Origin of the sequence: Brucella lupini (assembly GCF_002252535.1) — a bacterium.
GTDB lineage: Bacteria > Pseudomonadota > Alphaproteobacteria > Rhizobiales > Rhizobiaceae > Brucella > Brucella anthropi.
The window spans coordinates 1-209,686 of sequence record NZ_NNRN01000057.1; the positions used below are offsets into that span (position 1 = coordinate 1).

The following is a 209,686-nucleotide window of genomic DNA, read 5'->3' on the forward strand; positions in this document are numbered from 1 at the left end:
AAGACGCCCGCTGCGGACAAGCCCAACGGCCGAGCGAACGACACTGTCTCCCATGACGAGCACGGTAACCGTGGCACCGCTGACGATTTCCACCTGCGGAGGCTTGTTCTGGCCAGCCGCGACAGCACTCATGTCACTGTCGACCAGCGAGTTCAGCGCAGCCACAACCTTGGCTTCGGGAATGCCGATCAGCACGATCGGCTCTTTGTGGTCGACCAGTTTTATGCCGCGTATGACGCCTTTGGTATCAATGCCGACGACGATATGGATGGGTTTGCCGGAATAACCGATGGAACTGGTGAAGTCAGAATTCAAATAAGCATAACCGATCACCTCGCCCCGCTTCATCAGTGGTGCGATTGGCGGCTCGCCCTGCGGCTTGCCGATAGCATCGGCCTCTTTGAAGAGAGCGCCTGCCTCAACCTTCGGAAGGTATTTTTCCAGATCAGCAGCGGATGCTGTGGTCTGCCAGCAGAGCGCCAGAACCATCGCCGCCAACGCGACGACCCTGGCGGCTTCTAGTAAAAATGAAAATGGCTGACTGACACTTGGAAAACCCTGTTCCGGCAGTCGGAAAGCTGGAGCGACCACACGGCCCAATAATGCTATTTTCACGTCCAACCTGCATTTGCTCTGCTATTATTTGCGAGCATGTCTTTCGGTTGGAAATTATCCGATCAGACAGAGAGTTCATTGATTTGGAACAAATACAATAAGAAATCACCCAACAACACGACAAACAGAAATCCAAAGTGTTAAAGGCTCGCCGACACCAAGCCGGGCAAAGCATCCGAACGCGGCTTTCTAGAATCCTGCCACGCACCTAAGGTATCTCGCCGCGCAGATGGCTCGACAGGAAGCCCAGATTGTCCTGTCCCCAATAAACTTCATCTTCATAGATGTAGGTTGGAAATCCGAACACGCCCTTTTCGACGGCAATCTCGCGATCATTTCGCCATTTTCGCAGGACGTCCTCGTCCTGCTCCCGTGACAGGAGATAGGCCCCGTTGAAGCCTGCGGCGTCAGCCACCGCGCGGCGGACATTCGGTTGCCCTATATCCTTCGCTTCTTCCCAAAAGGCATGTTGCAGCGCCCGCGCCAGCTGCAACCAGTTCTCGCCGTCAAGATAGGCGGCGATCACCAAAAAGGAAGCAGACGTCGGGTCGCCGAGTGCCGGGCGATTTTCCACCAGCAAAGGTTTACCACGAAACTTCGCCCATCGTTTCAGATCACGCGTGCCATAGGCACGACGCGCATCGGGACGGTTTCTGGCGAATATTCCGCCATTCTCCTCGATGACAGTCGCCAGATGAGGCTTGATTTCAACCAGATGTCTTGAGGACAGCTCCTCCAGCGTATCCAGCCCGAGATATGACCACGGCGATCCGATGGAGAAGAAATATTCGATAGTTTTTGGCACCTTCGATCCTTCAGTTGCGGGGAAATAATGTCCGGCTCAGTTGAACTTCGGCAGTCCCGGCGGGTTTGTTTCGGAGCGGGGCAGCGCTTCTTCCTCCAGCTGCCAGCGCTCGAGAATTCTGGCATAGGTTCCATCCTCGATCAGACCATTGGTAGCTACCGTCAGTGCATCGGCCAGACCGCTCCCCTTGCGGGTTGTGATCGCGACATCGGAACGATCCGGCCAACCTGCGCTCAATGTTCCGACCCGCTTGATATTCTTGTCACGCGCTGCAATGAAAACGAGCTGCGCATGTGGCTGCACAATCACGTCGGCCCGTCCTGACCGGAGCGCAAGCAGGCTTGCGGCTTCATCGTCGTAATATTGCAATTCAATCGGTTTCAGACCGGCGGCAACGTTTTCCTCGCTCCATTTGACGAGAATGCGCTCCTGATTTGTCCCCGCACCTACAATGATGCGCAAACCCGCAGCATCCTTCGGTTCCTTAATAGAGGTGACCGGACTGTCCGACTTGACGAAGAACCCGTGCAGACCCTGCCGATAAGTCGAAAAGTCGAATTTTTCCTTGCGTTCCTCGGTCACGCCAACGTTTGAAATGACGGCATCATACTTGCCGGAAGCCAGCCCCAGCGGCCAGTCGATCCACTCCACCGGAACGAGCTCCAGCTGCAGGCCCAGACTTTCAGCGATCGCAGAAGCATATTCCGGATCGGCGCCGACGACCGTTCGCGCATCAGTGGCATAAGTCGCCAGAGGCGGGCCACCGGGAGCCACGGCCACGGTAAATTTACCCGGCGCAACGAATTTGAAGTCAGAGGGAATGGCTGTGGCAGCCGTCTCATTTTTCTTCGTATGAATACGACCCGGTTGCTCCGGAGAAAGGTCGAAACCGTCCCCTGCCACTGCCGTCAGAACCGGAAATGTTACCCATGCAAAGGCCGCGATCAACAGAGCTCCTGCTCTCATGTAAATTTTCTCCAATATCTCAGAAATATGCGGGTCAGTTCGCGTCCCCTCAAACCAACCCGCCCCTCGCCTTTCAACTCACGAGCCGCTCTTCGGCAGTCCCTGCGGGTTGGTTTTGGCTTCGGTGATTGCTTCCGGTCCAAGATTCCAGGTTTCCAGAACCTTCTGATATGCCCCGCTTGCGATCAAATCATTCAGGACATCGGTCAGCGGCTGGGCAAGGCCACTTCCCTTGCGCGTCGTGACGGCAATTTCAGCCGTAATCGGCCAGCCCCCGCTCACAGTGCCGACCAGCTTCGTCTTGCCGTTAATGCCTGCAGAGTAAGCTTGCGTCGCATTCACGCTGAAAACGGCGTCGGCGCGTCCGCTCTGGACGGCGAGATCCTTGACCGCATCATCATCGTAATACTGCACCTCAACGGCTTTCAGACCGGCAGCTACGTTCTGGCGGTCCCATTCCAGCAGGATTTTTTCCTGATTGGTGCCCGCATCTGTGATGACCTTGAGACCGGCAATATCTTTCGGAGACTTGATCTCGCCGATCTCGCTGTCGGATTTCACATAGAAGCCAAGCTCATCCTTGCGATAGGTGGAGAAATCGAATTTCTCCTTACGTTCTTCCGTCACCGTCACATTCGAAATCACTGCATCGAACTTGCCAGAGGAAAGCCCCAGCGGCCAGTCAGCCCATGCGACAGAAACCAATTCCAGCTGGAGGCCCAGACTATCGGCGATGATCTGCGCCAGATCGACGTCGTAACCGATGACGGTCTTGGAATCCGACGCATAGTCATGCAGTGGCAGATGTCCGCTGGTGCTGATGCCGATAGTCAGAACGCCGTCCTTGACGAACTTGAAGTCCTTGATCTCCTCGACACGCTTGGCGATCTTCTCGACGCGCAGCCGGTTCGGCTGTTCCGGGCTGAGATCGAATTTCCCCTCGCTGCGTGCGGCACCGGAACCAAGCAACCCAATAGCGATAACTCCGGCGGTCCAGTAGCTCGCTTTTCTGATAAATGTCATTTCCCGTCTCCTTGTTGTGTCGGTTCTTCCAGCACCGGTTCAAAGAACCTTGGCCAGAAATTCACGTGTGCGCGGATGCTGCGCGTCGTTGAAAATGCGGGATGGCGGACCGGCCTCTACGATCTGCCCGGCTTCCATAAAGACAACCGTGTCGGCAACTTCACGCGCAAAGCCGGTCTCGTGAGTGACGATCACAAGGGTGGTGCCAGTACGGGCAAGTTCCTTGATGACGTCGAGCACCTCACCGACCAGTTCCGGATCAAGCGCCGAAGTCGGTTCGTCGAACAGGATGACCTTCGGACGAAGCGCCAATGCCCGCGCTATCGCCACGCGCTGCTGCTGCCCTCCGGACAATTGACGCGGATAGGCTTCAACCTTGTCACGGAGGCCGACACGGGCGAGCAGATCGAGCGCCAATCGGACCGCTGCATCCCGCGCAAGACCGCGTACCTGGATCGGCGCTTCGATGATGTTTTCAAGAACCGTCATGTGCGGAAAGAGATTGAAGTTCTGGAACACCATCGCGATATCGGCACGGCGTTTGAGAATGTCCTTTTCCTTCAACTCATAGAGCGTGTCTCCGTCCTGACGATAACCGACCAGCGCGCCATCAACGGAAATGAAGCCTGCATCCACACGCTCCAGATGATTGATCGAGCGCAGCAGCGTGGACTTACCGGAGCCGGACGGGCCGAGAATTGCCGTCACACTGCCTGCCGGAAGGGACAGTTCCACATGGTTCAGCACCGTGTTCGTGCCGAAGCGCTTGGAAATATCGTGGATATGAATAGGTGCGCCCGCAGACACTGTGCCGACATCGCGGAAACCCGCGACCGGAACCGTCTTATGCACTTGTCCCGACAACTCCGAGGTCAGCGGCAAGGAGCGCTTGTAGCGATTGAAGAATGCCTGGAATGGCAGGGGAACCGGATTGCGAACCGCGCCCTTGGCGAAATATCGCTCGATATAATACTGTGCCACCGAAAGCACGGTCATGATGACCAGATACCAGACCGTCGCGACCATCAGCAGCGGAATGACTTCCAGATTGCGCCGGTAGATCACCTGAACTGTGTAGAACAGCTCCGGCAAGGCGAGCACGTAGACCATGGAAGTGCCCTTGGCGAGACCGATGATCTCGTTGAAACCCGTCGGAAGGATGGAACGCATGGCCTGTGGCAGAACAATTCGCAAGGCTTGACGGTTGCGCGGCAGGCCAAGCGCGGCAGCAGCTTCATGTTGACCCTGATCGACGGAGAGAATGCCGCCGCGTACGATTTCGGCGAAGAAGGCTGACTGGTTGAGGGTCAGGCCGAGAAAGGCAGCTGCAAACGGTGTCAGCAATTGTACCGTCGGGTAATCGAACAATACGCGATCTGTGAAAGGCACACTCAGCGTGATGTTCGCATAGAGGTAACCGAGATTGTTCAGGATAAGCAGCAATACGATCAGCGGTATGGAACGCAACAACCATATATAACCCCAGGAAAGGCCTGAAAGCAGCGGCGACCTCGATACACGGGCTAAGGCCAGCAGCGTGCCGAGAATAGAACCTGATACAGCCGCGAGTGCTGTCAGCAGCAGCGTCCGCCCGAGGCCAACGAGCACCGGTTCGGCAAAGAACCATTCAGCAAAAACGTTCCAGCCCCACTGCGGATTAGTAAAGATCGAATAGAGCACAAGCCCGATCACGAGGGCCGCGAACACACTACCCACAAAGCGTGCTGGATGCTTTGCCGGAACGATCCTGTAGCGCGAATAGTCCTGCTTGCGCTCCACGGGGCGGATTGCAATCTGCACGTTTGAGAATTCTGTCGTTACTGCCATCTGGTCATTCCTTGGCCTTCAGCTCTGTGATGATGTTCACTGGCTGGCGATATGTTGTCGGTCCGTGATGTGATGATCGTTGCCGCGCCCAAGCGGAGCGGCCAGATGGCCGATCTCCTTTTCAAAAGGCAGCGTCTTGTAAATTTCAGGATCCGCACCTGTGTCGAAAAGCGCCGTATAGCCGTTGTGGAGATAGAGACCGACGGCTTCAGGCTGGCGGAAGCCGGTCGTCAGATAGATGCGGGAATAGCCCTGTCTTGCCGCCTGTTCTTCCAGTTCCACGAGAAGCTTGCGCGCCAGCCCCTGTCGCCGCAGATCCGACCGCGTCCAGATGCGCTTGAACTCCGCAGTACGCGCATCAAAAGCCTTAAAGGCACCGCCGCCGATGGTTTCACCGTCCCGGATCAACAGCACAAAATTACCGCTGGGTGGCGCAAACGCCTCGGGCGGATAGCGGTTCATTTCTGCCGCCGCACCTTCCGCGTTGAAATATGTGCCGTAACGACTGTCATATTCATACAGAAGCTCATCGATGAGCGGCTTCGCACGTGGATCAAGAGAACTGGTGTACAGAAAGATATCGCTCATCATCATCACCATCTGTTTTCGTTGAGAAAGGCTTCGGCAAGCTGCACCCAATAGAGGGCAGCTGGCGCGATGATCTGATCGTTGAAGTTGTATTCGGCGCTGTGCAGTGGCGCGCTATCGCCGTTACCGACGAAGAGATAGCTGCCGGGCTTTGCCTGCAGCATGAAAGCAAAATCCTCGCTGGCAGTGCGTGGCGCAAATGCGCTGTCTAGGGCACCATCGCCGAAGGCGTCGACTGCAACCTTGCGGGCGAATGCGGTTTCCTCAACCGGATTGATGACAGAAGGAAAGCCCAACCTATAGTCGACTTCCGCAACGGCACCAAAACTTTCAGCCTGAGCGCGAGCAAGCGCCGGGATGCGTATCTGCAATCCGCGCCGCACCTCTTCGCTGTAGGAACGGATCGTCAGTTGCAGTTCCACCGAACCAGGAATGACGTTCGAAGCTTCACCGCCATGAATGGAACCGACCGTGACAACCGCCATTTCACGTGGATCGACATTGCGCGAAACGATGCTCTGCAAGGCGGTAATGAGAGACGCAGCGGCGACGATAGGGTCGACGGCATTGTGCGGTTCAGCCCCGTGACCACCCTTGCCGACGATCCTGATGACAGCCTTGTCTACAGATGCCATAGCCGGTCCCGCGACAAAGCCGAAACGTCCTGCAGTGACACCCGGCCAGTTGTGCAATCCGAACACCGCATCGGCGGGAAACTGCTCGAAAAGCCCTTCGCTTATCATCTTGCGTGCTCCGGCACCGATTTCTTCTGCCGGTTGGAAAACAAGATCGAGCGTACCGCTGAAATTCCCCGCCTCGGCCAGATATCGCGCAGCCGTAAGCAGGATCGTCGTGTGCCCGTCATGACCGCAAGCGTGCATCACACCTTTGTTTCGGCTGGCATAGGGAAGTCCCGTTGCCTCTTCTATCGGTAGAGCGTCCATATCTGCCCGGATCGCGAGACGGCGCTGACCTTCCCCCCGCACCAAGGTTGCAACCACGCCGGTTCCCGCAACTCCCGTCGTAACGTCATAGCCCCAGGAGGCGAGTTTTGAAGCAATGAGGCGGCTCGTGCGATGCTCGTTGAAGGCAAGCTCCGGATGCTGATGAATGTCATGGCGAAGCGCTATGAATTCATCGAGATGCGCGGCAATGCCTTCTCTCGCGGCATCAAGCCTGTTGCGGGATCGGGAGGTAACATCCATGAAACCGGCTCCTCAGGCCCGTGCGGCCTTGTTTACCGGTTGATCTACCGCCGACGAATAACGGCTTTCGCGAAACGGCAGCCCCAGATGATCGCGCAGCGTTTCACCGCTCAGTTCCGGGTTGAAATAGCCACGCTCTTCCAGAATCGGCAGTACATATTGGATGAAATCATCGAGACCTTCCGCAATGACGGGAAAGCCGAGAATGAAACCATCGGCGGCTTCGCTTTCCACCCAATCGATGAGTTCATTGGCAATGGCCTCCGCCGTTCCAATAAAGGCAGTGCGTGGTGTCGCGACGTCGAGTGCGATCTCGCGTAATGTGGCGCCGGTTTCCCTTGCCGTTTTCTTGATGCGGTCTGTCGTGGCGCGGAAACTGTTCTTGCCGATTTCGCCGAGTTCAGGGAAAGGCTCGTCGAGCGGATAGATGCTGAAATCGTGATGATCGAAGAAGCGACCGAGATAAAGCAGCGCCTCTTCGACCGACACCAGATTACGGATCGCCTGATACTTCGCGTCGGCTTCCTCCTGCGTCCGCCCGACAATCGGGCCAATACCCGGGAAAATTCCTACATCGGAAGAACTGCGCCCCTGCGCAACGGCACTTTGTTTGACCTGTCTGTAGAAAGATCGCACGTCCTCAATCTTGGCACCGTTCGTGAACACTGCATCGGCATGTTTACCGGCAAGCCGGATGCCCGAATCCGACGATCCGGCCTGAAACACCACTGGCTGCCCCTGTCTGGAACGGCTGATATTTAGCGGTCCTTCGACATTGAAAAAGCGCCCTTTGTGATTAATGCGACGTAGCTTGTTTTTATCGACATAGACGCCGTTTTCGCGATCGCGGACGAAGGCATTGTCATCCCAGGAATCCCAGAGTCCTTTGATGACGTCGAGATATTCGTCCGCGATTTCATAGCGTAGTTCGTGTTCCGGATGCGGGCGCCCGTAATTACGGCCTGACCCTTCGAGTGGGGAGGTGACAGCATTCCATCCGGCGCGTCCGCCAGAAATAAGATCCAGCGAAGCGAACTGGCGCGCGATGGTGAAGGGGTCGCTGTAGGACGTCGATACCGTACCTACCAAACCAATTTTTGAGGTGGAAGCAGCGAGTGCCGAAAGGATCGAGATCGGTTCGAAGCGATTGAGGAAATGCGGTATCGACTGTTCATTGACGTAAAGTCCGTCAGCAACAAAGGCAAAGGCGATCCCCGCCGCCTCTGCCTTACGCGCGGCATTGACGAAGAACTCGAAATTGGTGCTTGCATCGACGGGTCCACTTGGATGCTTCCATGCGTTCATATGGCCGCCAGCCCCCTGCAGCATGACGCCAAACGTGATTTGTTTTCGTTCACTCATGTCTTTTCTCCAAGGAAGAGTTCGACGCCATGCGTCCATCTTGCAGTTTCCGGTCGTGCTGCATTCGCACCGAGCAGCTAGACGTTTTCCATGGGGAGCAGCGTAAGCACCCCTTGGCCTGCCGATAAGAAAAGTAATTCTATAATTTTTATATACTTTAAAATTGCAATGCAGCTTAAAACGGCACAATACAGAATATGCCATAGAGTCAATTAGATAGCGTGGTTATGACGTCATTCATTCTTGTCAGTGACAAGCTCAAAAGAAAAATCTGACTGAAAAGAGGTGGATTTTGAGACGTCTGTTCCTTGAGGAAGAATGTTTGGTGGCCCACCATTCAAACATGGATACGAGCTATACCTATATCATCATCGCCCTGCTCCCGTTTCTGCTTTGGAGCGCGATTATCTTCGTATTGTCGGAAGCCGACATCCAAGCCGATTGCCGGGACTCCGAGGATATGAATGACGATCGCCCGACCGACGATCAGATGGCCGATATCGTGACCATTCCCTACGGTCTAATTTTCCCGCTTTATTATCATACACCGACCGCATCGCGCGAAATCGGTTAAAACAGCCACTATACTGCGACACTCGGCCAGCCACCGTAAGCTATTAATTCTCTCGATTTCATGCAAAAGCATTCCGGCGAAACATCGGCGGAGTGGTTATGCTTACGAAGAAGGGCAAATACGGTCTGAAGGCTCTGGCTCATCTCGCCGCACTTGAACCGGGAGAAAGTGCGTTCGTCGCCGATATTGCCACCCAGAACAATATCTCCAAGAAATTTCTCGACGCAATCCTGCTGGAATTGCGCAATGACGGCATTCTACGGTCGAAGAAAGGTCCCGGTGGCGGTTATAGCCTTTCCAAGCCTGCGTCGGAAATTACCATTGGTCAGGTCGTCCGTGTTCTCGACGGACCACTGGCACCAATCCGTTGCGCCAGCCGCACAGCGTACGAGCCGTGCAACGACTGCGTGGATCATCGCGCCTGTCAAGTACGTCGATCCATGCTGCTGGTGCGCGAAGCAATAGCAGGCGTTCTCGATAGGATGACGCTGGAACAGTTTACCCGCAACGGTGGGTTGGAAGACGACCGCTCTGCGCCCGCTTGGGCGCAGTTAAGCGCCTGATATAGCGTCCAGAAGGCGATAGCCGCCATTGTGATACAGAAGCGGTTCACCGGAACCCGTAACGATTTTCAGAACGCGACCGATCACGATTGCATGTGTATGGCGTTCGATCACGTCTTCCACGGCGCAATCAACGGAAGCCAATGCGCCAGCAAGTGCCAGCGCACCGCTTTCTAGTGCATACCATTCAGCATCCGCGTAACGTTCAACACCCTTGATGCCACCCTTGCCAGCAAAACGATCGGCAATGGACTGATGGCCGGAGGACAGCACATTCACGCAGAAATGGTTATGGCGACTAATCGCCGACCAGACCGATGAACCACGATTGATATTTACGATAATCGTTGGCGGCTCAACCGAAAGCGCTGTGGCTGACGTCACAGTCGCCCCGGTGCGCCCTTCATCGAAACCCGCCGTGACAACACTCACGCCACCTGCAAGCTGTCTCATGGCTGCTTTAAGTTCGCCAGGAGAAACCTCGATATCTTCAGGCTCTTCAACATATTGCGGAATATTCTCGCGGAGATATGTTACCGTTGATCCCATCTCTGTTTATTGCTCCAGATTTATCAATCTGCCATACGGTAGCAGCGCTCGGCAAATTGGCCGAGAATGCCATTTCTATAATCGACTGATTTTGTAGAAAATTAGAACCCGCCTCTAAAACGGAAGTAGATGTGCGGCGGTGTCACTATGTGCCACTGATTAATGCTCGCAGCAGTTACGCTGAAAGACCCAAATTACTTACAATGTTGGTTCATTAGAATCATCTCGAAACATACTCAGAAACAGATCTTGAGATTTGTTTCATGACTTTATTCCAATCGTAAGTGAATTGATCGGAGGGCTAACCTGCCCGAACGACACTGAGTTCCGGTTTCCTTGTGCCAGATGCGGGAAGCAGCCGCCCAAAGTCCGTGAGGATTTGTGCATAATCCTCTGCGTGAAATTCATAGGGCAGCTCCAGGCGGAATTCAGACACAAGCGGCAGAACCGGGTCGACTGCCAGCTTTTCGAGAATTTCTTCCGTCGTCCCGACAATATCAGGCAAGAACAGCGTGCGGCGTGGACCATGAGAAAGCCCCGTCCGCTTATCACGTTCAGCCGCAAATTCCGCATAACGACGACGCGCGTCCGGGCTGGCGCCATCTGTTGGCAATATCACACGCCCAAGTGCGACGCGCGGCGCACGTTCATGCGCCCATTCCTGACGGAAACGTTCAATCAATGCTTTCTGCGCAGTCAGAAAACTGTCGGTGTTTTCACCGCTGACAATATTTCCAGTCAAAAGATTAAAGCCGGCTTGTCCCGCCCATTTGGCAGAATTTTGCGAACCCCCGCCATACCACAGGCGTTCGGTCAGCCCTTCCGCAAACGGTCTCAAACGCGGGATTTGGGCACCAGCGGCATTGCCTGCCTCCGTCTTGCCGGACAGTGGCTCTGAACGTAGGGCACGCGCCAGTTTTTCAGCCCGTGAGTGACTGTAATCTGCAATTGGAACGGCATCGACAAAGTCCGCGATCAGATGAGCGAAGGGCGGTTCGCCGACTGAAACACCAACATTCAGCCTGCCATTCGAAAGCAGATCGACCGTCGCCAGATCCTCAGCCAGACGAAACGGATTTTCATAGCCAAGCTGAATAACCGCGGTGCCAAGACCGATCCGTTTTGTCCGCTGCGAAGCTGCTGCGAGAAAGGTGGCGGCGGATGAAATACCGCGCTCCAGATGGCGCTGCCGCACCCATGCACTGTCGTATCCCAGCCGCTCTCCATGCTCGAAAAGCTGCAATGTATCCTCTAAACCCTGCGCGGGATCATTTTCGCGATGACTGCCAGGAATGAGGAAGGCAAAATGTCCAATGTGTGAAAGGGGCATGGTTTGTTTCCCTGCTCATGCAGCGGATTCGCGATAGCTTTGAAGCCGCGCCAGAATGTTTGCTTCCTGCGCCGCCTTGCGCTCCTGTACACGCTGAGTTGCTTCTTCGAAGGAGGCAGATGCTGGATAAAGTGGCGAGGAGATCTGCTGGCCCAATTTGGTGCCAATGTGCTTTTCAAAGGGCAGTGAGCGATATTGCAGAACATCGACGGATGTATCGAAAAGCGGACGATAGCCGAGTGCGATGTAGAGCGCAGTTGCTTCTGGTTGGCGGAAGCCCGTAGACAGATAAGCGCGCGTATAGCCCAGATTGCCCGCACTTTCTTCGAGCGCCAGCACAATGCGGCGCGCCAGCCCCTGCCTGCGCAAATGCGACGCGGTCCAGATACGTTTGAGCTCCACGGTTTCATCGTCGTGGCTCATATAGGCGCCACCGGCAATGGTTTCCCCATCGCGTTGAAGCAACAGGAATCCGCCAAGCGGCGGCGCAAATGCGTCCGTGGGGTAACGCAGAATTTCTGCGCGCACGCCACCGGATCGGTCCAGATCGGCATAACGAAGATCATATTCGTGAGCCAGGCCATCGATAAGGGGCTGCGCTGCCGGATTCAAAAGAGAGGACTGGACAATAATATCAACCATGGAAAGCCTCCGCTGAACAAATGCTGCCCGACTTTGTTGAGTGGGAGCAAAAAGCCGCCATCGAACAGTATCTTCCTTTAACGGTGCCTCTTTGCTTGCACGTTTGCACGGCATGAACGTTTAATGAGCGTGCAAATATTGGAAGATCGTTGCTCGATTAATATTCTACAAAAAACATAGATTACTCCTCATCAAATTGTTGATGAGGATGAAATGCCCTACGCGCTCAGTTTTCTCGATAAAAGTCCCATTCATGACGGCGAAGCAGCTCAAACGGCACTGGCCCGCACGATAAAGCTTGCGCAGAAAGCAGAAACCGCAGGTTTTCATCGCTTCTGGGTGGCTGAACATCACAACTCACCAGAGCTCGCCAGTTCATCACCGGAAGTGTTGATCAGCTTTTTGCTGGCACATACCAAACATATCCGAATTGGTTCAGGCGGCGTTATGCTGCAGCATTACAGCACCTACAAGGTCGCAGAAAATTTCAATCTCCTGTCTTCACTTGCGCCCGGACGTGTCGATCTGGGTGTGGGAAAAGCCCCCGGAGGGCTACCGCTTTCAACGCGTGCCTTGCAGGGCGCCTATGCCCCTGATCGGAAACCATCCTTCAATGAGCAACTGATTGAGTTAGATAAATTTCTCGACCAAAGCCCGGAAAATACCGCCGACCGGAACGGCCTTGCCGCTTATCCGGTTCCGCCACAAAAACCTGAACGTTTCCTGCTGGGTGCGAGCGTCGAAAGTGCTGAGCTTGCCGCACGTCTCAACTGGGACTTCGTCTATGCCGGTCATATTCAAGGTGACCCGACAGCCATAAAGGAAGCCGTTGACGCCTATCAGGCAATCACAAACCGTCCTGCCATTTTAGCTGTCGGCGTAATCGCTGCGGAAAGCGATGCCGAGGCAGAGAGGCTTGCTGTTGATATTCGGCGCTTCCGTGTTGCAGCCGAAGGTTTGCAGCCGGTCAACGTCGGCAGCCACGAACAAGCGCTCGAATATGTAAGGCAGGCAGGCGCCACGCAATACACGATTGAAGAGCGCACGCCACGTGTGATCCGTGGCACGGCCATCCACGTTCACATTGAGCTTCAACGCCTGCACCGTGAGTTTGGCATCGCTGAGTTTATCATCGACTGCCCGGTTTCCGAAGGAAGCCATCGGCTCAAAACGATCGAACTTCTCGCCGAAGCGCGCCCGGCCATAGCGGCATAACTCTGCCACTTTCCCGACACCGGATGGTGGTTACGCATCGGTTGACGCTATGGGAGAATAGCCGTGAGTTCACCAAAATCTGCTTATTTGCTCATTCATTATCGGGCATGCCGTTCTGCTTGAGTTCGGCAAACTTGATAGCCATCGTTGGGTTACCGCGCGTGAGCCGCTTTACCGTCAGGTCCTCTGCCTTGTCGTTTGCAAGCCGCAAGTTGTTGGCCGACTTGTGAAGCGCTTCCTTCGTTTTCTCCAGATCCTTGATGGCCTCGTCGATGCGTTTGACTGCTTCCTCAAAGCCATCTGAAGCCAGACGCCAGTTGCGCCCGAATGCGGCTTTAAAGTCATCAAGCTGGGATTCGAAGTTTGTTATGTCGACATTTTGCGCCTTCACCAGTGCCAGCTCATTCTTGTAGTGGAGCGAGTTCATCGCCGCATTGCGCAGCAGCGTGATGATCGGGATGAAAAACTGCGGTCGGACGACGTACATTTTCGGATAGCGGTGGGATACGTCAATGATCCCGGTGTTGTAGAGCTCATTCTCAGGCTCAAGCAACGAGACCAGAACAGCGTATTCACAGCCTTTCGCGCTCCGGTCCTTGTCTAATTCTTTGAAAAAATCTTCGTTCTTCTTCTTGGTAGCCGTCTCGTCATTTTCGTTCTTCATCTCGAACATGATCGAGACGATTTCAGAACCTGCATCGTCCATGTCGCGGAAGATGAAGTCGCCCTTGCTACCGTTGCGCGCGTCGTTATCCTTCTCAAAATACGCACGGGGGAAAGCCGTCGCACGAATGCGGTCAAACTCGATTGAGCAGTGCTGTTCCAGCGTCTCGCCGATCATTTTTGTCGATAGTTTCGCTTTCATATCCCTCAGACGCTCGATTGCGTCGTTGCGATCCTTCAGCTGCGTTTCGTACTTGTCCCTGAGTGCAGTTTCGGCAAGCTGCTTTTCGAGCGTGATCCGAGCAAGCCCATTCTTCAGTTCGTCACGCTCTTTCTCAACCGTATTGACGGCTTCGGTGACCGCGAGCTTCTGAGAAAGCTCCCCTGCATCGAGCCTGGCCTTCAGGCTCTGGATCTCCGCGTCTTTAGTGGTGGCTGCTTTCTGTAGTTCGGCAATAAGCTTCGCCTCGGCCAGTTTTGATGCAGCCTCCTGCTCCCGTCTTGCTTTCTCAAGCTCATGCAAAAGAGTATCGCGTTGTTTTTCGACCGCACTCAGCGCCTCAGCAACTGCGAGTTTCTGCGCGACTTCACCGGATTCAAGTCTTGCCCTCAGTTCCTGGATTTCAGAATCCTTGGCTGCGGCAGTCTTCTGCAATTCATTGGCAACTTTAGCCTGTGCAAGCTCAACAGCGTTACGCTTGTCCTGATCAGCCAACTCCAAGCGCTCATGCAGCTGCTTCTCGAAATCACTGTCACGCACCTGCTTCAGGATATCGGCATAGCCCGTCTCATCGATCTTGAATGCCTTGTTGCAATGCGGGCAGATGATTTCATGCATGATTATTTCCATTAGCCTTGGCCAGACGCTCTTGGAGAAACTCCGAGAGCTGCTATTGATCCGTCATCTTGTGAACGATCACTGTCTACGCGGTCAAGGTCATTTACGGTTGCTTAACCAGGCCTGCGGTCTAGCGAACCGAAGAACCCGGCTGAAACAACATGAAGCAGTGCTCGCCGACTGACAGCACAGATGACCGATTGATGGTCAAACGGCTGTACCAACGAATGGATAGCGCATCCGGCTTGCTTGTAATTTCAGCTATCGGCTTTAAACCAATAAATACGTCGTGGCCTGCGGGTCGAAGCCAACAATACGCTTACCTTCGTCGAAGGCAGTCAGCAGCTGTTCGCGAAGCGACAACCTTGCGTTCATTGCCGCCGCCGGATCAACTGCAAGCAGGTGATCGATATCGCCCGGTATTTTCACGCGTCGAGCATCTGCGGGAAACTCAAGTTTCTGGCCTCGAGATCGAGCCTCTACACGCAGATCGTCCAATTGCCAGTCAGCCACGATCCGGTCCGAAGGCAACCCAGAATTGATGCCGACCATAGGGCCGTAATAGTCGATATGATAAGTGGACGATGTGGCCCCGAGGCTCGCAATGTTCAGACTGGCATTGACCGCCCGGATCGGATCATAGGTCCAGCGCACATGCGTAATGCCTCTCGCAAGGCACCAATCGCGCTGGAACCACTTCATCCGCGCGCCAAGTTTCAAGCCTCTTGCTTCCGGGAGAACCGCCAGACGGTGAGAATGCTGAACACCCGGCGTTGCACTTGGGAAACCAAAGATGAAGCCTATCATCTTCCCGCCATCGAACGCTCCGGCGACAAGGCCGCCTTCGTGTTGGATGGCGAGCAATAGGTCTGAGGCATCGACAGGATCGTCGTCTCCCCACACCAGCCGCTGAACAGTCTCCGAATCCTTCATCTCGTCGAGAGAGGCGAGCTCACGGACCAATATTTCGCTCATACGACGAAATCCTCGCGATGGCTGGTGACCGTATCGAGAAATGCATGATCCAAGGTCACACCGATACCCGGGCCGTTCTTGGGAACGGCCATTCGTCCATTTTCGGCTTCCAGCGGCTCGTTGACAATATCGCGCGGGAAGTAGCGGCTGGCGGACGATGTGTCCCCCGGCTTGGTGAAATTTGGCAGTGTGGACAGGTGAATATTGTGCGCCCGACCAATGCCTGCTTCAAGCATCCCACCGCACCATACAGGCACATCAAAGGCTGCGCAGACATCGTGAATTGCGCGTGATGCACTATGTCCACCGACGCGACCCACTTTGATATTAATGACACGGCAAGCTCTTGCGACAAGCGCCTTGCGCGCATCCACCGAAGACCGGATGCTCTCATCCAGGCAGATGGCAGTCAGCAGCTTTTCCTGCACATGGACATGATCGGTAATGTCATCGAAAGCCAGCGGCTGTTCGATATAATCGAGTGCAAAAGCATCCATCGCTTTCAGAAGCGGCAAGTCGGAAAGCCGGTAGTCTGTATTGGCATCAACCGTCAGCTTGGCTTCCGGGAAACGCTCGCGCACCGCCTGAATCATTGCGAGATCATGACCGCGCTTGATCTTCAGCTTAACGCGCTTGTAACCGGCATCGAGCGAGGCCGCGACCCGGTCAATCGTCGTTGGAATATCGGCAATGCCAAGGCTGACACCCACATCGATAGCATCGCGAACGCCACCAAGCGCAACGCTCAATGGCAGGTTCAGTGCTTTCGCCCACAGGTCCCACACGGCCATTTCGACCATGGCCTTGCTCATTCTGTGCCCGCGCCACGGATCAAGAATTGCGGAAAGATCCGCCGGACCGGCGAAGCGTTTCCCAACGATTTGTGGCAGCAGGACGTCGCGCAGGAAAGAGAGCGAACCGGAGATGGTCTCCTCCAGATAATCCGGCAACGGATCCATCACGCCTTCAGCATAACCTTCCAGGCCTTCAGCCCGCAGGGTGAGGATCGGAATGATCTTTTCGGTCATTGTTCCGGTGGAAATCACGAAAGGCACGAGCAGCGGCAAACGTATGACCCGTATTTCAGCCGCCTCGATTTTTAACCCGGCGAAGATTGGCGCTGCGTGCATCGGACACTCCATCCGTGAGTACAAATGATCAATCTGGTCCAGGAGTTCCATGGTGACGAAACGTCATCCTAATTGTTCCCCTCGACCGAATTAAATTCCCTGTTCGCTGTCAAAAGTCCAATAGTTTCGTCAGCACTCTTACTGATGCTGATCCGACAGTGTGTCCAGGGGGAAAACCGGACGCCGCAGGCGAGCGTAGATCCGTTTCGACAGGTCCGGTGAGCTCAGACCACCAGCATCGGTAACAATGATCTGTGTTGCAATCGGGCCGAACGCCCCTTTGAAATGCTGCATTGATTTGACCGCCAGAACGGATTTTTCCTTCGGCTCGATGCCGACGATACGGAAAATGTTCTGATCAAGCATCTGCATGCGTTCCGACACGATCATAATATCGATCCCCTCCACACGCAGGCACACAGCTTTTCCGGTCGTTCCAGGCAAACCTGTAAACATCGGCCCCTCAAAGACGAAGGTACCGTCGCTGACCGACATGACACGGCCTGTCACAGTCAAAGGACCGCCACCAACAGATGGATCGGATTTGCCGCCAATCGTCACCGTAACAGTCTCGCCTATCGCCTTGGCTGCAATCTCTGCCACCGCTTCAGGATCGAGAAGAGCGCCTGCGGCGGCATTGGTCACACCCGCCTGAAGCATAGCCGCAATGAGCGCTGTGCAATCGCTATAGGCCCCCGAACCGGGATTGTCGGAGAAATCAGCGACGACAATCGTACCTTCAGCACCCCGGGCCTCCTTCAATTGCCGAATACATCCATCGAGAGGCATCGGCTGCGACCACTGATCCTTATAGGCCCAGATTTCATCGCACATCTTGTCCGCGACATCGCAAGCGGTTTGTCGGCTAACGCATTTACGATCGAAGGTCACGATCACACTCGGCCCGGCCGCCCAGACATCAGCATCGGTAAACCCGGCATTGACCGCCACATTCAGGATTCCCGGTTGTTGCATCTCACGGCCTGCACTTTCGAGCAGGCGGCACATCGGACCGTTATCTGTCGTGCGACCATCATCACAACCGAGAAGCATTGGTGGGCGCCCAATGGCCAGCGCAGGTTCGATTTCCCCTTTCATCGCTTGATCCAGCAACGAACAGGCCTCAACTCCGACCTCACTCATATCGATATGAGGATAAGTCCGGAATGAAACGGCGATCTGCGCCAGATCAGCCAGCTCATCAAAAATATTCGCGTGAAGGTCTAGGGTGATGGCGATCGGAACATCGTATCCGACCACGGACCGGATCTCCCGCAGGAACTGGCTGTCGCCATCCTGATCGGTCTCCGTCACCATGGCACCATGCAGGGCAACAAATATGCCGTCAAAAGGTCCGGCTTCCTTCAGCCGCCGCAAGCACTCGCCGGTGATTTCCTGACGCGCAGTTTCAAGCACCGGTCCGTTCGGTTCCGCATGGGCTGCGGTGATGTAAACAGGCGCCCAGCCCTTTTCATCCGCGACCTTTATCGCGCCACCGACCTCAGAGCCTGTACCTCGGAAATTGGCTGGAATCTCATCGCCCTTGAAATAATGCGACGCCCGAAAATCGCTGATGCTCGTGCGATTTTGCGTGAAGGTATTACTTTCATTGATGAGTTCGATGATCGCAACACGATAGGACACGGATCGACCTTTCTTTTGTCGGCGAAGACCACTCTGTGTTGGTCGAAACGAAATGGCTGAGGCCTGACTATGCCACACGCAGTGAGCACCTGATCTGATGTGGTGTCTCAAATCAGGCACTCTGTATGTGAGGGTGGAGCGAACTACTTCGCGAAGATTTCGCTCGCGAATTTCGGCTTTTCCCTGATGTCAAAATCAAAGTACTTGGCACTGATCTTGTCGTAGCTACCGTCCTGGATGATCTCCGCAAGCGCCTTGTTGACGCGCATGCGCAGTTCTTCGTCATCCTTGCGGAAGGCCATTCCGGCACCCAGAGTTCCATCTAGAAGGAACTCGTTGCCGACAAATTCGCAGCAATCCGCACCCTTCTTAATCCAGTCGCTGAGCGCGAATTTGGATTCCAGCAAGAGGTCAATGCGGCCGTTCTCGATATCCAGGAAGGCTTCTTCCAGTGTCGGATAGAGCTTCACCTCATTATCCGGGAAAAAGCGCTGCAAAGCATCGACGGCGATGGAGCCCGTCTGGGTGCCTATGACCTTGCCCTTGGCACTTTCAGGTGTCACATCCTTCAGGCCAAGCTCCTTCAAAGCAACAAACCGCATGGTGTTGTAGTAATACGGATCGGAGAAGCTGACCTGCTGCATACGCGATTCAGTAATAGCCATCGAAGAAGCCATGATGTCGAACTTCTTTGACTGAAGCGCCGGAATAATCCCGCTCCACTCGTTGGCGCTCCATACGCAATCAGCTTTCAGTTTTTCACAGATCGCATTGCCGACGTCGATATCAAAGCCTTTGAGCTGCCCGCTCGGGTCCAGATAATTGAAGGGCGCATAGGCACCTTCGGCTCCCATGCGGATTTCCTCAGCATGGGCTGGAAGGGCACCGCATACAGCGACAAGAGCGGCAATAATTCCCATTTTAGCTTGCTTAAGCACGTTTCGTTCTCCTGTTATATGCCCTTACCGGGTTCGTCGCCTGCGCGCGCCGTCATCCATGATCAGGAACAGCAGAGCTCAAACACCCAGGGGCGTTTTTTTGTTTATTGACGATTATGCTTGTGCCGAGGGTCGATCAATGCAAAAGATCTATTCAATGGTATTAGAAAAATTCATAGTGTTATGACGTCAAGGGCGAAGCGGCGAAAACTCCCAAGCTTGAGAGCCTTAAGGGCTTTTGAAGCCGTTTCGCATTGTCAAAGCTTCACTGCCGCCGCAGAAGAGCTTGCAGTCAGTCAGGGTGCTGTGAGCCATCAAGTCAAGCTTCTGGAACAGGCTTTGGGTTGTCAGTTGCTTATTCGCGGCTCGCGCGGTGTATCCGTTACCGCAGAAGGTGCGCTGCTGCTGGAGGTTTGTGCTCGGGCATTTGATGAAATCGGCGCGGTTACGACGCTGATCGGACAGGACAACAAGACCCAAATTCTCCGGGTTCGCGCCGGTCCTTTTTTCGCAATGGAAGTGATCGCAAGCAGGATTGCTGGCTTCTTGAAGCAAAATCCAGGCATCCAGCTTCACCTGAATAATCTCGATATAGATTCCATCGCTCAGGATAGAGAAGACGCACAGATAAAGTATTGTCTGCATCCGCCTGCAGGCATGTACAACATCGAACTTCTAAAAGAAAAACTGGTGCCTGTCTGCAGCCCCTCACTTCTGGCCAATGTGACAAATCCAGAAGATCTTCTCGTGAACCCTGACATTCCTCGCTTGCATTATCGGGACGTAAACGACTGGAAAAGATGGATATCCCACCACGGATTTGATGATCTAACCGCCAATTCAAACCTCTTTTTTGACGACCAACACACATTGTTGGCGGCTGCTCGTTCCGGACAGGGCATTGGTTTTTCTCATCGGCCTCTGGTCGAAAACGACGTGCAGCGCGGAAGCCTCTGCATCGTGTCCGAGCGATATTTCAAGCCCAAGGAATCCTACAAATTTATATGCAGCCACGAAAACATTGCCTCCAACCCGGCGTTGCAGCTCTTCCGCGACTGGCTTGTCAAAGAGGTTTCGACCATCAGTTAGGTTCAGACAGCTATCCCAGATGGAGGAGGTAGCGGATTCACGCTTGTCCAGCGGCAGTCGTTTACGATCTGCTGACGCAGATATGCATCCCGAACCGCTGCTCGTTTGCAATTGCAAGGCTGCCGCCACTATGCGTGGCGGCCGTTTGGTCATGCTCAGAGGTTTTCCTTGTAGAATGGAATCAGCTTCGCCAATGCCTTTCAAACCGGCTCCGGCTAGCAATCAGAACCCGACGATGCGTAACCAAGTGGTTTAGCGCGATGTCGGGGTCTGCCAACATTTCCTTCAGATTGTGAAGGGCCGATCAGCTGATAAAGAGTCGGAGGACCAGAGTCTTCGTCGTGGGCAGAACTTTATCAGCCATTCGCTGATCTTCTTATGTGTTTGCCGAAACAAAAGCCGACATGCTGGTGATCAGCAGCATACCGACAGTTGCGCCTGCATCCTGAAGACCGATGGTCTTTTCCTGAAAAGCTGCGGCCTTGCCGTGCTGGGCAACCATCGTTTTGGTCGCTTCAAGCGCATCTTCGGCAGCTTTGGCGGCGGCTGCAAGCGCATCAGTAAGTGATGCACCAGCTGCAGCTTGTGCTTCAAGCGTTACGGCGATTGGATCAAGCACATCGAGAAGTGTCTTGTCGCCAACCTTTGCCTTGCCGCGTTCGGCAATGCCATCGCGATAGGCACGCCAGAAGGCGGCAATCTCTGCAGTGCCCAACTCGTCGATACCATCGCAGGCCTTGCTTGCACGCAGGAAGCCCGTTGCGGTCAGCGTACCCATGGTCGATGGCGCAACGCGCGCCATGGTGGCGCCAGCTGTGCGCAGAAGCTTGGCGATGCCTGCAGCTTCACCTTCCGCATGGACAGCTTCTGAAGCTGCTGCAAAGGCTTTGCTCATGGTGATGCCAAGGTCACTATCGCCAACCTTGCCGTCCAGCGCGATAAGGAATTCGCGCTGTTCTGCAAAAAGCTGCTTCCAGCTGTCGAAGAGATTGATCAGATCAGATGCTGTAATGACGTTCATGACTGCACCTCAACCCGCAAAATGCTTGAAGAATGGGGTGTTGGCGGAAGCGGCAACCAGCGGTTCCAATTCGTCATCGAGATGCAGCACGGAAACTGACGCGCCAGCCATTTCCATGGAAGTGGCAAACTCGCCGATCCAGACATGCTTGACCTTGACGCCACGCTCATCAAACAGCTGGGAAACTCTGCGGAACATGATGTAAAGCTCTTCAAGCGGCGTGCCGCCAAGACCATTGACCAGCACGGCTACTTCATCGCCCTTGGCATAGGCCTGCTCGGCGAAAATACGTTCCATCAGTTCGTCGATGACGGCGTCGGCACTGGCAAGCTTCTTGCGGCTGATGCCCGGTTCGCCATGGATGCCCATGCCGATTTCCATTTCATCTTCGCCGATGGAGAAGGTGGCGTGACCGATTTCCGGCACAACACAGCTGGAAAGCGCAACGCCCATGGTGCGGGTGCGCAGACGTGCCTTGTCGGCAAGGCGTGTTACTTCATCAAGCGACAGACCGTTGGCTGCAGCTGCACCGGCTGCCTTGTAGACAAAAAAGATACCGGCAACGCCGCGACGTTTGTGTTCTTCGCCGACAACGGAGGACGCCACATCATCATTGCCGACAACCTGCTTGACTGCAATGCCATCAAGATCGGCAAGTTCTGCAGCCATATCAAAATTGATGATGTCGCCGCTGTAGTTGCCATAGATGTAAAGAACGCCAGCGCCCTGATCGATAGCCTTGGTGACCTGATACATCTGCTCTGAACTTGGCGACTGGAAGACGCCGCCGACAGCCGCGCCATCGATCATGCCTTCACCGATATAGCCGAGGAACAGCGGCAGGTGGCCGGAGCCGCCGCCTGTTGCAATGCCGACCTTGCCGGATTTGGTATCGGCTGTGACCATGCAACGCTTGTCGTTGTCGACAAAGGTAAGCTCGGGATGCGCCCGATAGATGCCTTCAAGCATCTCATCCACGAAATTGACGGGATCGTTCAGGAATTTCTTCATGATTTCCTCTTGAGAGTATCGGGTTATTTCTTGCGTTGGCGGGTGACGAAGAAGGCGGCAGCCAGCAGAATGAAGCAGCCGACGACAAGACGCTGCCATGTGCTGGGGATGCCGACGAGCACCAGAACACTGTTGATGACGGTGATGAGCAGCACACCGAGAAGGGTGCCGAAGACTGTGCCGGTGCCGCCGGTGATGCGTGCACCACCCAGAACCACAGCGGCGATAACCGCGATTTCGGTTCCGACAAAATCGAAAGGGCTCGACTGGCGATTGGCGCAGACATGGATGATGCCTGCAAGTCCGGCCAGACCACCTGCATAGCCGAACAGGAAGATATGGATGGTGCGCAGGTTGTAGCCGAGGCGGCTTGCGATCTGGCTGTTACCACCCATCGCAAAAATCGCGCGGCCCATCAAAGTGCGGTTCAATATCCACCAGGTCAGGATTGCGGCCGCAGGCAGCACCAGAAAGTAGAATGGCATGGTGATGGTGGCACCGGTCGCCGATTCAAACTGGAACAGCGGCAGGCGACCGAAGGCGCCCATTGTCGGGGGCAGGGACATGATCCAGACCGTGCCGACAAAGGCCAGCAGGAAGCCACGGAAGAGATATTGCGTGCCGATGGTGACGATCAGTGACGGTACGTTGAGGTAATGCACCAGAAGACCATTGAGGACGCCGAGGAAAATACCGCCCGCAATCGCCATCAGAATGATGAAGATGATCGGCAGTTCCGGCATATAGGCCTGCACCAGAAGCGTCAGCGAATAGACTGTCGTGGCAGCAATTGCCGTAAAGGAAACATCAATGCCGCCAGCGGCGAGAATGATGAAGACGCCAAGCGCAAACAGGCCCATCACCACACTGGCACGGCCAATATCGATCAGTGTCGAGGCTTGCAGGAATGCAGGGTTGATGATCGAGACAATCGTGCAGATTGCCACGAGCAGGAAGAAAGTGATCGATTCCGGGCGCCTGCGAATGAAGTCACCCAACCTGAAAGATTGGACTCGACCCAGATCCTGTTGATACTGCGACGCACTCATTAGGCAACTTCCTTCTGCGACGACATCATGGCTTGATAGAGCTGATCTTCGGTGGCCTGTGCAGCATCCAGTTCTGCGACGATGCTGCCTGAGTTCATGACGAGAATGCGGTCTGCATTCTGCAGAAGCTCCGGCAAATCATCGCTGACGATGATGAGGCCCATGCCAGCTTCGGCCAGCGCCTGAATTGCGCGGTAAATTGTGTCTTTCGATCCCACATCAACGCCGACGGTCGGACCGTGCAGCACCAGAAGCTTGGGGCCAATGCTCAGCCAGCGACCAATCAAAACGCGCTGCTGATTGCCGCCCGAAAGTGCGCCAACCGGCAGGTCGAGATTGGTTGTATTCAGCCGCATCTCTTTCATCAGCGAGGCGGCGATGTTGCGGCCCTGTTTCTGATCGACGATGCCAAGGCTGTTGCAGAGCTTTCTGAAGATCAGAGCGATCTCGTTTTGAAAGATCGACTTGTCGAGGAAAAGGCCTTCTGCAAGGCGGTCTTCCGGCACATAGCCAATGCCACGCTCGATGGCTTCCGCCGGGCTTTTAACTTCGGTCTTCTGACCTTCGAGGCGGATTGAACCTCTATCAGCAGGTACAACGCCGGTGATTGCCATGGCCAGCTCGTTGCGTCCGGAATCTGCAAGGCCGGTAATGCCGAGGATTTCACCCTTACGAAGGGTAAAGCCAATGTCCTTGAAGCCCGATGCGGTAAGGCCGTCGAGTTTAAGCAGTTCGGTGTCGCCAGGCTGTGCCGTGCGATAACGCTCAGCGTCGATTTCCCTGCCGATCATCAGTTCGGACAGCTGCTTCTTGGTGTAGTTTTCGATCGGGCCTTGTGCCACGCACTGGCCATCGCGGAAGACCACTGCATTGCCGCCGATGCGATAGCATTCATCAAGCTTGTGGGTGACGAATAGCACCGCGACGCGTTCTGCGCGCAGGCGTTCAACGACTTCAATCAGATTGTCCACTTCGCGACGGGTCAGCGATGTGGTCGGTTCATCCATGATGACGAGCTTGGCACGGGTTGCGATTGCGCGTGAGATGGCAACCAGCTGGCGCATGGCAAGCGGCAGCTCGGAAACGATTGTGTGTAGAAAGGCTTTGTCAGTTGGCAGGCCAACCGTGCTCAATGCCCGTTCTGCAGTTTCGCGGAGCTGCGAAAGCTTGACACTGCGGAACAGTCGGCCATTGCCTTCAACAAGCTGCTCATTCAGCGCTACGTTTTCAGCGACGGTCAGATTGGGGATAAGTGACAGATCCTGATAGACGGTCTCGATACCGGCTGCCAGCGACTGGATCGGGTTCAGCGAAGTATAGGTTTTGCCATCGAGAATGATCTCGCCTTCGCTGGGTGCATGTGCGCCGGACATGATCTTGATGACCGTGCTCTTGCCGCAGCCATTTTCACCCAACAGGTGATAGGCCTGGCCAAGATCGATTGTCAGATCAATGCCGCGCAGCGCGTGAACGCCGCCAAACCGCTTATGGATGTTGCGCAGTTCGAGAAAACGATCCGGCGACCGGTCGCTGCTCGTCCCATTCTTCGTCGTAGTTGACACGTTAAATTCCTTTGTCGCCGCACCGCTCGCCAAAGCGATTGGGCTGGCTGTAGGACCGTTGGCTTTCGTTCGCCACGCGCTAATGTCTTGATTTTAGATAGTTCGTTTGGTTCAGGCGCCCGGATGCAGTGAAGCATCCGGGCTTTTGACACCACCGCGTGCGGCTGAACGATGTCCGCACACGATGGTCAGTCAGCCTGTAGCAGCGCTCTTAGAACAGGTGTTCCTTGTAGGTCGCCTTGTCAGCGATAACCATGCCGTTACCGATGACGAGCAGGCCTTCACCGGCACCCTTTTTGACGCTGACCTTGTTATAGCCTTCAACGCCGAGGTCGGTGCCTTCCTTGACTTCCTTCTTTTCGAGCAGAAGCTTGGCAACCGCATTCATCGCCATGCCAGCCTTCTGCGGATCCCAGAAGCCGATTGCGGTGATGGCGCCGGATTCAAGAAGATCTGCCGATGGGTTCGGCAGGCCGGTGCCGACCAGGCAAACCTTGCCGCTCAGGCCAGCTTCGTCGATCGCACGGCCAACGCCGAGAACGTCGTTACCGGCAGACGTCTGGAAGCCCTTCAGGTCGGGATGCTTGCGCAGGATTTCCTTGGCCTTTTCATAGGTGCCGTTGGCATCGTCAAAGGATTCGTTGTTCGGATCGACGAGCTGCATGTCAGGATACTTCTTGGCGTTTTCTTCGCCCGAACCAACCCACTGCATATGCGTGCGGCTGCCGAGCGAGCCAACAAAGGTGGTCCACTTGCCGCTCTTGCCCATGCATTCTGCCAGACGTTCGTTGAGCGCCGTGCCGTAATCGGCATTATCGAAAGCTTCGACGTCGGCCATGGTGTTGACCTGGTTGTCGGCTTCATGCGTCACAACAATGATGCCACGTTCCATGGCGCGCTTGAAGGTGCCTTCGAGAACGGCCGGGTCCATCGGGACGACTGCAAGTGCATTAACGCCCTTGGCAACGAGATCCTGCACGATCTGAAGCTGCTGCGCGGCGTCTGCCGTTGCCGGTCCGCTCTGCGTTGCAACCACGTCCGGGTTGGCCTTCTGATAGGCTTCAACACCGGTGTTCATGCGGTCGAACCAAGGAATACCACTGATCTTGACGACCGTTGCGATGACCGGCTTTTCCTGTGCGACGAGCGTGCCCGCGCTGCCCGCGACGATCGCTGCACCAATGATGGTTCCGGTGAGCAGTTTTTTCGTTGTTGCTTTCATCATTTCCTCCACACTTACCATCCCCCAAAGTCTATGTTCGGGTGCCTGAGGGTTGAGCACCGATGTTTCCCTTTTGGCGATTGCCGAGGGTAAAGAATCCCGCGATGTCGTATTTTCCGACTGCAAGGAAGGCGAGCAGCAGCAGACCCCAGGCAAAGTCGCGGACGAAGTTGGAAAGGCCGCCGAAGTTGAGCAGACTGGACATGAGCTGCAAAGCAATAGCGCTCAGCACCACGCAGATGACACGGCCATAACCACCTTCAGGCTTCACGCCCGCCATGACGGCGATGAGAATGGCGACCAGCAGATACGAGCTACCATAGTCGAACTTCACGTTGACGTTGCGCGCTGCAATGATGATGCCCGCAATTGCTGCGAGAAATCCGCTCGTGGCATAGGTCGCAATCAGCACGCCATTACGCGGGAAGCCAGCGAAGACAGCGGCTTTTGGATTGGTTCCCATCAACATCAGCCAGTAGCCGTAAGGGGTAAAGCGCACCACGGCTGCAATCAGCAAGGCAACCGCTATGAAGATCAGGAAACTGATTGGCACGGCGAGGAACATGTCATTGCCGATGCGCGACAGAAGATCGGGACTGCCGACCATGACAGCGCGACCGCCAGACACGACAACCGCAAGACCCGTAAACGCCATCTGCGTGCCAAGCGTGCAGAGGATTGGCGTGATGTTGAAGCGCGCAATCAGGATTCCATTGACGATGCCGCCCGCAAGACCGATCACCAGTGCCAGTCCGATGAAGGCAAGGCTGAAGCCAAGCTGGTTTTCGGCGCTTGAGATAAACATCGAAACGATGACGGCTGAAAGCACACCGGAAAGGTTGGCCAGCGCAATACCCGAAAGATCGATCCCGCCATTGCCAGCGCACATAGCCAGCATGACGCCGATTGCCAGCAACCCGAGTTCAGGCACCTGACCCGCCATCGACTGCAGATTGAACAGGGATAGGAAAGATCCTCCCGAAATATACGCGCCAAGCGCGAGCAATCCGAGATTGATGACAACAAGCATAGCAAGCTGATTGCTTGTCTTCTGCATGGTCTCCTCCCACCACGTTTAGTAAACAAAACTGTTATTCACTAAATAAATGACGAGATGGCATACGGCTGTCAAGCGCAATATCGGCAAGTTTCCGTTGCCTGTGGATCGATTTTACCCTAATCGGTTTAATTATCGCTCATATTGTTTACTAAACATATGATTCATATCAGGATGCAAAATCGAACGTTTGCCGTTGAAAAGATGGGGCCTGTTAATTCTTGATCTGAGACCAAAACCGGCAACATATTGAATCTGGCGCCAATTGCGGATTTGAAGTTCCCGAGAGCAGATGCCATACAAATGGCAGCTGTTTTCAATCCCGGAGCCAATGTCCTTAACCGAATTCCTATAATCGTGCGGAGCATATGAAAAAGAAAAAGTCTTTTACGATCAGAGACATCGCAGAGACTGCCGGCGTTTCTCCGGCAACGGTTTCGCTTGTGCTCAACGGTAAGGGCGAAATTTCGGGCGAAACGCGTGCACGTGTCCTCGAAGCCGTTTCCAGACTGAACTATGTTCCGCGCGCGTCAAAAACTGCGCCAAGCACCGGGGAGACGATCCGCTTTCTCAAGATTGCCAAGCATGGCGAGACGGTCAACCGCGATCACAGTGTTTTTGTCTCGGATTATATTGACGGCATGTCCTCGGAAGCGACGCGCCGAAACTATACGCTGGAAGTGGTAAGTTTCGACGGGCAGCCGATAAGTGCAGTAGCGGAATCGCTTGCCGGTGCGCCGGTGCGCGGTGTGATCGCGCTTGGGACCGAGCTTTCGGCGGCAGACATCCACATGATACAGGGGCTCGGCCTGCCCACAGTCTTCATCGATACCTTTTATGAGGTCATTGAAGCCAATTTCGTCGACATGAACAATGAGGACGCCGTCTTCAAGGTTCTGTCGCGCTTCAAGCAGCTTGGTTTTTCGCGGATCGGTTTTGTCGCCAGTCATACGGAAACGACAAACTTCCGTCTTCGTCGCGATGCGTTTTTCAAGAATATGCAGCGTCTGGACCTGAAAGTTCAGGAGCGCGATATCCTTTCGGTTGAATCGACCTATGAAGGCGCCCATCGCGATACTTGTGCGATGCTGCATTCAGGACTCGATCTGGCCGAGTGCTATTTCTGCACGAACGATATCATCGCCTATGGCTTCATCCGCGCACTGAAGGGCAAGGGTCTTCGTATTCCTGACGATGTTTCGGTGATTGGCTTCGATAATCTGCCGCAAAGTGCAACCATGGAGCCGGGTCTCACAACGGTTGACGTGTCCAAACGGAAAATCGGAAACCTCGCGGTCACCGTGCTCGACGATTTGATCAACACTGCCGAACCGCAACCGCCAGTAAAGATACTGGTTGGGGCAAACCTGATCCTGCGGGCGAGTGAGACTGCACTTACCCCGAAAGCCGCCAGAAGCCGTGAATTTGGCTAGCGTAAGGAAATGTGCCCGATAGAGCTGGAAAATCATATTATGAAACCGGTGAGTAGCTGGTAAGCAATCCGGGTCCGATAGACCAACTTCAGAAAGACAAAAAATTGTCCAGAAACCCTCCTCGCAATCAGGCCGGTTTTGCAACACGTGCGATCCATGTCGGTCAGGAACCTGACCCTTTGACCGGAGCCGTGATCCCTCCGATCTATCATGCGACGACCTACGTGCAGGATGGCATAGGAGCGAGCAAGGGGTACGACTATACCCGCAGCGGCAATCCGACCAGAAACGGTCTCGAACGCTGTCTTGCCGATCTCGAGGGCGCGGCAGCAGCTTTCGTTTTCCCGAGCGGGCTTGCCGCGGCCGCAACATTGCTGGAGGCGCTTCCGGCCGGTTCGTCGATATTGGCCCATAACGATCTCTACGGTGGCGTCTACCGACTGCTGGCCGATGTCAGACCAGTCACCGCCGCGCACAATGTGAATTTCGTGGATTTTTCCGACGAAGCTGCACTGCGCCAGGCTGTCCTCGACCATAAGCCAGCTCTGCTTTGGTTTGAGACCCCGTCCAATCCAACGCTTCGCATTGTCGATCTGTCGCTGGTTGCTGAACTTGGCAAACAGGCCGGTGCAATTACGGTTTGTGACAGCACCTTCTCATCGCCGGCAGGCCAGCGTCCTATCGATCATGGAATTCATGTGGTTGTACATTCGGCAACAAAGATGCTGAACGGACATTCGGATCTTTTGGGGGGCGTGGTCGCGGTATCAGCAAACGCATCCGCCAAGCTTGCCGAACGGGTTGGTTATCTGCAGAACGCCCTCGGCTCGGTCATGTCACCGACAGATTGCGCTCTTCTGCACCGTTCGCTGAAAACCCTGGAAATCCGCAGCATAAGGCAATCGGAAACGGCACTGAAGCTGGCGACCAGTCTCGAAGAAAGAGCTGAAGAACTGGGACTGACCAAGGTTGTATATCCTGGCCTTGCCAGCCATCCGCAGCATAAACTGGCCGCTGAACAAATGATCAACTTCGGCTGCGTCATTTCTATCGAGGTTGCAGGCGACCTGACACGCGTCGAACGTATTCTGACTTCGACCCGTTATTTCCACTTTGCAGTCAGCCTCGGAAGCGTGGAAAGTCTCATTCAGCATCCATATTCCCTGACCCACGCGGTTGTGCCTGAAGACCAGAAAAACCACCTGGGAATTGGCGCTCAGCTCATTCGCATCTCGATCGGCCTGGAAGATCCGGAAGATCTGGAAACCGATCTGGTGCAGGCACTCTCAAGCAACCGGTGATCGCCCCCATCTCGGACTTTTGCAACTGAGCCACCGTGCCGGGTGGCTCACACGCTTTTCGATCGCAAGGAAAATTCCCACCTTCTTTGAGATACAACAAATCCGGTTTGTGACTGTCACTCTAGAATGGCTCGAATGATGATGCGGCTGTCATCATCATGCTTCGAAGCCTGACAGCCACGGAACAATCAGATGTCGGCAGAACCTGTCTCACTATCCCCCGTAATTGATGTTCGCACCATACCGCCCATTTCGCGACATGCGACGATCTTCTCGATGATCGATTCGCTTGAACCCGGCGAAGCACTGGAAATCATCAATGATCACGATCCGGTGCCACTGCGCCACCAGCTTGAAACCCGCAATCCGGGTGCATTCTCGTGGGTCTACAAGGAAACCGGTCCATTGTGGCGGGTCGAAATCGGTCGCCGAAAAGGCCATCACGGTGCTGACCATGAGTGCACCTGCGGCAATCACTGAAGTCTTGTAGGCACAACGTCCAGGACGAATTGAGATGATCGGCGCGACGCTTTCCCGTTGGACCCTATCCTACTTTACCGCTTCGCTGGCTTTCCTTGTCTTTGGACTTGCCTTGATGGCAGGCGGTTTCGGCTTTCCGGGTCATGGAATTCGCGCTGCGGAAACACTGATAGTTGTGCACGCCATCGCTATTGGATGGCTTGCACTGCTCATGAGCGGCGCACTCCTGCAATTTGTGCCAGTTCTCGTGAACAAATCCCTGTGGGGAAGCCGGGCAAGCCTCCCCGCTTTGCTTCTGCTCGTGACAGGCTTGTCCGGACTGCTCATTGGTTTTGCGGGCATGGCTGGGCTGACGGAGAGCCCGGCATGGTTGCTTCCGGTCTCTGGCATCCTGTTGACCTGTGGGTTTTCCACCATTTTCGCCATACTGGGCATGACGCTCTGGCTCGCTCGCCCAATCGCCCTGCCCGCGCGGTTTGTTGCGGCAGGCATCTGCTGCCTTATGACAACAGCTCTGCTTGGCAGTGTTTTCACCTTCGCGCTCTCCGGCTTTACGGAGCAAGCCGTTCTGCTCGATATCGCGGGAGCGGCATTGCCGGTTCACGCCGCGCTTGGTCTCGGTGGCTGGATGACTTTCACAGCTATGGGTGTAAGCTACAGACTGCTGACAATGTTCATGTTGTCCCCTGATGCTGCGCGACAAACAACCAGAATTATCTGGTGGGAAGGCGCTGCTGCCCTGACCATCCTCGCTGTCGGAATTGTCGTTGTCGCCTTGGGAATGGGATCGGTCGAAATCGCCGTCACGGCGGCTCTCATTCCCGGAATCGCCTGCATTGCACTCTATATCGTCGATATTCAGACGATCTACCGGCAGCGCAAGCGCAAGACGATAGAATTGAACAGTGCCGCCAGTATTCCAGCCTTCATCGCACTAGGGCTCTCGCTTCTTCTGGCAATTGGCCTGTTCTGGACAGGCACTACCGATGCGATGATTGCAGCCCTCATCTATCTGTTCGCCTTCGGTTGGCTGACCGGCCTCAGCCTTGCCCAACTCTACAAGATCGTGCCGTTCCTGACCTGGCTCGAATGTTATGGTCCTGTCATGGGCAGGGCACCGACGCCGCGCGTGCAGGACATGGTCAGCGAGCGTCGCGCACGTCAGTGGTTCTCTCTTTATTATACTGGCGTTGCCGTCGCGACGCTGGCTTTGATTGCCGAATATCCAACCGTGTTTCGTTTGGCCATTACGTTGAATCTCATGGCGATCCTTGCATTGATCGTGCACTTCTTCCGCGCCCGGCGGCTTCTCGATGTACCGCACGGCCTACGCCTGCCAAAAGGGGCAACCCTGCCACATCTCATCTATGCCGGTGAACCAATTCTCAGGAGATCGAAATGACACTCTCAGTTCAGGACATCACGCATCATGTGCTGGACGTGCGCCCTCTGATCAAGGGCGGCGTGGAACCGTTCAATGCCATTATGGAAGCAGTCGACAGTCTTTCGCCGGGACAAAGCCTCCTGCTGATCGCCCCGTTCAAACCGGCACCGCTTTTCAGTGTCATGGAGCGAAAAGGCTTTTCCGCAAATGCGGAGCCGCTGGAGGATGGCGACTGGCAAGTCCTGTTCAGTCCGGCGATGGACGCCGCGCCTGAACTGCGGTTCTCGGACAATGTCGGTTCACCGGATGTCTGGCCTGAACCATCACGCTATCTCGATTGTTCGGACATGCAGCCGCCGGAACCAATGGTGCGCATTCTTGCGGAAGTGGAAGAAATGCCTGCAGGCGCGGTTCTGTTCGCCCTGCTGCACCGCGAACCTTTATTCCTCTTTCCCGAACTCGAAAACCGCGGTCACGAATGGGTCGGCAATTTCGATGAGACCGGCACCGCCTATCGTATAATGATCCGTGTTGGAGACGCGAGGTAGTCGTCATGCAACACACGGTACATGACCAGCTGGAGAGGCAGATCATCGAAAGTCTGCGTCTGGTGCTCGATCCCGAACTAGGGTTCAACCTCGTTGACCTTGGCATGATCTACAGTATCGACATTGGTGATGGCGGAACTGTCGATATCAGCATGACGACGACGACGCCCGGCTGCCCCGCTGCCGGTTATCTGACCGATGCCGTTCGTGCGAGCGCCGAATCTGTCGAAGGGGTTCATGCAGTCAATGTCGAACTGACCTACGAGCCGGAGTGGATTCCGGAGATGGCGATGCCTGAAGTACAAGCGCGATTTGGAGATTAATCTCCCGACGTATATCCGCATCATCGAAACCAGCGAACAGAGCCAATCTGTTCGCTGGTTTCACTTTTGGCCAAACCCCTGCGGCTGAGCCTTTGTTCCAGCGCAAATAAAGCGGGACGGACATTAATCAGTCAACTTAAGTCATTGATATTAAACGTCTAATATTACCCAATTTTTTGTATCACCTTGATCGCAGTCAAGGAACATCGAGGCGCCTCTTCCTATAGTCGGCATGACAGAGCAGGAAATGCTCGGTCCTATCGTAAAGGAGAGTATCGATGGCCGAACAGATGCAAATCAGTCGCCGCACCATATTGGCAGGAGCCGCCCTGGCTGGGGCGCTTGCGCCGGTTCTGGCAACCACATCCGCCTGGGGACAAGGCGCGGTGAGGAAGGCAACTGCGGCAGAAATAGCAGCACTTCCACGCCAGAAGGTGGAGCTTGTGGACCCTCCCTTCGTGCATGCCCATAGTCAGGTTGCAGAAGGCGGACCCAAGGTGGTCGAATTCACCATGGTGATCGAGGAAAAGAAGATCGTCATCGACGATGCGGGAACCGAAGTTCACGCCATGGCATTCAACGGCACCGTACCAGGACCGCTGATGGTCGTGCATCAGGACGATTATCTCGAACTGACACTCATCAACCCTGAAACCAACACGCTGATGCACAATATCGATTTCCATGCGGCAACCGGTGCATTGGGCGGCGGCGGGCTGACCGAAATCAATCCGGGAGAAAAGACCATCCTGCGCTTCAAGGCGACCAAGCCCGGCGTCTTCGTCTACCACTGCGCACCTCCCGGAATGGTTCCCTGGCATGTCGTATCGGGCATGAATGGTGCGATCATGGTGCTGCCGCGCGAGGGTCTGCATGACGGCAAAGGCAAAGCGCTGACCTACGACAAGATTTATTATGTCGGCGAACAGGATTTCTATGTCCCGCGCGACGAGAACGGCAAATACAAGAAATACGAGGCGCCCGGCGACGCTTATGAAGACACCGTCAAGGTCATGCGCACTCTCACTCCGACCCATGTGGTGTTCAACGGCGCTGTGGGCGCACTGACTGGCGACAAGGCCATGACGGCGGCGGTTGGCGAGAAAGTCCTGATCGTCCACTCGCAGGCCAACCGCGATACGAGACCACATCTGATCGGGGGGCATGGGGATTATGTCTGGGCGACCGGCAAGTTCAATACGCCGCCCGACGTCGATCAGGAAACCTGGTTCATTCCGGGTGGTGCCGCCGGAGCAGCCTTCTACACGTTCCAGCAGCCCGGCATCTACGCCTATGTGAACCACAATCTGATCGAGGCTTTTGAACTCGGCGCTGCCGCCCACTTCAAGGTCACGGGTGAATGGAACGACGATCTGATGACGTCGGTTCTCGCACCATCTGGCACGTAAAGCGAATGTATGAAGGCGCTTCGCCTCCCAGAGCGCCTTTGGCAAACCTGGAGCGGCTCCAGTCAAAACGGAATCGGAACCGCTCTCTCCCTCTGCACGCATTATCCATGCGAAACCACTTCGCACATTCGCTGGAAATGCTCTGACCATGCTTTAGGATGAAAGGCTCGGGGCTGCATCCATCTGCCTCCCGGACGGATGCAGCCCCCTGATATCCGATGAACGAAGGCAAAGGAAAAAAGTGCCTGCGCGAGCTTGCCGTGGCCGTTCCGGCGGTTTTGCTGGCAGTCATCGCGGGATTGATCGTCGTTGATGTCGTAGGACGTCCAGACCGCGCAATGCCGGACGCTTCGGCCGTTGGTCCGGAAATGATCGTTATCGCTCCTCGTACCATGACGTATCGGGCCGATGGCGACTTTCAGAAGAACAATTACCCCGTTGACGCCCCATTGACGACCCGCAAGCTGCAGCGGGCATTCGAGATCATGAAGTATCAGGTAAGCACATCTGACTATGAGCGCTGCGTCGCCGACGGCGACTGCCAGTCCGCCGAGGCTCTGCCGCACAATCACGACGCATCCGATGCAGAGGGTCCGATCGTTGGCGTCAGCTATGATGATGCGCAAAATTATGCCGACTGGCTTTCACGCAAAACCGGCGAAATCTGGCATCTGCCGACAGACGAGCAATGGGCATTCGCTGCCGGCTCGCGCTTTCCCGACGACGCCCTTGGCATTGAGGACGATGCTGCGGCCAATCCGGCAATCCGCTGGCTGAGAGACTATGAAAAGCAAAGCGCTCGCAAGCTGGACAGGAGCCCGACCAGACGCCCCACCGGCGCTTTTGGTATCAACGAGCTGGGCGTAGCCGATATCGCAGGCAATGTGTGGGAATGGACGCAGACCTGCCACCGCCGCGTCAATATCGATGCCTACGGCAAGCAGGTCGCGGAAGTACCGTCTTGCGGCGTTTATGTCGTCAATGGCAAGCACCGCGCTGCGATGAGCTCGTTCATTCGCAACCCGAAAACCGGAGGATGCAGCGTCGGCGTTCCACCCGACAATCTCGGTTTCCGGCTTGTCCGAGACAACCGCTGGTATGCTGTGGTATGGAAGCGCATCCAGAACATCGGCGCATGAGGGATTAATTGTGAATGCCCGATCCCCGGCTCCGAAAACAATTCCAAGCCCGCCTTGCTGTGCTAAGGTAGATACAGGGTCTTGGAGTGTGAGAAACGCAATGTCCTTGATAGATCGCGGACTAGTCAGGAAACTGTCCTTGTTCGCCAAAATGAGTGATGGCGAACTCGATAAGCTTGTTTCGTATGCAACTACAAAGCGCGTTCCTCCGGGAGAGGCGATTTTCGAGCAAGGCGACGATGCCGTTCTTTTCTACCTCCTCCTGCACGGGCGGTTGAAGGTCAATCAGATCACCCCGGACGGACAGCAGATCATCGTCCGCATGGTGCATCCGGGGGACCTTTTCGGCTTTGCCCGAGCCTTGCAGAGAAGCGATTATCCCGGCACGGCAATTGCCGTGGCGGAAAGCATCGTACTGGCCTGGCCAACCGAGCTTTGGGATTATTTTGTCGAGCAGAATCCCGGTCTGGCAATGAATGCGATCCAGACAATCGGCAAAAGGCTGGAAGAAGCCCACACGCGTATCCGTGAGATGTCGACGGAAGAAGTGGAACGGCGTGTCGCGCACACCGTTCTGCGCCTCGCCCGTCAAGCTGGCCGGAAAGAAGATGACGGCATCCGGATCGATTTTCCAATCACCAAACAGGATATCGCCGAGATGACCGGAACGACACTGCATACAGTGTCGCGCATTCTCACCGGCTGGGAAGCGCAAGGATTTGTTCGGGGCGGCCGCCAGAAACTGACCGTACTCAATATGTCAGGTGTGAGACGACTTGCCGACGGCGAACGGTAGAACAGCCGGAAACACGGTATGCCGAACGAAAGACGCCCGGCATATCGCCTTCGTCTCATCCAAAAACTTCCCGCTCCTCGGATTTCGCTGCCAGCAGCGCCTCTATCATCAGTTTTTCCGACAGGATGTGGCGGCGTACGCTCTCCATAAAGCCACGTACCATGTATGAAATGGTGTCGGAAGCAAGACGGCAACGACCGTCTGCAATTGCCATCAATGTCTGTGACAATTCCTCGGCGGCCAGCCGGTCACAACGATGTTCCGCCTTCAGGCGTTCAATGATGGCGTTGGCGAAATGGGAATGAGCCTGCCGACTGAAATCTGGAAACAGAACTTCTTCTTCAAGCGCATGGGTTTCACCAACAAGACGCGGAATGAGCGTTGATATCCGCCGGAACTCCTGCACAGAGGCGCCGGTCTCGAGGTCCTCAGCGATTTCCTCCAACTGCAGACACAGTGCCAGCAGATCATGATGGTGGGCCTCGAGGCGACTGATATCGGTCGCGTGCAAGACTGGCGGCGCATCCATGATTCTTCCCTCTACCTACTGACCAAGGAAAAGAACGGCTGCAATCACAATGGAAGCCGCAACGGCGGAGAGCGTGCCCGCGCCCTGTAAAGCTCCCATACGATAAAGAACCAGTGAAAAGCCGATGATCGCCGGTGTTGCGACCATGAGCCCGATCTGTGCATCCGTCATTGAAATTTCCTTTTCTATGGCGAGGATACAATGTCGTCGTCAGTGCATTTCTTCTTTGCCAAAACGCAAAGAAGGCCTGAACTGCGGGCGCTAGGCATGTTCCATGTCTGGAACCGAAGATTTGGCCATAACTGCAATCAACGCGGAGGATCGCGCGGAAGATGATCTTCTGCTCTGGATCCTCGTGTGGAGCGAACTCGTTGCCTTCGCAATCCTGCTGATTGCGTTCATGGTGATGTCGGCCATCAATGTGGAAGGCGTTGCGCAGTTGCGCGCGCATCTCAGCCCCGGTCTGGCTGCAGCCAACACCGTTGTGCTGCTGATGAGCGGCTGGCAGGCGGCTATTGCCGTGCGCAGACGTCACAATGTCAGTCAGGCTCGCCGTCCGCTTTTATATGCCGCCCTTTTCGGCCTCGTTTTTGTAGCAATCAAGCTCATCGAATATTCGCATGAAATCCAGTTTGCTGGTGATGAAGCAACTGGTTCGTTCTTCGAGCTTTATTTTCTCCTCACCGGTTTTCACCTCATGCATGTGCTGTTCGGATCGATCATTCTGGCGCTGGTCGCATGGCGACCATCTGCTTCCAATGTTCTGCTGATCACGACGCTCTGGCACGCGATTGATCTCGTCTGGTTGGTGATGTTTCCTGTCCTTTATCTTGCCTGAGGCCCGCAGTGTCCGATCGTGACCATTCATCCCTGACCCGTACATTCGTCGTTCTGATCATTCTCGCTTTGAGCGGTGCATTTATCGCAGGCACCAGCGCCGGGATGCTCGCAGCTATCGTCATTGTGTTGATCCTCGCTTTTGCAAAAGGCTGGTTCGTCATCCTCGACTTCATGGAAATGCGCGGAACCGACGGCATATTGAAGCCTGCCTTGCTGGCTTGGCCCGCCGTTCTGCTCACACTGGCACTGGTGCGTTCTGTCGCAGTGCGCTTCCTCCTCTGAGCGGCACGCTATCTCTTTGTTTTTACGTATTATCCGACGCAAAGCCGCTTCGCACTTTTGGCTCGGAAATGCTCCAGTCTTTGCCAAATCGCAAAGAAGGCTTTCCTCCGACCGATAGAACAGTCCTGTCCCGTGATGCTGGCGAGGGGATTGACCAGCCGCACTATCGACGGGGGATTTGATGCCGAGGCTCCGCCTTCGGCCAATGAAAGGACGAAGGGGATGGCAGAACGCCTAACCAAGACCGGCGCACGAAACGTCTTCTACGGCGGGTCTATTTTCTTTTTCGCGATCTTCGTGGGGCTGACGGCGCACAGCCACTACTACATGAAAACCACGTCCACGGATGAATCGACGCTGACCGATGCGGTCGCGCGCGGCAAGCACATCTGGGAGAAAAACTCCTGCATCAACTGCCACACACTGCTTGGCGAAGGCGCATATTTTGCGCCCGAGCTTGGCAATGTCTGGAAGCGCTGGGGCGGCGAAGAAGACCCGGAAGGCGCACGCGAGACGATGAAAGCCTGGATGCAGGCGCAGCCCACAGGGATAGAAGGGCGTCGCCAGATGCCCCAGTTCAACCTGAGCGAACAGGAACTCAACGATCTGGCTGATTTCCTCGAATGGACCAGTCGCATCAAGACGCAGAACTGGCCACCCAACGAGGCAGGCTGAGCGCGGGATGAACGGAGTTTTATGATATGAAATATGAAAGCCAAAAGGTCGCGATGCTCTATTTCTATGGAGCGCTCGTGCTGTTCATCGCGCAGGTCGCATTCGGCGTTCTCGCTGGCACGATCTATGTTCTGCCCAATACGCTGTCGGAGCTTCTGCCCTTCAACATCGTTCGCATGATCCACACCAATGCGCTGGTCGTCTGGCTGCTGATGGGGTTCATGGGTTCGACCTATTATCTTCTGCCGGAAGAAACGGAAACCGAGCTTTACAGCACCAAACTCGCCGTCATCCAGTTCTGGCTGTTCTTCGTCGCCGCCGGTATCGCTGTTGTCGGCTATCTGTTCCACATTCACGAGGGGCGCGAATTTCTCGAACAGCCATTCATCATCAAGGTCGGCATCGTCGTCGTCTGCCTGATCTTCCTGTTCAACATTACGCTGACGGCGCTCAAGGGCCGCAAGACGACCGTGACCAACATCCTTCTGTTCGGTCTGTGGGGCCTTGCCCTGTTCTTCCTGTTCGCCTTCTACAATCCGATCAATCTCGCACTCGACAAGCTCTACTGGTGGTATGTCATCCATTTGTGGGTTGAAGGCGTGTGGGAACTCATCATGGCGTCGATCCTCGCCTTCCTGATGATCAAGCTGAACGGCATCGACCGTGAAGTCGTCGAAAAATGGCTCTACGTCATCGTCGGTCTGGCGCTGTTCTCCGGCATTCTTGGAACAGGTCACCATTATTACTGGATCGGTGCGCCGGGCTACTGGCAGTGGATCGGTTCACTGTTCTCGACGCTGGAAGTTGCTCCATTCTTCACCATGGTCATCTTCACCTTCGTGATGACATGGAAGGCCGGCCGCAAACATCCAAACCGTGCAGCTCTTCTCTGGTCCATCGGTTGCTCGGTGATGGCCTTCTTCGGGGCTGGCGTATGGGGCTTCCTGCACACGCTGTCGTCGGTCAACTATTACACCCACGGCACGCAGCTTACCGCCGCCCACGGGCACCTCGCCTTCTTCGGCGCCTATGTCATGCTCAATCTCGCAGTCATGGCCTATGCGATCCCGGAACTGCGCGGACGGGCACCGTACAACCAGATGCTCTCCATGGTGAGTTTCTGGGCCATGTGCACGGCCATGTCCGTGATGACCTTTGCGCTCACCTTCGCAGGTGTTGTCCAAACCCATCTGCAGCGGGTTCTAGGTGAGAGCTTCATGGTCGTGCAGGACCAGTTGTCGTTGTTCTACTGGATACGCCTCGGCTCCGGCGTCGTGGTGGTGATTTCGGCCTTCATGTTCATCTGGGCCGTCTTGGTTCCCGGCAAGGAACGCCGCGAAAACACCTCCGGCTTCGTACAACCCGCTGAATGATCGACACCAGGCCCCGCCTCATGGCGGGGCTTCATTGCCTGATACAAAGGAAAATGGTCATGAACCCCAGTCTCAGAAATGTTGAAAATGCCGATGTCTCGATCCCACCATACAGCCCGTCCGGTAATGAATGTGCGCTCTTCGAAATGGCCTGGATGCGTAAGCTGCCATTGCTTCTCAAAGGACCGACCGGTTGCGGCAAGACGCGGTTTGTAAGCCATATGGCCGCAAAACTCGGCCTGCCGCTTTCTACGGTTTCCTGCCATGACGATCTGGCGGCTGCCGATCTGACCGGGCGCTATCTGCTGAAAGGCGGCGATACCATATGGGTGGATGGTCCCCTGACCCGCGCCGTGCGTGAAGGCGGCATTTGCTATCTCGACGAGATCGTCGAGGCGCGCAAGGACGTGGCCGTGGTTCTGCATCCGCTGACCGACGACCGCCGCCTTCTGCCATTGGAACGCACCGGCGAACTGCTCGAAGCGCCTGACCGCTTCATGCTCGTCGTATCTTATAATCCGGGTTATCAGAACCTGTTGAAATCCCTGAAGCCAAGCACGCGCCAGCGCTTCGTCGCCATTGAATTTGACTTCCTGCCCAAGGAACAGGAAATCGCGGTGGTGAGCGAAGAGAGCGGCCTCACGGCTCAAAAGGTTGCGCCACTGGTGGCGCTGGCCCACCGGCTGCGCGGGCTGAAAGGCCACGATCTGGAAGAAGGCGTTTCAACCCGCCTGCTGGTCTACTGCGCTACGCTGATCGACGCCGGCATGTCGCAACGCGAAGCGGCGCGTGCCGCGATGATCGAGCCGCTGACCGATGAGCCTGACGTGAAAGCCGCTTTGATTGAAGTTGCCGATGCAATGCTGAAATAGGCGGGCACATCATGCTGGATTTTCTGGAACTGGAGGAAACCGTTGGCCGGGCCTGGCACCGCCTGATCGGCAAGACCGGATCGTGGCCGCATTATCCCCAGCACGTTGTGCAACTTGGCGATATTCGCCAGAAGCTCGCCATCTGCTTCCGTGGTTTTGGTGGCGATGTCGCCGTACAGATTGCCCCGGCCCGTGCGCGAACCTCAGGGCACAGGCTGGGATTGCGGCAGCGCATGGCTTTGGGCGAAGAGAAGCTTAGCCAGCCGTTGCGGGATGAAGCGACATTGATGCTGCCGCCCGAAATTGCGCTCTTTCCGGATCGAACGCTCAATTACGATCTCTATGTCTGGCTCACGGGCTATATGGCGGTTATGCCGACTGAAGTGGGCGAGCTTCCGCATGACCCATTGCGCCGTAATCTTGCAGCGCTTGCAGTGGCATCGGATACGGTTGCGAAGACTTGCCGGATATTTCCGGGCCTGCAGAAGCGTTATGCGCGATTGTGCGAAGCGGTGTTGGCTGTGCGCCCCAAACGTCCGCTCTATGGTCTGGAGCAACAAGTGGAGGAGCGCATTCTGGCGCTTCTGAAACAAGGCGCAGGACTGCCGGACGACAGTCTCCCTACGATCTTTCCGCATTGCGCACCCGCGAGCTATCTGCCCGCCCTGCCCGTCCCACTCTGGCCGGAGTTGATCAGACGCGAAGAGACCGCGCCGCGCGATAACGATGACCAGCCAGTGCTGAACAGCAAGGCGGACGGTGTCGAAACCGGACGGCAGATTGCCAACCGCGAGAAGCAGGATCCGAGGCTGGCCGACAGAAGCCCGTTCATTCTCAATCGCTTTGAGAAAATCCTTGCCATGGCGGAGATGGTGAGCGTCGACAGGCCAACGGATGATAGCGACGAGCAGAACGCAAAATCTGCAGAGGAGCTTGACGATCTGACATTGGGCGAACGCAAGGGCAGACCTGCGGCCCGTTTCCGTTTCGATCTCGATCTGCCGCCAGAAGCGGTTGATCGAACGGCTCTCGCCGCCAAACTGACCTATCCGGAATGGGACTATCGGAAAGGTGTTTATCTTCCCGATCATTGCAGTGTTCTGGCAGGACCAGCGCAGGACCGTGAAGAAGCGCTGGAACTGGATGATGAAGCGCAAAGCCTTGTGCGCCGGGTTCGCCGTCAGTTCGAGATCCTGCGGCCAGGCCGCGAATTGATGCGTGCGCAGCTCGATGGCAACGATCTCGATCTCGATGCCGTGGTCCGTTCACGATGCGATTTTGCCGCCGGAGGACAGGGCAGCGACCACGTGCACCTGATGAGCCGCCCCAAGGCAAACGATCTTGCCGTCACCATTTTGGTCGATGTGTCGCTATCCACCGATGCGTGGATCGATAATCGGCGTGTGGTGGATGTGGAAAAGGAGGCGCTTCTGGTTCTGGCCAATGGCATTGCTGCCTGTGGCGACCGCTGTTCCATCCAGACCTTTACCTCGCGCCGTCGTTCATGGGTGCGGGTCGAAACGGTAAAGGACTTCGACGAAACTTTCGGTTCTGCCGTAGAATACCGGATTGCGGCGCTGAAGCCCGGTTTCTACACGCGCATGGGAGCCGCCATCCGTCACGCAACAGCAAAGCTTGCCGAACAGCCCAACAGAAAGAAGCTTCTGCTGGTCCTGACGGACGGCAAACCGAACGATGTTGACCATTATGAAGGCCGGTTCGCACTCGAAGACAGTCGCAGGGCCGTTGCTGAAGCACGCACAACAGGCGTCAACGTCTTTGCCGTGACCGTTGATCGGGAGGCGAATGCATACCTTCCCACGCTTTTCGGCCGTAGAAACTACGCTCTTGTCGCCAAACTGTCGAAACTGCCTGTCGCTCTACCGGCGATCTATCGAATGATGACCGGATGAGTAATCGTCACGGACAGCATTTCAAGTCAGTGAACAGGGCATGTAGCTTGCCGGTGTCTTTGACACCTTGAGTACCGAAGCAGGCCAACCCGCCGCCAGTGATCAATGGCGACGGGTCTGAAAAGCGATTAAAGAGAAGTCGCCTACAGGCTGTTCACCAGACGGTGCGAGACGTTTTTCACGACCGTATAATGATGCAGTCCTTCGGCGCCGCCTTCGCGGCCGAGTCCGCTATCCTTGACACCACCAAATGGCGTCTCGGCAACAGAAGCCTCAAGCGTGTTGATGGAGACGTTTCCAGCTTCCAGTCCCGTCATCAGACGGTCCACATTTTCCGCTGAGTTTGCGAAACCATATGCCGCCAGACCAAACGGAAGCGAATTCGCCTTTTCAATAGCCGCATCAAGAGAGGCAACCGGATTGATCAGCGCCAGCGGACCAAATGGCTCCTCCGACATCGCGCGGGCATCGTCCGGCAGTTCAGCCAGAGCCGTTGGCGGGAAGAAATAGCCATTGTTCTTCAGGCGACGACCACCGAAAAGCAGTTTCGCACCTTTCGCTTCTGCATCGCTGACCAACTCTTCGAGAGCCATGACGCGGCGATCATTGGCGACCGGGCCCATCTGGACCCCCTCATCCATGCCGTTGCCCACACGGATCGATTGCGCCGTTTCGATGAAAGCCGCAGTGAAACGTTCATAATGGCTTTCGTGAACGAAGAAGCGCGTCGGCGAGGTGCATACCTGACCCGAATTGCGGTATTTGCGGCGCGCCGAGGCAATACCCGCAACGACCGGATCGGCATCCTCGCAAACGATGACGGGAGCGTGGCCGCCAAGTTCCATCAGCGCCGGTTTCATGTGGCGCGCAGCGATTTCGGTCAGGTGTTTGCCAACGGCAGTCGATCCGGTGAACGCAATCGCCCGGATTTCCGGGCGCGGGATAAGAAACTGCGAAATATCGGCAGGAACGCCGAAGACCAGATTCAACACACCGGCTGGCAGGCCTGCATCCTCGAATGCACGCGCAATATGTGTCACCGCCGTCGGTGTTTCCTCGGAAGCTTTCAGGATAATGGAGCAACCGGCAGCTAAGGCGCCTGCAATCTTGCGTGCTGGCTGGCTCATCGGGAAATTCCACGGCGCAAACGCTGCGACCGGACCGATTGGCTCGTGCACGACGATATAGCGAATGCCGGGCGCGCTCGGAATGACGCGGCCATAGAAACGAATGCACTCGCCAGCATCCCATTCGAAGAATTCGCAGCCACGAATAACCTCAAGCCGGGCTTCGCTGATCGGCTTCCCGTTTTCCAGCGTAATCGCGCGTGCAATCTCTTCCTGCCGCTCGCGCATGAGCGCCGAGGCCTTCATGATGATCGCAGCACGGGCCGCAGGCGCAGTGTTGCGCCAGACCTGATAACCGTCCCACGCCGCCTGAAGTGCCGCCTCCAGATCCTCGCGTTCCGCGACCGCAACTTGCCCGATTTCAGTCTCGTCTGCGGGATTGATGATGGGAAGCGTATTGGCGGTCTTGCGCCATTCACCACCTATGAAAAGCTGCACGTCGGATTTTTGCATCAGAAAGCCTCTGCAATCTAAAAATTCGGGCCACGCCCAGATCATCGTTACGGTCAGAATGGGATGTTTTAATTCATGCGACAATTCATCTTAAAACCATATATCCATGAGGATAACCGCATGAATTAGTATAAAGCTGGCAAGTTTTGCCCGCGCGAAACCACCAGCCGCGCTTCGCTACGCGACCGTACAATTTCTTTTCGAAAGCCGATCAGAGCACGTTTCGATCTGATCGAATCAGATCGGTGCTCCAAATATTTGCTTTGAACCGCGAATCTTTTCCGAAACCCGTTTCACACTTTTCGGAATACGCTCTAACACTACAGTTGCAAATTCATCAGGCCGTGGCGAAAAGAGTGATTTTCGAGTACCGGAGCGGAGCGTACTTAAAGGTACGTGAGCACCGGAACGCAGATAAAGCGCTTTTGCAGCCCGGCATCACGAAGAATGCAACTGTAGTGCTAACCGATGTTGCGAATACCGGCGAGCAGAGCCTGCGACATCTCGGTTTCGGACGAGCACCAGTCCATCAGAATATCGTAATGGTTCCGGTTTGCGACCTCGATGGTTTTCACCTCTCCGCCTGCTGCAGCCCAGCCTTTGGCATAAGCGCGGGACTGACGCTTGAAACCGTCAGCCTCATGCTCTGCCCATGCCACGGCAATCGGACAACCACGCACGGGAATGTGGCGGATCGGACTGAGCTGATCGACATCGGCGGGCCCGAGATTCAGCCATTCCTGCGGAAAGGTTGCCGCCAGTGGTGCAAGCTCGAAAAGCCCGCTGACCGGCATGGCAAACTTAACAACATCCGACGGCAAACCGAAATCGTCCTGCCAGCCTTCCGCAACAAGCGCACCAGCAAGATGACCACCTGCCGAACTCCCCCCAACCGATATCCGGTCGGGATCGAGACCATATTCCCGTCCATGACGCCAGACGAAGGCAAGTGCCGCGCGCACCTCCCGCGTAATTTCCGCGAGGGAGACTTCCGGCGCCAGACGATAATCGACGACAACGGTCGCAATACCTTCGGCCGCGAGCATCCCCGCCATCATGGCAGAATCTTCCTTTGACAGCGCGCGCCAGTAACCGCCGTGAACAAACACGAAGACCGGACACGGTCCACTTTGGGAAGGCGGGCCGAAAATATCGATCCGCTGTCCGCTTTCTTCGTCATAGACCACGTCGAAATGCCGGCCCCAATCGGCCCGGGGCGCGATGCTTGCCTCGCGATAGCGCACCATTTCGGCGGCGAAAGCTTCCGGCGAAACGGTGGCCTTGGCATTGTAATCGCGATCAAGGCGGGCAGGCTCGAAACCTGCTTCTTCAGTGAGTTTTATCATGCGTTGAACACGCTGATGACGTTGGCCACATTCGCAGGCTGTTCAAGCGTCGGGAAATGGGTCGTACCGGGGAGCTTCTTGGGCTGGAACCACGGATTGCGAGCTGCAAAATCCACCTGTGCCTGCGTATATTCCGGCTCGAATGGCTGCGAATAAATATGGGTGATCGGACGGTTTTCGGCCATGGCTGCCATCCGCTGCATGGGGCTGCCCCATTTGCGATAGGCTTTGCCGATCTCCCGCCCCGAGCGGGCCCACATTTCATAGGAATAGCCCGCCATCTCGTTGTTCACGTGATTGACGATATCGGCATTCTTCGTGTCGCCGATCCAGTAATCGAAGAAGCCTGCACGACCATTCTCCCAGACCTGCCGGTCCTGAATACCGTCGATCAGTTCGAAGAAGGTTTCGTTCGGCTGGTTCATGATCCAGTCAATAACAACCGATTTCGGCACGCGGCTTGATCCCAGCCGGTCAGTGACTTCGATATTGGCCCAGCCGCCATGAGAGGTCGAGACGGGAAGAAAGGTCTCAAGCTCCAGCGCGTCGACGAAAGCGACAAGATCGTCGGCTTGCTGGTTGATGTCGAAGTCGCCGTCATGGTCACGATGGTCGCCGTGACCGCGCCAGTCGAAGCGGATGACGCGATGATTCTTCGCCAGTTCCGGCGCCAGTGTCTTGAACAGACGGTGATCCTGACACCATCCGGAAAGCAGCACGATGGCCGGGCCGCTTCCGGTTTCATCCCAGGAAAATATATTGTTGCCAATTTTCATCGAGTTCATGGAAATCTCCATCATCCGGCGTTTCAGGCTGCGCCTGTTGGAATATGCAAAGCGGTCTTCATACGTTCGGCACCAAGCGGAGCGCATTTCCCGGTAATTTTCAGCACTTGCGAGCGCACGTCGTCGGGCCAGTAATTCATGTCGCCCAGTCGCTCCGCAGTATCCTGCGTATGTTCGGTCAGCGGGCGTTCGCGCGCCTCCCAGGCAGCCAGCGCTTCGCTCACATCCGTATGTTCGTCCAGCGCAACCGCCAGCCCGAGCGCATTCATCAGAGCGCAACCACCGCCTTGTCCGAGATAAGGCGGCATCGCATGAGCGCCATCACCGAGGATCGCCACCCGGCCCTTGCTCCATGATTTCAGCTTCAGGACTTCGAATGCATCCCACCGCCCCGCATCGCCGAAACGAGCGATCAAAGATGCAAGATGCGGGAAACTTTCGGTCCAGAGCGCGGTATCGACCGGTGTGCGATAGGCCGCCTCGTCTTCAACCGATGCACAGAGCGCGATATAGAGATCAGTCTCGCTGGCGGGCGTATAAAGAATACGGCGCGAGCCGGAGAAATGCTCGATATAGCGCGGCAGATCTTCAACGGGAGCGTCTGCGCTATCACGCTTTATCATCATGCGCACGGCACCGTAGCCAAGCGGCTTTCGGTACATCATGAGATCGAGCGAATCTCGAACCTTGGAATTGATGCCATCCGCCCCGATGACCAGATCGGCAGCAAGTCGCTTACCGTCGGCCAGCAGCAATTCACCCTCGGGCGTTGCGCCGACAGCTTCCGCACCGGTGACGACTTCAACGCCGGCACGACGCGCAGCATTGAGCAATGCCGTCAGCAATGTTTCACGCAGGATTGTTATGAGGCGCGCTGGTCCGTTGCCATTGATTGGAATCTCTTCCATCGTTTCATTGCGGTGATCGCGTGTATGGAACTCCGGTCCTTCATGAGCGCCGATCACGGCCTCGTCGTAAGCGCCGAGGGCCTTGAGCACATGCAGGCCATTGCTCCAGATATAAATCCCGGCACCGAATGTGCGCAGATTGGGCGAGCGCTCGTGCACCCTTACGCTCCATCCGCGTTGGGCGAGCGCTGTGGCAGAAGCCAGCCCCGCAATGCCTGCGCCAGCGATCTCCGCGTGACGTTTCGTCATTCCAATTCTCCTCAACCCATTTCGATGAGAGATTTCCAAGTCCTGCCGACAAAGGAAAGTGAATTCTGACCGCGACAGATATGAGGAAATAGAATATCTGTGAGCGGACATATCCTTGAGGAGGCGATATGGCATTGCTCACCAATCATCTGACGATCCGGTATATCCGCATCATCGATGCGATCGAGGAGGAGCGCAGCATTGCGCGCGCTGCCGATCGGTTGAACGTTACCCAATCCGCCGTCACCAAGGCATTGCAGGAAATCGAAGCCCTGACCGGATTGCGGCTTTTCACGCGCACCAACAGGGGCGTTGTCCCGACCCATGCGGGTATGCAGCTGACCACAGATGCAAGACGTCTTCTGGCTCATCTGATGGTGGCCGAGCAAAATCTTGCCGATCTGCGCGACGGGACAGGCGGACGGCTGGCCATCGGGACCCTGCTTTCAGCGTCTGCCGATCTGCTTCCCAGAGCCATCGCCAAAGTCCGGCGCGACAATCGCCGCATCGTGGTCAAGGTCGTGACGGGAACGGATGATGTCTTGATGCCAGCATTGCGGGCGGGTGAGCTGGACATGGTGATAGGCCGCCTTTCCGAGCGACATGAACCGGTCAATCTCGTGCAGGAAGTCCTGATTCCGGATAACGCCGTCGTCGTTGTGCGCCGCAACCATCCATTGACGCTGCGCCCCGCACTTCGCCTTCATGATCTGATCGAATGGGATTGGATCTTGCCACCGAAGGAAACCAATCTCCGCCTCCAGATCGATCGCACATTCCGCGAGGAAGGCGTTCCGCCGCCTGCACAATCCGTCGAATCCGTCTCACCGCTCATCAATAGGGGCTTGCTCTTGCAGGCGGATTATATTTGCGTCATGCCCGCGCAGGTGGCGCGGATTGAAGAAGCGTCGGGACAGCTTGCCATCCTGCCGGTTCAGCTTGGCGCCACTTCCGGCTTTCTGGGGATCACCACCCTTCCTGAGAGCAACCGTTCCGCCACGGCCGACCTGTTCATTCAGGTGCTTCGGGAAATTGCCCGGACAGGTTGAAGACAGGTTGAATACAGGCTCCCTCCCATCCTCGATACACCCTTCTGATATTCCTGAGCCTCATAGCAGTGCGAAGAGTGTTCAGTTTACGGACTTCAAGTTTCAGCATGAAATGACCGGCAAGACCTCCTGTCCGGAACAACGTTTTCAAGCGCGGGACAGAGAAAAGGTCGTGAAGGGCAATCAAGAGAGGAACTTTCATGCTCAAGCTTTCACTGCTTGGTGCTTCGGCACTCTGTCTATCTCTGGCCGGAACTGTCGCGGCTTTCGCCAAAGAACCCGTCACCATCGGCATGATCACAACCTTGTCCGGCCCTGCCGGTTATCTTGGGCAGGACATTCGGGACGGTTTCCAGCTCGCAATCGATCAGAATGGCGGCGAACTGGGAGGCAAGCCGGTCGCGCTCAAGGTCGAGGATGACGGCCTCAAGCCGGGCAATGCCAAGCAGATTGCCGAAGCCATGTTGTCCGAACAGGGCGTAAAACTCTTTACCGGCATGGTCTTCGCCAATGTCGCCGGTGCGGCTCTGCCAGATATTCTCGACGAAGGCGGCATCTATATCAGCCCCAACACCGCATCTGCCGAATTTGCAGGCAAGGAATGCCACCCGAACTATTTCGTCAGCTCCTGGCAGGATGACAGCCAGGGAGAAAGCGCTGGCGCGCTGGCGCAATCAATGGATTATCCTTCGGCATTCCTGATCGCGCCGAATTATCAGGCCGGGCGCGAGACGATGGATGCGTTCAAGCGCTTCTACAAGGGCAAGATCGTCGGCGAAGTCTATACCCAGATGGACCAGACCGACTTTGCCGCTGAAATCGCACAGATCCGTGCCGCAAAGCCAGCGATGGTCTATGAATTCGAACCGGGCGGTATGGGCATTGCGTTTCTGCAGCAATATCAGCAGTCAGGTCTGCTGAAAGAAATCCCGATGGTCGTCCATCCGGCATCGCTCGATCAGGTGATCGTCAATGTTGTCGGAAAGGCAGCCGACGGCGTACGGGTGACCAGCCACTGGAACGACGATTTCGACAATCCGGAAAACAAAAAATTCGTTGCCGCCTGGAAAGCGAAATTCGGGGATCGCCCGATCACCTATTATGCCGCACAAGGCTATGATGCCGCGCTGATGATGGGTGCCGGTCTTGCTGGCGTCTCGGGTGACGAGATCGATGCCAAGACATTCCGCAAGGCGTTGCTTTCCGCGCAAATTCCTTCCGTGCGCGGAGAATTCAAACTCGGACCGAACCAGCATCCCGTTCAGGATTGGTATGCGCTGGGTGTAGCCGAAGGCGCCAACGGCAAGCCTTATCTGAAGACCGAGAAGAAAGTCCTGACCGCGCATGGCGATATCTATGCCGCACAATGCAAGATGGATGCGGAATAAGGCTTCCGAATAGAAAAAGCCCCGCTACTGCGGGGCTTTTCGTTAAACAAGTGCATCAGATGACAGTCGTGGCGACACGGTTCTCGATCGCACGCACAAGGTTGAGCGCGGTCATTTCAGACGATTTCGGGTTGGTCGCGAGCGGACCATTTTCAAAACGCAGATGCATCCGACCGAAATCGCCTTCGGCAATGATCTCATGCGTGTTGAGACGCGCTGCCGGGTCCGCAACCAATGTGACACGGGTACGATCGAGACCAATCCCAGCAAGCGAGGTAATCACCGCGACATTGGCATTTTGCGGAAAAGCATCGGCTGCCTTGCGTGCCGTATCCGTGAAGAAGACCGTGGCCTCACTGATTTCATCGAGCGGCACCAGCTGGGCGGCCTGCGTGCCCGCCCATGCTTTTGCAGGCTTGATGATGCGATGCTCGACACTTTCAATCGAAAGCCGGCTTGCAGCCGAAAGCGCGTCGATGCCGCCCAGCGCGCCGGGTGGAATAATAAGCTTCGCGCCGCTGGCCGCAGCCGCATCCTTCAGCCTTTGAAACAGGGCATCATCGACGAAAGCCGATGTCGATGAAACCGCAAAATCCATTCCGACGGAAAGCGCCGCCTCGCCCCACGGCAAGACGCTGGGGCGACCTGCCGCCTCCACCACAAGACTTGCGCCGGTGGCAGCAAGCTCGGCAGGATTTTCGATGAGCACGGCACCGGCAGGCAGTCCGTCACGGGATGCCGCCCGGTCACGCACCGCCACCGCGCCGATTCTTACTGGACTTTTCCGCTCAGCGAGAAGGTCCGCAACCCGCTTGCCGATAGCGCCCCATCCAACGAGGACGATCGTCTCAGATACCGACATAAGCATGCACCTGCTCACGGTCGCGTTCGAGATCGGCACTCGTCCCGCGCCAGACCGTTCGACCTTTCTCGACAATATAGTGGCGATCCGCCAACTTCTTCAAAACCGCGATATTCTTATCGATCAGAAGGATCGACTGGCCCATTTCGCGCAATTGCATGATGCAATGCCAGATTTCCGTGCGAATGACGGGGGCAAGCCCTTCCGTCGCTTCATCGAGGATCAGAAGATGCGGGTTCGTCATCAATGCACGCCCGATGGCCAGCATCTGCTGTTCGCCACCTGAAAGCGTGCCCGCCGTCTGATCCGCCCTCTCCTGCATGCGCGGGAAAAGCGCATATATCTTGGCAAGATCCCATGGCGACTGTCGCTTGCAGCGGTTGGATGCGGTTGCGACCAGATTTTCCCGCACGGTCAATGTCGGGAAAATCTGTCGGCCCTCCGGCACAAGACCGACGCCAAGGCGTGCCACTTTTTCGGGGCTGTAGCTGGTCGTGTCGCGCCCCGCGATCTGGACCTGTCCCCCTTTTGGAGCGAGCAGACCCATCAATGTGCGTATGGTGGTGGTCTTGCCCATGCCGTTGCGGCCCATGAGGGTGACCAGTTCCCCTTCATTCACCTCCAGCGAGACGTCGAACAATACCTGCGAATGGCCATAGGCGGCCTGAAGTCCTTCGATTTTCAGCACAGTTCCTCCTCCCCGCCGAGATAGGCTTCCCGCACAGCTTCACTTGCCCGAATGTCTTCCACCGTACCTGTGAGGATGAAGCGACCATAGACCAGCACCGATATGCGGTCAGCGAGCGCAAACACCGCCTCCATATCGTGCTCGACGAGCAGCATCGAAACCTTGCCGCGCAGCCCCTGCAAAAGCTCGATCATTTCCTGGCTTTCGACATGGCCGAGACCAGCCATCGGTTCATCAAGGAGCAGAAGCTTCGGCTTTCCGGCCAGCGCCATCAGCAGTTCCAGCTGCTTGCGCCCACCGCTCGACAGATCGCCTGCAAGCTTCTCCGGGTGATTGGCCAGACGGCTTCCGGCAAGGATTGCATCAACCTCACGCCAGATGGCGCTGCGGCCTTTCAGACTGTCGAGAATCCGGAAATTGTGCCCCTCGCGCGCCTGCACCGCCATCGCGATGTTCTGGCGCACACTCATATCGTTCAGGAGCGTCGATATCTGGAATGTGCGTCCCAACCCGCGCCCGACACGCGTTGCTGCGGGTAGATTGGTGATATCTTCACCCATCAGGCTGATCGTCCCCGATGTGGGAGCCAACTCACCGCACAGCTGGTTGATGAGCGTGGACTTGCCCGCTCCGTTCGGGCCTATCAGGGCATGGATATGCCCTTCCGTGACGTCGAGCGTCACATGATCCGTCGCGACCAGTCCGGCAAAGCGTTTCACCAGATCGCGGACCTGCAATATTGCAGTCATGCGGGCACCTCAACTTTCCGGTCTTTGCGAAACGGACGGCAAAGCGCGCGCCAGCCGCCGACAATACCGCCCTTGGTTCCCAAAACAACGACGAGCAGAATGATGCCCATGGCAAGCTGCCAATGTTCAGTCCAGGAAGCGAGATAGGTCTGCAGGATCAGGAAGGCGGCTGCTCCCCAGATCGGCCCGAAGAACGTGCCGACCCCACCCAGAATGACCATCACCATCAACTCACCCGATTTGGTCCAGTGCAGCGTATCCGGGCTTGCAAAACGCATGAAGATGGTGAGAAGCGCGCCAGCCAGACCAGCGCCCATTCCGGCAAGGACAAAGCCGTAAAGCTTGTAGCGATAGGTTTCGATTCCCATGGCCGTCATGCGCCGCTCGCTCTGGCGAATGCCGGAAAGCACCGCGCCATAGGACGAATGGACAACCCGCCACAAGAAAGCGAAATACAGGATCATCGAAACGAGGATGACATAATACATCGTCGTCTTGTCACGCAGGCTGAGGCCGAAAAGATCATTTGCCCGCCGCACGATGATACCGTCTTCGCCGCCATAGGTTTTGAGCGAAACGAAGAGGAAGAACAGCATCTGAGCGAAGGCGAGCGTAATCATGATGAACTGCACGCCGGAAGTGCGCAGCGCCAGCGCACCGATGACCAGCGCGGCAAGACCTGCCACCAGCATGGCCGCCGGAACGGTGATCAGAAACTGGTCGGAACCCGGAATGAAGCCGAAAAGCAATGTCTCTTCCGCGTGGTGGAAATAAAGGATACCCACGACATAAGAGCCGATCCCGAAGAAGGCGGCGTGACCGAAGGAAACCATCCCGCCATAGCCGAGGATCAGATTGAGGCTGGCCGCGGCGATGGCATAGATCATGATCCGGGCAACAAGGCTGGATGCAGCAGTCTGCCCCAGCGCTTCGGCCCCGAAGGGGAAAAGTGCAAGCGCCACGCAGCCGAGGAAAACAAACAAAATACGATATGACATGATTCAGGCTCCCACCGGAAAGAGGCCTCTCGGGCGGAACAGAAGAACGATGGCCATCAGCAGATAGATGCCCATGGACGCAATGCCCACGCCAAGCGCGTCAGCTTCGGCCCCGGCCATGAATTGACGCAGAATGGAAGGCAGAAAGGCGCGCAGGCAGGTATCGATGATACCGAGCGAAATACCGGCAATGAAAGCTCCCTTGATCGAGCCAACGCCGCCGATAACCACGACCACGAAGGTGGCAAGCAGGATTTGCTCGCCCATACCGACCTGAACGGCAAGGATCGGTCCGGTCATGAATCCTGCAAGACCCGCAAAAGCCGCACCAAGCGCAAACACCAGCGTATAGAGCAGACGGATATCCACGCCGAGCGCGCGGACCATATCGCGGTTGGTCGAACCTGCCCGAACCAGCATGCCGATGCGGGTACGGTTGATGAGCAGATAAAGACCACCGGCAACCAGCAGGCCAGCCACAATGATGAGCAGCCGGAACGGCGGATAGCTCAGGCCTGAAAACAGTTCGATCGGCTGCGAGAGCGATGCAGGCAACTGCGTGAAAATCGGTTGGCGGCCAAAGATCAGCACGGTCAGCTCATTGAAAATCAGAATGAGCGAAAAAGTCGCCAGCACCTGATCCAGATGATCGCGCTGATAGAGCTTTCGCATGACGCCAAGCTCGATCACGATACCGGCAATCGTCGCGGCCAGAATGGCTGCGGGTAGGCCCAACCAGAAATTTCCGGTCTGCACGGCCACCCAGGTGCCGATGAAAGCGCCGATCATGTAGAGCGAGCCATGAGCGAGGTTGATGACGCCCATGATCCCGAAGATCAGCGTCAGCCCTGCTGCCAGAAGGAACAACATGACGCCGTAGAGAAGGCCATTCAAAAGTTGCTCGAAGATGAGTGTCATTGGAGGAAACGACCTTCATGAGAAATGAAAAGAAGCGTGGCGCGCACTTTCGCGCGCGCCGAACGGTGGCTGTTAGAGCTTGCACTCTGCAGAATAGGAATCACCGTAATTTTCGATCAGCTTCTTCTTGATCCTGGTGGTCGGGTTGCCGTCCTCGCCCTTGACGACATCAAGGAGATACCAGTCCTGCAACGGATGCTGGTTCGGACCGAAGGCAAAATTGCCACGCACCGACTGGAAGTCAGCCTTCCGCAACGCTTCGCGCACCGCATCGATATCGTCAACGCCGCCGGTCTGCTTCAAGGCAGAAGCAATCAGGCGAGCCACGTCGTAGCCTTGCGTGCCGTAATAGGTCAGAGGCCGGTCAGGATAAGCGGCTTTCCACTTTGCCACGAGTTCCTTGCTCGCGGCATTGTCCATATCCGGGCTCCAGTGGCTGGTGGCCATGATACCGACCGAAGCATCACCCAGTGATTTGAGGATCACCGCATCGCTGGACGGTTCGGAAAGAACCATCGGAATCTTGCCGAGAAGGCCTGCCTGCTGATACTGGCGCATGAACGCAATGCCCATGCCGCCCGGATGAAACTGGAAGACCACATCAGGGTTTGCGGCGCGAATTTGCGCCATCTCAGCCGAATAGTCGGTTTGGTCGAGCTGGGTGTAGATTTCACCGACAACTTCGCCCTTGAACCGGCGCTTGAAGCCAGCCAGCGCATCCTTGCCTGCCTGATAGTTCGGCGCAAGAATGAAGGCGCGCTTGAAACCTTCCTGTTCCGCAGCAATGCCCGATGCCTCGTGGAGCGAGTCATTCTGCCAGGAAACCACGAAGTAATTCGCATCGCAGCCCTTGCCCGCCATGTTTGATGGCGCGGCGTTGGCGCTGATATAGATACTGTCATTATCGATGATATCCGGCACGGTTGCGCCGGCTACATTCGAGAAGATGATGCCGGTAAAAAGCTTGACGCCGTCTTCCGACATGAACCGCTCGGCGATCTGTCGTCCGTTGCCGGGCTTGGCAGCGTCGTCCTCGACCTTCAGTTCAACCGGCACACCGCCGAGTTTGCCGCCTTCGGCATCAATGGCAAGCTTCATGCCATCGCGCACGTCCTGACCGAGATAACCTCCCGGACCTGACAAGGTCGTAATCACGCCGATCTTGACCGGTTCAGCAGCAGCAGCACCGGTCGTCAGCCCCGCCAGCAGGCCGATCATCAGGAGTTTGTTTTTCATTTCATTTCCCCTTGTCTTTTTATGGATGGGCGCCCGGCAGTTCCGCCGGGCATGCCTCATCAGAGCGCAACCCAGCCTTCCGGCGGGTTCTTGCCGGGGTGGACAGTATTGCAATGTGGGCAGGTCCGCAGTTTCTCATCGTTGTAGAAAGCAGCGTAGAGCGGCGGCAGATCGTCGACGATGGATTCCAGATCCACTTCGGCGCGATGAACGAGACCGCTGCATTCGAAACAATACCATTCGACGGCATCGAGAACGCCTTCAGGACGGGCCGGTTCGATCACCAGACCGATGGAACCTTCTTGCGGGCGCTGCGGCGAATGACGGATATGCGCCGGCAGAAGGAAGATATCGCCTTCGCGGATCGGCACGTCGTAAAATTCGCCAGTCGACGTGTCATGCAGCTTCAGCAGCATGTCGCCCTTGAGCTGATAGAAGAACTCTTCGACCGGATCGTCGTGGTAATCGGTGCGCTTGTTCGGGCCGCCAACGACCGTCACCATCAGGTCCGCATCCTTGAATACCAGCTGATTGCCGACAGGCGGCTTCAGCAGGTGCTTGTGTTCATCGATCCATTTCTGGAAATTGAAAGCGCTGAGTTTTGTCATTCTTGTTCCCCTTTTCGGTTCGATCAGGACAGTTTGAGACCGCAGCTATCAAATGCCTCCCGGATTGCCCGTTTTTCAGCGTCGGTCAGCTCAAGCATCGGCGCACGAACAGGTCCACCAACCTGGCCGAGCAGCTCCTGCCAGTATTTTTGATGCGAAGTGGGCTTTTCAGCCGGTCGCGTCGACTTGAAGGCATGACGGACAGGCTCGAGGCTCTGCCAGACGGCGCGCGCCTCGGCCTCTTTGCCCGCAAAGGCCAGGTCGGTATAATCGCGCATGCGGCGATCAACCTTGGTCTGCAGCGTGTAGGGCGGTGAAGAGCAGAGATAGAGCTGCCAGCCCAGTTCGAGAATATTATCCAGCCATTCGTCTTCCGATGCGGTCGAGACCAGAATGCGGTCGCCTGCAAGTTCCGTGAGCTTGCGATACATGTCGCGTGGGACCGAATATTTGATCGCGACGACGGTTTCTATATCGGCCAGACGATTGCAGAGCTCGGGGCTCATCAGATAACCGCTATCCGGATGCGACCAGAGTGCAAGACCGATATCCACCTTCGAGGCAATGGTTTCATAGTAGCGCAGCAGCGTTTCGTCCTGCGCACGCAGGAAATGCAGAACAGGTGCATGGACGACGATATAGTCCGCGCCGCAGGCCTGCGCATGCTTGGCCAGATCGATAACCACATCCATGTTCTGGTCCGAGCAGGACATGATTGTCTGCGCCTTGTCACCTACTGCCGAGACAGCCAGATCGAACATGCGCTTGCGCTCGTCAACCGACATTGAGAAGAATTCGCCCTGCTTTCCCGCGACGAAAAGTCCGTCAATGCCCAGATCGTTGATCCAATGGTCGACATTCTTGCGAAAGCCGCCTTCATTGATCGATCCGTCCTGATTGAAAGGCGTGTTTGCCGCAGCCCAGATACCGCGCATCGTAGCGCGCGAATGGGCCTTGGCGTTCTGACGGTCATACTTCATCGGAATCCTCGCTTCGGGGCGGGTCACTCCAAACCCGCGTCTCCCTGATCGAGCCTGACTTTCTTTCATTCGAGAAGTCTTGTAAGTAGAATATATTCATAAACAAAAACTCATAAGTGAGCCGATGCGTCCCACTCTCCGCCAGATTGAATGTTTTCAAGCCGTGGTCGAACTGGGAAATTTTTCCCGCGCAGCCGAGCGTGTCAGGACGACCCAGGCCAATCTTTCCCACACGATCCGTGATCTGGAGACGGTGCTGGACGCGCGGCTTTTCGACCGGACGACACGGCGCGTCAGCCTGACGGATGCCGGACGTGCCTTTGCCGAAGGTGCGCTTGCCGGTCTTGCCGAAATTGACCGCGCCGCCGAAGTCGTGCGCGATCTGGGGAAGTTACGGCGCGGTCAGGTCAGCATCGCAGCCCCGCCTTTGCTGTGCACGACGGTGCTTCCGCATCTGGTTCGCCGCGTGGCTGATGAACACCCCAACCTCGTCATCAAGATCGAGGATGTCGGGCCTGAAATCGTCATCGAACAGGTTCGCAACGGGCGTTGCGACCTCGGCGTTGGCACTTTTTCCGGTGAAGATTCCGACGTCGAAAGCCAGATGGCACTGCGCGATCAGCTGATGATTTTCGTGTCGCCCCATCACGATTTCGCCGGGCATGAGCAGGTCCGTTGGGCAGAACTCGACGATCAGCCCATCATTACGCTTACCCAGAAAAGCAATATCCGGCTTTTGACGGAAATCGGCTTCGAACAGGCAAAACTGGCGCTTCGACCGCATATGGAGGTCAACCAGATTCACTCGGTGTTGTCGCTGGTCGAGGTCAATGCCGGTATCGCTGTTCTACCCGCCTATGCCTTTACCGCGCTGCGCGGTCGCGGCATCGTGGCCCGCCCCCTGACGGACCCGGCCATCGTGCGCGAGGTGCGCCTTATCACGCCCCGCGACCGCGAACAGTCTGCAGCCACCGTCGCCGTACGATCCATCCTGCGAAACCTGCTGCGTCAGATGATCCCCGAAATCCCCGGAACCGGCAGCGCCAGTTAAACCGCTTCTACGCATGCCTCCCGAGCCTTTTGAGCTTGCTTCACGAGCCTTTGCGCGTTCAAATGCTGCCGCACCGCTGTTTAGAATCATCTGAAAAAGTCGATACTGAACAACCCGTTGAAGGTCGGTCGCGTCGCAAGCAAGGGAATGCAGCCTCATGAATACATACGGAAAACTATTTTCAGCCGCGCTGGTCGCGGCTGCGCTCAACAGCACGGCGGTCGGACAGGTCTTTGCCAAGACGTTGATCTATTGCTCCGAGGCATCTCCTGAAATGTTCGATGCGGCGCAAACGACATCCGGCGCCGTGTATGACGCGTCGGCGCGCAATGTGTCCAACGGACTTATCAAGATCAAGCGCGGCTCGACGGAACTGGAACCCGGCCTCGCGGAAAGCTGGGACGTTTCTGCCGACGGCAAGGAATATACGTTTCACCTGCGAAAGGGCGTGAAGTTTCACACCACGAGTTTTTTCACTCCGACGCGTGAATTCAATGCAGACGATGTGATCTTCACGTTCGACCGTCAGGGGAACAAGGATAATCCCTACTACAATCAGGGTACATGGCCGCAATTCGGAGCCTATTCCTTCCCGTCGCTGATCGAGAAAATCGAAAAGATCGACGATCACACGGTCAAGTTTGTGCTGGCGCATCCCGAAGCGACGTTTATCTCGACGCTGTCGCTGACATTCGCCGTCATTCAGTCCAAGGAATATGCCGACAAGCTGGTCGCCGAAGGCCGCATTGCGGAGTTCAGCCAGCAGCCAGTCGGAACCGGCCCTTATCAGTTTGTCGCCTATCAGAAGGATAGCGCCATCCGCTATCAGGCCAATCCCGACTACTGGGCGGGCAAGCAGAAGATCGACAATCTCATCTTTGCGATCACGCCGGATGCGGCAGTGCGTTATCAGAAACTGAAGTCGGGCGAGTGCCATGTCATTGCCGCTCCCAATCCCGCCGATATTGCAGAGATGAAGAAAGACCCGGCCGTCGAAATGCTGCACAAGGAAGGTTTGAACCTGTCCTTCCTAGCCTACAACACCCAGCAAAAACCGTTTGACGATGTGCGTGTCCGCAAGGCGCTGAACATGGCAGTCAACAAGGCTGCTATCATCGATGCAGTGTATCTCGGCTCTGCGGTCGCTTCGGTCAATCCGCTCCCGCCCAGTGTCTGGGGCTACAACAAGAACGTCAAGGACGACGCTTACGATCCTGAACAGTCGCGCAAGATGCTCGATGAAGCGGGCGTCAAAGACCTGAAAATGAAGATCTGGGCCATGCCCGTGCAGCGGCCCTATATGCCGAATGCGCGCCGTGCAGCCGAGCTCATTCAGTCTGACTTCGCCAAGGTGGGGGTAACGGCGGAAATCGTCACCTATGACTGGGGCGAATATCTCAAGCGTTCGCTGGATAAGGACCGCGATGGTGCCGTCATGCTTGGCTGGACCGGTGGCATTGCCGATCCCGACAACTTCCTCGCCGCTCTTTTGAGCTGCCAGGCCATCGGCAGCGCCAATCGCGCAAACTGGTGCGATCAGGACTTCGAGAAGCTCATTCAGGCAGCCAAGCTGACCACCGATCAGGCCGAGCGCACCAAGCTCTACGAGCAGGCGCAGGTCGTGTTCAAGGAACAGGCTCCCTGGCTGACCATTGCTCATCAGATTGTCGAGCAGCCGATCAGCAAGAAAGTCAAAGACTTCCGCATCGATCCCTTTGGCGGCTATCTGTTCGAAGATGTCGACATCGAAGAATAGGCTTCGTCCTCCGCCGGTTTGATGACCGGTGATGAAATTCGGGGTAGCGAGCATAGAGCATAATCCGACCGGAGTGAAACGAGGATCGATAAGATTATGCTTTGGATAGAAAGTTTAGAGTGCCGATCTGATTCAATCAGATCGGCACTCCAAACGCCCGCTATTCTTCTTTGGTTCTCGGATCAAATCCGGGCCGATTCCGACCAATAGCCGAGAAAATATAATGGATATCGTAGACCGCTTTCTAGCCTATACCCGCATCAACACGACCGCTGTGCCGAATGCAGGCAACCTCCCGTCGAGCGAGGGACAAACCGATCTCGCAAAGTTGCTCGCCAGCGAAATGCGCGCCATGGGCATGGATGTTGAAGAGCGTGACCACTCGATCGTTGTCGGCACATTGCCTGCCAATGTCTCGAATGCCGATCAGCAGTTTCCGACGATTGCATGGGTCGCCCATCTCGATACGTCCGGCGAATATACGACCGATACCCGTGCTCATGTGGTCGATTATCGGGGCGGAGATATCCTGCTCAACGAAACGACCGGTGCTGTCATGCGGCTTGCCGAGTTCCCGGAGCTGGAACGTTATGTCGGGGACCAGATCATCGTGACGGACGGTACCAGCCTGCTCGGCGCCGATAACAAATCTGCTATTGCCGAGGTCATGCATGCCATGCAGATCCTGACCACGCATCCCGAAATCGAGCACGGCACGGTCAAGGTCGTCTTCGTTCCCGATGAGGAAATCGGATTGCTCGGAGCCAAGGCACTCGACGTCGCGTCCCTGAACGCCGATTTCGCCTATACGCTCGACTGCTGTGCGGTTGGCGAGATCGTGTATGAGAACTGGAATGCCGGTGAATTCCGCCTCACCTTCAAAGGCCAGCCAGCCCATCCGATGTCGGCCAAGGGCAAGCTGCGCAATGCCATTCTCTACGCCCAGCAATTCATTGCCATGATGCCGGGCGGCGAACGCCCGGAATATACGGAAGGTACCGAAGGCTATTATTGGGCCAAGGGCATTCAAGGAACAGTAGCCGAGACCAGCCTGATCATCGACATCCGTGATTTCACGAAGGACGGTTACGAAACACGTCGTGCATTCATCGAAAACCTCGCCGCAAGTTTCAACCAGCTTCATGGCGAGGGCACGGTTCATGTAGACTACAAGGCTGTCTACCGGAATGCCGCCGAAAGCCTGCAGGGCGAAAATCGCTACCCGGTCTTGCTTGCCCTTCAGGCCATGAAGGCAATAGGCGTGACACCGACACCGCTGCCGATGCGCGGCGGTTATGACGGTGCGGTGCTGTCCGAAAAAGGGCTGCCATGCCCGAACCTGTTCTGCGGCGCGCACAACTTCCACTCGATTTACGAGTTTCTACCGGTCGGTTCGCTTAACAAAGCCTCCGAAATGGTCATCGAAATACTGAAGAGCGCACGGATAACCGACAAAAGCATTGGTTGATCCGACACAGACATTGAGGAGACGTGAATTCATCTCGTCTCCTCGCTCTGTCTATGCCTTCGGCCACCGGCAAAACGGTTCTGTTTTAGAGCATTTCCTGTTTTGATTGAATCATTAGAAATGCTCTATCTGTTTGTTTTTACGCATGTCTTTATCCCGAAACCGGTTCCCAATTTCGGGAGACATGCTCTAGTATCCTATTGCAGCACCAGCGACGGCACGGCTGTCGATAGCACCGTAGTAGCGGTTGTCGCCACCCTTTTCGATGGCTGCCATATCCTTGCCGCCGACAAGAATGCCAGCTGCCTCGCCCCAGACCGGCCAGTCAGCGTCTTCCCCGACCGTATAGCCCATGCCGGTCAGCAACCGGATCGTATCCGGCGAAAGCGCGTTCGCTTCCATATAGACCCGATCCGGCAGCCACTGGTGATGGATGCGCGGGGCATCGATAGCCTCCTGAATGTCCATGCCGTGATCGATGACATTCATGATCGCCTCAAGCGTGATCGTGATGATGCGCGAACCGCCGGGGCTGCCGATGACCATGAACGGCTTGCCATCCTTCGATACGATAGTCGGACTCATTGAGGACAACGGTGACTTGCGCGGTTCGATGGCATTGGCTTCGCCTTGTATGAGACCATAGAGATTGGCCACGCCCGGCTTGATGGTGAAGTCGTCCATCTCGTTGTTGAGGAGAATTCCGGTGCCCTCAGCCACCTTGGCCGTGCCGAACGATCCGTTCAGCGTGTAGGTCACGGCGACAGCATTGCCGTCCTTGTCCACGATGGAATAATGCGTCGTTTCGTTGGACTCCTTGAATTCAGCTGGCTTCAGCGCCTCGCTGACACCAGCGCGATAAGGATCGATACGACTGCGAATTTCTGCAGCATAGGCCTTGCTGGTGAGCTTCTCGATCGGATTGTCAACGAAATCAGGGTCGCCCAGCGCCGTGTTGCGGTCCACATAGGCGTGGCGCATCGCTTCCACCATCAAACGCGTGGTTTCCGCGGAACCATAGCCCAGATAGGAAATCGGGTAGCCCTCAAGCACGTTCAGGATTTCACAGATAATCAGTCCGCCCGAAGAAGGCGGCGGCGATGAGACGATGTCATAGCCGCGATAGCTGCACTTGACCGGTTCCAGCTCACGGACCTTGTATTCTTCGAAATCGGCCTTGGCGAGAATGCCGCCATTCTCCTTGCTCGATTTGACAATCAGATCGGCGATATCGCCCTGATAGAAGGCCGATGGCCCCTTTTCCGAAATGGCCGAAAGCGACTTTGCCAGATCCGGCTGGACAAGCTTCTCGCCCAACGGAATCGGTTTTCCGTCTTTCAGGAAGATTTTCGCCGCCGCCGGGTCTTTAGCCAGTCTTTCATTGCCATCAGCAAAGGAGAGAATATCGCCCAGCTCGAGCGTAAAGCCATCCTTGGCAAGTTTCAGTGCCGGGTCGATCAGCTCCTCGCGCTTGCGGGTGCCATATTTTTCGCGTGCTTCCTCAAGGCCAGCCACCGTGCCCGGCACGCCGATGGCGAGATAGGTTTCAGTGCTGGCGCCTTCGACCGGCTTGCCATCCTTGTCCAGATACATGGTCTTGGTGGCGGCGAGCGGCGCACGCTCGCGAAAATCAAGAAAGGTGCTCTTGCCGTCCTTGAAGCGGATCGTCATGAAGCCACCCCCGCCGAGATTACCGGCAGTCGGATAGACAACCGCCAGTGCATAGCCGACAGCGACAGCCGCATCGACGGCATTGCCGCCGTTCTTCAGCACATCGATACCGACCTGCGAGGCAAGATGCTGGGCCGTAACCACCATGCCATTCTGGCCTTCTGCCGGCGCTGGTGATGCCGCGTAAGCCGAAGGCAGATGGCCCGCAACGGCAATGACTGCGGCAAGGGAAAGCGATTTCAGTCTGTAATGCTGCATGTCTTTCCTCCCATGTGTTCTCCCGAATGGGAGTCCGACAACAACGTCCGCAATATCTTGCGCAAAAGCAAGCGGGAGAAATTCTATCCAGCCGAGCTTGCGGAGAGAGTGCGGAGAGACGATAATGCACTGTATTCGGTTCAGATGCTGCCAGAATTGCAGCCGAACCCGAAGCCCTCGCCAGCTCCTTCCGGAACACTCCGGCCATTCGGGCTGTATTTCCATTCCATTTCTGATGATGCGATCTCACCTTGCAGGAGAAATCCATGACCTATGCTCAATGCGTATGCGGAAATCTGACAGTAACGCCCCACGGGCCACCACAATTAACGGCACTGTGCCACTGCTTCGCCTGTCAGCGGAGAACAGGTTCGCCATTCAGTGCAAATGCCTTCTATGCGATAGGCTGCGTTGAAATTTCAGGCGCATCGACGGAATTCGTTCGTATCGCCGAAAGTGGCCGCAAGGTCCGGATGCATTTTTGCCCGGCTTGCGGCTCGACCGTCTATTGGCTGCCTGATGCGGTCCCTTCCGTAATCGGCGTGGCAGTTGGCCTTTTTGCCGATCCGGCTTTTGCCCAGCCCACCCTATCTGTATTCGAGCAATCGAAGCATGAATGGGTGTTCCTTGATGAAACGATGGAGCACTTTCCACGTTTGCCGGAAAACGACTAGAGCATGTCTCTCGAAAGAGGGAACCGGTTTCGGGATAAAGACATGCGTAAAAACAAACGGATAGAGCATTTCCTATGATCCAATCAAAACAGGAATTGCTCTGGCAGTCTGCTTCCAACAGATCGTCAAACTATAACGATCATTCTTCTGGAACTCTACGCACCGGTCGTTGCCAGCGTTCGTAGCAGGGTTGAGAAAGTGAGGGAGCGGTTCGCGTCAGACTGGCTGTCGCTGATGCCGTCGTTTCGCGACAACGACTTGCGGACATTGCTCGGACTGTAGCCAAAATGCTGCGTGAATGCCCGCGTGAAATTGGCTGCCGTATCGAAGCCAAACAGCTGCGCGATGTCGGACACTCTGCGGTTTTCGGATGCATCCGCAAGCATCTCATGTGCTGCAAGCAAACGCTTCTGGCGAATATAGTTGAGCACCCCGCCCGAGCCTTCGAACAGCTGATAAAGATGCGTGCGTGAGATGGCGAGCTCCTTGCTCAGTGCATCGGGCGTGAGTTCACGGGACGTGAGATTTTTCTGGATGAAGCGTCTGGCCTTGGTCATCAACCCCAGAGAGGCCCCGAGAGACGCATTGTGTTCGCTCGCATCGTTTTCCTTTACCAAAGGGGCGATCGTATCAAATACGATCTGGCGCAGGGCGTCGCGCAGCTCCGGCAGGTCTTCGCTTCTGATATGGTCAAGTCCCGCCTGGATCGTCGATACGAAATCGATCAGCAGCTTGGCGCGATAGCCTCCGAGCGTCGCATTGTTGCACGCTTCCGGCATACCGCCCAGACCGGCGAAATGATCGACCGGAATGATCAGCAGCACCACGTCCGTTGCCAGCGCACGACCGCGAAACGGATAACCAAACGAACGGATATTGATCATGCCGGGCTCGTTTTCCGCCACACGATCATCCACCGCCGTCCATGTGCGACCGCTTCGCAGAAAACTGATCTGCCAGTGATCAATCGGGCTGGAACGAACCTTTTCCGCTGTACGTTCATAACTGAATGGAGGAACAGTCTGTTCTATCAGCAGCATGCCGCGCAGATTCCAGACTTTCTGGGTAACGGCAAAACCGTCTTCGGCGTTCACACCATCCGGCATCCGCACATCATAGAGGGGAGCCACGTGCTGTTGCCATGTGGGAAACTGTGCGCAGGGTTCCAGCTCTTCGGTCGTAAAGACCAGCGGGGTCAGAATGTTGGTGCTTCGGGCATCTTCTCCAAGGGGCGCGAGTGGAACGCGCACTGACTGGCGGCGCTCCACAAAATCGGGCTTCAGATCACGCGAGGCCTTGTCGCTCGGGGATGTCACGGCAACTCCCTAAACCAACCCGGAGGCTCGAGGCGCGGTAATGGCGACCCAAGCCCTGCGTTGATAGTAGCATTTGCACGTATAAAATCAAAATAAGCTGGAACACTATCAGCCACGTAACCGTTCAGACCGGTAGCCGACGTTTCCTCTTACGCGCCGACAACCCCGCTTTCCCGGCCTTTTCCCAGATTTGGCCGGAAGTGTCGGAGCGCGCAAAACGGTCTCTGAAATGAGTTGATTGCATCCCATTTGATGAAAATTTTCAGGAAAATCCGGCCAGAATATTAAAACGCGTCCGATAGAAAGCACGGTAATAACAACCGGAGGCAATCGCATGAACAATGTATTTGCATATACTGTGCGCCGCGAAAGCTTGAAATGGGCTGCCGCTATTGTCGTTGGACTGTCCGCTTCATTATGCCTGACGGCAGGCGCCGAAGCCAAGGATGCCCGCAAGCAGAAAAGCGAAACAGTTTCCGTTTACCTCGTCAAGTACAAGGTGAATAGCCAAGCGCGCTACAACAAGCCTGCATCGGCCAAGGTCATCAGGGTTTCCGCCACGCAATATGCGGCCGGCACGCCCTATGTGTGCACGCCGAGCGGTTTCGGGCAGAAATCCCGCTGCTTCATCCGCGATTAGAGCACAATCCGACCGGCGTGAAACTGTTTTCGGAATGCACTCCTTGGCATACCGGCTCGCAAGAACTCCATACAGATCAGCGAGCCGGCATGCTTGCCTGGCGATTATCTCGCCTTGGCTTTCATGATCGCCAGTCCCTTGCTAACACGGTCGCCGCGCAGCAGCTTGGCGGCCTCATCGGTCGGGCGTGGCGGATTGTTGCGGAAGACATACCAGCTGCCGCCCAGTGAGCGCTTCTGATAGATGACGCCATCTTTCTCACGATGGAGGAAGCAGGTCGTATCGCTGCCGCCGCCCATCTTGTTGACCCAATAGGCCTGCAGGCAAAGCTTGCCGCGATTGGTGGCATACCAGCGCCCCTGCCCGTAAGACCACGCCCTGCCTTTCTGCGACCAGGCGATGAAACGATGTCTGTCGGCGGAGAAATAGCCGCCGCCATCCTTCCATTTCCATGACTTACCGGAATAGAGCGCCTCAAGCGCGTCGGCTGACAGCGGTGCAGCCGCCGCAGCCTTGATGGCGATCGGGTCCTCGGTTTTCTGTTTCGGCGCCGCATCGGCAGCGCCTGCCAGAAGAAGTACGGACAGCGCCGCACTTACGGTTCTCAAACGGATCGAAAACATTGTCGTATTCCTGTTCAGACGTTGGAGCATTTCCAGCAAAAATGCGAAGCGGTTTTGCGTGAGGTAAATGCGACATCAATCAAGCGGATGGTTCGCAACCCGCCAGTCAGGCCGCCCGACACCCCGTGGCCACGGATAGACTTCGCGGTCGTTGAAGTAGACGGTCGCAGTCAGTTCCGGAAATTCGGGCTGCGGCTTGTTGGTTTCCTGTGCCCAGGCCCGGACATAGGCGTCGCTTCCTTCATAACCGAGCTCAGCGATAACAATCGGCTTCTTGAAGCCTACCACCCGGTCGTATCCCGGTTTTGTCCGTTCAACGAATGTGGACGCATGTCCCAGTTCCAGCATATCGTAAGGTTCGTAGCCGAACACCGACAGGCCGATCACATCGACATAACCATCGCCCGGATAATAGGCCTCAAGCCCCGCATCTCCCTTCGGCGACCACATATACTTGGCATTCGGCAATGACTTGCGGCAGACATTGACCGCATGCTGATAGGCACGGACGTAACCCTGTGCCGACCAGTAGGACCAGGTGAACTGGCCCGTCTTGTCGTCCATTTCCTGCGCCCAGCGAATGGTCACAGGGCTCTTCAGCTTCGAAGCAGCGGAGCAGACGGCAGCCATGTTTGTATCGTAATGCCCCCGCACGATTCCGCTCAGGAGATCATCCGGTGCAACGCGCCAGTCGCGAGCCCACGACCAGGGTTCGACGGTGATCAGCAGTTCGCGGCCCCGTTCCTGCGCATAGGCATCAGCGGTTGACAGGCTCGTCAGGTCCACATCCTCCCACGGAAGGAACAGATGCTCGATGCGGGAATTGGGATCGTTGGTGAAATCCCCGTGCGGATCATAGGCCCCGAACTTGATGGATTGCGGGGTAATGACCGGGCGCTTGTCGTGGAACATGTTGCGGGTGTCGACATTGGCACCCGAAACACCGCTCGCTGCGTAAACAGCGGTTGAAAGCAGCCCACCGCAAAGAATGGCCGTTGCTATTTTATATGAGGTTTTCATCGCCGCCTCCTTTATTGTACGGGCGATTGGGCAACGGGCAACGCCAGATTCAGCGCTTCCGTTTTGGGCGTTATTGTTTCGATGGAGAGGAGCTTGCGCGCTTCGTCATCCTTGTTTCCGCCAGCATGGCGGAAGACGTACCAGACACCGTCCGGCTCACGTTTCTGATAGATCGTCCCATCGGCGATACGGTGAGAGAAGCAAGTCTTGTTCGGGAAGACGCCCTGAGCCAGATGCCATTTCGCATCGAAGCACATCTGGCCCGACCAGGTGATCCGCCAGCGGCCTTCAGCCCAGGCCTTGCCCTTCTCCCCATCGACACGGGCGGTGAAACGGCGGTTCTGGCTTTCCATCCGGCCAGCGCCGTCAGCCCACTGCCAGTTCTTGTCGCGATAGAGTAGGTAAAGCTCGGCAGGCGTCATCACACGGGCGCCGTCGGGCAAACCATCTGCCGGAACCGTTGCCGCTCCAGCCGGTCCACTTAGCCCCGCAAGCAGGACAACCAGCGGCAGGACATATCTGCTCCGATCAGTGTTCCGACCAGATCGGGACCGTTGGCCTTCAAACATCACATGTTTCATTTGAACCTCCCACGACCTTCAGGTTGCGCGCACCCGCCAAGGGTTCTTGCGATTGACGGATGCGCGCGTGCGGCAGAACGTTTGTTGGTCTTGTTTCCTGCCGCAGTTGAACAGGACGGCCGATTGTCGAAATCCGGAAGCCCAGATTCTCGGCAACCGCCGGTGAAAAGACATTGCGCAAGTCAACGAGTACGGCGTCCCGCATGACCTGTTTCATCCGAACGAGATCAAGCTTGCGGACACTGTCCCATTCGGTCACGACCACTGCCGCATCGGCAGTGCTCAGGCACTCGTAAGGGTCGTCGTAAAACTCGACGTCGCTGAGAAGACGGCGCGCATTCTCCATTCCGGCCGGATCGTAGGCCCGGATGCTGGCACCGAAGCGCTGCAAGGTTTCGATAAGCGGGATGGACGGCGCATCGCGCATATCATCCGTATCGGGTTTGAACGTCAGGCCGAGGACGGCAATCGTCCGGCCTTCGACGCTGCCGCTGAGCGCATCCAGCACCTTCAGCGCCATGCGACGCTTGCGCGCTTCATTGACGGTAACCGTTTCCTCGACCAGCCGCAGGGCGACCCCGTGATCCTGCGCGGTGCGCAAAAGCGCTATCGTATCCTTCGGAAAACAGGAGCCACCATATCCCGGCCCCGCATTGAGAAAACTGGTGCCTATACGCTTGTCCAGCCCCATGCCGAGCGCCAGCTCGGTGACATCGCTGCCGACTTCCTCACACAGATCCGCCAGTTCATTGATGAAGGTGATCTTGGTGGCGAGAAAAGCGTTGGCCGCATATTTGATCAGTTCCGATGTCCGGCGCTGCGTGATCACGATTGGCGTCTTTGCGGCCTCAAGCGGTGGAGCGTAAAGGGCGACGAGCGCAGAACGAGCGCGCTCATCTTCCACGCCGATGACGACGCGATCGGGCTCCAGAAAATCGCGGATCGCAACACCCTCACGCAGAAACTCCGGATTGGAAGCAACAGAGAATGTGCCGGGTCGGCGCACCGAGCCGATGATCTTCTGCACCACATCGCCTGTGCCGACCGGAACGGTGGACTTGACCACGACGACGCTATGGTCTTCGATCAGCGGCGCAAGCTCGCGAGCGGCCATATAGACGAAGGACAGATCGGCATCGCCGTGCCCCGCCCGTGCCGGTGTGCCGACGGCAATGAAGACAAGCTCCGCACCCTTGACGGCTTCCGCCAGATTGGTCGTGAAGCTGAGCCGGCCAAAGGCGAAATTGCGTTCCACCAGTTCATCCAGCCCCGGCTCGTAGATCGGCACGATGCCGCGCTCCAGCCGGACAATCTTCTGGGCATCCTTGTCGACGCAGACGACCTCGTGTCCCCATGCCGCGAAGCACGTGCCACTGACCAATCCGACATATCCCGTACCGATGACAGCGATCTTCATAATCGTCGCGCCTTTCCCGCTAGTTCGTTCCACTGGCGGTATTCGTGCGCCAGCGTGGATTGAAAATTGTCCTGTGGACGTCGCGTCCGCCTACACCGGCACCGGCAACCGAGAAGCGGTCGTCAAATACCGTGAAGCTTTTCGTGCCCCAGCTCAGTGCCTCGATGCCGTCGCGTCCGCGCTCGACAGTGGTAAAGCCGGTCAGCGCGACCAGCGCCGTAAAACTGCATGCCATTGCCGGTCGATAGAGGCGGCTCGTCATCCGCACGTGATTTTCGCGTGTGTGCTGGATCACAATCATCGCCATCAGGAACAGGTAGAAACACGCATTGATGATGGCGAAGATGAAGAAGCCTCGTGTCTGATCAGCACCGCTGACCAGGAGGACCGGCAGAATGGACAGACCGGAGATCAGCGCATAGGGCGCGATCACCCGCAGTGGCACCGGATCGACCTCGGATGAGCCTTTCGGCGTGACACGAAAATCGACAAAGGAACCGGTCAGCCAGTCACGGAAAGCTGCGAAGGTTCCAGCCAGAACCCAGGGCCACCGCGCCAGCAGGAACAGCATCGCTTCCCAGCTGAAAATCCTGCCGTCGACAGGGCGGAACGTCTTGCTCGACCGCCACCAGAATGCCAGCGCCAAAATCACGAGCGATTGCGGCATGAAGTGCATCAGGAAAGCGGGATAGGTAACGCTGACGAAATTATCACCATAAGCCAGAATGGCTATCGGCAGAACGAATGTCAGTGCCAGAAAGAAAGCATAGAGAGGATACCAGAGCTGCGAGAACAGAAACTGGATCTTCAGGCGCAGCGGCAACCGTCCGATCAGCTTCGGCGTATATTGCAACAGGATCATCACGAGGCTGCGCGACCACTGGAATTCCTGCGTCACAAGATCGGCGAAGGTGCGCGGACCGTCGCCATGGGCGATGGCATCCAGCGCGTGAACACCCCGCCAGCCATGCGCGTTCATGAACAGGGTCGTGGAATGATCCTCGGCCAGTTCCGGCCCAAGACCGCCGATCTCCTTCAGCGCTGCCGTGCGTACCGCATAATGAGAGCCGATGCAGACTGGGGCAAAGCCGCCGTTGTAACCGGCCTGCAGCGAGCCATGCATGCTGGCTTCCACATAGAGACGCCCGCGGGCCGACCAGCTTTCATGCGCATTGCGATCACAAATGCTTGGCGCGGAAACATAACCGACAGCGGGATCAGCGAAGGGCCGCAGCATATTGAAGAGATAACCCGGCTCAGGCACATGGTCGGCATCGAGCTGCGAGACGAAATCATAGCGCTCATAGCCATAGTGATCGTAGAAGAAGGCGAGATTGCCTTCCTTGCACCGGGTACGGCGCGGCCAGGTCTGCCGATGATAGTCGGCACGGCCCTTGCGTGTGGAAACGAACACGCCATGCTCACGGCACCAGGCAAGTGTCGAGGGTGAAGGATCCTCATCGGCAAGCCATGTATCGTGCGGCACATCCTGCGCCAGCATGGCGCGCAATGTTTCAGCCACCACCTCGAAAGGCTCAGACGGAGCCTTGGTGACGACCATGGCGACGCGGCTTCCGGCGGGGATGCGAAGCGGGCCGGTCGGGCGCGCTGCGTGGAAGAAAATAGTGATGAAATAAAGCGGCAGGATCGTGATCCAGGCCAGCAGCGCGGTCACCAGAATGGAGCCGAGCAGATGATTGTGCTTTGCGCTGATGAACCACCATTGCCAGAAATAGGTGATGGCGAGCGCCCACAGGATGATGCCCACCACATATTCCACCCGCTTGCGGCCAGTGAAGATGGGCGCCAGCAATGGTTCCCTTTCGCCGTTGTCGCCGTCAATGGCCGAATGAAATTCGCGCCGTGTCATGTCCGCATCTCCAGACCAAAGAAGGGCGCAGCCGTGCGGATGATCGTGTCGAGATCGGAATGGAGCGTGCGAAACCCAAGCTTCGCTGCCGCTTCAGCCGGGTCGGCATAAAGCACCGGCGGATCGCCCGCCCGGCGCGCGCGCATTTCGACAGGCACCTTGCGTCCGGTAAGCCGGTCTATCGCATCCACGATTTCCTTGATGGATGTTCCGCGCCCGGTTCCCAGATTAAGGACCAGATTGCCGCCGCCATTCAGCAGATGCTCGACCGCAAGCACATGCGCCCGCGCCAGATCGACCACGTGAATATAGTCGCGAATGCAGGTGCCATCCGGCGTTTCATAATCGTCGCCATAGACTTCCAGACAATCCGCCATGCCCGCCGCAGCCAGCATGGCGCGCGGTATCAAATGAGTTTCGGGATTGTGCTTTTCGCCCAGTTCGCCATCCAGATCAGCACCGCAGGCATTGAAATAGCGCAGCGCCGCATAGGGCATGCCATAGGCTGCCGAATAATCGGCCAGCATATGTTCCGCGATCAGCTTTGTGCGACCATAAGGATTGATCGGATTCTGCGTTTCGCCTTCGCGGATCGGCAGCACATCCGGAATGCCATAGGTGGCGCAGCTCGATGAGAAAATGACTGAGCGCCCGCCTGTCAGGCGGCTGGCCTCCAGAACGGACTGGATGCCGACGACATTGTTGCGATAATATTTTGCGGGGTCCGTGACGGATTCACCCACATAGGCCGAAGCCGCAAAGTGGATGATGGCAGCCGGATCGAAGGTTCTGATAGCAGCGATAAGCTGTTCCTGCGAAAGCGTGTCGCCCTCGACAAACTCGCCCCAGCGCACGGAAGACCGGTGACCCGTCGACAGGTTGTCATAGACGACCGGCGAGAATCCGCTCTTGTGCAGAAGCTTGGCGGTATGGCTGCCAATGAAGCCAGCACCACCGGTGACGAGTATATTTTGCCGGGTCATCTCGCCACCTCGAAGAGCTCGCCCGATGGTCTGACCAGCTGGCGTTCAAAATAGGCGATCGTCTGCTTCAGCCCTTCGACAAGTGCAATCTGTGGTTCCCAGCCAAGTTCACGCTTGGCGAGCATGATGTCCGGGCGCCGCTGGCGCGGATCATCAGTTGGCAGCGGGCGATAGACGATGCGCGAGGACGAATTTGTCAGCGCAATGATCTGCTCGGCCAGCTCACGCACGGTGAACTCGCCCGGATTGCCGAGATTGACGGGCTTCTGAACCTGGCTGCTCATCAAGCGGCTGAAGCCTTCGATCAGGTCATCGACATAGCAGAAGGAACGGGTCTGCGAGCCGTCGCCATAAATGGTGATATCTTCACGCTTGAGGGCCTGAACGATGAAGTTCGACACGACACGGCCATCGTCGGGCCGCATGCGTGGGCCATAGGTGTTGAAGATGCGCACGATACGGATGTCGACGCCATACTGCTTGTGAAAATCGTAGAACAGTGTTTCGGCCGAGCGCTTGCCTTCGTCGTAGCAGGACCGGGGGCCGAAAGAGTTCACATTGCCCCAATAGGCTTCCGGCTGCGGATGCGTTTGCGGGTCGCCATACACTTCCGAGGTTGAAGCCTGAAAAATCCGAGCCTGATAATGCGCGGCAAGTTCGAGCAGATTGAGCGAGCCAATGACGCTCGTCTTCATCGTGTGCACCGGATCGGCCTGATAATGTGGCGGCGATGCGGGGCATGCGAGATTGTAAATCTCGTCCACCGGCAGATCGATCGGGTTGACAATATCGTGACGCACGAAGCTGAACGTGTCGTAGCGCAGGAGATTGCGCAGGTTCTCAAGCCGCCCTGTCGAAAAATTATCGACGCAGATAACGAAGTTTCCTTCGTTCAAAAGACGTTCGCAAAGATGAGAACCGAGAAATCCGGCACCGCCTGCTACAAGAATGCGCCGTGTTGACATGCGCTCTGCAGATATACCCGATGATCTGAAGTTTATACTCACGAGAACCTCCAACGCTACTTCTTCACTTGCGTGATCCGGCAAAAAGCAAAGAATTTTCCTCAACGCACCCCAATAGAAGCGCGCTGGTCGGTGTTTTTCGATTGCTTTACTAGATGATTGAAGATAGCGGGGCTGAAGTCTTGAGTCGTTAGCGTAGAATCCGGAATCTTATCCTTGCGTCCATTTTTGAAATGGAGCGATTTTTGTTATCCGGTGCTTTCGTGCTGCTGTGAATGCGCTGTTTCGCGCCATATTTCAGAGCATGTCACCCATAAGGGAAACCGCTTTCGGAAAACATGCTCTAACGCAAAATATCGGACAGACGCTTCTGTTCTTTTTCGACGCGCTCGAGATTGAGGCCCGCCAGAAGATCAAGAATATGGGTCTTCATCAGGGCCGCAGCGTCGTCGCTCCTGTGCTCTTCGATGGCATCGACCAGCGCGTGATGCGCGTCGCTCTGGCAGGTCGTCTCTCGCCGTTCCCAATAGAGCGAAATGATGAGCGAGGAACGCGGCAGCAGATCGCCGACAAAACCCGCCAGGATCGAGTGTCCCGAAATTTCGGCCAGATGCGTATGGAAAAGCGCTGACAGCATGATCGCCTCGCTGTCGCGTCCGGCATGAAGGGCTTCGTGCTCGTCATGGAGATGCTGGCGCAGCTGCTTGACCTGCTGGGGCTTGATGACCTTCGCCGCAAGCGATGCCACCTCCGGCTCGATCAGCAAGCGCGCCTCGAACACTTCGCGCGCTTCCTCGCGCGAGGGTTCGGCAACGAAGGCACCGCGATTGGGTTCCAGACGCACCAGCCTGTCATGCGCCAGCGCCTGCAGGGCGGAGCGAACAAAGGCACGGCTGACGGAATAGATCGTCGCCAGCTCGTCCTCCGGCAACTTGGTGCCCGGAAGCAGACGATGGCTGACGACCGCCTCGCGCAAGCCGTTATAGACCGGAAGCCAACGCACATTCCCGCCGTTTTGGTCTGTCATGTTCGTCGCAGCCAGGTTCATCATCATCCAGTAGAAGCTGTTCAAATGGCGGATGCAATCGGTCGATACAGCATCCGCAAATCCTCTATCAATTTCCTTACATATCGAACACAGGTCCGGCGAGTGTCAACAATGTCGCGAGTTTTGATGCACAAACCCGACTGAAATCAGCTGAACGTCAATTCTGGGGCGAAAAAGGTTCAAAAATACCTTGAAAATCCTTCATTCGCGGCAGCTGATAGCCACCCAGTTTCGATGTTTTCAAGCCGAGACCGACAAGGCTTTCACACAGTTTCACCGCACAGGTCACGCCGTCGATGACCGGCAGCCCATGCTCCCTGGAAAGAGAAGCAGCAAGGTCGGCCATGCCCGCACAACCAAGCACAATCGCTTCGGCATGGTCTTCCCGGATCGCCTTTGCAATCTCGTTCGAGACCTTGTTGCGCGCGTCTGATCCCGGAATTTCGAGGTCAAGCACGGCCACGTCGCTGGCCCGAACTCGGGCGCAACGCGACATGAGACCATAGCGGGACAGGTTATGCTCGATTGCAGGCACCGAACGCGACAATGTGGTGACAACGCTGAACTTTCCGGCAATCAGGCTTGCCATGTGAAAAGCCGCCTCGCCGATGCCGATCACCGGCATGGTTCCGGCACAGCGCGCTGCATCAAGGCCGGTATCGTCGAAACAGGCAATGACGCAGGCATCGGCGGTCGGGCGCTTCTGCATTTCCCCGATCATGCCGGGAATGGCAAAAACCTCGTCGAAATATCCTTCGATGCTCGGCGGACCGTCGGCGGGATTGCTTGCGATGATTGTCGTGCCGGCACCTGCCACGCTGCGTGCAGCCTCGCCGATCTTGTGCGTCATCGATGCAGTTGTATTGGGGTTGATGACAAGTATTTCCATTTTCCTCGAACCATCGAAATATTTGTTTTCGTTCTGGATGGTCCAGAGCGTCTTTCGGACGCTCTGCCTAGTCTGCAATACCGGCGGTCAGATTTCCCCGCCCAGATAGAGTTTCGCGACGCGATCATCCGTCGCCAGTTCTTCCGAATTACCGGACAGGACGATCTTTCCGGTCGTCAGGGCATAGGCGCGCTGCGAGATGCGGAGCGCCATCCGTGAATTCTGCTCGACCAGAAGAACGCTCACCTTTTCGTCGCGGTTGATGGCGACGATGGAGCGGGCGATATCCTGCACCAGTTTGGGTGCGACCCCGAGAGATGGCTCGTCCAGCAGCAAAAGCTTCGGTTTGGCCATGAGCGCGCGCCCGATGACCAGCATCTGCTGCTCGCCGCCGCTCATTGTGCCTGCGGCCTGCGAATAGCGTTCCTTCAGGCGCGGGAACCGCCCCAGAACCATCTCCAGCGTGTTGGCGATATCCGCCTTGCTGGAACGGGTGAACGCCCCCATCATCAGATTGTCGCGCACGCTCATATAGGGAAAGACACGGCGGCCTTCCGGTACCATGGCAATCCCCATCTTGACGATCTCGTCCGACCGGGTGCCGTCGATCCGGCGGCCCTCATAATGGATTTCGCCCTTGCGGATCTTTTTCAGCCCCGTGATCGCCCGCAGGATCGAGGATTTGCCCGCACCATTGGCGCCGATCAGCGCGACTGTCTCTCCCTCCTGAACGCTCAGCGAAACGCCTTTCAGCGCATAGACGTGATCGTAATAGAGTTCGGCATCGGAAACTTTGAGAAGCTCTGCCATGGTCAATATCCAATCGTTTCGTCTTCTGCGCCGAGATAGGCTTCGATCACCTTCTCGTTTTCCTGGATCTGCTTCGGCGTTCCTTCCGCGATCTTCTGGCCGAAATTGATGACGACGATCCGGTCGGAAATATTCATCACCGCCGGCATGTCATGTTCCACCAGCAGCACCGTGACACCCCGGTCACGGACCGCCCGCACCATTTCCACCGCCTTGACGGTTTCGTCATGGTTCATCCCGGCAAAGGGTTCATCCAGAAGCAGGATTTTCGGCTCCGTGGCGAGACCGATGGCAATGCCAAGCGCCCGCAAGTGACCATGCGGCAAGTTCTGCGCAACCTCGTCCCGCTGCTTCCACAGGCCGAGAAACTGCAGGATTTCGTCGGCAGAGCGTCCGAATTCCTCCTGATCCCGGCGAGCAAGGCTTGACCCCACATAACAGCCGAGGAAACTCGCCTTGGCGCGCAGATGGTGGCCGACAATCACATTGTCGCGCACCGTCATGCCCTTGAAGATCGTCGTTTCCTGAAAGGTGCGCACCACGCCCTTTCGCGCCACGATATGCGGTGCCAGACCGGAAATGCGTTCGCCCTTGAAGCGGACTTCCCCGGAGGTGGGCGTGAGAAATGAGGCGATCAGCTTGAACAGCGTGGATTTGCCCGCGCCATTCGGCCCGATGACCGACAGGATTTCCTTTTCACGCACAGAAAAGGAGACATCGTTGACCGCCACCAGACCGCCGAAACGTTTGGTAACGCTTTTGACTTCCAGAAGATCGCTCATGATCCTGCTCCCTTCTTTCCGGTCAGTCTGAGGCTGAGAAGCCCGTTAGGCAGGAACAGCATCAGGATGATGAGAACGCTGGAGAAGATCAGAAGCTGGAACTTGCCGGTCTGGAACAGGAAGTCCCAGCCGAAATAGAGGACGAAGGTTCCAATGATCGGACCGAAGACATAGCCAAGCCCGCCCAGGAAGCAGTTGAGCATGAAATTGACCGAGTCCGTGACGGTGAAGCTCGACGGATAGATCGACTGCGAGATCGCCACGAACATCGCACCGCCAAGCCCGCCAAGGAAGGACGAGATCGCATAAGCCAGCACGCGCAGATTGGTGATGTTGACGCCAATCGACGAGGCAAGCTCCTCATTTTGCTGCAACGACTGGCAAAGACCACCGATGCGCGAATTGATGAGGCGATAAAGCCCCGCGAAGCACAGCACCATCAGCACAATGGATACGAAATAGAAGGCCGCGCGCGGGTTCTGCAATGTTGCGAAATCCGGCAGGATGGTCAGGCCGAAAAGCGATATGCCACCCGGCATCGGAATGCTGACCATGCCCTTGGCGCCATTGGTGATGGGCAGCGCCATCGCCAGAAGACGGGCAACTTCGGTCAGAACCAGCGTCACCATGGCGAAATAGACGCCGCGAAGCCGCAGGATCGGAATGCCGATCAGGATGCTGGCGAAAGCGCAGAACAGCCCGGCCAGAGGAAGCGTCAGCCAGAAGGAGACGCCATATTTCACCATCAGGATCGCCGACACATAGCCGCCCATAAGAGCATAGGCACCCTGGCCGATATTGATGCGACCGATATAGAAGGTGAGCCACACCCCGCCACTAACAATGGAGAGAAGCGCCACCGAAGTGAGCGTATAATAGAGGTCGTGCCGTCCGGTAGTCTCGATCAGCACCGGAATACCGATGAAGATCAGAGCCAGAAAGGCAGCAACGCCGATAAACTTTGTTGTCTTTGTCATGATTGCCCCCTCAACCCCACGGCTTGCCCATGAGCCCGTTCGGACGGATGCTCAGGAACACCATCAATGCGGCGAAGATGACGAGATAGGTGATGTCGCCATAGGAGCGCAGCACCGTCAGCCCGACGGATTCCATCATGCCAAGGATGAAGCCGCCAGCAATGGCACCGCTCACGACGCCTGCGCCGCCGATCATCACCATCATGAAAGCCTTGATGGAGATGGCGCCGCCGATGCCGGAATTGACGCCGGTAATCGCGACCAGCAACCCGCCCACCAGACCTGCAAGCATTGCCCCCAGCGCGAAGCCGATCATTGAATAACGATCGACATTCACACCCATCAACTGCGCGGCCACGCGGTCCTGGGCAAGTGCGCGCATGGCGCGACCGGGTTTGGTGTATTGCATGAAAAGAACGAAAGCTGCGATGAAGACCACGGCAAGCACTCCGATCAGAATGCGGTCATAAGGCATGATCAGGCTGTCGGAGACGAACACGCCATTGACGATCTTCGGCACGCCGCGCTGCTTTTCACCGAACAGAAGCAGGATCACCGCATCCAGAAAGAAAGCGACGGCCGCAGCAAGCAGCATCGTGCTTTCATCGCGCAGACTTCGCTTGATGACCGGCCGGAAGAGAAATTTTTCGATCAGCGCACCAACGATCATCAAAGTGACCGCGGAAGCCAGAAGAGCGACAACAAACGGCAGGCCAAGCTGTCCGTAAACCGTATAGGTGACAAAACCGCCCAGCACATACATCTGGCCGTGCGCGAAATTGAGGACGTTCATGAGCGCGAAGATCAGCGTCAGTCCCAACGCGATCAGTGCATATTGCGCACCCAGATATAGCCCATTGGCTATCACTTGTTCCATGAAGGCAGACTCCCTCGTGTGAAGTGCCGGGTAAACTGCAAGGCAGGCCCAAAACTCCGTGACAGTTCCTGGAGCATTTCCCGTTTGGCATGAGCCATTGGAAACGCTCTAACTGTTTGTTTTAACGCGCATCTTATTCCGAAAACCGCTTTGCACTTTTCGGGATGCGCTCTAGCGATTGGGAGGCCCGAAGCAGAAGTACCCCTCTTCCGCTTCGGGCTTTTCACAGGCCTATCGGTTAATCGACCTGGCCGACGAAAAGCGTTTCAAACTTGCCGTCCTTGTATTCTGTCACAACCATCGGAATACCGAGCTGGCGCTTCTGCGTGAAGGAGGAGGTGCCGACATAGGTCAGCTTGGAACCGTCGCCATCGCCCTTGACGAAAGGATTGGGCGCGGAGAACGTGTCCACCGTCTTCTTGAATTCCTCGACATTGTCGACCGCAGCCGGGTTGGCCTTCAGCGTCTCGACAATGTATTCGAGCGCATAGACCTTGGTGTTGGACTCGTCATTATATTCGCCATAGGCCTTGGTATAACGGTCAACGAATTCCTTCATCACGTCGGATGCGATTTCAGGCGTGGAAGCGCCACCCACCGAAATGAAGCCATTGGCGAGTTCGCCTGCACCTTCTTCCAGAACCTTGGCGTCCTGCGCGGTTTCGGTGGAAATGAAGCCCTGATAACCAAGCTCACGCGCAGCGCGGATCAGCAACGGCGCATTGCCCGGCGCAACGCCCGACAGAACCAGCAGATCCGGCTTCTGCATGACAATCGGCGTCAGAACAGGCGTGAAGTCGCGCGTATCGTTCTGATAGGCATCGTTGGTGGAGACGACTTCAAGACCGAGCGCCTTGGCTGCCTCGATGCCGCTGTCGCGCTGGCTGAGCGGATCGGATTCATTGGCCGCCACAAAGGCCACCGTCTTGATGCCCTTGTTTTCCTTCAGATATTTATAGATCGCCGGGCCGGACTGATAGTTGGCGATCATGCCGAGAACAGCATTGGACGCTGGTGGCGTATAAAGTTCCTTCGGGAAGGAATAAGGGAAATAGATGATGCCCTTGGCTTCCGCCACCGGACGGACGGCAGCGGCGCCGTCATCCACATTCGGACCCACGACGTAGTGAATGCCTTCCTGTGCCATCTTTTCCATGCCGGCGATGGCGCGCTTCGGGTCTTTCTGATCATCGAAGGTGACGACTTTGATCTTGTAGGTATCGTCGCCGATCTTCACGCCGCCCTGCTCGTTGAGCCAGTCGGCACGAACCTGCATCGAGCGAACATTGGATGTGCCCCAGGCCGCCGCAGGGCCGCTGGTGACACCGACGAAACCGATCTTCAGCTCCTTGTCCGCTGCCTGGGAGGCCGACGCGGACATGAGCGCAAATATAGAAACGGCGCCTAGCGCCGCAGTCTTAACAACTGCGCGTCTATTGATCATTTTAGTTCCCCTTACTTAGCTTTACCTTTCCCTCATTTGGCGGAGAAAGGATATTCAAGCTAAACACGCGTTCGAAATATTGTCAACAATCCGAATATTTTTAATGAACGATCTTGGAGCAGCGCGTCATCAATTCCAGAAAATTTCTGAACGGAAAAAGGCGCGTCGGTTTCCGACGCGCCTATTGAAATGACAAACTGGGAACAGACTAGCTCCGCGCCTGCAACTGCGCGAAATGGGCGAGCATCCGGTTCGGGTCAGCCTTGATGCCACTGAAGAGTTCAAACGCGCCGACCGCCTGAAACACAGCCATGCCGCCACCGTCGAGTACGCGGCATCCGCGCTCCCTGGCAAGCCGGACAAGCGCCGTCTGCAGAGGAAAATAAACAATGTCCGAAACCCAGAGGTGCGGCTGCACCAGCTCAGGCGCAAGCGGCAGACCCGGATGCGCGTCCATGCCCGTTGGTGTTGCATGGACCAGACCCGAAGCCTGTGCCAGAGTCTCCTCCAGATTGGCCCCGGCAATGAAACTGCATTGCGGCTGCACCGAAACAAGCTTGCCAATTACCGCATCGACCTTCGCGGCATCGAGGTCGAAGATGTGGACCTCCCGTGCGCCCATTTCCGCCAGCGCATAGGCAACGGCAACGCCCGCCCCGCCCGCACCGAGCAACACGACACGCTCCAACGATGCATCCGGCAGGCCGCGGCGAAACCCTTCAGCGTAGCCCCACCAGTCGGTATTGTGACCGATGCGCCTGCCGTCGGAAAACACCACCGTGTTGATTGATTGCAGGGCCAAGGCATGGGGCGAAAGTTCATCGACCAGCGCCACCGCAGCCTGCTTGCAGGGATGGGTGATATTGAGCCCGGCAAATCCTGCAGCTTCGGCCTCCGCGACAAGGGCCGACAGATCGCGTTCCGAACGCCCGTTCTCGGCGATGTCGATAATGTCGTAGCGATAGGCCAGCCCGGTGGCCTCGCCTTCCCGCATATGCATTGCCGGCGAAAGCGAACGTTGAATGTTTGCGCCGATCAGACCCACATGCACACGACGTTTGGTCACTTCACTTATCAATTCTCATCTCCGCAGGATCGGACGATATGTCGATCCTCGTTATTCCGGGCTTTTCAAAAGAGCGATGATCGTATCGCTGATCAGGCGGCGATGCCGTGCCTTCACGTCGGACGCCATCAGATCGGTGCCGAAAATCGCGCCGAACGTATGTCTGTTGGACACACGGAAGAAGCATTGCGCACTGATCAGCATGTGAAGGTCGAGCGCGGAAATGCGCCGTTGAAAGATGCCCTGCTCGCGCCCGCGCTCCAGAATTTTCTCAATCGTCTCCAGAATGGTTACATTCTGGCGCGACAGAACATCGGAGCGTTCCATATGTTCGGCGCGGTGAATATTTTCCACCGCAACGAGCCGCACGAAATCCGGATTGGCATCGTCATGGTCGAAAGTGCTTTCCACCAGACTGCGCATGGCGGATTCCGGGTCCTGATCGTCAAGCGACAGTGAGCTTTCAAGCGTGCGTATCTTGCCATAGGCCCGTTCCAGCACGGCGAGATAAAGCCCATCCTTGCTGCCGAAGTAATAGTAGATCATGCGCTTGGACGTGCGGGTCTGCGCCGCGATTTCATCCACGCGCGCGCCGGAGAAACCCGATGCCACGAACTCCCGCGCTGCGACATCGAGAATATTCTCGCGCGTTGCGTCAGGATCGTTCTTGCGCGGCTGCGCCTTGGCGAGTGCCTTTGCCATAGTCCTCCCCCTTCAGCGTTCAGAGTGCCACAGCACTTTTTGGCATGCCCGCCGGACGCATGTATCGCCGCAGCGCCGCAATGCGGAAGATCGCATTGGCTGCGCCATATCCCTTGTAGCCTCGCCTCTGCACGACTTCGAAAAAGAAGCCCTGATCGTCGGTCGGGCTGTAAAGCTGGAAATATTCGCCGCTCTCGTCGCGATCATAAAGCACGTTCGCGGCCTTGAGCCGGTCGGTGAATTCCGGATCGAGACCGAGACGTGCTTCCAGATCGTCGTAATAATTCGGCGAGATTTCCAGCGTATGGAAGCCGTTGTCGCGCAAAGCCGCAGCCGTCGCGAAGATATCATCCGTCGCAAAGGCCAGATGCTGGATGCCCGACCCGAAGGTCTCGGCAATGAAGCGACCGGCCAGCGTGCGACGGTTTTCCGCGCCGTTGAGCGTGATGCGCAGCGTTCCCTCATCGTTTTCCACCACCTGACTGCGCACGACACCGCCCGGATCGACGATATCGACCATGGGCGACTTCCGCGATTCCGTGAGCGAAGTATAGAAAAGCAGCCAGGTCAGAAGTTCATCGAACTTCATCGTCTGGGCAACGTGATCGATATGGGTGAGACCGACACTGGTCCCTGTATCATTGCCTGCGACCGGCTCGAACTCGATATCAAAGATACGGCCGAGATCGGTCTTCTCATCGAGGAAATAGACCAGCCCGCCGCCAACGCCACGAATGGCGGGCATACCGATTTCGCCCGGATCGAGCGGTTGCTCAAAACTTTCCGCGCCCATGGCCACTGCGCGGGCATGGGCCTCAGCCGCATCGTCCACGACAAGCCCCATGGCATAGGCAGCAGTGCCGTGTACTGCATAGGCCGAGCTGGCGAAGCCGCGCGTATCCGTATTGATGACGAGGTTGATGTCGCCCTGCCGGTAGAGCGCAACGTCCTTCGTGCGATGCTTGCCAGCGAGTTTGAAGCCCAGCGCACCAACTGCGGAAACCAGCCGTTCGGCATCATCGGCATGGGTGGCAAACTCGACAAAGCCGACACGGTGCACCTTTGCGCGGGGCGGCATGGCAGCAACCGTCAGCTTGTTGTCCGGCTCGACCCGGCGAACCTGATCGCCAAGATAGATCAGCGAACGGCGTCCGTCGGCGGCGATGGTGGCTGGCGATCCGCCACGGAACTGGTCGTTGAAGATTTCGAGCGAGAAATAACCGTCATAGCCGGTCGCAGCCACCGCACGCATGAAATCCAGCACCGGCAGGTCGCCCTCGCCCGGCATGTTGCGATAATGGCGGCTCCAGTAAAGCAGATCCATATCGATCAGTGGCGCGTCGGCCATCTGGATGATGAAAAGCTTGTCCTTCGGAATGGAACGGATCGAATTCACGTCGATCTTGCGCGCCAGAGTATGAAAACTGTCGAGGATTAGGCCGACATTGGGATGATCGGCGCGGCGCACAATCTCCCATGCATCGCGATGGTCGCTGATATGGCGACCCCAGGCGAGGGCCTCATAACCGACGCGCAGATTGCGCCGTGCCGCTCTTTCGCCAAGCTCGCGAAAATCGTCCGCCGCGCGGTCGATGCCACCAATGGCAGCTGGCGACACGTTGGAGCAGACCAGAACGAGATCGGTTCCCAGCTCCTGCATGAGGTCGAACTTGCGTTCCGCCCGATCGAAAGTGCGGCTGCGCAAAGGCTCCGGCATGCCTTCAAAATCACGGAATGGCTGGAAAAGTGTGATCTCCAGGCCAAGGTCGCGCGCCATCTGGCCCACCTGACGCGGGCTTTCGTCAAAGGTGAGAAAATCGTTCTCGAAAATCTCGACCCCGTCGAAACCGGCTTTGGCGATGGCCCCCAGTTTCTGCTGGAGATCTCCGCTGATGGAGACGGTTGCTATCGAAGTCTTCATGTCACACTCCTGTCTCCGGCCAGACCGGAGTCCACTGGCGGTTCCGGACAAATCGGCCCGGAACCATCTAGTTCAGTATCGGCAAGATATTCAGCCGTACTGTTTTAGTTTTCGCCGCGTACCTTCTTCAATTCGGCGAAGAGTTCATCGACCGTTTCTGCACCGATTTCGGCGGTAAACTTGTCGATGATCGGCTTTACCGCATCGCGCAGGCGCGTGGTTTCTTCCGGCGTAAGCTCGGTAACCTGCATGCCGGTCTTCTTGATCTCGTCCAGCGCCGTCGCATCCTGCTCGCGCGAAACCTTGCGCTGATAATCGCGCGCCTCGACAGCGGCCTGCTCGATCACCGCTTTTTCCTCATCGTTAAGGCGATCCCAGAACTTCTTGCTGATCATGACGATCTGCGGATTATACTGGTGGCGGGTCAGCGTCAGATATTTCTGCACTTCATAGAATTTGGCATTGATGATGTTGGCATTGGGATTTTCCTGCCCATCCACCGTACCGGTTTCAAGCGCCGTATAAAGCTCGGTATAGGGCAGCGGCACCGCATTGGCGCCAAGTGCATTGAACAAGGCAACCGGAACCGGCGATTGCAGGGTGCGGATCTTCAACCCGGCAATGTCCTCCAGCTTTGCGACCGGATGACGGTTGTTGGTCAGATTGCGGAAACCGAGTTCCCAATAGGCAAGCCCGATCAGACCCGTATCGGGCAGGCGTTTCATCAGATTGGTACCGAAGGGGCCATCCATGACCTTGTCGGCTTCCTCGCCGCTGTTGAACAGGAATGGCAAATCAACCGCTTCGAATGCCTTGACGGTGCTGGACAGGATGCCCGCATTCATCACCGTCATTTCCACGACGCCGCCCTGCAAGCCGGAAAGTGTCTGCGGATCGCTGCCCAGAACACCGCCGGGAAACAGTTTCACATTGATCTGCCCGCCGCTCTTTTCCTTCACCAGCTCGGCAAATTTCTCCATGCCCGTGACCTGCGGATGGCCCTTGCTGTTGGCGGCAGCAAACTTGATCGTCTGCGAACGGATTTCAGCCATGGCGGTGGTCGTCATCAGTGCCAGCGGCAGCACCACGCCCAGTGCCATTGTCTTCAGTATTTTCTTCATGTCTTCCTCCCACTCAAAAATTCTGTCTCTGTTTTTACGCATGTCTCCCGAAACCGGTTTCCACTTTCGGGAGACATGCTCTGATTTAATGGAACCAGTTCATCGGGACCGTCACCAGTTGCGGGAACAGTACCATCAGGAAAAGCACCACCAGCTGCGCAATCAGAAACGGCAGCACGCCCGTCATCACCTTCTCAAACGGCAGGCGCGCGACGCCGCACACCACATTCAGCACCGTGCCGACAGGCGGGGTGATGAGGCCGATGGAATTGTTGATGATGAACAGCACACCGAAATAGACCGGATCGATGCCCGCCTCCTTGATGATCGGCATCAGCACCGGCGTCAGGATCAGGATTGTCGGGGTCATGTCCATGGCCATGCCGACGAGAACAACCAAGAGCATGATGGCAAGCAGCAGCAGCGTCTGGTTATCCATCAAAGGCCGCACAAGTTCGGCCAGTTCACCCGGCACATCGGCAACCGTAATCATCCAGGCCGAAACGCTGGCGCTGGCAACGAGGAACATCACCACGGCGGTCGTTTTCGCTGCATCGACCATTGCCGGATAGAGCCTTGAAAGCGGCAATTCCCGATAGATCACGGTTGCGACGAACAGCGAATAGACAGCGGCAACCACGCCCGCTTCCGTCGGCGTGAACACACCGAAGCGAAGGCCGACAATGATGATGACCGGCAGCATCAAGGCCCAGATACTGTCGAGGAAAGCCCGCATCCGTGCACCGGGTTCAGCTTTCTTCGGCAGTTCGAACTGTTCGCGACGCGCGAGGATGAACCAGGTCACGCACAGCGCAACGGCAATCATCAGGCCGGGGAAAATCCCCGCCAGGAACAGTTTGGTGATCGAAACGCCGCCGACCACGCCAAACAGGATGAAACCGATAGAGGGCGGGATGACCGGGGCGATGATCGATGCCGAGGCGATCAGCCCGGCGGCGCGACCCGGCTCGTGTCCGGCATTGCGCATCATCGGAAACAGCAATGCGCCGAGCGCTGCCGCATCGGCAACCGCCGAACCCGAAAGGCTTGCGATCACACAGGCTGCAAAGATCGCGACGAAACCGAGACCGCCGCGCACATGCCCCACCATGACCAGCGCCAGATTGACGATGCGACGCGAAAGGCCGCCCGCATTCATGATTTCCCCGGCAAGCAGGAAGAACGGAACGGCCATCAGCGGAAAACTGTCGGCGCCGTTCAGCACGTTCTGCGCCACGATCTGGGCGTCGAACAAATCCATATACATCATCAGCGCCGCACCGCTGATGATGAGCGCGAAGGCAACGGGGACGCCAAGCGCCATCGGAACCAGAAGGGCGGCAAGAAAGATGAGCAAGGTCATGGTCGGCGCGCCCTACTTGCGATTTTCATCGGTCGAGACGGGCGTGACATGCTCCTCGCTATCCGTCACGAAATGCATCCCGGCGACATCGATCCGCCCGGTTGCGATGCCGAAACCATTCCACGCAATGATCAGGAGTGCGGGGACTGCAAAGGCCAGCCCTGCGCCATAAAACCAACCCATCGACATGCCTGTCGCCGGGGCCAGCGTCGGAATATTGATGAGTGTCTGCGTCCAGCTTCCCGAAAGAACCAGCCATGTCGCGCCGAACATCATGATATGGCCGGCGACCAGCGCAATGCGCGCGCCCCTAGGCGACAGGCGGCGCACCAGCGAATCCACACCCAGATGCGCATGGTCGCGCATGGCGACCACTGCGCCAAGAAAGGTGAGCCAGATGAAGAAGATGCGCGACAGTTCTTCTGAAACCGTTATGCCCTGATTGAAGGCATAGCGCAGCACCACATTGCCGAACACGAGCACGACCATGCAACCAAGAAGGCAGGCAATGGCGAACCGCGCCGCGGTAAAATAGAAATCGACTAAAGCTTTCATGTTCCTCCTCCCGGCGCATTACTTACAGACTGCCGCCCCTTTTCGGGTTTCGGGTGAAAGCGACGCGGCATCACCGGCAGGATGTCCCATACATCCCGAGGCGAAACATCGCTTTCCCCACAGTCCTTGACCGATTCCGGGCCGACCATCGCAACGAAAGCCCTGCCAGAAAACCATTCCGGTCTCCGGCATGCGCCTCATCGTGACCAGCAATCCATCCTCCTCAGCCATCCCGCTTCAGAACGGAATCGCATCGGTCAGCTGCGCCATTTCTCTAAAATGTACTAACTGGTTAGGAAGTCAATCGGTTCTGTTTGAACAAACGCATAGAAGCCTTTATTCCAAGGATATCAGAAATGTTCCATCTGGTTCAAAAGAGCGGATTTCTGTGCGAAGCACAGGCTATTGACGAAAAATCAGCCACCGTTCACCAGCGCCAGAATAAGCTGATGGACATTGCCGCCATTGCCCATCTCGACCTTGTCGAAGGCGCGGCCCTGAGCTCGCTGGACGTCCACCATATCGGTGATTTCCTTGATCAGCACCTTGCGGATTTTCTGGCATTTCGGATCGTTTGGAACCGACAGGCCAACGGTCCGGCGCACAATCTCGCGCGTCATGTCCTTGGCATGGTCGCCATGCACAAGCTCATGCTTGCGGATGCCTTCGGAGAAAGTTTCCCAGTGTTCTTTCACCGGGGAATTGAGCTTCTGCGAGGGCTTCGGCAGCGTATAGGTGATCTTCAGCTTCGGCGTGGCGGACAGGATCGTGCAGGCATTGTTGGAGCGGTCGAACTTCCGGTCCCAGGTCAGCACATAGCTGGTATGGGCTATGACACGGGTTTTGCCGCCGCCGATCTTCGGGCCACGCTCACCGATGGATTCATAAAGTTCAGGACCGGTTTTCCCGGCAATGGCGTAGGTCTTGATTTCCTCGACGGCTTTCCAATTATCTTCGGCAAGTGCAGGTGCCGCCACCAGAATTCCAAGGAATGCGAATGCTGCCGCTTTTTTCACGCTTGCCCCGATCCATCGATTTGCCCGGATGATTTGCGGGCAAGCTACAATATCAGCGGGCGATGCGTAAGCGGCTTTCCAGCAAAAAGCCCGCCCGGGTTTCCCGAGGCGAGCTTCTCAGATCATATATTGATCTTACTTTTCGATAGTACGGTTCCAGCGGCTGTTGAGCTGCTGACGACCTTCATTGACGGCATCCCAGTCGAGCGTATTGGCTGTTTTCATGTAACCGTTGAAAGCGTCGAGCTTGGCCTGCGCATCGGGCGTACCGGCCTTCGCCTTCTGGTTCGACGGAATGAGGTTGCCATGGTCGAGCGCCTTGCTCTGTGCATCGGCGGAAAGCAGATAGTGAGCAAGCTTCTGGCTCAGTTCCGGTTCGTTATTGCCTGCGAGCACGCATTCGGTCACAGCGAGGACGACAGAGCCTTCCTTTGGCTGTGCATATTCAACCGGAATTCCCTTGGCCTTCAGGTTGTTGACGCCCGTCGGCGTCAGCGGGAAGATCGCTGCCTCGCCGGTCTGCACCATTTCCGAAATCTTGGCCGATGACGGAATGTATTCCAGAACGTTCTTGCCGATTGTGTCCGGGAATTTTTCGAAGCCCGGCTCGAGGTTCTTTTCATCACCGCCCTGAATGCGGTTGAACATCAGGAAGGCGTGGAGGCCGAAAGTCGAAGCGGAAGCCGACTGGAACACCACGGCGTTCGCATATTTTTCGTCGGCAAAGTCCATCCACGAGGTCGGTGCTGCCCAGCCCTTTTCGTCGAAAAGCTTCTTGTTATAGGCAATGCCGGTCATGCCCATATCGATGCCGATGGCCATGTCGTCCTTGAGGCGTGCGGCAGGCTGAATGTCAGCCAGAACCGGATCATCCGAAATCTTCTGGCACAGGCCGGAACTGATCGCGCGCACCATGACGCCGTCGTCGAGCAGCATGACATGCATCTGCGGATTGTCTTTCTGCGCGGTTGCCTTGGCGAGAATATCCGCCGAAGTGCCCGGCACGACAACGACCTTCACGTCATTGGCTTTCTCGAATTCCGGCAGAACGTGCTCGGTATAGGCCTTCTCCATATTGCCGCCATTCATGCCGATATAGAGCGTCTTGGTTTCAGCCGATGCGGCGGAAGCAAAGGCGACCGACAGGCCGAGCGCCAACAGGGCGGACTTGGTGATGGCCTTGTTAGTGAATTGAGTTTTCATGCTACTCCCCTTTGTGGTTTGAGTTTTTATCGAACCGGTCGATGCGGAATGCATCGATCGGTGTTTCCGTCTCGCCTTTAACGGCGAGATCGCAAAGAACGGCACCCACAGCCGGACCGGTCTGGAAACCGGCGCCGCAAAACCCGAAGGCGTGAAAGAGGTTTTTGACCCGGCTGCTTGGCCCGATCACCGGATTGTCGTCCGGCATTTCCGATTCAGTGCCGGACCAGAAGCGGATGACCTGGGCGTTTTTCAGATGCGGGAAAAGTTCGATGGCGCGCAGCATCACCGATGAAGCCGCATTGACCGAAGGCCGCGAAAAATCCGGGTTTTCAAGCGGCGCACCGCGTCCGCCACCCATGACATAATTGCCGCGCGTGACCTGACGGCCGTAGAAGCCGCCGCCCTCTTCGCCAAGGCTCATCGGCAGGCGAAACGGCATTGGCTCGGTTACAACCATCGATGGATAGATGCGCTGGAGCGGCACCGGCTCGCCAAATGAAGCCGCAAACTGATCCGACCATGCACCGGCGCAATTGAACAAGAGACGCGAGCGGATTTCGATGCCGTTTCCCGCCAGAATGGCAAAACCATCGCCGGTTTCACGCGCTTCGATGACCGGGGTGTTTTCCAGCACCGTGGCACCGGCAGCAAGTGCTGCGCGGGCAAAGGCAGGCGCGACCAGACGCGGATTGGCGTGGCCATCTTCCGCGCAGAGCGAAGCGCCCGCGACGTTGCCCGGAAGCCATGGGAAACGCTCTCGCACGGCATTGCCACCGATCAGCTCGACATCGAGCCCAAGCGGCTGCACTGTAGCCGCATAGGCTTCAAGCTTCGCAAAATGCGCTTCCGTGCGGGCAAGCTTCAAATGGCCGCTGCGGATATATTCGCCATCGATGCCGATAAGTTCCGGCAGACGCGCCCACAATGCGTGCGAACGCTGTGCGAGCGGCAGCTGTTCCGGCGCGCGACCCTGCCTGCGAACGCCGCCATAATTCACGCCGCTTGCCTGCGCCCCGCAAAAGCCCTTGTCGAGCAGAATGACCGACAACCCGGCCTGACGCATGAAAAGCGCAGCCGAACCACCGACAATCCCGCCGCCAATAATGACCACATCGGCCAGAAGATGCTTTGTCATGGCAACACCTCCTGCTCAGGCTTTGCGCCAAAGCCAAGCGGGATCGGTTTGACTGGTGCCTGGGCGCGGATGCGGCCCGCTTCTTCGGGCGCCTTGTCCTGCATCGACGCCAGAAGTTCTGCGGCGGCAGCGGTACACATGCGCCCCTGACAGCGCCCCATCCCCACACGGGTAAGCGCTTTTAGCCGGTTGATCTCGCGCACATCACCCTTGCCGATAACCGCCTTGGCATCACGCACCGCGATTTCTTCGCAACGGCAAAGCGTGACATCGCCTGCGATTGTATCGAACCAGTCGCGCGGGAACGGGAAAGCTTTTTCGACGATCAGACGCTCGCGATAGATATGATCGAGCTTTGCGAGAAGGCCGCGTTCGGTGCCTTCGTCAAACGGCAGGCCCCTGTCGCGCAGCAAGGCCATCGCGGCCAATGACCCACGAATTTCAGCAGCATCCGCACCCGCAATGCCCGCACCATCACCCGCCACGTAAACACCTTCGCGGCTTGAACGGCCAAGCCTGTCGGCAGCGGGAAGCCATGCGCGGTCACGTTCTTCAAAGCGGAATTCGCAACCGGCGAGATCGGCAAGCTGGGTTTCAGGACGCAGCGCAAAACCATAGGCCAGCGCATCGCATTCAACCTCGCGAACACGCTTGCCCGTGCGATAGCGAATGGCTTCGACACGGCCCTCGCCCAGAACTTCATCTGGTCGCACATTATAATGGATCGGTACGCCACCAAGCTTCAGCCGCAGGCCGTAATAAGCACCGAGAGCGACAATGCGCGGTGCATAAAGCGCCAGATGTGCCAGATGAAACTTTGAAGCGAAGGGCGCTGTGTCGAGCACGGCTGCAACCTTCGCACCGGCATGATGATATTGCCAGGCGACCAGATAAAGCAGCGGCCCCGAACCCATGAACACCACGCGTTCGCCAACCGTGCAGCCTTGCGCCTTGAGTGCGGTCTGTGATGCACCAAGCGTATAGACGCCGGGCTTGGTCCAGCCTTTGAACGGCAGAACCCGATCAGTCGCACCCGTCGCCAGAATGAGATGGCTGTAAGGCAGCTGGCTATGCACACCCTTGGTCAGGAGATCGAGACGATCACCTTCACCGCGCGTGATATTCCAGACCAGCGTTTCCGGACGATAGTCGATTACGCTACGCAACGCGTCGAATGTCTTGTGCAGCGCTTCGGCCTTATGCGCTTCCGACCCGTAACGGTTGCGATAGCTGCGCCCGTCATCGAGCGGCGGGCGACGATAGATCTGACCACCGGAACGAAAACCTTCGTCGAGCACGATAGGCTTGAGACCCGCCTTGACCAGCGTTTCGGCGGCGCGAATGCCCGCAGGACCAGCGCCCACAATGACCGGATTGGGAACCGCACTCATATGGCAGGCTCCGTCACAAAGGCCATGCCGTCTTCCAGAAGCGTGGTGCAGGCACGAAGCTTGTGGCCCTCAGCCGTCATGACGTGGCAATCCTGACATGCGCCGATCAGGCAGAAGCCCGCCCGCGGTTCGCCGGTAAATTCGGTATGACGCAGCTTTCCCTGCACGGAGAGAATGGCGGTCAACACGGTATCGCCACGGCGTCCCTCGAAGGAAACGCCGTCAAGCGCGAAGCTGATCGGCTGCTCAGTCAGCCGATACCGTCTGCGGAACTGAGCCGCTGAAGGGGAAACCGGGATCGTCATGATCTGCCTGCTCAGCCCTTGCCCACCAGCAGCCGGTCGAGGCCGAACATGCGATCGATGATAATCATGGTCACGGTGGCGACGAGGATCATCAGGGCCGAAACCGCTGCCATCATCGGGTCGATGGATTCGCTGGCATACATATACATGCGGACCGGCAGCGTGACCGTGGACGGCGAGGTCACGAAGATCGACATGGTGAGTTCGTCGAACGAATTGATGAAGGCAAGCAGCCAGCCGCCCGACAGACCCGGCACAAGCAATGGCAAGGTGACGCGACGGAACACGGTCCATTCACCGGCGCCCAGCGTGCGCGCCGCGTTTTCCGCATTGCGATCCATGCTGCCAAGCGAAGCAAGGATAAGGCGCAGTGCATAGGGCGTGACGACAATCGAATGTGCCGCAACCAGCCAGACGAAGGAGCCGGTAAAGCCCATCAGCGAGAACAGACGCAGGAACGCCACACCCAACACCAGATGCGGGATGATGAGCGGCGACAGGAAAAGCGCGTTCAACGCATCGCGACCACGGAAATTATACTGCGCAATCGCGAGCCCCGATGGCACGGCCAGAAGCGTCGAAATGGATGCCGAGAAGAAGGCGAGCTGCACACTGTTATAGAACGAGGTCATGAAATCATTGTGCGCAAACACGGCAGCGAACCAGCGCAGTGAAAGGCCGTTCCACGGCATTGTCAGCGTGTTTTCCGGCGTGAAGGCCACCAGACACACCACAACCATCGGCGCCAGCATGAAGATGACGATCAGCGTGTGGAAGAAAAGAGCGAAAGGACCGTTCTTTGTCATGGCGGTTACCCCAGCTTCTTTCTCGCTTGCCCTTCGAGCATGCGATTATAGGCAATCATGATCACGAGATTGGCGACCAGAACGATGATGGCGATGGCAGCACCCAGCGGCCAGTTCAGCTCGATCAGGAACTCGTCATAGACAACGGTTGCCGCCATCTTGAGACGACGCCCACCAAGCAGGCCCGGAATGGCAAAGGAGCTGGCCGAAAGCGCAAACACGATGAGGCTGCCCGACAGGATGCCAAGCACTGCCTGCGGAAACACCACACGGCGAAGTGCTGTCAGGCGCGATGCGCCGAGCGTCAGCGCTGCGGCTTCCACCGACGGATCGAGCTTTTGCAGCACGGTCCAGACCGGGATCACCATGAATGGCAGCATGATATGCACCAGACCGATGACGATGGCTGTCTCGCTGTAGAGGATTTGCGTCGTCGGCAGGCCCACCATGTCGAGCGCGCTGTTCACGAGGCCATTGCGCCCCAGCAACATGCTCCAGCCAAATGTGCGGACCACGACCGAAACCAGAAGCGGGCCGATGATGACCAAAAGGAAGATCGAGCGCCATGGCTTGCGCATATTGGAAAGAATATAGGCCTCGGGCACACCGATCAGCACCGTGATGACGGTTGTGATCAGCGCCAGCTTGAGCGTGCGCCAGAAGATCGAGAGGTAATAGGGGTCTTTGAGAACCTGCGTATAATTGGCAAGCGTGTAGACGTTCTCGATGCCTTTGTCATAGCTGTAGCTGTTGAATGAAAGCAGCACGGTGAGACCGAGCGGCAACAGCACCAGCGCGAAGAACAGAAGCGTCGACGGCCCGACCAGAAAGAGCGGCGTCAGATCGCGCTGCCCTTTGGGCCCGGCGGATGTATCCTGTGAGGTGACGGCCGACATGTTCAGTTCACCCCTGCGGTGAGGATACGGCAATCCTCATGGTTCCAGCTGAGGCCGACCGATGTGCCTTCCGATGGCGGTGGGTTGCCAAGATTGGGCAGGGCCACCGAAAGCTGGCCCGCAGGCGTGGTCACGCCGAGCAGCCACTGCGCACCCATGAAGTAGCGCGTCGTCACTTCACCGGCGACATGCCCCTCACCCGCTGCAACGAGCTGCACCTTTTCAGGACGGATGAAGACAGAAAGCTCGCCGGAAACCTGTTTGCCATTTGCAGGGAAGCGGATTGTCGTTTCGGCCAGCGCAATCATATCGCCTTCAGCGCGCGCCTTCAGGAAGTTCGACTTGCCGACGAAGTTGGAAATGAAGTGGTTATGCGGATGCTCATAGAGCTTGTAGGGCGCATCGACCTGTGTGATGACGCCCTTTTCCATAACCACGATGCGATCGCTGATCGAAAGCGCTTCGGCCTGATCATGCGTCACCATGATGGTGGTAATGCCGACAGTACGCTGGATGCGACGCAGCTCGAACTGCATTTCTTCACGCAGCTGCGCATCGAGATTGGACAGCGGCTCGTCGAGCAGCAAGACCGGCGGATTGATGACCAGCGCACGGGCAATGGCCACACGCTGGCGCTGACCGCCCGACATTTCACGCGGATAACGATCGGCAAGTGCGCTGAGATGCACCAGTTCCAGCACGTCGCGAACGCGCTTTTCGCGCTCTGCCTTTGGCACCTTGCGCATTTCAAGACCAAAGCTCACATTCTGCGCCACCGTCATATGCGGGAAGAGTGCATAGCTCTGGAAAACGACGCCCAGTTCACGCTTGGCCGGGGCAAGGCGCGTGATTTCACGTCCGTCAAGCGTGATGGAACCTGCCGTCGGCGTCACCAGCCCGGCGATCATCTGCAAGGTCGTGGTCTTGCCGCAGCCGGAAGGACCGAGAAGCGAAATGAACTCGCCCTTTTCAATCGCCAAGTTGAAATTGTCGACAGCCGCGAACTTGCCGTAGTGGCGGGAAATTCCGGAAAGGGTCAAAAAGCTCATTGCATCTCCCTCTCGGCCCAATCTCCCCCTGAATGACAGGGAGCAGAAACGCCGTGATATTGTCTCACGTCGCCTCTTCATCGGGGCTGGCTGGCGGGAGCGGCTTGATCGCGCATTTTCTGCGCTGACCGGACCTTGGGTCTTTTGAACGCGTGATTATCCAGCCGCTAACGCAGCCGCAGCGTTCCCCATTGCGTCAAGTTAAAACCGCCGACCCGCTTACAGCATTGGTTGCAATACCTTGCCGGACCTTCCCATTGGCGACGGTTCCAGTTGGCGGAAAATCCCGCAGGAATGCAAATTATAATTTCCATATCCGGAAGAAATTATATATTTCTTTCAAAATACAGAATTTGGAAGCAATCTTATGGATGATATATCTGAGAATCCGAAATCCGGCGCCGCACTTAACTCAAGTTTGGTGAAGGCAATCCATATTTTGAAAGGTCTGGCATCCAGCACCGAGGATGGCGTGCGGCTGATCGATCTGGCGCGGGACCTCGAACTCAGCCAGCCATCGACCCATCGCCTGCTGAAGACGCTGATTGCGGAAAATCTTGTCGAACAGCTTCCCGACAAGAAGGCCTATCGCCTGTCGCTGGAGTTTTTCGCAATGGCGGCGCAGGCGCGCCAGCGCGATGGCATATTGAACATTGCGCGCCCGTCACTGCTGCGGCTTTCGACCACGTTCAACGATACGGTCTTCCTGCTGGTGCGCAGCAACTTCGATGCGGTCTGCCTCGACCGTGTGGAAGGCCCGTTTCCCATCCGCTCCTTTACCGGTGATATTGGCGGCAAAGTGCCACTCGGCATCGGTCAGGGCAGCCTCGCCATCCTCTCCTTCCTGCCTGAAGAAGAGCGCGAGGCGATCATACGCTTCAACGTGCCCCGCATTCTGGACAAATCGTCAGTGGACGAGGTCGACCTGCGCATCATGATCGAGGAAGTGCGCAAGAGCGGTGCGGCAACCTTCAACTTCAACATGATCGACGGTATGGCAGGTCTCGGCGTGCCTATTTTGAACGGCGACGGTGAAGCCGTGGCAGCGCTCAGCATCGGCACGCTTGCCGCGCGCCTCACCGAAAAGCGCCAGCAGACGGTGACGGAACTGCTGCGCAAGGAAGCGGTAATCATCTCGCAAAAGCTCAATCCATTCGACCCGACACTGCGGCATCCAAATCAGGCTTTGTTGAAATAATCGAAAGCTTTAGCCCCGTTGCGCGCAACAGACTTGCTTTGTCCACAGCGGGCAAAAAGTTTGGCGATTGACTCACACACGCCGTCAGCGTTTGATCGCTGTCAGGTGTGGGGGTTCTGTGGGCGGAGGCAAATTATCCAAAGCAGAAAATCCATCTCTATAACGCTACAGTATTGGAGTTCTGTTGTGATCAAATCCACCAGACGGGGAATAATCCACCTTGCCTTTGCTCTCGCCGCATCGACGGCGATGGGCACGTTTGCCACCACGGCAGCACAGGCTCAGGACAAGATCCTGCTCATCATCAATGGCGCGCTCGGCGACAAGTCGTTCTTCGACAGCGCTGCCAAGGGCATGAAGATGATCAAGGACAAGTATGGCGACGACGTCGAGACCAAGATTCTCGAAATCGGCGACGATCCGACGAAATGGGAGCCGGTGTTCCTCGATGCGTCCGAACAGGACTGGGACCTGATCATCGGCGGCACCTACCAGATGTCGGAAACCGTTGGCTCGGTCGCACAGCAATATCCGGACAAGAAATATATCCTCTATGATGCAAGTGTGCCTTATGAAGAAGGCGGCTACGACAACGTCTATTCCATCCAGTACAAGCAAAACGAAGGTTCTTATCTCGGCGGCATGCTGGCAGCTTCGCTCCTGAAGGAAGGCAAGCTCGGCGATACAGGCAAGAATCTCGGCTTCCTCGGCGGCATGGACATTCCGGTCATCAACGACTTCCTCGTCGGCTACATTGCCGGTGCGCAGTCGGTCATGCCTGATGCCAAGATCGCGATTTCCTATGCCGGATCCTTCATGGATGCCGCAAAGGGCAAGGAACTCGGTCTCGCGCAGTATCGTTCCGACGTGTCGCTCGGCTTCGTCGTCGCCTCGCAGACCGGCCTCGGCCAGCTTTCGGCTGCCAAGGAAACCGGCAAATATGTTCTGGGCGTCGATTCCGATCAGGAAGCGATCTTCAAGGATAGCGATCCGGCCATTGCCAAGCAGGTCGTCAGCTCCGTTCTGAAGAATGTCGATGTCAGCCTTCTGCAAGCTTATGAACGTTTCAAGGCAGGCGACCTGCCGTTCGGCAAGGCGGAAGCACTTGGCCTCAAGGAAGGCGCTGTCGGCATCGTGCAGGATGGCAACATGGCTTCCATGGCCACGCAGGAAATGAAGGATGCCATCAAGAAGGCTTCCGACGAGATTTCCGAAGGCAAGATCACGGTTCCGACCGCATTCGGCATGAGCACCGAGGATCTTAACGCGATCCGCAACAAGGTTCGTCCCTGATCGTGGAAAATCCAGCTGAAAATATTGAAGGCGGCGATGCTATCGTCGCCTTCCGCCCAATCGTCGCCTTCCGCGATGTGAGCAAGGTCTATCCGAACGGCACGCAAGCGCTTCGCGACGTGTCTTTTTCGATCCGCGCAGGCTCCATCCACGCCATTTGCGGCGAGAACGGTGCGGGCAAATCCACGCTCATGAAAATCCTGTTCGGCATCGAAAATGCCACGGCAGGCGAAATCATCGTCGATGGACAGCACATTGCGTCCTGGTCGCCGGAAGATGCTGCGGCACAAGGCATTGGCATGGTGCACCAGCATTTCTCGCTCGTGCCGACCCTGACGGTTACCGAAAACATCATTCTCGGCCATGAGCCGGTGAAGGCAGGGCTGATCGACCGTGTGAGCGCGCGCAAAATGGTCGAAGCGCTGATGCAGCAATATGATCTGCACGCTGACCCCGAAGCGATCACGGGCGCGCTTTCCGTCGCCGCCCAGCAGAAGGTTGAAATCCTGAAAGCGCTGGCGCGCCGCACGAGGCTCCTGATCCTCGACGAGCCGACCGCTGTTCTCTCTCCGCCGGAGATCGAGGAGCTGATGCGCAAGCTGAAGGCGCTGCGCGACGAAGGCATTACCATCCTCTTCATTTCCCACAAGCTGAACGAAGTGCGCGAGCTGGCTGAAAGCGTGACCGTATTGCGTGCAGGCGCGGTTGCGGGCACGGAAAAGCTTGCCGACGTGCCGGACGATGCCATCATGCAGATGGTGATGGGCCATGCGGTCGACATTCCGCAACGCGCCCACAAGCACGGCACAATGAAAACCGTTCTCGACATGAAGGGCGTTACGACAAAAGCAGCCGACCCGGCAGACCGCATCAAGGATGTGAACCTGACCGTCGGTGCAGGCGAGATCGTCGGCGTCGCCGGTGTCGATGGCAGCGGCCAGCGCGGCCTCGTATCGGTGCTTTCCGGCCTTGCCGAAGCGGCCAGCGGCACGATCAGCCTCAACGGTGAGGATATGCTGCGCGCCGACACGGCAAGCTGGCGCAGACAAGGTCTCGCTCATCTGCCAGCCGACCGCTTTTCGCAAGGTGGCGCACCCGGCCTGTCTCTCGCCGAAAACGCGATCGCCGGAACTGGATCGATTACCGCCGACAAGCAGATCTTCTGGGGGCCGTTCCTGCGCTGGAATGCGATCAAGGCCCGTGTCAGCGGGATGATCAAGCAATATTCGGTGCGCGCAGGCGCAATTACCGAACGGCTCGATTCCCTTTCCGGCGGCAATGCGCAAAAGCTCATCGCCGCGCGCGAACTTGCCACCAATCCGAAATTCCTGATCGCCGACCAGCCAACACGTGGCATCGACGTTTCGGCGGCAGCCTTCCTGCACCGCCGCATCGACGAAGTGGCGCAAGGCGGCTGCGCCGTGCTGCTCGTCAGCGCCGATCTCGATGAATTGCTGCGCCTGAGCGACCGAATCGTCGTTCTCTTCAACGGACGTATCGTTGCCGTTCTGGAAAACGGACCAGACATCACACCGGCTGTCCTTGGACCTTATATGCTGGGGACACGAGCATGATCCCAAAAAGTGTAACGCGGTTTTTGGATGAGATCATGCTCAAGCAGAGAGTTGCAGCGTAATGCGCAGACTGATTTCCTATCTCATTCCATTCTTCCTGACCGTGCTTGTCATCGCCGTCATCATGGCCGTGCTTCTGGTGCCGCTGGCGCTGATGCAGGACAATCCCACCGGGGTTCTTAAGACGTTTTTCCTCGGACCATTCGGCAGCATTCGCCATATGGGCAATGTGGTGGAAGCGGCAACGCCGATCATGCTGACCGGCCTTGCGATCACCATCATGTTCCGCTCCGGCCTGTTCAATCTCGGCGCGGAAAGCGGCTTCTTCCTCGGCGCGCTCGGCGCTGTGGCGGGCGCTGTTCTGCTCCCTTCGCTCGGCTGGTTCTCGCTGCCGGTCGCCATTTTGTGCGGTGCGGTTGCGGGCAGTTTCGCCTGCACCATCCCGGCAGCGCTGCGGCTGCGTTTCGGCGCATCGGAAATGGTGACGTCGCTCGTCCTGAACTACGCCTTCCTGTTTCTCGGCCTGTTCGTCCTCAACTATGTCATCCGCGACCCGGCTGCGGGCGGGATGATGTCGCTCAGGATTCCGCCCGATGCCAAGCTTGACCGCCTGCTCGCCGGTACGCGTCTCAACAGCGGTTCGATCATTGCCATTCTGGCCTGTATCGCTGGCGGCATCTGGCTTTACTGGACGCGCTCGGGCCTCAATATCCGTATCGCAGGCTCCAGTCCGGGCTTTGCCAATCATCTTGGCCTGCCGCTCAAGGGCATCATCATGCGTGCCCAGATTGTCGGTGGACTGGTGGCAGGCATGGCCGGTGCGCTGGAAGTGCTCGGCCTTCATGCCCGCTTTGCCTGGCTCGATCTGCCCGGCTATGGCTGGACCGGCCTTGTCGTCGCCATTCTGGCGCGCGAAAATCCGTTCCTGCTTATTCCGTCCGCACTTTTCCTTGGCTTCGTGCAGATCGGCGGCGATCTTTTGGCCCGCAACATGAACATCCCGACCGAAGTGGTGGGGCTTGTGACCGCCGCCATCATGGTGGGCGCGACGGCAAGCGTCATTCACAATCATCCGACCGTATTGCGGCTGATCCGCAACCTTCGCAATCGCGAAGGAGAACAAGCGGTAGTGCAGGCCGGAGTACAACCATGAGCATGGTTCTCGCACAAATTCTCGATCCATCCTTCATCGGCACCATCCTGCGCGTGGCAACACCATTGTTGCTGGCGGCACTTGGCGTGATGATTTCCGACCGCGCAGGCGTTCTCAATATCGGCATGGAAGGCATGATGCTGTCGGCGGCGCTCATTGCCGTTCTGGCCAGTGCGGCTACCGGAAGCCCGGCTATTGGCCTGCTGGCAGCGCTCATCACAGGTGCAGCTCTTGGCTGGCTGATGTCGCTTTCGGTCAACCGGCTGGGCACTGACCTTATCATGACCGGCATCGCACTCAACATCGCTGCTGCCGCGGCAACGACGCTCGGGCTTTTTCTTGCTACGGGCGACAAGGGCATGTCGGGCGCGTTGAAAAGCGGCGCTCTGCCAAGCCTTCCCGTGCCTTTCATCGGCAATATCCACATATTGACCTTTGCCGCCCTTCTCGCTGTCCCGGCGGTCAGCCTCCTGATGATGCGCACGCGCTTCGGCCTGCATCTGCGCGCCACCGGCGTTGATCCCAAATCGGCGCGTGCCGCCGGTATCCATACAGGCCGGGTGCAGATGATGGCGCTTGTCCTGTCCGGTCTCTTCGGCGGTGCAGCCGGTGCCTATCTGTCGCTCGGCTATGTCACATGGTTTGCCCAGAACATGACTGCAGGTCGCGGTTTCATCGCGATTGCAGCCGAAGTTATGGGACAGGGAACCGCATGGGGCACGCTTGTGGCAAGCCTGGTTCTCGCGGCGGCTGAATCTTTCGCCATCACGCTTCAGAGCCTCGGCCTGCCGTTCGAACTGATGCAGATGATCCCTTATCTCGTCCCGGTCGTTGTGCTGACGATCCACGCGGCGCGCCGTCAGCGGCGCGCAAAGCAACTGAAAAACTCCTGAAATGCATAAAAATGAGAATGAAATGAAAGCTTGGGAATTGACCCGCGATCTGCTGCGCGACACGAAACCGGTGGTGCGCACAGCGGAAGAACAGACCTGGGATGCAAGCGCCGTCATGAAGGCGCAGGACGATCTCATGGCCATGTTCTGGAAAAGCAATGTGCCGGGATCGGCAGCACCTGAATGTCTGATGGCCGGTGCGCTGCAATCGCTGGAAAACAAGGGCTTCGTTCTTGCTCCCTATGAGGAGCTTCTTCGCGACGGGCTGGCAGCACTAGGAAAAGGTGACTTTGAAACGCTGTATCGCATCGACATGCGCCTGCGTGTCCTCATGCGCGCTGCACGGCCCGATCCGGACCATCCGTCGCAAAAGACGGTGCGCTATGGGTCGTGGGACGAATTCGACGCTGCCGTTCAATGGCCTGACGATGTGCTCTATGCCGTCCAGTCCGATGATTTCCTCGACCGCACCGCTGCCGCCTGGATGGCGCAGCTCGTGGGCGCTGCGGCTGGCACGGCGCTCGAAGGCTATACGGCGGAAAACATCGCCGAGGTCTTCGGACCGATCCGCGATTATGTGCGCGAGCCAAACACCTATAATGACGACATCACTTTCGAGATCGCATTTCTCGAAGCCTTCGGCGACAAGGGGTCTGCTGTGACCAGCGCCGACATTGCCGAGCGCTGGACGTCGCTGATCCCGCTTGGCTGGTCGGCGGAGGCAATCGCGCTTTCCAATATGCGGCGCGGCCTCACCGCGCCTGAAACCGGCACGTCCGACAATCCGTTCGATGAATGGATCGGTGCACAAATGCGCGGCACAATCTGTGGCATGGTTGTGCCGGGGCGCGCTCGCGAAGCTGCCCGCCTCGCCTGGATGGACGCGGAAATCTCCCATGCCGGAAACGGTATCTTGGGCGAAGTCTTCAATGCTGTCATGGCGGCGCGCGCCTTTGCGGTCAGCGACACGCGCGAATTGCTGGTCTCGACAGCGGCGCTTTTCTCAACCGACACCGAATATGGCGCGGTTCTGGCCTTCGCGCTCGACGCCTGCCGTTCTGCCGGCAACTGGCAGGACGCATGGGCGAAATGCGATGTGGAATATGCCGAATATAACTGGATTCACGTCTATCCGAATGCAGCCGCACAGGTAATTGCGCTCTGGTTCGGCGAAGGCGATTTCGACCGCACGCTCGAAATCGTCTGCGGCATTGGCCACGACGTCGACTGCAATGCCGCGCAGATTCTGAGCATGATCGCCATCCAGCGCGGGTCCGCCATCATCGCCGAACGATGGTCGAAGCCGCTGCTGGCCGACGACATCGTCACCTATATGCGCCGCCCGGCGAAAATCTCCTTTGACGCGCTTGTCGACCAGACGGTCAGTGCCGCGCGCAACGCTCTCTAAATCCCCTCATCAGGAAACCATCATGGCCCGTAAAATCATTATCGATACCGATCCCGGTCAGGACGATGCAGTCGCCATTCTTCTGGCCTTGGCAAGCCCGGAACTCGACATTCTCGGCATCACCGCAGTGGCAGGCAACGGCCCGCTGGCGCGCACCGAAATCAACGCCCGCACAATCTGTGAAGTGGCGAAAAAGCCGGAAACCAAGGTTTTTGCAGGCTCCATCCGTCCTCTGGTGCGCCCGCTTGTGACGGCTGAAAACGTCCATGGCAAGACCGGCCTCGACGGCTACGACCTGCCAGTTCCGACCATGCCGCTTCAGACGCAGCATGGCGTTGATTTCATCATCGAAACGCTGATGAAGGAAGAACCCGGCACCGTCACGCTTTGCCCGCTCGGACCGCTGACCAACATCGCATCCGCACTGATCCGCGAGCCGAAGATTGCCGACCGCGTCAAGGAAATCGTGCTGATGGGGGGTGGCTATTTCGAGGGCGGCAACATCACGCCATCGGCGGAATTCAACATCTATGTCGATCCGCACGCCGCTGCGGTTGTGTTCAAATCCGGCATCAAGATCACCATGATGCCGCTCGATGTGACACACAAGGTTCTGACCACCGAAAAGCGCATCGCCGCCATTCGCGGCATCGGTACGCATGTCGGCGAAGTGGTTGCGGCATGGCTCGAATTCTTCGAGCGCTATGATGAAGCGAAATACGGCACCGACGGCGGCCCGCTGCACGATCCAAACGTCATCGCCTATCTCATCAAGCCGGAACTCTATTCCGGACGCGAGTGCAATGTGGAAATCGAAATCAATTCGGAACTGACCATCGGCGAAACAGTCGTCGACTGGTGGGAAGTGACCGACCGTCCGAAGAACGCGCTCTTCATCAAGGATGTGGATGCAGACGGCTTCTTCAGCCTGCTGACCGAACATCTCGCAACGCTCTAAGACATAATTAAGCCACAAAAAAGCCGCGAGCGTCTTATTCTCGCGGCTTCTTCGCCATGTTTGACAAGAGGTTTTTGCGCAGTTTTCTGCTCAAAATGAGCGAAATCGGCGCAAATTGCCTTCAATCTTCACTTTGCCATAGTTTGCAAAAGTTCAGCTACTTCTGCTGCGGTTGGCGCAGCCGCTCCCGCGCCCGCTCTTGTGACCGCAATCGCACCCGCTGCCGAACCATACCGCACGCAATCATGCAAGGACTGGCCCTGTGAGAACGCGACCGCGAAACCACCGTTGAAACTGTCACCGGCTGCGACCGTATCCACCACCTGAACCTTGAACGGCGCGAAGTGTTTCACCTCATCCGCCGTCACCAGCAATGCACCACGGCTTCCAAGCTTGACGATGACCGTCTTCGGCCCGCGCTCCAGAAGATTCCGTGCGGCAGCTTCCGCCGAAGCAAGATCGGTCGGCTCGATACCGGTAATTTCAGCAGCCTCAGTCTCGTTGGGAGAAATGATGTCGCTGAGTGCAATCAGGTCCGCCATGCGGCTTGCATCGCCGACCGGTGCCGGGTCAAGCAAAACACTGCCGCCAGCCGCACGCGCGGCCTTTGCCACGGCCAGATTGGCTTCATGCGGAACTTCGCGCTGCAACAGCGTAATCTTCGCCCTGGCAATATCGGCAGCATAGGCATTGACGTCGGCAGCCGACCAGTGCGCATTGGCTCCGGCACAAACAGCAATCGTGTTCTGTCCGGCTTCCTCAACCTGAATGATCGCCATGCCCGTATCGACACCGTCAATCACGCGCACGCTTCCGGTGTTGAGGCCAAATTCCTGCATCTGCTTCAAGGCCAGTTCGCCGAAGGCATCGTTGCCGACAGCACCGACGAAGCGGACATCACCGCCCATCTTGGCGACCGCAACCGCCTGATTGGCACCCTTGCCACCGAGGCCGATACCATAGCCCGATGCATTCACGGTCTGCCCCGGACGCGGCAGCGCGGCCATCCGGGCGCTGACATCCACATTCACACTGCCGAAAATAAAAATCTTCAACGGTTTTCTCCATCGCTTTGCTGCCGCACCATAGCTGCGCCGAAACAAAACTTCCACGCCGGGCTTGCCACCATGCACAGAGAGAAAAAAGCCGCGGATTTCTCCGCGGCTTCATCATAGGACCTGTTCAGAGGCTTATTCGGCCTTCAGGAACTCACCCACTTCCAGCAGCACGAATTCATTGTCATCCACCTTGTCGAGGAAACGACCAGCTGAGAACGGCAGATTGTTGTCGTTGCCGACCACAATATGCGTGTCGTCCACACGATCCACATTCTCGATGGTCAGGAACGGCATATCGTAAATGCCTTCACGTCCACCTTGACGGCGCTTGTTTTCCGGGTCGGCGATGGCGAGCAGATCGATATAGCCGATCTTGCGCACTTCCTTGCCGACATTGCTGTCGTCGAAAGCGATCTTGTAGATGCGCTTGACCTTCGACGGCACATCGAAGCAATCGGCCTGCGGCTTCTTCGGATCGGCGCAGGCCTTGTCCGCCGTGCCGACGCCGTTGTCACGCTCGATGACCAGCGCTGTGGTTTCATCCAGCATGTTGAAATCGCCGATGGCTTCGCCACCCTCGGCCAGCGGATAGAGCCAGGAGCGGCCCGTCCACTTCTTGTCGGCAACGTTGAATTCGATGACCCGCAGCCCGGTCTTGCCGCTTTCGGTCTTTTCCGGCGCGCCATCGACAAAAAGCGGACCTTCCAGAAGACCGTAGAGCTTCGAGCCGTCCTTCGACATCGCCAGCCCCTCGAAGCCTCCCGAGCGCTTCAGATTGTAAGTCGGGAGCTTGAGGCTCGGATTGGCGGGCAGAGCGATTTTCGGATTGTCCGGCGACAACACTTCCGTCTCGCCGACGAAAGTCGGGAACACATCGGTCAGCTTGCCGTCCATGTCGAATTTCAACAGGAAAGGACCGAATTCCTCGCCTACCCAGAAGCCATCCGCAACGGGCTGGATAGATTCCACATCGAAATCGGCGCCGGTCAGATAGCGCTTTTCAGCGCCTTCCATGACGATGGGAAACGGAGCCTTCTTGTCCGGATCGCTGAGGAACACGGTCTTCACGCGCTCCACCGTACCCTTGTCCCAGTCGAACTTGACATTGTGCAGCATCAGCATGGCATCCGGCGAGTTAAGCTTGGAGCCGAAGCCATTGTCGGACAGTGACCAGAAGCTGCCGTCTTCCATGGTCTTGATGCCGGAAAAGCCCTGCACCGGCTGGCCGTCGAACGGCAAAGACAGGCCGGTCTTGCGCACGCCGTCCTTGCCTTCAACAGTGCCGATGCCCTCAGCACGCTTGCGGTCGGCGGTGGTGAACTTGCCCGACGTCTTCAGGTGATCCGCCGCGTCTTCCGGTGCAGCGATGATCGTGTTCGCGGGCAGGATGGCATGGGCCTTGAGCGTTGCAGGAAAAGCCTTTTCTTCAGCGGAGGCCGGAAAAGCCAATGCGACGGCACCGGCAAGCATGGTCGAAGCGACGAGACGCGATATCATGATAAGTCCCCGTTGGAATTCAAATACAGGGACGCAATTAGGCTGGCTTTGTATCGCTGGCTTGACGCTTCCATGAAGCTTTGACGAAGGCCCCCAACTTTCACCGGGGGCCAACTGTCTCATCAAGTCATTACACCGCGATCTTGCCGCCGCCCTGCTTGGTGATTGCCACCACGGCAGGCCGAACCGGCATATCGTCTTTGAAATCCGGCCAGCGGGTGGACAGGTCCTCGTAATAGGACGGACGGCCATGACCGTCCCAATCCTCGCCGCCGTCGCCCGGATGCTGCACGGCGACGAAAGCCGTCTCATCGTCGGGTGCGAACAGCGGACCGCACATTTCTGCACCCACCGGCACGCGGTAGAACAGTTTCGAGGTCGCGCGCGCATCGCCTTCCGTATCGACCGCCCAAAGTCCGTCCGTGCGACCGGTACCCTTGTTGCTGTTGCCATCGGTTGCGACCCAAAGCCGACCGGCACTGTCGACGGCGGCGTTGTCCGGCATACCGAACCAGCCATTGCGCGTCGTATCGGTGGAAAAGCTGGCACCGACTTCTGCCACAGAAGGATCGCCGCATTTCAACAGCACCTCCCACTTGCCCGTCGTGGCGGCAAAATCCTGACCATCTTCCTCGATCTCGATGATATGGCCGAAGGCGTTCTTGGCGCGCGGATTGGCGGCATCCACCTGATCGTCCTTGCGCTTGGTATTGTTGGTGAGCATGACATAAACACGGCCATTGACCGGGTTCGGCTGCACGTCCTCGGGGCGATCCATCTTGGTCGCGCCGAGAAGATCACCGGCACGCCGGGTTTCGATCAGCACATCGGCCTGACTTTTGAAGCCGTTCTGCTCGGTCAGCGGACCCTGACCGAATACCAGCGGCATCCACTCAACCTTGCCATCTTCATGGAATTTGGCCACGTGAAGCGTGCCTTCATCCAGCAGATCCATATTGGCAGCGCGATCATCCGGGTTGAACTTGCCCGCCGTCACGAACTTGTAGACATAGTCGAAGCGTTCGTCGTCGCCCAGATAGAAGACCACGCGCCCGTCCTTGTTGACGATGGATTCGGCGCCCTCATGCTTGAAACGGCCAAGCGCGGTCCGCTTCTTCGGCACGGAGTTCGGATCGGACACATCGACCTCGACGATCCAGCCGAAACGGTTCGGTTCGTTCGGTTCCTTGGAAACATCGAAACGGTCGTAGAAACGTCCCCATTCGTATGAACCTTCGGGAATGCCCATGCGCTTGTAATTGGCCGTCTCCGCGTGACCTTCCGGCAGTTCGCCGATGAAATAGCCATGGATGTTTTCCTCGGCCATGATGTAGGTGCCCCAGGGTGTGACGCCGCCTGCACAATTGTTGACCGTGCCGAAAACCTTGGTGCCGGAAGGATCGGCATTGGTCTTGACGCGATCATGACCGGCGGCGGGACCGCTCAGCGCCATCTCGGTATTGGAGGTGATGCGGCGATTGTTTGCACCGTCGAGCACCGGTTGCCACTTGCCGTCCTGCTTGCGGATTTCGACAATCGTGCCGCCATGGGCGGCCATTTCGATATCCACCTGTTCCTTCGAAAGCGGAGCCTGCTCTACCTTGCCGTCGACGATCTTGACGAGACCGGGGAACATCAGGTGCGGATTGGTATATTCGTGATTGACCACGAGGAAGCCATGTTCCGGCGATCCCTCGATGGCGATATAGCCGACATAATCATTGTTGTAGCCGAACTGGCGCGCCTGCGCTTCGGCTGACTGTTTGGTCGGATCGAATTCCGGCGCATCGGCGAAAAGCTTGTCACCCCAGCGCAAAAGCACATCGGCATCATAGCCTTCCGCGACATGGTGATGGGCATCCACACCGGCCTCGACCTCCTTGAAGGAAAAGGCCGAACCGGATGCAGCGCGCGCATCACCGGCGCTCATCAGGGCGAGCGGGCTGACCGTTGCCGCAATGGCCGAGACAGCGAGCGATCCACGCAGAAAGCCACGGCGGGAAAAGCGCCGGCTGATGATTTCGCCCATGGTTGGATTATCGGACGGATTGCGCGGATCGGCATCTGCTTCTTCCAACTGGCTGGTCTTGAACAGACTTTGCTGGGAAAGATTCTCTGACATTGCTGGCTCCCTATCGAATTGTGGAGTTGCAAATTAGAAGCACTAGATGACAGCCGGACGACATCGGGCTGTCCAAATTGGATTCCCACATGCATCGCGGGCCTGCATGGTTGCGTCTCTGTTGTCCGCTCAGGTTTTGTATGAGTGAAGACGCGCTCGCTGATGCGATAATTATTCAAACTGATAGACCAGCAGCCCAACTCTGCCTACTCTGTCAGTATAATTTCATTCCAGATTTGAGATATATTCGCTCTTCAATAAGTATATAGGTGAAGAATGGCTATCGAAATCTCGTTGAAACCCGGATTCTTGGTCATGAATGGCGATGATCACGAGTATGTTTTGGTGACACTAACCAATAACGGACAAGGTTTTTCCGGAGAGGTAAATATATATTCCGATAATTCGACAGAGCTTTTAACTGCGCAGTTCGGTATTGACGAAAGCACTATAGTTACAAAGCCGGATGGCACATATGAAGCTGGCTTCTCATCAGATTATGTTGGGCGATCAAAACCGCCACATAGCGGCCCTCTGCCCACGATGAATGGTACAATTTACTTTCAATACGCTGACGATCATGGCGTCAATACCGCCTGCAATGTCTCTATCGGAGCACTGGACGAATAATATTATGGGCTAATTGCCAAATATCCTCTTAAACCCGGATGCGTCGTCACATCCATCTCATCGTTTGAAACGGAATAGCTGACCCAGTCAAAAAATGTTCTAACCAGCTGTAGAATAATTTTGCCGGTAAATGCGCTTTCCGATAAAACCATCCCGGTTTATCGATTGAGGGGTTGGTTATGACCGACGCGACGGCTGCACGACGCAATATTGTTATCCTGACGATTGCACAGGCACTGGGCGCTTCCAGCCCGCCTATCGTGATTTCGCTTGGCGGTCTGGTAGGCCAGAAACTGTCTTCCGATCCGGCACTCGTCACGCTGCCCGTCAGTCTGTTCAATCTCGGCCTTGCGCTTGGCACACTGCCTGCCGCTTTCTTCATGCGCCAGTTCGGACGCCGCAATGCCTATATGCTGGGCGCGCTTGTCGGCGCCTCGGCAGGTGTGATCGCAGCCGCAGGTATTTTTGCCGCCTCCTTCCTCATCTTCTGTCTCGGAACGTTGACTGCCGGTTTCTACGCCTCTTATGTCCAGAGCTATCGCTTTGCCGCGACCGATGCGGCAACGGGCGACATGAAGGCGCGCGCCATATCATGGGTCATGGTGGGTGGGCTCGTTGCGGCAATCGTTGGGCCACAGCTCGTCATCTGGACACGCGATACCATTCCGGATGCGATGTTTGCTGGCAGTTTCCTCAGCCAGGCTGTTCTTGGGCTTCTCGCCCTCCCCGTCCTTTTCATGCTGCGCGCACCGAAGGTCCGGAAAGATCCGAACGCTATCCATGATACAGGCCGCCCGCTGGGCGAAATTCTCCGTTCACCGCGCTTCATCCTTTCCGTGGCTGCTGGCGTCTGTTCCTATGCGCTGATGACTTTCGTGATGACGGCAGCGCCCATCGCCATGGTCGGCCATGGCCATTCCGTCGATCATGCGGCCCTTGGCATCCAGTGGCATGTGCTTGCCATGTTCGCGCCAAGCTTCTTCACCGGAAAGCTCATCACCCGTTTCGGCAAGGAAAAGATCACCGCGCTCGGTCTGGTTTTGATCGCGTTCTCCGCCATTATTGCATTGGGCGGCTTTGATGTCGGTCATTTCTGGGGTGCGCTGATCTTCCTTGGTATCGGCTGGAATTTCGGCTTTATTGGCGCGACTGCCATGGTGACCGACTGCCACACGCCAGCTGAACGCGGCAAGGCGCAGGGCGCCAATGATTTCATCATGTTTGGTACAGTGGCCTGCGCTTCGTTCTTTGCAGGGTCGCTGCTGCATTCGTCAGGCTGGGAAACCATCAACTGGCTCGTCTTCCCGATCGTCGCCCTTGTTCTGGTTCCGCTTATCCTGCGCCTGAAGCCGAAAGGCGCAGCAGCCGAAGCCTGACCGATTAAAAACCCTGCTCTCTCATCCAGAGCCTGCCGCCTTCGGACACCGCGTCATAAACCGTACCACCGAGAGCGGCGCCGATATCCGTATGCAAACCCGCATATGATGCTGCCTCTCCCGCCTGCCCGTGTGGAGCGGAAACGGCGATGCAATCCGTTCCAGTCCCTGTTGCGGTTCTACCGCCGACAATTAGGCCAAGTTCGATAATGGCAGTGGTGCGGGCCTCGGCAGCAATCGACATTGCCTCTATATGGGCTGCGACCGACAATGGTTTGTCGATGTGGACCAGAAGATTGATCGTTCCAACGGGCATCTTCATCTGTGTGAGTTCCCCCACCCTTCCCGCATTCGACAGGCCGACAGTGGCAAGACAGGCGGCATGCGTTTCGCCGGAGCGTCGCGTCGCAACATGGTGCTTCTGTACGCTGCGCGATGTCATCATCTGCACCGCTCCGCCGTAACCGGCTTCGGCCAGTTTCTCCTGCAGCATAAGCACCGGGTCCACTTCCAACGTCAGATCGTCATTGCGTACTTCCAGCCAGGCGACGGAGCACGCCGAAACGAACCCCGGACGTGTCAGAGACCAGCTCAGGATGTTTTGCCTGTCTGGGAATTCAGCCGCGAGGATCGGGCCGGAACAATGGATTGAAAAAGGCAGCATGACCAACCTATCGCAGATCGGTGCGAAGTTCGCGACCAGCGCCTGCCAGCCATCCACAGGAGTGCGGTGTCGCGATACCAACGGCGCGGCGATAAAGCACGCCTTCGTGACTTGGCCCTGGTTTCGCAAGACGGTATTGATCTCGGGATATTGTTTCGCGCGTCACGGAAACGGACAAGCGGTTTGCTCTGGATTGCGTCATGATCAACGATCTCACCGATGAGATATTCTGGATATTCACCATCGGGTGCTGCATCCTCTTCATCATGCGCCTTCTTTCGCCTCCCCCGCGTCATAAGGTTGATCAAAAACAAGACCTAAACACTTTGCGCCCTCGCCGCCGTTCACGCCGTCGCCGCTTTCAGGCACTGGACTAAGACCAGACCTAGCAGCCACATAAAGTTTCAAAGCGCAATTCGTCGCGAGCTGTATAGTCTTAACCGCAATTGCCGTGTCTGTTTTCCGGCCTACACTGGATAGCTTGATCTCCTTGAACTTCATGAACGATACGAAACCTAAATAGCCGTTTGGTTTTGTCACGCTGACTGGGCTTTATGGTTAACGACTTTGTCCATTCAGGGCAGCCATAAGCATTGGTCTGATCGAGAACGAACCGTTGGCAGCCTTTTCCGTCAGAATTCGCAAATAGCCGCCAGCGGACTGGATTTGCTCATAGCGCTGCAGGATATAAGCGATCACGATCGATGCATTGTGAGTTCCCAGCGTTTTCTTTGCGAGATCGTAGAGCTTTCCATCGATCCCGAGGAAAGAGCGTACTTTCTCTGCTGTATTGGCCAAATCCTGCCAATGTCGGATGGATGAAATCGCATAGGCCGTGATCTCGGGACAGGAACGGAGCACCATGTCGAGCGAAACCGTGGGTTCAAACGGAGCGCTGGTGATTTCATTGATGCGCTGATCGATAAATTCAGGCGTTGCCTTTTCAAAATGGGAATCTGGATTCGATTCAATTTGCTGCCGCTCATTTTGAGATTCATTGGCGCGCAAATTTTGAACATTTTCATGAATTTTCAACGCGTTATCGATTTCTGTACGAATGTACTGCATGGATTCGACCAGAGCCGCCAGTTCTTCATAGTCTGCACGACGAGGAATGCTGTCGACGATCAGGCGGAAACGATGATGGATGTCTTCCCAGTCTCCGGCCAGTTCTTCCAGTGCGGCGAATTCGATAAGCTTGGTAATGTCACGGCGCAGCAATGTCAGGCGTTCGCGCATTTCACGCAACGCCGTCTTTTCTGCCCTCACCTGCTCTGCAGCCGCTTCCAGTTCACAAGCACGTGCCAGCAGCGGTGTCAGTGAAAAGCCGAATGCAATTTGCACGTCTCCACTTTTGGCACGGCGTGCATAGCGCTTACCATTCGGGCTGTCCTGACGATGGATGAAACCGCTATCGACCAGCGCTGCCAGATGACGGCGCAAGGTTGCATCGGCCATGCCATGGGCTCGCAATGCCAGTTGCTTGTTGGACGGGAACACGATCAGGCTGTTCTGCGCATTCAGTTCCGTTTCCGGATAGAATGACAACAGGGCTGAAAGAACCGCCAGAGAACGATCATTCAGGCCGAACTGCGTCTTTGCTTCGCACAGCCAGCGATGTAGTTGCCACTTATCGGCAACCGTTCCCGGTGCGATTTGCTGTGTGTTCTGTTGACTTGCCAACAAGGCAAACGTCATCCTTCGACTGCCAAACGGCGTCGAGGCCAATTGAATCTCCATTTTCTTTCACCTTCCACAAGGCAAAAGAAATCCACCCGCCGAAATGACGCTAATTACACTTGACAGTGATTCGTGGATTTGCGATTCTCTAGCTGCTAAACCAATGAGAAGGGCTTCCACACGGCGACGTTTGGGGGCCTTTTTCTTTTGCTGTCTCGTTCCTCTTCCTGAACAGTTTCAACGCAAACACACTTACTATTGAACGCTAGCGCATTTCCTGTTTGTTTGAACGCATTGGAAATGCTCCATTTCTTTGTTTTACGCATGTCTTTACCCCGAAACCGGTTCCCACTTTCGGGAGACATGCTCTACACAATCGAACCGTGGCAACCGCCGCCGTTCGTTACGCTTACTTACTTCTCCTCGTTCTGGAACGATGCATAAAGTTCATCCAGATTACGAGAAAGCCAATCGGCAAAACGAGGCCCGTTGGCTGCACTGAGCGCCAATGTAGCCGATTTGCCATTCTGTTTGATAACTGCGCTGACCGTCTTGTCAGAAGCTGTCCAGCTGGTGCCAGGACGCAGAGCCGCCTTGGTAACAGGCTTCTTCTGCTTGCCGCCTTTCAGATAGCCGTAAAGCTGCTCAAAACGATCAACGGACGTCGCGTTTGAAAATGCTGATGTCACCAGAAGCTCTTCTGCAGCATCTTTTCTGCCCGGGATCTCGATCAGTTTCCGCAGTTCCAACCAGCGGTCACGACCAATGCCCTTGGCCGGACCGATAGCCAGAAGAATATGTTCCGGAATAGCCTTCGGAATGGTCAGCATCTTCGACAAGGTCTGGTAATCGACTGTCAATGCTGCCTGTATGGCTTCACGCTCAAAACCAAGCGCTTCCAGACGCGCCGCAAAGAAAACACGCTCAATGAAGCTCAAATTGGCGCGCGCCGAGTTTTCCTGGCCCTGGCTCAGAATATGTTCCAGATCGGCGAGGGGCTTGATGACGGCTTTGACCTTGATGCCAAGCTCTCTGGCAACCCGCGCGCGCCGATGGCCGAAAACGATCATATAGCGATCGCTGGTCTTGGGATGCGGACGAACGAGAATAGGACTGTCCTGACCACGTTCGCGAATGGCTTCCAGAAGTTCCCGATATTCTTCGTCATCCGTTTCAGGCAGACGGTCCGCCACGAAGGAGACATCAAGATTGGCGGGATCAAGCTCGATAATGGCTTCGCCATCAAGCTTCTGGGCTGCCTGCTTTGCCAGCTCGTCAATCGAAGCGGACAGAGACTTGGCGGCACCGAACCGGCGCGATACGTTTTCGACCGACTGTGAGGCTTGTTCGGCCGCCGGTTCGTCCCGCATAACGCTTTCGAAGATGTTCTTTCTTGCCATTCTCATGTCCTCAAACCGGTCAGAGACCTGATTTTATTCAATATTCGCCGCTTTAGACGGCAGTCTAACGCCCCCATGCCTCGTGAATGAGGCCGCGAATTTCAGCGTTAACCGCTTCCATGGCTTCCATGGCGCGATCATAGGTGCCGCGATTCATCGATGAACGCTCGACCTCGTAAAGCGTCTGCTTGGTCAGACCAGCATCCGAAATCGCGGTTGATTTCAACATCTGGTGCTTCAGCATGTGCGAGGCGAGCATGCTCTGCATAAAACCCACCATCTGCGCCTGCGGAACGTCGGTCGGCTCGTAACGGGTAATCAGATAGCGGAACCAGTCGAGTTGCACCGCACCACCTGCCTGACGAACGGTCTTCAGAATGTCGCCGAGCATCAGGAGGAATTGCGACATGGACATCAGGTCGAGCATCTGCGGGTGAACGGTAATCAGGACGGATGTTGCGGCAGATAGCGCCGTCAGCGTCAGATAGCCGAGCTGGGGAGGGCAGTCGATGACTACCACATCATAGTCACCATCCACATCGGCGAGAGCCTGCGCGATGCGGTTCCAGAAAGTCTTACCCTCGCCGCCATTCTGCATGGCAAGCGGCGTATCATATTCATATTCCTGCAGCTCCAGCATGGCTGGAATAATATCGAGGCCGGGGAAATTCGTCCGGCGAATGACCTCACGGATAGACTTCCTTTCGGAATCGTAACGAATGGCTTCATAGAGCGACGGAAACTCATCGAGCTCCGGCTGAATGCCATGCAGAGCCGATAGCGAAGCCTGCGGGTCGAGATCGATTGCAAGTACGCGATGACCGGTCAGGGCCATGTGTTGCGCCAGATGTGCAGCCGTTGTCGTCTTGCCCGAGCCGCCCTTGAAATTGACGACGCCGATGACCTGAAGCTTCTCATTGCCGCGACGATGCGGAACGTAGCGCTTCACCTCAGCGCGACCATTCTGGTCAAGCCACTGGCGCAGCTCCTGAATCTGTTCGACACTATAGGCGCGACGGCCACCTGTCAGAATGGTCGGCTCGACACCTTTACCTTCCAGATGTAGTTTCTTGAGATTGCTGGGGGAGACACCAAGGAAGTACGCAGCCTCGGCCATCGAAAACTGGCGCAGCATATTCTTGCGCGCATCTGGCGGAAAGTTTTCGTGACGCAGCAGATTGAGCTTGCGAGAAATCTCGCGCCCTTGCGATAGTATCATGTCGTCAAACGACAAAGCTGCTGCTGGATTTGCGATATTCATTTACTTGGGATCCCTAGTGACGGCACTGGAACTAATACCGCCTAAATACCGTCATTATGTCCGATTCTTATTCTATCGCAAGAGGCGACCGAATTAACAAAGAGTTAGCGCCGAGAGTAAAACTAAACAAAATTTTATCGATTCGGCTGAAGTTGGTCTATCTATTTGTTTTTGTATGATAATATTGATTTTAGACGGCAGTCTATGATTCAGAGGTCTCCTTTATCTGAAGATTTCAATTGAGAAGAGTCTGTTTCCACATGGGAATGAGGCAGCTTTCCTGTTGTTGGAGGCACTGGGCCGATTCTCTGACGGTATAGTTTATCAAGCATCATTCCGACGCCGAAATGATAAATTGGCATTGCTTGAACCCGTCGGACGGAGTGGTTCTGCTCGGATCCTAGCTCGAGCAGAGACAGGTTATACAGAACGGAAATATGGGGCGTTACCAACGCGTATGTTGTTCGCAGCGAAGCATGCCTTCTGCGCTTTTCCCCATGCTGAGGTTTGTCCTGAATGGTTTTTGACCAGGCCGATAACCGCCGTTGGAAACTGCAAGGAGTACGACATACTCATTTTATGACGGGATGATTTCGCTAACGGCTTTATTTCGGCCCGCTTCACATGACTTCCTGCAGATGCGACGGAGCGAATACGAAACGCGCAATTGCGGAACGATAGAAGGTGCGCCGGTGGCTCCGGCGATCTAACGACGAAAGCTCGAAGAGGGGAGGGGCGGTGAATTTTTTTTGAAAGTTAGAGGCCGGATTCGTTGCGGCTCGGTTCCAATTTTGATGTCGAGCTCGTTTTTTGGCTTCCGATCACTGGTTTCAATGATCATGGCCTTTCTCCCACGATGGTGCAAACCAGCGCCTCCCATCTTTCAGTCTGTGGGGCTTTTCATCTCTGGGGGATAGATTTCTTAACCAAATCGGGTTAGCATCGGAATCGTCAAGGAGATTGCTCCTGCGCTGTCAGATCAACGCATCGCGACGCGCCACATACTCTTCCCAGAACAGCGAAAACCATTGTCAGTCAGACGAAATCTAAGGCGGATTTAGCTTTAGTATTTTCCATAATCGCTAAGTTTTTCAGTATATTACCTATGCGACTCGACATCATAGAAAGTGGCCGACAGGATTGATTGGTTATGCGTGTTCGGTAAGAAGACGCTCGCAGGAGTGCTATGCAAGAGAATAAGCTGGCGGAACGGCTTCATTGCATATGGCCATTGCTATCTCTGGCTGCGAAGAGATGCGTTATGCCAAGCTCATGCTTTCAAGCTGCATAGGCTGTCCGTTCGTCAGCCCTGCCCTCTTTGCCTGGGCCGACAAGTGTTGAGCGTAGGAAAAATTGTAGGGAGCGCTTGTCAGCAATGGCGCCCCGAACTTCGCCACGTCCTTCGGTACCAATCCAAATCGTGCCTTGAATGCCTTCGTAAATTGTGTGCCGTCATTAAAACCGCATTGATAGGCTATTCTTTTCAGTGAGGCCGACGGTCCTGTCTGCCTCACCAGCGTTTGGTATGCACTGTCGAGCCGTTTATCGCGAATGACCTTGGCGACGCCTCCATCAGGTTCAAAGGCGCGATAGAGGTGTGAGCGAGAGACGCGAAAGTTTCGCATGATGGATTGGGGGCTGAGCGAGGGGGTGTTCAGGTTTTCATTGATGTGAGCGAGGATGCATTTACGCATCGTGAGGTTCACGGCTGCATTTTCGATGGCGTCGCCTTTGATGCTGGCATTCAGCAGAGAAAGCATCGCTTCTTGCGCTGAATAGACCTCTGACGCACTCAATTTGCTGGCTACGTCGTGCAGTCCTCGTAAATAAGCAAACAGCAGACGCGTCATTGGTTCATGGGCACGCAGAACGACGCCGTGCAGATTTCGCCACCCAACCACCTTTTCCAGCTCGTCGCGCGCAAGCATCACGGTGATGCGGCTTCCTTCATATGCCGTGCTTTGAACTGTCTGTGTGAAATCTATGATGACGATATCGCCAGGCTTGGCCCAGACGTCGACGCCGTTGAAATCGCCGCGTAAATCCCCAGCGGTTATGAGCTGGAGAATATATTGGTCGAGACCTCCATGTGCGATGATCTTAGGCGTGCGTAGATAGTTTTGGGTGTTGAAACGGGTCGAGCCAATTTGAAGGGAAGAGCTGATCGCACTGCCCCTTGCGAAGCCAAAAAGCTGATAATTTCGTATTTCTCCATCCAATGTGATTTCATACATTGGCTTCAGAACTTCACGCCAAAAATCGTTACGTAATTGATCTTCGATCATATCTGTCGAAAAAGAGATCTGATTCATTATGGCTTGCCGACATGCCCAATCCGAGAAACAGTGGCTATCATAGCCCTGTTTATAGGGAGTTTGGAAGATCGATTATTGGTTCAGCTGCAAACGGATTGCTCGGGATCGCGTCGTCGTCATTTTGGCGTTTCAGGAGCTGCAATTTTTGATGTAATGAGGCTGCCAATTTGATCAGTTCTTCGTTCTTTCCTGAAGACATAGTCAGCACCGGAGCGGACATGCCGGTGCCAAACGTGTTCTTAGGCAGGTGGTCAGCTGCTTTCGCATAAGCCGAGACACGTTCGGTGAAGCAAAAAAATGGGGCCGCTGAGATGCAAACTGATATTGGTACAGCTAATTTTCAGTATATAATAATCTAGAAAATTATTGCTCTATTCAAGATAGATGTACTTGTTCAATATAAGTCAAATAAAAAGAGGAGGAATTAATAAATATAGAACGAGTATATAATCTTTTATATATATAATTTTTATTTATAAATCATTTTAAGCTAATTGATGATCATCAATCGATGATAGTATAATTGCAGAATTATTTAATGCCATTGTAATGATGGAATTTTTAAAAGGGAGATTGCAATGAATAAATTTGCATTGATGCCATTGGTTATTGCTTCCATCCTTTGGGGAGCTGGCGGAGCTTTCGCGGTAGAAATGGGCAATATGAGCGTTCAAGTTGTGAACACATCAACCCAGAATAGCTCTTTTGCGCAGATTGCCGATGGTAGCAATCAACAAGAGTGCCGGCAAAAGGCGCGAACCATTTGCTATCCGTTGAGAGAGGTGCCCCACGAATATAATAACTGCATCAAGCGTGAAGTGGCAAAATGCATGGGCACGCCCTTCAAGTTCTGATCGGATACTTGCTTCAGGATGAATGAATGCCTGGCACCGGAACTCCGGTGTCAGGTTTTGCCGAATCGTACCCAATTTATGAGGCGGCAGATGACGCAGTTGAGCTCCCACCGCCTCGATTGCTTCTGTAATGCCTGCAATCCTGTGAGCAGGCAGACTATCTAAACAAGCAGAAATCTTATCGACCCGCGTTTTGCATCGATCGGATCATGCTTTAATTCTTCGAAACGGTGGTTAGCGGAACGACGATCTCTTTCCAGAATTTGTCTTCATCGATGTAGTTCTGAATGGCAGCTTTCTGAGTGCCGACCGGTCCCGGTTTTGCCTCCGCATTACCTCCTATATCATTGTTGGTGAAAGCAAGGCTTCGGCCATAGTCGAGACCCATCTCGGTGTTCACGTCGACATAGACACCGGTGGCAGGTACAGCTGCGCCATCTTTGGGGCGAGGGGCGTTGTTCCAGGCAAGGACAATCGACGGGTCGATGACATAGGCGGCCGCAAACAGGTCCCAGACGTTATCGGGTCCGAATGTGGTTCCGCCTTGCGCCTTGATCTGTTCTTCGCGTGCAAGCCAGAGTTTCTGAATGCCGGGAGGGCTATTGTCGACCATTTTCCGATAGAGGTCCTCCGGCATTCCTCCCGTATGTTCATTGGCTTCCAGACCGGAGATCACCTGATTGCCATATGCCTTGAAGGATTCGGAATTCGGATCGCCCCATTTCGACCTGACACTGATCTTGGCGGCTTCAGGGTCTGCCCACCAGTTGAACTCTGCCGATGCCGACGAATTCCCCGGAACGTAGAAGGCGCCGCCCATATAGACGATTTCAGCGACCTTCGATGGAAAGCTCGGATCCTTCAGGATGGCGCGTGCAATATTGGTGAGTGGACCAATTGCCACCAGCTTGACCTGGCCGGGATACTTGTTGACGGTGTCGACGAGAAAATCCACAGCGTCTCTGTTGCCATCCGGGTCCGGATTATCCAGGCCATACACCCGTTTATAGGATGGGGCCTCGCCATATTTATGCTTGTAGACGTCGGACCATTTTGCCGTCGGATCGGCATCAATCTCATTGCCCGCATCCGGCCGCAGATAACCGCCCCAACCGGTGATCGGGCTGATTTGCAGTTCGGCTGCCAGCACCTCCGGGGTGGCTTTGTTTCCTCGCCAGTTGCGAATGCCGTAACGGCTGCCTTCGTAGATTGGCACCTCAGAGCCGAGCGCCTCCAGTTGTCGCGCGCCCGCGGCGACACCGGCTGGCATGGGCGTGTTTCCTGAAACGACGGTTACGCCCAGCAGGTCGATGTTGGGAGCGCGCTCCAGCAGAAGCATGGCGGTGCCATCATCGAATAGCTCGACCATATCCGCGTCTAAAATGACTTTCGTGCGCGTTTCTTGAGAAAATGCAACGCCAGATACTGCCAGCGAACAAGTCAAAGTCCAGGCAAAGATAGACGGCCTGATATCCATTCTGTCCTCCCTTTGTGTTGATCGGTTCTCACAGATCGAAACAGGATGAATAAAATATTACACAGTTTTTTTGTCAACATGAGGCGGTGATGTATAGCGAAACATTATAGAACAAATCAGCAGTCTAAATTATGGAGTTACAGTTAGAGTTTGGTCTGTGTCTATTAGAGTGCCGACGCGCCTACATATTCTGTAGCAATTATTTTTTCAGTGAAGGTTGCTACGGAGTTTCGGTTTTTTTGAAGCCGAGCGTCCCGGGCGTTTGTTGCATACTGGCGTCAGTTCCGACGAGGCGAAAAATACTCTAACGAAATAGTCCAATGATTTCCGTCGTTTATGAAGTGGTCGGATATTGATGGATGCCATCCCGAGAGAACAAGAGACTGTTTGGGATAATTTCCGCGCCAGCAAATTCAATGACTTACGTTTAGAAAATGCGAACGGGTTAAATTGAGACAGCTATACGTATCATTTCACCCTCTGCCGGAACCGACCCAATCAGCAAATGGAAAGCGTCTTTGGCTGCCGGGCGCTCGATCGTATGCTGAGCTGTGTACGTCCCAATTCCGTTCGCACCCATGCACTAACGTCTTATTACTCCTTTTCGCAGGCATATTTTCCATTACCTGAGCAATATATGCACAGCGAGGTTCCGCAGGCTGCTATGCAATCTTGCCAAGTCTTGTATTGACAGACTCGTGGCTTAGCAGCTTCCAGCTGCGCTGACGTTGCCACATGGACGATTGTCTCTGCTGGATCAGTCGATGGTAATGTGGACGTGCTTTGTAATGCTGTGTTTGAACCCGCATAAGCAATTGTGGCATTCATTAACGCCAATCCAGCAACAACGAATAGTGAGTACGGTTTCATGATGGTCACCTTACTGTTTCTGAAGAGCCTCCCGTTCTCATATTATGCGCCCGCTGTCTTGCGAACACACACCCAAGTCTGCGGTAGTGTGTCGTATGATGAAAAGATATATCTGGCCAACGTGGGGCAAAGCCGAGTATCTCTTTGTGTTGGCCAAACTGGGCAGGGCTAAGGCCGACGGTTCTTGATCCGCTTGCATTTTCTAAACGTAAGTCATTGAATTTGCTGGCTCGAAAATCATTGGACTATTCCGTTAAAGTTTTTTCCGCCCCAGCCGAAACCGACCCAATAATCCGATCTGCTTCAATCAAATTGAATCGCACCCCGATTGTTTGACGGGCACAAGACATTCTCCGACATAAAAACGTTTTTATTTTTCTTGAAAACGTTTTTATATGTTGTTACCGTTTTGGTATGACGATTGTGGGAGCTTGAAATGTCGAGGTCGATTGACCGAATAAAAACGCGTGTGCGACCGACGATCAAAACGCTCGCGGAACACACGGGCTATTCGATTGCGACGATTTCGAAGGCATTGCACGGTTCGCCGGTCGTGACGGAAGAGACACGCAAGATTATTCTCTCCGCTGCAGACGAGCTTGGCTATCAGGCCAATGCCCGTGGCATGGCGTTGCGTACCGGCAAGACCTATCAAGCCGCCGTATTGATGCCGATGAATTCGGTGGCGGGTTATGAATGGGACGGTGTCGAATATACGCAGATTCTCAGCGGTCTCAGCCAGATTCTCGATGATAGCGATTATCAGCTTTCCGTTTATGGCTATCGCAGTTTTGACGATGCCTGTGCCATCACGCGCCGCATCGTCGATCAAAGCCTCGCCGATGGTCTGATCTTTTCAGGCGTTCTGGCCGACGATGCGCGCATCGACATGCTGGTCGAGGCTGACTTTCCTTTCGTGTCCCTGGGGAGATGCCGCAAATCGCTCGTTTATGCCCATGTCGACGTGGACAATGAATGGGCCGCACATGCCGCAACTGCACGACTGATCGCTGGCGGGCACCGGCGCATCGGTCTGGTGAATGCGGATGCGCGTTTTTCCTATGCTCTCGACAGGATCGATGGTTTTACGCGTGCCTTCACAGAGGCAGGTGCTGCGCCATGTACCGATCTGGTTATCGGCGGCGACTTGTCCACACGCTTCGGACGCGATTCTGCGCTGGCTCTCCGGGAAGAGCGTGATCCACCGACGGCGCTGGTCTGTGTCAATGAAGCGACAACGCTCGGTGTGTTGTCCGCATTGCGGTCGCTGGGGCTGGAAGTCGGGCAGGACATCGACGTCATCGCCTATGACGACATCAATGTCAGCGCCTATTTCACTCCGCCGATCACGACCCTCTATCAGCCGATCGAAGTGTTGGGGCAACGGCTGGGGGAATTTCTGTTGCGGCGTATGGGAGGGGAAGACCCTGCGCAATTGAGGGAGGTTTTTCGTCCGGAGCTCGTCGCGCGTCAGCCCGACGATCTGGGCGGGAAGCTTAATTCCTAGAGCGGTTTGGCCTTCTCACGGGGTGGCGGGAACCGCTCCGGCGAACAGCTTTCAATGCTGTTTCAGAGGTGCAACCGCTTCGTGCATTCGTCGAAAGTGTTCTAATGGGAGGAGTACACATGAAAAAGACAATCCTGACTTTGGCGCTCGCGCTGATGTCCTCTGTCGCCGCACATGCGGCCGATCTTGAGGGAAAAATGCTCAAGGTCGGTTCCGACACGACCTCGCCGCCGATGGAAAGCGTCGATCCGGCTACGGGGCAGATCGTCGGCTTCGATGTCGACGTGGTGAATGCAATCTGCGCCAAGATCAATTGCAAGGCGGAATTCGTGACCACGGGCTGGGATGGCATTTTCGCGGCTCTGGAGCAGGGCAATTTCGATCTCGTTGCATCGGGAGTCTCGATTACCGATGAACGCAAGAAGGCGATGGATTTCTCCGAGCCTTACATCGTCAACAGCCAGGCCGTTTTGATGCGTGCCGAAGATGATGGCCTGACACTTGATGACTTCAAGTCGAAAGGCAAAAAGCTGTCGGCGCAGGCGAATACGACCGACGCTCAGGTAGCCGAAGGTATTGTCGGCAAGGATAATGTTGTTGCCTATGACAGTTTCAGCGCCTCCGTCATCGCGCTCAAGAACAAGGACGTCGACGGCGTGGTGATCAACGGGGCCAATGCACCCGCCTATGAAAAGGAATTCGCAGGCGAGCTCGTCGTTCCAATTCGCGACCTGCAATCCGATCCGCTGGGGCTGGTCTTCCGCAAGGGCGATGAAACTGCTGCCGCCTTCAATGAAGGGATCAAGGCCATCAAGGAAGACGGCACGCTCGATGCTCTCATCAGCAAATATTGGGGCGCAAAATAGTCCGGAACATTTCTGGCGGTGAACCTGCGAAAGTAAAGCACGTGCTGCCGAGATGATGCGCAAAACCAAGAAGGTGAGCCTATCCCGAAGAACGCATGGCGGTTTTCGGGATAGGCAAAACAGATAGAGCAGTTCCAACGACTCCAACTCCGTTGGCCTTGGCCCACACGCAACGCCTCTGGAACATCGCATCCAGAGGGTCGGGAGACGGTTCAAATGTATTTTTTGATGCGCTTGCGTCCGAGCAACATGATCGTGCTCGCCGCACTGCCATTTGTCGTCTATCTCTTCGCCAGTTCAAACGACTACCAGCGTTCGCTTCTGGCTATCCTGGGCGTCGAGCCGGGATCATCAGCTTTCGTGCCGGGTTTTGTGCTGCTTTGCGCAGCCTTTGCCTCCGGTCTTGTCACGATGTTGTTCATGCGCAGGAACAATACGCGCTGGGGGATTCCTTGCGCGGCGCTCAATCTCCTGTCGGCTGCCGCGCTCGTGGCAACACCTGTTGTGTATCCCTATCTGCACTCGGTTGTGGCCAATGGGGTCGATCCGTTCACGTCCGATCTCGTGGTGAAAGGCGTCACACCGCGGCGCCTTACCGAGGCTGCGGCACTAGCGACGGATCGGTACGGGTTCATCATCCTGTTGAGCTATCTCGGTGCGACCGTTCTGGGTCTGCTCCTGAGCCTGACGGGGCGATCCGGGAACGGATTGTCGGGATCGCGCAAGGCGGGTTTCATCCTGCTGGCAACGATCAACGGGCTTGGATTATTTCTTGTCCTCTTTGCAGCGCATGTGGCATTTGCCGCCGGGGTTGCAACGACCATTCGGGCGGCCATTTCGGCCTATATCATTGCGGCGCTTCTGGCCCTGCTTTGGGTTGGCCTGCAAAAGCTTCAATATAGCAGCCGGGGAGACTTTATCTTCATCGGCCTGACGTTGCTGATGGCCTGCATGGCTGCCTGGTTTCTGTTTCAGCCGCGCCAGGCCTATACGCTCGCCGGCACCCTCGACGGCAAGATCGGCGTGGTAACCGGCACGCCATCGAGCATGATCGGTACGGTGCGATACGGCCAGTTTCCCGATGGTCCCGAAAACGAAGTGCCATTGCGCACATTTCGCGGTCCGCCTGAAGCGCTCGCCGCCCTTGGCAAGAAGGCGGATGTCAGCGCGGTTCTGCTTCCGGCGGCTTCAGTCCCGGCGAACGTGCCTGTCCTGTGGCAGACGGAAGCGTTGAACGACCGCGACAAGTCGGCGGGCATTGCCTTCGTCGTTCTGGCCATTGCGCTCGGATTGCTGACGGCTTGCGGTCATATCCATCGCCGTCATCCTCTCTCCATCGGCTCAGAATTCATCGTGGATACGATCCGGGGCATTCCCATGCTCGTTATCGTACTCTATGTCGGCCTGCCCTTGAGCGGCGCACTGAAGGACGCCACGCAGGGCGTGATCGATCCGCCGAATATGGCTCGCGGTGTGGCAGCGATGGCGCTGGCCTACTCGGCCTATCTGGCGGAAATTTTCCGCTCCGGCATCAACGCAATTCCGCGGGGACAAATCGAGGCGGCGCGCAGCCTTGGTCTCAACGGCTGGCAGACCGCCCGTCTGGTGATCCTGCCACAGGCTTTCCGTATCATCATCCCGCCGCTCGGCAACGAACTGATCGCTATTCTCAAGGACACGTCGCTTCTGTCGATCCTGTCCATTCGGGATATCACGCAGCGCATGCGCGAGTTCCAGTCAGCAAGCTTCCTGCCGTTCGCGCCGTATAATTCGGCTGCGATCTTCTACATCCTCCTCACGCTGGCTGCGGCCAGTCTCGTCAGCACAATCGAGAGAAAATATGATGCCAACAAACATCGTTAAAGCCCGCCAAGACCTGCAGCAGCGCGCCTCCGGACTGGTCTTTCCGAAGGACTTTGCTTTTGGTGCCGCGACCTCGGCCTATCAGATCGAAGGCGCCCCTTATGAAGACGGCAAGAGCGAGAGCATCTGGGACCGGTTCAGCAAAAAGCCGGGCGCAATCATCGACCAGTCCAGCGGTGACGTTGCTTGCGATCACTACCATCGCTGGCGCGAGGACATTGCGGTGCTGAAAGCGATGGACCTTAAAGCCTATCGCTTCTCCCTCGCCTGGACCCGGATTTTGCCGGGGGGGTACGGTGCGGTCAATTCCAAGGGAATAGGCTTTTACGACCGCCTCATAGACGATCTGCTGGAGGCGGGCATCGAACCCTATGCGACGCTCTATCATTGGGATCTGCCGCAGGTCTTGCAGGACAAGGGCGGCTGGTATGTTCGGGAGACTGCGGATGCGCTGGCCGAATATGCCTCGGTTGCCGTTCGCAGTTTCGGTGATCGCGTCAAGAAGTGGACGACGCTCAATGAACCATGGACCTTCTGCTGGTCAGGCCATGCCAGCGCCGAAGATGCGCCGGGCTTGGCTGATGGCGTGAAGGGTGGGGTCACGTCAAGCCATCATGCACTGCTTGGCCACGGCAAGGCTGTTCAGGCCATTCGTGCAGAACGCGCTGATGTCTCCGTGGGCATTGTGTTCGATCTCAACGTGGCGGAACCGGCCAGCGACGATCCGCGTGACGTTGCGGCAGCGAAACGTTTCGATGGTGCACAGAACCGCTGGTTCCTAGATGCCGTTTTCAAGGGCGCCTATCCGCAGGACATGTTGGAGCTTTACGGCGATCTCCTGCCGCCCATCCATCCGGAAGACAACAAGACGATTGCGGAGCCGCTCGATTATCTGGGCGTTAACATCTATCGCCGGTCTGTGATCGCGGCAGGTGACGAACTGCCACCGCTCAACTATCGTCGCGTACAGCCGGAAGGCACCTATTCCGCAGTTGGTTATGAAGTCTGGCCGCGCTGCATCTATGACATTCTTCATTATGTAAATGACGGTTATGCGCCAAAGGAAATCTATATTTCCGAAAGCGGCGTGGCAACGCGGCCGGAAGATGTGGGGCCGGATGGGCATGTCTGGGACGATCTGCGAGCGAAATATTATGTCGATCATCTGGAGCAGGTGGCCAAAGCCATTGATGAGGGCGTGCCGGTGAGGGGTTACTTCGCCTGGACGCTGACAGACAATTTTGAGTGGGCCTTTGGTTACACGACACCGTTCGGCATTACCCATATCGATTTCAAAACCCAGGAGCGTCGCGTCAAATATTCTGGCGAGGTTTATGCCCTCATTGCAAGGCAGGACGGAAATATTGAAACGAGGAGCGCGGCGATTGGCTGACAACGGGCACAGGACCGTCCTCATTACCGGAGCCACACGCGGCCTTGGCCGCGAACTGGCATGGCAATATGCCAAGGATGGCTGGCGTGTGATCGCCTGCGGTCGCCGGCCGCCTGAAACGCCATGCGCCCCCGGTATCGAGTTTCAGATGCTCGATACGGCTGACCCGGTTTCGGTGGCAGCGCTTGGTGATCGTCTGACCATGCGTTCTCTAGACCTTGTCATCAACAATGCGGCTGTTCGCAGTCGCATTGCTGGCCTTGCGCCGCTCGATCCGGATGATTTCATGGCAGTCGTCAGGACAAATATGCTCGGCCCTGTTCTGGTAGCGCGCGCATTGCGGAACTGCCTGGCGCGTGGCACGGAGCCGATGATTGCCAATATCAGCAGCCGGGCCGGCTCGATCTCAGAGGGTCTGCTGGACGATGACGACGACGATTATGCCTATCGGTGCTCCAAAGCCGGATTGAACATGGCGACCGCCCAACTGGCCTTGGATCTTCGGGCCGAAGGCATAAAGGTGATTGCACTTCACCCCGGCTGGGTAAAGACGGATATGGGCGGTGAAGGAGCAGTCGTGAATGCGGAGAACAGCGCGTGTGGATTGAGAACGGTAATCGCCGGTGCTCCCAAAACCGGGGCCTTCCTGTCCTATAATGGCGACGAAATCAGTTGGTAAGCTGAAAGATCAGGACACTACGCCCGGCCATCATCTTCGACAAGAAGTGGGCGACGGCCACTACAATTCTCCGAGTTTGGTTTTCAGTTGCTCCTTAAAAGGAGTTTGAGCCGGGCATTTTCGGCTGCCAACGCTTTCGGTTCTTCAATTTTGTAACGAGACGTTTGCCGGTAGTCGCATCGTCGGGCGACCTTCCTGCTCGCGCTGGAATGGATTGAATAGATGCTGTTTGTCTAAGACAGGCGGCACGACGGCCTCAGCGACGATAACCGATCACAGCTGCTTGAGCGGAACGCAAGGAACGTGTTGGTAGAACTTGCCTCCAGTGAGACGATACGGATTCAATCACAAGATTCATGATTATATCGATTCACAGTTCAGTGTATTTATTCAATATAATAAATATAATTATTAGTAATCTAAGTTTTACGATAGAATTGTTTTTTTATTGGAATGGTGGATTATATTCATATACATTGATCAAAAATCAATTATTTTCTCTGGAAATATTATGAGCAAATTATATACTTTATTCTTAAATAGCGCATCATATTTGGCTCTGACCATTTCCGTTGTGTCTCCACTAACGGTTGCGCCTCTCATTGGCGGCGTCAGTATCGCTCACGCTGACGATCTGCCGGGGGGTGCCGGAGGAACGGGAGATACCTTGGATTCGTCGAGTCTGCCGGATTCATATTCGGCCGCAGGCGGCAAGGGGAATGGCTATGGCGGCGGCGGTGGTGGCCTTGATGCAATTAACAGGTTCGGTGGAGCAGCTTCTGTTGACGGGGTAGGTGGGGACGGTGCTACCTCTATTATGAGTGGTGTGATTACCGCCGGAGGTAAGGGCGGCGACGTTGGGGCGACAACCGTAGGTTCGGATCCGGTCAATCTCCAAGGCGGAAAAGGCGGTGACGGTGTAAAGAATAGAGGGTCCGGCGGCGGCGGCGGAGCAGGGTTGTTTCTCAAAAACAATGATTCCTATTCACTGTTGAGTGGTTCAACCGTAACCGGCGGTGCCGGCGGGCTTGGCGGCGTGGGTGCTTATCAGAAAGCTGCAGGCGGCGGCGGTGGTGGTGGTGCCGGCGTTGTCTTGCGCGGGGCAGCACTTAGAATATCCACTGGAGCTACAGTATCCGGCGGTGCCGGTGGCGCGGGTGGTTCCTCGCCGGCAGCCTACAAGGCTGGCGGCGGCGGTGGCGGCGACGGCGTGGTTGTGCAATCCAGTTCTCTTATAAACGGAGGTTCCATAACTGGTGGCGCTGGAGGGAACGCCTCGAATGATTCCTCTGACGTTAACCCTGGAGCTCACGGGGGAGCGGGCGGTAGCGGCGTATATGTAGCAGGCGGAAACTTCATCAATCGGGGACAAGTCACCGGTGGCCACGGTGGGTTGGGTTATCAGCATGGTGTAAAGGGTGCTTCCGGTTCTGGTGTTCGCATCGATTCTGATGCGCATGTCGTCAACGAAGGTGTTATTTCTGCAGGCGGGGCCGATGCCAACGCGATCGATATTCTCGGCAGCAATAACACATTTGAGATTCATGATGGCTCGTCCATCACAGGAAACGTTGTGGTGGCAGGTGGCACACAGGGAAATACCTTTGTGCTTGGCGGTTCAGATGACGGCAGTTTCGACGTATCTTTGATTGGTACGCAGTATCAAGGATTTCAATCCAATCGCAAAGACGGTTCCGGTACCTGGACACTGACCGGAACAGGCAATTTTACTCAAGGTTTTACCATTGCCGATGGTGTGCTTTCCGTTTCTTCGGATGCGAGCCTTGGTGCGGCTGCTGCCGGTCTGACGCTTGACGGCGGCACGCTGCAGGTGACGGGTACGAGCTTCACCTCCACCACCCGGTCGCTGAATTTGGGTGAGCATGGCGGCGGGCTTGATATCGCGGATGCTGGTAACACCTTCACTGTTTCACAGGCATTGTCGGGCAATGGGTATCTTCGCAAGCAAGGCGATGGCACTTTGGTATTGTCCGGCAATAACAGCTTTACCGGCGGCCTGACTATTGAGAAAGGGACAGTTCAAGCTGGAACTGCCGATCATGCTTTCGGTTCAGGTCTGTTGACCGTCAATGAAGGTGCGAAGGTCGATCTCGCGAATTTCAATACGACGACAGGTGGTCTTGCCGGTGCGGGCGATGTCGCTATGGGCGGCAGCAATCTCAACCTTGACCAGAGTTTCGATACGCTGTTCTCCGGTGTGGTCGATGGCTCCGGCGCTTTGACCAAGACTGGTTCCGGCACACTTACATTGGCTGGCGTCAATAGTTACACAGGCCAGACGGTGGTTTCCGGCGGCACTTTGAAACAGGGCGCACAAGGCGCTTTCAACGCATCATCTTCGGGCTATGAAGTTGCCAGCAACGGCACACTTGATCTTGGTGGCTACTCCACTTCGCTTGCCAGCCTTGGCAACACCGGGAACGTCAATTTCGGCGGAACAGGCGGAACCGTGCTCAACATTGCAGGCAATTACACCGGCAATGGCGGCATGATGACCGTCAATACGGTTCTGGGTGGCGATGATTCCAAAACCGACATGCTGAAGGTCGATGGTGATACATCGGGGTCGACAAAGCTATATGTGAACAATGCAGGTGGTTCCGGCGCACAGACTGTCAACGGCATCAAGGTCGTCGATGTGTCAGGCTCATCGAATGGCTCTTTCTCGCTGGCAAACAGCTACAAGACCAAGGATGGTCAGCAGGCAGTTGTCGGCGGCGCTTATGCCTACACATTGCAGCAGGGCAGCAAGAGGACGCCGGCGGACGGTGACTGGTATCTCGTCAGCCATGTCGATGGACCCAATTCCGGCTCCAACCCGAGACCCCGTTACAGCGCTGGTGTTCCTGTTTACGAGGGCTATGTTCAAAACATGCTGGCTCTCAACAAATTGCCCACCCTCCAGCAGCGTGTCGGCAGTCGTTACTGGACTGGTGAGAACGGCAATGGTTCAGACAACGGCGCAACGGTGAATGAGTATGGTGTCTGGGCACGCGTCGAAGGCGGGCATAATCGTCTTGAGCCAGACACGTCAACGTCGCAGATGAAGCAGGACATCAATACTGTCATCATGCAGGCCGGTGTCGATGGCCAGTTCTATGAGGGCGAGAATGGCAAGCTGATTGGCGGCATCACCGGACAATACGGCCATGCCCGCGGCGATGTCTCTTCCTTCCATGGCGATGGTGATATCAGCACGGATGCATGGAGCCTTGGAGCGACCGCGACCTGGTACGGCAATAACGGCTTCTATGTTGACGGTCAGGGTCAGGTGACGTGGTTCGACAACGACCTCAACTCCTGGACCGCCAATACCGGCCTTGCCGATGGACGCAAGGCGACAGGCTATGCACTGAGCATCGAAGCCGGGCAGCGTATCCCGATGCAGGGCAGCTGGGCACTCACGCCACAAGCACAGCTGATGTGGTCATCCATTGATGCAGATGAATTCAGTGATACATGGGGCAGTCGCGTCAGTTTGCATGATGGTGACAGTCTTTTGGGACGCCTGGGCCTCGCAGCGGATTATCGCTCGGACTGGAAAGGCAATGACGGACTGATGGTCAATACCAGCGTCTATGGCATTGCCAATGTCTATCAGGCATTCCTTGGCGGGACGACGGTCAACGTGTCCGGCATCGACTTCGAAACCGACAATGACCGGACCTGGGCTGGGATCGGCGCTGGCGGCACCTATGCCTGGGCAGACAACAAATATGCTGTCTACGGCGAAGGCTCTATCAACACTTCCCTCAATCACTTCGCCAACAGCTATGCCGTCAAGGGGAGTGTTGGCTTCAAGGTGAAGTGGTAGGTGCTGGCTTCGACGATAACCTTCGCAGCATGAGACTCCCTATCTCCATCAATGATATGGGAGTCTCATTCTCGCACTCTGGAAAGATTAAAAGAAAAATGCACCGCCATCAACGCGATGGGGAGTATAATCTCGATATTGAAAGAGTTTGAGCGGGAGCAGCAACTACCTCATTCTATTCAGCCTATCGAGACAAGCTCTTGTGAAAGAACGTTCATGGTTTCAGCGCCATCGGCGGTGATGAGGAACTGTTCTTCGATCATGAGGGCTCCTAGTCCGTTTGCGTAAAACGGCGCCTCCACGGCCAGCACCATGTTCGGTTCGATGGCCATGTCGTTGCCATGCGAGATGAAAGGCCATTCCTCGATCCCGAGCGCCGAGCCGACCGAGTGCCCGAAATGCCCACGATAATATTCGCTAAAGCCATGACGACGCATGGTGGAGAGCATCGCTTCGTGAACCTGACCGAATGTGTTGCCGGGTTTCAGCAGAGCTGTTCCGGCTTGAAAGGTCTCCTGGAGCGCTTTGTAAATCTGCTCTGCAAGAGGAGCAGGCTTGCCATAGACGAAGGTGCGCGCGCCATCCGAAGAATAACCATTCACAAGCGTGCCGACATCGGCCTTGATGAGGTCGCCTTGCGCCAGTTGTGCGGCAGGGTTTTGAAGGTTCGGCCCGACCGAAATATAGGCCCAATGGCCGGACAGGCTCTGGCCGTTTGCTTTGGCAGCATTGGTCGCTCCGGTCAGCCAGGCATCGGAAAGCTCGGCGGCTGTGGAGCCCGACCGCGCTGCAGTCGCCATATTCTGCAACCCGCTTTCCGCATAACGGGCGGCATTGCGTAGATATCCAATCTCGCGGGGGCTCTTTATCAGGCGCAACCGCCTTACGATGCTGGAAGCATCGCGCCATTGGGCAAAAGGCAGAATTTCTTTCAACAACACAAAATCAGCCACAGGCATGAATTCAAGGTCGACGCCGAGGCTGGCTTGAGCGAGACCACGTTCGGCAATCATATCGGCAAGCAGTTGAAAGGCTGCTTTCTGGTCGAAGGTTTCCGGGCGGGGACCGATATTACCACTGTTGCGATAGGCAGCGTTGAGGTCTTCTATCGTGTGGGCGTTGCGAACCGCGACGGCGTCGATCCAGATTCGATGCGAGCGGAAGTCGATCTCATCAGCCGTTGCGCGTGCTGCTGTCAGCGCCTGATCGCTGACAATGGCGCCAGCACGTGTCGAGGCATCCGCTGGAACCAGCGCTATGGCCGAACCGGCGCGCCCCCACATTGTCGCCACGCCCGCAGCAATTCCGGTGGCATAGCGAAAGTTTTCCGGCTGAAAAAGCACCAGTGCATCCAGTCCTTCTGCGGTGAGCAGATCCTGTACGCGGTTCCGATCCATATAAGTCATGGCTGATCTCTTGAGGTTATGCTTTGTCAGTGCGCCTTATATCGGACGGCTTGCGCTGCAGTCCGGATGGTTTGTCCAATAGATTGACTCTTTATGGAATAAATTTCTAATAATTCTCGCTATCTCACGGTGCCACCGCTTACCGATGCTCTCGCGGTCGCGGTATAAGCGTTGCTAACGGAGAGCCTGATAGGGCGCTTTCCACGCAGGAGAATAATATGGGCGGCTTCAACATTCGTGATCGCAAATCTGGATTGGCTTACTGGAGCTTGAGCGCGGCATTGGCCGTGACGCTCGGTATCGGATCGTTCAGCCAGGCGTTGGCGCAGGAAAGCGACCCGGACGCGACAATCAATATCGGCTCGCTCTACGAGCCGCAAAACCTCGACAATACCGCCGGTGCAGGGCAGGGCATCAACGAAGCCTTCAACGGCAATGTCTATGAGGCCCTGTTCCGGCTTGCCGACGACGGCAAAGTCGAGCCGGTCCTGTCGAAGGATTACAGCGTCAGCGACGACGGGCTGACCTATACGTTCAAGCTGCAGCCGGGCGTGACTTTTCACTCTGGAGCGCCGTTGACTTCCAAGGACGTCAAATTCTCCATCGGGCGCGTTGCCGCGCCGGAATCGAAGAGCTCACGCAAAAGCAGCCTCAAGACTATTTCGGCCGTTGAGACTCCGGATGATGAAACCGTTATCGTCAAGCTGTCTTCGCGCTCAATCTCGCTGCCGTACAATCTAAGCTATGTATGGGTGGTGAACGACGAAGCGAAGGATCTGCAGTCGAAGGAAGACGGAACCGGACCTTACGAGCTGGAAGACTGGCGTCGTGGGTCGTCTCTGTCGATGAAGCGCTTCGATAAATATTGGGGCGCCAAGCCGAAAAACGGCGAGGTGGTCTTCCAGTATTTCACCGATGCAAGCGCGCTGAATAATGCTTTGCTGACCGGTTCGGTTGATATCATCACGTCGGTTCAAAGCCCGGACTCGCTAGCCCAGTTCAAGGACAATCCCGATTTCACCGTCAGCGAAGGGCAGTCGACCACCAAGCTGCTGCTGGCCTATAACGACCGTATTGCGCCATTCGACAATGTCAAAGTGCGCAAGGCGCTCGCCCGTGCAATCGACGACCAGAAGCTTTTGAAGGCTGTGTGGGGCGATTATGGCACGCTGATCGGCTCATTCGTACCGCCGACCGATCCGTGGTATGTCGATCTCACCAAGGTCGACGCCTATGATCCTGAAAGTGCCAAGGAACTTCTCAAGGAAGCTGGTTACCCGGATGGCTTCACCTTCACTATCGATACGCCGAATTACGATCCACACCCGATTGCCGCGCAGTTCATCCAGAGCGAGCTGGCCAAGGTCGGCGTAACCGTCAAGATCAACGTCATCACTGCCAATGAGTGGTACACGAAGGTCTATAAGGCACACGATTTCCAGGCCACCTTGCAGGAGCATGTGAACCATCGCGATATCGTGTTCTATGGCAATCCCGATTTCTATTGGGGTTATAACAATCCGAAGGTTGTCGAGCTCATCAAGGAAGCGGAAGCAAGTGCTACGACGGATGAACAGACGGCCAAGCTGACCGAGGCGAACAAGATCATTGCCGAAGATGCGGCCAGCAACTGGTTCTACCTCTATCCGCAGATCGTTGTTTCGAAAAAATCAGTGAGCGGCTACCCGATCAACGGCCTGAACTCCCAGTTTTCTGCCTATGACATTGTGAAAGCGGAATAATAACCGCCTGTCGATATCGAGAACATCAGCTCGACAGACCGCGCCGCCTGAATTAATTTCCGGCGGCGTTGTCGCATTTGCATGAGGGTCCGAGCGCTGCCCTCACATCGGAGAGGTAAACGCTATTTTCGCCTATATCATACGCCGTTCAGCCATATTGGTTCTGTCGGTTTTCATCGCATCGATCGTGTTGTTTCTGCTGTTGCGCCTTCTGCCGGGCGATCCCGCAAATGCGCTTGTTTCTGTCGGCGCGGATGCGGCGCAGATCGAGGCAGCGCGCAAGCAGGTCGGTTCGGACCTGCCTCTCTATGAGCAGTTTCTGCGTTTTATCGGTAGCCTCCTGCGCTTTGATCTTGGTAATTCCTTTGTGAGTGGAGCACCGGTTCTTGCCGAAATCGGCAAGCGGCTGATTGTGACCGTGCCCTTGACGCTGATGGCATTCGTCGTTGCGATCATGATCGCGGTACCACTCGGTATTCTGTCGGTCGTGCGCCAGAACCGCTGGTATGGAACGGTGATATCCGTCATCTCCCAGCTCGGCATCGCCGTGCCGGTGTTCTGGATAGGCATTCTGCTGGTCTGGTTTTTTGCAGTTAAGCTGCGGTTGTTTCCTTCGGGTGGTTTCCCATCACGCGGATGGCAGTCGGCACCAGCTGCTTTTCAATCGCTGGTATTGCCGGTCACAACCATTGCCATCGTCATGTCGGCATCGTTGATCCGTTATGTCCGTTCGGCCACGCAGGACGTGCTTGGCAGCGACTATCTTCGTACCGCACGGGCGCTTGGCGCGACATTCTCGCAGGCGCTTGTCCGTCACGGTATTCGCAACGGCGCGGTGCCGGTGATCTCGATCCTCGGTATCGAGCTTGCCTCGACTTTGCTTGGTGCTGTGGTGGTCGAACGTGTCTTCTCGTTGCCGGGTCTCGGTTCGATGCTTCTGCTCGGCATAGAGCAGCGCGACTATCCCAATGTCCAGGGTGTTCTGTTTGTATCGACGCTTCTGGTGCTGCTGGTCGGCTTTGCCGCAGATCTCCTGCAACGACTGATTGACCCGCGCTTGCGCCAGCGGTCTGCGGGAGGTCGTGCATGACGGAGTCTGCTGATATGACGCCTGCCGTTGGGGATGAAAAGCCGGCTTACCGACTGCCATGGCCCCTTATTGTGGGTGGATTGCTGCTGGGGTTGCATCTGGCTGTCGCTCTTTTCTCGCTGGTCTGGACACCTTACGGTGCTGGCGAAATGGTCGGTGGACGACTGGAGGCTCCGTCCTGGCTGCATTGGGCCGGTACGGATCGTCTGGGACGCGATTTGATGACACAAATCATGATCGGTTCGCGCATTGCGCTTATCGTCGGCTGTGGAGCCATCGCACTCAGCGCAGTGATTGGCGTCACGCTGGGTGTGCTTGCGGCGTTTGCAACGCAGACGCTTGATGACGTGCTGGCGGCAACGCTCGATATTCTCATCGCCTTCCCAACCCTGTTGCTGGCCATGTTGATCGTGGCTTCCAGCGACGGTGCAAGCCTGACGACCGCCATCATGGCCATCGGTATCGCCGGATCGGCCATCGTGGCACGTCTGACCCGCATCCTCGCAAAGCGGGTTCTGGCGATGGATTACATTACGGCATCGCGCATTTCCGGCACATCACGGCTCGGGTTGGTCCGCATCCATGTGCTGCCGAACATCTGGCCGACGCTGATCGTCAATTTTGCGCTTCAGTTCGGTCTGGCGGTGATCGCGGAAGCATCGCTTTCCTATCTTGGTCTTGGCGCTCCACCGCCCAATTCATCCTGGGGACGGCTTCTGCAAGAGGCGCAGGCGTCGGTTTATACGGCGCCGTTCGGTGCCATAGCACCCGGTCTGGCGCTTGTCTCATTGGTGATCGGGCTCAATCTGTTTGCCGACGGGCTGCGTGACGTGGCCGACCCAACACGGAGGAGACAACGTTGAGCATTTTGCTGAATGTGGAGAACCTCCATATAGAAACGGCAGGCAGGTCTCTGGTTTCCGGCGTCTCGCTGTCGGTTGGACAGGGTGAACGGGTTGGCTTGATCGGTGAATCCGGTTCAGGCAAGTCGTTGACGGCTCTTGCCATCATGGGACTGTTGCCGGACGGCATGCGGGCAAGCGGATCGATCACGCTCGACGGCCACCAAGTGATAGGGGCGCGAGACCGTGAGCTGGTGCCATTGCGCGGGCAGAGCATTGCAACGGTTTTTCAGGAACCGATGACGGCGCTCGACCCACTGATGCGGATTGGCAAACAAGTCGGCTTGGTCGTTCGGCGCCGCGCGCTTCGGGATGGTCGCAGAATTGGGCAAGCTGACGTGAATGCCGAGGTTCACTCGCTTCTGGAGCGTGTATCCCTGCCGGACCCGGAACGCATTGCCCGTTCCTGGCCACACGAAATATCGGGCGGTCAACGCCAGCGTGCGGCTATCGCAATGGCTCTCGCCTGTCGCCCCAAGCTTCTGATCGCGGACGAGCCGACGACGGCGCTCGATGTCACCACGCAGGCCGAGATTTTGAAGCTGCTGGAGCAATTGGTGCGGGACGAGGGAATGGGGCTTCTGTTCATCAGTCACGATTTGCCGGTGGTTGCGGCCGTTACGGAACGCGCGCTGGTCCTGCGATACGGAAAACTTATAGAAGAAGGGCCGGTTGCGACGCTTTTCACCGATCCGCAGCAGCCCTATACGCAGGGGCTCGTGGCCGCTGCACGGGCGTTCGATGCCGCTCTGGAGGTTGCGCGATGACTTTGATGGACCTTTCGGGCGTTTCCTTTGCCTATGCCGGTGGTAAGACGGTTTTGCATGACGTCGATCTGAAACTTGAGACCGGAAGCAATCTGGGCATTGTCGGTGAGTCCGGTTCCGGCAAAACGACCATGTTGAAACTGCTGCTTGGACTGCAGCGCCCATCTTCGGGGAACGTTTCGTTTCGCGGCAAGCCTCTGGATATTGGCAATCGCGGTTTCATGCGCGATTTTCGCCGTTCGGTGCAGGCGGTGTTTCAAGACCCTTATTCATCACTCGATCCGCGCCAGCGTGTCTTCGACATTATTGCGGAGCCGTTGCGATCTCTGAAAATCGAAACCGACATCGCGCAGGCAGTTGCACAAGCGCTCGATTCCGTCGATTTGCCAGCGGATGCCGCCCGCCGCTATCCGCACGAGTTTTCAGGTGGCCAGCGCCAGCGTATAGCCATCGCTCGGGCGATTGTCTCTAAACCGGAGCTCGTCATCGCCGACGAGGTGGTCAGCGCGCTTGATCTGACAACACGGGCCCGTATCATCGATCTCATGCGCTCTCTTTCAGAACGCACGACTTTTGTGGTGGTGTCGCACGACATCGCACTGGTTGCGCTCTTGTGCGAACGGCTGATCGTTCTGGAAAGTGGCCGGATCGTGGAGCAGGGCAATACGCGGGACATTCTGGCCGATCCGCAGCATGCCTATACGAGGAAACTGCTGACCAGTTTGCCGAGAATGCCTCAACCCGCTTGAGGATCGAAGCATCATTATATCATCGCGATGCCGGCTCATTGATCTGCAAATGATGTGATATTTTAGGTACATCCGGGCAACAAAGTTTCCGCCGCCGCCCTCTTGTTTCCAATGAAAGCGGGCGCGAGTTCCCCGCCGAAGCCAATGTTTTAAAACGATAAAAGATGAGTATTTGACGCATGTTTGTTTTCTCTGCCTGGAACTCTTCTAAATCATTGTGATTGCGCGATATTTTCCGGGCCTTTATCGCGTGAATGAGTGTCTGTTCGTCCGCAGATGCTGGAGCATATGTTTAGTTCGGAGCACGCGAACAAATGACTTCCCGGTTGTGGGATCTGGCAGAACTCTATGAAAGCGAGCAGATCAGTCTGCGGGCTTTTGTGCGTCGTATTGTCGGAAATACCGCCACGGCTGAAGATGTCGTTCAGCAAGCCTTCCTGAACCTGCTTTCCCGCTATGAAGATACGGCACAGGCGCCAGGTCCTGCTTATGTAAAGCGCACAGCGCGCAATCTTGCGCTCAATCACTTACGCGATGCCCGCCGCAGGGCGGATGTCGAAATCGAGGTCGATGAGCCCGAGCGCTTTGCCGATGCGCGACCATCGCCGGAAATGACGGTGCTTTATCGCAGCGAGCTTCATCGTCTTTTACATTCCGTCGCGCAGCTTCCGCCGCGTCGGCGCGAAGCCTTTGTTCTCAACCGGATCGAGGGGTTGAGTTATGACGAAGTTGCCGAGCGTATGGGAATTTCCCGAAATACGGTTATAACGCAGATCGTGTCAGCGCTGGCTGAACTCGACAGGCGGCTTTCAGAGTAATTATAAGCGGGAACATCAAGACGCCCATGAAGGAGTTTGAAACCGATCCGGTTTACATGAAGGCGCTGGAATGGTTTGTGCTGTTACAGGACAAAACCGTCAGCGCCGATGACCGGCGTGCGTTTTCAGCCTGGATTGCATCTGACCCTGCGCATCGAGTGGCCTATGAGCGTGCGCAGACGCTGTGGCAACGCTTCGATGCCGTGAAACCTGAATATGACCGCTTCCGCCAATCGGGCCATAAATCGGACGGTCGTGTGGGCCGGCGCGGCGTTGTTCTGGGTGGCCTTACCGCTCTCGTTCTTCTGCCTGGCGCTTATCTCTTGTCGCGTCCCGGTCTGTTTGCGACTTATCAAACGGGTGTCGGTGAACGTCGCAGCTTTACGCTTGCCGATGGAAGCACTGTCGAGCTTGGCAGCTATTCGGCGCTTTCCCTCGATTTTTCGGGCAACGGGCGCAACCTTGTGCTCCATGAAGGGCAGGGGTTCTTTCAGGTCGCCTCCGATCCGTCGCGCCCCTTTGTGGTTAGCGCCAATGGCGGCACGATCACTGCGCTCGGGACTGCTTTTGACGTGAAACTGATCGATCGGGCGGTCACTGTTTCAGTGGTTGAGCATGCAGTTTCAGTGGCTTTTGGTCAAAGCGATCCGGTGCGCCTTGATGAGGGCTGGCAGATAACTTATGGCGGTGATGAAGCGGCTTTGCCGCAACGGGCCGACCAGCAGACGGTTGAAGCCTGGCGCAATGACAGGATTATCTTTGAGGACGTTCCGCTCAGCCGAGTACTGAGCGAGCTGGAACGCTATCGTCGCGGCAGGATTTTCCTCACCGACACAGAAATCGGCAATATGCCGGTTACGGCAATTTTTGATACGCGTGATGCCGAAGCGGCTCTTGCAACCATTGCCGAAACCTTGCCGGTCAGGGTCCTGAACGGTTCCGGCTGGGTGACCGTCGTTACACGGCGATAATAACTGGATTAAAAAAATCAAATTTTTTTAAGCTACCGATCATTAGATCGCGTTTCCGAGGTGTCTAATCCTCTGAGGGGCTGCGTGGCAGCCATGAAGTAACAGGAAAATCCTGCCAAAAGCAGGGGCATCAGACATCGGGGATTAAACTATGCGCGTCGATATGAAGAGCCGAACTCAGACTGGTCGTGGCCAAGGTTCTCAGGCTCTTCTTAAAACCGGGCTGTCAGCGCATCTGCTCGCGGCAAGTGCGCTGGTTGCGGTCGCGGCATTCGCGCCAAGTACGGTTTGGGCGCAAGCCGCTGCCAACAGCCAGGTGCAGCGCACGTCGTTTGATATTGCAGCACAGCCGTTGTCCAAAGCGCTGGTGCAATACTCAAACAAAACCGGCGTTCAGCTGTTCTTTGACGCAAATATTGTGCGCGGCAAGAACTCCGGCGGTGCACAAGGTTCGCTGACACGTTCGGAAGCACTAGGCCGGATTCTCTCCGGTTCTGGCCTCACATATAGTTTGCGCGGCAATACCGTCACGATATCGGCGCAGCAATCAGTCGATGCTGGCGCGGTTGCTCCTGATGGGTCTTTGCTCCTCGATACGATTACCGTTGAAGGCAATAGTGGCAGCGACACGTCGAGGAGCGTTGTCGTTGAAAGCTCTGGCGGAGCCACCAAGACCAATACGCCGCTTATCGAGGTGCCGCAGTCAGTATCTGTTGTCAGCCGCAAGCAGATCGAGATGCAGAATGCGCAAAGCGTCACGGAAATGCTGCGTTATGTCCCCGGCGTAAGCATTGAAACCTACGGTCCGGACCCAAAAGGCTATGACTGGATTTTCATGCGCGGTTTCAACGCGCAGTCGACCAGTTCCTATCAGAACGGCCTGCGTCAGCTCTCCAATTCCTACACCTTCTTCCGTACCGATCCGTACGAACTGGATTCCATCGAAGTGCTGCGTGGTCCTGTTTCGTCGCTTTACGGACAGAGCGATGCTGGCGGTCTGGTCAATCGCGTTACCAAGAAGCCGCAGGCTGAAGCTTCGCATGAAGCATCGGTCGAATATGGCAGTTTCAATCGCAAGCAGATTGGCGTCGACCTGACCGGGCCGGTCAATGAAGACAAGACACTGCTCTATCGTCTGGTCGGCGTGGTTCGCAAGGGCAACACGCAGTTCGAATATTCCAATGGCGACGAGGTCAAGGACGATCGCTACATGATCGCGCCTTCGCTCACCTGGGCACCCGATGCGGATACGTCGTTGACGGTTTCGGGCCAGTTGCTGCGCGACGATAGTGGCGGCAGCGTGCTGCCTGCGACGATCAGCAGCCTTTATCCGAATTACCCCAATATTCTGGTTGGTGATCCTGATTTCAACCGCAGCGTCCAGAAGCAGGGCAGCATCGGCTATGAGTTTGAACATCATATCAACGACACCTGGACGGTGAAGCAGAACCTTCGCTACGGACAGGTCAGCTTCCTGCTCGACAATGTGCTGGCGCTTGGGCTCGGGCCGACCGGGATCACGCGTCAGGCGCGTCGCTTCGATGAGAATATGAGCGGGCTGGTGGTCGACAATCAGGCCATTGCGGAATTTGAAACCGGCAACATCTCCCATCAGGCACTGTTCGGCCTTGATTACTCCTATTCGGATTCCGATGTGACGCAGTATCGTGATCCGGCCCCAACGCTGAACCCGTTCAATCCGTCTTATGGTATTCCGATTTCTGTTCCGACGACGGTAACGCAAAGCTATCGCCAGAAATACAATCAGACCGGGCTTTATGCGCAGGATCAGATCAAGTTCAACGACAACTGGATTGTCACTTTGGGCGGGCGCTATGACTGGCTGGACCTCAACAGCCATAATCGTCTCGATTCCAGTGATACAGATCAGAGCATTGGGAAATTCAGCGGTCGCGCGGGTATCACCTATGTGACGCCATGGGGCATCGCGCCCTATGTCAGCTATTCGGAATCCTTTGTGCCCAATCTCGGCGCGGATAACAGCGGCAACACTTTCGATCCGTCGGAAGGCCGTCAGTGGGAAGTCGGCGTAAAATATCAGCCAAAGGAAATCGACGCGCTGTTCACGCTGGCGTGGTTCGACATCGTGAAATCGAATGTCGTTTCCTACAGCTATATCGATGGGCCACAGGCGACGGGCGAGGTGCATTCGCGCGGGCTGGAACTCGAAGGCAAGGTCGATCTGAGCTATGGCTGGGATTTCGTCGGTTCCTACACCTATACCAAGGCGGAAATCACCGAAGATGCTGCGGCGTTTATCGGCAAGCAGGTGACGATGGTGCCGGAACACCAGGCTTCGGCATGGCTCAATTACACGTTCAACAGCGGCATGCTTGAAGGCCTCAGCCTTGGTAGCGGCGTGCGTTATGTGGGTGCAAGCTATGGCGACAAAGCCAATACGATCAAGGTCGATGGCCGAACACTCGTCGATGCCGGTGTGAGCTACAAGTACAAGGACATGACCTTCCAGGTGAATGCCACAAACCTGTTTGACAAGAAGTATTTCACCACCTGCGAGGATGCGTTCAGCTGCTACGAAGGCGATCGCCGCTCGGTCATAGGCCGTGTGAAGGTCAGTTTCTGAGGCGAGCGTTTTGCTGACACGTCGCCAGATAATGTTCGGTTCGGGCCTCGCGCTTTGCGCGGGGCTTTCTGGCTTTGGTTTCAGAGCCGCCGCCGCATCTCCTCCACGTGTGGTGGCGATCGACTGGGCAGCGGCAGAAGCCATGCTTTCATTCGGTATTGTTCCCGTAGGGCTTTCCGATACAGCGTTCTATCGTCAGCGCATGGCGGCACCGGTTTTACCGGAAACGGTCGTTGATGTCGGGCCGTTCTGGGAGATCAATCTTGAAGCCCTTGCAGCGCTGAAGCCCGATTTTGTGATCGCAACGGACTATAATCTCGTGATGACGCCGCGCATCGCGGATGTTGCGCGTGTCGAGCTGGTGCCGAGCATCACAACGCCGAATGTCGAACGATACCGGCTGGCGATCGAGATACTGAACCGCGTCGCGGACTTATGCGGTGTTTCGCCTTCCGTGCCGTCTTCTGTGGTTGAGGACGCGGAAAGCCGTTTTGCAAAGGCGCGCGAGACTGTCTCGAAGCATGATTATGCGGTGGGTATCATGCTGCCTGATATCGGCGGGCGTGAAATGACCATGTATGGCGAAGGCACGCTTCCCGATGCCGTGTTGCGAAAACTCGGACTTTCCAATGTCTGGGAAGGCCCGGTCAATGGAACCGGCATGGCGCGTGTCGGACTTGATCGGCTGATGGAAAGCGCTGATGCGGCGTTTCTCGTCGTGGATATTCCTTCGCAGCGGGTTCAGACCGAACGCTCCTTACAACAGAACACGATGTGGAAATTGCTCCGACCAGTGCGCGACGGGCGCGTGGCATGGCTCAATCAATTCCATCCTTTTGGCGGTGTACCTTCTGCGGCCCATCTGGCGGATCTCATCGCCTCGGCATTGGAGAACATGGCGTGAGCAGCGTTGAAGTAACCCACGGCCGCACGCGAGCTTCCCCGCTGCGCTGGGCAATGCTGGGTTTGTCGGTCGCATTTGTATTGTCGCTCATTGTTCAGGGCTTTCTCAGCATTGCTGCGCCTGCGGAATGGCTGCGCATCGTGGCAGCTCCCAATCTGGACGATCCACGCCATGTGATCGGTTATTACAGCTTTCTGCCGCGTCTTGCGGTTGGCCTGCTTGTGGGTGGTGCGCTCGGGCTTGGCGGCGCAGTGTTTCAAACCGTTCTGCGCAATCCGCTGGCTGAACCCGGACTTCTTGGTGTTGCCTCCGGCGCGCAGATTGCACTGGCTTTCACGCTGGTTTTCGCACCCGGCCTATGGATGGCGGGCAACGAAGCCATCGCGCTCATCGGTGCTGGACTGGCACTCAGCCTTTCGCTGTTTATCGCCTCTCGCGGACGGTTTTCATCGACAACTGTCGTGCTGGCCGGCTTGATGGTCGGGCTTTATTGCAATGCAATCTTCAGCCTGCTCGTACTCTTCAATCATGATTACCTCATCAACCTGCTGACCTGGCAGGCAGGTTCCCTGCAGCAAGGTGGCTGGGAAGTCTGCCTTTATCTTCTCCCGCGTCTCCTGCCGCTTGCAGCGCTTATCTTCATCCTGCAACGGCCGCTCAATCTTCTTTCGCTTGGCGATAATCAGGCAAAGGGACTCGGTATTTCGCCAGCAATGATGCGGCTGGTTCTGCTTGCTGCCGCAGCGGCGATGGCTGCGGTTATCACCAGCAGTCTTGGACTGATTGGTATGATCGGACTTGCCGCACCAAATCTTGCACGCACTTTTGCGCCCGGACAGGATGGGCGCAGGCTCTTATGGTCGGCCTTGCTTGGTGCGTTGCTGCTGGTCGGTATCGATCAGCTGCTGCGGGCCATAGCGCCTTTCGTCGGCAACATTCCCGCGGGTGCCGCTGCAGGCCTTTTCACAGGACCAATTCTTGTCATTCTGGCAAGCCGCGTTCGTCTGCCTGCTGTGCCTTCAACGCAGGCAATCACCCCGGCGAGAGAGCAGATCAAGAAACCGCTGCACCTGCTTTTAGCGCTTTCATGCGCTCTTGCCCTTTGCATGATCATATCGGCGCTGGTGTCGAAAACACCTGAAGGCTGGAGCCTTGGCGCACCAGAGGCCGTAACATGGTGGCGTGTGCCACGTATTTTTACGGCGGCCGGCGCAGGCATATGTCTTGCGGTTGCGGGCCTTGTTCTACAGGGTACGCTCCGAAACCCGATGGCCAGTCCCGACTTGCTTGGCATTGGTTATGGCGCGGGCTTCGGGCTTGCAATCGCAGTGCTCTTCATTGGCGATGCAAGCGGCCTTTCCAAGCTTGTGGTTGCCACCATCGGTGCTTTGGTGGTGCTCAGCGCCATTGCCGGGATCGGCTGGCGTATGGCGTTCCAGCCAGAGCGTGTTCTTCTTGTCGGCGTCGGCTTGGGAAGCATGTTCCATGCTCTGATGATCCTGCTTCTTGCCAGCGGCAATCCACGTGTAGCTGGCCTCCTGAACTGGTTTTCCGGTTCCATGGGCAATATCGGCTGGAATGATGCGGCCTTGGTTTGCATCTGCGCGATTATCGTTCTGCTTGCGGCTCTTCTTTTCAGGCGCCCACTCGACCTCTTTCCGTTGGGCGATGTGACAGCGCGCGCTGTTGGCCTCAAAGTCTCGTCAAGCCGCGCGATCCTTCTTGCTCTTGCAGGTGTTGGAACAACAGCGGCAACGATCACCATTGGGCCTGTCAGTTTCATCGGTCTTATGGTGCCGCATTTTGCTGCCCTGCTCGGGTTCAGAAGCGTGACGATGCGCCTGCTCGCCAGCGCTCTGCTCGGCGCATTGCTGCTCGTTTTTGCGGATTGGCTTGGGCGCAATCTCGCTTATCCGTGGCCCATGTCTGCCGGGTTGCTCGCATCCCTCATCGGGGGCGGCTTTTTTCTCAGGTTACTTTCCAAACCAAATTAGCCAAATCAAACTAGCCAAGTAAAACTAGCCAAGTAAAATTGGATCGACCTTTAGTCTGAAAACCATTCCGGCTTTCAATCATTCCAGGCAGATTGAAGAAGTGGGTGACACTATTCGCTTTTCGCGTAAGTTCGACTGACTTCTATTGGATTTCTAGAACTCGCATTCATCGGCAAAAAATCCGTGACGAGATAATCCATCGGAGGGGCTTGACTGACAAGGACCCGATACAGAAAACCTAAACCATAAAAAGATGCATGCCTTCTGAGAAACGGGAGAAATAAACTTTGGCAGTCGGTCGTCAATCCATGCCGCCGCTCAACGCGCTGGTAGTTTTCGACAGTGCGGCTCGGCTCGGGAGTTTCTCTCGCGCAGGTTTGGAGCTCGGCCTCACCCAAAGCGCCGTCAGTCGGCAGATTGGCAAGCTGGAAGCCTTCATAGGCTCGAAACTGTTCAATCGTCTGCCTGTCGGCGTGCAGTTGACTGCTATCGGGGAGAGCTATGCCTCGGAGGTAAGCCGACTTCTGGGCGATCTGAGCGCTGTCACAGACGGCTTGCGGGCATGGATTGGGCCGCGACAAATCACGATCGCCTGTTCACGCGGGATTGCCGACCAGTGGTTCCTATCGCGAATAGGCAGGCTGAAGGCGGAAATTCCCGGAATCGAAATCCGGTTGCGTGTAACGGATGACGTGGCACATCTGCGCCTGGACGAGTTTGATCTTGCGCTATTCTATCGCAAGGAGCGGCCTATCGGGGTCAATCTGACCGTGCTGGGCCGGGAGGAAGTCGTACCCGTCTCAGCGCCAGGCGTGCCCGGCATCATGGAACAGGAGGCACCGGTTCTGCTCGCCATCGAAGATACAATGCGCGAGTGGCAGGGTTGGCCGGAATGGTGGCATGATGCCAGACTTTCTCGTCCAGCCGGTGCACTGGAATGGCGGCTCGGTGACTATGGTCTTTGTGTTGCCGCCGCAACGCAGGGCATCGGTATCACGCTTGGCTGGACTTGGCTTATCAAGGAGCAGCTTGCGAGCGGAACATTGGTCCCGGCGCACAGCCACATGATGCGGTCGGACGCCTATTTCTATCTCATGCGACCAGCTGATCGTCACCAGCGCAAAATCGTGCGGGAAGTGTCCGACTGGCTGATAGCAAGCAATGGAACAGATCCAATCACATAAAGATGATCGGATCTGTTAAACATATCATTCCTGCGGAAGAGCGACGCGGCGACGCGCAACCATGCGGAAACGGATGTATCCGATAACGGTGATTATCAGCCAGGCAACCTGTGAGATGAAGGAGCCGAGGTTGAAATTCCAGGCAAGCGAATAGATCAGCGCGACCCCGCCCAAAACATTCAGCAACGGAATGACCGGATCATCGACGGAAAAAATACGCAATTGAATCAGCGCATAGCCCAGAAGGTAAAAGAACGCGCCCACCAAGCCGATCACATCCGGCAAACCCATTTTCGATCTCCAGGATCATCAAAATCTGAAAAAGCGGGGATTGCTTTCCTGAACGAAAAGCACCCCTGCCATCACTGTTGAACGCTCCTTTATTCCTGTTCGCGCAAATGCCAAGACACACATTTCGCATGGGGGTATGCACAAAAGTCATACCCAGAAATTCGACATCAACCCTTGAAAATAAGGGGTCCGGTGAGCTACCCCACCCGCAAAAGCCAATAAGCTATGACTTAAACACAGGGGTACAGAATGCCTGAGCAAAAAAGCCAGTTTCAATTGACACGCCGCTCTTTCATGTCGGGCGCAGCCGGCTTTGGCCTTGTTGCGGCAAGTGGCATGAGTGGCCTTATCAATTCTGCAATGGCCGCAGAAGGTGATGGCACACCAAAGAAAGGCGGAGTGCTCAAGCTCGGCATTGGAGGCGGCTCTACCACAGACAATTTCGATCCGCGCCTGCTGAAGGATTGGGTTCCGGTCAATCAGGCTTACATGCTGATGAACGGCCTTGTCGAAATCGACGCCAACAACAAGGCTGTGCCTGAGCTGTTTGAAAGCTGGGAACCGTCTGCCGACGCCAAGGAATGGACCTTCAAGGTTCGTCAGGGCGTGACCTTCCACAATGGCAAGACGCTCGACGCTGACGATATCATCTATTCGATCAACCTGCATCGCGGCGAAACCACATCCGGTGCTCGTTCGCTCGCTTCGGAATTTACCGATGTCGTCAAGGTTGATGCCGCTACAGTCAAGATTGCGCTGACGAGCGGCAACGCCGATCTGCCTTACATCCTGTCCGATTATCACTTCCTCGTGGTTCCCAAGGACTGGACCGATTTCAACAAGCCGGTCGGCACCGGTCCTTTTGTCTTCGAGCGTTTCCAGCCGGGCGTGCGTTCGCGTTTCACGCGTAATGAAAGCTACTGGAAGCCCAATACGGCCTGGGTCGATGCAGTTGAAGTCATCGTCATCAATGATGTGTCGGCCCGTACCAACGCCATGATGTCCGGTCAGGTTCACGCTATCAACCAGCTTGATTTCAAGACGGTCGATCTGCTCAAGCGCAATCCGAACCTCAACATCGTCCAGTCGTCTGGCGGCCAGCATTTCTCCTTCCTGATGGACTGCACGCAGGCGCCGTTCACCGACAACAATGTTCGCCTTGCCGTCAAGCACGCCATCGACCGGGAGCAACTGCTCAAGACAGCCTTGCGCGGCTACGGACGCTTGGGTAACGACAATCCGATCCCGAGCACCGACCCGTTCTTCGACGCTGCACTGCCGCAGCGTGCCTATGATCCGGAAAAGGCAAAGTTCTATCTGAAGCAGGCTGGCATGGATTCACTGAAAATCCAGCTTTCGGCTTCTGACGCAGCCTTCACTGGCGCCGTCGATGCAGCCGCGATCTTCCGCACTGCTGCAGCCAAGTCAGGGATAGAGATCGATATCAAGCGTGAGCCGGCCGACGGATATTGGGACAATGTCTGGATGAAGGCACCGTTCTGCATGTCTTATCGTGGTGGTCGCCCGACTGCTGATCAGGCCCTGTCGGTCGCTTATGCATCCAACGCTTCGCAAAACGATACACATTGGAAGAGCGCTGACTTTGACGCCAAATTGCTCGAAGCCCGTGCAATGCTCGATCAGGCCAAGCGCAAGGAAATCTATGCCGAGCTGCAGGCCATGATCAGCAATGATGGCGGCGCGCTTATCCCAATGTTCGGCGACTATCTCGACGCCACCTCCAAGAAGCTCAAGGGCGTCACCACGCATCCGATGTTCAATCTGATGGGTGCGCGCCTTGCCGAAAAAGTCTGGCTGGAAGCATAATGTTCGTTCTAATTCTCAAGCGTGTGGGGCTCGGGCTCCTCACGCTGTTCCTCGTGTCGGCGTTGATTTTCGCCGGCACGCAGATCCTGCCGGGTGATGTGGCGTCCGCCATTCTCGGTCAGAATGCCACGCCGGAAGCGCTTGCCACGCTGCGCGAAAGCCTCGGTCTCAATCAACCGGTCCTCGCACGCTATTTCGCGTGGCTTGCAGGTTTCGTGACCGGTGATCTTGGCACCTCGCTTGCCAATCAGCAGCCGGTTGCAGAACTGCTTTGGCCACGTTTCTGGAATACGATGGCACTGGCAGCCTTTGCCGCGGTCGTCAGCGTTCCAATCGCCATCCTTCTCGGCCTTGTCACCGCGGTCAAACGCGGCGGTATTTTCGACCGTGTTATCAACATTGTGGCGCTGGCTTTCGTTTCTCTGCCCGAATATTTCCTCGGCCTGTTGTTGATCCTGTTCCTGTCGATCCGCTTCAACCTGCTGCCAAGCCTCGCCGACACCTATGAAGGCATGACCTTCCTCGAATGGATTCAGGCCACGGCCCTGCCCGCACTGACGCTGGTTCTCGTGACGGTCGCGCAGATGATGCGCATGACCCGCACGGCCGTTTTGTCGGTGATGGATCAGGCCTATGTCGAAACGGCATATCTCAAAGGACTTCGCACCAAGCGCGTTGTGACCAAGCACGCGTTGCCCAATGCGGCGGCGCCTATCGTCAATGTGGTGGCGTTCAACATCGCATACCTCATCACCGGTGTGGTGCTTGTCGAAGCTGTTTTCAACTATAACGGCCTTGGCCGCTTCATGGTTGACGCCGTTTCCAAGCGTGACCTTCCGCTCGTGCAGGCTGCGGCCCTCGTCTTTGGCGCGGCCTATGTCATTCTCAATATCATCGCCGATGTCGCTGCCATCGCGCTCAATCCGCGTCTGAGGCACCCCCGATGAAAAAGTCTATTCCCCTGACGGCGTGGGTCGGTCTTGCGATCGTCACGCTCTGCCTCCTGATGTTTCTGTTCGGCCCGCTAATCGCGCCTTATGGTCAGGAAGAAATCGTTGGTGCACCGTTTGATCCGCCATCGGCACAGTTCTGGTTCGGTCTCGATCAGAATGGTCGCGACATGCTCTCGCGCTTGCTCTTCGGTGCGCAGATGTCGATCGGCGTCTCGCTCGCAGCGTCGCTCCTGTCGTTCAGCGTTGGAGTACCGCTCGGCTTCCTTGCAGCCATCTTCGGCGGCTGGGTCGATACGATCCTTTCGCGCATCGTCGATACCGTCATGTGCATTCCCGTGCTCATTTCGGCGCTCGTCATCCTGCAGGCGCTCGGCTCGTCACTGCCGGTTCTGATCATCACCATCGCATTGCTTGATTCCACCCGCGTGTTCCGCTTAGCACGCATCGTGGCGCAGGGCGTCAATGTGCTGGAATATGCTGAAACCGCCCGTCTTCGTGGCGAAGGTCTCGGCTGGCTGATCTGGCGTGAAATCCTGCCGAATACGCTGCCGCCGCTGATTGCGGAATTCGGCCTGCGTTTTTGCTTCACCTTCCTTTTCGTGGCCGGTCTGTCGTTCCTTGGCCTTGGCATTCAGCCGCCATTCGCGGACTGGGGCGGCATGGTGAAGGACAACCAGCAGGCTATTCTCTACGGCCTCTACGCACCGCTTTTTCCGGCGGCTGCAATCGCCATCCTCACCGTTGGCGTCAACCTCGTCGTTGACTGGCTTTTGGCCGGACGCACGACCACGCAGGGAGCTGATCGATGAGCAAGGATATCGTTCTTTCAATCTCCGACCTCGTCGTCAAAGCACCCAATGACGCAACGCTTGTCGATCATGTCGATGTGACGCTGAAGCGTGGCGAAGTGCTTGGCCTTATTGGCGAGTCCGGCGCAGGCAAATCCACCATTGGCCTTGCCGCGATGGGCTATGGCCGTGGCGGCTGCAGGATCGCTGAAGGCACAGTTGTCGTTGACGATATTTCGCTGATGGATGGCACCCGCGAGACCCGTGAAAAGGCGCGCGGCGCACGCATCGCCTATGTGGCACAAAGTGCGGCGGCGTCGTTTAATCCGGCGCACCGCATTGGCGATCAGATCATGGAAGGCCCGCTCTATCATGGCCTGATGACCAAGGCAGAAGCCAAGGCATGGATGCTGGAACTGCTGCATACATTGCAGCTTCCGGATGCCGACACTTTTGGTGATCGCTATCCGCATCAGGTTTCCGGTGGTCAGTTGCAGCGTGCCATGGTCGCCATGGCCATGTCCTGCCGCCCGGATATTCTGGTGCTGGACGAGCCGACAACCGCGCTGGACGTCACGACCCAGATCGAAGTGCTGGCACTCCTGCGCAGCCTGATCCAGCGTTACAACACTGCCGCTCTTTACATCACGCATGACCTTGCAGTCGTGGCCCAAATTGCCGACCGCATCATGGTTCTGCGTCACGGCAAAATGGTCGAGCTTGGTTCTGCAGAAGAAATTCTCGAAGCGCCAAAGCAGGACTATACCCAGCGTCTGGTGTCTGAGCGTGAATCGAGCATTTCGGGCGAACAGGCCGAACACAAGACCGGCGAAATCCTGCTCGAAGTGAAAAACGCAACCGCCTATTACGGCAAGAAGCTCGTCCTGACCGATGTGGGTTGCTACATCCGTCGCAGCGAAACGCTTGCGGTCGTGGGTGAATCCGGTTCCGGAAAATCAACGCTTGCGCGCATTATTGCAGGCCTGCCGCCACACTCAAGCGGTATCATCACGCTTGCCGGGCAGCGGCTGGAAGCGAACTACAAAAAGCGCTCGCGCGAAGAACTGCGCCGCATTCAGCTGGTTTACCAGCTTCCGGACGTGGCATTGAACCCACGCCAGACCGTTGGTGAGATCATCGGTCGTCCGATGAAGTTCTATTTCGGCATGAATGAGGACCAGCGCGAGATCGAGGTCCAGCGTCTGCTTGAACTGATCGGCCTGCCTGCCGACTTTGCGAACCGCCTTCCGGGCGCACTTTCAGGCGGACAGAAACAACGCGTGTGTATCGCCCGCGCGCTGGCAGCAAAGCCTGATCTTATCATCTGCGATGAAGTCACCTCGGCGCTTGACCCGCTCGTGGCTGAGGAAATTCTCAGACTTCTGCGCAAGTTGCAGGACGAATTGCACGTGTCATATCTCTTCATCACCCACGACCTTGGCGTCGTCCGTCGGCTCGCCGACCGCACCATGGTGATGCAGAAGGGCAAGGTGGTCGAAACCGGCACCACGAAGGCAATCTTCGAACCGCCTTACGAGCCCTATACGGAGCAGCTCATCACATCCGTTCCGGAGCTGCGCCGCGACTGGCTGGACGACATACTCAAGGCTCGCGCCGCCAGCTAAACTACCGATGCGGCGCTAATGCCGCACCGGCTCCTCTTTATTGAAATTGGAACCGATCATGACCGTCAATATCACCGAGCACCTGTGGATCACTCTGAAAGATGGCACCCGTCTTGGCGCGCGCCTGTGGCTGCCTGAAGGCGCTGAGGCAAATCCCGTTCCTGCCGTGCTCGAATATATTCCATACCGCAAGCGTGATGGCACCCGTGGCCGCGATGAGCCAATGCATGGCTATTTCGCACAGAACGGCTATGCCGCGATCCGTGTCGACATGCGTGGTACGGGCGAATCCGATGGACATATGGCTGACGAATACATCCAGCAGGAACAGGATGACGCGCTGGAAGTCATCGCCTGGATCGCTGAGCAACCATGGTGCAGCGGCAATGTCGGCATGATGGGCAAGAGCTGGGGGGGCTTCAACGGCCTTCAGGTCGCAGCCTGCCGTCCACCAGCATTGAAGGCGATCATCACCGCCTATTCGACCGACGACCGTTTCCGCGACGACATCCACTACATGGGCGGCCTGCTGCTCAATGATAATCTCTGGTGGGGCACCATCATGCTCGCCTATCAGTCGCGTCCGCTCGATCCGGCGATTGTGGGTGCCGGTTGGCGCGATGCATGGATTGAACGTCTGGAACGCCTGCCATTCTTCCCGGCGCTCTGGCTTGAACACCAGCATTACGATGAATACTGGAAGCATGGCTCGGTCTGCGAAGACTGGTCAGCAATCCAGTGCCCGGTTCTCGCCATTGGCGCATGGGCCGACAGTTACACCAATGCTGTTCCGCGCCTGCTCGAAAACCTGCAGGTTCCTGCGCGCGGCATTATCGGCCCTTGGGGTCACGTCTATCCGCAGGACGGCCTGCCGGGTCCGGCAATCGGCTTCCTGCAGGAAGCAGTGCGCTGGTGGGACCAGTGGCTCAAGGGCAAAGACACCGGCATCATGGACGAGCCGAAGCTGCGCGCCTATGTCTGCGACACCATCGAGCCGACTGGCTCCCGCTACTTCACCAATGGACGCTGGGTTGGCGAACAGAACTGGCCGTCGACGGAAATCACGCCTAAGTCCTTCGCGCTTGGTGCAGATTTCACGCTGGGCAAGGCCGATGCCGCCAAGGCTGTGCTTTCGATTTCCTCGCCAAACAGCCACGGTAAGGCTGGCGGCGAATGGATGGCAACGGGTTGCCCCGGCGAACACCCGACCGATCAGCGTCTTGACGATGGCGGCTCGCTCAACTTCGACACACCCGTCCTGACCGAAGATCTTGAAATTCTGGGTGCGCCGGTTGCTCGCCTGACATTTACCGTTGATCAACCGGTTGCACAGGTTTCGCTGCGCCTGAGCGACGTTCTGCCGGATGGCCGCATCACTCGCGTCAGCTATCAGGTCTTCAACCTCAACCACATCAACGGCCATGACAAGCCGGAAATGCTGGTGCCGGGCAAGACCTATGAAATCGCGATCAAGCTCAACGATAGTGGCTATAGCTTCAAGAAGGGCCATCGCATCCGTCTTTCGGTTGCAACGGGTTACTGGCCGATGGTCTGGCCATCGCCAAAGCGCGTGATGCTGACGCTCGACACCGCCACATCGTTTCTCGATCTGCCCGTGCGCCTGCCGTCTGCTGACGATGCGAAGGTTTGCTTCCAGAAGCCAGCGCATGGCCCGGCAACACCGATGACCCAGCTTGATCCGGGCAGCGTACGCCGCTGGACCGAACAGGATCACGTCACCGGCGAAACGCTCTATGTGACGGAAGGCATCGGCGGTCTGTTCGGCGAAGGTATCTTGCGCTTTGACGATCTCGACACACAGTTGAGCCACAGTCTCAAGCGCGAGCTGCGCGTCAATGACAATGACCCGCTGTCGGCATCCTATGTGCTGACACAGGCCTATCAGATGGGTCGTGAAGGCTGGATGATCGACATCAAAAGCATCACGAAGATGCATTCAGATGCTGAGAGTTTCTACATTTCCGGCGTACTGACGGCGAAGGAAAATGGCGAGACGGTCAAAATCCGCGAATGGAACCAGACTATTCCGCGCGACCATCTTTAAATGGTCACCACCAGCGTCAGTCCACTTTATTGGATTGACGCTGGTGATGAAACATATGCCGGACGGCACAATGCCAGTTCAATTCAGCTGAACAAAACGTCGTCGGACGTCAACTCGCTCAGCAAGACACCTTCAATTACAATCCCATTCGTTGCGCCATCGATGCTGACGAAAACACCGTCTGGTGTATCAACTGACGCCGCGACGAAGCTGGCGAAATCAGTTATGACCTCAGTATCCCGGAACAAAAGCACATCGCCACCTTGGACATCAAAGTCGGTGACGTGATCAATATCGTTGGATTGCAGTGATGCATTGTCCCAAATGAATGTATCGGCTTCAGTTCCACCGCTGAGAGTGTCTGCACCGGTTCCGCCCAATAACCGGTCAGAGCTTGCGCCACCGTACAGTTTATCATCGCCCTCGCCACCGAGAAGGCTGTCCAGCCCAAACGCTCCATGGATCACGTCGTTGCCCCCGCGACCATTATAGGTATCGTTCCCACTCAAACCTTCACGATAACTCTCGATGCTGACGATGCGGTCATCGCCGTTTCCGCCGAATACCTGAGCACCCTGATAGGCGGAGATGACACTGATGTTGAACACCTCGGTCGAGGTATAGTCGGCGGCGTCGAACTTGAAACCGGCTGCCACATCGTCGAAAGTGACGGCCAATGTATCAATACCGTCGCCTCCATCAATGGTGCCAAGTCCTCCATCCGAATAGATCGAAAACGTGTCGTTTCCGGCACCGCCGTGCATTTCAAACCAATAGCCACTATAGCCACTGTCTATTGATCCTGCGGTGAAGTAGTCGTTTCCGTCGCCTCCAAACAAGATATCGCCGTCCGTGTCCGTGTTCTGTAAATAGTCGTCGCCTGCTCCACCCAATAATATGTCGGTTCCAGCTCCGCCGTAGAGACGGTCATTGCCATCTCCTCCATTCAGCGTGTCGTTACCTTCGTCGCCCATCAGGGTATCGTTTCCCCTGCCGCCGCTGAGCTTATCGTTGCCATCATTACCGGACAGCGTGTCATTGCCATTACCGCCGTCGATCACATCATCACCGCTGCCGCCCTTGATCTGGTCGTCACCATCCCCGCCCAGTAGATTGTCGTGGCCCGCTCCACCGGTTATCTGGTCGTTGCCAGTACCGCCTCGCACATAATCATTGCCCGCGCCTGCATGTATGTTGGCAAACTGGAAGCCCGTAGCATCTATAGTATCATTGCCCGCGCCGGTCTTGAGGTTGAGGCGTTCCAGATCGGTGAAGTAGAGGTGATCAAAGCTTGAGCTGCCATCTCCCCAATAGGCATGTCCCTGCATTGCGTTAAACGCAACTGAGTCTGAACGATTGGATAAATCGGTAACGAGCGTATCAACCCCTTCACCACCTCTTGCCGCACCGCCCGAAAAATTGAATATGAGGCGGTCGTTGCCGCTGGCGCCGTTTAATTCATCGAACTCCGGCACATTGCGCCATGTTGTTGTCAGGACGTCATCGCCCGCACCGCCGTCGATGATATCGCTACCAAGACCTCCGTCGACGATGTCATTTCCCGCAAGGGCCCAGATGCGGTCATTCTCTTCCGTGCCAACTATAGTATCGGCATCATTGGTTCCAACGATCTTCGGCATCGCATGTCCTCCTACTGAATATAGCAGAAGTATGGGCGAATATTTTATCATAGTTAAATAAGATAATATTACATTCAAAACTATTTTGATTATCAAAGTAATTTAATGATAGATATTATGGTATATGGAAGATAATTGTAAATTATAAATCGACTTGGTTGTGAGCCGATATTCTCATCGAAGCGAAGTGCGATTTGGAACGGAAGCTTCGATTATTTTCATCCAGATGGATGCTTCCTCGACCGTAACTGACCGGTGTATGGACGGTACGATTAGGCTTCGTACTCAGTCCCTATTGCAATAGCAGTGCGCGCTTGCTTAATTGAAAAAATGGCGTTTACCCTGCGGCAGTTACAATACTTCATCGCTGTGGCCGAACAGGGGTCTGTGACCCGTGCGGCGCAGAAACTATCCATTTCCCAATCGTCCGTTACAGAAGCCGTCAAAGAACTTGAGACGGACCTGAATGTAGAGCTTTTCGAACGGCACCCTCGCGGCCTTACCGTTACACATAACGGTCATCAGTTTTTGCGCCACGCAACGAAAATTCTGGCAGACGTATCGGATGCCCGCCGCTCCTTCACGGACAATCGCATTCAGGAAAAAGGTAAACTCAATCTCGGCGTCACCTCGCTCGTCGCGGGTTATGTGCTGTCGGACCTGCTTGCCCGCTATCGCCGGGCTTTTCCCGGCGTTGAAATCAGCGCCATTGAGGATAATGGTTCCTATCTTGAACATCTCCTGGTCGGTGGTGAACTGGATGTGGCAGTGATGGTTATCTCCAATCTCCGGGACCGTATGGCACTTCACGCGGAAATTCTCGAAACCTCGCCCTATCGGCTGTGGCTGCCTCTGGGCCATCCGCTGGTCCCGACGGACAGCATTTCGGTAAGCGATATCGCGAAGGAACCTCTGATCATGCTGACGGTTGATGAAATCGAGGAAAATACCGGCAAGCTTCTGGCCGCCCTCGGCGCCCGTCCGCATGTGGCTTTTCGCACGCGTTCAGTGGAAGCCGTGCGCAGTTTGGTAGCCACCGGTGCAGGCATCGCGCTCCTTCCCGATCTCGTCTATCGCCCATGGTCGCTGGAAGGTGATCGGATCGAAAGCCGCGATGTCTCTGGGTCACTGCCTGTCGTGCAGGTCGGCATGGCCTGGCGCAAGGGATCGAGCCTGCCCCAATCCGCGCGTGACTTTATTGGCATTGCCGAAGCGGCCCGTTCCGGCAGACTGCGTTAGTCTTCGATATCGGGAAAACCGATATCAGCTTTTCGATAAATGAATTTGCGAAAGGCAAGGTTTCAGCACACGATCCGTTCCGGGAACAAAATCACTGAATGTGAAAAAACGGGAGTGGTCGATGAAAAAGATTCTGCAATCCTGTACCGCTTTGATGGCTGTCGCAAGCTTTGCGACGCAGGCCATCGCCGCCGAACCGCTGAAAGCGATCGGCGAAGGTGAAGGCGCGCTGAGCATCGTGGCCTGGGCGGGCTATATTGAACGCGGCGAGACCGACAAGAACTACGACTGGGTTACGGATTTCGAGAAGGAAACCGGCTGCAAGGTCAGCGTGAAGACCGCCGCCACTTCCGATGAAATGGTCGCGCTGATGAATGAAGGCGGCTTCGATCTGGTCACCGCTTCCGGTGACGCCTCTCTCCGCCTCGTGGCTGGAAAGCGTGTTCAGCCGATCAATACTGACCTTATCCCAAGCTGGAAGACCGTAGACGAACGGCTGCAAAATGCGCCGTGGTTCACCGTCAAGGACGTGCATTACGGTGTGCCCTATCTCTGGGGGCCGAATGTGCTGATGTACAACACCGACGTCTTCAAGGACGAAGCGCCGAAGAGCTGGAACGTGGTGTTCGAAGAACAGAACCTGCCGGATGGCAAGTCCAACAAGGGCCGCGTGCAGGCCTATGACGGCCCAATCTATATTGCGGACGCCGCCCTCTATCTCATGAAGCACAAGCCGGAACTTGGTATCAAGAATCCGTACGAACTCAATGAAGACCAGTATAAGGCAGCACTTGATCTCTTGCGTGGACAGCGCAAGCTCGTCAGCCGTTATTGGCATGACGCCATGATCCAGATTGACGATTTCAAGAATGAAGGTGTCGTGGCTTCCGGCTCATGGCCGTTCCAGGTCAATCTTCTGAAATCGGAAAACGCAAAGATTGGCTCGACTTTCCCGGAGGAAGGTGCGACCGGCTGGGCCGACACCACCATGCTGCATGTGGATAGCGAGCACCCCAATTGTGCCTATAAGTGGTTCGAGCATTCGCTAAAACCGAAAGTTCAGGGCGATGCCGCAGCCTGGTTCGGTGCGGTACCGTCGGTTCCGGCAGCCTGCAAGGGTAATGCGCTCCTGACCGACGAAGGCTGCGCGACCAACGGCTTCGATAATTTCGCCAAGATCAGCTTCTGGCGCACGCCGACAGCCAAATGCGAAAGCCAGGGCGAATGCGTGCCCTATCATCGCTGGGTATCGGATTATATCGGCGTCATTGGCGGTCGCTGACATCGACTATCATAAGCTCGAAGATCGCCCTTCCTTCTGTTGAAGGAAGGGAACGGAAAGACGTGCCCGCCCGCCAACAGAGGCTGGCGCTCCATGATGGATAGAACCATGACAGCAGCAGTTCGTTTCGAAAATGTGAGCCGTTACTTCGGCGAAGTCCGTGCCGTCGATCATGTCAATTTGACCATCGCGTCCGGTGAATTCTTTGCCATGCTGGGCCCTTCCGGTTCTGGCAAGACAACCTGTCTGCGGCTGATTGCAGGCTTCGAGCAGCCGACTGACGGCAAGATTGAGATCTTCGGCGAAAGTGCTGGCGGCGTTCCGCCCTATCGACGGAACGTCAACACGGTTTTTCAGGATTACGCGCTGTTTCCGCATCTCAGCATTCTGGACAATGTGGCCTATGGGCTGATGGTACGGGGCGCCGGAAAGACCGAACGACACCGTGCCGCCGAGGACATGCTGGAACTGGTCAAGCTGCCCGGTTATGGCGCACGCAAGCCGAGCCAGCTTTCCGGCGGACAGCGACAGCGCGTCGCGCTGGCTCGCGCCCTCGTCAATAAGCCCAAAGTGCTGCTTCTCGATGAGCCGCTCGGTGCTCTCGACCTCAAACTGCGCGAGCAGATGCAGGAAGAGCTGAAGAGCCTGCAAAAGGCGCTCGGTATCACCTTTGTCTTCGTGACCCATGATCAGGGCGAAGCGCTGTCCATGGCGGACCGTATCGCTGTCTTCAACAATGGTCGTATCGTTCAGGCCGGAACGCCACAGGAAATATATAACCGCCCGCAAACCCGGTTTGTTGCCGACTTTGTCGGCTCCTCCAATGTGGTCGCGCCGGAGGTTATGGCTGCATTCGGCGGCGAACGACGTTGGGCAAGCCTCCGCCCGGAATCCATTCGCCTTGCAGACAAGAGTGATAAGGTCGGGGTCGCGGCGCGGATCGAAACCGCCAGCTTCCTTGGGTCCGCTACACGTCTCGGTGTTGAAGCTGAAGGCGCCAGACTGCATGTCATGCTGCCTGCTGGTGCAACCGTTCCCGAGACCGGATCGGATATCCGTATTGTCTGGAATCCCGGTGACGTTCATTATATGGATCAAGCAGCATGACCGGCGTGCAGGCTTCCACACTCGCGAACTCCGGGACCAATCCGGCGGCTTCCATCTTGCCGCAGCGCGGCGGAATGCTCGGTCGCCTCTCTGACCTGTTCTGGCGTCGTCCGGGATTGCTGCTGTTTCTCATGATTACGCCGCCGCTTTTGTGGCTGGGCATCATCTATATCGGCTCGCTGATCGCACTTCTGTTGCAGAGCTTCTTCTCGGTCGATGATTTCTCCGGTCTGATCGACTATAATTTCACGCTTGCCACCTATGCGCAGCTCTTCAACTCGGCCAATCTCGACATCATCATACGCACCGTCTCGATGGCTGCGCTGGTCACGGTCGCATCGGCCTTCATCGCCTTTCCCATCGCCTATTATGCCGCCCGCTACGCACGTGGGCGCTGGAAAGCGCTGTTCTATCTCGGCATCATGCTGCCGCTCTGGTCGAGCTATCTGGTCAAGGTCTATGCGTGGAAACTGATCCTCGCCAAGGAAGGCATCCTGACCTGGATATTTGCAAAACTGCACCTGTCCTGGCTGCTTGACGGCATCCTGTCCTTACCCGTCATCGGCGGCAATTCGCTGTCGGTCAGCTATCTCGGCACGTTCATCGTCTTCGTCTATATCTGGCTGCCCTATATGATCCTGCCGACGCAGGCAGCACTTGAGCGTGTGCCCGGCAATCTGGTCGAGGCGTCGTCCGATCTCGGCGCAACGCCGGCGCAGACTTTCCGAACCGTGCTTATGCCGCTTGCCATGCCGGGCATCATTGCGGGATCGATCTTCACTTTTTCGCTGACACTTGGCGATTACATCATTCCGCAGATCATCGGCTCGTCGCGCCTGTTCATCGGGCAGGCCGTCTATACCCAGCAGGGAACGGCAGGCAATGTGCCGCTGGCGGCTGCCTTCTCCGTCGTGCCGATCGTCATCATGGCCATTTATTTGTGGATCGCCAAGAAACAGGGGGCTTTCGATGCGCTCTGATCGTAACAACCGCGCTTCCTTCGGATTGAAGCTTGCTGCCGGACTGGGTCTCGCCTTCCTGCATCTGCCGATCCTGCTCATCTTCGTCTATGCCTTCACGACGGAAGAGAAGAGCTATCAATGGCCGCCGCCGGGCTTCACGCTGCAATGGTTCGAAGTCACCTGGAATCGCGCCGATGTTTGGTCGTCGCTGGCGCTCTCCGTGCAGGTGGCGACGATTGCGACCCTGATTGCGCTCGTGCTTGGAACGTTGTGCGCCGCCGCTGTCAGCCGAACGCATTTCTTCGGACGCGAAAGCATTTCGCTGCTGGTCATCCTGCCCATAGCTTTGCCCGGCGTTGTAACCGGCATCGCCTTGCGCTCGGCCTTCTCGCTGTTCGACATTCCGTTTTCGATGTGGACCATCGTGCTCGGTCACGCGACCTTCTGCGTGGTGGTCGTCTATAACAACGCGGTTGCACGTTTCCGGCGCACCTCCGGTTCGCTGATCGAGGCCTCGATGGATCTTGGCGCCAACGGGTTCCAGACGTTCCGCTATGTCATCCTGCCGAATATCGGAACGGCCCTGCTCGCAGGCGGCATGCTCGCCTTCGCACTGTCCTTCGATGAGGTGATCGTCACCACATTTACTGGCGGCCAGCAGATGACCCTGCCGATCTGGATGCTTCAGGAACTGATCCGTCCGCGCCAGCGCCCCGTCACCAATGTGGTGGCCATGGTGGTGGTTCTGGTGACCTTCCTGCCCATCCTCGCAGCCTACTATCTCACCCGCGATGGCGATCAGGTCGCCGGTCACGGGAAATGACACAAGGGAGAACGACATGAACACCGAAATGCTGATTGGCTCGCGCTTTGAAGCGGGTACGGAGACGGAAGAAAACGTCCTCAATCCCAAGACCGGAGAGACCGTTCTCAAGCTGCCCGAGGCATCGCTAGGACAGGTCGACGCTGCAGTCGCCGCCGCCGACAAGGCATTCAAGACCTGGTCACGCACCACACCCGCCGAACGTTCCAATTATCTCCTCAAAATCGCCGATGCGATTGAGCGGGACGCTGAAGGGTTCGCCACGCTGGAAGCGCTCAATTGCGGCAAGCCGATCAATGCTGTCATCAATGACGAGATTCCGGCCATCGTGGATTGTTATCGCTTCTTTGCGGGTGCAGTGCGTAATCTTCATGGACCGCTTGCCGCCGAATATATCCCGAACCACACATCGATGATCCGTCGTGATCCGGTTGGCATTGTCGGCTCCATCGCTCCTTGGAATTATCCTTTGATGATGATGGCATGGAAACTGGCGCCAGCCATTGCAGGCGGTAATACGGTGGTTTTCAAACCGTCCGAACAGACGCCTCTGACCGCGCTGAAAATGGCCAGGCTGCTGGCGGATATTCTGCCCGAGGGCGTTGTCAATGTCGTTCTGGGGCGAGGTGAAACCGTCGGCAACGCGCTGATCAACCATCCGCGGATCGACATGGTGTCGATCACCGGTGATGTCGCCACCGGCAAGAAGGTCTTGCAGGCCGCGGCCAAAACCGTGAAGCGCACTCATCTGGAGCTTGGCGGCAAAGCGCCGGTCATCGTCTTCGACGATGCGGACATAGAAGCGGTCGTCAACGGTATCCGCACCTTCGGCTATTACAATGCCGGACAGGACTGCACCGCTGCCTGCCGCATCTATGCCGATGCACGCATCTACGACCGTTTCGTCGCTGACCTGTCGTCGGCCGTTTCCAGTATTCGCTATAATCTCGACGACGACAGCCAGAACGAGATCGGACCGCTCATTTCCCGCCGACAGCGCGACCGTGTCGGAAGTTTCGTCGCCCGCGCTCGCGAGCACAAGCATATCGAGGTGACCGCAGGTGGTAATACGTCCGGTGCCAATGGCTTTTTCTTCGAACCGACCGTCATCGCCGGAGCATTGCAGGAAGATGAAATCGTGCGCCGGGAAGTCTTCGGTCCGGTTGTATCGGTCACACGCTTCAGCGAAGTCGATGAAGCCGTGCGATGGGCCAACGACAGTGATTACGGCCTTGCCTCGTCGGTCTGGACCAAGGATGTCAGCAAGGGCATGCAGGCCGCAGCCCGCCTGCAATATGGCTGCACATGGATCAACACCCATTTCATGCTGACAAACGAGATGCCGCATGGCGGCCTGAAACAGTCGGGTTACGGCAAGGACATGTCGATTTACGCGCTGGAAGATTACACCGCCGTGCGTCATGTCATGATAGCTCACTAGGGGAAATGCCGAGAAGTGAAAGGCATTTCTTGTGAACAAGATCTGCGCCAAAACAAACAGTTAGAACGCCGATCTGATTCAATCAGATCGGCGTTCTATTACGCACCACAGATGTATTGTTCCGTCGCTGCTCGCATGTCGCTTTGAAGCTCTTCAAACAAGGCTGACATAAAGTATGGCAGTGCCTATGATTATTCATCAATATTGTTGAACGATATCTTCCATGTTAGAACTTGTCCGTCATGGAATGCGCGGTGGCGTATCGTGGCGATCCAAACGCAAGAGAACGACAGAGCGCTTCATGAAGACAAACTCGATCACGCCGCGGCCTGCCGATGCCGCTGCTCGCATGGCCGTCAAACCAGTGATCTGTTATCCGGTCGATACGCTGCCACGACCTGATCTCGATGCCTATCGCGCCCTTCGCGACAAACTTGTTCTTGTCGAGCGCATCACCGTGCAGCCGAGGGATGCAGAGTGCTGGTCCGTTCTGGCCGGGCATTTCTGCCGTATCGTATGCAGCGAGGGACCGCAGGTCGGTGATCTCAACCTGTTCAATGCGGACGACCTCAACGAGAAATTCTATAGCGGCAAGACGCGCGCGCTCAACGGAACCCATGTGGGGCTGGGAGACCAGCTGTTCTCCAGTTTTCCTTACTTGCGTCCGATGGCCACCATCACTCACGACAGTCTGGACTGGTATGGTTTCGACGAATTTGGCGGCGCGGTGCATGACGTGATCGGCACGCGCTGCGATCCTTATACCAATAATCTTCTGAGTCATGGCGGGCAGTACCATCACTGCTGCCATTCCAACCTCACGCGCGCTTTTGCGAAGCAGACGGGCAAGCCGCTGCACGAGGCCGAAACCTATATTCACGACGTGCTCAACGTGTTCATGTGCACGGGCTTCACCCGGGATACTGGGCAATATTTCATGAAGGCAAGCCCTGTTCGACCGGGCGACTATCTGGAATTCTTTGCCGAGATCAATCTTCTTGGCTGTCTGTCGGCCTGTCCCGGGGGTGACTGTTCGGCAGAACATTCTTCCGATACTGCCGCCTGCCATCCGATGGTGGTAGAGATTTACAAGCCAGAACGTCTGCCGGAAGGCTGGGCGCCGCCTGCTCTCAACGGATATGATCGCACACACGGTTTCTGAACCAACAGCAGATCAACAAAAACGCCGCGATCAATCGCGGCGTTTTCTTTCAATTGCCGAAACTCTATACTTCAGTCGGCGGGAGCGTAGCTGCCATCTTCGCGGTGCACTTCATTGCCAGCCAGCGGTGGCGTGAAAACACAGACCAGCACAAGGTCGCCCTTGGTCGCGCGCAGGATATGCGGGTCGTTTTCGTTCAGCGCATAGATGGTGCCGGGGCGGATCGGAAACACTTCGCCGCTCAACTTGTGTTCGACTTCGCCTTCACCGGAAAAGCAATAATTGGTTTCGAAGTGGTTCTTGTAGTGCAGGTGCAGTTCAGCGCCTTCCTTGACGCGGGTTTCGTGGACCGAATGGCCCATGCCGTCGTCACGCACGATCATGCGGCGGCTTTCCCAACCGGGTCCGGAAGCATCGCGTGCGGTGCCGGCGATTTCATCGGATGTCACGACAATCATAGTATTCTCCTCATTTCAGTGTCAAAAAGGCTGTTAAAACTTGGCGGCCAGCGGCTCGAGTACTTCTGCGATGGCCAGTAGCGTCTCGTCCTCGCCGCGCAGTCCGGTCAGCATGAGACCGGCAGGGTGCTTCCCGATTGGTAGCGAGATGCTGGGCAGATCAAGACGATTGGCGAATTCTGTCAGCGAGAATGCACGCCGGTTGAGCGCCAGATAGGTTTCCTCGTCTGCAAGCGTGGCCAAGGCGGGCGGCAGCATGGGAACGGTCGGCAGAATGAAACCGTCAAAACCCTCGATTTCCGCGTCGAACTGCTCACGGCAGGCAGCAAGGGCGTTCAATGCATTCACATAGAGATAGGCGGGATTTTCCCGACCTTTTTGAATGCGCGTTCCGACCAAGGGATCATAACTATCGAAATCGACGGCGAGCCGCTCGCGATGAAGCGCGTAAGCCTCGGCACCGATCATCCCGCCATCGACGGCAATCCTGGCACTCTCGATCAAGCTTGGAAGTTCGATATCCTGGACGACAATTCCTGCTGCTTCCAGAGCGGACCGGCAAGCCCCGAAAAGATCTTCAACGGTATTGTCGAGAGCGGTTTCCGAAAGCAGGCGGGGAACTGCCAGTCTTATCTGCTTTGAGCGCCGCGGTTTCCTTGCCGGGATGCCGGTGGCAACATCATCGATCAGGCGACAATGGGCGACCGAAGTGCTGATGATCCCCGGCACGTCAAAGCTGGTCGACAACCAGTGCATTCCATCGGTTTCGTAGCGTCCGCGGCTTGGTTTGAAGCCCACGACGCCACAGAAAGCCGCTGGAATGCGCGCTGAACCGCTGGTATCGGAGCAGATGGCGAAATCGCTATATCCGCGCGCGACGGCCACCGCTGCACCAGAACTAGAGCCGCCAGCGATCGCCTCTCCGGCAGGGTCGAGCGGCGTGCGTGGCGTGCCGAAATGTGTGTTGACCCCGAGCGCGCCATAAGCAAATTCGGTCATGTTTGTCTGCGCGAGCAGTGTTGCGCCACCCATGCGAAGCCTGCGCACCAGAGCGGCGCTTGCACTTGCAGGAGCTGCCTCTTGTAATGCTTTCGAACCACAGCTGGTCACCCAGCCTTCAGTGTCGAAGCAGGCCTTGACCGTCATCGTCAGTCCTGCAAGCGGCGGGAGTTCACGATTGGTTTCACTGAGCGCTTGCCAATGGCCGAGCTCGGTGCGGGCCGCCTCGAACCGCCGGTTGAGAAAAACCTCTCGCGCATTCCAGTCACGCGCCGCATAGTCAGACAGCGCCAGGTCGAGCTTTTCAACCCGGTTGCAAGCCATGGCAGATCCCAATCCGGATTTGTCTTGCGGATCGTGTTTCATAAAGCATGTCCCGTTAGAGCATAATCCGACCGAAGTGAAACGAGGATCGATAAGATTATGCTTGAAATATAAGAGGTTAGAGCGCCGATCTGCTTCAATCGAAGCGAAACGCGCTCTATCGCAATCGGCTGCGATCAGTTCCGGACCAATGCCGTCAGCATTTTCTCTGAATCCGCGAGATAGTTCTCAAGCTGACCGGAGGCGGCTTCGCAGTCACCCGCTGCGATGAGGCGGCAGATTTCGGCTTCTCTTTTCAACCAAGGTTCATGGAAAGCCTGTTCGTTGCCGGTGACGAAAACCAGACGCAGCTGGGTCACGAGCAGGGAGAACATCTGATCGAAGATAGGACTACCATGCAGCGATACGATTTCCTGGTGAAAGAGAAGGCTCTGGCGGGCCACCGCCGTCCAGTCCGCGCGGGCGGTCGCTTCACTTTCATTGCGGATCACCTCGTTGAGCCTTTCCAGCCAGTCGGCGGGAACCGAGTTTCGCCCACGGAGTGCGCCGAGCTCGACGACCCGGCGCACCACGAAGATGTCGCGAATGTCCGTTTCCGTTAGCCGTTTCACGCGGACGCTCTTGTTCGGCTCCTGCGAGACCAGCCCCTGCTGACGCAGAAGCTGCATGGCTTCGCGCAGGGTGTTGCGCGATACATCGTAGACATTGATCAGTTCGGCCTCGATCAGGCTCGTGCCGCTCAACAGGCGGCCTTTGAGAATGTCGTCGCGTATGGCATTGGCGACGCGAATGAATGCGGGATCACGAAGGGTGGCAGGCTGGTTCATGTTTCAGACCGTCATATTCTTCAGGAAAGGTTTCAACTGCGGATAGATACCGGATTTGAGTTTATCCGGCGTATCGTCGCAGACGACCTTGCCCGCGTCCATAAAGAGAATTCTGTCGGAGACTTCGAAAGCGAAGTTCATTTCATGGGTTACGATGACCATCGTCACGCCTTCGCTTGCGAGCGAGCGGATAACGCCCAGCACTTCCTCGACGGTTTCCGGGTCGAGTGCCGAAGTGGGTTCATCGAACAGAATGATGCTTGGCGACATCATCAGGGCGCGAGCGATTGCAACGCGCTGCTGCTGACCGCCCGAAAGCTGGTGCGGATATTTTTCCGCATGGGCGGCCATGCCCACCTTGTTCAGATAATGAAAGGCTTGCCGCTCAAGGTCGGCTCGCGCACCGATCTTGTGGTACAGAGGCGCAAGGAGCATGTTTTCAAGCACAGTCTTGTGATTGAAAAGATTGAAGCTCTGGAACACCATGCCGACATCGCGGATCAGGGAAACGTCTTCCCGGAAAATATGCTTGCCCGATTGCGTCAATTCGGCCGAGATGAACGGCGAGCCGTGCAGTTTTACTTCACCGGCATCGAGACGTTCCAGTCCGTTGAGCAGGCGAATGAAGGTCGTCTTGCCCGAGCCCGAACGACCGATGATGGAGATGACCTCACCGGATTTCACCGTCAGGCTGACGCCCTTCAACACTTCATGCGAACCATAGGCCTTGCGAAGTTCAGTTGCTTCCAGGGCAATGGTGTCGGCTTGCTGGGATTTGCCTTGCGCGCGATCGACGGGAGCTTCAGTGCCGGACAGTTTTGCCGCAACCTCCTGTGGCGACAAGGTGCGTGCCTTCTGACCGCGCCGTATCACATCCGAGCGGCGTTCCAGCATTGAAAGACCGCGATCAAACAGCGTGACGATGAGGACGTAGAAGAAGGCGACGACGGTGAGCGTCTCGAGCACCAGAAAATTCTGCGTATAGAGCCGCTGGCCGACAAGCAGGATTTCGGCAAGCGAAATGACCGAAACCAGAGAAGTGAGCTTGACGATGGTGACGAGTTCATTCGACATTGCGGGTAATGAAACCCGGATTGCCTGTGGAACGACGATCAGGCGCTGGATACCGAGGAAGCTCAGACCCAGCGCACGCCCCGCCTCGATCTGGCCTTTATGAATGGCGAGCAAACCACCCCGATGGATTTCTGCCATATAAGCGGTTTCACTGATGACAAGCGCGATCAGGCCAGCCGCGAAAGCATTCGACAGGAGGGTGCGAAGGACCGGAAAGACCTGCGGCAGGCTGTAGATGAAAATCAGCAGTACCAGAAGCGGAAGGCTTCGGAAGAACCAGATATAGGCCCGTGCGGGACCGTTGATCACCGACCATGATGATTGCTTTGCCAGTGCCAGACCGAAGCCCGCAATCGCCGCCAGAAGCCAGCTCAGCAGGCTAAGCTTGATCACAACCCAGCTCGCCTCCCAGAAATCCCGGTCTGCAAGCAGACCGAGCGCGTAATGCCAATCGTAGTTCAAGCGAAGCCTCCCGTTTCGGCCATGCAGAGGGAAATGGGGCCAGTCCGCCCCGCTTCCGGTTTATTGAGCCGTGGAAACGACCGCTTTGATTTCATCGTCGGTGACAGGCTCCATGCCATAGGTTTTGACGAGCGCGTCATAGGAACCATCCTTTCGCATCTGGGCGAAAGCATCGTTCATGGCATTGAAAAGCTCTTTGTTCTGCGGGGTGGTGGCTACACCCACCATGATCGGATAGATGAGCGCACTGGATGTAACGGCATAATCGTCGGGGAACTTCTTCAGCAGTTCGGCAGCAACGACATTATCCATGAATTCCACGTCGACCGAGCCGCTGCGCAATGCCTGCGTGACCTGCGCATCCGTATCGAATTCGCGTGTCTCGATGGCGCCGAGATTGTTCTTGGCGCAATAATCTTCCGACAGTGCCTTCAGCTTCGGGAGCCAGGACGCTCCTTGCATCGACCCGATGATCTTGCCGCACAGCTCCTTTTCGTTCGCCGGGCGGAACTTGGCGTCCTTCAGCACGAGCAGGGACGAGCCAGCCTTGATGTACGGGATGAAATTGAGAATCTTCTGCCGCTCAGGCGTGACGTAAAGCGCCGATGCAATGACATCGAAATGGTTGGCGCGTGCACCAGTGATGAGGCTGGTGAAGCGCGTGTCCTTGAACTCTGCAGCAAGCCCAAGCTGCTTTGCCACCCCTTCCATCAGCTCGACATCGAAACCTGCCGGCTTGCCGTCCTTCATGTAGACGAAGGGAGGATAGGTCAGGTCAGATCCGACCGACAGTGTGTTTTCCTTGACGGTCTGAGGCGCGGCTGCGGCCTCATGCGGGGCCAACGCAACGACGGCAAATGTGGCAGCGAGCAAGGCTGATTTCAGTTCAGTCACGCGTTTTGAGATTGTTGGAGCAGGCATATCGTTCCCTTTTTTGTTCAATAATATTGTTGAACAATTAAGAGATGGGCCGTGCGATGTCAATATGTCTTCACGTGGGAGCGATGAAGACACGTATGCTCATCTCTTCCGATGCGATTAGGCGGTATCGGAGTTTCATTTCTCGGAACTGGTTTCCAAAACTGGTCTTTGCAAGTTTTGCAGACTTTTGAAGGGTAGCTTTTCGCCAGAGCGCTCCCAGTTAAAACGGAGTCGCTGAAACCGCTCTAAGTATTTGGTTCATTGCATTTGCCTCATGCAAAACCGCTCCGCACGTTTGCTGGAAATGCTTTAACTCTCGAAATCGCCAAAAATATCCTGGAGACGGGTCAAACTCTGCACTCTTTCATCCACCTGACTACCGAGCTGTATGATGATATGCGAAAGCATGAGATCCATGATGGCAGTCATCGTTGCCGCGCCGTCCCAAAGTGGACCGTGAGAACCGGGTACGATCAGCGCAATATCGGCCACCTCGCTTGCCCACGGGCAAAATTCATCGGTAAAAAGTATCACTTTTACGCCCATTCGGCGCGCTTCAATGGCTAGAGGGCGGGCTTTTGACGCGAAACGGCGGACATCGTGCAGAAACAGAACGCGGTTTTCCCTGGAGCCATCCAGGACTTCTGCATAGGTGCCGTTCAACCCGTCCATGAAGGACACTCCCGGACGCGAATAGGAGAGCTGTGACGCAAAATATTGCGCTATGCCGCGCACATTCTGATAGGCTGCAACATAGACCTCGCTTGCCCCGATCAGTGCGTCGATGGTCTCCTGCCATTCAGGACGGGTAGTCAGTTCATAGACGGTGCCGAGATTTTCGATCTGCTGTTGCACCAGACCGGCAAGTAGCTTGCCTTCGCGAAAATCCTGCTGGAGCCGGGCAACCGGCCCCTTGACCTGCCATGCGGGGTTGGAACGACCGCGCCTTAACGCTGTTTTTAACTCCTCCAGCCCGTCGAAACCGAGCCGTCGCAAATAGCGACCGACCGTCATCTGGGAAATGCCAAGACGCTCGGCGATGGACTTTGCCGTTTCGAATGGCAGTTCTGCCAGATTACGCTCGATATAGCTTGCGATCAGCTTGTCGGCCTTGGATTTGCGTAATTCCGCACTTTGGAGACGTATGAGAATTTCTTTGGACAAACTTACCCCTCCCGCTTTGGCTCCGACCCTGATGATGAAGACCGGAGCCAGCACAACAGCTTATTGCGCTGTTTTTACCTTTGTCCATGCCCGGTCGAGCTGGCGCACGCCGGAACCCAGATCCTCGAAGATCTGGAGTCGTTTCATCGTTTCGTCTGTCGGATTGATTTCCGTGCTGTTCTTGATGTTGTCAGGTGTCAGCTGACGTGCCGGCACATTGGGCGTCCCGTTGGTCTGTTGGGCTACGTTGAGCGCGGCGATTTCCGGGCGCGTGTAAAACTGCATGAACTTGATGGCATTGTCCTTGTTCGGGGCTGTTTTGAGAACGCACATATCTTCTTGGTACATGGTCGCACCTTCTTCCGGAATGACGTAACCCAAATCTTTCGGATTGCCTAAAACATCCACCATGCTGCCGATAAAATAATGCGCGGCGGCAACGTCGCCCGCGCCGACCATGGGACGGGAATCATAGGTGAAAGCAGCCACATACGGCTTCATTTCGATGACAGTGTCTGCGGCCTGCTGAAGTTGCTTCGGGTCGGTGGAGTTTACGGAGTTTCCGTTGAGAAGAAGCCCAACACCCAGCACTTCACGCATGTCATCGAGAAGCGTGATCTTGAGACCCTTTTCCTTGACCGTCGCAAGAAGATCCTTCCAGCCGGTCACGTCCTTGCCGAGCACGCGACGGTTATAGAGAATGCCCACCGTGCCGAAGGCGTAAGGCAGGCAATATTCTCCGTTGAGGTCGCTTTTGGCGCGCAGAAAGCGCGGGTCGATGTTCTTGAAGCCCTCATATGTATTGATATCGGTTTTCGCAAGCAGATCGAGCTTGGCCATGATGTCCTGCATATGCACGGACGGAAACACGATATCGTAACCGCTGGCACCACCCTGAATCTTGGCCAGCATTTCCTCATTGGAGGAGTAGGTCGATAGATTGACCTTGACCTTGGTCTCTTCTTCGAATTTCTGAAGCACCGCAGGATTGATGTATTCGCCCCAGTTATAGATGTTCAAGTCATCTGCGAAGCTATTGCCTGCAGACATGCCCAGAACGGTGAGCGCAATCAATCCAAGGCGCGGAACAGCACCATTGAAGATCGTCATTGTAGTTCCCCTTGTCATATTTTTCCCCGCGGCCCGCTTTCATTTCTCTGCCTTGACAGGGATGCAAAGTACGGTCTTCGGGGCGTTGACTTGTACTGGAAAATGATATCAACATAACCAAATCACGCAAGAGTTAATTAAATAACATTTCGGGGAACGAAAATGCGGGATGCGATTGTACGGCTGGTTTCCGCGGCCAAGACCTTTGCGAGTCCGGAGGGCGGCGAGGTCAAGGCATTGGACGGTATCGATCTGGATATCGGCCGTAATGAATTCATCACTTTGCTGGGCCCTTCGGGCTGCGGCAAGACGACTTTGCTCCAGGCGATCAGCGGGTTCGCTGCGTTGGATGCCGGACGGATCGAGATTGACGGCGTCGACATGACGGACCGTCCACCTTATCGCCGCCCGGTCAATACGGTCTTTCAGAACTATGCGTTGTTTCCGCATATGAGTGTGGGGCAGAACGCCGGATATGCTCTGGAAGTCGCTGGTGTCGGCAAGGCGGAGCGCACGGAGCGTGTCAGGGCTGTTTTGCAGATGGTGGGGCTGGCTGGTTTGGAGGCCCGCCTGCCGCGACAGCTCTCGGGTGGCCAACAGCAACGTGTGGCTCTGGCCCGGGCCATCGTGGCCCGCCCGAAGGTGCTGTTGCTCGATGAGCCGCTATCTGCACTTGATAAGAACCTGCGCGAGGCGATGCAGTTCGAACTGAAGACCTTGCAGCACGAGCTGGGCATTACCTTCATCTTTGTCACGCACGACCAGCAGGAAGCGCTGACAATGTCGGATCGGGTGGCGGTGCTCTCGAATGGGCGCATCCAGCAACTGGACGCGCCGCGGGTTGTGTATGATCGCCCGGTCAATGCCTTCGTCGCCAATTTCGTCGGTGCGAGCAATCTTCTGGAAGGACAAGTCGACGCCAACGGCTTTGTGCTGCCGGATGGAACGGTTCTGCAGCACGATGGTGAAGGCAAAGCCAAAGGCAGGGGCACCGCACTTCTGCGTCCAGAAAACTTCTCGCTTATCGCGCGCAATGAAAGACATGGGGCGCTTGATGTCACGCTCGACCAGATTGCCTTTATCGGTTCGTCTTTCGAATTGCTCGGACACCTCGCTTCCGGGCGCAAGCTGACGGCGCAGATTCCGGCGGTGGACCGAAACTCGGTCAATGATCTGCAGCCGGGGCAGGCCGCGCGCTGGTATTACGATCCGGCTACGGTCCATCTTCTTTGCGAAGGGGAGGCTGCGTGATGAACCTCGCGAGCTTGCGGCGTCTTCAGCTGGCAGTTCTTCTCGGACCGGCGACACTGTTCCTGATCGTTTTCTTTGCCATTCCACTCGCGATCATGGTGGTAACGAGTTTTCTCGCGCCTGGTCTTTATGGTGGCGTCGAATGGGAGTTCTATCCTCATAATTTCGGGCGTATCCTTGGTTTCGCGGATCCGGCATTCGAGGAATTCGACCCGATCTATCTGGCGATTTTCTTCCGCTCGGTGAGGATAGCCATCGTGACGGTCATTGCCGCCTTGCTGGTCGCTTATCCGGCCGCCTTTTATATCAGCAGGCTTCCCGACAGGTGGAAGAACTTCTGCATCTTCCTCATTACCTTGCCATTCTTCGCCAGCCTGATTGTGCGGCTGTTCGTATGGGTGATGATCCTGCGCCCGACAGGGTTGCTCAACGAGACCTTGATGTCGCTCGGCATTATCTCGCGTCCCCTCGACATGATCTATACCGACGGCGCTATCGTGCTGGGCATGGTCTATGTGTTCCTGCCGTTCATGTTCATGCCTATCTATGCAAGCATTGAAAAGCTGGACTGGCGTCTGGTACAGGCGTCGCTTGATCTGGGAGCCGGCCCGGTGCGGACATTCTTCCGGATTGTCCTGCCGCTGACCACGCCCGGCATTGCTGCCGGTTCGGTAATTGTCTTCATTCCTGCGCTCGGAAACTTTGTTGTGCCTGCAGTGCTGGGTGGAGCCAAGGTGATGATGCTCGGCAATCTGATCGAAGGACAGTTCCTGTCGGCGCGCAATTGGCCGTTCGGGTCGGCGCTCGCGATGATGGTGATGGCCGTCATGTTGCTGCTGCTGTTTGGTTATGTGCTTTTGACAAACCGGCGCAATGCCGCCGAAGCGTTGTAGCGGTAAGGGAGACGCAACCATGAAAATCGCCCGGTCTCTCTTCAATGGCGGATTGCTGCTCTACGTCGCGTTGTTCTTCGCCTTCATCTATATCCCGCTGGCACTTATCATCGTCTATTCGTTCAACGCCAATCCGGTGAACATGATGGTGTGGAGCGGCTTTACGACCGACTGGTATGCGCAGGTTCTGGGCTTCAAGACAGTGGTTTCGGAAAGCGCACTCTATATTGAATCGACGGATCAGCTTGTGGCAGCCGTGTTCAACAGCCTGAAGATTGCGACTTCAACGACACTGATATCGACTGTTCTCGGAACTGCGCTGGCGCTGGCCATGCATCGCTACAATTTTCTGGGAAAGCGGTTCTATCAGGTGACGCTTTTCATGCCCATGTTGATGCCGGATATCGTGCTGGGCATTGCGCTCCTGATCTTCTTCGTCAACGCGGGTATTCATCTGGGGCTGACCACGATTATTATCGGCCAATGCACTTTTCTGATCTCTTATGTCTTCATTGTTGTTTCGGCCCGGCTGGCCAGTATGGACCGCACGCTGGAATATGCATCGGCCGATCTTGGCGCCAATGAATGGACCACGTTCCGCAAGGTCGTCATGCCCCAGCTCATGCCCGGCATTCTCGGTGGTGCGTTACTTGCCTTCATCATTTCCATGGATGACCTCGTCATCACCTATTTTATCGCAGGCGTTGATGTTACGACCCTGCCGATGTTCATCTTCGCCATGCTGCGTCGCGGCATCAAACCGGAAATCAATGCGATTGCCGTGATGATGCTGACCTTCTCATTCGTTGTGGCTTCGCTCGGTCTCTATCTTCGTTCTCGGCAGAAATAATATGACTTCACAAACACCTACACGTAAACCGCGCGCTCGCGATCTTGGGCTTCCTTTCACTGGTGTGACCGGTCCGTACAACGCGATCACCGATGTCGATGGCGTTGGCGTCGGCTTTCAGACCATTATCGAGAACGAGCCGCGCCCCGGCCGCAAGCGTCCAGCGCGTAGCGGCGTGACCGCCATTCTGCCGCATATGCAGTCTGAAACCCCGGTTCCGGTTTATGCAGGCGTCCATCGCTTCAACGGCAATGGTGAGATGACCGGAACGCACTGGATCGAAGATGGCGGCTACTTCCTGGGCCCTGTCGTTATCACCAACACGCACGGTATCGGCATGGCACATCATGCGACAGTGCGCTGGATGGTTGACCGCTATGCCTCGACCTACCAGACCGACGATTTCCTCTGGATCATGCCGGTTGTCGCAGAAACTTATGACGGTGCACTCAACGACATCAACGGCTTTCCTGTGACGGAAGCGGATGTGCGCAAGGCGCTCGACAATGTTGCATCCGGCCCGGTGCAGGAAGGCAATTGCGGCGGCGGCACCGGTATGATCACCTATGGCTTCAAGGGCGGTACAGGCACGGCATCGCGCGTCGTGGAGTTCGGCGGTCGCAGTTTCACCATCGGTGCGCTGGTGCAGGCCAATCACGGGCAGCGCGATTGGCTGACCATTGCCGGTGTGCCGGTGGGGCAGCATATGCGGGATGGCACGCCGCAGAGCCAGTTGCAGGAGCGCGGCTCGATCATCGTCGTGCTGGCGACCGATCTGCCACTGATGCCGCACCAGCTGAAGCGCCTAGCGCGTCGTGCAAGCATCGGCATCGGCCGTAACGGAACGCCGGGCGGTAACAATTCGGGCGATATTTTTATCGCTTTTTCCACCGCCAACCAGAGACCTATGCAGCATCGTTCCGCGCCCTTTCTGGACGTCGAGATGGTGAATGACGAGCCGCTTGATACCGTCTATCTGGCGGCGGTCGATAGTGTGGAAGAGGCAGTGGTTAATGCGATGATCGCGGCTGAGGATATGGGTGGAACACCCTTTGACCGGCTGCTTGTTCAGGCCATAGATCACGAACGTCTTCGTGCCGTGCTGCGCCAATATGGGCGTCTTGCCTGACTCTTCGTAGGATAAGGATTGGAACTCCAGTTCCATCGGATAGCGATCCGGTTCGTTCCACGCGGTTTCCGTCATGCAGGACGGAAATCGCGAATGTCTCCCTTTATCTTGCCGTCTTGACAGTATTCTATCGACGGCACTACGCTACAGTAACACGGCAGATTTTACTGAAGTGAGGGGAGGAATTCATGACTAAAAGTTCAATTATTACAGGGCTGGGTCGGGTTTCAATTTCACGACGCCAGTTTATAACATCGAGCGCACTGGGCGCCGGTGCTCTGCTTCTACCGTCCCTGCCATCTTTTGCAGCTGACAAGCCCAAAGTCGGTCTGGTCATGAAGTCGCTCGCCAACGAGTTCTTCAAGCAGATGCAGGCAGGTGCCGAGGACTACGCCGCCAAGAACACCGACAAGTTCTCCTTTGCCGCTGTTGGCATGAAGGACGAACGTGATTTTGCCGCACAGGTCGATGCTGTGGAAAATTTCATCACGCAGCAGTTCAATGTGATCGTGCTGGCTCCGGCGGATTCCAAGGCCATGGTGACGCCGGTTAAAAAGGCTCTGGAGGCCGGCATCAAAGTCATCAATATTGACGTGGCGCTCGATGAAGAGGCGAAAAAGCAGGCGGGTGTCGACCTTGCCTTTTTCGGTCCGGACAATCGCGAGGGCGCAAAGCTTGCCGGCATGGCGCTTGCCAAGGAACTCGGCAAGGGCGGCAAGGTGGTTATCCTTGAAGGCAATCCTGAGGCAGACAATGCCAAGGAACGCAAGAAGGGCTTTGACGATGCCGTGGCCGAAGGCGGTTTGACACTGCTCGATTCCAAGACTGCCCATTGGGAAACGGAAGAAGCCAACACGCTGATGACCAATTTCCTGACCCAGTATCAGGACATTCAAGGTGTTATGGCGGCCAACGATTCCATGGCGCTCGGCGTCGTGAAGGCGCTGGATGCCGCCGGAAAATCGGGCCAGATCAAGGTCGTGGGCTTCGACAACATTCCTGCTGTCCAGCCTTTGATCAAGGACGGCAAGATGCTCGCAACCGTCGATCAGTTCGGCGCACAGATGGCGGCCATGGGCATTGATTACGGCCTCAAGGAACTGGCAGGCGAAAAGTTCTCCGGTTGGGTCAAGACGGACATCAAGCTCATCACGGCCCAGGATCTCTGAAAACCGGGATCTTCCAAACATTGCCAATTATGGGGCGGCGCTCCGAGTGCCGCTCCTCTTCACCTGGCAGGCAGGAACAGATATGCAGTCAGCCGACGCCATTTTGAGATTGGAAAATGTCGGCAAGACCTTTCCGGGGGTGGTTGCGCTAAACGGTGTCACGCTGGAGCTGCAGCGTGGCGAGACACATATCATTCTGGGTGAAAACGGTGCGGGTAAATCAACTCTCATCAAGCTTCTTGCTGGCATATATCAGCCCGACACGGGCGAGATTTTTCTGAACGGCCGGCCCTACAAGCCAAAGACCCCGCATGACGCGCAGGTTCAGGGAATCCGCATCGTTCATCAGGAACTCAACCTGCTGTCGCATCTTTCCATTGCCGAAAACCTGATGCTGGAAAGCCTGCCGAGACGCTTCGGCATCATGGACCGAGCGACATTGAACCGGCGCGCCGAAGAGCTTTTGGCTGAGGTCGGTCTGGCGGTCGATCCGCGTATGCCGGTTTCGGAGCTGGGCGTTGCGCAAATGCAGTTGGTCGAGATCGCCAAGGCGCTCGGTTATGACAGCAAACTACTGGTTCTGGACGAGCCGACGGCGACATTGACTCCGCCGGAAATTGAACGGTTGTTTGCGATCATCCAGCGGCTGAAGGCGAAGGGTGTCACGATCATCTACATTTCTCACCGTCTGCACGAGGTCTTTGAGATTGGCGACCGCGTGACGGTGTTGCGCAATGGCCGCCTGGTCGAGACGCGCGACCTGCAGGGGCTGCGCGTGCCGGATCTGGTACGCATGATGATCGGTCGCGACATTGCGGATGAGTATGGCTTTAATGCCGATATCAAGCTTGGGTCCGTCGCTCTGGAAGTGAGGAACGTGAAGCGCAACAGCGGCGCTCCGCCGGTTTCGTTTTCGGTGCGTCATGGAGAAATTCTGGGTGTCGCCGGTCTGGTCGGGTCGGGCCGCACCGAGGTGATGCGTGCAATCTTCGGCGCCGATCCAAGGTCGGCAGGGGAAATCGATATAGATGGAAGGCCGGTGACTATCCGTGACCCGCGCGATGCCGTGCGTAATGGTCTGGGTTTTCTGACAGAAGACCGCAAGAGCCAGGGGCTGCTGCTAGACATGCCCGTGTCTATCAACACCACGATCACCGACCTGAAGAAAATCTCGCACGGTGGCCTGCTGGATAGCCGGGTGGAGAAAGGCGCGGTAACTGAGCTGGTCGAGCGGCTGCGCGTCAAGACTGCGTCTATCGATACGCCGGTGCGTAACCTCTCCGGTGGCAATCAGCAAAAGGTGGTTCTGGCAAAATGGCTGTTTCGCGGGTCGTCCACACTGATACTCGATGAACCGACACGTGGGGTCGATGTCGGCGCCAGGCGCGAGATTTATCAACTTCTGTGGATGTTGGCTGCGAACCAGAAGGCAATTATCATGATTTCCTCGGATCTGCCCGAGTTGATCGGCATGTGCCACCGCATCATTGTTTTCTCGAACGGCAAACTGGTTGGGGAGCTGGACCGATCTCAATTCGATCAGGAGCGTATTCTTTCGCTCGCCTATCAGGAGCATGTTCACGCATGACGGAACCCATTTCTCCATCTGCCCAACACCCCGGTGCTGCCGACCGCCAGAAGCTGAAGCGCTTCCTGTTGCGTGATGCCGGCGTATTCTTGGCGTTGATCCTGATAACGCTGGTATTTTCCGTCACTGCGCCCTATTTCGCAACATCGGGCAACGCGCTGAAGATCTTCGTTCAGATCGCGATCAATACGGTCCTTGCGGCAGGTATGACTTTCGTCATCCTGACTGGTGGCATTGACCTCTCGGTCGGCTCTGTGCTCGCCTTATGCACGGTCGTTGGCGCTCTTATCATGACGTCCGGTCTGGAACCGGCCTTGTCAATCCCGCTGGCAGTCCTGGCATGCGTCGCCGTTGGCGGGCTTTGTGGCTTCATCAACGGCAAGGTGTCAACCTACTGGAAAATCCCGTCGTTTATCGTCACGCTGGGCATGCTGAACATCGCCGCCGGTGCGGCACGGGTGGTTTCCAATAATTCTACCATTACCGGACTTCCGCAGGGTTTTGTCGACTTCGGCAATCTGATTGTCGGAGGCTTTCTGCCGTCGATTTTCCTGATCGCAGTGGCCGTGATTGCTGTTGGCTGGTTCGTTTTGCGCTTTACGGTTTTCGGTCGCATGATCTATGCGGTTGGCGCCAATGATGAGGCTGTGCGCCTGTCGGGACACAATCCCGACACATACAAAATCGCTGCATTTGTCATTTCCGGCGTCACCGCTGGTATTGCTGCGATTGTTTATCTCCTGCGCCTGAACATCGGCAGCCCGATTGCGGGCGTTGGCTATGAACTGAACGCGATTGCAGCCGTCATCATCGGCGGGACAAGCCTTTTCGGCGGTAAGGGCTCAATCGTTGGCACGCTGGCCGGGGCCTGTATTTTGCAGGTGCTCGCGACCGGGCTGCAATTGCTTGGTATCGGCGATAATTACAAGCCAATCATAATTGGCACCGTGATCATCCTCGCCGTGATTGTCGATACCTATCGTGAGAGGCTGTTACGGCGTATTCGCTGAATGCATAATGAGAAAGTGAAGGCGCGGCCGGGTCAAGGTTGGACAGGATTTGTTACCCGGCAGCCATGCTCTGGATACAGCAAGATTGCCTTTGGGAGCCGTCTTCTCTGGTTATGAAACTCGCCGGCCCGTTGAGGTTGATCCATTTGGAATGGTAGCGTCACATTAAATTGCGCGCAACGCTTGGGTGGTATGTCAGGAGAGATGAAGCAACAGGTACGGCGATAAGGGTGAAACAGACTGCAAAGCGAAAGATGAAGCCGAAACTGGCAAAGCGGCAGGCGTCAGCATCACACTCCCATGTCAATCCAGCAACGCGGCATCAAGATTCGGTTGTGCGGATCATAGCATTCGATTCAACTAACCGACAGGATCGCTCGCTTACCGGTATCCCTGATATCACGGCAACGCGATGGATGTGTTTTGGCATTGCCATGCTCCTGTCGTGTGTTGCGTTGGCGCTTCCTGCACTCACGGATTCTCATCCGACCCAGCCCTGACCTCGATCCGATAGCCCTAATTGTATCGACACTCATCGCAGCAATGCTTCTTGTTCCGGCCTTCATGTTTGCACGCGCTGGTCTTTTGGCTGGCGCCTGGATCACCATTACACCGGAGAGCGTTGAATACGGTTCAGGTAATGGAATTGTGGAGAAGCAAGGCACCAAGATCGAATGGGCGCGCATAGCGTCCGGTCAGATGGCACGTTATGACGTTCGTCTCATTTTGAAAGGGCCTGTGCGGGAGCCTCGGATAGCGTTCGGTTATAAAATGCCCGACGGAACGCAGAACGAGTATTCGCTTCCAATGTCATTGCGGGAACGTGGCATGCAATGTCTGTGGTTCGTCAATGCTGACGCCCTGCGTATTGCTCTGCTACAGAACATGGCAGCTCGCTCGAATTTGTGTTTCGACCCGGATATTTTCGTTGAAGCCGGTATTGATCCGGAGACGTGGCATCTGATGCCAAAGCCCCGCAAGATTGAGTGGGCGATAGCCATAGCTTCGATGGCAGCGGTGTTGATATTCGGCAGTTTTATATCGGCGACGACATCTGTCGTGTTGGTCGTTGGGGGTGTTTTCGCAATTCTGGGATTGGGCCTTCTTGCAACATTCAGTTTCAGGAAGAGAGCTTATCCGGGCTTCGATCACGTCATCTGTTTTTGTGAAAACCGATAGTTCGTGCTGGGTTATTGTGGTTCTTCCATATCCGCATAAACCAGATAGCGGAGCGGCCCAGGCGTGATAGCATCGAATGGATAACAGGTCGACAGCACAACATGACGGCCTTCGCTATTCACGGCGATCTTCGCTTCATCCCAACGCGCGACGGCCATATGACTAACACGATAGGAAATCGCCTTACCGTCGTTGCGGGTGACGAGTATCTGATCGTTCTTCTCGATATTCTTCAGAAAAGCGAAATGTGTATCGCGATGCGCAGCATACACGGCTGTTCCCCGTTCCCCGGCCATCGGCGTATTGTCCAGATGACCGGGGCCGAAAGCCAATGCCTGACCGCTGGAGCCTTTCAGCGCGATGGCGGATTCATTAAGTCGTGGAGCTTCGATGCGGGCAACCGGCCATGTATCGACCCAGCTCCAGGGTTTGACTGGTGCGCCAGTTTCAATGCTTTCCGCAAAAGCTCGTTCGAGGAGGATCTGTGCCACAAATGCCTTCGCATGGATCCAGATTCCCTGACTGGCAATTATCATCCCGAGCGCAATCAGCACGATGCCCACCGTGGGGAGTAAGGAGCGCCACAGTGCGCTCCCCGTCATAATCGGATTGATAGACATCACGCATTCTCCTTGCGGCGGAAGAACCAGAAGACGAACAAGCCAATCAGTATCAGACCCAAGCCTTGCATGAGCAGTAGTGTCGCTGGCGTTGCCGTTTGCGGCAGCGGGATCGACTGCGATGGCGATGATGGTGATGCAGGGCTTTCGTGGCTGCGGACAGCGTCATTTACACCATTCATGTCCATGTTTGCGTGATCCCCGACGGTGCGATCCGCACGGATGTCGAACAGCTTGTCATAATCCCAGCCCGCGGGCAGTTGCAGAGGAATATCGGCACGGGTCAGCGGCGCATTTGCCGGTCGCGACGGTGTCTTGTCGACAGCTACGAGGCTCGTCAGACGGCTGACCAGATGATGCTCCAGCGCAAGGTGGAGAATACGCGCATCGGCGGCGTCCTGGGAAATTTTCCCAAGGGTAAGTTCCACTTCCGCATCATCGATCTTGCGACGTGCCCACAGTTTTGAAATGCCTTCAGCATTTATTGCCTGATCGAGTGGCAGATTGACTGTCCACGGACGGCCATCAATCTGGCCTTCAATAGCAAGGTTTCCGATCGCCTTGCCCATTCGCGCTGCGATGACAAGTGGTTCACCACGATAAAGATCGGGCAAAAGGGAGGGCGTCATGCTCACATTCTTTTCCGAGAAACTGGTCTTCAGATCGGTAACAGCCGGTTTTTCAAGCTTGTCGAACAGAGCCCGCATGCGTTCGTTCACTTCAGCCGCCGACCCGATATGGGTGAAGGTTCCACGTCCAAGTTCAGCCGCACGGTTCATCAGATAGGAGTTCGGGGCAGAGCCGATGCCGACCATGAAAATACGCGAGCGCCCCCGACGTGCTGCAACGGCATCCAGCAATTGCTGCTCATTGCTGATCTCGCCGTCGGTCAGAAACACGATCTGGCGCAATCCATTACCCTGATTACTGTCATCAAGCGCGGCATGAAGGGCAGGCAACATTTCCGTGCCGCCTTGCGCTTCAAGGCTCGTCACGAAGCGGCGAGCGGACGTGATATTCTCCTGATTGGCATCGACTGAATCTTCGAAGAATTTGGTCAATGTGTCGTCGAAGCGGATTACGTTGAAACGATCTCCGGGTTGAAGTTGCGACAGTGCATAATCCAGGCTGGCCTTCGCCTGTTCAATGGAAGTACCACCCATTGATCCGGAATTATCGATCACGAAGATGACCTCACGCTGGACCTTTTTTGGGCTGGCAAGCGCCGGTGGCGTAACATAGGCAAGCACATAGTCATCCTTGCCGATATGTTCGCGGAACAGCCCGACCTGCGGTGCATCGCTTGCGACGGCGCTCCATTCCAGAACGAAATCACGATCTGCAGCTGCCATTCCGTCCAGCGTGATTTCCCGTGTCGCGTCGTTCGTCGTATCGATCCTGACCTTGTGGAAAAGGCTCTCAACCTTTCCAAGCGGGAAGCCTGCCTTAAGTTTGACTGAGATGCTCACAGGATTTGTTCGCAGGGCAGCCGGTGGGGCCAAAGGCGTCACGAGTGGCGCATTGTAAGTATCAGGCTTGCCCGTATCGCTCGACTTGCCCCAGCCGTTCTTCATTTCGACTTCCTGGACAACCGGGTAGGCATTGTCCGGGTTGTAACGCGGTGCGACGACTAAAGGCACACGCAGCGAGAAACGCTCATCGGAAAGCCGTACCGCCTGCTGATACTCGATCTGGATAACGACTTTCTCGTGCGGACCGATATTGGCGACCGCATTGGTAAACACGTTGGGTCGCTGCTGTTCGATCAGCGTTGCTTTTTTGCCTTCGCTTTTCGCCTGTTCATATATTTCGCGGGCTGTCTGCTTCTCCTTGATGTCAGCGACAATCACACGATCACCGATGACCATCTTCAGCGAATAGACCGCACTTTCTTCTGGCAATGGGAAAACATACAAGGCTTCAACGAAACCGTCGGTCGGGTTCTCGAATGCCTGCGTCAGCCGGGCTCGGACCGTCGGTCCACTCACATCGAGATCGACGTCCGTTGCGAGCCGAGGCGCTTCGACGTAACGTCCGGCTTCGTTTGTCTCCAGCAGAAGGCTGCCGGATTGAACCTCGTTTGGCGTGACCAGAGCGGGTGTTTCAGCGCGGGCCTGCACGATCTGCAACAGACAGAAAATGACAGCCAATGCGGGCAACAACGCCATGTTGCAGAACCAGATGAACGAACAGAAGCGGGAGAGTACCCGACCTCTATTGCTATGATTTGGTAGATTTATCGCGGGTGACATGACGTGCTCCTTGTTCACCTCGAAGAACTGGAGCCATTGTCGCTGGAGCCACTGTTTCCACTCCAGCGTAAGCTTTGCCAAGTTTCAGCCGTCACTTTCCGCAAATCGCCTTGCCGGTTACGCATATGTGTGGAATTGTGCAGAAAAGTACGCAGTTCAGGATAAGCCATGTCCGATCAGAACTCTCATCTGCCCGACCAGATCAATGCCCGTGTTGCAGTCCGGATTCGTGAGGAAATCGCCCGACGGCGTATTTCGCGCCAACTTCTGGCCGATGAAGCGCGGATCAGCCTCTCGACTTTGGAAAAGGCGCTGTCGGGTCACAGGCCCTTCACGCTCGCAACAATCATCCGGCTCGAACAGGCAATGGGCGTCGCCCTGCGCGAACAGGCAGGTGAAGCGCCCGCCCAGTTGGCCAGAAATGGCAACAGTCACGCAGCGGAAGAACTGGGCGCCTACTCGCGCGCCTCGGTTTCATGGCTTGAAGGTGATTACCTGACCTTGCGTCCGTCCTTTGGGGAGGACAAGGCCATCTTCGCTTACATCACGGAAATCGGTTGGGATTTCGATGCCGGGCATCTCAATTTTCGTGAGCGTGAACGTTCTGACGTCTCGTTCTCACAACAGGGAGCTGTCTCCGTTCCACATCTTTCGGGACACATCTATCTCGTCACGAATACATCTGGCCAGTACCGTATGGCCGTGCTCTCCCGCCCAAGCATCACAGGCGAAATGTTCGGCATCCTGACGACATTGCGTGCCGGGCAGGGTGCACATCTGACACCAGTTTCGACACCGCTTGCGCTCGTGCCCATGAGGCAATTTGTCGAGTCGTCATTTGGGCGTGTGCGACCTGGCGACATATCCTTTGCAGCTTATTCGGCAATTCTGCACAAGACATTGGACGACGGCTATGCGGGTTTTATTTCGGGGTAATTTTACAGCGAAATCCAATTCGTTTTGGCCTTACTCCGTTCAATCCCTCTGTCTGTAAACGTTGTCGTTATGATAATTAAGTGTACTTTCGTAGCCATGAAATCTCGTATACTTTCCGCTGGATAACTCCTAACCCGGAGGATTGTCGCGTTGAAAAATTTATTGAGCGCAGCATTTTGTGTCCTGCTACTTGGGGCTTTCAGCCAGTCCGCGTCCGGTGCGTCAATCGGTGCTGGCAATCCCTATCCTGTTAGCCACTACAAGTGTGAGGATGGCACTCAGTTGGCGGTACGCCTCTTCGGTGATCGCGCTTCCGTCTCTGTTAACGGCAATGCGGCGATTGATTTACCTTCTATCGGCAAAGAAGGTACGACCTATTCGAACGGCCGACAAACGCTGACCATCATACAGGGACGTCTCTCATGGGGCGTGGGCCGCGCTGTTCCTTCAGCATGCAAGGGCGGTTGAAGGGCAGGTCTTGCCACGAGGGAATTGGCAGGCAGAGGAAATCAGTCCATTGGACTGATTTCCTTCGTTAGGTGCTTTGCGTGTTTACTGGAAATGGCCTAGCTCGGACTGTGAATAATCCAAAACTTCTCCAGATCACTCGGATTATCCCATGCTGCTACAGCGCCGGGACGAACGAGGAAGATATCGCCCGCCACGAATGTCACGCTTCCCTCGTCAGGGTTTGACAATGTCACCTCGCCCCTGCGCAGCATCATCAATTCCGAGAATGAATAGGTGATCGGATGACGAGCATAAGGCGTCGTGGCCCAGATGCCCCAGGCGATTGGATCGTCACTTTGGAACTCGTGACGGGAAGTCGTTGGTGCAGGGGTGGTCAGAAGTGCCGGATTGGGCGCTCCGCCAGGTGACATGGGATGGTCAAGATCAAGTTTACCGAAGGATACGCTTAGGCTCTCCTGATGTATCGTGAGGATGACACAATCTGCCGCATGTGCGCGCCATGAGAATATGCCTGCAGGCAGACTTGCTACCTCACCGTTGGTCAGTGTGATTTCGAGACCATTATTGTCCCGGATATTCAAAGCACCATCACACAGCATTATGATGGAGGAAAACAGGCTTTCTACCCCTGTTCCTTGGCCAGAAAGGATTGCGCGTCCGAAGCCGAAAGGCTCCGTCGACTGACCGTCCAGGCTGATGGCTCGGAAAGCTGTTTCCAGATCGGAGCCGCAAGCAGGTGCAACGCCCAGATTGATTACGTTTCTCAGCACGTTAGGTTCTTTCTGCATGGGATTTATTTCGATGCGAAACCAAGGCTGTCCTTGATCCAGTACCAGCGGATGCCGAGGTCCATGACAGGCTTGCGGATCGCATGCCAGGCAAGGCGGGGTATGCTGGTGGTCGGATAAACCATGGGGCGGCCTTCGGCGATATATTCGGCATACATCTTGCCAAAGGCAGTGGCCATGGCCACGCCCCGGCCATTATAGCCAAGCATGGCATGCAAGCCCGCAGCGGGATTGTGAAGATGTGGCAGGCCATCCATGGTCAGCGCCACGTGCCCGGACCAGTGATAATCGATGCCGATACCTTCCAGCTGTGGAAACAGCCGCACCATTCCGGCTTTCAACGCTTCCATCAGCGCTTTCTTTTCGTTCATTCCGACGGCGCCGCGTCCGCCAATAAGAAAACGCCCGTCTTCAGATTGGCGCATATAAAAAGCGATCTTGCGTGTTTCGGATAGAACCACTCCGCCTGGCATGATCTCCCGCCGCTGCTTTTCTGAAAGCGGCTCTGTCGCGATCAGCATGCTTTGCACCGGAAGAATGCTTTGAGCGAGACCCGGTACAAGGTTGTCAGTGTAAGCGTTGGTGGCGACAAGTGCTTCGCGTGCGCGAACCGACCCATTTGCGGTCTTTGCAATCCAGTCGCCATTCTCCGGCATCAGAGAAGTAACGGAGGAATCTTCAAAAATCTGAACGCCGCGTGCCGTGGCGGCGCGGGCAAGCCCACGGGCATAATCCAGCGGCTGCAGGGCACCTGCGCGGGGATCGCGCCATCCGCCGAAATAGCGCTCCGTGCCGGAAAGCTCAGTAATCTGCGCGCGATCCAAAATCTCGACTTCGACGCCTTGCGCCTGCCATTGCCGCGCACGCTTATGGACGGCAGCGGTTGCAAGCTGGGAATGGGCGGCCTGTATCCACCCGGCTCGAATAGGAGAGCATTGGATATCAAGTTCGCGTACAAGGCCGAAAACAAGATCGCCTACACCACCCACGAGGTCGATCATGCGCTTGCCGTGCTCTGGACCATAGGCAGCCAGAAGATCTTCGGGGTCATGCTTCAAACCGGGGATCACCTGTCCGCCGTTGCGTCCTGATGCGCCGAAGCCGACATGGCGCGCCTCAAGGACCACTACAGTTTTCCCGCGTTCGGCAAGGAACAACGCGCTGGAAAGGCCTGTAAAGCCGCCTCCAACAATAACGACGTCCGCCTCGTGCACGCCATTCAGTTTGGAATGGTTCGGTTTTGCCTCGCCAGCTGCGTTCCACCATAATGAGCGTGAGAAGCTCTCAGGGCTGCTTGCCATTTTCATCTTTCTCCAGCGTTTTTTCGGCCTGTCGAGCGACTTCACTCGGGTTTGTTCACCCAGAGCACGAAGGCTTCGGCTTCACCATTATTGAAGAATCTGTGGCGGGTCGTTGAAGGCAGTGCAAATCCGTCACCTGTTGAAAGCAGGTACTGTGCGTCTTCAATCTGCAGCGTGAAACTGCCCGAAATGACGTAACCCAGCTCCTCGCCGGAATGCGTGTAGCATTCCTCACCGGAACTCCCGCCCGGAATGATCCGCACTGCGAAGGATTTCATGGTCTCAATGAGTTCAGGCGAAGCACGGTGCTTGATGACGCCACCAGCGTTCAGCACTTCTGGCTGTTCTCCAGCACGCAATACATAGGGATTAGCTCGGGCAGCCGCGGCGAAGCCTTGCGGGTCGATGAGCTGGGCCGGGCTCATGGAGAGCACCTCGGCAATCGTATAGAGGGTACGCACAGTCGGCGATACGAGGCCCCGCTCGATCTGTGACAAGGCACCCGTCGACAGACCAGAGACTTCCGACAGATAACCGAGAGTGAGACCCAGTGTCTGCCGTCGCAAGCGAATGCGCGCTCCAATATCCCCTGCGTCGTTGGGCGCAGGCTCGCTGGTCGGGGCGGTCGGGGATATTTCTGCCTTGTTCACTTTTGGCATCCTTTGATGGCTCTCGCTACAAACAGGATTGAATCGGGGTTGATTAGTTTTCACTATTCTGCTTCATATTTGATCTACGTTCAATAAACTAAAAACAAAATCCATCCAAAACATGGAGGGGGACATATCGGACATGGCTCACAAGGATACACCTTATTGGTGGGAAGCCGCTCCGCCGCGTAGCATCGAGAACCACGAAATCGAGCGGGATTGCGACGTTGCCATTGTTGGTGCGGGTTATGCGGGGCTTTGCGCTGCTCTTCATCTGGCGCGCGCAGGGCGAAAGGTTCAGGTTTTCGAGCGGGAACAACTGGGGTTTGGCGCTTCCAGCCGCAACGGCGGCTTTACCAGTGGCAATATTCGTCCCGACGATAAGACACTGGTGCGCAAGTTCGGCTTGGAACGTGCGGTCAAGATTGCTGCTGAAGGCCATGAAGCGCGTCGCTTCATGATCGATTTTCTGGCTAATGAAGGCATCGACGCGGATTTCCAGCTTGTGGGACGGTTCAGCGGTGCGATGACGCGCGCCGAATATGACGATATGGCGCGAAGCGCTGAAGCTATCCAGCGCGCGACCGGCATTGAATCCTATGCGGTTCCCTTGAACGAGGTTCGCCGCCATATCGCCACGGACCTCTATGCTGGCGGCAGCGTGCGTATGGATATAGGCGGTCTGCATCCGGCAAAATTTCATGCGGAACTGGTGCGGCTTGCACTCGCTGAAGGGGTGCTGATTCACGCCGAATGCCGCGTAGAAGGGATCGACCAAGGCGCTGATAAAAAGACAGTAATTACCGCGCGTGGCCGCGCTCAGGCACGCGAAGTCCTTGTTTGCACGAACGGTTATACCGACCATTCGGACCGTTGGTTGCGTCAGCGGCTGGTGCCTTTGCGTTCACGAATCATCGCAACCGAGGATCTGGGTGAGGAACGTGTGCGCGACTTGGTGCCGGGGTTGAAAATGCTCACCGACACCCGTGCTATGACTTACTATTTCCGCCCATCGCCGGATGGACGGCGCATTTTGTTCGGTGGGCGTGACGTAACAAGCCGAGGCGACCCGGATAGTGCCACGCAGCGCAATTATGCAGAAATGTGCAGGGTTTTCCCTCAACTTGAAGGCGTTGGTATCTCGCATAGCTGGTTTGGCTATGTGGCGATGAATCGGGACATGGTGCCTCGAATTTTTCAACGTGGAGCGGTTCATTATGCAACCGGTTTCTGTGGCTCGGGTGTCGTCTGGGCTCCCTGGCTCGGCCTCAAGGCAGCGCAGAAAATACTGGGCGTACCGAACAGCGAGAGCAGTTTCGATTTTCGTCCCCCACGTCTTGTTCCTACGTGGCGCGGAAAGGCCTGGTTCATGCCGCTGGTTTTCGCCGACCTTGAACGGAAGGATCGTAAGTTGGAGGCAACAGCATCCAGTGAGCGAGCATTGAGAAACAGCACAGGTTCTCAGGGTGGCCACGAGTGAGAAGCCGCAACGCGGACGCTGGTCACAACGAATTTCACTTTATCAAACGCGGTTTCACAACCGGCGTTACGAATAACAGGCTTATCGCTGCATTTAGGAAGGAGAATGTCATGCGTCTCAAGAAAATTTTCGGTCTGGCGGCTATGGCGGTCATCATGGGGGGCGCGATGCCTGCCTTGGCCCAGGAGGTCGTCAAAGTAGGCTCTTCGCCCACCGGTTTGCCGTTTACTTTTGTGAACACGGAAACCAAGGCGATGGATGGCGTATTGGTCGATGTGGTCAAGGCCATTGAATCGGATATCGGCATCAAGCCGGAATTCGAAGCCGTGCAGTTTTCGGCGCTCGTGCCATCGCTAACCTCGAACAAGATCGACATGATTGCTTCGGCAATGTTCATCACGGAAGAGCGGGCAAAGGTCGTGGACTTTTCTGATCCTGTCTATGGTTATGGCGAAGGCGTCTTCGTACCGGTTTCGGATGATACCGCATACAAGACCTATGCGGATCTCAAGGGCAAGACCATCGGCGTGCAGGTGGGGACCACTTTCGTCGATCTCTTCAAGAAGAGCGGGCTGTTCAGCGATGTTAAGGTCTACAAGGGCATTCCCGATATCATTGCCGACGTGAACGCCGGGCGTATCGATGCCGGTTTCGGGGATGGTCCGATGGCTGCCTATTACCTCTCTCAGGGCCGGTTCCCCAAGGTGAAGATGGTCGAGAGTTATGAAGCTTCGGCTGGCGGCGAGTTTGGCCTGGCCCTGCGTAAAGGTGATGAACGTATGCCCAAGATCAACGCGGCCATTGCCCGCATCAAGTCGGACGGTACGCTTCAGAAAATTCTTGCGAAATACGGACTGAAATAATTCCAGTGCGAGCATGGGGATCAATCCCCATGCTCGAAATTTCAGGTGTGCTCCACGCGCGCGTCCGAGCTGAAGCTCTTCATGCTTTTCGGTCTGCGCACGAGACGGGGCCTACCGGCCGCAAGGCCTAATCCCCGTTTGATCGCGCCAAATAAATAGAGTTAAAGCCAATGCAAAATTTTCTCATGGACATCCGCGAGTTCTTCCCGATCTTGCTGGAAGGCGTGAAATACACGCTTCTCGTGACCCTGGGTTCCCTTGTCCTTTCGACGCTTCTGGGGCTCGTTTGGGCGCTGATGCGGGTATCGGGGATTCGCTGGGTGTCGGCTATTGCCGCAGCTATCGTTAATGTGATCCGCGGTATCCCCATTCTGGTGCAGCTGTTCTATATCTACTTCGTTCTACCGGAATTCGGCATTGCGCTGTCCGCTCTTCAGGCTGGTATCATCGGTCTCGGCATTGCCTATTCGGCCTATCAGGCAGAAAATTTCCGCGCTGGTATCGAAGCCATCGACCATGGACAGACGGAAGCCGCGCAGTCCATCGGTATGGGCTGGTTCATGACGATGCGCCGCGTGATCCTGCCGCAGGCTGTTCGCGTGATCCTGCCGCCTTACGGCAACATCATGGTCATGCTGTTGAAGGACAGCTCGCAGGCATCGGCCATCACCGTTGCTGAACTAACTCTACAAGGTCAGCTGCTTGCCTCTTCGACCTTCAAAAACATGAGCGTCTATACGCTGGTTGCCATGTTCTACCTCTGCCTGAGCTTGCCGTTGATGATGGCTGTCGGGCGCCTCGAAAAGCTCTTTGGTAAAAGAAACGGACACTGATCATGGCGATGATTGAAATAAAGAACGTCACCAAATCCTATGGTCCGCTTCAGGTTCTCAAGGGCATCAGTGCTGATGTGCAGAAGGGTGAAGTGGTCTGCCTCATAGGTCCCTCCGGTTCGGGAAAATCCACGATGCTGCGCTGCCTGAACGGGCTGGAAACCTATCAGGGCGGCGATATTCTGATCGAAGGCCAGCGGGTCAACGCGAAGGATCGTTCGATCCACGATATTCGCACGCGAATGGCGATGGTTTTCCAGCGGTTCAACCTGTTTCCCCATCGAACCGCACTTGAGAATGTCATTGAGGGGCCGGTCTACGTCAAAGGTGAAAAGCCGGCCGAAGCGCGCAAGTATGGCGAGCATCTGCTTCAGCGCGTGGGTCTCGGAGACCGGGCCAACCATTATCCGGGCCAGCTTTCCGGAGGTCAGATGCAACGTGTTGCGATTGCCCGCGCCTTGGCGATGCGGCCGCAGGCAATCCTTTTCGATGAGCCCACGTCTGCGCTCGATCCTGAATTGGTGGGCGATGTGCTTGATGTCATGCGCAGTCTTGCCGATGAGGGGCTCACCATGCTGGTAGTGACGCACGAGATGGGCTTTGCCCGCGACGTAGCTGACCGTGTGCTTTTTCTCGACGGCGGTGTCATCGTTGAACAGGGTAAGGCCAAGGACGTGCTCGGCGCACCCCAGCATCCGCGTACACAGGACTTCCTGCGCCGCGTTCTCAATCATTGATCCAAATTTACGCGTGACACATGCCTTGTGTCGCGCTGGAGGCGTCATGGCTTTCTATTGTTATCTGGATGCGGCGCGGACCGAGCAGATTCGCGACGTGTTTGCCCACGAACTGCCGGAGATGGAGTTCCTCTCCGGCGCGTTAGATGCAGACACTGCGGCAAGGGTTCGTCATTTGCTATGCTGGCAGGCTCCTGAAGAGCTGGCGGAGCGCTTCCCTGCATTGGAAATCATTTTCTCAAGTGGGGCGGGTGTAGAGCAATTTCTTGAAGCAGATATCCCTTCTCACGTTCGCATTGTCCGCATGACCGAGCCAGGTCTTGCACGGATGATGCAGGAATATGTGACGCTCGCCGTGCTGTCCGTATTCCGGCAATTGCCCGCTTATCTGAAACAAAGCCGTGACGAGATTTGGCAGACGCTTCCTCAGCCAAGTGCGCATCGCCGCCGGGTGGGTGTAATGGGGCTTGGATATCTTGGCCAGGCCGCGTTGACAGCGCTCAAGCCTTTCGGTTTCCCATTGTCCGGCTGGAGCCGCAGCGAGAAGAATATTGAGGGTGTGCAGTGTTTTTCCGGTGAGGATGGGCTTCACGAATTCGTTGCACAGACAGATATACTTGTCTGCCTTCTGCCGCTCACGGCGGAAACGGAAGGCTTGATCAATGCCGGGTTTATTGCGCGCCTGCCGACGGGGGCAAGTGTGGTTCTGGTCGGTCGCGGGCCGCATACGGATTATGATGCCCTTCTTACAGCTCTCGATAGTGGACATCTTTCGTCGGCTTTCATTGACGTGACTGCACCTGAGCCACTTCCATCGGCGCATCCCCTTTGGTCGCATGCAAAAGTAATCCTTACACCCCATATCGCTTGCGTGACTGACAGCCATGGAGCGGCTGACATACTCGTTGAAAATCTGCAGCGGCTGCAGAAGGGCGAAGCGCTTATGGGGGAGATTGACCGCAAGCGAGGCTACTGAAGCAGAGGGGAGCCATAACGTTGGCGATCGATCAATGAACCTCCATCGTGGCGGGGTGCAGTTCGATATTGTTCACTCCGTTGCGGCAACAAGGCGTTTGCATGCGCTGACCAGATCAGGCTCCGACAGCAGTGCACCGCCGACGAGGTACATGATGTCATTGCCGTAAGCTTCGCGCATTTCCGGGATGCGGGCGAAGGTCATGCCACCGCCGGGTGCCGCGACGATGGCCTTGGGACCACCCATATCCACGGAGCAGGTCTTTGCGATCGATTGACATTCCTCGCGAGTAAAGCCGAAACGGCCACCGAAATTTGGATAGACCACGGCGTCAGCGCCCATCAGGCGGTGCAGTGTGCCAAAAAAGGCACGGTGCGAGAAGCCACAATCAGGTGAGACGACGTTGGCGCCGGAAAAGGCCGGGTGCGAGACGATGTGCAGGGAAAAATCCGGATCTGCAGCAAGTGTACGCACGATATCATAGCCTGCAAGCGCTGGAGCGATCATTACACCGCCTGCGCCGTATTCCTGCGCCTGTTTTGCCCGCTCGATGATCGCGGTTGCAGGGCCTGTGATGTTAGGAACGAAACTCGTGCGACCGCCGCTCTTCGCATTCGCCTCGCCGATCGCCTCAATACAGGCCTTCAGCCGCTCCTCGAAGGGAGCGGTCTTCTGGTCGACGAGACCGTGGTCGTCCTTCACAAAATGCATACCGCCCAGCGCGAAATCATGGGCGAGGCGGGCAAGCTCCGTAGTCGACAGGCCGACCGGCTTGATGGCGGACATCAAGAGCGGCTTTTCGCCGATGCCAGCGCGGGCACGCAGGCCTACTATGCCGTGGCGTGGTCCCTTGCACAGATCAAGCAGGCCCGGCGACAGGCCGATATCCTCGACCTTGATGCCGGGCTTGATGGAGCTGTTACCAAAGACGATGTTGAGAAACTGCAGGAAATCCCCGCCGATATCGTCCTCCGAATAGGAGATTGCGGCGAGAAATCCCGGTCTGCCTTCGGGATCCTGGAGCAGGCTTTCCAACCGACCGAGTATCTCGTCCTCGACATAGCCTTTCGGCACGACGTTGCGCGGGATTTCCACGGTCTGTTCCAGCGCGATGTCGAGCGCACGCGCTTTGGCCTCCGCCTCGTCGGCGGCGCGCACGAAATAGGTAACCGTAAAGCGCGGTGCCATCAAAGCGCCTCGGCCTTCTGTGCGGAATGCACATGATCGAGGCGCACTTCCACCAGTTCCTCTTCGCCGATGGCGAGATTCTTGCCGACAAGTTCTTCAATTGCCGAAACCAGAGCGCCAGCATCCAGCCCATATTTCTTCATGAGATATGGCTTCGAGGCGCCGTGCGCAAAAGTGTCGTTGAGACCAAGGCGCTTGAGGCGGATACCAAGCCCTTCTTCCGCAAGGATTTCCGAGACCAGCGAGCCGAGGCCGCCGATGATGGTGTGGTTTTCCAGCGTGACGATACCTTTCTTGCCGCGCGCGGCTCTCAGGAGACCGTCCTTATCGAAAGGTTTCAGCGTGGAGGCGTGAAGATGATGGATCCCGACACCACGCGCGGCAAGTGGGCCAGTGGCGCGCAGCGCTTCCTCGGTACATACGCCGGAAGAGACGACGAGGATGTCATCGCCTTCCGAGAGCGTGCGTAGCTTATTGAATTCAAAAGGCGTTGAAAACAGACGAGGTACTTCGCCGCGCAGGATGCGCACATAGACCGGGCCGTCGATGCTGTCAGCGACTTCCAACACAGTCTCGACTTCCGTCGCATCGCCCGTTTCGAGGATCGTCATGTTCGGTACCGCGCGTAACACGGCAATATCCTCAATCGCCTGATGCGTAATGCCGCCCGGTGTGGTGATGCCGGGAAGGAACCCCATTAATCGCACCTTGCGGTTGGAATAGGCAATCGAGTTGATCAGCTGGTCGTAGGGCCGTCGATAGAGGAAGACCGAAAAGGTATGGATGAACGGCCGGAACCCCTGCATGGCGAGACCGCCAGCAAAGGACAACATGTTCTGTTCGGCCATGCCGAGAGTGAGAAACTGCTCCGGATGCCGATCGCGAAAACCATCGACTTCGCAAGACGAGGTGAGATCAGCTGAAAGGCACAGAACTTCCGGACGCGCGGTGGCGAAGGCTTCGAAAGCCTTGGCGTAAGGGCGGTTGACGATTTCGACCATTGTCAGGCCCTTTCCATCGCAGTGAGATCGATACCGAGTTCGATGGCAAGTGCCGTCTGCATTTCCTGCCTCTCTTCCGCGCTCTTGAATCGGACATAGTGCAGGCGCGGGAAACGCTTCTTCAGAAAATCCATGCCCTGGTAAGGCGAGGTGTTGGCGAGGATGACAAGTGGCTTGTCAGCCTCCGCGCTCTCGGCAGCTGCACGTAGTGCGCCCAGATCGTGGCCATCCACCGAACGGCAGGTGACCCCAAAGGACGCCACACGGGACGCAAGGTCGCCAAGGTCGAGCACGGAAGACATGGCGCCGTCGCATTGCTGGCGGTTTACATCGACGATCACGCGGATGTTGTCGATCTTGTGATAGCTCATTGCCGCAAGACATTCCCAGGTCTGGCCTTCCTGGAATTCGCCGTCGGACATATAGACCCAGACTTTGCCGGGCTCCTTTTTACGCAGCCGCGCCCAGGCGACGCCTGACGCCATGGAAAGCCCCTGGGCCAGCGATCCTGTGGTCACTTCCATGCCGGGGCTATGTTCGGCGCCGATCATTTCGACGGAGCCGCCATCCTTGTTGAAATGATCAAGCGCGTGTTCGTCCATCCGTCCCATTTCGATCAGCGCGGAATAGATGACGAGCGCATAATGGGCAGGCGAGATAAAGAAGCGGTCGAAGTTCGGACCGACGGGACCATGATATCCGGCGCCGGTGAAGGCATCCGGATTATGCGCCGAAGGCACGCCACGGAAAGGCAACGGCACTTTCGGCAGGGTTGGCTCGCCGAGCGTCAGCAACTCATTGTAGAGCAGCGCAAGGCTCTCGGCGGCGGAGCAGGCCTGGCTCAGATAGCCGCCATTGTTCTTCATCGTATGGAAGAAGACCCGTCGACGGATGCCGAGTGCGATTTCCTCGGTGGATTTTTCGTTGGTCAGAACCATCGTCTCAGCTCCTTTCCGGGAAGAGCGCCTTCAGGCCTTCAGGCGACGGCGTTGCGATGCCGCGCTCCGTGATGAGGCCGGTGATGAGGCGGGCTGGCGTGACATCGAAGGCGGGATTGGCGGCAGGGCTGCCTTCGGGCGAGATGCGGACGCTCGCAATGGATCCATCGGCGGCGCGGCCCTGGACGAAGCTCACTTCGTCGGCGGTGCGTTCTTCGATCGGGATTTCCTTGACACCGTCATGCACCGTCCAGTCGATGGTTGGCGAGGGGAGTGCAACATAGAACGGCACGTCGTTGTCACGCGCCGCGAGCGCCTTGAGGTAGGTGCCGATCTTGTTGCAGACATCGCCGTTTGCAGTGGTGCGATCTGTGCCGACGATCACCATATCGATATCGCCGTGCTGCATCAGATGTCCACCGGCATTGTCGACGATCAGCGTGTGCGGCACACCATGGCCGTTCATTTCCCAAGCCGTCAGATAGGCACCCTGATTGCGCGGACGCGTCTCATCGACATAGACATGGACCGGGATTCCTTCCTCGACGGCCATATAGATCGGCGCGGTCGCGGTGCCATAATCGACGGTAGCAAGCCAGCCTGCGTTGCAATGGGTAAGGATGCGCACGGGCTCGCCCGGATTCTTTTTCGAAGCGATCTCGCGAATGACATCGAGGCCGTTCGCGCCGATTGCGCGGTTGAGCTCAACATCTTCTTCGGCGATCTCGGCGGCACGCTTATAGGCAGCATCCGCACGTTCCGCCTCAGGCAATGGACGCAGATATTCGCGCATCGCATTCAGCGCCCAGCGCAGGTTGATGGCGGTGGGGCGGGTCTCGTTGAGTTCTTCCCATACGGCATCGAGGTGAGCATCCGAGGGGTCTTTCGCCATCGCGATGGCGACGCCGTAGGCGGCGGTGACGCCGATCAGCGGCGCGCCGCGTACCCACATGTCGCGGATTGCATCGGCGACATCGGCGACGGTTTTCAGTGTCACGACACGGAATTCATGCGGCAGCCAGCGCTGGTCGATGATGTCAACGGAGCGACCGTCTTCGTTCAGCCAGATCGTATGGTAGTGGCGTTCTCCGACTTTCACGCGAGAATCTCCTTTTCAAGCCGCTCCACGGTCTCTCGGATATCCCGAAGACTATGGATGCGCTGCCGGTTGACGGCGAGGTGACGCCCGAACTTCAGCGCCTTGCTCTCGCAAGAAGCGCGGCGGTCGGGGTCGGTGATGGTTTCAAAATCGGCATTGTGGGCAAGGCCCAGGATGCGGCGATGGGTTTCGATGCCAGCAAAGCCCAGCATTTCGTGCCAAATCTCGTCGATGACGATGTTGAGTGCCTGTTCGGCGGCAAGCGGGTCCTGGCGATCTTCGAAGAGGCTTGCCTGATAGAGGATACCCTTACGCTCCGTACGCCACAGGCCAGCGAATTCGGCGCGGAACGTTTCCCAAAGTGTGTCGATCGTATCCAGAAGGTAGGCACGCATGCTGTCGCGAGCGCCGGGTGCAGTCTCATGACCAGCCTGTGAAAAATAGCTCATCCAGAAATTGGCGATCAGCATACCGACGTCGAAGCTGATCGGACCGTAAAAGGCAAATTCCGGATCGATGACACGGGTCTCATCGTCGGTCACCATGACCGAACCGGTGTGCAGGTCGCCATGGCATAGTGTTTCAGTCTTGGCAGAGAAGAGGTGTTTCAGCCGCTGCGCTTCCACCTTGAGCTCGCGGTCGGCGCGCAATTCCGCCACGATTGGATCGAGCTGCGGTGTGGTGTGGTGATTGAGCTTTGCCTCAAAATAGGGATCGGAAAAGACGAGATTTTCCGTGATGTCGCAAAGCTCGACATTGTCAGAGAACAAAGCGACATCCGCCTTCTTCTCGCGGGTCACCATGGAAAGGTCGGACCCCCGGAAAAGAGTACGAGCAACGAAGAGGCCGAGGTCACGACCGATCTTGGGAAGTTCGCGACCGTCAATCAAAGCGCGGCGCAGAATGATGTGTGGGGTCAGGAATTCCATGACGATGATTGCCTGGGCTTCGTCAAAGAACAGGATTTCCGGTACCATACCCGGGTCACGCGCGCCCTGGCGCTTGAGAGCGTGATATTCGAAAAACGAGCGCTTGAGTGGAAGCGGCCAGCTTTCGCCGACGAGGCGCACGTAAGGCAGCGCCTGCTTGACGATCACAGCGCCCGCTTCGCCTGTGACGATGAAGACCAGATTGAGATTGCCATCACCGACTTCCCGGATGGCCCAACGCGACGAATCGCTTCCGACCTTCTCTTTCAGGGCGGCATTGCCGCCAAGCCGAACTGGCAATGTCTCTGTACTCAGCGCCTCGAAGACGTGGCTGTCCATAATGCTCTCCTCCTGCGCATGGGCCGCCTCCACCATGCGCCGCCATGCCGTCTTTCCCACAGCTAAGGCATCATTCTGTCAAATGTCAATGGCCTTGACATTTGATGGTGGCCTATCTTAACGTGGCGTCAGTGGGAGGAATTTATGAGCGAACAGCCAGTGTTTCGCATTGAGGACGTGCGCAAATCCTTTGGACCGGTGACGGTCTTGCAAGGTGTTGACCTCGACCTCAAAGCAGGCGCAGTGACGGTTTTGATGGGTGCCAACGGCGCCGGAAAATCGACGCTCGTGCGCATCCTCTCGGGCGTCTACACGCGTGGTGGCGGCACCATCACGCTGGCAGATGCTGCCTTTGATCCAGCGACGCCCGCCGAGGCAATCCGTGCCGGCGTTGTCACAGTGCATCAGAACATCAATGACGGCGTCGTCGCCGATCTCGATGTGGCGACCAATCTCACGCTCGATCGGTTGAACGGGCGTGGTGCGCGGCTTTTTTTCAATCCGCGCCGGGTGCGTCGCGAAGCGGCGGCGGTCGCCTCGCGCATGGGCCTTGCCATCGACCTTTCGGCCAATATCACTGACCTGACACTTGCGGATCGCCAGATGGTGGCGATTGCGCGTGCCATGGCGCATGAACCGAAAGTGCTGATCCTCGACGAACCGACGTCGTCGCTTTCCAGTGCCGAGGCGGATCGTCTGTTCGACCTCGTTGATCGGTTGAAGGCGCGGGGTGTCGCCATTCTCTATATCTCGCATCGCATGTCGGATATTCGTCGCCTTGCCGACAGCATCGTGTCGCTGCGCGACGGTCGCATCACGGGCCGTTTCGAGGGGCCGGAACTCGATTACGAGGGCGCGGTCAATGCCATGTTGGGGCGCAAGGTGTCGGCTGGTGCCGTTGCCGTGCGCGACGCAAGTCGCCCGGTCTTCAGCGTGCGGGGCCTTAAGCTTTCCGAACAGGCGCGACCCTTCGATTTCGATCTCGGCGATGGCGAGATCGTCGCAGTCACGGGTCTTGTTGGAGTCGGCAAGACGGCACTTGCTGAAACGCTGTTTGGTGCGCGGGCCCCGGAAGCAGGCGAAATGACGCTGGATGGCGTGAACTATGCACCGAAGACAACGGGTCAGGCGATTGCTAGAGGCGTTTTCCTTGTCGCCAAGGACCGTGCGATTAGCGGCATCGTGCCGGACTTCAATATCTACGAGAATATCAGCTTGCCATTCTTACGCCGGCTTTCGACTTTCGGCATTTCAAGCCGACGGGCAGAGAAGGCAACGGCGCGCCAGCAGATTTCGTCGCTCGGTGTCGTCTGCCGCAATGAGCGTGACGAGATGCAGACGCTGTCGGGCGGCAACCAGCAGAAGGTTATGGTTGGCCGCTGGCTTTCCGAGCCATCGCGACTGCTCATCCTCGATGAGCCCTTCCAGGGCGTCGATATCGCCGCTCGTCGCGACATAGGTGAGAAGCTGCGCGCTTCTGCGGCGGGGCGCACCACAATTCTTTTCCTGACGGAGCTCGATGAAGCCTTCGAAGTCGCCGACCGCATTCTCGTGATGTCGGAACACACCATCGTAGGCGAGCACCGCAATGTCGACGTCGATGTCGAGCGGCTGCTCTCCGAGATTGCCGGACAATCCCATCAACAGGTCAGTGCATGATGATAAGTGAACAGAGCAAATCCGCCGCCACCGGCGCAGTTCCGCCTGCGGTCCTGAATATCCGGGAAACCGCGATCAAATATGGCTTCCTCGTGCTGCTTGCTGGCATGGTGCTCTATTTCTCGGCTGTAACCGGTGGTTTCGCTTCGCCCCAGAGCGCGGTCTTTATCCTGCAATCCGTGTCGATCACCGGTATTCTTGCACTTGGTGTCACCGCGACACTCGTTGTCGGCGGTTTCGATCTTTCCATTGGCTCGGTTGCGACTACCGCCATGATGGCTTCGTCCTATGTGATGGTGGTCATGGGTGGTGACGCCCTGACAGCGACACTCGTCTGCCTAGCCGTGGGCGTGCTCGTCGGTTTGGTGAACGGGATCATCATCGTCTATATGCGCGTTCCCGATCTTCTGGCGACGCTTGGAATGATGTTCCTGCTGCTCGGCCTGCAGCGTATCCCGACCGAAGGACGCTCGATTGCAACGGGCATGACGTTGCCGGATGGCTCGACGGCAACGGGCGCTTTCAGCCCGGCCTTCCTCGCGCTTGGCCGTCATCGTTTCGATTTCATCCTGCCCAATCTGGTGCCAGTTTCGGTGGTCGTGTTGATCGTGCTGGCCATCGTCATCTGGTTCTTCCTTGAATATACCCGCTTCGGCCGGATGATGTACGCTGTCGGCTCCAATGAGCGCGCGGCAAGCCTCGCCGGCGCGCCGGTCAATGCCTACAAGATCTCGGCCTATATCATCTCCGGCGTCTTCGCCTCGATCGGCGGCATTCTGCTTGCCGCCCGCCTCGGGCGCGGGGATATCGCCTCGGGCAATAATCTGCTTCTCGATGCCGTTGCCGCAGCCCTCATTGGTTTCGCAGTGCTTGGCGCTGCCAAGCCGAATGCGTTCGGCACTGCCGTTGGCGCTCTCTTCGTCGGCATTCTTTTGCAGGGCCTGACGATGATGAACGCGCCTTACTACACCCAGGATTTCGTCAAGGGCGCGGTGCTCGTCATCGCCCTGATTTTCACCTTTGCGCTCTCGAAAAGAGGCAAACGCTGAGGCGGGAACCTTCAGCGGGCTAACAATATTGATCAGTGGAGGAGACTGACATGAATTTCACGCGTAGAACCCTGGGCAAGCTGACGCTCGGGCTGATGGCTGCAGCAACATTTGCCACGCCGTCCCTTGCGGCGGATATGCCGAAACCTTTCGACAAGCCGGGTGAGGTGAAGATCGCACTCGTGCGCTATCTGTCGACCGGCGACTTCTTCCAGTCTTACCTCGCGGGCGTTGAAGCACAGGCCAAGGCGCTGGGCGTCCAGCTTCAGGTGTTCGACAGCCGTCAGGATGCAGCTCTGCAGGCCGATATGGTCGATCAGGCCATTGCGCTTGGTGTGCAGGGCATCATCATCCAGCACGGCCTGACTGAATCTATGAAGGAAGCCGCCAAGCGTGCGGTCGACGCGGGCATCAAGGTGGTCGCTTTCGATGTGAATGTCGAGAACGAGAAGATCCCGCAAGTCGAGCAGTCCGATCATGACCTCGCTCGTTTGGCACTTGAACAGGCGATCAAGGACAATGGCGAGAGCTTCAAGGCTGGCTATGTCTATGTCGCAGGCATCGCGCCGCTCGACCGTCGTGACGAGAAATGGAAAGAGTTCAAAGCGAAATATTCGGGCATCAAGGAAGCTGCCCAATTCGGCACGATGGATAATCCCATCGCCAATTCGGTTGCCAATCAGGCGCGCTCGGTGATTTCTGCCAACCCCGACATCACCGTGATGTTTGCACCCTATGACGAATTCGCCAAGGGCGTGAAGATTGCGGTCGACGAAGCGGGCATGTCTTCCGACGTGAAAATTTACTCGGCGGATATCTCGACCTCCGACATCGCCGCCATGCGTGAATCCGGTTCTGCATGGGTCGCGACAGCAGCGACCAACCCGGCTGTGGTTGGTCAGGTTTCCGTGCGCTCGCTCGCCATGCTGCTGGCCGGTGAAAATCCGGGCAAGCAGGTCATCGTGCCGCCGACGCTGATTACGCAGAAAGATCTCAACGATCAGGACATCAAGAATATGGAAGAGCTCGGCACGAAACTGCCGCAGTTCGCCCATGCCGATGTTGCCATGCCTGCATGGATGCCGAAGCCCTGATTTAGAGCATTTCCAGCAAAGGTGCGAAGCGGCTTTGCGTAGGATAATGCGGTGAAACAACCGCTCTAGGCATGACGGAATGAAGAAGGGGCGGTCCATCGGACCGCCCCTTTCTATATGTCTGAAAGGCTGAGGAAGTTGTCTGCACCAGCCCGAAAAATCAACGCATGGCTGCCGCGATATTCCCGCCATCGACGGTAGTCACGTCGGCCGTCGTGCGTTCGGCTAGTGCATGGTGCACGAAGGCACGGGCGACATCTTCAGCCGTCACTTCAAGGCCAAGCAGATTGCCGCCCATATAGTCCTTGACGGAGAGGCCGCGAGCCGCAGCCCGATTGGCAATCATCTCATCGTTCAGCAGGCCGGAACGGATGCGATCGGCATTAACCGCATTGACGCGGATGTTGTCGGCACCGTGTTCCAGCGCGTACTGGCGTGACAGGAAGAGCGTTGCCGCTTTCGGCAGGCCGTAGGCACCGAATTTTGCGCCCGGATTGACCGCCTGCTTGGAGGCATTGAACAGCAGTACGCCGCCGGTTTTCTGTGCCTTCATGATGCGCACGGCATTTTGTGCGACAGTCTGATGAGCGAAGAAATTGAGCTCGAAACTCTTGCGCAGCAGCGTGTCGTCCATCGTGGCGATAGGGCTTTCCCAGGCCGCGCCGGCATTTGACACCACAATATCGACGCCGCCAAATGTTGCGACTGCCTTATCAAAGGCGGCTCGCACAGATGCGGGATCGGTGATGTCGCAGGCAATGCCGATGGAACTGTTTCCGGCAGCCTTCGCAACCGCCGAAGCCTTCTCGCCATCGAGATCGAGCGCAACGACATGAGCGCCCTCGGCTGCAAAGGCCTTGACGACGGCAGCACCGATGGCTCCCGCACCGCCAGTGACGACAGCGACCTGCCCAGTGAACGGTTTCGGCTTGGCGCCCGCGAGCTTTGCCTGTTCGAGCGACCAATATTCGAGATCGAAGAGATCGGGACGGCTGACCGGCTCAAAGCGACCAACGGATTCTGCATCGCGTGCTGCTTCGATCCACATCTCGCCGACATCGACGGCGATGGTCGCATCCTTGAAGGTGCGACCGTGGCCAAACATGCCAAGGCCGGGCACCAGCGTCAGGCGCGGCATGGGATCGAGCATGGTGCGCTTGACATCGTCGCGCGCATCGTTGCTACGGAAATATTCGGTGTAATTGGCGACGAAGGTTGCGACGTGCTGGTCGATGACGGCACGGTAGCCGGCGAGATCATCCGTGGCCGGTGCGGGCAACACCATAGGGCCGGTCTTGATGCGGATTGAAAGATCGGGTGTGGAGACACCGCGCGCCGCCATGTCCGCGACCTCGCGGGCATTGACGAAATCGAGAATAGCCGGAGTTGTACGGAAAACGCTGACCATCCGGTCGTAGCGACCTTCTCCCTTGTCGACGGCAACTGCGCCGCGCAGCATGGAGGCGATATCGCCGGGCCTTGCCAGCGAAGCAGGGAGGGTGGCGGGCGTGAACGGATTGCGACCGTGGTTCTTGACGTGATCCTCCGCGACCGTGACATAGTGGATCATCCGGTCATAGGCTTCCTTCGCAGTGTCGCCAAAGGTGAAGATGCCGTGCTTGTCGAGGATCAGGCCCTCAACCGTCGGGTCCTGTTCGAACACTTCGGCGGCCGCCTTGGCGAGCGCGAAGCCGGGCATGATATAGGGCACAAAGCCCATTTTCTTGCCGAAGAGTTCTGTGCTCATCTTCTGGCTCTCGGCCTGATCTGCAATGGCGAGAATAGCCGTCGAATGCGTGTGGTCGATGAACTTGTGCGGGAGGAAGGCATGCAGTAGCGCTTCTACCGAAGGGTTCGGAGCGGCGGGTTCGATGAGATTGGCGCGCAGCAGCGTCACCATATCCTCGTCCGAAAGCCTGTCGAGTTTGCGGCTCTTGAGAAGGGCGTCGATTTTCACAGCGGGCAGGCCTGCCGGTTCGATAGTTCCCATGTCCCAGCCGCTGCCTTTGACGCAGAGCACCGCATGCGTGTCGCCGACGAGGTCTGTTACCTCGGTTTTTACCGACGTGTTGCCGCCGCCATGTAGCACCAGTCGTGGCTCGCCACCCAGAAGCCGCGTCGTATAGGTACGCAGCGCCAAATCGCGGTTGACGCCTTTCGCGGCGTATTCGGCGATGACCTTTTCCGCTTCGTCATCGCGCCAGAGATTTTCCATGGTAGTCAGCCTCCCGATAAACCGGCCCGACCGGCATCGGCGGACCCAAACTTTTCTGGCTCAAGCCTTGCTTGAACCGCCTTTGCCGAGCCCATCCTCGCTCCAGCGATCCAAAATCCGACGCGCCATGGAGGTGGTAATGACGAGATGGGAAGCAAAGTCGCCCTTCAACGCCGCCACCAGGGGCTCGAACTTGTTGTCTTCCTGCACGACAAGCATGCGTTTCTTGATGGCGCGAATGGAGGCGAGGTCGGCGGAAATGCAGCGCCTGTTGTGATTGCAATCCAGCCATTGGCCATCGCGATCTATGAGCTGACCGGCAATGACCCCGGCAGCGCCCTTTTCGCCCATGGCATGCATGTCGGCAGCCGAAAGCGCGCCGCATTTAACGAGATGGCTGTCATCCTCAATACCGCCGACGGAATAAAGCGCCAGATTGCAGTCCGGGATTGTAGCGAGCTGTTCTTTGATGACAGGTTCACCGCGCAATTCGTCAGCGAGGCGCTCGGAAGAGAGAACGAGCGGCGCGTAGAAGTTGATGCCTTCGGCATTGAGGCGGCGAGCGATTTCCGTAGTGCATTGGTCCGGCCTATAGGAATAGGGCGCACCGAGATTGCCGCAGAGCTGAACAACGGTAACGCTGCTCAGATCTGCGAAAGGCATTACGTCGGCAATGTGATAGACGGTGCGGCCCCAGGCAACGCCGACGCGGTCGCCCTTGTTGAGGAGTTCAAGGAAAACAGAAGCTGCGACGACAGGCATTTCAGCAGCTGGATCCATCGCTTGTCGGTCTTCCGGCACCAGCCAGACAGTGTTCAGGCCTGTCGCGTCTTCCAGTTCACGCGCCAGCACATCGTCTGAAAACAGTTCTGAGGAGGTCGAGATCGTGACGATCCCCATCTCGCGGGCCTTGCGCAGATACATCGCAATCGAAGCGCGGGAGATTTCAAGCCGCTGCGCTACCTCGTCTTGGCGCAGGCCGTGCGTATAATATAGCCAGGCGGCCTTATGGATGATCTGGTCAATCGGTCGGACGGGCATTGGGGTTCTTTCCTCGGTGTTCTGACATTAGTCATCGATACTGACAAAAGTCAATGCTTCAGCGCTGGCGAACGACGTGACATAATTAAAAGAGAATTTAGCCTGACGAACCGAGTGAACATCACGGGAGTCTCGGAAGGGCATTTATAGAGTTTTCGAAGTCCATGCGAACTTGGTTTCTTACGTTCAGTGACTTTCAGTTCCGCTTATTGCGGAGCGAATCTTTAAAACAATCGAGGCTTTTGGCATTCCGTCTGCCTGACCATTTGACGTCGCCCCCTGATTAGATTTGATTGAAGATGGCCTTAGAAACTCGCCCGATCCTCTGTTCGTTGTATCTTCCCCCCGCCAGATGTTCGGGGGTGTATTGCTGGAATGTTCCGATCGCAACGTCCTTTTTTGGTGATCGTAGCACGTTCATCAAACGCTACCTGATCGAATTGGCCGAGCCGTTTGAAGCAGTAATGAAGCCTTCGATGACACCAGTTTTAAACCATTTGCGCAGGTTATGGCGGCATCGTCAGCTGTTCCAATCACCCGCGCGAAAGTGCATAGCTCGTGCCGTGCTGTCCGTGTGTGCCGGGCAAAAGTCCACTTATCTCCGATAAGTGGATCGTTTTGGTTGCCGGTTGATATAGCTTGGCGGAAAGTCTGGCTTTGGGTAATCATAGTTGAGGGGTTGCCAAGCCCTGGAAACCTAATATCTGCCGAGACGGAGTGAACATGGCCATAGACGATATTTCATCTCTCCCGGTTTCGCAGTCCGTTGTCGGAAAACTGACGAGAGCAGCGATCTTTCTGGTCGTGACTATGAATGACGGTCATGAAGCAGAAAAGACTGTGCGTGGTCTGTGCGCTGATCTTTCGAGCCTGGTGCGAGGTGTCGGTTTCCGGCGATTGAATGGGCAACTCTCCTGCGTCACCGGTTTTGGAGCGCGGGCCTGGGACCGTCTCTTCGGTTCACCGAGGCCGAAGGAGTTGCATGTATTCCGTGAGATACGCGGCGTTCATACCGCCGTATCGACACCCGGTGATATTCTATTCCATGTCCGGGCAGACAGCATGGACCAGTGCTTTGAGTTGGCAAGTCATATCATGTCGCGGCTTGTAGGTTGTGTTTCCGTTGCCGATGAGGTGCACGGCTTTAAGTTTTTCGACGACCGCGATCTCTTGGGTTTCGTCGACGGTACCGAAAATCCAGTCGATCAGGCCGCTCTTGCAGCAACTCTCATTGGAAACGAGGATCCTGAATTTTCCGGCTGCAGCTACGTGATCGTCCAGAAATATCTTCATGACCTCAATAGCTGGAACAGAGTCCCGATCGAGGAACAGGAAAACATAATAGGTCGGCACAAGCTGTCTGATATTGAGCAACGCGATGAGCAAAAGAAGCCTTATGCTCACAATGTACTTACGAACATTGAAGAGAACGGAGAACAGCTTCAGATCGTGCGTGACAACATGCCTTTTGGCGCAGTAGGCAAAGGAGAATTCGGCACTTATTTTATCGGCTTCGCCCGTTCGCCGTCTCGTATCGAGAAAATGCTGGAAAATATGTTCATCGGCAATCCACCCGGCACTTACGATCATATTCTCGATTTCAGTCGTGCGGTAACAGGCTCACTGTTCTTCGTTCCTACTGTGAGTTTCCTTGATGCTGTTAGCCCCGACACAACCTAGGCGACACTTGCACTCACACCTGATTGATCTCCAGTTCGGCTCCGTCGGGCCGGCTGATAGCCGCAATAGGTTGGCAGGCCAGAAAACCTGTGCTGGTGGCGGGTGGTGTTGCCGCGCGCTTCGATATTCTAAAGAACATCTTCTCGGGGCAAGATTTGCTACTTCGTGAAAGCGTCCGCTTTTACCAGCGGGTGCACTGTCGACGTGATCGCAAATGAGGTTGATCCGGACGGACGCAGCTTATTGGTATGTCATCGGGTAGGCGTGGATTGCTGTAAAACTGGTACGACTGCATCGGCCTCCTGAGCTGGTTGTAGACAATCTATCGCCCCCATTGAGAGCGAGTGGTGAACGATGTACTTGATCCAGCAACCAAACAAAAAACGCGGCGCTGATCTCCAAAGTCATTCAGGCATGAAAATACGTAACAGGTGACTTGTGCAGGAGTCACCTGTCTGGATGGGTCTCTGGTGCAGATACTGGCAACGGCTCGTCTCAAGCCCGGCCGAGACGTTTACGCAATTCCTCATTCTCGGCGCGCAGTTTTGCAGCAAGTTCCTTGCGTAGTTTGAGGTTCTCCGCTTCAAGTGCAACCAAACTCGAAAGATCATCGCCGGACAAGCCCGTAGATGACACGGGTCTGTGCTTTGCAGCAGCGTTTTTCCAGTTGTAGTAGGTTTGTTCACTCACTTCAGCCTGCTGCAAAGCAACCTTGAGAGTGGATTTTCCACCCTTTGTTGCTTTCTCGATAGAAGCGAGAATGGAGGCACGCTGAGCCGGCGTGTACTTGTTGCGCTTGCGCTCCAACGGCGGTAGCGTAGCCGGCTCAGCCTTTGAAGCAGCTTTGACCGCTTTAGCGGCCTTGATAGCAACTTTGGTTGCAGCTGGAGAAGAGGCGGTTCCCGTTCGTTTTGATTTTGGTGCGGCTTTTTTCCGCGGAGCGCGCGTCTTTGGTTGGTTGCCGACAGGTTCAGCAGCATCAGTTTTCGTTACAGTCGGATTTGTGTCTGTAATCGTTTCATTAGCCACGTGGATTTTCTCCTGGTTTGCTAGTCGGAATTGGCTCGATCGTAGAATATATAGATCAATGCTTAATGTGGAAATAAGATCAAGCATTTCGTGGAGCGAATATTTTCGTAATCATGCCTTGGTCAAGCAATGGATTCGGAAAAAACAATCTGTAGGTAGTGATAAAAACTCCGCGAGCCAGCAGTTGACATAGTTCCTTGGATAGTTGTCACGGATGGCAACTCTGGTGTGCCATTTCATCGTCGCATATAAGAACAGGCGTGTTGGCAGGGATACGTATCCGGGTGTGGGGAAGCCTTTCACTCGGTATGTTGAATCCGGTGTTTTACAAATCCGATCAATGTTTCCAGGGGGAGATCAACCCGAACGTCCTGGCACAAAGACCAGGGCCAACGACCTAAATCTTAAACTGCAAGCTGTCGCGAAAACCGGGAGGTTTGGGAGGCACCCACTTGAACGAGAGCTTTCTGTCAAGAATCGCGTAGGTCAGCAAGAAAAACGACTGTACCTGAGCCGGTTCAAAAACGAGAAGCTGTTGTCAGGCCGCAAGATCAATCTGTTCGATACATTGTGAGAGAGATAGCGTCCTGAAATAGAAAACGCAACCCGCGGGAGCAGAGACAGATTTCCGCTCTGAATTGCTGGCTCCGGAAAGCGCGCACGCTTGTCTCAGGTGCAAACTGAACGGAGAAAATGAGTCCTTGTTGGTGATACGTGAACGCACGGCACAGAGAGTGTGTCGCAATTGATGCCGCCAGGTAGGTCGCGCCGCCGACAAGTCAAGTTTTAGTTTCTTGACTGATTATCAATGTTGTCATCCATTTGAATAACTGAACGGTAGAGTTCAAAACCCATGAAACGCCATATCGAGCGCGGATACGATCTCGTCATGTGAAGCAGAAAGGTTTGTGACTGGGTTCTTTAATACGGATACCGGAATTGCCGACATAAACTGTGTAACCAACACATGCTCCTCTCCTTCAATCTCGAAGCTCGGATTGAGCCGCTTCGCCGGGATGGGGGCAAGCGCTTTAATAATTAGAGGGATGACAATACGTGTTTTCAGCTCTTCCAGTAGGTCAGCCTGTACGTCGAGCACATAGCCGCCACCCGGATTGGAGTAAACGTCATATCTCGCCATTAGAATTGACGATAACGTCCAAGAGGTAAGCCATTTGCTTCGACGTAAGCATTAGAACTTTGCATCGCTGGACGATTTTCTTCTTTCCAAAGTGCTGACTTGGCAGCAGCTAGCGCCTGCGCAATTCCACTCTCGGCTGCACGCGAAATATTTATCTTATGTCGGCGCGCTTCAGAAAGAAGCTCATTATCGATTGAAAGATTGGTTGCGCGCTTGAATGTCCGGGCAGATTCCAGTTGTGGCATAAGATATGCTCCTTTGGTCGATAAATATATGCGCATATTTATGTGCATTCAATGGGAATCTGTATGTAACTCGTGGCAGATGATGGCTCCGGACTAGTCGCATTTATGTGCATGGTCACTGTCTCACGTTGTATCTTCCGAGTCACGATGAAGACGCGGGGTTGCTCGATATAGGAACAACTGACGCGATCTGGTCGGGCGCGAGATAGGCGAAACTTTGACTGGCACTCAAAACCACAAATGACCGCTTCGAGTCTTCATTCCGGACATTGGATTGCTTGTCGTGCGCAAAAAGCGGACCGACTGCCGACACATCAGTAAAGATATGTGACGGTTGGGAAGCTTACAGGCATCTGTATGAGCGAGAAGTGGCGGGAGCGGCCCCGTAAGTGCCTTGACAAACTTCGAACTCCGATATTTATACATTGTATAATTAAAGAGTTCGAAATGGTCACTGGACATGTATTCATCGCCACGAGCCTCGATGGTTTTATTGCCCGTGAAGACGGGGATATCGATTGGCTGCTAGAGCATGATCAAGCCGGGGAGGATCATGGGTACAATGACTTCATCAGGGATATCGATGTCATTCTGATGGGGCGGGGTACCTACGAAGCGGTCCGAAGCATGGGCGAGTGGTTCTATACCCGGCCAGTACTGGTCCTATCGAAACAGCTTGCACGACAAGAGGTGCCACACGAACTCAGCGGAAAGGTTCACTTTTCGGACAAATCTCCCGGAAACGTAATGGCGATGCTGACGTCCGAAGGCGCTCGACGCGCGTATGTGGATGGCGGGCGCGTCATTCAATCGTTCCTCGAGCTTGACATGATCAGTGACATGGTGATCACAAGAGTGCCGATCTTGCTTGGTACTGGGCGCCCTCTTTTCGGTCGGGGGCATCGCGATGTGGCCCTTGCGCATAAGGGCACCAGATCCTTCCCTTCTGGATTGGTCCAGTCTCATTACGAAGTCATGAAATGACGACAAGAGGACGAGGTCGGCCACCAGCGAATGGAATGCCTGTTTCGCCGGAAAGCATTCTTTCCGAGGCTTTGAGCATACTCAATACCGACGGCCTCGACGGCCTGACGATGCGCGCATTGGCAACACGTGTGGGCATCAATCCCATGACGATCTATCACCATTTCAAGGATCAAGATGGACTTGTCAAAGCGCTAGCGGAGCTTGTGTATGCTGACGTCGCGGCGCCTGAAACGGGTGAAGCTCTTGTGCGCGTCCACAGTCTTCTCTCAGCATACTACTCTAAGGTTGTTCTCTATCCAGCTTTGACCTTGGCCATATTTGCAAGGCCAGCGATCTTTCCTGATCATGCCATGAGGATCACCAATGAGTTGACCTGCCTGTTGAGCGAGCGCAACAACGCCGCTTGTTGGACGCACATACTGGTCGACTACACGCATGGTGCCGCTCTCGCCGTGGCGAGCCAGAGCGGGCGCGGAAGGCGCCAGCACTCAAATGAAATAGTGCTCAACGACTATGAGATGGGACTTACAGAACTGCTAGGGGCATTTGGAGAGTTTATTGATCGTCATAACGCTTAGATCGAGCGTAGCCCTTGAGTTACCCGATGCCAACCGCCTTTCGAACGTTATCGATCGCGCGGAAGCGAGCGTGCAAAGCTACGCTTACCTTTCTTACTCCTAAACGTTTATGATAGATGGCGTATTCTCCATTTGAATCGGAACGCCAAGAGAGAATTCTGACGCCGAATCTTCCTTGGGCGTTCCCCTGATTGGGGAGAAGGCCATAGGTTCCGTGCTTCAGGGCCGCGCCAAGCCCTTTA

The 209,686-nt window shown here is 56.3% G+C and carries 189 protein-coding genes; 86 read left to right on the forward strand and 103 right to left on the reverse strand.

The window, feature by feature from the left end:
* The 8 genes from CES86_RS21610 to CES86_RS21645 all read right to left on the reverse strand — a co-directional run.
* On the reverse strand, positions 1-489 hold a 489-nt coding region (locus CES86_RS21610; protein WP_143851105.1), incomplete at its 3' end, for an FMN-binding protein.
* A 334-nt stretch (positions 490-823) separates the two neighbouring features.
* Positions 824-1,420: a 2-hydroxychromene-2-carboxylate isomerase gene (locus tag CES86_RS21615; RefSeq protein WP_094515414.1), complete on the reverse strand. Its 597-nt coding sequence runs from the start codon at positions 1,418-1,420 to the stop codon at positions 824-826.
* 36 nt (positions 1,421-1,456) lie between these two features.
* Positions 1,457-2,386 (reverse strand): ABC transporter substrate-binding protein, encoded by a 930-nt coding sequence (locus tag CES86_RS21620; protein ID WP_094515415.1) that lies wholly within the window; start codon positions 2,384-2,386, stop codon positions 1,457-1,459.
* A 78-nt stretch (positions 2,387-2,464) separates the two neighbouring features.
* Positions 2,465-3,409: an ABC transporter substrate-binding protein gene (locus CES86_RS21625; RefSeq protein WP_094515416.1), complete on the reverse strand. Its 945-nt coding sequence runs from the start codon at positions 3,407-3,409 to the stop codon at positions 2,465-2,467.
* Between the two features lie 39 nt (positions 3,410-3,448).
* Positions 3,449-5,236: an amino acid ABC transporter permease/ATP-binding protein gene (locus CES86_RS28230; protein ID WP_094515417.1), complete on the reverse strand. Its 1,788-nt coding sequence runs from the start codon at positions 5,234-5,236 to the stop codon at positions 3,449-3,451.
* Between the two features lie 36 nt (positions 5,237-5,272).
* Positions 5,273-5,824: a GNAT family N-acetyltransferase gene (locus CES86_RS21635; RefSeq protein WP_094515488.1), complete on the reverse strand. Its 552-nt coding sequence runs from the start codon at positions 5,822-5,824 to the stop codon at positions 5,273-5,275.
* 5 nt (positions 5,825-5,829) lie between these two features.
* Positions 5,830-7,029 carry a M20 aminoacylase family protein gene (locus tag CES86_RS21640; RefSeq protein WP_094515418.1) on the reverse strand — a complete coding sequence of 400 codons (1,200 nt, stop codon included), beginning with the start codon at positions 7,027-7,029 and terminating at the stop codon, positions 5,830-5,832.
* A 12-nt stretch (positions 7,030-7,041) separates the two neighbouring features.
* Positions 7,042-8,391, reverse strand: coding sequence for an LLM class flavin-dependent oxidoreductase (locus CES86_RS21645; protein ID WP_094515419.1), 1,350 nt, complete (start codon positions 8,389-8,391; stop codon positions 7,042-7,044).
* 325 nt (positions 8,392-8,716) lie between these two features.
* On the opposite strand from CES86_RS21645, the gene CES86_RS21650 reads away from it, so the two are divergent.
* Complete coding sequence (locus tag CES86_RS21650) at positions 8,717-8,965, forward strand: hypothetical protein (protein WP_010660641.1); 249 nt, start codon at positions 8,717-8,719, stop codon at positions 8,963-8,965.
* A 98-nt stretch (positions 8,966-9,063) separates the two neighbouring features.
* Positions 9,064-9,528, forward strand: a complete 465-nt coding sequence (locus CES86_RS21655; protein ID WP_012093639.1) for an RrF2 family transcriptional regulator — start codon at positions 9,064-9,066, stop codon at positions 9,526-9,528.
* Here CES86_RS21655 and CES86_RS21660 read toward each other — a convergent pair.
* The 3 genes from CES86_RS21660 to CES86_RS21670 all read right to left on the reverse strand — a co-directional run bounded on the left by CES86_RS21660 (position 9,517) and on the right by CES86_RS21670 (position 12,049).
* Positions 9,517-10,077, reverse strand: coding sequence for a flavin reductase family protein (locus CES86_RS21660; RefSeq protein WP_094515420.1), 561 nt, complete (start codon positions 10,075-10,077; stop codon positions 9,517-9,519). The two genes, CES86_RS21655 and CES86_RS21660, sit on opposite strands and share 12 nt — an antisense overlap.
* 301 nt (positions 10,078-10,378) lie before the next feature.
* Positions 10,379-11,407, reverse strand: coding sequence for an LLM class flavin-dependent oxidoreductase (locus CES86_RS21665; protein ID WP_012093641.1), 1,029 nt, complete (start codon positions 11,405-11,407; stop codon positions 10,379-10,381).
* Between the two features lie 15 nt (positions 11,408-11,422).
* Positions 11,423-12,049 (reverse strand): GNAT family N-acetyltransferase, encoded by a 627-nt coding sequence (locus CES86_RS21670; protein ID WP_094515421.1) that lies wholly within the window; start codon positions 12,047-12,049, stop codon positions 11,423-11,425.
* A 213-nt stretch (positions 12,050-12,262) separates the two neighbouring features.
* On the opposite strand from CES86_RS21670, the gene CES86_RS21675 reads away from it, so the two are divergent.
* On the forward strand, positions 12,263-13,264 hold the full coding sequence (locus CES86_RS21675) for an LLM class flavin-dependent oxidoreductase (RefSeq protein ID WP_094515422.1): 1,002 nt from the start codon (positions 12,263-12,265) through the stop codon (positions 13,262-13,264).
* A 91-nt stretch (positions 13,265-13,355) separates the two neighbouring features.
* Here CES86_RS21675 and CES86_RS21680 read toward each other — a convergent pair whose 3' ends face one another.
* The 5 genes from CES86_RS21680 to CES86_RS21700 form a co-directional block, all read right to left on the reverse strand.
* The gene (locus CES86_RS21680; protein WP_094515423.1) at positions 13,356-14,765 is read right to left on the reverse strand and encodes a DUF2130 domain-containing protein; all 1,410 of its coding nucleotides are present in this window, start codon (positions 14,763-14,765) and stop codon (positions 13,356-13,358) included.
* A gap of 270 nt (positions 14,766-15,035) precedes the next feature.
* Positions 15,036-15,740, reverse strand: coding sequence for a GNAT family N-acetyltransferase (locus CES86_RS21685; RefSeq protein ID WP_012093645.1), 705 nt, complete (start codon positions 15,738-15,740; stop codon positions 15,036-15,038).
* Positions 15,737-16,870 (reverse strand): o-succinylbenzoate synthase, encoded by a 1,134-nt coding sequence (gene menC, locus CES86_RS21690; RefSeq protein ID WP_094515424.1) that lies wholly within the window; start codon positions 16,868-16,870, stop codon positions 15,737-15,739. The genes CES86_RS21685 and menC overlap by 4 nt, the downstream gene beginning before the upstream one ends.
* Positions 16,871-17,008: 138 nt before the next feature.
* Complete coding sequence (locus CES86_RS21695) at positions 17,009-18,514, reverse strand: M81 family metallopeptidase (protein ID WP_094515425.1); 1,506 nt, start codon at positions 18,512-18,514, stop codon at positions 17,009-17,011.
* A gap of 143 nt (positions 18,515-18,657) precedes the next feature.
* Positions 18,658-19,452 (reverse strand): ABC transporter substrate-binding protein, encoded by a 795-nt coding sequence (locus tag CES86_RS21700; protein WP_012093648.1) that lies wholly within the window; start codon positions 19,450-19,452, stop codon positions 18,658-18,660.
* Between the two features lie 219 nt (positions 19,453-19,671).
* On the opposite strand from CES86_RS21700, the gene CES86_RS21705 reads away from it, so the two are divergent.
* Positions 19,672-20,541, forward strand: a complete 870-nt coding sequence (locus CES86_RS21705; RefSeq protein ID WP_235819990.1) for a LysR family transcriptional regulator — start codon at positions 19,672-19,674, stop codon at positions 20,539-20,541.
* 376 nt (positions 20,542-20,917) lie between these two features.
* On the opposite strand, the gene CES86_RS21710 is transcribed toward CES86_RS21705, so the two are convergent.
* The 6 genes from CES86_RS21710 to CES86_RS21735 form a co-directional block, all read right to left on the reverse strand.
* Positions 20,918-21,562, reverse strand: a complete 645-nt coding sequence (locus CES86_RS21710; protein ID WP_094515427.1) for a dihydroxyacetone kinase family protein — start codon at positions 21,560-21,562, stop codon at positions 20,918-20,920.
* A 9-nt stretch (positions 21,563-21,571) separates the two neighbouring features.
* Positions 21,572-22,573 carry a dihydroxyacetone kinase subunit DhaK gene (locus CES86_RS21715; RefSeq protein ID WP_094515428.1) on the reverse strand — a complete coding sequence of 334 codons (1,002 nt, stop codon included), beginning with the start codon at positions 22,571-22,573 and terminating at the stop codon, positions 21,572-21,574.
* Between the two features lie 23 nt (positions 22,574-22,596).
* Positions 22,597-23,622: an ABC transporter permease gene (locus tag CES86_RS21720; protein ID WP_094515429.1), complete on the reverse strand. Its 1,026-nt coding sequence runs from the start codon at positions 23,620-23,622 to the stop codon at positions 22,597-22,599.
* The gene (locus tag CES86_RS21725; protein ID WP_094515430.1) at positions 23,622-25,184 is read right to left on the reverse strand and encodes a sugar ABC transporter ATP-binding protein; all 1,563 of its coding nucleotides are present in this window, start codon (positions 25,182-25,184) and stop codon (positions 23,622-23,624) included. Before CES86_RS21725 ends, CES86_RS21720 begins: the two co-directional genes overlap by 1 nt.
* A 211-nt stretch (positions 25,185-25,395) precedes the next feature.
* Positions 25,396-26,406, reverse strand: a complete 1,011-nt coding sequence (locus CES86_RS21730; RefSeq protein WP_012093653.1) for a substrate-binding domain-containing protein — start codon at positions 26,404-26,406, stop codon at positions 25,396-25,398.
* A 31-nt stretch (positions 26,407-26,437) separates the two neighbouring features.
* The gene (locus CES86_RS21735) at positions 26,438-27,463 is read right to left on the reverse strand and encodes an ABC transporter permease (RefSeq protein ID WP_012093654.1); all 1,026 of its coding nucleotides are present in this window, start codon (positions 27,461-27,463) and stop codon (positions 26,438-26,440) included.
* 368 nt (positions 27,464-27,831) lie between these two features.
* On the opposite strand from CES86_RS21735, the gene CES86_RS21740 reads away from it, so the two are divergent.
* The 9 genes from CES86_RS21740 to CES86_RS21780 all read left to right on the forward strand — a co-directional run bounded on the left by CES86_RS21740 (position 27,832) and on the right by CES86_RS21780 (position 36,276).
* Complete coding sequence (locus tag CES86_RS21740; protein WP_012093655.1) at positions 27,832-28,896, forward strand: LacI family DNA-binding transcriptional regulator; 1,065 nt, start codon at positions 27,832-27,834, stop codon at positions 28,894-28,896.
* 104 nt (positions 28,897-29,000) lie between these two features.
* Positions 29,001-30,197 carry a trans-sulfuration enzyme family protein gene (locus CES86_RS21745; RefSeq protein WP_094515431.1) on the forward strand — a complete coding sequence of 399 codons (1,197 nt, stop codon included), beginning with the start codon at positions 29,001-29,003 and terminating at the stop codon, positions 30,195-30,197.
* A 192-nt stretch (positions 30,198-30,389) separates the two neighbouring features.
* A complete protein-coding gene (locus CES86_RS21750) occupies positions 30,390-30,677 on the forward strand; it encodes a DUF2249 domain-containing protein (RefSeq protein ID WP_010660618.1) in 288 nt (95 codons plus the stop codon).
* 34 nt (positions 30,678-30,711) lie between these two features.
* Positions 30,712-32,079: a hypothetical protein gene (locus tag CES86_RS21755; protein ID WP_094515432.1), complete on the forward strand. Its 1,368-nt coding sequence runs from the start codon at positions 30,712-30,714 to the stop codon at positions 32,077-32,079.
* Positions 32,076-32,609 carry a DUF2249 domain-containing protein gene (locus CES86_RS21760; RefSeq protein ID WP_012093658.1) on the forward strand — a complete coding sequence of 178 codons (534 nt, stop codon included), beginning with the start codon at positions 32,076-32,078 and terminating at the stop codon, positions 32,607-32,609. The genes CES86_RS21755 and CES86_RS21760 overlap by 4 nt, the downstream gene beginning before the upstream one ends.
* A gap of 5 nt (positions 32,610-32,614) precedes the next feature.
* Entirely contained in the window at positions 32,615-32,932 is a 318-nt protein-coding gene (locus CES86_RS21765; protein ID WP_012093659.1) for a metal-sulfur cluster assembly factor, read from the forward strand.
* 278 nt (positions 32,933-33,210) lie between these two features.
* Entirely contained in the window at positions 33,211-34,341 is a 1,131-nt protein-coding gene (gene nirK, locus CES86_RS21770) for a copper-containing nitrite reductase (RefSeq protein ID WP_010660614.1), read from the forward strand.
* A 218-nt stretch (positions 34,342-34,559) separates the two neighbouring features.
* The gene (locus CES86_RS21775) at positions 34,560-35,480 is read left to right on the forward strand and encodes an SUMF1/EgtB/PvdO family nonheme iron enzyme (RefSeq protein WP_094515433.1); all 921 of its coding nucleotides are present in this window, start codon (positions 34,560-34,562) and stop codon (positions 35,478-35,480) included.
* Between the two features lie 100 nt (positions 35,481-35,580).
* Positions 35,581-36,276, forward strand: coding sequence for a Crp/Fnr family transcriptional regulator (locus CES86_RS21780; protein ID WP_010660612.1), 696 nt, complete (start codon positions 35,581-35,583; stop codon positions 36,274-36,276).
* A 55-nt stretch (positions 36,277-36,331) separates the two neighbouring features.
* Here the strand turns inward: CES86_RS21780 and CES86_RS21785 are convergent, their stop codons facing one another.
* Positions 36,332-36,805: a hemerythrin domain-containing protein gene (locus CES86_RS21785; protein ID WP_094515434.1), complete on the reverse strand. Its 474-nt coding sequence runs from the start codon at positions 36,803-36,805 to the stop codon at positions 36,332-36,334.
* A 15-nt stretch (positions 36,806-36,820) separates the two neighbouring features.
* Positions 36,821-36,976: a hypothetical protein gene (locus tag CES86_RS27620; protein WP_010660610.1), complete on the reverse strand. Its 156-nt coding sequence runs from the start codon at positions 36,974-36,976 to the stop codon at positions 36,821-36,823.
* A gap of 103 nt (positions 36,977-37,079) precedes the next feature.
* Here CES86_RS27620 and CES86_RS21795 point away from each other — a divergent pair, with 103 nt between their 5' ends.
* The 6 genes from CES86_RS21795 (at position 37,080) to CES86_RS21820 (ending at position 42,760) form a co-directional block, all read left to right on the forward strand.
* The gene (locus tag CES86_RS21795; RefSeq protein WP_094515435.1) at positions 37,080-37,643 is read left to right on the forward strand and encodes a cytochrome c oxidase subunit 3 family protein; all 564 of its coding nucleotides are present in this window, start codon (positions 37,080-37,082) and stop codon (positions 37,641-37,643) included.
* Positions 37,644-37,651: 8 nt separating this feature from the next.
* Positions 37,652-37,927 carry a cytochrome C oxidase subunit IV family protein gene (locus CES86_RS21800; RefSeq protein WP_094515436.1) on the forward strand — a complete coding sequence of 92 codons (276 nt, stop codon included), beginning with the start codon at positions 37,652-37,654 and terminating at the stop codon, positions 37,925-37,927.
* A 222-nt stretch (positions 37,928-38,149) separates the two neighbouring features.
* Complete coding sequence (locus CES86_RS21805; protein WP_010660607.1) at positions 38,150-38,602, forward strand: c-type cytochrome; 453 nt, start codon at positions 38,150-38,152, stop codon at positions 38,600-38,602.
* 26 nt (positions 38,603-38,628) lie between these two features.
* Positions 38,629-39,975 (forward strand): nitric-oxide reductase large subunit, encoded by a 1,347-nt coding sequence (locus tag CES86_RS21810; protein ID WP_012093666.1) that lies wholly within the window; start codon positions 38,629-38,631, stop codon positions 39,973-39,975.
* 59 nt (positions 39,976-40,034) lie between these two features.
* A complete protein-coding gene (locus tag CES86_RS21815) occupies positions 40,035-40,847 on the forward strand; it encodes a CbbQ/NirQ/NorQ/GpvN family protein (protein WP_094515437.1) in 813 nt (270 codons plus the stop codon).
* A gap of 11 nt (positions 40,848-40,858) precedes the next feature.
* Entirely contained in the window at positions 40,859-42,760 is a 1,902-nt protein-coding gene (locus CES86_RS21820; protein WP_094515438.1) for a nitric oxide reductase activation protein NorD, read from the forward strand.
* A 143-nt stretch (positions 42,761-42,903) separates the two neighbouring features.
* On the opposite strand, the gene CES86_RS21825 is transcribed toward CES86_RS21820, so the two are convergent.
* From CES86_RS21825 to CES86_RS21840, 4 genes are all read right to left on the reverse strand, one after another.
* Positions 42,904-44,340: an NAD-dependent succinate-semialdehyde dehydrogenase gene (locus CES86_RS21825; RefSeq protein WP_094515439.1), complete on the reverse strand. Its 1,437-nt coding sequence runs from the start codon at positions 44,338-44,340 to the stop codon at positions 42,904-42,906.
* Positions 44,341-44,801: 461 nt separating this feature from the next.
* Positions 44,802-45,686, reverse strand: a complete 885-nt coding sequence (locus CES86_RS21830) for an alpha/beta hydrolase (protein ID WP_094515440.1) — start codon at positions 45,684-45,686, stop codon at positions 44,802-44,804.
* Complete coding sequence (locus tag CES86_RS21835; protein ID WP_012093671.1) at positions 45,683-46,471, reverse strand: alpha/beta hydrolase; 789 nt, start codon at positions 46,469-46,471, stop codon at positions 45,683-45,685. The genes CES86_RS21830 and CES86_RS21835 overlap by 4 nt, the downstream gene beginning before the upstream one ends.
* A gap of 23 nt (positions 46,472-46,494) precedes the next feature.
* Positions 46,495-47,628 carry an FAD-dependent oxidoreductase gene (locus tag CES86_RS21840; RefSeq protein ID WP_094515441.1) on the reverse strand — a complete coding sequence of 378 codons (1,134 nt, stop codon included), beginning with the start codon at positions 47,626-47,628 and terminating at the stop codon, positions 46,495-46,497.
* Positions 47,629-47,756: 128 nt separating this feature from the next.
* On the opposite strand from CES86_RS21840, the gene CES86_RS21845 reads away from it, so the two are divergent.
* Entirely contained in the window at positions 47,757-48,677 is a 921-nt protein-coding gene (locus CES86_RS21845) for a LysR substrate-binding domain-containing protein (protein WP_094515442.1), read from the forward strand.
* A 200-nt stretch (positions 48,678-48,877) separates the two neighbouring features.
* On the forward strand, positions 48,878-50,065 hold the full coding sequence (locus tag CES86_RS21850) for an ABC transporter substrate-binding protein (RefSeq protein ID WP_010660597.1): 1,188 nt from the start codon (positions 48,878-48,880) through the stop codon (positions 50,063-50,065).
* A 55-nt stretch (positions 50,066-50,120) separates the two neighbouring features.
* Here CES86_RS21850 and CES86_RS21855 read toward each other — a convergent pair whose 3' ends face one another.
* The 8 genes from CES86_RS21855 to CES86_RS21890 all read right to left on the reverse strand — a co-directional run bounded on the left by CES86_RS21855 (position 50,121) and on the right by CES86_RS21890 (position 57,104).
* Positions 50,121-50,927, reverse strand: coding sequence for an aspartate dehydrogenase (locus tag CES86_RS21855; RefSeq protein WP_094515489.1), 807 nt, complete (start codon positions 50,925-50,927; stop codon positions 50,121-50,123).
* Positions 50,914-51,615 carry an ABC transporter ATP-binding protein gene (locus CES86_RS21860; protein WP_012093676.1) on the reverse strand — a complete coding sequence of 234 codons (702 nt, stop codon included), beginning with the start codon at positions 51,613-51,615 and terminating at the stop codon, positions 50,914-50,916. Before CES86_RS21860 ends, CES86_RS21855 begins: the two co-directional genes overlap by 14 nt.
* Positions 51,609-52,364 (reverse strand): ABC transporter ATP-binding protein, encoded by a 756-nt coding sequence (locus CES86_RS21865; protein ID WP_094515443.1) that lies wholly within the window; start codon positions 52,362-52,364, stop codon positions 51,609-51,611. Before CES86_RS21865 ends, CES86_RS21860 begins: the two co-directional genes overlap by 7 nt.
* Positions 52,361-53,362: a branched-chain amino acid ABC transporter permease gene (locus CES86_RS21870; protein ID WP_010660593.1), complete on the reverse strand. Its 1,002-nt coding sequence runs from the start codon at positions 53,360-53,362 to the stop codon at positions 52,361-52,363. Before CES86_RS21870 ends, CES86_RS21865 begins: the two co-directional genes overlap by 4 nt.
* 3 nt (positions 53,363-53,365) lie before the next feature.
* On the reverse strand, positions 53,366-54,280 hold the full coding sequence (locus CES86_RS21875; protein WP_010660592.1) for a branched-chain amino acid ABC transporter permease: 915 nt from the start codon (positions 54,278-54,280) through the stop codon (positions 53,366-53,368).
* A 72-nt stretch (positions 54,281-54,352) separates the two neighbouring features.
* The gene (locus tag CES86_RS21880; RefSeq protein WP_010660591.1) at positions 54,353-55,516 is read right to left on the reverse strand and encodes an ABC transporter substrate-binding protein; all 1,164 of its coding nucleotides are present in this window, start codon (positions 55,514-55,516) and stop codon (positions 54,353-54,355) included.
* 59 nt (positions 55,517-55,575) lie between these two features.
* Positions 55,576-56,124: a 3-hydroxyanthranilate 3,4-dioxygenase gene (locus CES86_RS21885; protein WP_010660590.1), complete on the reverse strand. Its 549-nt coding sequence runs from the start codon at positions 56,122-56,124 to the stop codon at positions 55,576-55,578.
* 23 nt (positions 56,125-56,147) lie between these two features.
* A complete protein-coding gene (locus CES86_RS21890; protein WP_094515444.1) occupies positions 56,148-57,104 on the reverse strand; it encodes a dihydrodipicolinate synthase family protein in 957 nt (318 codons plus the stop codon).
* A gap of 124 nt (positions 57,105-57,228) precedes the next feature.
* Between CES86_RS21890 and CES86_RS21895 the strand changes: the two genes are divergently transcribed.
* The 3 genes from CES86_RS21895 (at position 57,229) to pepT (ending at position 61,379) form a co-directional block, all read left to right on the forward strand.
* Positions 57,229-58,155 (forward strand): LysR family transcriptional regulator, encoded by a 927-nt coding sequence (locus CES86_RS21895; RefSeq protein WP_010660588.1) that lies wholly within the window; start codon positions 57,229-57,231, stop codon positions 58,153-58,155.
* Positions 58,156-58,312: 157 nt separating this feature from the next.
* Positions 58,313-59,911 (forward strand): ABC transporter substrate-binding protein, encoded by a 1,599-nt coding sequence (locus CES86_RS21900; RefSeq protein WP_010660587.1) that lies wholly within the window; start codon positions 58,313-58,315, stop codon positions 59,909-59,911.
* A 223-nt stretch (positions 59,912-60,134) separates the two neighbouring features.
* Complete coding sequence (gene pepT / locus CES86_RS21905) at positions 60,135-61,379, forward strand: peptidase T (RefSeq protein WP_094515445.1); 1,245 nt, start codon at positions 60,135-60,137, stop codon at positions 61,377-61,379.
* 189 nt (positions 61,380-61,568) lie between these two features.
* On the opposite strand, the gene ggt is transcribed toward pepT, so the two are convergent.
* Complete coding sequence (gene ggt, locus CES86_RS21910) at positions 61,569-63,308, reverse strand: gamma-glutamyltransferase (protein ID WP_094515446.1); 1,740 nt, start codon at positions 63,306-63,308, stop codon at positions 61,569-61,571.
* 266 nt (positions 63,309-63,574) lie between these two features.
* Between ggt and CES86_RS21915 the strand changes: the two genes are divergently transcribed.
* Positions 63,575-63,982, forward strand: coding sequence for a GFA family protein (locus tag CES86_RS21915; RefSeq protein ID WP_094515447.1), 408 nt, complete (start codon positions 63,575-63,577; stop codon positions 63,980-63,982).
* Positions 63,983-64,137: 155 nt separating this feature from the next.
* Here the strand turns inward: CES86_RS21915 and CES86_RS21920 are convergent, their stop codons facing one another.
* Entirely contained in the window at positions 64,138-65,298 is a 1,161-nt protein-coding gene (locus tag CES86_RS21920; protein ID WP_094515448.1) for a helix-turn-helix domain-containing protein, read from the reverse strand.
* A gap of 334 nt (positions 65,299-65,632) precedes the next feature.
* Between CES86_RS21920 and CES86_RS21925 the strand changes: the two genes are divergently transcribed.
* Positions 65,633-65,938 carry a hypothetical protein gene (locus tag CES86_RS21925; RefSeq protein WP_010660582.1) on the forward strand — a complete coding sequence of 102 codons (306 nt, stop codon included), beginning with the start codon at positions 65,633-65,635 and terminating at the stop codon, positions 65,936-65,938.
* 104 nt (positions 65,939-66,042) lie between these two features.
* Here CES86_RS21925 and CES86_RS21930 read toward each other — a convergent pair whose 3' ends face one another.
* The 28 genes from CES86_RS21930 to CES86_RS22065 form a co-directional block, all read right to left on the reverse strand.
* The gene (locus CES86_RS21930; RefSeq protein ID WP_012093686.1) at positions 66,043-66,561 is read right to left on the reverse strand and encodes a DUF995 domain-containing protein; all 519 of its coding nucleotides are present in this window, start codon (positions 66,559-66,561) and stop codon (positions 66,043-66,045) included.
* A 75-nt stretch (positions 66,562-66,636) separates the two neighbouring features.
* Entirely contained in the window at positions 66,637-67,581 is a 945-nt protein-coding gene (locus tag CES86_RS21935) for a glycoside hydrolase family 26 protein (RefSeq protein WP_010660580.1), read from the reverse strand.
* 11 nt (positions 67,582-67,592) lie between these two features.
* Entirely contained in the window at positions 67,593-68,150 is a 558-nt protein-coding gene (locus CES86_RS21940; protein WP_010660579.1) for a DUF995 domain-containing protein, read from the reverse strand.
* Positions 68,143-69,579: a UDP-glucose dehydrogenase family protein gene (locus CES86_RS21945; RefSeq protein ID WP_094515449.1), complete on the reverse strand. Its 1,437-nt coding sequence runs from the start codon at positions 69,577-69,579 to the stop codon at positions 68,143-68,145. Before CES86_RS21945 ends, CES86_RS21940 begins: the two co-directional genes overlap by 8 nt.
* 19 nt (positions 69,580-69,598) lie before the next feature.
* Positions 69,599-71,449 carry a glycosyltransferase family 2 protein gene (locus tag CES86_RS21950; protein ID WP_094515450.1) on the reverse strand — a complete coding sequence of 617 codons (1,851 nt, stop codon included), beginning with the start codon at positions 71,447-71,449 and terminating at the stop codon, positions 69,599-69,601.
* Positions 71,446-72,432 (reverse strand): UDP-glucose 4-epimerase GalE, encoded by a 987-nt coding sequence (gene galE / locus CES86_RS21955; protein ID WP_094515451.1) that lies wholly within the window; start codon positions 72,430-72,432, stop codon positions 71,446-71,448. Before galE ends, CES86_RS21950 begins: the two co-directional genes overlap by 4 nt.
* Positions 72,429-73,397 (reverse strand): UDP-glucuronic acid decarboxylase family protein, encoded by a 969-nt coding sequence (locus CES86_RS21960; protein ID WP_010660575.1) that lies wholly within the window; start codon positions 73,395-73,397, stop codon positions 72,429-72,431. The genes galE and CES86_RS21960 overlap by 4 nt, the downstream gene beginning before the upstream one ends.
* Before the next feature lie 343 nt (positions 73,398-73,740).
* A complete protein-coding gene (locus tag CES86_RS21965; RefSeq protein WP_029928696.1) occupies positions 73,741-74,445 on the reverse strand; it encodes a GntR family transcriptional regulator in 705 nt (234 codons plus the stop codon).
* Positions 74,446-74,602: 157 nt separating this feature from the next.
* Positions 74,603-75,334, reverse strand: coding sequence for an aspartate/glutamate racemase family protein (locus CES86_RS21970; protein WP_012093691.1), 732 nt, complete (start codon positions 75,332-75,334; stop codon positions 74,603-74,605).
* Positions 75,335-75,421: 87 nt separating this feature from the next.
* A complete protein-coding gene (locus CES86_RS21975; RefSeq protein ID WP_010660572.1) occupies positions 75,422-76,144 on the reverse strand; it encodes an ABC transporter ATP-binding protein in 723 nt (240 codons plus the stop codon).
* A gap of 2 nt (positions 76,145-76,146) precedes the next feature.
* The gene (locus CES86_RS21980) at positions 76,147-76,926 is read right to left on the reverse strand and encodes an ABC transporter ATP-binding protein (RefSeq protein ID WP_012093692.1); all 780 of its coding nucleotides are present in this window, start codon (positions 76,924-76,926) and stop codon (positions 76,147-76,149) included.
* On the reverse strand, positions 76,923-77,903 hold the full coding sequence (locus CES86_RS21985) for a branched-chain amino acid ABC transporter permease (RefSeq protein ID WP_094515452.1): 981 nt from the start codon (positions 77,901-77,903) through the stop codon (positions 76,923-76,925). The genes CES86_RS21980 and CES86_RS21985 overlap by 4 nt, the downstream gene beginning before the upstream one ends.
* A gap of 10 nt (positions 77,904-77,913) precedes the next feature.
* Positions 77,914-78,780, reverse strand: a complete 867-nt coding sequence (locus CES86_RS21990; RefSeq protein ID WP_010660569.1) for a branched-chain amino acid ABC transporter permease — start codon at positions 78,778-78,780, stop codon at positions 77,914-77,916.
* Between the two features lie 238 nt (positions 78,781-79,018).
* Positions 79,019-80,224 carry an ABC transporter substrate-binding protein gene (locus tag CES86_RS21995; RefSeq protein WP_010660568.1) on the reverse strand — a complete coding sequence of 402 codons (1,206 nt, stop codon included), beginning with the start codon at positions 80,222-80,224 and terminating at the stop codon, positions 79,019-79,021.
* Positions 80,225-80,432: 208 nt separating this feature from the next.
* Positions 80,433-81,299, reverse strand: coding sequence for a shikimate dehydrogenase (locus CES86_RS22000; RefSeq protein WP_374828153.1), 867 nt, complete (start codon positions 81,297-81,299; stop codon positions 80,433-80,435).
* Between the two features lie 42 nt (positions 81,300-81,341).
* Complete coding sequence (locus tag CES86_RS22005; protein WP_010660566.1) at positions 81,342-81,992, reverse strand: TetR/AcrR family transcriptional regulator; 651 nt, start codon at positions 81,990-81,992, stop codon at positions 81,342-81,344.
* 19 nt (positions 81,993-82,011) lie between these two features.
* On the reverse strand, positions 82,012-83,913 hold the full coding sequence (locus CES86_RS22010; RefSeq protein ID WP_012093695.1) for a bifunctional sugar phosphate isomerase/epimerase/4-hydroxyphenylpyruvate dioxygenase family protein: 1,902 nt from the start codon (positions 83,911-83,913) through the stop codon (positions 82,012-82,014).
* Between the two features lie 104 nt (positions 83,914-84,017).
* Positions 84,018-85,034, reverse strand: a complete 1,017-nt coding sequence (locus tag CES86_RS22015) for a TRAP transporter substrate-binding protein (RefSeq protein ID WP_010660564.1) — start codon at positions 85,032-85,034, stop codon at positions 84,018-84,020.
* Between the two features lie 85 nt (positions 85,035-85,119).
* Positions 85,120-86,397, reverse strand: a complete 1,278-nt coding sequence (locus CES86_RS22020; RefSeq protein ID WP_010660563.1) for a TRAP transporter large permease subunit — start codon at positions 86,395-86,397, stop codon at positions 85,120-85,122.
* Positions 86,398-86,409: 12 nt separating this feature from the next.
* A complete protein-coding gene (locus tag CES86_RS22025; RefSeq protein WP_094515454.1) occupies positions 86,410-86,952 on the reverse strand; it encodes a TRAP transporter small permease in 543 nt (180 codons plus the stop codon).
* Between the two features lie 416 nt (positions 86,953-87,368).
* A complete protein-coding gene (locus tag CES86_RS22030; protein WP_010660561.1) occupies positions 87,369-87,968 on the reverse strand; it encodes a DUF922 domain-containing Zn-dependent protease in 600 nt (199 codons plus the stop codon).
* Positions 87,969-88,103: 135 nt separating this feature from the next.
* Entirely contained in the window at positions 88,104-89,171 is a 1,068-nt protein-coding gene (locus CES86_RS22035) for an ABC transporter substrate-binding protein (protein WP_012093698.1), read from the reverse strand.
* Between the two features lies 1 nt (position 89,172).
* On the reverse strand, positions 89,173-90,309 hold the full coding sequence (locus CES86_RS22040) for an NAD(P)/FAD-dependent oxidoreductase (protein ID WP_094515455.1): 1,137 nt from the start codon (positions 90,307-90,309) through the stop codon (positions 89,173-89,175).
* Complete coding sequence (locus CES86_RS22045) at positions 90,306-91,700, reverse strand: FAD/NAD(P)-dependent oxidoreductase (RefSeq protein ID WP_094515456.1); 1,395 nt, start codon at positions 91,698-91,700, stop codon at positions 90,306-90,308. The genes CES86_RS22040 and CES86_RS22045 overlap by 4 nt, the downstream gene beginning before the upstream one ends.
* On the reverse strand, positions 91,697-92,005 hold the full coding sequence (locus tag CES86_RS22050) for a (2Fe-2S)-binding protein (protein ID WP_012093701.1): 309 nt from the start codon (positions 92,003-92,005) through the stop codon (positions 91,697-91,699). The genes CES86_RS22045 and CES86_RS22050 overlap by 4 nt, the downstream gene beginning before the upstream one ends.
* Positions 92,006-92,016: 11 nt before the next feature.
* The gene (locus tag CES86_RS22055) at positions 92,017-92,811 is read right to left on the reverse strand and encodes an ABC transporter permease (RefSeq protein ID WP_010660556.1); all 795 of its coding nucleotides are present in this window, start codon (positions 92,809-92,811) and stop codon (positions 92,017-92,019) included.
* Positions 92,812-92,816: 5 nt separating this feature from the next.
* Complete coding sequence (locus CES86_RS22060) at positions 92,817-93,707, reverse strand: ABC transporter permease (RefSeq protein ID WP_094515457.1); 891 nt, start codon at positions 93,705-93,707, stop codon at positions 92,817-92,819.
* 2 nt (positions 93,708-93,709) lie between these two features.
* Positions 93,710-94,756, reverse strand: a complete 1,047-nt coding sequence (locus CES86_RS22065) for an ABC transporter ATP-binding protein (protein WP_012093703.1) — start codon at positions 94,754-94,756, stop codon at positions 93,710-93,712.
* A gap of 367 nt (positions 94,757-95,123) precedes the next feature.
* Between CES86_RS22065 and CES86_RS22070 the strand changes: the two genes are divergently transcribed.
* From CES86_RS22070 to CES86_RS22100, 7 genes are all read left to right on the forward strand, one after another.
* Entirely contained in the window at positions 95,124-95,954 is an 831-nt protein-coding gene (locus tag CES86_RS22070) for an IclR family transcriptional regulator (protein ID WP_094515458.1), read from the forward strand.
* A 186-nt stretch (positions 95,955-96,140) separates the two neighbouring features.
* Complete coding sequence (locus tag CES86_RS22075) at positions 96,141-97,247, forward strand: BMP family ABC transporter substrate-binding protein (RefSeq protein WP_010660552.1); 1,107 nt, start codon at positions 96,141-96,143, stop codon at positions 97,245-97,247.
* 2 nt (positions 97,248-97,249) lie between these two features.
* On the forward strand, positions 97,250-98,821 hold the full coding sequence (locus CES86_RS22080) for an ABC transporter ATP-binding protein (RefSeq protein WP_094515459.1): 1,572 nt from the start codon (positions 97,250-97,252) through the stop codon (positions 98,819-98,821).
* A gap of 61 nt (positions 98,822-98,882) precedes the next feature.
* On the forward strand, positions 98,883-99,974 hold the full coding sequence (locus CES86_RS22085) for an ABC transporter permease (protein WP_094515460.1): 1,092 nt from the start codon (positions 98,883-98,885) through the stop codon (positions 99,972-99,974).
* A complete protein-coding gene (locus CES86_RS22090; protein WP_029928663.1) occupies positions 99,971-100,867 on the forward strand; it encodes an ABC transporter permease in 897 nt (298 codons plus the stop codon). Before CES86_RS22085 ends, CES86_RS22090 begins: the two co-directional genes overlap by 4 nt.
* 22 nt (positions 100,868-100,889) lie before the next feature.
* Positions 100,890-102,275 carry an ADP-ribosylglycohydrolase family protein gene (locus CES86_RS22095; protein WP_235819991.1) on the forward strand — a complete coding sequence of 462 codons (1,386 nt, stop codon included), beginning with the start codon at positions 100,890-100,892 and terminating at the stop codon, positions 102,273-102,275.
* Between the two features lie 22 nt (positions 102,276-102,297).
* A complete protein-coding gene (locus CES86_RS22100) occupies positions 102,298-103,233 on the forward strand; it encodes a nucleoside hydrolase (protein ID WP_094515462.1) in 936 nt (311 codons plus the stop codon).
* A 128-nt stretch (positions 103,234-103,361) separates the two neighbouring features.
* Here the strand turns inward: CES86_RS22100 and rbsK are convergent, their stop codons facing one another.
* From rbsK to CES86_RS22115, 3 genes are all read right to left on the reverse strand, one after another.
* Positions 103,362-104,240 (reverse strand): ribokinase, encoded by an 879-nt coding sequence (gene rbsK / locus CES86_RS22105; protein ID WP_235819997.1) that lies wholly within the window; start codon positions 104,238-104,240, stop codon positions 103,362-103,364.
* A 183-nt stretch (positions 104,241-104,423) separates the two neighbouring features.
* Positions 104,424-105,788: an esterase-like activity of phytase family protein gene (locus tag CES86_RS22110; RefSeq protein WP_094515463.1), complete on the reverse strand. Its 1,365-nt coding sequence runs from the start codon at positions 105,786-105,788 to the stop codon at positions 104,424-104,426.
* Positions 105,789-105,918: 130 nt separating this feature from the next.
* Positions 105,919-107,910, reverse strand: a complete 1,992-nt coding sequence (locus CES86_RS22115; RefSeq protein WP_094515464.1) for a PhoX family protein — start codon at positions 107,908-107,910, stop codon at positions 105,919-105,921.
* Positions 107,911-108,186: 276 nt separating this feature from the next.
* Here CES86_RS22115 and CES86_RS22120 point away from each other — a divergent pair, with 276 nt between their 5' ends.
* A complete protein-coding gene (locus CES86_RS22120; RefSeq protein WP_029928650.1) occupies positions 108,187-108,540 on the forward strand; it encodes a hypothetical protein in 354 nt (117 codons plus the stop codon).
* A gap of 179 nt (positions 108,541-108,719) precedes the next feature.
* Positions 108,720-109,916, forward strand: a complete 1,197-nt coding sequence (locus CES86_RS22125) for an MFS transporter (RefSeq protein ID WP_036583006.1) — start codon at positions 108,720-108,722, stop codon at positions 109,914-109,916.
* Between the two features lie 4 nt (positions 109,917-109,920).
* Here the strand turns inward: CES86_RS22125 and CES86_RS22130 are convergent, their stop codons facing one another.
* From CES86_RS22130 to CES86_RS22155, 7 genes are all read right to left on the reverse strand, one after another.
* Complete coding sequence (locus CES86_RS22130; RefSeq protein WP_094515491.1) at positions 109,921-110,580, reverse strand: adenosylcobinamide amidohydrolase; 660 nt, start codon at positions 110,578-110,580, stop codon at positions 109,921-109,923.
* 7 nt (positions 110,581-110,587) lie between these two features.
* Positions 110,588-110,782 carry a hypothetical protein gene (locus CES86_RS27625; RefSeq protein WP_094515465.1) on the reverse strand — a complete coding sequence of 65 codons (195 nt, stop codon included), beginning with the start codon at positions 110,780-110,782 and terminating at the stop codon, positions 110,588-110,590.
* 62 nt (positions 110,783-110,844) lie between these two features.
* Positions 110,845-111,120 carry a hypothetical protein gene (locus CES86_RS27630; protein WP_167387145.1) on the reverse strand — a complete coding sequence of 92 codons (276 nt, stop codon included), beginning with the start codon at positions 111,118-111,120 and terminating at the stop codon, positions 110,845-110,847.
* 18 nt (positions 111,121-111,138) lie between these two features.
* Entirely contained in the window at positions 111,139-112,320 is a 1,182-nt protein-coding gene (gene repC / locus CES86_RS22140) for a plasmid replication protein RepC (protein WP_094515466.1), read from the reverse strand.
* Positions 112,321-112,673: 353 nt separating this feature from the next.
* Positions 112,674-113,660, reverse strand: a complete 987-nt coding sequence (gene repB, locus CES86_RS22145) for a plasmid partitioning protein RepB (protein WP_094515467.1) — start codon at positions 113,658-113,660, stop codon at positions 112,674-112,676.
* A gap of 64 nt (positions 113,661-113,724) precedes the next feature.
* The gene (gene repA, locus CES86_RS22150; protein WP_012093718.1) at positions 113,725-114,921 is read right to left on the reverse strand and encodes a plasmid partitioning protein RepA; all 1,197 of its coding nucleotides are present in this window, start codon (positions 114,919-114,921) and stop codon (positions 113,725-113,727) included.
* A 1,259-nt stretch (positions 114,922-116,180) separates the two neighbouring features.
* Positions 116,181-117,236 (reverse strand): helix-turn-helix domain-containing protein, encoded by a 1,056-nt coding sequence (locus tag CES86_RS22155; RefSeq protein WP_445433065.1) that lies wholly within the window; start codon positions 117,234-117,236, stop codon positions 116,181-116,183.
* Between the two features lie 578 nt (positions 117,237-117,814).
* Here CES86_RS22155 and CES86_RS22160 point away from each other — a divergent pair.
* Positions 117,815-118,090, forward strand: coding sequence for a hypothetical protein (locus tag CES86_RS22160; protein WP_094515469.1), 276 nt, complete (start codon positions 117,815-117,817; stop codon positions 118,088-118,090).
* Positions 118,091-118,304: 214 nt separating this feature from the next.
* Here CES86_RS22160 and CES86_RS22165 read toward each other — a convergent pair whose 3' ends face one another.
* Positions 118,305-119,567 (reverse strand): nucleoside hydrolase, encoded by a 1,263-nt coding sequence (locus tag CES86_RS22165; RefSeq protein ID WP_011982516.1) that lies wholly within the window; start codon positions 119,565-119,567, stop codon positions 118,305-118,307.
* Positions 119,568-120,873: 1,306 nt separating this feature from the next.
* On the opposite strand from CES86_RS22165, the gene CES86_RS22170 reads away from it, so the two are divergent.
* The 6 genes from CES86_RS22170 to CES86_RS22195 all read left to right on the forward strand — a co-directional run bounded on the left by CES86_RS22170 (position 120,874) and on the right by CES86_RS22195 (position 130,580).
* Positions 120,874-121,944, forward strand: a complete 1,071-nt coding sequence (locus CES86_RS22170; protein WP_094515470.1) for a LacI family DNA-binding transcriptional regulator — start codon at positions 120,874-120,876, stop codon at positions 121,942-121,944.
* 119 nt (positions 121,945-122,063) lie between these two features.
* Entirely contained in the window at positions 122,064-122,810 is a 747-nt protein-coding gene (locus CES86_RS22175; RefSeq protein ID WP_011982518.1) for a transporter substrate-binding domain-containing protein, read from the forward strand.
* A 216-nt stretch (positions 122,811-123,026) separates the two neighbouring features.
* A complete protein-coding gene (locus CES86_RS22180; protein ID WP_094515471.1) occupies positions 123,027-124,673 on the forward strand; it encodes an amino acid ABC transporter permease in 1,647 nt (548 codons plus the stop codon).
* On the forward strand, positions 124,651-126,066 hold the full coding sequence (locus CES86_RS22185; RefSeq protein ID WP_231771533.1) for a GH1 family beta-glucosidase: 1,416 nt from the start codon (positions 124,651-124,653) through the stop codon (positions 126,064-126,066). Before CES86_RS22180 ends, CES86_RS22185 begins: the two co-directional genes overlap by 23 nt.
* Positions 126,059-126,745, forward strand: a complete 687-nt coding sequence (locus CES86_RS22190) for an SDR family oxidoreductase (RefSeq protein WP_094515472.1) — start codon at positions 126,059-126,061, stop codon at positions 126,743-126,745. Before CES86_RS22185 ends, CES86_RS22190 begins: the two co-directional genes overlap by 8 nt.
* Before the next feature lie 511 nt (positions 126,746-127,256).
* Positions 127,257-130,580 (forward strand): autotransporter family protein, encoded by a 3,324-nt coding sequence (locus CES86_RS22195; protein WP_094515473.1) that lies wholly within the window; start codon positions 127,257-127,259, stop codon positions 130,578-130,580.
* Positions 130,581-130,759: 179 nt separating this feature from the next.
* On the opposite strand, the gene CES86_RS22200 is transcribed toward CES86_RS22195, so the two are convergent.
* Entirely contained in the window at positions 130,760-131,986 is a 1,227-nt protein-coding gene (locus CES86_RS22200; RefSeq protein WP_094515474.1) for a M24 family metallopeptidase, read from the reverse strand.
* A 218-nt stretch (positions 131,987-132,204) separates the two neighbouring features.
* Between CES86_RS22200 and CES86_RS22205 the strand changes: the two genes are divergently transcribed.
* From CES86_RS22205 to CES86_RS22255, 11 genes are all read left to right on the forward strand, one after another.
* A complete protein-coding gene (locus CES86_RS22205) occupies positions 132,205-133,728 on the forward strand; it encodes an ABC transporter substrate-binding protein (RefSeq protein ID WP_094515475.1) in 1,524 nt (507 codons plus the stop codon).
* 157 nt (positions 133,729-133,885) lie between these two features.
* The gene (locus tag CES86_RS22210; RefSeq protein WP_010660521.1) at positions 133,886-134,818 is read left to right on the forward strand and encodes an ABC transporter permease; all 933 of its coding nucleotides are present in this window, start codon (positions 133,886-133,888) and stop codon (positions 134,816-134,818) included.
* The gene (locus CES86_RS22215; protein WP_094515476.1) at positions 134,815-135,681 is read left to right on the forward strand and encodes an ABC transporter permease; all 867 of its coding nucleotides are present in this window, start codon (positions 134,815-134,817) and stop codon (positions 135,679-135,681) included. The genes CES86_RS22210 and CES86_RS22215 overlap by 4 nt, the downstream gene beginning before the upstream one ends.
* Positions 135,678-136,487, forward strand: coding sequence for an ATP-binding cassette domain-containing protein (locus CES86_RS22220; RefSeq protein ID WP_094515477.1), 810 nt, complete (start codon positions 135,678-135,680; stop codon positions 136,485-136,487). Before CES86_RS22215 ends, CES86_RS22220 begins: the two co-directional genes overlap by 4 nt.
* A complete protein-coding gene (locus CES86_RS22225; RefSeq protein ID WP_094515478.1) occupies positions 136,484-137,236 on the forward strand; it encodes an ABC transporter ATP-binding protein in 753 nt (250 codons plus the stop codon). Before CES86_RS22220 ends, CES86_RS22225 begins: the two co-directional genes overlap by 4 nt.
* A 314-nt stretch (positions 137,237-137,550) precedes the next feature.
* Positions 137,551-138,054 (forward strand): RNA polymerase sigma factor, encoded by a 504-nt coding sequence (locus CES86_RS22230; protein WP_029928614.1) that lies wholly within the window; start codon positions 137,551-137,553, stop codon positions 138,052-138,054.
* Between the two features lie 26 nt (positions 138,055-138,080).
* Positions 138,081-139,025, forward strand: coding sequence for a FecR family protein (locus CES86_RS22235; protein ID WP_094515479.1), 945 nt, complete (start codon positions 138,081-138,083; stop codon positions 139,023-139,025).
* A 151-nt stretch (positions 139,026-139,176) separates the two neighbouring features.
* On the forward strand, positions 139,177-141,630 hold the full coding sequence (locus tag CES86_RS22240) for a TonB-dependent siderophore receptor (RefSeq protein ID WP_029928611.1): 2,454 nt from the start codon (positions 139,177-139,179) through the stop codon (positions 141,628-141,630).
* 10 nt (positions 141,631-141,640) lie between these two features.
* Positions 141,641-142,534, forward strand: a complete 894-nt coding sequence (locus CES86_RS22245) for an ABC transporter substrate-binding protein (RefSeq protein WP_226622698.1) — start codon at positions 141,641-141,643, stop codon at positions 142,532-142,534.
* Positions 142,531-144,528: a Fe(3+)-hydroxamate ABC transporter permease FhuB gene (fhuB, locus tag CES86_RS22250; RefSeq protein WP_094515480.1), complete on the forward strand. Its 1,998-nt coding sequence runs from the start codon at positions 142,531-142,533 to the stop codon at positions 144,526-144,528. Before CES86_RS22245 ends, fhuB begins: the two co-directional genes overlap by 4 nt.
* 287 nt (positions 144,529-144,815) lie before the next feature.
* The gene (locus tag CES86_RS22255) at positions 144,816-145,712 is read left to right on the forward strand and encodes a LysR family transcriptional regulator (RefSeq protein ID WP_010660512.1); all 897 of its coding nucleotides are present in this window, start codon (positions 144,816-144,818) and stop codon (positions 145,710-145,712) included.
* A gap of 24 nt (positions 145,713-145,736) precedes the next feature.
* Here CES86_RS22255 and CES86_RS22260 read toward each other — a convergent pair whose 3' ends face one another.
* A complete protein-coding gene (locus CES86_RS22260; RefSeq protein WP_010660511.1) occupies positions 145,737-146,003 on the reverse strand; it encodes a CBU_0592 family membrane protein in 267 nt (88 codons plus the stop codon).
* Between the two features lie 249 nt (positions 146,004-146,252).
* Between CES86_RS22260 and CES86_RS22265 the strand changes: the two genes are divergently transcribed.
* The 5 genes from CES86_RS22265 to CES86_RS22285 are packed head-to-tail and all read left to right on the forward strand — an operon-like array spanning position 146,253 to position 153,261.
* Complete coding sequence (locus CES86_RS22265; protein ID WP_010660510.1) at positions 146,253-147,830, forward strand: ABC transporter substrate-binding protein; 1,578 nt, start codon at positions 146,253-146,255, stop codon at positions 147,828-147,830.
* Entirely contained in the window at positions 147,830-148,777 is a 948-nt protein-coding gene (locus CES86_RS22270; protein ID WP_010660509.1) for an ABC transporter permease, read from the forward strand. Before CES86_RS22265 ends, CES86_RS22270 begins: the two co-directional genes overlap by 1 nt.
* A complete protein-coding gene (locus CES86_RS22275) occupies positions 148,774-149,592 on the forward strand; it encodes an ABC transporter permease (RefSeq protein ID WP_010660508.1) in 819 nt (272 codons plus the stop codon). The genes CES86_RS22270 and CES86_RS22275 overlap by 4 nt, the downstream gene beginning before the upstream one ends.
* On the forward strand, positions 149,589-151,196 hold the full coding sequence (locus tag CES86_RS22280; RefSeq protein ID WP_010660507.1) for an ABC transporter ATP-binding protein: 1,608 nt from the start codon (positions 149,589-149,591) through the stop codon (positions 151,194-151,196). Before CES86_RS22275 ends, CES86_RS22280 begins: the two co-directional genes overlap by 4 nt.
* A 58-nt stretch (positions 151,197-151,254) precedes the next feature.
* The gene (locus CES86_RS22285) at positions 151,255-153,261 is read left to right on the forward strand and encodes a CocE/NonD family hydrolase (protein ID WP_094515481.1); all 2,007 of its coding nucleotides are present in this window, start codon (positions 151,255-151,257) and stop codon (positions 153,259-153,261) included.
* Positions 153,262-153,344: 83 nt separating this feature from the next.
* Here CES86_RS22285 and CES86_RS28235 read toward each other — a convergent pair whose 3' ends face one another.
* The gene (locus CES86_RS28235) at positions 153,345-154,901 is read right to left on the reverse strand and encodes a calcium-binding protein (protein WP_029928601.1); all 1,557 of its coding nucleotides are present in this window, start codon (positions 154,899-154,901) and stop codon (positions 153,345-153,347) included.
* Between the two features lie 330 nt (positions 154,902-155,231).
* On the opposite strand from CES86_RS28235, the gene CES86_RS22295 reads away from it, so the two are divergent.
* From CES86_RS22295 to CES86_RS22325, 7 genes are all read left to right on the forward strand, one after another.
* Complete coding sequence (locus CES86_RS22295) at positions 155,232-156,140, forward strand: LysR family transcriptional regulator (RefSeq protein WP_029928592.1); 909 nt, start codon at positions 155,232-155,234, stop codon at positions 156,138-156,140.
* A 121-nt stretch (positions 156,141-156,261) separates the two neighbouring features.
* Entirely contained in the window at positions 156,262-157,422 is a 1,161-nt protein-coding gene (locus CES86_RS22300; RefSeq protein ID WP_094515482.1) for an ABC transporter substrate-binding protein, read from the forward strand.
* 108 nt (positions 157,423-157,530) lie between these two features.
* Positions 157,531-158,529: an ABC transporter ATP-binding protein gene (locus tag CES86_RS22305; protein ID WP_029928588.1), complete on the forward strand. Its 999-nt coding sequence runs from the start codon at positions 157,531-157,533 to the stop codon at positions 158,527-158,529.
* Complete coding sequence (locus tag CES86_RS22310; RefSeq protein WP_010660501.1) at positions 158,526-159,509, forward strand: ABC transporter permease; 984 nt, start codon at positions 158,526-158,528, stop codon at positions 159,507-159,509. Before CES86_RS22305 ends, CES86_RS22310 begins: the two co-directional genes overlap by 4 nt.
* Positions 159,499-160,314, forward strand: a complete 816-nt coding sequence (locus tag CES86_RS22315; RefSeq protein ID WP_010660500.1) for an ABC transporter permease — start codon at positions 159,499-159,501, stop codon at positions 160,312-160,314. The genes CES86_RS22310 and CES86_RS22315 overlap by 11 nt, the downstream gene beginning before the upstream one ends.
* 16 nt (positions 160,315-160,330) lie before the next feature.
* Positions 160,331-161,755, forward strand: a complete 1,425-nt coding sequence (locus CES86_RS22320; protein WP_029928586.1) for a gamma-aminobutyraldehyde dehydrogenase — start codon at positions 160,331-160,333, stop codon at positions 161,753-161,755.
* Between the two features lie 301 nt (positions 161,756-162,056).
* The gene (locus CES86_RS22325; protein WP_010660498.1) at positions 162,057-162,917 is read left to right on the forward strand and encodes an urea carboxylase-associated family protein; all 861 of its coding nucleotides are present in this window, start codon (positions 162,057-162,059) and stop codon (positions 162,915-162,917) included.
* 71 nt (positions 162,918-162,988) lie between these two features.
* Here the strand turns inward: CES86_RS22325 and CES86_RS22330 are convergent, their stop codons facing one another.
* The 7 genes from CES86_RS22330 to CES86_RS22360 all read right to left on the reverse strand — a co-directional run bounded on the left by CES86_RS22330 (position 162,989) and on the right by CES86_RS22360 (position 170,256).
* Entirely contained in the window at positions 162,989-163,375 is a 387-nt protein-coding gene (locus tag CES86_RS22330; RefSeq protein WP_010660497.1) for an ectoine synthase, read from the reverse strand.
* A gap of 33 nt (positions 163,376-163,408) precedes the next feature.
* Positions 163,409-164,698: an amidase gene (locus tag CES86_RS22335; protein ID WP_235819993.1), complete on the reverse strand. Its 1,290-nt coding sequence runs from the start codon at positions 164,696-164,698 to the stop codon at positions 163,409-163,411.
* A 176-nt stretch (positions 164,699-164,874) separates the two neighbouring features.
* Positions 164,875-165,525 carry a GntR family transcriptional regulator gene (locus CES86_RS22340; protein ID WP_010660495.1) on the reverse strand — a complete coding sequence of 217 codons (651 nt, stop codon included), beginning with the start codon at positions 165,523-165,525 and terminating at the stop codon, positions 164,875-164,877.
* Between the two features lie 3 nt (positions 165,526-165,528).
* Positions 165,529-167,061 (reverse strand): amino acid ABC transporter permease/ATP-binding protein, encoded by a 1,533-nt coding sequence (locus CES86_RS22345; protein ID WP_010660494.1) that lies wholly within the window; start codon positions 167,059-167,061, stop codon positions 165,529-165,531.
* A 60-nt stretch (positions 167,062-167,121) separates the two neighbouring features.
* Entirely contained in the window at positions 167,122-167,982 is an 861-nt protein-coding gene (locus tag CES86_RS22350; protein ID WP_010660493.1) for an ABC transporter substrate-binding protein, read from the reverse strand.
* A 309-nt stretch (positions 167,983-168,291) separates the two neighbouring features.
* Positions 168,292-169,146: a MurR/RpiR family transcriptional regulator gene (locus CES86_RS22355; RefSeq protein WP_010660492.1), complete on the reverse strand. Its 855-nt coding sequence runs from the start codon at positions 169,144-169,146 to the stop codon at positions 168,292-168,294.
* 60 nt (positions 169,147-169,206) lie between these two features.
* Entirely contained in the window at positions 169,207-170,256 is a 1,050-nt protein-coding gene (locus CES86_RS22360; RefSeq protein WP_010660491.1) for a polyamine ABC transporter substrate-binding protein, read from the reverse strand.
* Positions 170,257-170,418: 162 nt separating this feature from the next.
* On the opposite strand from CES86_RS22360, the gene CES86_RS22365 reads away from it, so the two are divergent.
* The 8 genes from CES86_RS22365 to CES86_RS22400 all read left to right on the forward strand — a co-directional run bounded on the left by CES86_RS22365 (position 170,419) and on the right by CES86_RS22400 (position 179,325).
* Complete coding sequence (locus CES86_RS22365) at positions 170,419-171,507, forward strand: ABC transporter ATP-binding protein (RefSeq protein ID WP_010660490.1); 1,089 nt, start codon at positions 170,419-170,421, stop codon at positions 171,505-171,507.
* Complete coding sequence (locus CES86_RS22370; RefSeq protein WP_010660489.1) at positions 171,507-172,400, forward strand: ABC transporter permease; 894 nt, start codon at positions 171,507-171,509, stop codon at positions 172,398-172,400. The genes CES86_RS22365 and CES86_RS22370 overlap by 1 nt, the downstream gene beginning before the upstream one ends.
* A gap of 19 nt (positions 172,401-172,419) precedes the next feature.
* Positions 172,420-173,250 (forward strand): ABC transporter permease, encoded by an 831-nt coding sequence (locus tag CES86_RS22375; RefSeq protein ID WP_036578988.1) that lies wholly within the window; start codon positions 172,420-172,422, stop codon positions 173,248-173,250.
* 1 nt (position 173,251) lies between these two features.
* Positions 173,252-174,379, forward strand: a complete 1,128-nt coding sequence (locus CES86_RS22380; protein ID WP_043062538.1) for a DmpA family aminopeptidase — start codon at positions 173,252-173,254, stop codon at positions 174,377-174,379.
* A gap of 188 nt (positions 174,380-174,567) precedes the next feature.
* Complete coding sequence (locus tag CES86_RS22385; protein ID WP_010660486.1) at positions 174,568-175,548, forward strand: sugar ABC transporter substrate-binding protein; 981 nt, start codon at positions 174,568-174,570, stop codon at positions 175,546-175,548.
* A gap of 82 nt (positions 175,549-175,630) precedes the next feature.
* Positions 175,631-177,136, forward strand: coding sequence for a sugar ABC transporter ATP-binding protein (locus CES86_RS22390; RefSeq protein ID WP_010660485.1), 1,506 nt, complete (start codon positions 175,631-175,633; stop codon positions 177,134-177,136).
* Positions 177,133-178,146: an ABC transporter permease gene (locus CES86_RS22395; RefSeq protein WP_010660484.1), complete on the forward strand. Its 1,014-nt coding sequence runs from the start codon at positions 177,133-177,135 to the stop codon at positions 178,144-178,146. The genes CES86_RS22390 and CES86_RS22395 overlap by 4 nt, the downstream gene beginning before the upstream one ends.
* Before the next feature lie 423 nt (positions 178,147-178,569).
* A complete protein-coding gene (locus tag CES86_RS22400) occupies positions 178,570-179,325 on the forward strand; it encodes a hypothetical protein (protein WP_235819994.1) in 756 nt (251 codons plus the stop codon).
* Positions 179,326-179,336: 11 nt separating this feature from the next.
* On the opposite strand, the gene CES86_RS22405 is transcribed toward CES86_RS22400, so the two are convergent.
* Both CES86_RS22405 and CES86_RS22410 read right to left on the reverse strand, forming a co-directional pair.
* On the reverse strand, positions 179,337-179,945 hold the full coding sequence (locus CES86_RS22405) for a class GN sortase (RefSeq protein WP_094515483.1): 609 nt from the start codon (positions 179,943-179,945) through the stop codon (positions 179,337-179,339).
* Positions 179,945-182,197 (reverse strand): marine proteobacterial sortase target protein, encoded by a 2,253-nt coding sequence (locus tag CES86_RS22410; protein WP_036563893.1) that lies wholly within the window; start codon positions 182,195-182,197, stop codon positions 179,945-179,947. Before CES86_RS22410 ends, CES86_RS22405 begins: the two co-directional genes overlap by 1 nt.
* Before the next feature lie 168 nt (positions 182,198-182,365).
* On the opposite strand from CES86_RS22410, the gene CES86_RS22415 reads away from it, so the two are divergent.
* Positions 182,366-183,133 (forward strand): helix-turn-helix domain-containing protein, encoded by a 768-nt coding sequence (locus CES86_RS22415; protein WP_010660480.1) that lies wholly within the window; start codon positions 182,366-182,368, stop codon positions 183,131-183,133.
* Positions 183,134-183,283: 150 nt separating this feature from the next.
* Entirely contained in the window at positions 183,284-183,601 is a 318-nt protein-coding gene (locus tag CES86_RS22420; protein ID WP_011983120.1) for a hypothetical protein, read from the forward strand.
* Positions 183,602-183,699: 98 nt separating this feature from the next.
* On the opposite strand, the gene CES86_RS22425 is transcribed toward CES86_RS22420, so the two are convergent.
* Genes CES86_RS22425 through CES86_RS22435 form a run of 3 tightly spaced genes read right to left on the reverse strand, consistent with a single transcriptional unit; the run spans position 183,700 to position 186,352 of the window.
* Positions 183,700-184,392: a cupin domain-containing protein gene (locus CES86_RS22425; RefSeq protein WP_010660478.1), complete on the reverse strand. Its 693-nt coding sequence runs from the start codon at positions 184,390-184,392 to the stop codon at positions 183,700-183,702.
* A gap of 5 nt (positions 184,393-184,397) precedes the next feature.
* Positions 184,398-185,693, reverse strand: a complete 1,296-nt coding sequence (locus CES86_RS22430; RefSeq protein ID WP_094515493.1) for an NAD(P)/FAD-dependent oxidoreductase — start codon at positions 185,691-185,693, stop codon at positions 184,398-184,400.
* A 41-nt stretch (positions 185,694-185,734) separates the two neighbouring features.
* Positions 185,735-186,352, reverse strand: coding sequence for a cupin domain-containing protein (locus CES86_RS22435; RefSeq protein ID WP_010660476.1), 618 nt, complete (start codon positions 186,350-186,352; stop codon positions 185,735-185,737).
* A 133-nt stretch (positions 186,353-186,485) separates the two neighbouring features.
* Between CES86_RS22435 and CES86_RS22440 the strand changes: the two genes are divergently transcribed.
* From CES86_RS22440 to CES86_RS22460, 5 genes are all read left to right on the forward strand, one after another.
* Positions 186,486-187,823 carry an NAD(P)/FAD-dependent oxidoreductase gene (locus CES86_RS22440; protein WP_010660475.1) on the forward strand — a complete coding sequence of 446 codons (1,338 nt, stop codon included), beginning with the start codon at positions 186,486-186,488 and terminating at the stop codon, positions 187,821-187,823.
* A gap of 110 nt (positions 187,824-187,933) precedes the next feature.
* Positions 187,934-188,686, forward strand: a complete 753-nt coding sequence (locus tag CES86_RS22445; RefSeq protein WP_010660474.1) for an ABC transporter substrate-binding protein — start codon at positions 187,934-187,936, stop codon at positions 188,684-188,686.
* 170 nt (positions 188,687-188,856) lie between these two features.
* Positions 188,857-189,519, forward strand: a complete 663-nt coding sequence (locus CES86_RS22450; RefSeq protein ID WP_011983115.1) for an amino acid ABC transporter permease — start codon at positions 188,857-188,859, stop codon at positions 189,517-189,519.
* Positions 189,520-189,527: 8 nt separating this feature from the next.
* Positions 189,528-190,256: an amino acid ABC transporter ATP-binding protein gene (locus CES86_RS22455; protein ID WP_010660472.1), complete on the forward strand. Its 729-nt coding sequence runs from the start codon at positions 189,528-189,530 to the stop codon at positions 190,254-190,256.
* Positions 190,257-190,302: 46 nt separating this feature from the next.
* A complete protein-coding gene (locus CES86_RS22460; RefSeq protein ID WP_094515484.1) occupies positions 190,303-191,232 on the forward strand; it encodes a 2-hydroxyacid dehydrogenase in 930 nt (309 codons plus the stop codon).
* 72 nt (positions 191,233-191,304) lie between these two features.
* Here CES86_RS22460 and CES86_RS22465 read toward each other — a convergent pair whose 3' ends face one another.
* From CES86_RS22465 to mtnK, 5 genes are read right to left on the reverse strand one after another with little or no spacing between them, the layout of a single operon-like run.
* Positions 191,305-192,420, reverse strand: a complete 1,116-nt coding sequence (locus tag CES86_RS22465; RefSeq protein ID WP_010660470.1) for a RuBisCO large subunit C-terminal-like domain-containing protein — start codon at positions 192,418-192,420, stop codon at positions 191,305-191,307.
* On the reverse strand, positions 192,420-193,421 hold the full coding sequence (locus tag CES86_RS22470; protein ID WP_011983111.1) for a transketolase family protein: 1,002 nt from the start codon (positions 193,419-193,421) through the stop codon (positions 192,420-192,422). Before CES86_RS22470 ends, CES86_RS22465 begins: the two co-directional genes overlap by 1 nt.
* A 2-nt stretch (positions 193,422-193,423) precedes the next feature.
* A complete protein-coding gene (locus CES86_RS22475) occupies positions 193,424-194,359 on the reverse strand; it encodes a transketolase (RefSeq protein ID WP_010660468.1) in 936 nt (311 codons plus the stop codon).
* A gap of 4 nt (positions 194,360-194,363) precedes the next feature.
* Positions 194,364-195,458, reverse strand: coding sequence for an S-methyl-5-thioribose-1-phosphate isomerase (mtnA, locus tag CES86_RS22480; RefSeq protein WP_010660467.1), 1,095 nt, complete (start codon positions 195,456-195,458; stop codon positions 194,364-194,366).
* Complete coding sequence (gene mtnK, locus CES86_RS22485; protein ID WP_029376151.1) at positions 195,455-196,726, reverse strand: S-methyl-5-thioribose kinase; 1,272 nt, start codon at positions 196,724-196,726, stop codon at positions 195,455-195,457. Before mtnK ends, mtnA begins: the two co-directional genes overlap by 4 nt.
* A gap of 144 nt (positions 196,727-196,870) precedes the next feature.
* On the opposite strand from mtnK, the gene CES86_RS22490 reads away from it, so the two are divergent.
* Genes CES86_RS22490 through CES86_RS22500 form a run of 3 tightly spaced genes read left to right on the forward strand, consistent with a single transcriptional unit; the run spans position 196,871 to position 200,528 of the window.
* Complete coding sequence (locus CES86_RS22490) at positions 196,871-198,385, forward strand: sugar ABC transporter ATP-binding protein (RefSeq protein WP_029928561.1); 1,515 nt, start codon at positions 196,871-196,873, stop codon at positions 198,383-198,385.
* A complete protein-coding gene (locus tag CES86_RS22495) occupies positions 198,385-199,434 on the forward strand; it encodes an ABC transporter permease (protein ID WP_029928559.1) in 1,050 nt (349 codons plus the stop codon). Before CES86_RS22490 ends, CES86_RS22495 begins: the two co-directional genes overlap by 1 nt.
* 50 nt (positions 199,435-199,484) lie before the next feature.
* A complete protein-coding gene (locus tag CES86_RS22500) occupies positions 199,485-200,528 on the forward strand; it encodes a substrate-binding domain-containing protein (RefSeq protein WP_010660463.1) in 1,044 nt (347 codons plus the stop codon).
* A gap of 160 nt (positions 200,529-200,688) precedes the next feature.
* Here the strand turns inward: CES86_RS22500 and CES86_RS22505 are convergent, their stop codons facing one another.
* Together CES86_RS22505 and CES86_RS22510 are read right to left on the reverse strand one after the other, a co-directional pair.
* Entirely contained in the window at positions 200,689-202,743 is a 2,055-nt protein-coding gene (locus CES86_RS22505; RefSeq protein ID WP_010660462.1) for a bifunctional aldolase/short-chain dehydrogenase, read from the reverse strand.
* A gap of 60 nt (positions 202,744-202,803) precedes the next feature.
* Positions 202,804-203,784, reverse strand: a complete 981-nt coding sequence (locus CES86_RS22510) for a sugar-binding transcriptional regulator (RefSeq protein ID WP_029928557.1) — start codon at positions 203,782-203,784, stop codon at positions 202,804-202,806.
* Positions 203,785-204,507: 723 nt separating this feature from the next.
* On the opposite strand from CES86_RS22510, the gene CES86_RS22515 reads away from it, so the two are divergent.
* A complete protein-coding gene (locus CES86_RS22515) occupies positions 204,508-205,464 on the forward strand; it encodes a Dyp-type peroxidase (protein WP_036588342.1) in 957 nt (318 codons plus the stop codon).
* A gap of 495 nt (positions 205,465-205,959) precedes the next feature.
* On the opposite strand, the gene CES86_RS22520 is transcribed toward CES86_RS22515, so the two are convergent.
* The 3 genes from CES86_RS22520 to CES86_RS22535 form a co-directional block, all read right to left on the reverse strand.
* Positions 205,960-206,493, reverse strand: coding sequence for a transposase (locus CES86_RS22520; protein WP_094515485.1), 534 nt, complete (start codon positions 206,491-206,493; stop codon positions 205,960-205,962).
* Between the two features lie 844 nt (positions 206,494-207,337).
* A complete protein-coding gene (locus CES86_RS22530; protein ID WP_010660454.1) occupies positions 207,338-207,634 on the reverse strand; it encodes a CcdB family protein in 297 nt (98 codons plus the stop codon).
* Entirely contained in the window at positions 207,634-207,879 is a 246-nt protein-coding gene (locus tag CES86_RS22535) for a type II toxin-antitoxin system CcdA family antitoxin (protein ID WP_010660453.1), read from the reverse strand. Before CES86_RS22535 ends, CES86_RS22530 begins: the two co-directional genes overlap by 1 nt.
* A gap of 447 nt (positions 207,880-208,326) precedes the next feature.
* Here CES86_RS22535 and CES86_RS22540 point away from each other — a divergent pair, with 447 nt between their 5' ends.
* Both CES86_RS22540 and CES86_RS22545 read left to right on the forward strand, forming a co-directional pair.
* Entirely contained in the window at positions 208,327-208,863 is a 537-nt protein-coding gene (locus CES86_RS22540) for a dihydrofolate reductase family protein (protein ID WP_094515494.1), read from the forward strand.
* Positions 208,864-208,898: 35 nt separating this feature from the next.
* Positions 208,899-209,444: a TetR/AcrR family transcriptional regulator gene (locus CES86_RS22545; RefSeq protein WP_235819995.1), complete on the forward strand. Its 546-nt coding sequence runs from the start codon at positions 208,899-208,901 to the stop codon at positions 209,442-209,444.
* Positions 209,445-209,463: 19 nt separating this feature from the next.
* Here the strand turns inward: CES86_RS22545 and CES86_RS27745 are convergent.
* A partial coding sequence (locus tag CES86_RS27745) for a hypothetical protein (RefSeq protein WP_208617836.1) occupies positions 209,464-209,686 on the reverse strand: 223 nt, incomplete at its 5' end.

Bases quoted from the DNA above. Each gene is read 5' to 3' on its own strand.
- CES86_RS22235 (WP_094515479.1), top strand. From the start codon at position 138,081: ATGAAGGAGTTTGAAACCGATCCGGTTTACATGAAGGCGCTGGAATGG.
- CES86_RS21850 (WP_010660597.1), top strand. From the start codon at position 48,878: ATGCTCAAGCTTTCACTGCTTGGTGCTTCGGCACTCTGTCTATCTCTG.
- CES86_RS21880 (WP_010660591.1), bottom strand. From the start codon at position 55,516: ATGAAAAACAAACTCCTGATGATCGGCCTGCTGGCGGGGCTGACGACC.
- CES86_RS21660 (WP_094515420.1), bottom strand. From the start codon at position 10,077: ATGGGATCAACGGTAACATATCTCCGCGAGAATATTCCGCAATATGTT.
- CES86_RS22275 (WP_010660508.1), top strand. From the start codon at position 148,774: ATGAAAAAGTCTATTCCCCTGACGGCGTGGGTCGGTCTTGCGATCGTC.
- CES86_RS21825 (WP_094515439.1), bottom strand. From the start codon at position 44,340: ATGCAAAAATCCGACGTGCAGCTTTTCATAGGTGGTGAATGGCGCAAG.
- CES86_RS21810 (WP_012093666.1), top strand. From the start codon at position 38,629: ATGAAATATGAAAGCCAAAAGGTCGCGATGCTCTATTTCTATGGAGCG.
- CES86_RS21975 (WP_010660572.1), bottom strand. From the start codon at position 76,144: ATGGCAGAGCTTCTCAAAGTTTCCGATGCCGAACTCTATTACGATCAC.
- CES86_RS21980 (WP_012093692.1), bottom strand. From the start codon at position 76,926: ATGAGCGATCTTCTGGAAGTCAAAAGCGTTACCAAACGTTTCGGCGGT.
- CES86_RS22495 (WP_029928559.1), top strand. From the start codon at position 198,385: ATGATAAGTGAACAGAGCAAATCCGCCGCCACCGGCGCAGTTCCGCCT.
- galE (WP_094515451.1), bottom strand. From the start codon at position 72,432: ATGACCCGGCAAAATATACTCGTCACCGGTGGTGCTGGCTTCATTGGC.
- CES86_RS22475 (WP_010660468.1), bottom strand. From the start codon at position 194,359: ATGGTTCTGACCAACGAAAAATCCACCGAGGAAATCGCACTCGGCATC.
- CES86_RS21795 (WP_094515435.1), top strand. From the start codon at position 37,080: ATGTCTGGAACCGAAGATTTGGCCATAACTGCAATCAACGCGGAGGAT.
- CES86_RS21865 (WP_094515443.1), bottom strand. From the start codon at position 52,364: ATGACTGCAATATTGCAGGTCCGCGATCTGGTGAAACGCTTTGCCGGA.
- CES86_RS22510 (WP_029928557.1), bottom strand. From the start codon at position 203,784: ATGCCCGTCCGACCGATTGACCAGATCATCCATAAGGCCGCCTGGCTA.
- ggt (WP_094515446.1), bottom strand. From the start codon at position 63,308: ATGCAGCATTACAGACTGAAATCGCTTTCCCTTGCCGCAGTCATTGCC.
- CES86_RS22020 (WP_010660563.1), bottom strand. From the start codon at position 86,397: ATGACCTTGCTCATCTTTCTTGCCGCCCTTCTGGTTCCGATGGCGCTT.
- CES86_RS21960 (WP_010660575.1), bottom strand. From the start codon at position 73,397: ATGTCAACACGGCGCATTCTTGTAGCAGGCGGTGCCGGATTTCTCGGT.
- CES86_RS22165 (WP_011982516.1), bottom strand. From the start codon at position 119,567: ATGGATATCAGGCCGTCTATCTTTGCCTGGACTTTGACTTGTTCGCTG.
- CES86_RS22120 (WP_029928650.1), top strand. From the start codon at position 108,187: ATGGCTATCGAAATCTCGTTGAAACCCGGATTCTTGGTCATGAATGGC.
- CES86_RS22540 (WP_094515494.1), top strand. From the start codon at position 208,327: ATGGTCACTGGACATGTATTCATCGCCACGAGCCTCGATGGTTTTATT.
- CES86_RS22160 (WP_094515469.1), top strand. From the start codon at position 117,815: ATGAATAAATTTGCATTGATGCCATTGGTTATTGCTTCCATCCTTTGG.
- repB (WP_094515467.1), bottom strand. From the start codon at position 113,660: ATGGCAAGAAAGAACATCTTCGAAAGCGTTATGCGGGACGAACCGGCG.
- CES86_RS22395 (WP_010660484.1), top strand. From the start codon at position 177,133: ATGACGGAACCCATTTCTCCATCTGCCCAACACCCCGGTGCTGCCGAC.
- CES86_RS27620 (WP_010660610.1), bottom strand. From the start codon at position 36,976: ATGACGGATGCACAGATCGGGCTCATGGTCGCAACACCGGCGATCATC.
- CES86_RS22265 (WP_010660510.1), top strand. From the start codon at position 146,253: ATGCCTGAGCAAAAAAGCCAGTTTCAATTGACACGCCGCTCTTTCATG.
- CES86_RS22505 (WP_010660462.1), bottom strand. From the start codon at position 202,743: ATGGAAAATCTCTGGCGCGATGACGAAGCGGAAAAGGTCATCGCCGAA.
- CES86_RS21895 (WP_010660588.1), top strand. From the start codon at position 57,229: ATGCGTCCCACTCTCCGCCAGATTGAATGTTTTCAAGCCGTGGTCGAA.
- CES86_RS21680 (WP_094515423.1), bottom strand. From the start codon at position 14,765: ATGCATGAAATCATCTGCCCGCATTGCAACAAGGCATTCAAGATCGAT.
- CES86_RS21775 (WP_094515433.1), top strand. From the start codon at position 34,560: ATGAACGAAGGCAAAGGAAAAAAGTGCCTGCGCGAGCTTGCCGTGGCC.
- CES86_RS22430 (WP_094515493.1), bottom strand. From the start codon at position 185,693: ATGGCAAGCAGCCCTGAGAGCTTCTCACGCTCATTATGGTGGAACGCA.
- CES86_RS21780 (WP_010660612.1), top strand. From the start codon at position 35,581: ATGTCCTTGATAGATCGCGGACTAGTCAGGAAACTGTCCTTGTTCGCC.
- CES86_RS22375 (WP_036578988.1), top strand. From the start codon at position 172,420: ATGAAAATCGCCCGGTCTCTCTTCAATGGCGGATTGCTGCTCTACGTC.
- CES86_RS22025 (WP_094515454.1), bottom strand. From the start codon at position 86,952: ATGAAAGCTTTAGTCGATTTCTATTTTACCGCGGCGCGGTTCGCCATT.
- CES86_RS22060 (WP_094515457.1), bottom strand. From the start codon at position 93,707: ATGTCGGCCGTCACCTCACAGGATACATCCGCCGGGCCCAAAGGGCAG.
- CES86_RS22110 (WP_094515463.1), bottom strand. From the start codon at position 105,788: ATGATATCGCGTCTCGTCGCTTCGACCATGCTTGCCGGTGCCGTCGCA.
- CES86_RS21740 (WP_012093655.1), top strand. From the start codon at position 27,832: ATGAAAAAGAAAAAGTCTTTTACGATCAGAGACATCGCAGAGACTGCC.
- CES86_RS21665 (WP_012093641.1), bottom strand. From the start codon at position 11,407: ATGCCCCTTTCACACATTGGACATTTTGCCTTCCTCATTCCTGGCAGT.
- CES86_RS22195 (WP_094515473.1), top strand. From the start codon at position 127,257: ATGAGCAAATTATATACTTTATTCTTAAATAGCGCATCATATTTGGCT.
- CES86_RS22005 (WP_010660566.1), bottom strand. From the start codon at position 81,992: ATGGCAAAGGCACTCGCCAAGGCGCAGCCGCGCAAGAACGATCCTGAC.
- CES86_RS21835 (WP_012093671.1), bottom strand. From the start codon at position 46,471: ATGAACTCGATGAAAATTGGCAACAATATATTTTCCTGGGATGAAACC.
- CES86_RS22230 (WP_029928614.1), top strand. From the start codon at position 137,551: ATGACTTCCCGGTTGTGGGATCTGGCAGAACTCTATGAAAGCGAGCAG.
- CES86_RS22095 (WP_235819991.1), top strand. From the start codon at position 100,890: ATGAAAGCTTGGGAATTGACCCGCGATCTGCTGCGCGACACGAAACCG.
- CES86_RS22325 (WP_010660498.1), top strand. From the start codon at position 162,057: ATGAAGACAAACTCGATCACGCCGCGGCCTGCCGATGCCGCTGCTCGC.
- CES86_RS21970 (WP_012093691.1), bottom strand. From the start codon at position 75,334: ATGGAAATACTTGTCATCAACCCCAATACAACTGCATCGATGACGCAC.
- CES86_RS28235 (WP_029928601.1), bottom strand. From the start codon at position 154,901: ATGCCGAAGATCGTTGGAACCAATGATGCCGATACTATAGTTGGCACG.
- CES86_RS22425 (WP_010660478.1), bottom strand. From the start codon at position 184,392: ATGCAGAAAGAACCTAACGTGCTGAGAAACGTAATCAATCTGGGCGTT.
- CES86_RS22065 (WP_012093703.1), bottom strand. From the start codon at position 94,756: ATGAGCTTTTTGACCCTTTCCGGAATTTCCCGCCACTACGGCAAGTTC.
- CES86_RS22455 (WP_010660472.1), top strand. From the start codon at position 189,528: ATGATTGAAATAAAGAACGTCACCAAATCCTATGGTCCGCTTCAGGTT.
- CES86_RS21900 (WP_010660587.1), top strand. From the start codon at position 58,313: ATGAATACATACGGAAAACTATTTTCAGCCGCGCTGGTCGCGGCTGCG.
- CES86_RS22045 (WP_094515456.1), bottom strand. From the start codon at position 91,700: ATGAGTGCGGTTCCCAATCCGGTCATTGTGGGCGCTGGTCCTGCGGGC.
- pepT (WP_094515445.1), top strand. From the start codon at position 60,135: ATGGATATCGTAGACCGCTTTCTAGCCTATACCCGCATCAACACGACC.
- CES86_RS21995 (WP_010660568.1), bottom strand. From the start codon at position 80,224: ATGATCAATAGACGCGCAGTTGTTAAGACTGCGGCGCTAGGCGCCGTT.
- CES86_RS21985 (WP_094515452.1), bottom strand. From the start codon at position 77,903: ATGACAAAGACAACAAAGTTTATCGGCGTTGCTGCCTTTCTGGCTCTG.
- CES86_RS22435 (WP_010660476.1), bottom strand. From the start codon at position 186,352: ATGCCAAAAGTGAACAAGGCAGAAATATCCCCGACCGCCCCGACCAGC.
- CES86_RS22545 (WP_235819995.1), top strand. From the start codon at position 208,899: ATGCCTGTTTCGCCGGAAAGCATTCTTTCCGAGGCTTTGAGCATACTC.
- CES86_RS21710 (WP_094515427.1), bottom strand. From the start codon at position 21,562: ATGAACGTCATTACAGCATCTGATCTGATCAATCTCTTCGACAGCTGG.
- CES86_RS22285 (WP_094515481.1), top strand. From the start codon at position 151,255: ATGACCGTCAATATCACCGAGCACCTGTGGATCACTCTGAAAGATGGC.
- CES86_RS22170 (WP_094515470.1), top strand. From the start codon at position 120,874: ATGTCGAGGTCGATTGACCGAATAAAAACGCGTGTGCGACCGACGATC.
- CES86_RS21940 (WP_010660579.1), bottom strand. From the start codon at position 68,150: ATGTTTGAAGGCCAACGGTCCCGATCTGGTCGGAACACTGATCGGAGC.
- CES86_RS28230 (WP_094515417.1), bottom strand. From the start codon at position 5,236: ATGGCAGTAACGACAGAATTCTCAAACGTGCAGATTGCAATCCGCCCC.
- CES86_RS21815 (WP_094515437.1), top strand. From the start codon at position 40,035: ATGAACCCCAGTCTCAGAAATGTTGAAAATGCCGATGTCTCGATCCCA.
- CES86_RS22410 (WP_036563893.1), bottom strand. From the start codon at position 182,197: ATGTCACCCGCGATAAATCTACCAAATCATAGCAATAGAGGTCGGGTA.
- CES86_RS22300 (WP_094515482.1), top strand. From the start codon at position 156,262: ATGAAAAAGATTCTGCAATCCTGTACCGCTTTGATGGCTGTCGCAAGC.
- CES86_RS22360 (WP_010660491.1), bottom strand. From the start codon at position 170,256: ATGACGATCTTCAATGGTGCTGTTCCGCGCCTTGGATTGATTGCGCTC.
- CES86_RS22460 (WP_094515484.1), top strand. From the start codon at position 190,303: ATGGCTTTCTATTGTTATCTGGATGCGGCGCGGACCGAGCAGATTCGC.
- CES86_RS22470 (WP_011983111.1), bottom strand. From the start codon at position 193,421: ATGGTCGAAATCGTCAACCGCCCTTACGCCAAGGCTTTCGAAGCCTTC.
- CES86_RS21785 (WP_094515434.1), bottom strand. From the start codon at position 36,805: ATGGATGCGCCGCCAGTCTTGCACGCGACCGATATCAGTCGCCTCGAG.
- CES86_RS21820 (WP_094515438.1), top strand. From the start codon at position 40,859: ATGCTGGATTTTCTGGAACTGGAGGAAACCGTTGGCCGGGCCTGGCAC.
- CES86_RS21840 (WP_094515441.1), bottom strand. From the start codon at position 47,628: ATGACGAAACGTCACGCGGAGATCGCTGGCGCAGGCATTGCGGGGCTG.
- CES86_RS22515 (WP_036588342.1), top strand. From the start codon at position 204,508: ATGGCCATAGACGATATTTCATCTCTCCCGGTTTCGCAGTCCGTTGTC.
- CES86_RS22415 (WP_010660480.1), top strand. From the start codon at position 182,366: ATGTCCGATCAGAACTCTCATCTGCCCGACCAGATCAATGCCCGTGTT.
- CES86_RS22440 (WP_010660475.1), top strand. From the start codon at position 186,486: ATGGCTCACAAGGATACACCTTATTGGTGGGAAGCCGCTCCGCCGCGT.
- CES86_RS22320 (WP_029928586.1), top strand. From the start codon at position 160,331: ATGAACACCGAAATGCTGATTGGCTCGCGCTTTGAAGCGGGTACGGAG.
- CES86_RS21645 (WP_094515419.1), bottom strand. From the start codon at position 8,391: ATGAGTGAACGAAAACAAATCACGTTTGGCGTCATGCTGCAGGGGGCT.
- CES86_RS22010 (WP_012093695.1), bottom strand. From the start codon at position 83,913: ATGAAGACTTCGATAGCAACCGTCTCCATCAGCGGAGATCTCCAGCAG.
- CES86_RS22215 (WP_094515476.1), top strand. From the start codon at position 134,815: ATGACGGAGTCTGCTGATATGACGCCTGCCGTTGGGGATGAAAAGCCG.
- CES86_RS27625 (WP_094515465.1), bottom strand. From the start codon at position 110,782: ATGACGCAATCCAGAGCAAACCGCTTGTCCGTTTCCGTGACGCGCGAA.
- CES86_RS21640 (WP_094515418.1), bottom strand. From the start codon at position 7,029: ATGGATGTTACCTCCCGATCCCGCAACAGGCTTGATGCCGCGAGAGAA.
- CES86_RS21915 (WP_094515447.1), top strand. From the start codon at position 63,575: ATGACCTATGCTCAATGCGTATGCGGAAATCTGACAGTAACGCCCCAC.
- CES86_RS22260 (WP_010660511.1), bottom strand. From the start codon at position 146,003: ATGGGTTTGCCGGATGTGATCGGCTTGGTGGGCGCGTTCTTTTACCTT.
- CES86_RS21635 (WP_094515488.1), bottom strand. From the start codon at position 5,824: ATGAGCGATATCTTTCTGTACACCAGTTCTCTTGATCCACGTGCGAAG.
- CES86_RS21965 (WP_029928696.1), bottom strand. From the start codon at position 74,445: ATGAACCTGGCTGCGACGAACATGACAGACCAAAACGGCGGGAATGTG.
- CES86_RS22450 (WP_011983115.1), top strand. From the start codon at position 188,857: ATGCAAAATTTTCTCATGGACATCCGCGAGTTCTTCCCGATCTTGCTG.
- CES86_RS21945 (WP_094515449.1), bottom strand. From the start codon at position 69,579: ATGAAGATCGCTGTCATCGGTACGGGATATGTCGGATTGGTCAGTGGC.
- CES86_RS21935 (WP_010660580.1), bottom strand. From the start codon at position 67,581: ATGAAAACCTCATATAAAATAGCAACGGCCATTCTTTGCGGTGGGCTG.
- CES86_RS22100 (WP_094515462.1), top strand. From the start codon at position 102,298: ATGGCCCGTAAAATCATTATCGATACCGATCCCGGTCAGGACGATGCA.
- CES86_RS21685 (WP_012093645.1), bottom strand. From the start codon at position 15,740: ATGAGCGAAATATTGGTCCGTGAGCTCGCCTCTCTCGACGAGATGAAG.
- CES86_RS21755 (WP_094515432.1), top strand. From the start codon at position 30,712: ATGATCGGCGCGACGCTTTCCCGTTGGACCCTATCCTACTTTACCGCT.
- CES86_RS22115 (WP_094515464.1), bottom strand. From the start codon at position 107,910: ATGTCAGAGAATCTTTCCCAGCAAAGTCTGTTCAAGACCAGCCAGTTG.
- nirK (WP_010660614.1), top strand. From the start codon at position 33,211: ATGGCCGAACAGATGCAAATCAGTCGCCGCACCATATTGGCAGGAGCC.
- CES86_RS22365 (WP_010660490.1), top strand. From the start codon at position 170,419: ATGCGGGATGCGATTGTACGGCTGGTTTCCGCGGCCAAGACCTTTGCG.
- CES86_RS22175 (WP_011982518.1), top strand. From the start codon at position 122,064: ATGAAAAAGACAATCCTGACTTTGGCGCTCGCGCTGATGTCCTCTGTC.
- CES86_RS21720 (WP_094515429.1), bottom strand. From the start codon at position 23,622: ATGAGTGCGTCGCAGTATCAACAGGATCTGGGTCGAGTCCAATCTTTC.
- CES86_RS22340 (WP_010660495.1), bottom strand. From the start codon at position 165,525: ATGAACCAGCCTGCCACCCTTCGTGATCCCGCATTCATTCGCGTCGCC.
- CES86_RS22130 (WP_094515491.1), bottom strand. From the start codon at position 110,580: ATGCTGCCTTTTTCAATCCATTGTTCCGGCCCGATCCTCGCGGCTGAA.
- CES86_RS22180 (WP_094515471.1), top strand. From the start codon at position 123,027: ATGTATTTTTTGATGCGCTTGCGTCCGAGCAACATGATCGTGCTCGCC.
- CES86_RS21875 (WP_010660592.1), bottom strand. From the start codon at position 54,280: ATGACACTCATCTTCGAGCAACTTTTGAATGGCCTTCTCTACGGCGTC.
- CES86_RS22405 (WP_094515483.1), bottom strand. From the start codon at position 179,945: ATGTCTATCAATCCGATTATGACGGGGAGCGCACTGTGGCGCTCCTTA.
- CES86_RS21885 (WP_010660590.1), bottom strand. From the start codon at position 56,124: ATGACAAAACTCAGCGCTTTCAATTTCCAGAAATGGATCGATGAACAC.
- CES86_RS21950 (WP_094515450.1), bottom strand. From the start codon at position 71,449: ATGACACGGCGCGAATTTCATTCGGCCATTGACGGCGACAACGGCGAA.
- CES86_RS22535 (WP_010660453.1), bottom strand. From the start codon at position 207,879: ATGCCACAACTGGAATCTGCCCGGACATTCAAGCGCGCAACCAATCTT.
- CES86_RS22490 (WP_029928561.1), top strand. From the start codon at position 196,871: ATGAGCGAACAGCCAGTGTTTCGCATTGAGGACGTGCGCAAATCCTTT.
- CES86_RS21730 (WP_012093653.1), bottom strand. From the start codon at position 26,406: ATGAAAGCAACAACGAAAAAACTGCTCACCGGAACCATCATTGGTGCA.
- CES86_RS22315 (WP_010660500.1), top strand. From the start codon at position 159,499: ATGCGCTCTGATCGTAACAACCGCGCTTCCTTCGGATTGAAGCTTGCT.
- CES86_RS22015 (WP_010660564.1), bottom strand. From the start codon at position 85,034: ATGAAGAAAATACTGAAGACAATGGCACTGGGCGTGGTGCTGCCGCTG.
- CES86_RS21760 (WP_012093658.1), top strand. From the start codon at position 32,076: ATGACACTCTCAGTTCAGGACATCACGCATCATGTGCTGGACGTGCGC.
- CES86_RS21805 (WP_010660607.1), top strand. From the start codon at position 38,150: ATGGCAGAACGCCTAACCAAGACCGGCGCACGAAACGTCTTCTACGGC.
- CES86_RS22335 (WP_235819993.1), bottom strand. From the start codon at position 164,698: ATGGCTTGCAACCGGGTTGAAAAGCTCGACCTGGCGCTGTCTGACTAT.
- CES86_RS21855 (WP_094515489.1), bottom strand. From the start codon at position 50,927: ATGTCGGTATCTGAGACGATCGTCCTCGTTGGATGGGGCGCTATCGGC.
- CES86_RS21890 (WP_094515444.1), bottom strand. From the start codon at position 57,104: ATGAAGTATGACCGTCAGAACGCCAAGGCCCATTCGCGCGCTACGATG.
- CES86_RS22530 (WP_010660454.1), bottom strand. From the start codon at position 207,634: ATGGCGAGATATGACGTTTACTCCAATCCGGGTGGCGGCTATGTGCTC.
- CES86_RS21930 (WP_012093686.1), bottom strand. From the start codon at position 66,561: ATGTTTTCGATCCGTTTGAGAACCGTAAGTGCGGCGCTGTCCGTACTT.
- CES86_RS22070 (WP_094515458.1), top strand. From the start codon at position 95,124: ATGGATGATATATCTGAGAATCCGAAATCCGGCGCCGCACTTAACTCA.
- CES86_RS22330 (WP_010660497.1), bottom strand. From the start codon at position 163,375: ATGATTGTCGTGACATCCGATGAAATCGCCGGCACCGCACGCGATGCT.
- CES86_RS21655 (WP_012093639.1), top strand. From the start codon at position 9,064: ATGCTTACGAAGAAGGGCAAATACGGTCTGAAGGCTCTGGCTCATCTC.
- CES86_RS21845 (WP_094515442.1), top strand. From the start codon at position 47,757: ATGGCATTGCTCACCAATCATCTGACGATCCGGTATATCCGCATCATC.
- CES86_RS21925 (WP_010660582.1), top strand. From the start codon at position 65,633: ATGAACAATGTATTTGCATATACTGTGCGCCGCGAAAGCTTGAAATGG.
- CES86_RS22295 (WP_029928592.1), top strand. From the start codon at position 155,232: ATGGCGTTTACCCTGCGGCAGTTACAATACTTCATCGCTGTGGCCGAA.
- CES86_RS21750 (WP_010660618.1), top strand. From the start codon at position 30,390: ATGTCGGCAGAACCTGTCTCACTATCCCCCGTAATTGATGTTCGCACC.
- CES86_RS21990 (WP_010660569.1), bottom strand. From the start codon at position 78,780: ATGGAACAAGTGATAGCCAATGGGCTATATCTGGGTGCGCAATATGCA.
- CES86_RS21675 (WP_094515422.1), top strand. From the start codon at position 12,263: ATGCCCTACGCGCTCAGTTTTCTCGATAAAAGTCCCATTCATGACGGC.
- CES86_RS22050 (WP_012093701.1), bottom strand. From the start codon at position 92,005: ATGACGATCCCGGTTTCCCCTTCAGCGGCTCAGTTCCGCAGACGGTAT.
- CES86_RS22090 (WP_029928663.1), top strand. From the start codon at position 99,971: ATGAGCATGGTTCTCGCACAAATTCTCGATCCATCCTTCATCGGCACC.
- CES86_RS21715 (WP_094515428.1), bottom strand. From the start codon at position 22,573: ATGAAGAAATTCCTGAACGATCCCGTCAATTTCGTGGATGAGATGCTT.
- CES86_RS21670 (WP_094515421.1), bottom strand. From the start codon at position 12,049: ATGGTTGATATTATTGTCCAGTCCTCTCTTTTGAATCCGGCAGCGCAG.
- mtnK (WP_029376151.1), bottom strand. From the start codon at position 196,726: ATGGACAGCCACGTCTTCGAGGCGCTGAGTACAGAGACATTGCCAGTT.
- CES86_RS22270 (WP_010660509.1), top strand. From the start codon at position 147,830: ATGTTCGTTCTAATTCTCAAGCGTGTGGGGCTCGGGCTCCTCACGCTG.
- CES86_RS22445 (WP_010660474.1), top strand. From the start codon at position 187,934: ATGCGTCTCAAGAAAATTTTCGGTCTGGCGGCTATGGCGGTCATCATG.
- CES86_RS22205 (WP_094515475.1), top strand. From the start codon at position 132,205: ATGGGCGGCTTCAACATTCGTGATCGCAAATCTGGATTGGCTTACTGG.
- CES86_RS22310 (WP_010660501.1), top strand. From the start codon at position 158,526: ATGACCGGCGTGCAGGCTTCCACACTCGCGAACTCCGGGACCAATCCG.
- CES86_RS22040 (WP_094515455.1), bottom strand. From the start codon at position 90,309: ATGACAAAGCATCTTCTGGCCGATGTGGTCATTATTGGCGGCGGGATT.
- CES86_RS21735 (WP_012093654.1), bottom strand. From the start codon at position 27,463: ATGCAGAAGACAAGCAATCAGCTTGCTATGCTTGTTGTCATCAATCTC.
- CES86_RS22225 (WP_094515478.1), top strand. From the start codon at position 136,484: ATGACTTTGATGGACCTTTCGGGCGTTTCCTTTGCCTATGCCGGTGGT.
- CES86_RS22370 (WP_010660489.1), top strand. From the start codon at position 171,507: ATGAACCTCGCGAGCTTGCGGCGTCTTCAGCTGGCAGTTCTTCTCGGA.
- CES86_RS22465 (WP_010660470.1), bottom strand. From the start codon at position 192,420: ATGGCACCGCGCTTTACGGTTACCTATTTCGTGCGCGCCGCCGACGAG.
- CES86_RS22280 (WP_010660507.1), top strand. From the start codon at position 149,589: ATGAGCAAGGATATCGTTCTTTCAATCTCCGACCTCGTCGTCAAAGCA.
- CES86_RS21765 (WP_012093659.1), top strand. From the start codon at position 32,615: ATGCAACACACGGTACATGACCAGCTGGAGAGGCAGATCATCGAAAGT.
- repC (WP_094515466.1), bottom strand. From the start codon at position 112,320: ATGGAGATTCAATTGGCCTCGACGCCGTTTGGCAGTCGAAGGATGACG.
- CES86_RS22390 (WP_010660485.1), top strand. From the start codon at position 175,631: ATGCAGTCAGCCGACGCCATTTTGAGATTGGAAAATGTCGGCAAGACC.
- CES86_RS22055 (WP_010660556.1), bottom strand. From the start codon at position 92,811: ATGACAAAGAACGGTCCTTTCGCTCTTTTCTTCCACACGCTGATCGTC.
- CES86_RS21870 (WP_010660593.1), bottom strand. From the start codon at position 53,362: ATGTCATATCGTATTTTGTTTGTTTTCCTCGGCTGCGTGGCGCTTGCA.
- rbsK (WP_235819997.1), bottom strand. From the start codon at position 104,240: ATGGCCGCGCTGCCGCGTCCGGGGCAGACCGTGAATGCATCGGGCTAT.
- CES86_RS22035 (WP_012093698.1), bottom strand. From the start codon at position 89,171: ATGAAAACTCAATTCACTAACAAGGCCATCACCAAGTCCGCCCTGTTG.
- CES86_RS21620 (WP_094515415.1), bottom strand. From the start codon at position 2,386: ATGAGAGCAGGAGCTCTGTTGATCGCGGCCTTTGCATGGGTAACATTT.
- CES86_RS22500 (WP_010660463.1), top strand. From the start codon at position 199,485: ATGAATTTCACGCGTAGAACCCTGGGCAAGCTGACGCTCGGGCTGATG.
- CES86_RS22380 (WP_043062538.1), top strand. From the start codon at position 173,252: ATGACTTCACAAACACCTACACGTAAACCGCGCGCTCGCGATCTTGGG.
- CES86_RS22185 (WP_231771533.1), top strand. From the start codon at position 124,651: ATGATGCCAACAAACATCGTTAAAGCCCGCCAAGACCTGCAGCAGCGC.
- CES86_RS21625 (WP_094515416.1), bottom strand. From the start codon at position 3,409: ATGACATTTATCAGAAAAGCGAGCTACTGGACCGCCGGAGTTATCGCT.
- CES86_RS21830 (WP_094515440.1), bottom strand. From the start codon at position 45,686: ATGATAAAACTCACTGAAGAAGCAGGTTTCGAGCCTGCCCGCCTTGAT.
- CES86_RS22240 (WP_029928611.1), top strand. From the start codon at position 139,177: ATGCGCGTCGATATGAAGAGCCGAACTCAGACTGGTCGTGGCCAAGGT.
- CES86_RS22305 (WP_029928588.1), top strand. From the start codon at position 157,531: ATGACAGCAGCAGTTCGTTTCGAAAATGTGAGCCGTTACTTCGGCGAA.
- CES86_RS22200 (WP_094515474.1), bottom strand. From the start codon at position 131,986: ATGACTTATATGGATCGGAACCGCGTACAGGATCTGCTCACCGCAGAA.
- CES86_RS22350 (WP_010660493.1), bottom strand. From the start codon at position 167,982: ATGCCTGCTCCAACAATCTCAAAACGCGTGACTGAACTGAAATCAGCC.
- menC (WP_094515424.1), bottom strand. From the start codon at position 16,870: ATGCACGCAGCGCCAATCTTCGCCGGGTTAAAAATCGAGGCGGCTGAA.
- repA (WP_012093718.1), bottom strand. From the start codon at position 114,921: ATGAATATCGCAAATCCAGCAGCAGCTTTGTCGTTTGACGACATGATA.
- CES86_RS22125 (WP_036583006.1), top strand. From the start codon at position 108,720: ATGACCGACGCGACGGCTGCACGACGCAATATTGTTATCCTGACGATT.
- CES86_RS22385 (WP_010660486.1), top strand. From the start codon at position 174,568: ATGACTAAAAGTTCAATTATTACAGGGCTGGGTCGGGTTTCAATTTCA.
- CES86_RS22085 (WP_094515460.1), top strand. From the start codon at position 98,883: ATGCGCAGACTGATTTCCTATCTCATTCCATTCTTCCTGACCGTGCTT.